Source organism: Saccharibacillus brassicae (assembly GCF_006542275.1).
Lineage (GTDB): Bacteria > Bacillota > Bacilli > Paenibacillales > Paenibacillaceae > Saccharibacillus > Saccharibacillus brassicae.
This window is the reverse complement of sequence record NZ_CP041217.1, coordinates 3989215-4219900: the sequence shown is the minus strand read 5'-3', so window position 1 is coordinate 4219900 and position 230686 is coordinate 3989215. Positions and strand designations below refer to the sequence as shown.

Here is a 230686-nt window from a genome sequence, read left to right as displayed (position 1 = left end):
GCACCCCGGCGGCTGCCGCTCCGCCCATGAGGCAGAGACCGAACAGTCCGGCCAGCACGTACGGGGACAAGTCGAACACGTACAGCGACAGAAGCAGAAGCAGCGGGTAGAACAGCGCCGTGTCGCGAATGGCGGTCTCCAGCGCTTTGAACAAATTTCGGTTCATGCTTCCGCCTCCTTCCGCAGCGGGATGTGCCGCGGAGCCGCACGGCCCGGAGCCGGATCGGAAGCGCCGGAAGCACGGGAATCGACGGAAGCACCGGAATCGACGGAAGTATCCGCGGCGGAACCATCAGCCGATACGAAGCCGGGGTCGATCAGGCTGACCTTGTGGCCCAGCCGCTCCAGCCGGGCGACAGCCGCACCGATCACGGCTTCCCCGCCCGAGCCGATGACGACGTAATCGCACGCCGGTCCGACTTCGCGGGCTTCGGCCGTCAGGCATTCGGCAAGCGAGCGCTGCACTTTGAGCCGAATACCGGCCATCGCTTCCAACAGCAGGCGCAGCTGCCCCGCTCCGCCGCCGACAGGAATTCGCGGCAGCGACAGCGTATGCGCGTTATGCGCCAGCCCGACCGGCACGCCGTCCGCGATCAGTCTGGCGGCGATCGTCGCCGCCAGACTGATCGCATGCTCGGCTTCCGGCTCGCCTCCGCCGCCGCGAAGCCCCGGCGTTACGGTGCCGATATCGAGCACGAGCATGACCCGCGGATCGGCGGAATGTCCCTGCCGATACGTCTGGAGGCCGCCGGTACGGGCGCTCGCTTTCCAGTGAATCCGGTTCATCGGATCGCCCGGCGCGTACTCGCGCGAGCCTTCGATCAGGAACGGGTCCGCCAGAATCCAGCGGCGCACCGCGAATTCTCCCTGCCAGCTGCGCCACTCCTGCGGCAGCCGGCGTTCCTCCAGCAGCCGGGGATAGACGATCAGCGGAGCCTGCACGTTCTCGGAGCGCGAACGCAAGACGAAGCCGAGCAGGTCGCCCGAAGTCATAAACACGGTGGACAACCGGAAGATGCCGCGGCCTTCGCAGGTGACGAAATGCCGGCGGGTAACGCGGCGCCTCGGCATGATCGTGAATCCGCTCGTATGCGTCTGATAGACGCTGCCCCGTTCCTGCTTGAGAGCGGTCGATCCGCGAAACCGAAAAACGGCGGGAAATTCCGATTCGAGCCGCAGCCACGGAATCGGCAGCCTTTTGTCGTTCTCGATGATTTCGACCATCTCCAGATTGTCTCCGGCATGGCAGCGGTCCTTGTTGAACTTGCGGCTGTACCGAACCCCTCTCAAGGCAAATCGCCCGATCAGCTGCGCCTGCGCCGTCGCCAGGATCACCACGGTCCATATCATCCAAAATAGAGCCAAGCCGTTCCCCTCTTTCGTTCAAAATACGGTCTTACCGCTTCTTGCCGGCATCGCGGTAACGCGCGTCGTTGTAGCGCTCGACGAGACGTTCCAGTTCTTCGGCGGACAGCTCCGTATAACGGCCCTGCGACAGCTCGCGGCCGTTCTCGGCCGGCGTGCGGCTCGGCCGCAGCGGAAAGCCTTTGCGCGAAGCGTGCAGCACGACGCTGCGATAGCGCAGCCGCGGATCGTCGCCTTCATAATCGGCTTCGCGGCGTTCCCTACGGAAAAAGCGTGCAAAACCGCCGGTTTTGTTATCTTTCAACTTCTCCGCTTTGTCCGTGTAATTGACGTTCGACGCAGCCAAGCGGACCGCGCGCATCAGCCCGAATCGGGAAGCGATCTTCGCGACCAGATTGCGGATGCCGTTCGGCAGCCAGCGGCCCAGCAGCCGGTACAGCAGCCAGCCGATCCCCATGACAGCCGCGATCCAGAACAAGCCCAGCAGGATATAGCCGATAATCTTGAGCCACAGCGGCGTCTCTCCCGCCTCGCCCAACTGTTCGAACTGGGACGCGTCGACGCCGGGCATCGACTGAACCGGTTCCGCCGCCGGCGGATTGCCCGGCAGCGAGCCGCCGAAGATCGACAGCCACCAGTCGCGCAGCGCGTTCAGCGCGCCTGTCGGCCCGCCGATCAATCCCGCTATGACGATAAGTGCCGCCACAATCCAGGTCAAGCGCCGGTTCTGCGTCAGCACGCCCGACAAAGCGGACGTCTCCTGCCCGGCTGCCGTGCGAACACGGTCGCCGTTGAGCAGCAGCAGCGTCAGCGCAAGCGCAAGCGTCGAGACCATGTAGAGCAGCGGCCGGTATTCGTTCAAATCCGGTATGCGTCCGGCAACTACGTACAGAATGAGCATGGCCGCCACGCCCGAGAGCGGAATGCGCAGCTGCATCTGGTCCCACAGCTGCCTGCGCCCGGTCAGCAGTCCGCGCAGCGCCGCGAGCAGCAGCACGACCGCGGCGCTTCCTTTGACGAGCCAGCCGCCGGGAAAAGCAAGTCCGAGCAGCAGCGCGGCGGCAAACGGCAAAGCCGCGGCCGCGCCGCCGATCCGCTGCTCCGCCTGCCGCAGCCCGATCAGGTTCGCCGACAAATGCAGCGCCAGGATCGGCAGAAGCAGCAGCAGGTCGGAACCTTTCACGGCATAATGCGCAACCAGTACGACCGCCGCGTACGCGGCCAGCGTTTCCAGCAGCGAGTAGGCGGCCGGACGGCCGAATCCCTGCAGCAGCGGCGCTCCTGTACGTGAGCGGGAACGGGTTCGGGTCGTTTTCGTCATAATACGGCCTCCTCTTGACGTTCCGATTCGCGGCGCTGCGACGAACGAACGCCCGAGGACACAAGCCCCGGCTCGTTCGCCGCAAAGCCGGTGACGCCTACCCGGTGGCCGAGCCGCTCCAGCGACGCAATCGCTTCCCGAACCTTATCGGAGCGGTGCGCGGTCACGACGAGATAATCGATCGGTTCCCGGAATTCGCGCTGCGCTTCCAGCTGGAGCAGGTCATGGAACGGCAGCCGGGACTTCAACTCCAACCCGGCCATCGCTTCCATGATCCGGTTCAAATGCACCGGACCGTAATCGGTCTCCAGCCGGCAGCCTTCTTCGCCCAGCTGCGAATCGCCGTTATGCGCGAAGCCCGCGGCCATGCCCTGCCCGATCAGCGAAGCGGCGCAGGTCGCGGCCAGCGACAGCTGGCGTTCGATCAGTCCCGTCCGGGTCACGACGCTCCACATCGACTCCGAGTCTTCGACGTTGAGCAGGATCACGACGCGCGGATCGGCGGAAAATCCGCTTTTGTGGACTTGAAGCTGTCCCGTTCGCGCGCTCGCTTTCCAGTGAATCCGGTTCATCGGATCGCCCTGCGCATATTCGCGCACGCCGGTCATGATGAACGGGTCTTCGACGATCCAGCGGCGTACCGCGAGTTCTCCCTGCCACGTTTTCCACGAGATCGGCAGTTCGCCGTCGCCCAGCGTGCGGGGATAGATCACCATGCGCATATGCAAATCTACCTTTTTTGAAGGCGCATACATCCCGAATAGATCGCCGCCCGTCATCGTCGCCGACTCGATCCGGTAGATGCCCCGGGCCTCGCAGACGATCCGGTGCGTGCGCGTAATCTTCGTGCGCGGCGGCAGCGTGAATAGGCTCGTATGGTTTTGGTAAATATGTCCTTCGCTGACGTTCGTATCATCGCTGCGGGCAAACTGCAGCGCCGACGGCAGCATCGCTTCGAGTCTCAGCCACGGCACCGGCAGCGGCTTGCGGTTGGAGAGCGTCTCGACCATCTCGATTTTCTCCCCCGCCCGGCACGTGTATTTGCTGAAATCGCGCTTGTAATCGAGACGGGCCAGCGCTGGTCTGCCGAGCAGCCATCCCTGAACGATCACGATCAGTCCGACCAGGAGCAAAAGCCCAAACAGCGCCATTTATCTCACTTCGCTTTCCAGTCCCTTTTCGCTCGGAACAGGGATGCTTTCCGTCAATTCGGCCAAAATGCGCTCGGCGGGATTGTCCTGCACGTCATAGCGGTTGTTCAGCACGAGCCGGTGCGCGCAGACAGGCACGAGCAGCATTTTGATATCGTCGGGCAGCACGTAATCGCGGCCTTTGAGCGCCGCGTACGCCTGGCAGGCGCGCAGCAGCGACTGGGTGCCCCGCGGGCTGATGCCGAGCGCAAGCTCGGGATGGCTTCTCGACGCATCCGCCAGCGCGACGATGTAGTCGAGCAGGTCGTCGGCGATCGTCACGCTGCGGCACGACCGCTGCGCTTCCAGCACTTCTTCCGCCGTGGCAGTCGTGACGGCCGATTCCGCGCTGAGCCCTCCGGCCTGCACCGTGCGGCGCAAAATTTCGCGGCCTTCCGACGCCGACGGATAACCGAGCTTCATGCGGATCATGAACCGGTCCATCTGCGCTTCCGGCAGCGGGAACGTCCCCTGGTTGTCGACCGGATTCTGCGTAGCCAGCACCATGAACGGCTGCTCCAGCTTCATCGTCTGCCCGTCCACGCTGATCTGCCGCTCTTCCATGCACTCCAGCAGACTCGATTGGGTACGCGGCGTCGCCCGGTTGATCTCGTCCGCCAACACGACGCGCGCGAACAGCGGCCCGGGGCGGAAATGGAACTCGCCGTCTTTTTGATTGTAAAAGTGGATGCCGGTCAAGTCCGAAGGCAGCAGGTCGGGCGTGAATTGGATCCGTTGAAAAGTCAGGCTGAGCGACGACGCGAGACTTTTGGCCAGCATCGTCTTGCCGGTACCCGGCACGTCTTCCAGCAGCACATGTCCCGAAGCCAGCAGCGCGGTCAGCAGCAGATCGACTTCCGCGTCTTTGCCCACAATGATATTCCCGATATTTTGCTTGAGCCTTGAAGCGAGTTCCTGTACGTTTTGCATGAACATTCCTCCGTCTTTTGGCAGCGGCTTCCGTATAAATCGAAAAATGGCGCATTCCGGCTTATGTCCTCGAAGCGTTAGCGTAATGTTTTCCTGTTTCTTCCTCATTTCCATTTTAGCAAATAAGATAGCGTTTTCCAAATGCGGCCAAAACAAAAAACCGGAAGGATCGCGAGGATCTCTTCCGGCAGGCGTATAGGAGGCAGCGCGTTTACGTTCTGCCTTTGCTGTTGTGATGCTGAAGCTTCTCCAGCTTCTGGCTCATGACGGCCAGACGGCGCTTGAGGTCGAGCTGCCAGCGCTTGTCTTCGGTCTGCTTGGCAAAACCGAGCAGATCCAGCGACAAATCGATCTGGTTGCGCACCGTTTCCATCTTGTCTTCGCTCTCAAGGCTGACGCAGTTCGCGAAAATCTCCGCATCGTCTTCGAGAATGTAATCCTGGAAATCGATCTCCGATTCGCCGTCGCCATGCGCGTATTCGGCCAGAATCTCGTATTCGCTTTCGACTTTATAATGAACTTCGATCCGTTGGCATACCGGGCAATGCAGCAGAGGAACGTTGTGAACCTGGGTCCGGTAGTGGGTCAGCGTCCCCTTCGTTCCGATCATACTGGCTCCGCAGCAAAAACTCATGGCCGTTCACTCTCCTTCATTAACTGATCCCTATCTGTATAATCAACCTGCCGACGGAATTTTGAATACTTTTGCAAAAAAACGCGTGTTTTTTCGATGTTTCCTGGCCTCATTTTAGCACGGAATTTCGAGGCGCGCCAGCGATTCGGGGGACAAAAAAGCCCTCTTTCCGGCAGAGGCCGGAAAGAAGGCTTTAACGCTAAACCGTCGATCCGGCAGCTGCCGAATCCGCGAGAAACCCTTACAGGGTTTGGTCGCCCGGTTTCCAGTTCATTGGGCACAGTCCGCCCGATTGCAGAGCCTGAAGCACGCGCAGAGTCTCTTCGACGCTGCGGCCCACGTCGTTGTGGTTCACGACCTGGTACTTCAGTTCGCCTTCCGGATCGATAATGAACAGGCCGCGCAGAGCTACGCCTTCTTCTTCGATCAGGACGCCGTAATCGCTTGCCACTTTTTTCGTGATGTCCGAAGCGAGCGGGAAGTTGATTTTGCCGAGACCGCCGATTTCGGTCGGAGCCGCGATCCATGCTTTGTGGCTGTGCACGGAGTCGATGCTGACGCCGAGAACTTCGGTATCAAGCGTCTGGAAATCGCCGTAAGCGTCGCTGATTGCCGTAATTTCGGTCGGGCATACGAAAGTGAAGTCGAGCGGGTAGAAGAAGAACACGAGCCATTTGCCGCGGTAATCTTCAAGCGATACTTTGCCGAAATCCTGTCCGTCTCCGGATACAGTTTCCATTGTAAAGGCCGGAGCCGGTTTGCCTACCAAACGTTCTGCCATTGTGTAAATCCTCCTTCAAAATGACACCCGGTGACGAGTGTTTTCTGCATATTCTGAAACTATAACACCATGTTATCACCGGGATTTTTCGAAGTCAAGATTGGAACGCTTATTTATTTATAATCATTATCATTTGCGAATCGCGTTGAGAATTTGCTCGCCCATTTGCGTCGTGGACAGCGCGTTGCCGCGTCCCGCGGCGATGTCGCTCGTGCGGTGTCCGGCGTCCAGCACTTCCGCCACGGCCCGCTCGATCGCGTCGGCCGCTTCGCTGTAACCGAACGTCAGGCGCAGCATCAGCGCGGTCGACAAGATCGTCGCGATCGGGTTCGCCAGCCCTTGACCGGCGATATCCGGCGCGGAACCGTGTACGGGCTCGTACAGCCCGTAGCTGCCTTCGCCGAGCGAAGCGGACGCCAGCATGCCGATCGAACCGGTCAGCATCGCCGCTTCGTCGCTCAGAATGTCGCCGAACATGTTCTCCGTCACGATGACGTCGAAACTCGACGGACGGCGCAGCAGCTGCATCGCGCAGTTGTCGACGAGCACGTGTTCCAGTTCCACTTCCGGATATTCCGCGGATACGCGGATGACCGTTTCCCGCCACAGGCGCGACGTTTCGAGCACGTTCGCCTTATCGACCGAAGCGAGCTTCTTGCGGCGCTTCATCGCGATCTCGAATCCCTGGCGGGCGATGCGCTCGATCTCCGTGACGTTATACGCGCACGTATCGACCGCTTCTTCGCCGAATTCCGTCTCGCGGCGGAACTTCTCGCCGAAGTAGATGCCTCCGGTCAGCTCGCGCACGACCATCAGGTCGGTGCCTTCAAGCACTTCCGGCTTCAACGTGGACGCGTCCTTGAGACAGTCGAATACGACGGCCGGACGCAGGTTCGAGAACAGGCCGAGCTCTTTGCGGATGCCGAGCAGGCCCGTCTCCGGACGCAGCTCTTTGGGGTTGTTGTCCCACTGCGGGCCGCCGACCGCGCCCAGCAGCACGGCGTCGGCGCGTTTGCATACGTCTAGCGTTTCCTGGGGCAGCGGCGTGCCTTTTTGGTCGATGGCGATCCCGCCGAACAGCGCGTGCTCCGTTTCGAACGTATAGCCGAACACTTCGCCGACTTTTTGCAGCACTTTTTCCGCTTCCGCCACTACTTCCGGCCCGATGCCGTCTCCTGCGATTACCGCGATCTTTTTCGTCTCAGCCATGTGTCGCACTTCCTCTTCTCGTCAAATTCCCGCCGGCGAAACGCTCGCGCCTTCCGTCGCCGCTTCCGGGTGCAAACCTTTATTCAAAAACAGTAACATACTCCGTCAGGGATTGACCAAGATATAGAAACTATGACCTTCATAGGTTTTACCTATTAAGTAACGACTTAAGCAACGACGGAACGAGCCGGGCGGCCCCGAAAAAAGAGCGTTTACCGAAAACGTTTTGGACTATTTGCGCTTACGTTAAGAAATTTGATTCGGATTCGTGGGATTGTTACAATAAATAGGGTAATGGTAGTAGAATCTGTTTCGTCAAACGATCTAATCGAGGAGATGAACGAAGAACATGGAATATACGTATTTGGGAAAATCGGGTCTTAAAGTCAGCCGCATCTGTCTGGGCACGATGAATTTCGGAGGCCAGACCGACGAAAAAGAATCGTTCCGCATCATGGACGCGGCGCTCGACGCCGGAGTCAACTTCTTCGATACTGCAAACGTTTACGGAGGCAAAGACAACGCCGGCCTGACCGAAGAAATTTTGGGCCGCTGGTTCAAGCAGGGCGGAGGCCGCCGGGAAAAAGTCGTGCTCGCGACCAAAGTTTACGGCGGCATGGGCGACGAAACGGACGGTCCGAACGGAGACCGCGGCTTGTCCGCTTACAAAATCCGCCGTCACCTGGAAGGTTCGCTGAAGCGCCTGCAGACCGACCACGTCGAACTGTACCAAATGCACCACGTCGATCGCAACGCAAGCTGGGACGAACTGTGGGGCGCGTTCGAAGTGGCCGTCAACCAGGGCAAAATCGGCTACGTCGGCTCCAGCAACTTTGCGGGCTGGGACATCGCCGTCGCGCAGAAGGAAGCGGAGAAGCGCGGCTTCCTCGGCTTGATCTCCGAGCAGCACAAATACAGCCTGCTGACCCGCGAACCGGAACTCGAAGTGCTTCCGGCTTCGGAAGCGCTCGGCCTCGGCGTCATTCCGTGGAGCCCGCTTGCCGGCGGACTGCTCGGCCGCAACGCGCTCAAGAAGATCGAAGGTTCCCGCAGCGGCGGCAACGCCGAACTCGTGGACAAGCACAAAGAGCAGCTTGAGCAGTTCAAAACGCTCAGCGAAGAACTCGGCGAAGCGCAGGATACGGTCGCGCTTGCGTGGGTACTGGCGAATCCGGCCGTTACGGCTCCGATCATCGGTCCCCGCACGTTCGAGCAGTTCGAAGACGCGCTGCGCATCGTAGACGTGAAGCTGGGCGAAGCCGAGCTGAAGCGCCTGGACGAAATCTTCCCGGGATCGGGCGGTTCCGCTCCGAACGCGTACGCCTGGTAAGCAGCGCAGGCAGATGCCAGCTCCTGAATTCCGGATTTCGCATCAAAAAAGCGGTACCGCTATCCGATTGCCGGATCAGCGGTACCGCTTTTTGCTTTGCCCCGATTCGGGGCGCCTTGCTGTCTACCAGACTTTCTCGGCGCCTTTGCGGCCGCCCGGCACGCGGCGGTTCTCCGCCAGGCGGTTCAACGCGTCGACGTAAGCGCGGGCGCTCGCTTCGAGCACGTCGGTGCTGACGCCGCGGCCGCGGACTTCGTTCTCGCCCTGGCGCATCGTGACATGCACTTCGCCGAGCGCGTCCTTGCCGAGCGTAACGGCCTGGATCGAATAGTCGACCAGCGTCACTTCTTCGCCGACGGCCTGATCGATCGCGTTATAGATCGAATCGACGGTACCGTTGCCGCCGGATTCGGCTGTGCGGCTGCCTTCGCCTTCGACCGACACCGTAACGGTGGCTGTCGGGGCCGCTTCCGTCGCGAACGAGAAGCTCAGCGACTCCAGCGCGTATTTCTCCGGCGCGTCCGCCAGGCGCTCTTCGAGCAGCGCCAGCAGGTCGTCGTCGGTAATCTCCTTTTTCTTGTCCGCCAGGTCTTTGAACCGGGCGAACGCCGCGTTCAGCTGCTCGTCTTCGAGCGTATAGCCCATTTCCAGCAGCTGTTCGCGGAACGCATGGCGGCCGGAGTGCTTGCCGAGTACCAGCTTGCTCTCCTTGAAGCCGACCGTCTGCGGCGACATGATCTCGTACGTCGTCTTCTCTTTGAGCATGCCGTCCTGATGGATACCCGATTCGTGCGCAAAAGCGTTCGCGCCGACGATCGCTTTGTTGCCCGGCACGTTCATGCCGGTCAGCTTGCTGACGAGGCGGCTCGTGCGGGCGATCTCGCCCAATACCAGGCCGGTCTTCGCGCCGAAGTAGTCGGCCCGGGTCTCAAGCGCCATCGCGATTTCTTCGATCGCCGTATTGCCCGCGCGTTCGCCGATCCCGTTGATCGTGCCTTCGATCTGGTCCGCCCCGTTCAAGATGGCGGCCAGCGTGTTCGCCGTCGCCATGCCGAGGTCGTCGTGGCAGTGCGCGCTGAGCTGCACTTTCTCGATGCCCGGCACCGTTTCTTTGAGATGGCGGAAAATCGCGCCGTACTCGGCCGGGTTCAAATAGCCGACCGTATCCGGAATGTTGACGACATAAGCGCCTTCGCGGATCGCCATGGCGACCATTTCGGCGCGGAAGTCCGGTTCGGTGCGACCGGCGTCTTCCAGCGAAAACTCGATTTTCGAGAAATATTTTTTGGCGTAACGGAGCGCGGACTGCGCCGCTTCCAATACCTGATGCTTTTCCATCTTCAGCTTGTACTGCCGGTGGATCGGCGAAGTGGCCAGGAAGATGTGCAGGCACGGATCGGCCGCTCCCTGCAGCGCTTCCCGAACCGCATCGATGTCGCCTTCGCGCGAACGCGCCAAGCCGACGACGCTCACGTTTTTGACGGCGCGGGCGACCGCGTTAACCGCGGCCAGATCGCCCGGCGACGCGGCCGGGAATCCGGCTTCCATCCGATCCACGCCCAATTTTTCCAATTGATGCGCGATTTCGACTTTCTCACGGGTATTCAGGTTTACGCCGGGCGATTGTTCCCCGTCACGCAGCGTCGTATCGAAGATATGAATTTTCCGCACGGATTACGCCTCCTTTTTCGGTTGAAGTGTCGAGATGGAAAAGGGCTGCCCCGGTCGCGCTTGCACGCGGCCCGGGATAGCCCCGTTTCATGCTTCGAAATCTTACTTCTTGATCCAGTGCATCATGTCACGCAGCTGTGCGCCCACGACTTCCAGCTGATGCTCCGATTCGTTGCGGCGGGTAGCCGTCAGGAAGGCGCGGCCGGATTGGTTCTCCAGCATGAAATCGCGCGCGAATTTGCCCTGTTGGATATCCGTCAGCACTTCTTTCATCGCTTTCTTCGTGTCTTCAGTTACGATGCGGGGTCCTGTCACGTAGTCGCCGTATTCCGCCGTGTTGCTGATGGAATCGCGCATCGTGGAGAGGCCGCCTTCGTACATCAGGTCAACGATCAGCTTCAGCTCGTGCAGGCATTCGAAGTAAGCCATTTCCGGCGCGTAGCCGGCTTCCGTCAGCGTTTCGAAGCCCGCTTTGACCAGCGCGCTCACGCCGCCGCACAGTACGGCTTGTTCGCCGAACAGGTCGGTCTCGGTCTCTTCGCGGAACGAAGTCTCGATAACGCCGGCACGGGTACAGCCGATGCCTTTGGCATACGCCAGGCCGATGTCTTTCGCTTTGCCCGTAGCGTTCTGGTGGATCGCGATCAGGCCCGGTACGCCGAAGCCTTCTTCATACGTTCTGCGAACCATATGGCCCGGCGATTTCGGAGCGACGAGCAGAACGTCGTTGCCTTCTTTGGCAACGATCTGACCGAAGTGAACGTTGAAGCCGTGCGCGAACAGCAGGGTCGCATCGGATTTGAGGTTCGGTTCGATTTCGCTTTTATACACGGAGGCTTGCGTTTCGTCCGGCATGAGGATCTGAACGATGTCGGCGCGTTTGGTCGCTTCGGCAACCGACAGCACTTCGAACCCGTCTTCTTTGGCCTTGTTGGCCGATTTGCCTTCACGAAGGCCGACGACGACCTGCAGGCCGCTGTCGCGCAGGTTTTGCGCGTGCGCGTGTCCCTGGCTTCCGTAGCCGATAATCGCGATCGTCTTTCCTTGAAGCACGCTCAGGTCCGCATCATTTTCGTAATAAGTCGTAATTGCCATTCTTATTTCCTCCTTTGTGTATAAAGCCTCAACCCTGCCCAAACAAGCGGGTAGCTCAGCGGAACCGGAAATCCCGACGCGGCTTCGGGGACGGTTCCGTTCAGCTCCCCGCCCGTCCGGGCGGATGAAGCCGTCGTTCTTATGTGGTGTTCGATTGGGCCGTGTTCGATCAGTCGATGTTCAATTATGCAGTGTTAAAATAATCCGGCCGACCGCTGCCGCTCCGGCGGCGTGCGGGACGTCGTTAGGCGTTGCCGCGAATCATGGCCGTGACGCCGGTGCGGGACAGTTCGCGAATGCCGTACGGCGACAGCAGTTCGATCATCGCGTCGATCTTCTCCGTGTCTCCGACGACCTGGACCATCAGGCTGTTCGTCCCGATGTCGACGACCGCCGCGCGGAACGTCTCGACGAGGCCCATGATCTCCGGCCGCGTCCCCGGATCGGATTTTACTTTGATGAGAGCGAGTTCCCGTCCGACCATCGGATTGGCGCTGAGATCAACGACTTTGATGACGTCGATGATTTTGTACAGCTGCTTCTCGATCTGCTCGATCGTTTTGTCGTCGCCGGTGCTTACGATAACCATCCGGGAAATGCCTTTTTCTTCCGATTGGCCGACCGTGATGCTCTCGATATTGAAGCCGCGTCGGCCGAACAGTCCCGATACCCGCTGCAGGACGCCCGGTTGGTCATTGACCAGGATGGCGATGGTATGTTTGGTATGCGTCGTATTCGTCATCTTTACTCGTCCCCCATCAGCATTTGATCCAGCGTCTTGCCCTGCTGTACCATCGGATACACGTTCTCGCCTTTCTCGACCACGAAGTCGATCACGACCGGTCCCGGCGTATCCAGCGCTTCCTGCCACACTCTGCGCGCTTCTTCCTTGGTCGACGCCCGCAATCCTTTGACGCCGTAGGCTTCCGCCAGCTTGACGAAGTCGGGGCTGCCGGACAGGTCGATATGGCTGTACCGGTTGTCGTAGATCAGTTCCTGCCATTGGCGAACCATGCCGAGCACCTGATTGTTCAAGATGACGACTTTGACCGGGATATTATTGATCGCGCAGATCGCGAGTTCCTGCGAACACATCTGCACGCCGCCGTCGCCGTTGACCGAGATGACCAGCCGATCGGGCTGCGCCATCTGCGCGCCGATCGCCGACGGAAGGCCGAAGCCCATCGTGCCCAGGCCGCCGGAAGTGATCCAGGAGCGCGGATGGTTGAACTTGTAATACTGCGCGGCCCACATCTGGTGCTGGCCGACGTCCGTCGTCACGATCGCTTCGCCGTTCGTCGTCTCGTTCAGCAGTTCCACGACCCACTGCGGTTTCAATCCGATCTCGTCTTCTTTGTAATCGTCTTTGTAACTGAATGGCTTCTCCGCTTTCCATTGTTGAAGCTGCGAGCGCCATTCGTCCGCGCTTTCGGCCCGTTTGACCGTTTTGTTGAGCAGTTCCAGCACCGTTTTGACGTCGCCGACGATCGGAATGTCCGTTTTGACGTTTTTGCCGATTTCCGCCGGGTCGATATCGATATGCGCGATTTTGGCTTTCGGCGCGAACCCGTTCAGCTTGCCCGTTACCCGGTCGTCGAACCGCGCTCCGATACTGATCAGCAGATCCGCTTCCTGAATCGACATGTTCGAAGCGAACGTGCCGTGCATGCCCGGCATGCCGAGCCACAGTTCATGCCCGCTCGGGAAACCGCCCAGGCCGAGCAGCGTGGTCGTGATCGGGATCCCCGTTTTCTCGACCAGTTCCAGCAGCGCTTCGTGGCCGCCGGAGTAGACGACGCCTCCGCCTGCCAGGATCAGCGGGCGTTCCGCGTTGGAGATCGCTTCGGCCAGTCGTTCGACCTGCAGCTTGTTCGGTGCCATCCGCGGATTATAGCCCCGCAGCGCCACCGGCTCCGTATGCGGCTGGAACAACGTCATCGCGGCCGACACGTCTTTTGGAATGTCGATCAGGACCGGACCTTTGCGGCCCGTGTTCGCGATATGGAAAGCTTCGTGAATGATGCGCGGAAGCTCGTCGACGCTGCGTACGAGGTAGCTGTGCTTCGTGATCGGCATCGTGATGCCCGTGATATCGGCTTCCTGGAAAGCGTCGGTTCCGATCAGCGTCGAAGCGACGTTGCCGGTAATGATGACGAGCGGCGTGGAGTCCATGTAGGCCGTCGCGATGCCGGTTACCAGGTTGGTCGCTCCCGGTCCGGAAGTGGCGATGCAGACCCCGACTTCGCCGGCTGCACGGGCATAACCGTCGGCCGCGTGGATCGCGCCCTGTTCGTGCCGGGTCAGTACGTGATGGAAGTCTTTGAATCCGTACATGGCGTCGTAAATGTACAGCACCGCTCCCCCCGGATAACCGAACACGCATTTTACGCCTTCGAGAACGAGGCTGCGGAGAAGAATGTCCGAACCTGTGAGGACTTCTTGTTTATCCACCCATTTTTCTTTCAACTCTTCCGTCGATTGTGCATCTGGCATATGTGCGCTCATCGTTCTTCCTCCTCCCAAATATCACATCAATCTCACATCGTCGATTTGCAAAGGGCCGCCGTAACGGAGTTTTTCCGTTATTCGTTGTACGGATGCGCGTCGGGCAGTCGTTATAAAAACCAAAAAACCTTCCGCCCCACAAAGCAGATATCTGCTTCGAGGGACGAAAGGTTATTATCCTCACGTGGTACCACCCAAATTTGCCGACACCTCTCGGTGCACAGCCTCAAGCGGGTCCGAAATCGAAACCTCCGATTCCAAACTCGCGGTTCATAACGCGAACCTCACGATTCTCCCTAGTAACCGGACGTTATCTTCCGCGAAGATCATGGAAGAACGTTCGCCGTTCAGGAAAATGGCTCCGAGGTGAGCTCGTATATAAGGGATTAAGGCGGTGGATTACAGCGTGTTGCTTCCCCGCTCTCTGGCAAAAGAGCCCTTAAAACTTCGTCCTCTTCATAGCCGATCAGTTATTCAATACTGCTTGTTGCTGAATGTTAGGGTTATTATATGACTTTAGTTTTAACGAAGTCAACACCTATTTTAAACAAAAAACAAAAACCGGAACGGCGGCATACATTCGGGGCAGTCGATATGTCCGCCAGAGAAAGACAAAAACCGCTTTTCTCCATCAAAAAACGGAAGAAAAGCGGTTGTATGCCTAGCGATAACCAGATATCGGGAATTCGAGTCGGTATTCCCCAAGAAGACATTCGGAACGCGCCGAAACCGCGAACCGAATGCCGGCTCAGCGCTTGCCGGGGTCGTACGCTTCCCCGAGCGCGCCCGGAGCTCTCGACTTGCCGATCGCCACGACGAGCACGATGACGGTCAGCACGTATGGCAGCATCAGGATGAAATCCTGCGGAATGCTGGCCGACCATTCGAACAGCTGCACGTAGTTGCGGATCGCCTGCGAGAAGCCGAAGAACATGGCCGCGCCCAAAATGCCGAGCGGGTTCCATTTGCCGAAGATCAGCGCGGCGATGGCGATAAAGCCCTGACCGGAGATCGTCGTGTGCGAGAACAGTCCGGTCGTCGTCAGCGTGATCGTCGCGCCGCCGAGACCGGCCAGCGCGCCGCTCAGCATAACGCCGATGTAGCGCATACGATTGACGTTGATGCCCATCGTGTCCGCCGCGCTCGGATGTTCGCCGACCGCCCGCAGTCGCAGGCCGAACTTCGTCTTGTACAGGACGTAATACGTCACGAAGACGAGAATGATCGCGATGAACGTCGTCGGGTACGAGTTGAGTACGCCCACGCCGAGAATCGGACCGATGACCGGAATCGAAGCCAGATCCGGGAAGCTCAACTTCGCCAGACGGTGCAGCAGGAGCGGAGTCTCGCCCGCGCCGTCGAACAGCAGCTTCACGAGGTACAGCGTAATGCCGGTCGCCAGGAAGTTGATGACCACGCCGCTGATGGTCTGGTCCGCTTTGAACGTAATGGTCGCTACGGCGTGAATAAGCGAGCCGAGCACGCCGACCACGATTGCGGTCAGCAGGCCGACCCAGGGAGCCCCGCTCCCCATGCCGGCTTCTTCCGCGTAATGCGTGCCGACTGCCGCCGCAAAAGCGCCGAAGACCATCAAACCTTCAATCCCGATGTTCACGATGCCCGAACGCTCCGAGAACAATCCGCCGAGCGCGGCGAAGATCAGGGCGGTCGAGAAGACGAGCGTCGTATTGAGCAGGTTGCCGAATATCAGAAGATCCATTACAACACCTTCTCTTTCTTGCGCTTATAAACGGGCTTGAGGATAAAGCGAACGATCCCTTGCGCCGCGATAAAGAATATGATCGATCCGATGACGATCTGGATAATTTCCGGCGGAACGCCGGCATCGAAGCTCATGCCCGCGGAGCCGTACGTCAGCGTACCGAACAGGCCCGCGCCGGCAAGTACGCCGAACGGATGGGTCATCCCGAGCAGCGCCACGGCGATTCCGTTAAAGCCGTAGCCCGGCAGGGACGAGTAGACGCTCTGGTAATGGAAGACGCCAAGCGTCTCGAACGCGCCCGCAAGACCCGCGAACACGCCGCTGATAAACATCGCCTTGACGATGTTCTTGTTGACGTTGATCCCGGCATAGCGCGCCGCTTCCGGGTTGCTGCCGACCGCGCGCAGCTCGAAGCCCTGCTTCGTTTTCCACAGGAAGTAATAGAAGAACGTCGAAGCGAGCATGGCCAGCAGAATGCCCCAGTGCACGCGCGCGTTGCCCATCATCTCCGACAGCCAGCCGATCGAGATCGAAGCGCTCGGTTGAATATCGACCGAACGCTGGTTGCCCGGCATGAGCAGGAAGGTGCGCACGAGGTAGTTGCACAGGAACAGCGCCGTCCAGTTCAGCATGATCGTCGTGATGACTTCGTTGACGCCGCGCTTGGCTTTGATGTAGCCGGCAAGCGCCGCCCACAGTCCGCCGAACAGGGCGCCTACGATAATGGCAAGCGGCGCGTGGATCAGCGCCGGCAGGCCGGTCAGCTTGATGCCGATCAGCGAGGCGCCGGTCATGCCCATAAGCACCTGGCCTTCCGCGCCGATGTTGAACATGCCCGCGCGGAACGCGAACGCGACCGCAAGGCCGGTCAGGACGAGCGGCGTCATCTCCCGCAGCGCTTCGCCGAAGCCGTACGGATCGCCGAAGACCCGGCTGATCAGCGCGCCGTAAGCCGTGATCGGGTTGTAGCCGCCGATCATCATGACGACGGCGCCAAGCAGCAGGCCCATGACGATGGCCGCAAGCGAGACGATGACCGAATCGCTCGCGAACCATTTCAGAAATTTATTCATTTTCGCGTTCCTCCCTGCCGGCTGCCGGCCATCATCAGGCCAAGCTCCTGGTCGTTCGTCTCTTCCGGACGCACTTCGCCGATGACCTTGCCTTCATAGACGACGATAATGCGGTCCGACACGTTCAAAATTTCGTCCAGTTCGAACGACACGAGTAGGACCGCTTTGCCCTGATCGCGCTGCTGGATCAGCTGCGACTGCACGAATTCGATCGCCCCGACGTCGAGTCCGCGCGTCGGCTGGGCCGCAATCAGGAAGTCCGGATTTTTGTTGATCTCGCGCGCGATGATCGCTTTTTGCTGGTTGCCGCCGGACAGCGAACGCGCTTTGGTCTGAATGCTCGGCGTGCGCACGTCGAAGTTCTCGACGAGACGCTTGGCCAGATCGTTGATCGCGCGGAAATTCAGGAAGCCGCGCTTCGTGTAAGGTTCTTTGTAGTAGCTCTCAAGCACCATGTTCTCGCTGACGGTAAAGTCCAGCACGAGACCGTGCTTGTGCCGGTCTTCCGGGATATGGCCGACGCCCGCTTCGGAAATCTGTCTTGGCGTATGGCTGCCGATTTCTTTGCCGTTGAGGCGGATCGAACCGCTGTCGATCTTGCGCAGGCCGGACAGCGCTTCGATGATTTCGGTCTGCCCGTTGCCGTCGACGCCGGCGACGCCGACGATTTCGCCGCGGCGCACGTTAAACGTCATGCCGTCGAGCAGCGCGATGCCGTCTTTGTTTTTGATCGATACGTTCTCGACTTCGACAGCCATTTCGCCCGGTTCGGCCGGCTTTTTGTCCACTTTGAACGAAACGTTCCGTCCGACCATTTTCTCGGCCAATTCGAACGGGCTGGTCTCGCTCGTCTTGACGGAGTCGACGACTTTGCCGCGGCGAATGATCGTCACCGTATCGGAGACGGACATGATTTCTTTCAGTTTATGGGTAATCAGGATGATCGACTTGCCTTCGGCCACGAGCCGGCGCATGATCTCGATCAATTCCGATATTTCCTGCGGAGTGAGCACGGCAGTCGGTTCGTCGAAGATCAGGATGTTCGCGCCGCGATAAAGCGTTTTGAGAATTTCGACACGCTGCTGCATGCCGACGGAAATATCTTCGATTTTGGCATTCGGATCGATATGGAATCCGTACTGGTCGGACAACTTTTTCACTTTTTCCGAAGCGGTCTTGTAATCGATCTGGATGCCCGCTTTGGCAGGTTCCATGCCGAGAATGATATTTTCGGTTACGGTAAACGGTTGAACCAGCTTGAAATGCTGGTGGACCATGCCGATTCCGAGATCGATCGCTTTGTTCGGACTGTCGATTGCGACTTTGTTCCCATTAATCTCGATGTGGCCTTCGTCCGGCTGATACAGCCCGAACAGGATATTCATCAGTGTCGATTTGCCTGCACCGTTCTCGCCGAGCAGGGCATGAATTTCGCCCTTTTGCAGCTGGATGCTGATCGAATCGTTGGCGACGATTCCGGGAAAACGCTTCGTTATTTGCTTTAACTCGACAACGGGAGCTGCAGCAGCCATGGAATCACCCTTCATTCTTCATAGTAGTGCGCCGACCCTACCCCTTTTCAGCAGAAAATACGGGATCGGGCCGACGCAAAGTGTTCGATTTAGCGGTAAACGTAACGACAAGGCCGGTTCAAGGAACCGGCCTTGTCGAAAGTATTATATCATGTAAATCTTCATGGATAACGATTATTCGGCAGGAACCTTAATTTCGCCGTTCACGATTTTTTCTTTGTACGATTGCACTTCGTCCAGCACTTCTTGCGGTACGTTGACGCTCGAAGTGTCGGCAATGCCTACGCCGTCGTCCTTAAGACCCAGAGTCGTGATCGTGCCGCCTTTGAACGTTCCGTCGATGACCTGCTGCGAAACGGTCTTCATCGCTACGTCTACGCGCTTGATCATCGAAGTCAGCGTAACTTCGGTGCCGAATTCGATCGATTGGTCTTTGTCTACGCCGATAACCCATACTTCCTGGCCTTGGTTCTTGCGGTCCAGCGCTTCGTTGAATACGCCTGTTCCTGTGCCGCCGGCCGCTTGGAACACGATGTCCGCGCCGTCGTTGTACAGAGTTGCCGCAGCCGATTTGCCTTCGTCCGGCTTGTCGAATCCGCTTGCGTATACGGAAGTGAATTGCGCTTCAGGATTCGAAGCTTCGATTCCGGCTTTGAAGCCGACTTCGAACTTTTTGATCGTCGGGGAATCCATACCGCCGACGAAGCCGATTTTGTTCGTTTTCGTCATTTTGCCCGCAACTACGCCAACGAGGAACGCGCCTTCGTTTTCGGAGAACAGAACGGATTCGACGTTCGGCGCGTCAACAGCCGCGTCGATGATCGCGAAATTGGAATCCGGGTTTTGGCCGGCGATATCTTTCAGTGCGCTTTCGAGGGCGAAACCGATGCCCCAAGTGAGGTTATATCCGTCTTTGACGAATTGGTTGAGGTTAGGCTGATAGTCCGCTTCGCTTTTACTTTGCAGGTACTTGACCGTAATGCCTTGTTCTTTCTCAAGCGCTTGCAGAGCTTCCCACGAAGTTTGGTTGAACGACTTGTCGTTTACGCCGCCGGTGTCGGTAACCATCGCGATTTTGATATCGCTTTTGGCTGCCGTGCCCGCTTCGCCTTCGCTGCCTGTCGCAGCCGTTCCGCCGCCGCTGTTATTGTTGCCGCATGCGGCCAAGACGAGCGAGAAGGCCAACAGCATGAAGATCGAGAATTTTACAGCTTTTTTCATTTTGGATAGTTCCCCCTTAGGATCTTTGCCTGCGTAAGGCGAGCGCTTGTCGTATGTTCCGGAGTTCCCGGACCGCAACCGTCTCTCTCATCAGGTATGCTTTCGCTTTACAGATTATACATTCAGGACCGGACAAAATCTACTGTTAAAAAGGCGTTTCAAAAATAAAATTCGTATTTCCAGATATGATACCGCTTACCTTTGTCAAACTTTACATGCGTTGTGACTTAATAACGAACAATCTCTTTCTTCATTTAAGGAACCATCGTCTAAACGCGTTAAAGGGCTAAACAAAGCGGCCCAAATCCATCTTTTTTTACGCATAGAAAAAGGCCCCTGCCGCGAAATATGAATTTCGGGAAAGGAGCCTTGTCGACGCTCGTGTTACGCGTTGATTTTTTCTTTTGCTGCGGATGCCAGGGTGTTGAACGCCGTAAGGTCGTTTACAGCCAGGTCAGCCAGCATTTTGCGGTTCACGTCGATGCCTGCCAGTTTGAGGCCGTGCATCATTTTGCTGTACGAAAGTCCGCTTTGGCGTGCTGCCGCGTTGATACGAACGATCCACAGTTTGCGGAAGTTGCGTTTCGTCTGACGACGGTCGCGGTAAGCGTACACCAACGATTTGTTGACTTGCTCTTTCGCGGTTTTGAAAATGCGGTGTTTCGAACCGAAATAACCCTTTGCCAGCTTCAATACTTTTTTATGACGACGACGTGTTACAAATCCGCCCTTCACTCTTGCCATATCTAAAGACCTCCCAGTCGGTTATGTGTGAGACTATTTCAGTTGCTTGAGTCCTTGTGCCAGACGCTTAACGTCACCCGGAGCCATCAAATGATCGGCTTTGAGGTTACGCTTTGCGCGCTTGGATTTGTGCGAAAGCAGGTGGTTTTTGTGCGAGCTGTAACGAGTGACTTTGCCGGTACCCGTAATTTTGAACCGGCCTTTCAGACTGCTGTGTGTTTTCATTTTAGGCATTGTACTTTCCCCCTATTGGTTTTTCGGACCCAAAATCATAATCATGCTGCGGCCTTCGAGCTTAGGCTGACGGTCGACGACGGACAGTTCCGCCACTTCGTTCCGAACGCGTTCGAGCACTCTTTGGCCGAGCGAAGCGTGCGTGATCTCGCGGCCGCGGAAACGCACGGAGCATTTCACTTTGTCGCCGGCTTCGAGGAATTTCACCACGTTGCGAAGTTTCGTCTGATAATCGTGCTCTTCGATATTCGCGCTGAAGCGAACTTCTTTGAGCTCGACGATCTTCTGATTCTTGCGGGCTTCCTTGTCTTTCTTCTGCTGCTCATAACGGAACTTGCCGTAATCCATGATCCGGCAAACCGGCGGTTTCGCTTGTGGCGCCATGTTCACCAAATCCAAATTCAGGTCTGCTGCCATCTGAAGCGCTTCACGAATCGGCTTGATTCCGATTTGTTCGCCTTCTGCGCCTACCAGGCGTACTTCGCGCGCCCGGATTTCCTCATTGATCATATGGTCCTTACTAATAACCGTCCACCTCCGAATCGAGTTTGTTGCAAGGGCTTATTTGCCCATAATAAAAGGGATACGGACAAACTGTCCGCATCCCGGTGATCTTCAATCTTCATGAGAGTAATCTTCATAAACGATCGGATCGGGAACCAGCCGACGGTGCCGGGCAGGTGAGAAGCGGAGCTTCTGCTTTTGAATCCTTGTTGAAAAGTAATGGTTAAACAACACTTTGACTACTATACCGGATAATCGGCAGAATGTAAAGTCTTTTTCAAAACTTTTATCTGCCGAATTATTCGGAAGCGTGCCGGGCTGCTTAGCTCTGTTCGCTCTGCATCTCGTCGATGCGCACGACCCGGGTATGCTTGGTGTGGCTCCACTGCTTGTTGTTCTGCGTGAAGAACGCGTAGAACGTAATCGGGAACCACGACAGCAGGTAGATCGGGAAGAGCAGCATGTACGCGTACACTTTCCACGATTTGACCTTTTCCAGGATCATGGCGACGAAGAACACGGCAACCTGTGCGACGATGGCGCCTGCGGCTACCCACAGCGGCAAATAGTCGTACATGGTCAGCAGGTGCGGACCGCCGAACAGCGCGATGTCGCCGTACAGCACGACCGTCAGCATCAGCGTCAGCAGCACGATGTACACGTTAACCGCGTACAGCGCCATATCGAACTTGACGATGCTGAAATCGCGGATGCTCTTCCACAGCAGCGGGAAAAAGTATTTCCGCGCCACGGTGAAGTGTCCCTGCATCCAGCGCAGGCGTTGAACGGAAGACGCTTTGAACGTCAAAGGCTTCTCGTCGTAAATCTTCGCGTAGTAGTTGAACTTCGGATACACGCCGCGTTCGACGCAGCGCATCGTGAACTCCAGATCTTCCACGAGGCTCGTTGCGCCCCAGCCCATTTCCTTGAGCAGCTTGTTGTCGAAGCACATGCCCGTGCCGCCGAGGAAGTTGGCCATGTTCAGATTGTGACGCGACAGCTGCCACAACCGGTTGATGTACCAGTACGAGATACCGTAAGCGGCCGTAATCCACGAATCGTTCGGGTTCTTCGTGTCGATATAACCCTGAATGACTTTGGCGCCTTTGCACAGATCGTCGTTCATGCCGATCAGGAAATCGCGGTGCGCCAGGTTGTCGGCGTCCAGCATGACGATGCCGTCATACTCGCGGTCAAGCTTCCAGAGCTCTTCCAGCATCCACTCGATTGCGTAGCCTTTGCCGCGCAGGTTCGGGTTGACGCGAACGCAGGCGTTCCAGCCGTGCTCGCGCACGATGTCGGCCGTCTTGTCCGTGCAGTTGTCGCAGATAACGAATACGTCGTACAGCTCACGCGGGTATTTCAGGTGCTTCAGGTTTTCCATCAGCGCCCCGATGACCTCTTCTTCGTTGTGCGCCGCAACCAAAATGGCGAACGACTTTTGCGGATCGAACGACTTCTCCCGTTTCTTTTTGTACAGCCCGAACAGTGCGAAGCCGAATTGGTAAACCCCGATTACGGCCAGCAGCACCTGGAGCGTCATGAATAATGCTTGCAGCATGGTTGGTTGAACCCCCTTTTTGTTACCCCTATGTACACAGAAAGATTTTGTGTGTGTGTATTCTCTGTGCCTTGCGTTCCATAGCGACTTTGAATGACCCATTTTTGTTTTGTACTTTTAGGAAATCGTTCTTTTCGATTCTGGCGATTTTGCGACCATTTGTCAAAACCGTGAATTCGCGCTGCGGGGCAAAAAAGCGAGCATTTGCGCCCGAATTCGCCGCGGCGGGTGGTCGGTTCGCTTCCGCATCGCCGTTTAGGTGCGGATATCGCCGACTTTCGAGCTTTTGGTCCCGTGGCGTACGGCCTTTTCGGAACCGGCCCACCTCCCGTTCTCCCTGCCTCCGAATAATAAACGCAAGTTGCCTGATAAAAGTTGGGCAAATTCGGTTAATTTTTTTTAACCCTATTATAATTGCCTTGAATCATTGTATAATTCGGGGTTGATAGAGTCAAAATTGTTGCCGCACTTACGAACTGCCGTTTTGCTCGGACCCGGCTTCGGCGCCGTCACGGAACGGAAAGCGCCCAAGCCGGCGAGCCCCGGCAGCAAAAAAAGATAGTCCCGTCGCCTTCTGTAATCGCCGGGCTCTTTCTCCGGAGGTATGTCATGCGTAGCCTGCTGATCAAGCTGAGCCAATTGGACCAGCGCATTTTCAAATGGGTAAACGGACGTCTGCACCATCGCGTTCTCAGTATCGTGCTTTATTACCTGACGCATCTGGGCGGCGCCACTTTCACCATTTCGGCGACCGTCCTCGCCTCCTGGCTGGCTCCGGCTCCGTGGAATTCCGCGGCTCTGCACTCGCTCGTCGCGCTTGCCGTGAGCCATATTCCGGTCGCGATCGCCAAGAAGCTGTATCCGCGCGTGCGTCCGCATCTGGCGCTGCCGGAGACGAACACGTTTCGCAATCCGCTCGTGGACCATTCTTTTCCGTCCGGACACACGACCGCCGTCTTTTCCGTAACCGTCCCGCTCATGATCCTGATCCCGTGGACCACGGTCATCCTGCTTCCCGTCGCCTTAATTGTAGGAACGTCCCGCATGTACCTCGGCCTGCACTACCCGTCGGACGTGCTCGCGGGAGGCGTGATCGGCTCCCTGACCGCTTGGCTTACGGTTGCATTATGGCCTTAAAGAGGCTATCGTAGAAGGAGAAGAAGCCTGTCTACACAGGCGAATCGAAAAATCGGCCCGTCTTCCCGCGTCCTTCGGCGCAGGCGGCGGGCTTTTCCGAAAAAGGTGACGAAAAACGTGTCCAAATACAGAGTGCTGATCCTGTCGGAAGGTTTCGGCACCGGACATACGCGGGCCGCCTACGCCCTGTCCGGCAGCCTCCGCAAGCTTTCTCCCGACGTTCAGACCCGGGTGCTGGAACTCGGAAGCTTTCTGAACCCGAAAGTCGCGCCGCTGTTCATCAACGCCTACAAGAAAACGGTCGTAACGCAGCCCCGTTTCGTAAGCATGATGTACAAGCAGCAGTACAAGAAGTCGCTCAACCGCCTGACGACGCTCGCGCTGCACCGGCTGTTCTACGCGCACGCGCGCGAAGTCATCGAGCAGCTCAAGCCGGATCTCGTCGTCTGCACGCATCCGATTCCGAGCGCGGTCATCTCCCGGCTCAAGCGTCTGGGGCTCCGCGTGCCGCTGTGCACCGTCATTACCGATTACGACGCGCACGGCACCTGGATCAGTTCGGGCGTCGACCATTATCTCGTCTCTACGCAGGAAGTCAAGAACAAGGTGCTGCACCGCGGCGTATCGCCGTTTCGTATCGATGTGACCGGCATTCCCGTCCATCCGAGCTTCTGGGAACATCCGGTCAAAGCCGGCATTTTGCAGGACATGGGCCTCAAGGACATGCCGACCGTGCTCGTCATGAGCGGAGGTTGGGGCTTGATGAACGGAGACGTGCTCAATCCGTATCTCACGCGCTGGCGTCAGGACATCCAGCTCGTCTTCTGCGTCGGCAGCAACGAAAAAGGAATGCGCAAACTCAAAAAAGATCCGCGCTTCCAGCACGAGAACGTGCACGTGATCGGATATACCAAAGAAATCGACAAGCTGATGGAAGCGTCCGACCTGCTTATTACGAAGCCGGGCGGCATGACGTGCACCGAAGGGCTTGCCAAAGCGATCCCGATGCTGTTCCACAATCCGCTGCCCGGCCAGGAAGAAGAAAACTGCGAGTATTTCACCAGCAAAGGCTGGGGAGAACGGCTGTCTTCGCTTGAGGTCGTCGGCAAATGGATGTCCCGGCTGATCGACGAGGACGAATACGCGGAACTGGCGAGACGCCGCGCGGAAAGCCGGCTGAACATCGAGAAGCTGCGCCCGATGCAGAGCGCCAAACGGATTATTGAGATTTTGGAAACGACGAATAAGGTGTCTCTCTGAGCGGATCTGGCTCAGGGAAGACGCCTTTTTTGTGGGGATTCGCTGGATAGGCACAGGCGGGTAGATCCTATTCGTCGGCTGGCCTTAAAACGGCGCCGGGAAAGTTTCGTTACGGTCGCTTGTTGCAATCGGGAAGCTGGATCAGACTCAGGCGGAGACTTCCCGATTGCAAAGGCGAACACTATCGTTCCTTCACTGAAACTTCCCCTATGCCTGTGGGCCGTCCAACAACGGATCGAAATGCCTAGGCTGCGCGAATGCCGAAAATGCCGGCTTCTTCGGCCGTTTTTTGAGGGTAGGGGAAAAGGGCATCACTCAAAAGGACAGCAGGAAAAGAACAGCAAAAAAGGGCAGGCCGTTCGGGAATCATTCTTCCCGTGAACGGTCTGCCCTTGATTGTACGGCGCAGAGCAAAGATCAGTCTTCGCTCTCGGACTTCTCGCTTGCGGAAACTTGCAGCAGCTCCTCGGCTTCTTCGGCGGCGAGAGCGGCTCTCTCGTCGGGCGAGATGCGGTAAGGCTCCATACGGATCTCGTCGTAGCGCTCCAGCGCGCGCTCGCCGATCACGACTTCGCAGCGATGGATGTTCATGCCTTTGCCCATAAATTTATGCTCGTATTCCGTCATGACGTGTTCTTCGTTGATGCCGTCGCGGTGCAGGTTCAAGCTGATATTCGTCATCTGAAGACCGGAGTCCGCGAACGAGTTCAGCGAGAATTCGAACAGCGTCTCCGAATCGGTCTTGAAATGGATCTGTCCGTCGGTGTTGAGCACGCGCTTGTACATCTCCAGGAAACGGGGATGCGTCAGACGGCGGCGGGCATGTTTCTTTTTCGGCCACGGATCGCTGAAGTTCAAATAGATGCGTTCCAGTTCGCCCGGCGCAAAAATATCTTCGAGCTTCTCGACGTTGGCACGCGCGAGCATCAGGCTCGGCGGCGTCTCGTGACCGAGCTCCGACCAGGCGGCTCTCGCTTTTTCGCTGGCCCGGCGAACGAGTTCGTCGTACATGTCGATACCGATAAAGTTCGCTTCGGGATTGCGCACGCTCGTGCCGCTGATGAAACGTCCCTTGCCCATTCCGAGTTCCACATAGATCGGACGGTCGTTGCCGAACAACTCGGCCCAACGTCCCTTATACTGTTCCGGTTCGAGGACAACCAATTCCGGCTGTGCCTCCAGGTTTTCCCGGATTCCTTTTCTTCCGCGTAAACGCATGTCATTCCTCCGCTATAAAAATCTCGGCTCGGCGGTCGCCAAATCGCTGCGCTTCCCGGCCAGCCTCCGCCTTATTGTGCCGAAGTTCCCGCGAAAAGTAAAGATCAAAAGCACGATCAAGCAGGCCGGGCGCCGCTCCTCCCGTTTCGGAAACGAAAAAAAGCCCTTCCGCGAGGAAGGGCTTCTTGCGCGTCTTGCGGTCAAACTCTCGCCTGCCGCCGCGCATCTATGCCGGGATGGGTAATCCGGTTAACCGAAAAGACGCAGGTTCGCGCCTCGTGCTCGTTTATTCCGCAGGATCCGCGGCAATATCGAATGCCTTTTCAAAAGCACTGCGAATTTTCTTACGGGCATCCACTTCAATCTTGTGTCCGTTGTGGAAACGTACGCCGGTCAGTGCCAGCGCTTCTTCACGGGTCAGCTCGACTGCGATCTTCTCGTCCGAATGATTCGCTGCAAATTGAGTCGTCATCGTCAATCACCTCTTCATTTCTCTAAAATAATCGGCGTGTGCCGGAATAAAAGATAGCGTTACCATCGTTGATATGACGCTGTTTTTCCGGTAATCCGATCTTGAGATAAATATAACACATCCATGTAAGATATATCAAGCGCAAAATTAAATATTTTTACTTTTTATTTTGTCCCTTTTTTCCGTGTTCACCGATCTTTTTCTTTTTTCTTCGGCCGGGTTTTGCTAGAATTAAGGATTGACTGACAACCCGTTCATTTTCCATGAATGGGGTCCATCCCGAAAGGAGTTCGACCCATGTTTTCCTCTACTTCGATCATCGAACCGGAAACGCCGCTGCTGTGGAGCGACAAACGGTTTCATACGTGGAACACCGAAATGCACGACCAATTCGGCGACAAAGTGTTCAAGGTCATGCTTGACGCCGGCTTCTCCTGCCCCAACCGCGACGGCTCCATTGCCACGGGCGGCTGCACGTTCTGCAGCGCGCGCGGATCGGGCGACTTCGCCGGCAGCCGACGCGACGATCTGGTCACGCAGTTCAACAATATTCGCGACCGCCAGCACCTGAAATGGCCGAGCGCCAAATATATCGGGTATTTCCAGGCTTATACGAATACGTACGCGCCGCTTGAGACGCTGCGCGAGTATTATGAAGAAATCCTCAAGCAGCCGGGCGTGGTCGGCCTTGCGATCGCCACGCGGCCGGACTGCCTGCCGGACGACGTGATCGATTATTTGGCGGAACTGAACGAACGGACGTATCTGTGGGTCGAAATGGGCCTGCAGACGATCCACGAATCGACGTCCACGCTGATCAACCGGGCGCACGATACGGCCTGCTACGAAGAAGCGGTGTCGAAACTTCGGGCGCGGGGCATCCGCGTATGCGCGCATATTATCTACGGCCTGCCGCAGGAAACGCACGAAATGATGCTGGACACCGGGCGCGCCGTGGCGAACATGGACGTGCAGGGCATCAAGATCCACCTGCTGCACCTGATGCGCAAAACGCCGATGGTCAAGCAGTACGAAGCCGGTCTGCTCCGCTTCCTGGAGCGGGACGAATATATCGGTCTGATCGCCGACACGCTGGAGATTCTGCCGCCGGACATGATCGTGCATCGCCTGACGGGCGACGCGCCGCGCGATCTGCTCGTCGGCCCGATGTGGAGCCTCAAAAAGTGGGAAGTGCTCAACGGCATCGACGCCGAACTGGAGCACCGAGGCACTTGGCAGGGCAAATACTGGAGAGGGTAATCCGATGGGATTCGTATCGGTGCTCAACTTCACCCAACAGCTGATTCAAAAAAGGCTTCAGCCCGGCGAGATCGCGATCGATGCCACGGTCGGCACGGGCGCGGATCTGGTCTTTCTCGCCCGGCTGGCCAAGACACGCGGCCGCGTATACGGCTTCGACGTCCAGCAGGCGGCGCTGGACCAGGCACGGGAGCGGCTCGACCGCGAGCGCGAAGCGGACGACGGCCCGGACCGGCGCTCCCGCAAAGCGGGCGCGAAGCTCGCTTCCGTGGAGCTGCTGCTGCGCAGCCATGCGGAGATGGCGGAGGCGCTGCCGCCGGACTGCCGCGGCCGGGTCGGAGCCGTTATGTTCAATCTCGGCTACCTGCCGGGTGCCGAAGATTCCCGCGTCATGACGACGCCGGCGTCGACGCTGCCCGCGCTTGAAGCGGCGCTGTCGCTGCTGCGGCCCAAAGGCATCCTGACCGCGGTGCTGTACCCCGCCCATGACGGGGGCGGCGTCGAAGCGGCGGCCGTCGAGCGCTGGGCAAGCGAGCTGCCGGGCGCGCAGGCGCGGGTCATCTCGTACCGCCAGCCGCAGCGGCCGGCCGCGCCTTATCTGATCGCGGTCGAAAAGGTCTGACGCCGTCGGCGCGATTACAGCACGTTAAGCCGCGGCAAGCCGCAAGCGTCGAGGCGCAGACGCGCGGCGTGGCGCGCAGGCCCGACCTTGCGCAGCCGAAAAACCGGGAGAGCCGTTCTCCCGGTTTTTTTGGTTTGCGTTTTTTGCGTTTTTCTTTGCGCGTATTTGGGCGGTTTGCAATCGAATACCCAGAAAAATGGGTATACCTCAACAGAAGGACATTTTCGCTCAGGTTGAAAATAGCGGAAAGATAGCAGACGGATGACGGCAGATCACAGCAGATAACGGACAGATGACAGACAGATGACAGACAGATAAAGGACGGAAAATCATCACTTGAACACGGTATCCGGCGAACAAGCGAAGAATAGAATTATTCAATCATCAACTCATGAAAGGAGTGACCTTCTTATGCTCAATCGACTGCATAAGGCCGCGGCGCACCCGGCCGCGCCATCCAAGCCGTCGGGAGCGGGAACGGCCCGCATCCCGGGGCGAAGCCGGTTCTCCGCCGCGCTTGCGCGCGAGCGGCGCAGCGGCAGCGAATCGCCAAAAGAACGCGAGCGGCGCAGCGGCGGCGCAGCCCGCAAGCGCGAACCGTCGCGTGAACGACGCGAGCAGGAAGCTCCGCCCGCGCCTTCGTTCATGCTCGAAGGCGCGGACGGGGTATCGGTGTGCGTCAGCGCCTGGCCGCTGGAACACCCCCGGGCCGTCGTGCAGATTTCGCACGGCATGGGCGAGAACGGCGGCCGCTACGCCGGGCTCGCCGCGGCGCTGAACGCGGCGGGCTATGCCGTGTACGCCGGCGATCATCGCGGCCACGGCCGTACGGTCGGCGATACGCCGGCCGGACCGCTGCGCCAGGGCTACGCCGGGCCCGATGCGCTGAACGGCATGTGCCGCGACCTGCTGAAGGTGACGGCGGAGATTCGCCGGCGCCATCCGGGCGCGCCGGTCGTGCTGCTTGGCCACAGCATGGGCTCGTTTCTCGCCCGCAAGCTGATGGCCGACCGTCCGGCGGAATATGCCGGCTTCATGCTGACAGGCAGCGGCGGCGAGCGCGCCGAACTGCCGCTCAAGCTCGGAGCGGCGCTGGCCGCCGCGGAGGCGCGGCTGCTGTCGCCGGCTTTCTCGTCGCCGGCGCTGAACGCGCTCGTGTTCGGCCCGTTCGGCAGAGGCTTCAAGCCGCGCCGCACCCGCTTCGACTGGCTGTCGCGGGACGAAGACGCGGTCGACGAATTCGCGCGCCTCTACGGACGGACGTTGTTCAGCTGCGGATTTTACCGCGACTTTTTCCAGCTGCTGCTGGAACTCCAGCAGCCCGGCCTGGCGCAGCGGCTGGACCGATCCAAGCCGCTTCTGCTCTGCTGCGGCGAGTTCGATCCGGTCGGCGGAGCAAACGGCCTGGATCATCTCAGAAGCGTCTACGAACAAGCCGGCCTGGAAGACCTGGAATGCCGGCTGTATCCCGAAGCGCGGCACGAACTTGCCTTCGAGACCAATCGCGACGAAGTGATCGCCGACTGGATTGTCTGGCTCGACGGGCATTTTCCGTCGTCCGCACGCTAGAAAAAAACGCGTTCGATATAAACGCGTCCAACAATCAACGTATTTCAGCATCAACGATTCAACATCAACGGATTTCAGCATCAACGATTCAACATCAACGGATTTCAGCATCAACCTCTCCAAATTAAACGCTCTCAACATAGACCGCACAAAAAGAAGCTTCCCGCCCTTTGGCTCAGGGCGGAAAGCTTCTTTTCCATGTACATCTCTATTCGATCGAGGCAATCCTTCCGTTCCCCGGCGCCCCGTTCACAGGTCACCGCGCGGATCGCTTCCGCAACCCGTCTTACGAAGGGTTCGACGGATCGGGGTCTTCGTAGTAGGCGAACAGGTTGGAATCGTCTTCCGGCGGAGCTTCCATGTCGTAATAGCCGCCGTCGTCCGCTGCGGAACTGCCGCCTCCGGCGTCGCCTTCCCGGTTCTGGAAAAACTCCAGGAACGGACGGCCGTATTTGCGGTATTTGACTTCGCCGACGCCTTTGATCCGCAGCATCTCGAACTCGGTTCTCGGCTTGTGGATACTCATCTCGCTCAGCGTCGCATCGTTGAAGATGATATAGGACGGCACATGTTCTTTCTCCGCCAGCTCGCGCCGGATCAGGCGCAGCTGCTCGAAGATCGTGATCTCGACCGCCGACAACTTCTCGTCCGCGCGCGGGCGGCTGCTCCGCGAACCGGAAGACGCCGCAAACGACGCTTTGCGCGCTTCGCGCTGGAACACCTGGCGGCCGCCTTTGAGCACTTCGGTGGCGAGCTGCCGCAGCTTGACGACGGGATACTGCCCTTCGGTCAGCTCCAGATAGCCTTCGGAAGCGAGCACGTTGATCATGTCGACGATTTCTTTTTCCGTCTTGCCGTTCATCATCCCGTACGTGGACAGCTGGTCGAACTTGTACTGAAGCACTTTTTTGTTGCGCGAGCCTTTGAGCACGCCGGCTACCATCGAAGCGCCGAAACGCTCTCTCATCCGGTAGATGCAGGAGAAGATTTTTTGCGCGTCCACCGTAATGTCGATCACTTCGCGGTCGTCGCGGCACGAGCTGCACGTTCCGCACGGCTCGTCCGCATGCTCTTCGCCGAAATAGTCCAGCTGGGCGCTGCGCAGGCATCTTGTCGTATAGCAGTAATCGACCATCTGCTGAAGCTTGCGGTATTCGTTGCGGCGGCGTTCTTCTTCCTGTCCGTTCTGCTCGATCAGGAATTTCTGGACCACGATATCCTGGGCGCTGAACAGCAGGATACATTCGCTCGGCTCGCCGTCCCGGCCCGCCCGGCCCGCTTCCTGCACGTACGCTTCCATATTTTTAGGCATATTGTAGTGGATAACGTAGCGGACGTTCGACTTGTCGATCCCCATGCCGAACGCGTTGGTGGCGACCATGACGCGCACGTCGTCGTACAGAAAAGCTTCCTGCGCGCTTTCGCGCTCCACGTCGCTCATGCCCGCATGGTAGCGGCCCGCAGACAATCCCTGCATCGACAGCTTGGAATACAGCTCGTCCACTTCTTTGCGCGTTGCGGCGTATACGATTCCCGCTTCGCTCGCGTGCGTCTTGGCAAAATCGAAAATGTAGTCTTTCTTGCTCTCGCCCCGCAGTACGGAGAACGCCAGATTGTCGCGCCCGAGCCCGGTGACGAACGTATTGGCTCCCTGAAGCTCCAGCAGCCGCACGATATCGTCCATGACCTGCGGCGTCGCCGTCGCGGTAAAAGCGGCCACGGTCGGGCGGTGCGGCAGCGAATCGACGAACGGCGCGACGGCGAGGTAACTCGTCCGGAAATCGTGTCCCCACTGCGAAACGCAGTGCGCTTCGTCGACGGCGACGCAGTCGATGCGCAGATTGGACATTTCTTCGCGGAACCAGTCCAGCTCAAGACGCTCCGGCGCCACGTACAGCAGCTTCAGCTCGCCGCGCTGCGCCGCGCGAATCCGGTCGTTCACTTCGCGGCCGCTAAGCGTGCTGTTGATGTAGGCCGCCGCGATGCCGTTGGTCACGAGCGCGTCCACCTGGTCTTTCATGAGCGAGATCAGCGGCGAGACGACCAGCGTCAAGCCTTCCATCATCAGGGCGGGAATCTGGTAGCAGATCGATTTACCTCCGCCGGTCGGCATGATGCCGAGCGTATCGCTGCGCGTCAGCAGGCTCTCGACGATCTTCTTCTGGCCTTCGCGAAAATCGGGGTAGCCGTAATATTTCTGCAGCAGTTCCCCGGCCTGCTCCATCATCTTCGTTTCTTCAATCGCCATTATGCAAAACTCCTTAAAGGGAATGCCTCGGTCGGCATTCCCGTATAATTACCGCTCTTCAGGCACCTGTCAGGGGCGCGCGTTGTAAGGGTCTTCGGCCAAGCGTCGTGGATGCGTTCTTCCTATATTTTACCGGGCCGGCCCGCTTCGGGCAACCGCACGGGGCGAACAAATATTCTTTTTTTGAAAAAACGTCGAATTCCCCGCAGCTCCCTTCTCCCTCATGAGGCAGCCTGCCTGCCGGCCACTTCCGGAAGCCGCCCCGGCATCGCCCTTGTCCCTAGCCTTTTGGCGGCGGCTCTGGTATAGTGAATGCGGCGAATCCCGGCCCGGACGGCGCACTTCCAACTGTCCGCACGAGCCGAATACGCTACGATCCTCTTACCAGAATGGAGCTTATCCGATCATGGCTTATACGAATAAACGGCCGGGCGGCAAAAAACGCCCTCCCGGTATCAAAAAAGATAATTCCTACGCGGCCCGCGAAGACGCCCGCCGCGAGAAAAACGAAGCGCAGTCGCGCAGCTTCGCGGTCAAAGAACCGGCCGAACTGCTCGCGTTCCTGCTGGAGCATCTGAACGGCATGGGCCGCAACTCGATCAAATCGGTGCTCGCGCACGGACAGGTTCGCGTCGACGGCACCGTCGTCACGCTGTACAACCATCCGCTGCAGCCGGGCCAGACGGTCGTTATCGGCAAAGAACGCGCCAAGCCCAAAACGAAATTGACCGGCCTGCGCATCCTGCACGAAGACGCCGACGTCATCGTGATCCGCAAGGAAGCGGGCCTGCTGTCCATGTCCGCTTCGCGCGAAGAGAGCAACACCGTCTATCGCCAGCTGATGGGCCATATTCGCCAGACCGATCAGCAGGGACGGCTGTACGCGCTCCAACTGCTGGAAAAAGACGCTTCCGGCGTCATGCTGCTCGCCCGCAGCGAAGCGGCCAAGGAAGCGCTGATCGAACAGTGGAACACGGGCATGGCCAAGCAGGCCTACACCGTGCTCGTCGAAGGCAAAGTCCGGACCGAATCGGATACGATCACGTCCTGGCTGCGCGAGACGAAGACGCTCAAGATGTACGCCAGCCAAAAAGAAGGCGACGGACTGCGCGCGGTGCTGCATTACAAGCGCCTTCAAGCCAACGGCCAGGCGTCGCTGCTCGAAGTCACGACCGAGACCAACCGCAAGAACCAGATCCGCGCCCAGTTCGAAGACATCGGACACCCGATCGTCGGCGACAAAAAATACGGCTCCGCGCTGCGCATTCTCGGCCGCCTCGGCCTGCACGTGCACGAGCTGAGCTTCGTCCATCCGACGACCGGCAAAACGGAGACGTTCGGAGCGGACACGCCCAAAGCTTTCCTGGCGCTGTTCAACGAAGAAACGCAGGCGTAACGGTCCGCCAAGCGGCGGCCTGCCACGCAGGCTTCCTTGCGCGCCGCTCCGCTTGCGTCCGGCGACGCGCAAGCACCCGGCTGCGTTCGTTGTATCCTGCCACGGCGGCCGCGATAACCGCCGCCATCAAAAAGTCACGCCCCGATTCCGGGGCGTGACTTTTTTCGCGTGCGGCTTCCGAATTCACTTTCGACTTTCGCGATGGCGTTCGACCTTCGGATTCGGCACCTCGATTCCACTCCCGGTCTGCACGGGTCCGCCGCCTTCGCGCCTTACTTTACGTAATCGCCGAACGCCGCCGCCGTGCCGTCGATCTTCGCCTGCGGCTCTCCGTCCGCGCCGAGCGCAAGTTCCAGGCGCCGGCTGTGCAGGCTGCGGTAGGCGACGCTGCGGCCGTCCGCGCCGAAATCAGGCGCGCGGCCGCGCATCAGGTCGGCGAAGCCTTCCAGGTCTTCGGCGTCCAGGCTCTCCGCTTCCTCGATGCCCGACGCTTCGATGACGACGGCTCCGCCCGGTCCCGCGCTGCGCACCGTGACGCGGTCGTCGCTTTCTTCGGCCTCGTAGCCGTGCCGCAGGTAGACGGCCAGATAAGCGCCTCCGGCCTGGCCGAACAGCGCCCGCTCCTCGCGAATCCATTCTCCTTTCGGCAGCACGCCGACGATCGACGGGTCCTGGCCTTCAGGCACCGGATACAGTGCCAATACGGCGCCCCGGTCCGGCAGGATCGCTTCGAACGGACTCGAATGACGCAGGTCGCCTTCGGCTTGGCCAGGCGCCGGGTGGATGAAGTAGGCCTGGTTCGCGGCGCTGCCCAGCTCGTAAGACAGCGGCAGCGTTACGTCCCAGCGGTGCTGCTCGTTGTCGAACTCCTCCGAGCGTTCCCACATGCCGCCGACCGCATAGCTGTCGGTGAGATACGTATAACTGTGCAGCTCGCGGTCCGGGCCGTCCGGCTGCGGCTTCAGAATCTTCTTCTTCACTTCGACCGGCACGAGGCGGTCCATCGCCGCGATTCTCGAAGCTTCCGGCGCTTCGTAGAACAGGAAGCCCGCATACTCGGCGCGCTTGAGCTGCGGCGGCAGACGGAAATCGCCGTACTGCAAATAATCGAAAGCCACGCCGGCGTCTTTGGGCGTGTCTTCGCTCCGCTGGCGGGCATGCGGCCCGGCCCAGGCTCCGCCGATATAATGCAGCGACCGCTCGCTCCACAGCAGGTCGAGCATCCGCTTCAGGTCGTCGGTAATGTCCGCGTCGCTCAGCAGCAGCCGAACGCAGGTGAACGCCTGCACCCAATGCCAGAACCACGGCTGCGAACCGTATTCGTGCAGGCCGCGCGCTTCGACATGCGCAAGCAGCGCCTTGAGCGACCGGCGGCCGTCTTCAAGCAGCTCCGCGTCGTCGTAATACGCGCCGAACAGCAGCTTGGCCGCGGTATGCTTCGCTTCGTGATGATCGTATTTGTCCAGCGGCCGGTCGTAGAACCGGCTGTCGCAGACGGCTTGCAGCGCCGCCTCGAACGACGCCTGCAGCTCCGGCGGCAGCGAATCGCCGCAGCGTTCGACGAAATACAGCATCAGGCTGCCCATCAGTTCGATCGGCAGCGGATCAGGCTCCGCCGACTGCGGATCGTCGCCCAGTTCAAGCGGCCAATGGCCGTACGTGCCGCTGCCTGCCCGGCGGTCCTGAAGCTCGAGCACGCGGCCGAAGACGCCGATCGCCGTCGCGCGGGCTTCGTCGCGGTCGAAACGGACCCGGATCTCCGGGTCTTCCGCCGCGGCGTACAAATACGAAGCGTAATAGAAATTGTCGCGAATATCGTCATGAGACCACAATCCGCTCGGCAGAAGTTCGCGGGCGGCCGCCTGAGCGGCCACTTTGCCCACGACCTGCCGGCTTCTTTTTTCCAGACTCAGCATGTGAATCTACTCCTCTCGTTGTCGGTGCGCGCTTCGCGCAAACTCCCGGGCGCACGCTTCCAGCAGCAGGCAGAACGAACGATTCTGTCCCAGCATGAACGAAGACAGGTCGTAGCGTCGGCGCTCCGGCTCATACGACACGAGCAGGCGCCGCCGCATCCGCGCGGACGCGTATTCGACGAACGACCGCGCCGCTTCGCTGTCGACAAGCGTCACATACGCATACAGCGAATGATCTTCCGGTTCGTCGAGCGGACTGACGCCGGCGCACGAAAATTCCGTGCCTACGCCGGCTTCGTTCAGCAGACGCAGCGCTTCCAGCAGCTCGGCATCCACTTCGACGCCTTGCAGCAGCGCGACGCGCTTGGCGCCCCTGCTTATTTTGTCGCGATCCGCCCAGCGTTCCAGTTCGGCCCGGCGCCGTCTCCAATGTGCGGGAGTCTGGCTCTCGCTTATGATTTCATCCGGCTGTCCGCCTTCCATCCTGTCATCTCCCCCGCGCATTGTCCGTATTGCGGGCGGCCGCCGCAAAAGCGCCCGCCCGCATACCAAAGACCGGACGCCGCGCAGCCGCGATCGTTCCGGTCCCGTGTCTTCATTATGCCATTCCTGCGCCATGCGCGCCATCCGCCATCGTCCGCTGCCGTACGCCAAGTGTAAGGCTTACCTACCGTTCGACTCGCCCGGCTCCGCGCCGCTTTCGATCGCCCGCGTCACTTCGTTCAGCGCCAGCTCCTTGAGCCGCTGCGCTTCAAGCAGCAGCACGTCGGCTTCGTCGCCGTACGCTTCCCGCTTGATAGCGTCGCGGCACGCCGGCAGATTGATCCGCACGGTGAGATGGGCCGAACGGGCGGCCGCTTCGAACATAACGATCCCGATTCCAAGATCCGACAGCACATGCGACCTCGTCGCTTCGGCGATGCCGCGCGCGCCGCGCAGACCGCGGATGCAGACTTTCATCAGGTCCAGCGGAACTTCGATCGTGCGCAGCGTCGCGGCGACCACCGCTTCGTCGTCTTCGCTCTCGGCCGCTTCGCTCGCTTCCAGATAAGCGGCGAACCCGCGTATGTCTTCGCTCATCAGACGCTCGCAGGCCGAAGCGACTTCCTGCATCTCCCGTTCCGCTTCGTCGATGCTGGCCCGCTGCTCCGGCGTGCGTTCGCGATGCGACAAATGGGCCGCCATCGACGTCATGGCCGAGCCGAGCGCCGCGGCCAGCGCCGACGTACTGCCTCCGCCCGGCGTCGCTTTGGCACTGCCGGCGCGCTCCACGAATTCGCGAATCGTATAATCCCAGGGCGTATTCTCGTTCATTCGTCGTCACACCTTCCGTTTTCTTTTTCCCGTGCGGGGGTCCTGCCTGATGCCTGTTTTCTATTACCCCAATCGAAGAAGATGTCCTCCGCAGCGTCAAAAACATCGAATGCTAACTTGACGATTCGTGTTATGATGAACGAGAATGTTATCGGTATCTTCAATACGTGGACTGGGAGTGGATTTATTCATGATTCGATTCGGGATGATCGGCACGAATTTTATTACGGAACGCTTTATCGACGCGGCGCGGCAGGCCGAAGGGCTGGAACTCGCCGCGGTCTACTCGCGCACGGAAGGACGCGCGCGCGAATTCGCGGACCGTTACGGGATCGAACTTACGTTTACGGACCTGGATGAAATGGCCGCTTCCGACCGGATCGACGCCGTGTATATCGCAAGTCCCAACTCCCTGCATGCGGAGCAATCGATCCTGCTGCTCAAGAGCGGCAAGCACGTGCTCTGCGAAAAGCCTATGGCTTCCAACGCCCGCGAGGTGCGCGACATGTTCGCGGCCGCGGAAGAAGGCGGCGCCGTGCTTATGGAAGCGGTGAAGACGACGCTGCTTCCGTCGTTCGCGCTGCTGCGCCAAAACCTGCACAAAATCGGTCCGATCCGCCGTTACTTCGCGAACTACGGCCAGTATTCTTCCCGCTACGACGCGTATAAGGAAGGCATGGTGCTCAACGCGTTCCGGCCGGAGTTCTCCAACGGAGCGCTGATGGACCTGGGGCTGTACTGCATCTATCCGATGGTGCTGCTGTTCGGCAGGCCGGAAGAAGTCAAGGCGACGGCGTACATGCTGGAGTCGGGCGTCGACGGCGAAGGCAGCCTGCTCGCCCGCTACGCGGATATGGACGCGGTCGTGATGTTTTCCAAAATTACCGATTCGCTCGTGCCTTCGGAAATCCAGGGCGAACTCGGCAGCATCCTGATCGACAAGATCAGCGAACCGGGCAGCGTGCAGATCCGCTACCGCGACGGCAGCATCGAGGACATCAGCGAGCCGGCCGGCAAGCCGGTCATGAGCTACGAAATCCAGGAATTCGTCGACGTCGTCCGCTCCGGCGCTTCCGAATCTTCCGTCAATTCCCGGGACTGTTCGCTGGCCGCCGCGGAAGTGATGGAAGAAGCGCGCAGGCAGTTCGGACTGCTCTACCCCGCCGATCTCTGATCGGCTTTTTTTTCGTTTGGTCCCTTACTGGGTAATTCATGTTCAGTGAGGCCGCCTAGGCCGATGCTCAATAATGAATATGTATACTTGGGAAGGGGTTAAATTTATGGTTTTCGCCGTCGCTCTGGCGATCATACTCGCTTTTGTTTTATGGGGGGCCTTTTTTCCCGATCAACTGGGAAGCGCCGCGCAGGCAGCTTTGGACTTTTCCACAGAAAAGTTTGGCTGGTTCTATCTGCTTGTCGCGTTCGGTTTCCTTGTTTTTGCCCTGTATCTGGCGTTCAGCCGTTTCGGCAAAATCAAGCTGGGACAGGACGACGACGAACCGGAATATTCGACGACCTCCTGGTTCGCGATGCTGTTCAGTGCCGGCATGGGGATCGGGCTCGTTTTCTGGGGGGTAGCGGAACCGGTCTCGCATTATATCGACCCGCCGGAAGGCACGGAACCCGGCACGGCGCAGGCGGCCCAGGTCGCGATGCGTTATTCCTTTTTCCATTGGGGACTGCATCCGTGGGCGATCTACTCGGTCATCTCGCTGGCTCTCGCCTACTTCCAGTTCCGCAAAGGGTATAAAGGGCTGATCAGCTCGACGTTCGTGCCGCTGCTCGGCGACCGGGTCAACGGCCCGATCGGCAAAGCGATCGACATTCTGGCCGTCATCGCTACCGCGTTCGGCGTCGCCACGTCGCTCGGACTCGGCACGCTGCAAATCGCGGGCGGCATTCAACAGATCTTCGGCTATTCCAGTACCATTCTGGTCCAGGTGCTGATCATCGCGGTCGTGACCGTGCTGTACCTGATTTCTTCGACGACCGGTCTCGACAAAGGCATTCGCATTCTCAGCAACGTGAACCTGATCGTCGCGATCGTGCTCATGCTGTTCGTCCTGTTCGTCGGCCCTACGGCGTTTATCTTCGATACGTTCACGGTGACGCTCGGCGGCTACGTGCAAAATATCGTCCAGATGAGCCTGCGCATGACCCCGTTCTCGGACAGCACGTGGGTAGCGGCATGGACGCTGTTCTACTGGGCGTGGTGGATCTCCTGGGCGCCGTTCGTCGGTACCTTTATCGCCCGGGTATCGCGCGGACGCACCATTCGCGAATTCGTGCTCGGCGTCATGCTCGTGCCCAGCCTGTTCGGCTGCTTCTGGTTCGCCGTATTCGGCGGTTCGGGCATCTACTCCGCGCGCTTCGAAGGCAGCGGGCTTGCGGCGGCCGTCGAAGAAGACGTCACTTCGGCCTTGTTCCTGATGCTCCAGAACCTGCCTTTGGGCGCCATTGCCGCCATGATCGCGCTGCTGCTGATCGCCATGTTCTTCATTACGTCGGCGGATTCCGCCACTTTCGTATTGGGCATGCTGTCTTCCAACGGAGATCTCAACCCTTCTTCGAAAATTAAAATTACCTGGGGACTCGTCCAATCGTCGATCGCGGTCGTGCTGCTGATCAGCGGCGGGTTAACGGCACTCCAGACGGCCTCTATCGTAGTCGCTCTTCCTTTTGCCATTATTATGATCGGCATGTGTGTGTCTCTTTACAAAGCGCTGTCCGAAGAAGACCGGGAGATCAGAAAACGCGAAAGACGCGTAATCGCGGAATACAAAGCGATGCTTGATGCCGCGGCCGAAAGAGACAAAGAACTTTTTGCCAAAAAATAATCAAAAATTGGACTAATTTTCGCTGCCGCATCTGTCCTTGCCTGGAGTATGATGAATGTGAGGTCTTTCACAAAGTTCGGCTGCTTCGGCAGTCCGGGGAAGACCCATTCTGACAGGACGGTGACTTCAACGATGTGGAAGCATGCGGGAAAAACGATAAGAATGACAGGGGCTCTGCTGGTCCTTGCATCGATGCTCGGCGGCTGCGGTTCGGAACCGGCCGAACGTACGGGTACGGCGCAGGCAGCGGCGGTCGAGCCGGTGTCGGCCACGTTCTACGTGTACGACACGGTAGCCACGATCAAAATTTACGATCCGAAAGCGACCGAACGCCATCTGGACGATATTCGCGACCTGCTCGGCAAAATCGATCTGGAACTGAGCCGCACCAACGAAGACAGCGACCTGTACCAAGTCAATGCCGAGGCCGGCCGGGCGGCGGTCCACGTGTCGCAGGGAACGTTCGACGTCGTCAAAATGGCGGTTCGCTACGCGAAAGAGACCGACGGCCTGCTCGACCCGTCGATCGGTCCGCTGATCAATCTGTGGAATATCGGGCACGAGCACGCCAAAGTGCCGGACAAGGCGCAGCTTGAAGCGGCGCGCCGGCTGACCGATTACCGCCGGATCACGTTCGATGAAGCCAAACGGACGATCAAGCTGGAGCGGCCCGGCATGGTGCTCGACCTCGGTTCGATCGGCAAAGGCTACGCGGCGGACCAGGTGTCGCTCTACCTGCGCGAGCACGGATTGGACAGCGCGCTGATCAACCTCGGCGGAAGCAGCATCGTGGCCGTCGGCGCCAAGCCGGGCGGAGCGAATTGGAACGTCGGTCTGCAGGACCCCGATCAGAGCCGCGGCAGCCAGCTGGGCACGATCCGGATCAACGACGAGACAATCGACTCTTCCGGCGTGTACGAACGCTTTTTCATGCAAGGCGGCGTCCGCTACCACCATATCCTCGATCCGCGGACCGGTTACCCGACGCAAAACGGCCTCAAAAGCATCACCATCGTCAGCGAACGCGCGACGGACGCCGATGCCCTCTCCACCGCCGCTTTCGTTATGGGACTTGAAGACGGCATGGCGTATATCGAGCGGCAGCCCGGCGTCGAAGCGTTTTTCGTCACGGACGACAACGTCATCCATGCGACGCAAGGGCTACGGGACCGGATCATGCTCAGTTCGGAGCTCTACCGGATGGCGGGCGATTAACCGCTTTGCTGCCTGTCCAACGTTTTCTTCTCTTCTAAAAAAACCTCGAACTTTTCGCCGCGGAGCGAAAGGTTCGAGGTTTTTTGCACGATCGACGGGCGGCGTTCGGAGCGCAAGTGTCGCTCGCGGCTTCCGCGGGCCCCTGCCGCCGGTCTCTTGCAGCAGCTTCTTGCGCGGGAGCGCTCGGCCGACTGCGCTGCGGGCGATTACCCTTTGGCCGGCTCCTGGATCACGAGCCGGTTCAGGTTCACGATCAGCGCTTCGAGTTCGCCGAAGCTGTCGGTCATCCGCCCTGTCATGCTGCGCTGCTCTTCCATGCTGGCCAGAATCTGCTCGGAAGCGGCGCTGGACTGTTCGGTAATGCCGGCCACTTCCGACATCTCCCCGACCATCCGGCCGGAGAAATCGCGCAGGCCGGACGACGTCTGCTGCACGCGCTGCGCCTGTTCCAGCACGCTGTGCGCGCTGCGGCGTACGGCCGCGAACACTTCGCCCGTTTTTCGCGTGGACGATTTGCTCTGCTCAAGCGTGTGCAGCCCTTCTTCGAGCCGGCGGTCCAACGCTTCGATCTGCTGTTGGAGTCCGTTCAGGATCTCGCCGATCTGCCCGGCCGATTCGCTGGAATGGCCGGCAAGCGCGCCGACTTCCCCGGCCACGACCGCGAAGCCTCTGCCGTGGTCGCCCGCGCGCGCCGCTTCGATCGAAGCGTTCAGCGACAGCAGGTGGGTCTGACGGGAAATCTGGTCGATCTGCGCCAAAATGTCGGACATGGAACGGCTCGCCTGCGTGAAATCCTGCATCTGCCGCGACGTTCGGTTCATCGTCTCGTCCAGCTCGTCGATCCGTCCGACCAACGTTTCCATCTGTGAATCGCCTTCGTCGCCCGCCGTGGCCGTTTCTTCGGACAAACGCTGCATCTCGCCGGCGTATTTCGTCACGTCCTCGATATGGCTGTCGGACACCGCGAGCGCGTCGTTGATTCGCGTTACGCTTCCGGCCTGTTCTTCCATGCCCCGGGCCACTTCCCGGAAAGCCAGAATCACTTCGTTCGTGATGCTGCCGACCTCGTTCACTTCAAGCTTCGTCTGCTCCGAGAAGCGCTTCAGCCCTTCGGCGGACTGCTGCACGCGTTCCAGCAGGAATTCCACCTGCCGCCCGGCCGTTTCGCTGGCTTCCCGCTGCCGCTCGCTGCTGCGGTACATGCGCAGGTTGAGGAACGCGACGCTTACGAGCGCGGCTCCCGTCAGCAGAAACATCGCGAACACGTCCGCATACAGGTCGGTCTTCGACGTCTCGGCCGCGACCTGCGCGCCGTTCATGATCTGGATCGGCATATTGATCAGGACGAGCCCGAAAGCGACCGCAAAATATTTGTAATGCGGATAGATCAACAGCACGATGCAGAAGATAAGCGCCGTCGACGTTTCGATTTTGCCAAAATTGAAATAAATGCTGAACGCCGCCAAAATGGCGGTGATCACCCACGGAATGACGCGGATGCCGATTTGTCTTCGATTCATCAAGTCGATCGCTGCGCAAAGAACCACCCCGGCGATATTCGTTACCCACAGCGAAGCGTCAAAAAAAGCCTGTACAATGGCAATCGCCAGTACCGACCACAAAATCCACACGATCACTTTGTTGCGTTTCCAGATCATTTCGGTCGTCTTATCCATTCTTCCTTCATTCCTCCGTCGGGTCCAAGTCCCAGATGTCGATGCGCCCTTGTCGGGCGCCGTGATTCGCCGGCAAAAAGCGGCGAAGCGCCGCTGCGCCTCCCCGCTTGTCTGCCTGCTCTCAATTTACCACAAGCTTGCTACCTTTTCGCTTCTTACTTTTGGTTTCCGCCCAGGGCGGACAGTTCCACTTCGAACCGGGCAAATCCGCCTTCGCCCATGCCGGCGAACGAGATGCCGTCCGGCAGTCCGCCTGCGCGCGCGTCCGGCGACGAGAGCAGCTCGACCCTGAGTCCGGCGGGCACGCCCGTCAAGCTCCAGTTATTGTCCGCCTGCGGCGACATTCGGCCGCAGCTGCGGATATAATCGGTCAGAATCTGCCGGTTCTCGTCCGCCGAAGACAGAATGATCCGCTGTCCGTCGGGATTGGCGACCGGCGTGGAGAAAGCGCGGTAATTGTTCGTCGCGACGACGAAACGTTCGTCCGCCGACACCGGACGGCCTTCGAAGCGAAGATCGCCGATCCGCGCCGATTCCGGATGCAGCAGTTCGCACGAAGCCGAATATTTGGCCGGCTGCGTCACGTCGATCGTGTACGTAACGCCGTCGATAATATCGAAATTGAACGAAGGGAAATCCCGGTCGATCAGACTCTGGCCGTCTCCGCCGCGCGGATCGATCGTCAGGAACAGGCCGGCGGCCCATTCCAGCCATTCCCGCAGTTCGGCGCCCGTCAGCAGCAGCGCGCACAGCGTATTCGGATAATTGTACAGATCGGCGATATGCTTGACGGCAAGCGGGCCGGCCGGGATATGCGTGTAATAGGCGGGGCCGTAGCGGCCGCCCGTCTTGAACGGCGCGCCGGCCGCCAGTATCGGCAGCTTCTCGTACGGCGTCCCCTGCATCTGCTTGCGCAAATACCAACGCTGCGCGTCGTTGACGATCTGCACCGAGACGCTGTCGCGCACGAGCGCGAAGAAGCTGTCGATCGGCTCCGTCGTTTCTCCGACCGCCGTTCGGATATAGGACAGCGTACCTTCATGCGCTTCGCGGATCGACTCTGTCACTTCTTCGTCCGTGCGCGCAAGCGCCGCGGCCTGCGTCAGGTCGTAGACCGGACGCGCTTCGGCGCGGCTGCCGGTCACTTGCCAACCTTCGCCGGTCAGCTCGAGTTCGAGGTCGACGACGCCGAGATGATCGCCCGCATAGCCCGCTTCGACCGCCGGAATGCCGTTGATCGTTCCGCGCGAGAGATCGACGCCGGTCTTGCCTTCGAACGCCGCGCCCGGAAACACTTTGTGCGCATGGCCGAACAAAATCACGTCCACGCCGGGCACGCGGCTGAGGTGCAGCACCGCGTTTTCCGTCATCGGCGCTTCCGGAATGTCTTCGTAGCCGCAGTGCGCCAGCAGCACGATCAGGTCGGCGCCTTCTTGCTTGAGCTTCGGCACGTACGTTTTGGCCGCTTCGACCATGTCTTCCGCTCTCAGCCGTCCTTCGAGATTCGCTTTGTCCCAGTTCATGATCTGCGGCGTGACGAGGCCGATTACGCCGACTTTGAGCGGATGGACAGCTCCGTTCTCGTCTTCGATCGTCCGCTCCAGCAGCAGATACGGCGGCAGGTAATGCGACCCCGGCGGCACGTTCTCCCCGTCGAGGTACAGGTTCGCGTTCGTGTACGGAAAAGCGGCGCCCTGCAGCGCGAGGTCCAGATACGCCAGCCCGTAATTGAATTCGTGATTGCCGAGCGTCGCCGCGTCGTAGCCGAGAGCGTTCATCGCGTCGTAGACCGGATGAATCCGGCCCGGTTCTTCCAGAATGCCGCCCGACGCCACGTAATCGCCCATCGGATTGCCCTGCAGCAGATCGCCGTTATCGAACAGCAGCACGTTGCCGCGTTCCGCTCTCGCCTGGCGAATCAGGGCCGCCGTCTGCGCGAAACCGTATTCCAGGACCGGGCGATCCCCGTAATAATCGTAGTTCATCATATGCACATGCAGATCCGTCGTTTCCAGTACTCTAAGGTTCGCTTTAATACTCAGTTTACTCTCCTCCATTATGTAAGATTTCATTCCACGTCTTTCTGAATGGATATTTTTGCAAAAATTTTCCGTGACTTTTTCAGATAAAACTCGTGCAATTTTCGTTATTTGTGGTACTATCTTGTATGAAGCTTAATTTACCAGTGGTAGTTAGTGAAAAAAACAAAACATTAACTGACACAAAGGGTTCGAATGTTCGCTTCTTGGAGCGATAAAACGTGGAGTTCCCATTTTTCCCGGCTTGATTAGGATGCCACTTAACGGTGTTTTCCGCAAGAGAAGGTCCGAGATTTTTACATGCGTTTAACAAAAATCGCGTTCCAACTTTACTCAGTCCCAGGAAATTGCTGGTACACTTCTGTTTGTCGGCTTCGGGCCGCGAGAGTGCAACGCACATAACCAACCAAACCTGAGGGGGAAAAGATTTTGTTCAAGAAAGTACTTACGATCTGCATGTCGGTAGCCGTTACGGCAAGTTTGGCAGCATGTGGAAGCAGCAATAACGCATCGGGCGGAACGTCGGCTGAAGGCGGCGAAGCGGCAGCAGCCGGTTACACGCCGAAAGAACTCACCGTGCAGTTCGTTCCTTCGCAAAACGCGGAGACACTCGAAGCCAAAGCGAAACCGCTTGAGAAGCTGCTCGGCGACGAACTGGGCATTCCCGTAAAAGTCAGCGTTTCTCCTAACTATAACACCATCATCGAAGCGATGACCGCCAAGCAGGTCGACGTAGGCTTCCTGCCTCCGAACGCTTACGTACTGGCTCACGACGTAAGAAAATCGGCCGACCTGCTGCTGCAAGCGCAGCGTTACGGCGTTGAAGAAGCAACAGGCGCACCGACCGAAGAGAAAGTCGACTTCTACAAGTCCCTGATCCTCGTGAAAAAAGATTCGGGCATCAAAAGCCTGGAAGATCTGAAAGGCAAAAAAGTAGGCTGGCAGGACGTTACGTCTTCCGCCGGTTACGTCTTCCCTGCGGCAGCGATGATCAAAGCCGGCATCGACCCGGGCAAAGACGTTCAAGGCGTTACGCTCAAAGGCCACGACCAAGCGGTACTGGCTCTGCTGAACGGACAAGTTGACGCGGTTGCCGTCTTCCAGGACGCTCGCAACACGGTCAAAGGCGACGTGCCGGACGTGTTCGACCAAACGGAAATCCTGTTCTCGACCGACCCGATCCCGAACGATACGGTCAGCGTGCGCAGCGATATGACAGACGAGTGGAAAACGAAAATTTCCGACGCGTTCATCGCGCTGGGCAACGATCCGGAAGGCCAAAAAATTATCAACGACGTGTACACGCATGTCGGTTACGTAAAAGGCGACGATGCCAACTTCGCGATCGTACGCGAATCCGCCGAAGCGGTCGGCCAAAAGATCGAATAGGTTTGACTCTTCACCGTTCGCTCGGCATTATGGTATAATTTTGGTAAAATCGATCTGAACGCGTTCATCCGGGTTCTCCATGCAGCGCCGCTTGCGGTTTTCACAGCCGCAAGCGGCGCTGTGCGGCGTTTGGAGCACGCGCAAATCTAACCGGTTCTTCCCGCATCGCGGAAAGTCACAACCGGAGAAAGCGGGCAATGATGATTGAATTCAAAAATGTAGTCAAGCAGTATCCCAACGGCACGATCGGCCTCAACAATATCAACCTGAAGATCCACGAAGGCGAATTTGTCGTGATCGTCGGTCTGTCGGGCGCCGGCAAATCGACGCTGCTGCGTTCCGTCAACCGCCTGCACGATATCAGTTCCGGCGAGATTACCGTTGACGGCAAGTCCGTCACCAAAGCGAGCGGCAAGCAGCTGCGCCGGATCCGCCGCGATATCGGCATGATCTTCCAGAGCTTCAATCTGGTCAAGCGCGCCACCGTGCTGCGCAACGTCCTGTCCGGACGCGTCGGTTACCATTCGACGTTCAGCACGATGTTCGGTTACTTCCCGAAAGAAGATACCGAGATCGCGCTCGACGCGCTCAGCCGCGTCAATATTCGCGAGAAAGCGTATATCCGCGCCGATCAGCTGTCCGGCGGCCAGCAGCAGCGCGTCTCGATCGCCCGCGCCCTGGCCCAGAAGCCGAAAGTCATTCTGGCCGACGAACCGGTCGCTTCGCTCGATCCGCTGACGACCCGTCAGGTCATGGACGACTTGCAGCGCATCAACCGCGAGCTGAAGATCACGACGATCGTCAACTTGCACTTTATCGATCTGGCGCGCGAATACGCGACCCGTATCATCGGCCTGCGCGCCGGCGAAGTCGTGTTCGACGGTCCGGTCGCCGAGGCGACCGATGCCAAGTTTGCCGAAATCTACGGCCGTCCGATCAATGAAGACGAGCTGCTGGCGGCCGAGGCTGCAAAAGGGGGCGTAACCGTATGACGCCTGCTCCTACGCCGGAATCGGCGGAAGTGGGCGCACCGCCTCCTCCGCCTTCCAAAAAGCCGGCGCCGACCCTGGACTCGAAAGGGCCGCAGCGCTACAAGATGCTGGCGACCTGGCTGCTCTTCATCATCGTGCTCGTGGCCTGCTTCTATCAGGTTGACGCGAACTTCCTGAGCCTGTTCAGCGACGGCGCCCGTTCCAACATGGGCCGGATTCTCGGCGAAATGATGCGACCGGATTGGAGTTATGCCGAAGACATCTGGGAACCGATGGTCGAAACGGTGCAAATCGCGATCGCGGCGACCGTCATCGGCTCGATTCTGGCCGTGCCGGTCGCGCTGCTGGCCGCCACCAACGTCATTCCGAAAAAAATCGTCAGCATTCCGGTCCGCATGGTGCTGAATCTGGTTCGGACCATTCCCGACCTGCTGTTCGCCGCCATCTTCGTTGCCGTGTTCGGCATCGGCGCATTCGCGGGCATGCTCGCCCTCGTCTTCTTCTCGTTCGGCCTCGTGGCCAAACTGACGTACGAAGCGATCGAAGCGATCGATCCGGGCCCGCTCGAAGCGATGACTTCCGTAGGCGCCAACAAAATTCAATTGATCGTATTCGGCGTCATCCCGCAGGCGCTGCCGTACTTCTTCTCGTACGTGCTGTACGCGTTCGAAGTGAACGTGCGGGCGGCTGCCGTCCTCGGCTTCGTGGGCGCCGGCGGTATCGGCCTGCATCTGGACCAGCAGCTGAACTCGCTGCGTTATGACCGCGCTTCGATCATTATTTTGCTTACGCTCGTAATCGTCCTGTTGATCGATTACGCCAGTACCTATCTACGGAGGAAATTGCTATGAATCAAACCGTTCCTTCCAAAACGCGCAGTCCGATTATCCGCAACTGGCTGATCGGCGTCGTCTTGATCCTCCTGTTCATCTGGTCGCTGTCGGGCCTCAAGTTCGAAGGCTTCCAGGAATACGGAAGCACCGTCATGAAATCGATCTGGGACGGCTTCACCCATCCGGACTGGGGCTACGTCTACATGCCGGAAGGCGAAGATTTGCTGCGCGGCCTGCTGGAGACGCTGACCATCTCCATTCTGGGCACGTTCATCTCGGCCTTCCTCTGTATCCCGTTCGCGTTCTGGGCTTCGGCCAACATGAGCCGCCTGCAGGTCATCTCCGGCAGCGGCAAGTTCGTCCTGACGGTTATCCGGGTCTTCCCGGAAATCATCATGGCGATCCTGTTCATCGTCGCGGTCGGTCCCGGCGCGTTCGCCGGCGTCCTGGCGCTCGGCGTCCACTCGATCGGCATGCTCGCGAAGCTGTACTCCGAGACGATCGAAGCGGTCGACGACGGCCCGCGCGAAGCGCTGCAAGCATGCGGCGCGAGCAAGCTGCAGGTGCTGCGCTTCGCCGTCCTGCCGCAGGTCATTCCGCAGTTCATCTCGTACGCGCTGTACCGGTTCGAGATCAATATCCGTTCCGCGACCGTGCTCGGCCTCGTCGGCGCGGGCGGCATCGGCACCCCGCTGATCTTCGCGCTCCAGACCCGGAACTGGAGCCGCGTCGGCGTGATCCTGCTCGGCATCGTCGTGCTGGTCATCATCATCGACCTGATCTCCGGCTGGCTCCGCCGCCGCATCATCTAATCGATGTTCGGCGGTTCCGCGCCGCATCCCGGAACCGCACCTCGAAAAGAGGCGAATCTGCTCAAGATTCGCCTCTTTTTTTACACTAAAAAAAGCGCCCCGGATGATCCGGGGCGCTTTTCTGCATGTTTTTACAACTGGAAGCCGATACCGCCGTGATGGCCGTCCAGCCAGTTCCCGCGCTTCTCTTTGCTCAGCTCGCCGTTCATCGACCGAACGACCGCGGCAATATCCGCTTCTCCGCGTTCGTTCCAGTCAAGCGCGGCCGAGACGTACAATTCGCCGAGCTGCGCCATGCTGAAGCCTTTGGTCAGCGATACGGCGCGTTCCATATCGTCCGGCGACACGAACTCCAGCAGACCGCGGCGCTGCAGGAAGGTCCGGCGCAGGTCCGCGTCCGGCAGCGTGATCTCGTACGAACGGTCGAAGCGGCCGGCGCGATTCATGAGGCCCGGATCGATCTTGTCCGGATAGTTGGTCGTACCGATCAGGAAAATGCCTTCTTTGGACGTCGCGCCGTCCAGCGTGTTCAGGAAGAACGAACGCACGCCCTGCGGCATGGAGTCGATGTCTTCGATGACGAGCACCATCGGCGCGAGCCGGGCTGCCGTCTCGAACACTTCGTGCACCGACACGCTGGACGTATATTCGGTGATCTGCCAATAAGCGGCCGGTCCCTGCACGCTGCCGGCGATCGATTTGACGAGCGTCGTCTTGCCGTTGCCGGGACGGCCGTACAGCAGGATACCCCGTTTGAACGGCAGGTTATGCTTGCGGTAGAAACTCCGGTCCGACGCGAAAAACTGGTCAAGCGACCGATAAATTTCCTTTTTGAGCGGTTCGGGCAAAATGACATCTTCGCGCGAGACGGCCCGCGTGATCGGCTCGCTTTCGCGCTGCATGCCGTTGTTCGTATCCGTGAACACGGTAATCCGGCCTTGATCGCGATTGCGCTGACGGGTACGAACGCCGCTTAGAAAAGCGCTGATCGCGGCGTCGCCTGTCGCAAACACGAAATCTTCGCTGTAAATGCCGTGCTGGCGGAACATCGGAATGCGCGCAAGCGCGACGCCCTGCTCCGCGTACACGAACACGTTGTTGCGAATAGCCGGGTGAATCGTATATTCCGGCGTGCTGCTGTCTTCGTCGTAAGCGAACGTGCGCCCTTCGATGCCTTCGTAGATCCGGCCGGCGCATTCCACTTCCGGCGCGCCGTTTTTGACGTCTTCTTCAAGCAGTTCCCAATAATCGTGGTTGCCGTCGTCGCTTGCGTACAGCGAGTAGGTCATGCCGTATTTTTCTTCCAGCATCGCTTCGATGCCTCTCGTCACTCGGGCATACGATTCGTATTCCGCCATATTGGGATTGCCCGGTTCGTAAGCGACGATCGTGCGTTCTTCGCCGGCGGGAATCGGGGTTCCTCCGCCGCTTTGCTTGTGATCCTGACGTTCATGATTCTGATGTTGGCGATCCTGATGTTCGTGATCTTGGCGTACTTTTTGTTCCATCTCAGGTTTTTGCTCCCTTCACTGCCGCAAGCGGCTTGCATTTGGCGACGACGGAAGCGAGTCCCGCTCCGGCGACGCTGTGGATGATCCGATCGACGTCCTTGTACGCCTGCGGCGATTCGTCCAGAATCACGCCCAGCGCATTGTGGTTGACGATCACTTCTTCTTCGGTGCCGACTTTGAGCGCGGCGGCGAACTCGTCCACCGTCACGAGCTTTTTCGTCGCGGTGCGCGAACGGATCCGGCCGGCGCCGTGACAGATCGAATGGTAATTGCCCGCCCCGCTCGGCAGTCCCGCCATAATGTACGACGAGGTGCCCATCGAGCCCGGAATAAGCGCCGGATGGCCGGTCTGCGCATAGACATCGGGGTTGTCGGGGTGGCCGGCCGGCAGGGCGCGCGTGGCGCCTTTGCGGTGCACGAACCAATCTTCCCCGCCGTGGCTTTCTTCCCAGGCGTAATTGTGCATCAGGTCGTATAAAATATCCATTTGGAACTTGGAGCCGAAGACGTCAAGGAACGCTTCCCGGATCGCATAGGCGATCAGATGGCGGTTGACGACCGCGACATTGAGCGCCGAAGCCATCATGTCCGTATAACGGCGTCCTTCCGGCGAATCCAGCGGCGCGAAGATCAGCCTCGGATCGTCGGTGCGCAGATCGAGCCGTTTCATCGCCCGTGCCGCCATCGACGTGTAATGCTGGCTGACCATCGCTCCCCAGGCCCGCGAGCCGGAATGGATCATGACGACCACCTGCCCGTCGCGCATGCCCCATCGCTCGGCCAGCTCCCGGTTTTCTTCCGCGATTTCGATATATTGAATCTCCGCAAAATGATTGCCGCCGCCGAGCGTGCCGAGCTGGCGCAGTCCTTTGACCCAGTACGTATCGGCCACCGCGTTCAATTCTTCCGGATCGAACGCGAAGCGCGCATGCTCCACATGGGTCAGCGAAGGCGAACGTTTGGCGGAGACGTTCTCCGGCAAATATTTATTCGGCAGTCCTTTGAGTCCTTTTTGCACGATATGGTCCATCCGCAGATCGGAGAACGCGCCCCGCTGATGCGCCTCCATCGGCAGATATTTTTCGATCCGGTTCACGAGCTTGCGGCGCAGGCGCAGATCCTGAACGTCGCTGCGATGCAGATTGGTCAGATGCACCCGCATGCCGCAGCCGATATCGCTGCCGACGATCGACGGGGAGACCATGCCGCCCTCCCGGTTCCAGACCGCCGTCGTGCCGATGCACGTGCCGACGCCCATATGCACGTCCGGCGTGTAGCCCATATAACGAATGCCGGGAATTTGCAGATTGTGCCCGGCCATGTCGAAGATGCGGGGATCGAGTCCGGCATACATCTCCTCGTCCGCGTAGACGTGGACGCTGCCGGCGGGAAGCTCCACTTCGCGGTAAAACGGTTCGTTCGGTTGAAGTCCGGTTGGATACAGATTCGATTCGGGATAACTTGGCATAAAAGTAAAATTCATTCCTCTCTATTTGGACAAAGCGTTGGGAGTCGGGGTAAAAAAGCATAACAAAAAACCGCGGACGTCTCGTCCGCGGCTATGCCGGCGTCGCCTGAATGATCGGGACTGTCCCTCCGCTTCTATAGGTTCTCGCCGTATGAAAGCGGGAAAACGAAGAAGGGCCGCGTCGCAGGGTCCGTTCTTCGCGCGCAAACGAAACATTCGCGGAAAAAGGACCGTGCTTCGGGATCATTCAAGCCAAGCCGTACCCGTCGAGGACAGGCAGAACGAAAGGCTGTTGTTCGGTTGTCAAATGGGTTCTCAAACGGTTAACGACGATCATTGCTGCCATCCTCCTTTGTCAAATAGTAAATTCATCATAGCCTGTTCCGGCGATTACTGTCAACCCTAATACTGGAAGCCGCGCTTCTTTTTTGGCCCCCGCCCGCTTCTTGGTTTATAATGGACAGCGGAAGCGCCGCGCGAACGCCTGCGGCGACCTAACCGAAATTTACGGGAGGTGGGCCGGGAATCCGGCGATATTCATGAAAATTACAGCAGGAATAACGGACTTGGCCTTGACGCCCGACGGCGGCGGAGCGGCGCATGCGTTCCACGCGGCTCTGCTTGAAGACGAAGACGGATTGACGCTGGTCGACACGGGGCTGCCCGGCATGTACGAACAGCTCGAAACCCGCATTGTGCAGGCCGGCCTGAAGCCGGAGACGATCAGACGCATTCTGTTCACGCATCAGGACGCCGATCATATCGGCACGCTGCCCGAGCTGCTGCAGCGGCTGCCGCACGTCGAAGTATGGGCGCATGCGGACGAACGCCCTTACCTCGAAGGCGAGAAGCCGCTGATCAAGCTGCCGCCGCAGACGCTGATCGACATGCCGCCGCAGCGGCGCGAACCGCTGCAGCGCATGCTGGATACGCTCGTTCCCGGCCGAGTGACGAGCGTGCTCGCGCACGGGGAACTTCTGCCGCTGCAGGGCGGCATCCGCGTCCTGCACACGCCCGGCCATACGCCGGGACATATCAGCCTCTACGTGCCGGGCGAGAAGCTGCTGCTCGCGGGCGACGCGATGCGCGTCTCGAACGGCGAACTGGAACTGGCCGAGCCGCGTTATACGCAGGATATGGATCAGGCTGTCGCTTCGCTGAAGCAGCTGCTCGACCTTGAGATCGACCGGGTACTGTGCTACCACGGCGGACTGTTCGAAGGCGACGTACGCGGCGAACTGCGGCGCCTGACTACAAGATAATTTACGGGAGTGAACGATTGATGAACGATCAACGCTGGAAGCAGCTCAGAACCCATATGGACGAACAGGCACTCGAAGGCCTGCTTATTACCGATCCGAAGCATGTCGGCTATCTGACCGGCTTCTTCTCCGATCCGCACGAACGCTTTCTCGGCCTGGCGATTCCGAAGCATGACGAACCGTTTCTGGTCGTCCCCGCACTCGACCTTGAAGACGCCAAAGCGCATTCTTCCGTTCCGCTGATCCGTACCCACGGCGATACCGACGATGCGTACGCGCTGCTGCAAGGTTGGATCGGCCGCGTGCCGGGCGCGTTCGGCATCGAAAAAGACCATCTGTCGGTCTCGCGCTTCGAACGGCTCAGCGCCGCGCTCGGCGCTGACCGCTATGCGGACGTGGGCGGCGTGCTCAGCGCGCTGCGCGCGGCCAAAACGCCGGAAGAAATCGAGAAGCTGCGCCGGGCGGTCCATCTGATCGAAGCCGTGCTGACCGAAGGACTCAAGCATGTCCGCGTCGGCGTCACCGAGATCGAGATCGTGGCCGAACTGGAATATCAAATGAAGAAACTCGGCGCGCAGGGCCCTTCGTTCGACACGATGGTGCTGACCGGCGACAAAACGGCGCTGCCGCACGGCACTCCGGGCTCACGCCAAATCGCGGCCGGCGATATGCTCATGTTCGATATGGGCGTGTACCTCGACGGCTACGCGTCGGACATTACGCGCACCTTCGCCGTGGCCGAGCGCCCGAGCGAAGAAGCAACCAAGATCTACGAGACGGTGCTGGCCGCCAATCTGGCCGCGATCGCGCATGCCCGGCCGGGCGTTACCCTCGCTTCGGTCGACGCCGCCGCGCGCGAAGTGATCACGGAAGCCGGTTACGGCCCGCACTTCATGCACCGGCTCGGACACGGACTCGGCATGGACGTGCATGAACATCCGTCCGTGCACGGAGCGAACGAACAGCTCGTGACCGAAGGCCTCTGCTTCACCGTCGAGCCGGGCATCTACGTCGCCGGCGAATGCGGCGTCCGGATCGAAGACGACGTGATCGTGACGCAAGGCGGCGTGGACGTGCTCACGACGTTCCCCAAGCAGCTGACGGTCATCGGCTGATCGGGCACGCCGGAATTCCGAATCCGAAATACGAAATACGAAATGCGATCAAAAAGCTCGCAAAAAAGCGGCTCCCGAATCTATCGGGAGCCGCTTTTTCATGGGGATTGTCGGAGGTTCCGCACACGATCCGGCCGAATCGCCGAGATCACGTTCAATGAACAGCCGAGGATGCCCTATTCCTATTTGACCGCCGCGTGCTCGGCCGGAACGGTCGGCAGGCCGGAATCGGCTTCTTCGGCGGGCACTTTCATGCCGCGCGCCCAATACAGCACCGGAGTGCCGGCCGCGGTCAGAATGAATTTGAAGACATAGGTCGAGACGAACAGCTGAATCCAGACGGAGAACCCGCCGTATTCGGGACCGGTGAACGCGATCGCGCAGAAGATCAGCGTATCGACGAAGGAACTGACGAAGCCGCTGCCGTTGTTGCGAATCCACAGTTGATTGGCGGAAGCGAACTTGCGGCGGATCGCGGCGTACAAGTAGACGTCCAGCAGTTGGCTGACCAGGTAAGCCGCCAGGCTGCCGAGCGCGAGTCTTGGCAGCAGGCCGAACAGCGCCTCCATCGCTCCCTGCGCGAAATCGACTTCCGAAGGCACGAAACGCAGCACCATCTGCATGATGACCGTCGTCATGATCAGCATGAAAAAGCCGAACCAGACCGCGCGGCGCGCGGCTTTGACGCCGTAACGTTCATTCAGCAGGTCGGTCGTCATATAGACGCTGACGTACATGGCGTTGCCGAGCGTCATCGTGATACCGAGCATGTCGATCGTTTTGGTCACCTGAATGTTGGCGATAACGGTCGCCACTCCGACCCAGGCATACAGCCCTTTTTTGCCGAAAAATTTGAAGCAGAGCAGGAAGAACGCAAAGTTGACCAGGACGAAAAAGACGCCCCAAGTAAAGTTGAACACCGGATAAGCCCCCTAGTTTTGGTATCGCGGGATGGTTACGAACCGCGTGATGTGATTTTCGCGCCCGCTGCGGAAGCACGCCAAAAAGCGACGCGCACCGCTGCGGGGCCCGAAGTCCTGTACCACTTTAACATGGCGGCCGTTTTTATACCACTGTTTTTTGAACGTTCTGAATACGGCTCGACAAAGGCAGGCAAACAAAAAAACGGCCCGAAGGCCGTTTCCGGTGCGGCAGCTGCCGCGGATCGAACATCCATGCTTACGCGCTCGCCGTTTCGAGTTCCGGCGTCTCGGCGGAATCGAACGTTTTCTTGTCGATCTCGCCGGTCACTTTGCCTGTGACGACGCCGGCCACCATCGAATCGTTGACGTTCAGGGCGGTACGGCCCATATCGATCAGCGGCTCGACGGCGATCAGCAGTCCGGCCAGCGCGACCGGCAGGTTCATCGTCGAGAGCACGATCAGCGCCGCGAACGTCGCGCCGCCGCCTACGCCCGCTACACCGAACGAGCTGATGGCTACAACGGCGATCAGGGTGAGAATGAACGAGAGATTGACTTCCACGCCTGCCGCCGGAGCGATCATGACGGCCAGCATGGCCGGATAGATGCCCGCGCAGCCGTTCTGGCCGATCGTCGCGCCGAAGCTTGCGGACAAGTTCGCCACGCCTTCGGACACGCCGAGCTTTTTGGTCTGCGTCTCGATATTAAGCGGAATCGTCGCCGCGCTCGAACGCGAAGTGAACGCGAAGATAAGCGTCGAGACGACCTTTTTCGCATACGTGACCGGGTTCATGCCGAACAGCAGCAGGATCACCAGGTGAATAACGAACATGACGATCAGCGCCACGTACGAAGCGACAACGAATTCGGCCAGCCTGGCGATGCCGGCCGGGTCGGTTGTGGCCATCATCTTGGCGATCAGCGCCAGGATGCCGTACGGCGTCAGGCGCAGAATCATCGTCACAATGCGCATGACGACGCCGTGTACCGCATTGATCATGCCGCGGAACGTCTCCGCCTGCTGCGCGTTTTTGCGGTCCAGGCCCAATACGGCCAGACCGATAAAGGCCGAGAAGATGACGACGGCAAGCGTCGAGGAAGGACGGGCTCCCGTCATGTCCGCGAACGGATTGGTCGGGATGAAGGACAGAATCTGTTCCGGCAGCGAGACGCCTTCTACGTCACCCAGCCGCGATTCCAGCGATTCGCCGCGCGCGATCTCGGCTTCGCCCTGTCCGGCCAGCAGATCTTCCGCGTTCAGGCCGAAAGCCATCGCGGAGGCGATGCCGACCGCTGCGGCGATCGCTGTCGTCAGCACGAGCGTAATCAGGACGGAAGCGCTGATCTTGCCGAGCTTCTTGCCGCCTTTGATGTTCATGATCGCCGTGATAATCGACACCATGATCAGCGGAATGACGATCATCTGCAGCAGTCCGACGTAGCCGCTGCCGAGCAGGCTGTACCAATCCATCGAACGCGAGACGACTTCCGATTCGGAAGTGTAGATCCATTGCAGGGCGCCGCCAAGCAGGATGCCCAGGCCAAGCGCGGTAAAGACCCGTTTGCTAAAAGAGACGTGGCGCTTCTGCATGATGTAGAGCAGCACCGCAAGCCCCGCCAGCACGGCGATGTTCAAAATTACGAAAAAGGTTTCCATTCGTTCAATCCCTCTCTTTGTCTGTATTCGAACAGCGGTCAACTGTCCGTGTATGTAAGTCCTTTTATAATCTGTGATTTATAATACCACTATTCCGATGCTTTTGATATACTTTTTTGGAGTTTGCAAAATTTTCATAAAGAGCTTACATAAATATGGTCAAATTTCACTCTTCTCATGTATGATGTGGAAGAATAATTTGTTGGAGTTTCCGGCTTTTTGCTTGCTAACTTCGTTCTTTGTTCCTGATTTAATTCTCGGTTACCCGACTTTCGTCCCGGTTTTACACTTCATGAATCTGCACACCAAGTCTCGACTTTTTGAAAAGGACCTGTCGTGCATGCTGAATTGCAGTCGTTTTACAATGAAGGGAGAGCACATCATGTTAAATCGTTCTATCAGCCGTAAAATCATTACCCTGTCGGGAGCGATCATACTCGCGGTAAGCCTGCTTCTTTGCGGGAGTTTTTTCTTCATATTCAATAATACCCTCCACACCCGGATCATTCCCGAATTCAGCAAAACGCTGGATTTGAGCATTTCCGAAATCGGGGGCGGTATCGATTCGACGCAGGCCGGCATGGCCGCCAAAGCAAACGCCGCCGCTTCGATGAAGCTTCAGACGTACCTCAACGATTCCAAGTCCGAATTCCGACTCGAAAACGTGTATATCCTGGACGTGCAGGGCGAAGAAGTGGTCGTCGTGATGGCCAGCGCGGATTCCGAAATCGAAGTCGGACAGAAAATGGCCGTCTCGCCCCATATGCAGAAGGCGCTCAAAAGCGGCAAAGACGCGGTCATCACCCCGCTTAATCAAAACGGCGACGACGCCGACCTGCAGGGCTATCTGTCCGTTCCGGGCGGTACGCTGCTCGTAGGCGCCACGCTTGACGCCAACTTCGTGACGCAGGTGACGCAGGCGATCCTGCTGACGAGCCTCGGCATCACGGTCGTCGTGATCGTGCTCGGCGCGCTTGTCGCGGCGGCGGTCAGCCGCCAAATGACGAAGCCGCTCGGCCGTCTGGTCAAGCACGCTCAGCTCGTCGCCGAAGGCGACCTGCAGGCGAACATCGAAGTGAAAGGCCGCGACGAGATCGCGCAGCTCGCTTCGGCGTTCCAGCAGATGACGACCAATCTTCGCGGCATGATCGGCCAGGTGCTCGAAGCGACGGACCGGGTCAAAAACGATTCGCTCGAATTGTCCCGCGGCATCGTCGTGCTGTACGAAATCGGCGAACAATCTTCGTCGTCGGCTGCCGAAATCGCGCAGAGCAGCGAGACGGTCGCAAGCGGCACGGCAGAGAACGCCAAAGCGATGGAAGAGATCAGCGGCGGCATCCAGCATATCGCCGAATCCGCCGCCGAAGTCAACGATCAGATCTCCCGCGCTTCCGAAGAAGCCGTCTCGGGCAACGCCCTTGCGCAGCAGGCCGTCGATCAGATGAACCGCGTGCAGGAGACGACCGTCCAGGCCCGGGCCTATATCGAAACGATGGGATCGAGTTCCGACGAGATCACCGAAGTGCTCGAAGCGATCACGAGCATCTCCAAGCAGATCCAGATGCTGTCGCTCAACGCTTCGATCGAAGCGGCGCGCGCCGGCGAACACGGCCGCGGCTTTGCCGTCGTCGCGGAAGAAGTGCGCAAGCTGTCCGACCAGTCCCGCGCAGCGACCGGCCAGATCGAACACTCCCTCAGTTCGCTGCGCGAAAACTCGCAGCGCTCCGTGGACGCGATCGGTTCGGTGCACACCGAAATCGTGTCCGGCGCGGAAGCGGTTCGCCGCGCGGGCAGCGCTTTCGGCGAGCTGATGGGTCTGATGCAGCGGTTCAGCCAGTCCGTGCAGGACGTGTCGTCGTCGACCCAGCAGGTATCCGCCGGCAGCCAGCAGGTCAGCGCTTCGGTCGAGGAAACGGCCCGGATCACGGAACGCGTTCAGGCGCGGGTCGCGGACGTATCGAGCGGCAGCGCCCGGCAGCTGGAAGAAATGGAACTGTATGCACGTACCGTCGGCGAATTGACCCGGCAGGCGGAAGAACTCGAAGACACCGTGCGGCGCTTCAAGATCTGACCGCGCTGGCCGGGCTGAACGGTCTGGACGGTCTGAGCGATCTGAGCAAAAAAAGCCGCATGCAGCCGTCCGCCCAGCCGTGCAGCGGATATCATCCGGCGGAAAAGGTACTCATCTTCCTCCCCTCGAATAATCAAATCATCGAACGCAAAAAGGCCGGAGAGTCCTTCTCCGGCCTTTTTGTCGAGCTTTGAACGCTGTTCGGGACCTATCGAACCGGGAATCGAACCGGCGGAACGTTACTTCGCGCTCCGCGGCGGACCGTCCGCCCGGAACAGCAGCTGCGGCGCGCCGATCTCTTCGCGCCGCACGACGAGCGGCGGGGCGACGCCGAATACGCCGCCGACGATGTCCGGCGCCAGCACTTCTTCCGGCGTGCCTTCGGCCGCCCGGCTGCCTTCGCGCAGCAGCAGCAGCCGCCCGGCATACTGGGCGGCCAGGTTCAGGTCGTGCAGCACGGCCACGACCGTAAGCCCTTCTTCCTCGCGCCACTCCCGCACCAGCTCCATGACGTCGAGCTGATAATAAATGTCCAGGTACGCGGTCGGCTCGTCCAGCAGCAGAATCTCGGGCTGCTGCGCCATGACCTGCCCGAGCGCGGCGCGCTGCCGCTGCCCGCCGCTCAGTTCGTCGAGGCGGCGCGGCAGCAGCGCCGTCAGTTCCAGCCGCCGCGCAATGCGGGCGAGCCGCTCCGGCGCATCGGGGTCGGGATCGCGGCCGAAGCGGTCGCGGTACGGGAAGCGCCCCATCTCCAGCGCGTCCCGTACCGTCAGGCCGAGCGGCGGCAGGCCTTCCTGCGGCAGCACGGCCAGGCGGCGAGCCTGTTCGCGGCGGCTGTATGCCGCAAGCGGCCGGCCGTCCAGGCGGACTTCGCCGGCCGACGGGCGCTCCGCGCCGGAGACCAGCCCGAGCAGGCTGGTCTTGCCGCTGCCGTTGGGCCCGAGCACGGCCCACCATTCGCCGCGCCGTACCGTCCAGTCCAGCGGACGGACGGCTTCGCGCTCGCCGTAAGCGCACGCCGCGCCGCGCAGCTCGATCGCCGGCGGGACGCTTTCGTCCGCGCGGGCGCCCGGCGATCCGGCGTCCGCCGCCGATGCGGCGCCGTTCTCGGCTCCGGCGGCCGACCCGGTCGAATGCCGATCCGGACCGGCCGCCCGCCGGTACGCCCATGCCGCGAATACGTTTCTCCGCTTCATCCGATCCCTCCTTTGCCGCGCTTGCCCCGCTGCAGCAGAAGCGCGAAGAACGGCGCGCCGGCGAACGCCGTCACGACGCCGAGCGGAATCTCCGATCCGCCGAGCAGCGAGCGGGCCAGCGTGTCGGCCCACATCAGGAACAGCGCTCCGCCGAGCGCGGACAGCGGCACGAGCAGCCGGTAATCCGGTCCGGCGATCAGCCGGATCATATGCGGCACGACGAGGCCGACGAAGCCGATCACGCCGGACACCGATACGGCGGCGGCCGCGACCAGCGTAGCTGCCAGCAGCACGGACGTTTTGGTGCGCTCGGTGTTCAAGCCGAGCTGCGCCGCCCTGCGCTCGCCGAGCGCGAACAGATTCATCGCGCCCGCGTTCGCCCACAGAAACAGCCCGCCGATCAGCACGTACGGCAGCAGCAGCGCCGAATAGCTCCAGCCCCGCAGGTTCAGGCTGCCCATCGTCCAGAACAGAATCTCGTTCACCGGACGGTCGGACAGCGCCGACAGAAACGTCACCGCCGCGCCGAGAAACGACTGCATGACGACCCCGGCCAGCAGCAGCCCGTGCACGGGAAGCCTGCCCCGGTCCCGGGCCAGCGCCAGCACGGCAAACAGCGTCGCCGCGCCCGTCACGAACGCGGTCAGCGGAAGCGTCCACTGCCCGATCCAGGCCGTGCGCAGCCCGAAGAAGATCAGGAGCGCCGCACCGATCGAAGAACCGGACGAGACGCCAAGCGTGAACGGATCGGCGAGCGGATTGCGCAGCACGCCCTGGAAAGCGGCGCCGGCAAGCGCCAACGCCGCGCCGACGAGCATCGACAGCACGATGCGCGGCAGCCGTACCCGCAGCACGATCTGCGCCGAAGCCTCGTCCCACGTCTGCGCAACGGCGCTGCCGATACCCGGCAGTTCGTGCAGCAGAATGCCCGCGATCTGGCCGGCGGGCAGGTTGACCGAACCGATCCGCAGCGTCAGCACGAGGCTTGTCAGCAGCAGGGCGACGGCAAGCAGTCCGTATCCGCCCAGCCGGCGGATCATTGCCGCTTATCCGGATAGATCGCGTCGAACACCGCGATCAGCCCTTCGGACAAGCGGGGTCCGGGACGGCTGACCAGATTGTCGTCGATCGCGACCAGTCGGTTTTCCCGGATCGCCGTCAACTGCTGCCAGCCGCTCCGCTCTTTGATCGTCTTGGGGTCGACCGACAGCTTGCTGTAGAGCACGACGTCGGGATTCGCCGCGATGATCGCTTCGGCATCCACTTCGCTCCAGCCCTGCGTATCCGCGGCGGCGTTGACCGCACCGGACGTCTCGATCAGCTCGTGCATGAATTCGCCGGTGCCGACCGTCCAGCCCGGCGAAAATTCCAGATACACCGTTTTGCGCTCGTCTTCCGCAATGGAAGCGGCCGCCGTGCGCACCTGTTCGATCCCGGCGCGCATCTTGTCGGTTACCGCTTTGGCTGCGCTTTGGCGATCGACGATCTCGCCGTACGTCGCGATATCGGTCATGACGTCTTCCAGCGTATCCGGATTGAACTTGAACACGGTCAGTCCGAGCCCGCGCAGCGATTCGACCGTCGCGTCGTCGGTGAGATCCGCCGTGAACACGATGTCCGGCTGCGCAGCCACGATCGCTTCGGTGTTCAGTTCGAAGCCGCCCATTTTGGGCTTGCTTTGCGCCGCTTCCGGGTAATCGTCGTTGTCCGAGACGCCGACGATCTGCTCGTCCAGGCCGAGCGCGAACAGCGATTCCGTCTCGGACGGCGCCAGCGAGACGATCCGCTTCGGCGCGGACTCGAACGTCACTTCCGTACCGGTCGCGTCTGTAAGCGTGAGCGGATAAGAGGTCTGCCGCGCAGCGTCTGCCGCCTGCGACGAATCGGCCGGCGCCGCGGCCTGTCCGGCGGCCTGACTCTCGTTCGGCGCAGGCTGCGGCGCTTCCGCCGTCCGGCTGCCGCACGCGGCAAGGCCCACAGCCAGCAGCAGCGCGGAGACGCCGGTCAGCAGAAATTTTCGGCCGCGGATTAAGACTGCGCCGGTCTGTTTGTCGTTGTTCTCGTGTGTCATGGTGGTTCCCCCTTGAATGTCTGTTCGGCGTGTGTCTGCATGTACCCAAACAAAAAGCCCGATCCGGCCGGTTGGCGGAAAGGGCTTCAGGGACGCACGCCAAAAGACCCCGGAGCGCGGGCCTCAAAAAACGGCGGGCGGGGGATCGGAGTCTTGGGCGTACGTGCAAGGAGCGTCTTTCCTCGAAGACGGGACCCGCAATCGGGTCTGCCGGGCAGGTCTCCTGACTCACGGGGGGCCATGCGGAATCCGCCTTCTCGCGTATGATCGCAATGGCGTCGTGGATTCCTCCCGTGTTACAGTGGCGGGACCGTGCCGGACTTGCACCGGCTTCCCTTTTAACCTGCGGGCTTCGCCTGACCGGAAACGTTCCGTCAGACAGCCCTCGCAGGACCTCGGCAGCTGTACTGTTGCAGTTATCGCCTTTCGATTATAGGGGATAGGCAGGCTTTATGACAACCGCAGCGACGAATAAAAACGACAAATAAAGCCCCGGCTTCTCTCCCTGAGGAGCGAGGCCGGAGCCGTTTGGGCTGTTGGATGAGTCGAATTGTCGGGCCTTTTTCGGACTGCCCGCTTATGGGGTTCAGACTTTGGGATCCGCGCCGCGGTCGCCGGTATGGCTGGCCGTGCGGTTCTCCTGGTCTTTGAGACGATTCTGCTGGTCGAGGACCTGGCCTTTGGTCGCTTCGATGTCCGAAGGAACGTTTCTGCCGCTGCCTTCCACTTGGTTCTCCACAAACTTTTTCAACTCGCCGCCCTGATCGTTCGCTTTTTTCTGTTCGAGAAGTTCTTTGGCTTTGTCGTCCATGTCGGTCAACCTCCTGGCTGCATTTCAGTAGTTGGGTTCTGTTCGTTGTCGCTCGCGTTTGCGGTCGCTGCTTACCTGCGCATATTTTGCTGGTCTTTGAGTCTGTTCTGTTGATCCGTGCGCTGGTCTTTGGTCGCCTCTACCCGGCTCGGTACCGCGGACTCCGCCGTTTCGACCTGATTCTCGACAAAATGCTTCAATTCGCCGCTGTGATCATGATCTTTTTTGTGATCCAGCAGGCTTTTGGCTTTGTCATCCATCCTGTTCAACCTCCTTCATCCGCCGGCCGCTTGCGCGTCCGCCGCTGTTTGGCGTTGGGTCGGGATACGTATGTATTACCCGCCATCTGCCGCATCAAACGAAAAAAGTCTTTTTTCCCCGCCTTCAATCGGTCGCAAAGACTGGTCTTGGACGATTTGTTTGGTTTACAATAAGAGAGGTTAAAATGAGAGGCGAAATCGACTCGAAACGGGAGGCCATACCATGCTTTTTATCGACAATCAGGGCATTCACGATCCGCGAATCAACCTGGCGATCGAAGAATTCGTGCTGCGTCATCTGCCGATGGACGGCGACAGCTATCTGCTGTTCTACATCAACGAACCGTCGATCATTATCGGCAAGCACCAAAATACGGTTGAAGAGATCAACGCCGAGTACGTCAAAGCGAACGATCTGCACGTCGTGCGCCGTTTGTCCGGCGGCGGCGCGGTCTACCATGACCTCGGCAACCTGAATTTCAGCTTCCTGACCCAGGACGACGGCCAATCGTTCCACAATTTCCGCAAATTTACCGAACCGATGGTCGAAGCGCTGCACGATATGGGCGTCGAAGCCCAACTGTCCGGCCGCAACGATCTTCAGGTCGGCGAACAGAAAATTTCCGGCAACGCCCAATTTTCGACGCGCGGACGCATGTTCAGCCACGGCACGCTCATGTTCGACTCCGAACTGGACAACGTGCATTCGGCGCTGAAAGCGAATCCCGAAAAGTTCAAATCGAAAAGCACCAAATCGGTCCGCAGCCGCGTCGCCAACATCTCGGAGTTCATGAACGAGAAGCTGACGATGCAGCAGTTCCGCGACAGCATTTTGCGCCATATTTTCAACGTGGAGCCGAATGAAGTACCGGAGTACAAACTGACCGAAGAAGACTGGAAAAAGATCCATGAGATTTCCGAGGAACGCTACCGGAACTGGGATTGGAACTACGGCCAGTCGCCGGCCTACAACGTCAAGCACGCGAAGAAATTCCCGGTCGGCATCATCGACCTGCGCATGGACGTCAACAACGGCCATATCGAAGACATTACGATCTTCGGCGACTTTTTCGGCGTGGGCGACGCGTCCGAAGTGGCAGCCCTGCTGCGCGGCAAACGGTACGAAGAATCGGACGTTCGCGCAGCGCTCGAAGGCGTGGACCTGAAGCATTACTTCGGCAGCATCGAGATGGACGACTTCGTTGGGCTCGTCTTTTTGCAGGACTGAACGGGCACGGAATCCGGACTGAAGCATAGACAAAACAGATAAACAGAAAGAGACGGGAGAGAAACCATGACTTACAAATTGATTGCGATCGATATCGACGACACCCTGATCAACGACGACAAACAGGTAACCCCTGCCACGCAGGCTTCGCTGGAAGAAGCGGTAGCCGCCGGCGTGGTCGTCACGCTCGCGACAGGCCGCGCTTACGCGTCCGCCAAGCAGCTCGCCGCCCAGACGGGGCTCAACGTGCCGATCATTACGTATCAGGGCGCGCTGGTCAAAAACCTGATCGACGGCAAAGTGCTGCTGGAACGCCATGTGCCGGTCGAAGCGGCGCTCAAGCTCGGCAAATACTGCCTGGATCACAATCTGCACCTGCAAACGTACATCGACGACAAACTGTACGCGCGCGAAGAAAACGAGAAGCTGATCGCTTATTCGCAGCTGAACAATACGCGCTTCTACCTGGAGCCGGATTTTGAAAAACTGTTCTCGCAGCCGACGCCGAAAATGCTCATCATCGACGATCCCGACTTCCTCGACGAGCTGGCTCCCAAGCTGCACGAACTGCTCGGCGACCAGGTGCATATTACCAAGTCCAAGCCGCATTTCCTGGAAATTATGCACCATGAAGGCACCAAAGGCCACGCGCTCGCTTTCCTCGCCGACTACTTCGGCTGCTCGCTGGAAGAAACGATCGCGATCGGCGATTCCTGGAACGACCACGAGATGCTCGAAGCCGCCGGCCTCGGCGTCGCGATGGGCAACGCGATCGAACCGCTCAAAGCGATCGCCGATTTTATCTCGCTCGGCAACAACGAAGACGGCGTCAAAGTCGTGATCGACAAGTTCGTGTTCGGCAGATAACGGGCGGCTTCCCCTTGCAGGATGGATCAGAACCTATAGGCGTATATAAAAAAGCCCGGGAGCTTCCGCTTCCGGGCTGTTTGTTCGTCTTTTTTTGCGAAAACCGGCTCATGAACGACAACGAAGCCGTTCTTTGCACACGCGGCAGACGTATGGCCTACTCTTCCGTATGCTCCGCTTTTTCCTCGCTATTCAACTTGTCCAGGCCCGGTTCGTCGATCGCGCTCGGCGACTGCGTTCCGGCATGATCTTCCTGAATATCCGCGGCCGCCTGCGCCATGCGGGGATCGACTTCTCCCGGCACGTTGCCGACATGGGCGTCCGGACGTTTTTCGCCCGGCGTCTCGGCTTCGATCGTGCGTTCTTCCATCGATCCGTCGTCTCGCAGGTTGGTCGTCTCGTCTGCGGTCGGATCGGGCGATTCGTGGTTTCTTTGTCCTTTTTCTTCATTCGGTTCCAACATGATAAAATCCCTCCATAATTTGAATTTTTCGCTTGGCTATTCGCTGCCCGGCCTGGCGCCGACCGGCTTCCCGTCTTCCGCCGGCCGCTACCGCTTCAGTTCCGCGATCGTTCCCGTGCTGGCCGCCGAGACGTTCGGAGGCAGCTCCGGCAGCCGGTTCAAATCGACGTCGTGCGACATATGCGTATACAGCGTCCGAGCCGGGCGAACTTCGCGGATCAGCTCGGCCGCTTCGCGCATATCGTACACGGAACGGGTCGAATAGTCGGCGTCTTCCTGCACGAAACTCGTTCCCAGTACCAGCAGATCGGCGCTGCGCATCGGTTCGATCTCCTCGCGGGACAGTCCGATCGAGTCGGGGCAGTAGACCCAGGCGAAGCTGTCTTTTTCAAGACGGTATGCATACGAATACCCGTTCTTGCCGTGATTGACCCGCCAACCGAAAATGTTCCACCCTCCGAGCGTCAATCCGTCCCCGATCTCCCGCAGGTCCAAATTCCGGTCCAGCCACGGGTAACGGTCCCGAATGGCCTCCAGCACTTCGCCCGGCGCATACAAAATTCCCCGCGTTTCCGTCCATCGGCATTGGTCGGCCCATTCCCACAGTCCGCCGATATGATCGAAATGCGGATGCGTGACCAGAACGGTCTCCACCGTACGGATACCCCGCGCTTCCATCTGCACCCGCCAATCCGGCCCGCAGTCGATCAAGAACCGGCTGCCGCCGCTTTCCTCCACCGCGACCATCGACCGCAGCCGGCGATTGACGCCTGTCGTTCTCGCTTCTTCGCAGACGCCGCAGTCGCAGTACACGCGCGGCACGCCCATCGCGTCGCCTGTCCCCCAAAATACCAACCGATCTTCCGCCATTGCGCTCACCTTCCTTGTCTGTCCCGGCTTCGCGCCGCTTCTCCCTTGGATTATACCCCGATTTTCCGGCTTCAAAAACAATCCGCAGCAGACGCCCAAGTTTCATTCCGGTATAATGGGAAGTATCCATTTTCGCTATATAAGGAGACTCCATGAAAAAATTCGTCACGTCCAAAGCCGTCTGGATACCGTTCGTGCTTGTTCTGGTCCTCGGCCTTGTGCAAAATTACAACTCCGGCGCAAGCCCGGTATCCGTCCTCACCTCTTCCCTCGTCGCCGCCGTCATCGCGGGCGTCGTGATCGGCGGCGTCATCTACCTGATGTTCGAACTCAGCGGCATGCGCCGGGGCAGGAAATAAAAAGCGAACGGTTACGCGCCGACGGGCATCCATGCCCGGCCTGCCGCCTGCTTGTTTCCCTCACTCGTCGCATGCCGGCTTGCCAAGAGCAGCCGCACGTACGCAAAAGCGCCAGACCCGGGATCTTTCCCGAGCCTGGCGCTTTTTGGCATGCATACGAATTTGGGGTCTGTTCGTGGTATCGCCTTTTGCTGAAAAGAAACGCCGCCCAAGACAGACGCTGCCCACGATTCCCAACGTAAACGGTATGCCCGCACGTAAGGGAGCCGCCAACCGGACCCGCGTCGGACCTGCGTCACCCCCTGCGTCGCTCCTGCTTCTGCTTGCCTAACGAATCCTGAGCACGCTATTCCGGCCTTTTCAGCCTTTTCCAAAATCCAACGAATCGTCATATCGCTAATCGCGCTCCATCGTCACTTTTGCCTCCAAATGAGCCGAATAACGCTATAAGGATTCGTTACAATCCGAAAAAGGCCATAAACGCATAATTAGCGATACAAGGATTCGTTACAATCCACGCCGCCCTTGAACTTGCCCTTGGCGCCGCGGCACGCCAGCCCTCCCTTGAACTCGGGCTCTTGAACTTGCCCTTGGCGCTGCGGCACGCCAGCCCTCCCTTGAACTCGGGCTCTTGAACTTGCCCTTGGCGCTGCGGCACGCCAGCCCTCCCTTGAACTCGGGCTCTTGAACTTGCCCTTGGCGCTGCGGCACGCCAGCCCTCCCTTGAACTCGGGCTCTTGAACTTGCCCTTGGCGCTGCGGCACGCCAGCCCTCCCTTGAACTCGGGCTCTTGAACTTGCCCTTGGCGCTGCGGCACGCCAGCCCTCCCTTGAACTCGGGCTCTTGAACTTGCCCTTGGCGCCGCGGCACGCCAGCCCTCCCTTGAACTCGGGCTCTTGAACTTGCCCTTCCGCCCTCCCCGAAACGGGTGAGCTGATTTCGAATTGGAGCGACTTTCGGCTTTCCTCCTCTTCCTCTAATTCCTTATTCCAATCAAAGAGGAGGAAAACGACCCGGAGCGACAATCGAAATCAGCGAACCCCCGCCAATACCTCATACCACACCCCCCGCTTCGAATACAGCTTCTCCCTCACTTCGCTCCACCCGCCGAGATAGCCAATATCGAACAGTCCCGGCGGCTCCGGGTAATCCGCTTTGAACTCCGCATAGACGGAAGATTCCGTCGGCCGGAATCCGTTCTCGGCGAACACGCGCTGCGCCTGAGGCGACCAGAGGAAGTCGAGGAACGCTTCGGCGGCGTCGCGCGTACCGTGCTTGTCGACGTTCTCGTCGACGACGGCGGCGGGGTTCTCGATCAGGATCGTATCGTCCGGCACGACCACTTCGTAGGTCGCGCCCTGCTTGATGCGGGCGACCAGCTCGTTCTCGTAGGTCACGAGCGCGTCGCCGACGCCGTATTCGAACGCCGCCATCGAAGCGCGGCCGCTTTTGTCGAGCGATTCGATATTCGCGTGGACCGACTGCAGGAACGCTTTGGCAAAAGCCGGATCTTTCCGGCCCGTCTCGCGCTCCGACTCTTTGAGGCCCGCGCCGTAGATCGCGTTGATGTCCCACTGGGCGCCGCCCGACGTCTTCGGATTCGGGTACAGCACTTTGACGCCGGGCTTCGCCAGATCGGCGAAGCTGCGAATGCCGAGCGGATTCCCTTCCCGCGTGCCGATGACGGCGACGGAACGGGTAATCATGCCTTTTGCCGGCTTGTCCTTCCAATTCTCGTTCACGAGCCCGGCTTTCGTCAGCTTGTCGATATCGCCTTCGAGCGACAGCAGCGTGACGTCCGCTTCGAACCCGCCGACAATCGCGCGCGCCTGTGTGCCGGACGCTTCGTACGATTCCTCGAACGTCACCGTCTGCCCCGTTTCCGCTTTCCATTTTTGCTGAAAAAGAGGGATGATGTCCTGCACGGAATCTTTGACGACGCTGTAGGCGCCGATCACGAGCGTCACGTCGCCCTGCGGCGCCCCGCCGTCCCCGGCTTCGGCCGAAGGGCCCTGCGCTCCGCAGCCGGCCAGCAGGCCGCCCAGCAGGGCAAGCGACGCCGCAAGCGCCGGCAGCCGCTTGTACAAACCGCCCAGGCGGCGCTTGTCGCCGGCCGGGCGGCTAACGTTCGCTTCCGCCGTACCTGCGCTGCTCTGTACCGCCGCTGCCGTACTTCGTCCGCGCGGATCCGCCGCTGCGCCGGCTTCGCTCGCCGCCGACGCCTCGCCGCCGCTCTGTACCGCCGCTGCGCCGAATCCGCTCACCGCCGCCGTACCTCCGGCCGCAAGTTTTTCACGCAGGATGTTCCTGCCCTGTCCACGTCCAAGTTCGCGTTTCATCCGCTTCACACCCTTGTCTAAGATGCGGCTTCGGCCCCGATCTCCGCTTGCGCCGCCCGTTATGGTCTTCCGGACCCGTCAGATCATCATCGACATCGGGTCGGCTTTGTACCGGTTCTCGGCGATCCAGCTGCGCTGCTCGTTGTACAGGTAGGCGCGGTGCACCATGACGCGCACGGGATCGCCGATTTGCAGCGGTTCTTTCTCCAGCGAACGGTACGTGATCAGGCGCTGCTCGCCGACCTGCACCTCGACCAGCCACTGGCTGCCGCGGAAATGCAAATGGCGCACGACGCCTTCTTCCGTCGCCGACAGCAGCGCAAATTCGCTCGGACGGCCGACTTCGACGTATTCGGGACGGATCAGCGCGCGCGTGCCGCTCGTCTGGGCGGCCAGATCGAATCCGTGCAGCCTGACCGCATGCTCGATCTGCGTCGATTCGCCGATAAACGAAGCGACGAACGGCGTGGCCGGCTCTTTGTAGATGTCCCACGGCGTGCCTTTTTGCTCGACCTGCCCCTGGCTGATGACCATGATCTCGTCCGCGACTTCGATCGCTTCGTCCTGGTCGTGCGTGACGAAAATCGACGTGATGCCGACGCGCTCGATCAGCTCGCGCAGCCACGAACGCAGCTCCTGCCGGATCTTGGCGTCGATCGCCGCGAACGGCTCGTCGAGCAGCAGCAGTTGGGGCTCCGGCGCAAGCGCGCGTGCAAAAGCGACCCGCTGGCGCTGTCCGCCCGACAGCTGCTGCGGATACCGCTGCTCGAAGCCTTTGAGTCCGGTCAGCTCGACCAATTCCGCGACCCGCTCGCGGATTTGCGTTTTGGACGCTTTTTGCACTTTGAGGCCGTACGCGATATTTTCCTGCACCGTCATATGCTTGAACAGCGCGTAGTTCTGGAACACGAAGCCGATTCCGCGCTCCTGCGGCGGCAGGGCGTTGACCCGTTTGCCGTGGAACAGAATCTCGCCGGCATCGGGGCTTTCCAATCCCGCCAGCATGCGCAGGATAGACGTTTTGCCGCCGCCGCTCGGACCGAGCAGCCCGATCAAATGTCCTTTTTGAATATCGAACGAGACGTCTTTTACCGCGTGAAAACTGCCAAAATGCTTGTCCAGTCCGCGAACCTCCACATGCTGCATCCTAATGCACTTCCCTTCTTTTCTTCGTCCATTCCATAAGCAGCAGCAGACCCGCCGAGAACGCCGCCAAGATCAGCGCCACCCCGCCGGCCGCCGCGATATTGAAGTTTTCCACGTCCTGGTACACGAGCGTCGTCGCCGTCTGCGTCCGGTTGATGATATTGCCCGAGACGACGAGCACCGCGCCGAATTCGCCCATCGAACGCGCGACCGTCAGCACCGCGCCGTAGGCGACGCCCCAGCGGATCGACGGCCAGGTCACGCGGCGGAACGTCGTCCAGCCGTAGGCGCCGAGCGTGGCCGAAGCCTGCTCCTGGTCGTCGCCGATTTCTTCGAGCACCGGCATAATTTCGCGCACCATGAGCGGAAACGTCACGAACAGCGTCGCAATGACCATGCCCGGGAAGGCATAGACGATATTGACCCCGATGTTGGCAAAAAAAGCGCCGATCGACGTATCCGGTCCGACCAGCAGCACGATCATCAGGCCGCCGATCACGGGAGATACCGCATAAGGCAGATCGACGATGCTGTTCATGATGCCGCGCAGCCGCCGGCCGAGCCATTTGCCCCGCACGAGATAGAGCGCGGTCATGATGCCGAAGAGGCCGTTGAGCACCGTCACGCAGAGCACGACGAGACCGGTCATCATGAGCGCGTGCAGCGCTTCGGGCCGGCTGATCGATTCGACGAAGCCTGTCCAGCCGTTCGAGAACGCGCTTTGCACCATTTTGGCCAGCGGTGCGACCAACAGGACGGCGAACACGAGATAAGTCAGCAGGATCCACAATTTTCTCATCGTCACGCTCTCCCTCCCCGACGCTGCACCCTGTTAATGAACCAAAGGATGAGCAGCGACAGCGTCAGCAGCAGCACCGATACGGCGGCCGCGCCGAGATTGTTGTCGCTCTCCACTTCCCCGTAGATGAACACGGAAGCGGTGAGCGTCTTGGCCGGAATATTGCCCGCAACGAGCACGACGGCTCCGAACTCGGCTAAGGCGCGCGAGAAGGCCAGCATGGCGCCTCCCACGATGCCCGGCGCGATCTGCGGCAGGATGACCCGGAAAAAGGTCGCCGCGCGCGACGCTCCGAGCGTATACGAAGCTTCTTCGGCCGAAGCGTCCATCTCTTCGAGCAGCGGCTGAATCGCGCGGATCACGAACGGAAACGTCACGAACACCATCGCGATTACGATTGCCGGCTGGTGAAATACGATCGTAAAGCCAAGCTTCTCCGCGATGCCGCCGACCCAACTGTTCGGACCGAGCAGCAGCAGGATCATCAGTCCGCCGACCGCGGTCGGCAGCGCGAACGGCAGGTCCACGAGACTGTTCAGGATCGCCCGTCCGTGGAACCGGTAGCGGACGAGCACCCAGGCGATCATCGTGCCCAACAGCACGTTGATGATCGTCGCGATCAGCGCGAGTCCCAGCGTGAGCAGCACCGCTTTCCAGGCGATTGGATCGGCGATGCTTTCCCAGAACGGCGCCCAGCCGTCGGTGAACGCATAGACGTAGACGCCCGCGATCGGAAGCACGATCAATACGACGAAATACAGCAGGACCGTCGTGCGAAAACCGTAGGTCCAGCCTTTGTGACGCAGCCATGACGTTTGCACCGGATATTCCTCCATTTTGAAGCGGCCGGCGCCTTGAGGATCTCGTACGCCGGAAAAGCTTCATCGCATTATTCCCATTAGTCTACTCGGTTTAACTTACTGCATAATGTAACAGGGTTAACGACCAGCGTCAATCACCTTTTTACCAAAAGGAAATAAACGCCAGGGCAAACAGGCAAACGATTGCCGGGTATATAAAGGGTAGACGAAGCGCGTCGGCGCAAATCCGCTTATCCAAGGAGGTTATGCTTATGCTGCATACATTTGAACTGTCCACGTCCCGCCGGGACGAGATCGTCGATATTACGCCGCGGGTCAAAGAACTGGTGCGCCAAAGCGGCGTGACGAACGGGATCGCCATGGTCTACTGCCCGCACACGACCGCCGGCATCGCTATTAACGAAAACGCCGATCCCGACGTGAAGCGCGACATCCTGATGATCCTCGACGAAGTGTATCCGTGGGAACATCCCAAATACCGCCACGCCGAAGGCAATACCGCCGCGCATCTCAAAGCGATTACGTGCGGTTCGTCGCAGACGATCATCGTGGAAAAAGGCAGGCTGCTGCTCGGCACGTGGCAGGGCATCTATTTCTGCGAATTCGACGGTCCCCGCTCGCGAACGTTCAAAGTGAAAATTATGGAAGGTTAGCCTCAAACTCTCCATATCCCTGCCCCGCCCTTTCTTTTATAATAAAAAGAAAACGGAGCTGATGCCTTTGGAACTGCTCGATCCGCGCAACGATTTTTTGTTCAAACGTATTTTCGGAAGCGAAGAGAACCGGGATGTGCTGCTTGCTTTTCTCAATCGAACGTTTACCGAATCCGGACAGCCTCCGCTGCGCGAAATCCTGCTGCTCAATCCGTATACCGACAAAGATTCGCCCAGCGACAAACAATCGATTCTGGACATCCGTGCGCGCACGACCGAAGGCGAACTCATCAACGTGGAGATGCAGCTGTTCAACCGGTACGACATGGAGAAAAGAACGCTTTTCTACTGGAGCAAACAGTACGGCGGCCAACTTGTGGAAGGGCAATCCTACGCATCGCTCAAGCGCTGCGTGACGATCAATATCGTCAACTTCGCTTTGCTGCCGAACGCCCTGTATCACAGCGTGTTCCATCTTCGCGAAGATCGAACCGGCATTCCTTTGACCGACGATATCGAAGTGCATTTTCTTGAACTGCCCAAGCTTGAAGCGCATACGGTCGATATAAAAGAAGGCGGACTGGCGAACTGGCTGTTGTTTCTCAAGGGCGTCGATCCGAATCAATGGGAGGTGCTGACCATGAACGAACCGAAACTGAAAAAAGCGATGACGGCTCTGGAGTTTCTGAGTCAGGATAAGAAGTTGAGAATGGAGTACGAAGACCGCCAGAAGTTTCTGCGCGATCAGGCATCCATGATGGATGCGGCCAAAAATGCGGAGATCTACGGATTCAAGGCGGGAATGGCAAAAGGCATCGAGCAGGGCATCGAGCAGGGCGTGCAAAAAGGCATCGAGCAAGGTATCGAGCAGGGCGTGCAAAAAGGCATCGAAGACACGGCCCGGCGGCTGCTCAAGATGGGACTGCAGCCGGAGGAAGCGGCCGAAGCGACAGGCCTGACGCTCGAACAGGTCGAGCGCCTGCGAAGCGAGCCCTAACGATACGGCGCCTACTACTGCGATTTGGCAAACAAAAAGAGCCTTTATCCAAGGGATAAAGGCTCTTTCTTTTTCGCAACGACGCAGCGAAGCGTTCTTTTGTTAATCGTTCACAGCCTTGAAGCAGGCAGATGCAGGTGGGCGCACAAATTGCGCACATGATTAACGGCTGCCGGCCGAATTTCTTCGAAGGTCGCTTTTTCCTGAATGTAGTACGAGACGAATCCGTGCGCGGACAGGAACAGGCTGAGCGGAATGCTCTTGAGCGAGTCTTCCGTATGCAGCCCTTCGCTCAAGTGTCCGCGTACGATGGAAGCGAACAAGTCCAGGCACCGGCTCTGTTCGCTGCGGCAGTAAGCCAGCAGTTCTTCGTCGCGCGTCATGAACATGATCTCGTACTGATGCGGATGCTCCAGGCCGAAACGGATAAATTCCAGCAGCAAAAGCTCGGTGCGCGTGAATTCGTCGATCTCCGGACCGCTCATCACGCCGTTCAGGCAGCTCGACAAATACCCGAAATCTTCGATCACGATGGCGTAAAACAGTTCCGCTTTTTCTTTGAAATGATAGTAAAGCGAACCGTGGCTGTAGCCCAGATGCTGTCCGATACTGCGCATGGAAATGGCCCGGTATCCTTTGGTGATGAACAAATGTCTGGCCGCCTCAAGGATTCGCTCCCGCGACAACTCCTGCTCTACTGCTCTTCTCGCCATAGTCGTTATTCCCCTTCGATGTAGTAAACGGAGTCCCCTTTCGCGATGTCGGCCTGACCCTGCGTCAGATCCGTCATCCAGGAGACGAACGGCTCGGCTTCGCCCGCAGGCGGCAAGCAAAGAACGGTCACTTTATCCGTGAACTGCGTCTCGCCTGTCCGCACTTCGCGGCTTCGCAGTTCGTTCTCGACTTTGCCGTGCCACGTATAGTCCAGCGTGACGAATACCTGCGTATGCAGCACGCGCGTAATCTCGTCGCCGGCTTCGACCGCCGCCACGGCACCGTCCGCATAAGCCCGGATCAAACCTCCGGCGCCGAGCATGATGCCGCCGAAGTAACGGGTGACGACGACCGCCACGTTTTTCAGTCCCCGGTTTTTGAGCACTTCCAAAATAGGCTTGCCCGCCGTTCCGCTCGGTTCTCCGTCGTCGGACTGCTTTTGAATTTCATCGCGCTCGCCGAGCAGATAAGCCGAGCAGTTGTGGGTAGCGCCGCGATGAAGCTTTTTGATTTCGTTAATAAAAGCGTTCGCTTCTTCTTCATTCTCGACAGGACGAATATGACCGATAAAACGCGACTTGCGAATCACGATTTCTTGCTGCCCTTCTTGTCTGACCGTCTTGTAACGTTCCAACATGGATGATTCGAACCTTCCTTATAGTAGAAAGCAGTTCCCCATCTTCTGCATACGCCATAAACGCGATGCACGCGGGTGAACTGCTTTCCTCTGTGGGTTCCGGTGAACCGCCGAAGCGAATTAACCGGTGGTTATTCTCTTATTAAAACAGGAATTCACGTTGCCGTAAAGATTGATGTCAGAATTATTCCGCATAATTATTCGGACAGGCGCGATTCCAATTCCGCTTTTTCTTTTTCGAAGCCCGGTTTGCCGAGCAGCGCGAACATGTTTTTCTTGTACGCTTCGACGCCCGGCTGATCGAACGGGTTCACGCCCAGCAGGTAGCCGCTGATGCCGCACGCTTTCTCGAAGAAGTAGACGAGGTAGCCGAACGTATACGGGCTGAAATCTTTGATGTTGACGATCAGGTTCGGCACTTGTCCGTCCGTATGCGCAAGCATCGTGCCCTGGAACGCTTTTTTGTTGACGAAGTCCATCGTTTGGCCTGCGAGGAAGTTCAGGCCGTCCAGATCGTCCGCATCTTCTTCGATCGTGATCTGCTCGGACACGTTCTCTACCTGAATGACCGTCTCGAAGATGTTGCGGCTGCCTTCTTGAATGAATTGGCCCATCGAGTGCAGGTCGGTCGAGAAATCGACGGAAGACGGGTAGATCCCCTTGAAGTCTTTGCCTTCGCTTTCGCCGAACAGCTGCTTCCACCATTCCGACACGAAGTGCAGCGAAGGCTCGTAGTTCACGAGGATTTCCGTGCCTTTGCCTTTACGGTACAGCGCGTTGCGGACAGCCGCGTACTGGTACGCTTCGTTCTCGGCCACGTTCGGGTTCGAGAACTCGTCCGACGCGTCTGCCGCGCCCTGCATCATGGCGTCGATGTCCACGCCGGCAGCCGCGATCGGCAGCAGGCCGACAGCTGTCAGCACGGAGTAGCGTCCGCCCACGTCGTCCGGAATAACGAACGATTCGTAGCCTTCTTCGGTCGACAGCTTCTTGAGCGCGCCGCGCGCGGTATCCGTCGTCGCGTAGATGCGTTTGCGGGCTTCTTCTTTGCCGTATTTTTTCTCAAGCGCCGCACGGAAAATACGGAAAGCGATCGCCGGTTCCGTCGTCGTGCCGGATTTGGAGATGACGTTAACGGAGAAGTCTTTGCCTTCGACCAATTGCAGCAGATGCGACAGGTACGTCGAGCTGATGCTGTTGCCGGCGAAGAACACCTGAGGCGTCTTGCGCTGGGATTTGTCCTGTACGTTGTAGAAAGAGTTCGTCAGCATTTCGATCGCGGCGCGCGCGCCGAGGTACGAACCGCCGATGCCGATTACGATCAGCACTTCGGAATCGCTCTGGATTTTCTCCGCCGCTTTTTTGATCCGGGCGAATTCTTCCTTGTCGTACGCTTTCGGCAGGTCGATCCAGCCGAGGTAATCCGAACCTACGCCCGTTTTGTTATGCAGCTGCTCGTGGGCGAGCTTGATCGGTTCCGCGAAGTAGTCGATTTCATGCTGTCCGAAGAAACCCAGTGCTTTGCTGTAATCGAAATGAACGTTTTTGGCCATCGTATAAAACCTCCTCGAATATTTGCGTGCTTCAAACCGTTTTGCCGAATAAAAATTATCGAATAAAAAAGCCCCTGTCGTCATCCGGCCGGAGTCCATCACCGGATGCGCTCTTTCGCACGGACGCCGCAGGGGCGATAAACTTCGCACTCCGGGTGCCTGCCGCTTCAACAAAGCGTCAGGCGGATCGGGAGATGCGTTCTGTATTAGTTAAGCAGTTCCTTGACTTTGGACACGACGTTCTCCGGCGTGAATCCGTACTCTTCCATCACTTTGCCGCCCGGAGCCGAAGCGCCGAACGTGTTGATGCCGAGAATCGCGCCGGCATCGCCGACATAACGTTCCCAACCGAACGGGCTCGCCATTTCGACGGCCAGACGGGCTTTGACTTCCGGCAGGATAACGGAATCGCGGTAAGCTTTGTCCTGCTGTTCGAACAGATCCCAGCTCGGCATGCTGACGACGCGAACCTGGATGCCTTCTTCGGCCAGCTTGGCTTGCGCTTTGACAGCCAGCTGCACTTCGGAACCGGTCGCGAGAATCTGGGCGGCAGGCTTGCCGTCCTTCGCGTCGGACACGACGTAAGCGCCGCGCGCCACGCCTTCCCATGCGCATTCGACCGAACCTTCCAGAATCGGCAGGTTTTGACGGGTCAGAACGAGCGCTACCGGGTTTTTCTTGTTTTGCAGCGAGTAAGCCCATGCCGCCGAAGTCTCGTTGCCGTCGGCAGGACGGATCACCGTCAGACCCGGAATGATGCGTACGGAAGCGAGCTGCTCGATCGGTTCGTGCGTCGGGCCGTCTTCGCCTACGGCGATACTGTCGTGCGTGAGCACGTAAGTGACCGGCAGTCCCATCAGGGAAGCCAGGCGGATCGCCGGACGCAGGTAGTCGGTGAACACGAAGAACGTGCCGCCGAACACTTTGATGCCGCCGTGCAGGGCGATACCGTTCATCGCTCCGGCCATGCCGAATTCGCGCACGCCGTAGTAGATGTTGCGTCCCGCGCGTTCCTGCGGCGTGAACACGGTGATGTCGTTCAGGTGGGTCATCGTGGAGCTTTCCAGGTCGGCCGATCCGCCGAACAGCTGCGGAATGCGGTGCACGACGCCGTTCAGCGCTTTGCCGGAAGCAACGCGGGTCGACATTTCTTTGTCGCCTGCCGCGTACTTAGGCAGTTCTTCGTCCCAGCCGATCGGAAGGTCGGCATTGAACGCCATCAGGAATTGAGCGGCCAGTTCCGGGTTCTGGTTCTGGAACTGCTCGAACTGGTCGTCCCAGATTTTGTTCGCCAATTCGCCTTTTTCTTTGACTTTGGCGAAATGTTCGCGAACTTCGTCCGGCACGTAGAAGTTTTCTTCGTAGACCCAGTTGTAGAATTCCTTCGTCAGCTTGGTCTCGTCGGAGCCGAGCGGCGATCCGTGAGGACCGGCGTGGCCGCCTTTGCCCTGCTTGTTCGGGCTGCCGTAACCGATGATCGTTTTGACTTCGATCAGCGTCGGACGTCCCGTATCCATTTTGCCCTGCTCGATCGCTTTGGCGAGAGCGTCGACGTCGTTGCCGTCTTCGACGCGCAGAACCTGCCAGCCGTAACCTTCGAATCTCTTCATGACGCTGTCCGTCAGCGACAGGGAAGCTTCGCCGTCCAGCGTGATGTCGTTGGAATCGTACAGCATGATCAGTTTGCCGAGCTGCATATGGCCGGCCATCGAAGCCGCTTCATGCGAGACGCCTTCCATCAGGTCGCCGTCGCCGCAGATCGCGTACGTATAGTGGTCGATGATCTTGAAATCGGCCTGGTTGTAGACGGAAGCGGTGTGCGCTTCGGCGATTGCCATGCCGACCGCCATCGCCACGCCCTGGCCCAGAGGACCGGTCGTTGCGTCGACGCCCGCGGTATGGCCGTATTCCGGGTGGCCCGGCGTCTTGCTTCCCCATTGGCGGAACTGTTTGATCTCTTCCATCGGCAGATCGTAACCCGACAGGTGCAGCAGGCTGTAGAGCAGCATCGAACCGTGTCCCGCGGACAGCACGAAACGGTCCCGGTTCACCCAGTTCGGGTTGGACGGGTTGTGATTCATTGTCTTGGCGAAAAGCTGGTAACCCATCGGCGCCGATCCCATCGGCATGCCCGGGTGACCGGAGTTCGCTTTCTCGATCGCGTCGATCGAAAGGGTCCGTACCGTAGCAATCGACAAATCGTCGATTTTAATATTGTTAGCCATGTTCTAATATCCTCCTCGGTCGTTTCCGGCAGAACCGGAGACGGATTGTGAAGACTCCTGTTGTCCAGTATATCACTTTGAAATATTCATTTCCATAGGATTCGACACAAAGCCGGAAATTGAAGCCGCCGCGAAAAAAGAAACGCTTGATCGCGCCCTCCGCCTACATCTTCCTTTACCCGGACTGCCGCTCCCGTATTCGCGCGGCGCCAAACCTTTTTGCGCCGCACGGCTCTCTTTTTCCCAAGAACGCTACAGGGCCGCTCCGAAGATCCGCTCGCGCTTCTCCCGCTGCGGATCGTTCTCCGGGACGGCCGTCATGCCGAACACCATCGTGGTCCGGCCGTCTTCGGCGTAAGGCGCCCACGGCAGCGCGCCGGTCGACGGATCGCCGGCCTTCGCAAAGCCCTGCCACGCTTCGCGCATCGCGTCCGACAGGTTCTGCATAACCGGTTCGAGGCGCACGCCCATGCGGGGCAGCAGCACCAGATTGCCGAATACGAACGGAATCTCGACGGCATGCATCGCGGCTCCGAAGAACGGATGGCCCGGCAGCGTCCAGTCGAACCGGTACATCCATACCGGGGCATGCCGGGACTGCGCCTCGGCGAACGCCAGCGCGGAGCGCCAGAAGTACAGGTCGGTCATCATGTCCGCCTGTCCCGCAAGCGTCGGCGGATACTCTTTCAGCCATTCGGTGACGTCTTCCTGGCCCGTCATCGCGCGCAGCGTATCGATCAGCGCTTCCGGCGCCATCACCTGCGATTCGTCATGGAAAAAGAATACGCCTTCGTCGCGATTCGTCCCGACGATCAGCGGAATGCCCGCCGCGGACCCTTCGGCTACGGCCTGCAGGGGCTCAACCGGAAGCGTGCCCGGTTCGACCGCCGGCTGGAACGGCAGCGTGACGCCCGCGCTTTCGGCTTCGCTGCCCATTTGGGCGGCGGCCGCAAGCAGCTCTTCGGCGCCGAGCGTCTTGAGGCGCTCCAGATTGCCGCCGTCCACGCCGAGCCGGCGCAGGAAGCCGGCCGAGATGCTTTCGGCCTGGGCGGCCGGCATCGATTGGGCGGCTCCGCTTTGCAGTACGGCCCGGTGGAACAGGCCGCGGGCGGCGGGCATCGCCAGCAGCGCGGCGATGCTCATCGCGCCGGCCGACTCGCCGAACAGCGTCACGGCGTCCGGATCTCCGCCGAAGGCCGCGATGTTGGCGCGCACCCATTCCAGCGCGCACACCTGATCGAGCAGTCCCGTATTGGAATCGAATCCTTCGCCGAGCGGGGAGACGTGCAGGAAGCCGAGCGCTCCCAATCGGTAGTTCAAGGAGACGACGACGCAGTCTCCCCGCAGGGCAAGCTGCGTGCCGTCATAGAGCGGAAGGCTCGAAGCGCCGGACACGAAAGCGCCTCCGTGAATCCAGACCATGACCGGAAGTGCCGAGCCGGCAGGCTCCGGGGCCCATACGTTCAGGTGCAGGCAGTCTTCCGACATCTCGACGGCGTTCGAACCGAACAACGACGTTTCCGGCGGAGCGGGCTGCGGGCATATCGGACCGAATGCCAATGCGTCGCGCACGCCTTCCCAGGCCTCCGCAGGCTGCGGAGCGCGGAAGCGCAGGTCGCCTACCGGCGGCCGGGCGTACGGAATGCCTTTCCATACACGGGCCCCGTTCACGACCGCGCCTCGAAGCGTGCCTTGTTGCGTAACGATCTCTGTATATTCCATTGTCTCTCCTGCCTTTCGCGCATCTCTCGTCTGAGGTTCACCTGCTGCTTCCATTTAAACACAGCGCTGCCGGGCTATTCAAATCTCGCACTCCGGTCAAGCTCCGGAGTTGCGTATCCCGGCAAACGAAAAGCGCCTTTCCCCGGAAGGAAAGACGCTTGGGTTCCGAAACGCAGGATCGGCGTACGGCCGACGCACGGCAGGCGCATGGCCGGATCACGGCCGAAAAGCGGCGCCGGACAAACGTTCAGTCGACGGGGCGGTGCTCAGGCGCCGGACCGACCGATCCGCCTTCGATCAGGCGGACCTGCATCCGTTCGTGTTCGACGGAATCGCCGGACAGGATGTTGAGCAGGTGTTCGGCGGCCGCCGCGCCCCATTTGGGCCGCGAATAATCGACGGTCGCAAGTCTCGGCTGCAAATATTTGGCGAGCTCGATATTGTCGAAGCCGATCAGGTGAACCTGCTCGCCGATTTTGAGTTCGGTACCGTTCAGCGCATTGCTAATGCCGACCGCCATCTCGTCGTTGAGACAGAAGACCGCGACCGGACCGTCGTACTCGTCGACGATCTGCCGCGCCGCGACTTCGCCGCCCTGCTTCTCGAAATTGCTGCGAATTTCGGTCAGGCGGACGTCGGGCCGCGCTTCCGCCATCTGCCGCACAGCCGCAAGGCGTTGATTCGAATCGTACGAATCTTCCGGCCCGGTCACGACATAGAGATTGCGGTGTCCGCGGTCCAGCAGATGGTTCATCGCCGCTTCCGCGCCCGCCTGGTTGTCGAGCAGCACGCGGTTGATGTTCGGATGAATCAATTCGCGGTCCAGTACCACGATCCGGTGTCCGCGGTCCGCGTACCGCAAAATCTCTTCGCTGCCGAATCCCGAATCGAGAATAATCGCGCCGTCGATCATTCGCTCGGGCAGCATGCGGTGCGATTGCATGCCGCTGCACACGATCATGTCGTACCCTTCGCGATTGAGCACGCGCTTGACCCCGTCCAGCAGATCGCCGTACACGTCGCCGCGGAAATCCGTCAAGAATACGCCAATGATGCGGGATTCTCGCTTCTTCAGCGTGCGCGCCGCGGCGTTCGGCACGTAATGCAGTTCCTCGGCGATCGCCAGAATGCGCGAACTGGTCTCGTCCGTCACCTTGCTGCTGCCGTTTAACGCGTAAGACACCGTTGAAATCGATACTCCTGCCTTTTTGGCGATATCCTTGATACTGACCAATCCACTCGCTCCCCTGTCTGGTTGCCTTTTACTTCTTATACCCATATAACAGACAACAAAGGCGATCCGTCAAGATCGCCCCGTTGTTTTTCTATAATATTACACGAAAATTTCGATAATGTTGCGATCTTTGGCGGCCGCGGCTTCAAAATCGGCCCGCGCGATGCGGATTCCGCCTTCGCGGTAGCGGTTGTCGCCTACCCGCTCGCCGATTTCCCGGCCGTTCAATTTCACGACACCCGATACGTCCGTACCGATGCGGTACACGAACGTCGCCGGAATGCCGTCGTAGCTGAAATCGAAGTTCATTCCGTCAAGCGAAGCCGGCAGAACCGGATCGACGACCAGGTCTCCGCCTTCCTGACGGATGCCGAGCACGTTGCCGATCAGCTGGTTCATGTAGATTCCGGGACCGCTGGAATAGATTCTCCATCCGCCCTTGACGGCCACGTCGCCGCTTTTCAGTTCGCCGAAGCGCTCCTGCGCTTCGTACCGGTCGTTGAACTTGCCGTCCGAGCTGCTGAAGTACGAGTTGCTCTGGCGCAGCTCCGCGTTCGGCACGACGTCCTGAATGCCGATCGGATTGATGATCGCGAGGCCGTTCCACGTCTCGTCGGAAAGTCCCAGCTTCGCCATCGCTTCCACGTAGCGGATATGGGCATGCACGTACTGCAATCCGATCTCGCGGCCGAAGTTCGACGCCTGCTCGGCGCGCTTGAAGTGGGTGCTGACGCCGCCCGCGTATTGAGCCGGACGGTTCATGAGGCGTACGCCGTCCGGGCAGTAGAACTCGCGCTTGATCAGTTCGTAATGCGCTTGCGCCTGTTCGGGTGTGAGCAGTTCCCCGATCATGCTGCGCGTCATCGGCAGCAGGCGGTAGGAGATGCCCGTTTCCGTGTCGCTCGGATGCAGCATCGGCTTGGGCTTGTCCGCTTCTTCCATGTACACGAAGCCCGGAATGACGTCCGTGTTCAGCATATAGCGTCCGAAGTCGGCGCGGATGCCTTCGGCCATCTCGGCCAATTCCTGCGCGAACGCCGCATCGGCGCCTTCAAGCGCGGAAGACAGCACGTTGACCGTTTGGTACGTCAGCGCGACCGTCCAGCTGCTCACCATGTACTGCTTGAGCTGCGCGTTCGCCGGCTGGAGCGTGTCGTCCCAGTCGCCGTCGCCGTACGAAGACAGGAACGTGTCGTGCAGGAAATTGTTTTTGATATAGGCGATTTCCTTTTTGGCATGATCCAGAATCGTATGTTCGTCTTCCGTGAAGCCGAACTCGTGCTTGACCGTGTACGGCACTTTTTCCGACAAAATGCCGAAGTCCCGCGTCGTTTTCAAATAATCGCCCAGCACTTTAAGCGGCCAGACGATGATGTCGCCGTGGCTTTCTTCCTGCTGGATCGCGAAATACTTGTCGAACATGAACCACTGCGGCCAGGCGCCGTCGTCTTCGTACTGGTGCGAATAGACGGTCTTCAGAATGTCTTTGACCTGTCCGTATTTCTGCGTCGCCATGAAGTATTCGACCGGTCCCTGGCAGACGTCGCGCGTTCCCCACGCCGCTCCGCCGTACTGTTCCAGGCCGTGCGGGGAGGAATAGTGGACGAGCATGTTATGCGTGTACCACCAGGCGAGCGCGTTGACTTTGAACAGTTCTTCGTTGGTGCTGCTGCCGTCTTTGGACAGGTTGAACCCGTTCATGACGTCTTTGTAGAAAGCACGGTACTTGACGGCTTCTTCTTCTACCGAACGCTGGGCAAAAGGAAGTTCCGTGCCGTCAAGCGACCCTTGCACCGTCAGCGTCCAGTTCGCGCTCGGCTCGATCGCAAGCGTCACGAGCGAAGCGTCGCCCGGGTCGATTCCTTCGGCCAGCATCGTCTCGTCGCCGATCGAGCTGGTCGCTCCGTCGACCTTCATGCGGAACGCAAGGTTCGGGTACGAAGTCGCGCTGAGCGAAGCCGTGTCGGCCTTAAACGTCAGCACGCCGCCCTGCTCCGTCATATGCAGCGGGAATTCGTATTCGTTCACGTTCATCGTGATCTGCGTCGTGACGAGGTAGCGGTAAGCCGTTCCGCTCTGCGAGCTGACACTCAGGCGCACTTCCGGGCTGTCCACGGTCGTGAACGCCGTGACGATCAGCGTGTCGGCTTCGGTCTTGTACGTCCAGCGCACGTAGTTGAAACCGATCTCGAACAGCGACGGCATCGTCAGCAGGCGATATTGTCCTTCGACTTCGACGTAGATGCGCTGGCCGGCCGTTTTCGGCACGTTAAGCGCGCTGCGCATATTGCTCATCATTTTGTTGAAGTTGGTGTTGCCGAGCACGACCTGCGAATTGAACACGCCGTACATGTAAGACGTGCTTGCAAGCACCGGTACGCCGAATTCCACGTTGCCGCCGCTCATGAGGATATGGCCGTGCGGACGCTCGACGAGGCGCTCTTTTTCCTTCAGGACGATATGTTCGTACGTGTCCGTGAAGAAAGCGAGCAGTTTGCCGTTCTCGCGTTCTTCCTGGTACCGGTTCGGGAACAGGTTCGCCACTTCGTCTTCCGTCAGGTCGAGCGTCTGCAGCGGTTCGCCGATCGACGCTTTGATCGAGACCGGCGGGAGCGATGAAAGCTCGCCCGCCGCTTCGGCTTCGTACGCTTCCCAGGCGGACTGCACGTCGCCCGCGTATTCAAGCTCCGAGATCGCCGACGGATGGTCGGCGCGGTGCAGGCCGTAGAAGACGAAGCGCGCTTCGCCGCTCAACGCGACCAATTCGGATTGCAGCGCCGTATAGGCGAATTCGTATTGGTAGACCCGGTTCGCAAGCTTGCCCTGCGTCAGCGATTCCGGCACATTGGTTTCTTTGTACGATTTGCCGAAGAACTGGAAGCCGTCGGTCGAGTAGCCGGCCGCGCGCGTCAGCGAACCCTGCTGCATGTACGGGAAAGCGCCGCCCTGCGGTTGGTTCTGGCGGGAGCAGACGACGTAGCCTTTGCTCTCGTCTTCGAACACCGTGTGGTCGATGTACTGCGACAGATAAGCTTCGTTGCTGCGCACCGCGCCCGGATCGGCGTTGCCGACGTCCTGGCCGTAGACGACGTCGATATTGACGCCTTCGCCGCGCGTCTGCACGTCCCAGAACCAGACGTCGCGGTCCGTGACGGTGAAGGTGACGGTGTATTCGACGTTCTCTGCGCGGCCTTCCCAGACGACGCGCTTGGCGCCGCGGCTAACGGAGCTGCCGGAAGCAATCCCGAGCAGCGGGTAGAACGAGATGCCGGATTCGCGGTGGAACCGCAGGTACAGGTTATTGAGCGAACCGTCGAGCGGGCTCGACAGCAGCTGGTTGAGCATCGTTTGGCCTCCGAGCGCCCGGTAAAGGTCGCCGCTCGGCCAGAAGGTGAAGTTCAGGCTTCCCGCCTGAACGCTGAATTTCGAATTGGGGTTTGCGAGAGTCGTCATGAATGAGTTCACTCCTATATCCATCGTTTTTTTATCTGTAAAAAGAAAGTCAGGCGTTCGTCAGTACGAAAGAACCTTGCTGCGTATCGAGACTGCTGCGGCCGACGAAGACGTCGAAGCGGCCGGGATCGCTTTTGAAGCTCAAGTCCGCATGGTGGTAACGCAGCTGTTCTTCGCCGAGGGTGAAGACCGCGGTTCCCACTTCGCCCGGCGCCAGATCCAGCTTGACGAAGCCTTTCAATTCGCGCACCGGACGCACCACTTCGCCCGCGATATCGCGAATATACAGCTGCACGGTCTCGGTGCCGGCGCGTTCGCCGGTATTGGTCACGTCGATGCTGACGGTCAGGCGGGAATCGCCCGGCAGCTTGTCCGACGACAGCTTGAGGCTGCCGTACTCGAACGTCGTGTACGACAAGCCGAAGCCGAACGGCAGCAGCGGGTCGTTCGGTGCGTCGAGATACTGCGACACGTAGCGCACCTGGGCATCGTCCGCTCCGAGCGGACGTCCCGTGTTGAAATGGTTGTAATACACCGGCACCTGGCCGACGGAATGCGGGAACGACATGCTCAGACGGGCGGACGGGTTGACCGCGCCGATCAGAATGTCCGCGACCGCCGCGCCGCCTTCGCTGCCCGGGAACCACGCTTCGACGACGGCGCCGAGCTTGTCGTAGACGCCGTGCAGGTCGAGCGGGCGTCCGTTGAACAGGACGGCCGCCGTAGGCTTGCGCAGCTCGGCGATAAGCGCGACGAGTTCCAGCTGCGCCTGCGGCAGGCGGATATCCGTCCGGCAGCCGGCTTCGCCGCTCATCTCGGACGCTTCGCCGAGCGCAAGCACGATCACGTCGGCCTGCACGGCCGCTTCGAGCGCTTCGCGCAGCTGCTGCTCCGTGCCGCTCTCGATGCCGCAGCCTTCGGCGACGATCAGATTCCCGGCGCCGAGCCGTTCGGCGAGCGCGCCGTCCAACCGGACCGCGTCTTCGGTCGAACCGCTCCACGACCACGGGCCGAGAATATCGCCGCTGTTGGCGAACGGACCGATCAGGGCGACTTTGGCTTCCGGCCGGATCGGCAGTACGCCGTCGTTCTTGAGCAGGACGGTCGATTTCGTCGCCAGCTCGTAAGCCGCTTCGCGGTGCTCGCGGCTGAACACCACTTCCGCTTCGCGCTCCGGATTCGCGCCGCGGTGCGGACGCTCGAACAATCCCAGCTTGTTCTTGAGCTGGAGAATGCGCAGCACCGATTCGTCGACCAGCGCTTCGTCCACTTGTCCGCCGCGAACCAGTTCCGGCAGTTCGTGTACGTAGCAGGCCGTCATCATCTCGATATCGACGCCGGCGCGAATAGCCCGGTAAGCCGCTTCGCGTTCGTCTTCGGCGACGCCGTGCGGAATGAGCTCTTTCACGGCGCCCCAATCGGAGATCAGTACGCCGTCGAATTTCCATTCTTCGCGCAGCAGATCGCGCATCAATTTCTCGTTGGCGCTGGCCGGAATGCCGTCGATCGTATTGAACGAAGTCATGACCATTTCGCAGCCTTCGTCGAGCGCGGCTTTGTAAGCCGGCAAATAATATTCGCGCAGCTGGCGTTCGGACAGATCGACCGTGTTATAGTCGCGGCCGGCTTCCGAAGCGCCGTAGGCGGCAAAATGCTTCACGCAGGCGGCGACGCGCTCGGCTTCGGCCTGCAAATCGTCGCCCTGCAGTCCGCGCACGAACGCGCGGGCGAACAAGCTGTTCAGGTACGGGTCTTCGCCCGTCGATTCCATCACGCGGCCCCAGCGGGGATCGCGCACCAGGTCGACCATCGGCGCGAACGTCACGTGGATACCGGAGACGGCCGCTTCGCGCGCCGCGATCTCCGCGCTGCGTTCGGCCAGTTCCGTATCCCACGAACAGCCGATCGCAAGCGGCACAGGGAAAATGGTCTTGAATCCGTGCACGATGTCCGCCATGAACAGCAGCGGGATACCGTGCGGATTTTTGGCGAGATGCGCTTCCTGCACGGCGATCGCGCCGGCCGCTCCCGCATAGCCGAGAATGGAGCCGCTGCTTGCGACCATGGAATCGGTGATTCCCATCGCCTGCATCGGTCCGGTAATTTGGCCTTCATCGTCCGCGCCTTCATAGAAAGGAGCGGCCAGCTGGACCAGTTGAGCGATTTTTTCTTCGAGCGTCATCTTGTCGATCAGGCCGAGAAGTTGCTGATTGTCCATACCGAGTCCTCCAAGCCTTCAAAATATAATGGGTCGCGCTAATTTCCTCATTTACGGCGCGTACGCAAACCGGAAACATTCAAACGTTTGCGTACATGCCCTAGAAGAAGAAAACCCGGTCCGTGCGGAAACTCCGCGCGCACCGGGTTTGTCCTAAGACCGGGCCGGCCGGCGCTAAGCCTGCCGGACCCGGATTGAAGCGTTATGAAGCTCTTACTGTGCGAATTCTTTGTTCAGTTCGTCGAGCACCGGCTTGACGAGGGATTGTTTGCTTTCGACCCACTTCTTCCAGTTCGCTTCCAGATCGCCCGGCTGAAGAATCAGGTTGGCGTATTCGGTCGCATAGTCGAAGTTGGCTTGGTCTTTCGATCTCGACGTGTACAACTGGAAGTCCCAATCGTAAGTCGCCATGGCGCCGCCCTGCGTGCTCAGCTCCGCTTTTTCTTTGTACAGTTCCACCGAACGCTCGCGGAACGCTTTTTTGATCGCCGGGTTGATAACGCTGAAGTCATCGCCCAGTACGTACAGTCCTTCGAAACGGCCCGGGTATTTGTCTTCCAGCGTCGTGCCTTCCGGCAGCGTGCTGACCAGTTCGCCGTTTTCTTCTTTCCAGTCTTCGCCTTCGAAGCCCAGGTTCAGAATGCGCTGCGCGTCTTCCGACACCGAGTATTCGATCATGTCCATGATGCGCTCGAATTTCTCTTGGGAAATGTCCGGCGAGAACACGAGCGACGACCAGAAGTTAACCTGCTCCAGGTTGCGGTATTTGCCGTCTTCGCCAATGATCAGCGCTTCGTGCACCACGTCGGAGCTGTCGAGCTTGAGGTTCTTTTTCATTGCGGTATCCATGTCTTGTCTGTAGGAAGCGAGGCCGCCCAGACCGCTCATGCCGGAGATGCCGGTCACTTTGAACGCGTCTCCGCCTTCGCTGTTTTTCCAGGTGTAGAATTCCGGATCAAGCAGGCCGTCTTTGTACGCTTGTTGAGCGAGCTTCAGGCCCGTCAGCGTGGACTCGTCGGCAGGTCCCCAAGTGTACTTGCCGTCTTCGCCTTTGTAGAACGCAGACTCGACGCGGGAATGTTCGTTGTTCGACATCATGAAGCCTGTCAGCAGGTCGCCGGCGTTGAAAGACATCGGGATCAGGCGTTTGCCCACTTTACCCGGATCTTTTTCTTTGACCAGTTTCGCGTATTCCATCAGTTCTGTTACGGTGTACGCGTCTTTCAGTTCGAATCCGACCGCTTCCGCCCAGTCTTTGCGCAGTGCGATAACGCCGATTTGGTTCAGCAGCGGATCGGCAGGCTGGTTCTGGAAGTAGACCGGCTTAGGCAGAACGTAAGTGCCGCCGACTTTTTCTTCGAGACGTTCGCCGAGACCCGTCGAAGCGTACGCTTTTGCCGTTTGCGGCCAACGCTCTTTCCAGTCGTCCGGGAACTTGTAGAACAAGCCCTGGTCGATGTAATTGATCGCGTCGCCCTGCACGTAGTTCCAGCTGGCGAAGTCCGGAAGGTCGCCGGAGTTGATCCAGAGACGCATTTTTTCCGGCCACGAATCCCAGTCGATATAGTTGTAATCCCAAGTGATATTGAATTTGTCGGTGAAGAATTTGTGGAATTTGTCGTCCATTTTCGCTTTGGAAACGTCCGTTACGCTGGCATAGGAAATTTCCAGATTGTTCGCGTACGTGCCGTCTTCGTTTTTCTCGTCCGCCGTGCCCGTTTTGGCATCGCCGCCCGAACCGCAGGCGGTAACGAGTACCATGACCAGGGAAAGCGCGAGCAGGAAGAGCCCTTTGACCGAAAACATTTTGTGCGTTTTCATGTTTTACCCCCATTTGTTGTTTGGATTTTGACAATCCGGTTGACCCCTTGTACAGCTTGTCTATCGTATGATCAGGTCTTGATAGCCCCTGTCAATACCCCTTTGGCGAAGTGCTTTTGCAGCAGCGGGAAGAAAGCCATGATCGGTAGCATGGTGACGAATACCGCTGCCATTTTCATCCCGGTCGAGAACGATTGGGCCGTGCCCTGACCGACGCTTGTGGCGTTGGAGGCGTTGGTCTGCGATTCGACGATGATCGCCCGCAGCACGTTTTGCAGCGGAAGCTGCTCGGCTTTTCGCAGGAAGATCATCGCGTCGTACCAGCTGTTCCAGAAGGCGACCCCGTAGAACAGGGCGATCGTCGCCATGATCGGCGCGGCCAGCGGCAGCACGACCGAACGGAGGATTCTCCATTCGCCGGCGCCGTCGAGTCTTGCCGATTCCATCAGCGATTCCGGCAGGCCCTGGAAATAGTTCATCATCAGGATCATGTTGAATACGCTGAAGCTGCCGGACAAGATGACGGCCCAGAGCGAACCGGTCAAATGCAAGTCTTTCATGACCAGGTACAGCGGAACGATACCGCCGCTGAAGATCATGGTGAACAGTACCAGGAAGAAGATCGGCTTTTTGCCCGGGAAGCTGGGACGGCTGAGGCCGTACGCCATGCTGACCGTGAGGAACAGGCTGAGCGGAAGGCCGGCGGCCATAAGCTTGATCGTGTTCCAGTAACCGGTACCGATGCTGCCGTCCGCGAACAGCGCTTTGTAGGACGAGAGCGTCGGCTCTTTCGGCCACATCAGCAGCGGATTTTCGGCATATTCGCGCTGGGTCGCGAAGGAGATCATGATAACGTTCCAGAACGGAATCAGAATCGACAGCGCGCCGAGCGTCAGGATCAAGAAGATGAAAATATCGAGCGCCGTCAACCGGCTGGTGTTGAATTTGCTTTTTTTGTGTTTTTTCGCCAATGTACTCATTCGGTTGCGTTCTCCTCTCTTATCGGAACAGGCCGTCTCCGCCCATCCATTTCGCAGCCCGGTCGGCCAACAGCAGCAGAACCATGTTCACGATCGAGCGGAACAAGCTGACTGCGGTCGAGAACGAGAAGTCCGTCGAGGACTGGAAGGTGATCCGGTAGATGTAGACGTCGAGTACCTGCGATACGTTCTGCGTCGCGGCATTTGCCAAGTTGAAGATCTGATCGAAGCCGGACGACATAAGCCCGCCGACCGAAAGGATGAACATGATGGTGATCGTCGGCATGATGTTCGGAAGCGTAACGCGGAACATCTGCTGCAGCCGGGTCGCGCCGTCGATCTGCGCCGCCTCGTACTGCTCCTGGTCGATCCCCGAGATGGCGGCCATGAACACGATCGCGCCCCACCCGGTCGATTTCCAGATATCCGTCAGGATGATCATCGGATAGAAGTTCTGTTCGGAACCGAGGAAGTTGATGGTCGGAAGTCCGAACAGGGCCAGGAAACTGTTGACCAGGCCGTCATAGGCCAGAACGTTGATGATGATACCCGACACGATGATCCACGACAGGAAGTGCGGGAACGTGAACGCGGTTTGCAGCACCTTTTTGTAACGGCGCATCCGCAGCTCGTTCAGCAGCAGCGCGAGCAGGATCGGGAACGGGAACGTAATGAACAGTTTGATGATGTTGACGTACAGCGTCCGCCATACCGCGTCGGCGAACGCCGGGTCGCGGAACACGTACTTGAAGTTCTCGAATCCGATCCAGGCGCTGCCCCAGATGCCGTCGTTGGCACGGTAATCCTTGAAGGCGAGCGACAGACCGCCCATCGGCAGGTAAGCGAACAGGATCAGCCAGATCAAACCGGGAATCAGCAGCGTGTACGTCATTCGGTACTTCCAGATTTCGGACAACAGACGTTTGAATTTGGATGGTTCCCCTTTGGCCGAGCCCGGGGATATAGCTGCAGGTTTCACATGACATCTCCTCACTCTTCTTGGGTCTCTATGATGCTTGGGCAAAACGGGCGGCGGACCGCGCATCGTGCAGGTGAATCGTTTCGATTGGCGGAAAAGAAAGCCGTGATCGCCGCGTGAACGGTTTCAGCAAGCGTTTACTTGTTGCGCCGTTCGAAAAGCGATCCCTTGTGCGCGGCGGGGATGCGGAAGATTGATCTTCCGCATCCTCCGCCGCTTCAGGTCACTTTGCGGCTGGAGCCGCGCTTGACGAGCATGGACTCGAATACCACATGTCGGTTCGCCGTGTCTCCCGCGATCAGGTCGAACAAAATTTCGACGCTGACATGGGCCATCTCCACGCCCGGCTGGCTGACGGTGTCGAGCGACGGATGGTAATACTCCGCCATTTCGATACCGTCGAACCCGACGATCGAAACGTCGCCGGGAATCGACAGCCCCGACGACAGCACCGCTTTGGCGGCGCCGATCGCGATAGCGTCGGATGCGGCAAACATCGCCGTGACGCCCAGGTTTTTGTTCAGGAGACGTTTGGCGGCCGCGAAGCCGAAGCTTGGCGCGTACTCGCAGTCTTCAACGAGCGCCGGATCGTATTCGATTCCGTGCTCTTCAAGCGCTTTCTTGTAACCCAGGAGCCGGCGGCTGCCGATCGTGTTCTCCTTAAAAGGAAACCGGGCCAGAAAACAGATGTTGCGGTGTCCCAGCGAAATCAGGTAGTCCGTCGCTTTGTAGGCGCTTTGCACGTCGTCGATCGATACGCTCGAAAACGCGGACGGATCGACATCTTTCAACGTGGTGATCGTCGTCAGCACGAACGGAATGCCGAGCTGGCGGAACTCTTCTTCGGAATGATCGTACGTCCCGCCCATGAAAATGACGCCGTACAGATTCTTCTCCTTGATCAGCTGCATCGCTGCGGCGATCTCGTCGACGCCGTCTTCGACCTGCTGAATCATAAGCGGACAGCCCCTCAGATGGACCTGACGCTCCACTTCCTTGATCATGTTGGCGAAAAAAGGATTCGAAATCCCTTTGACCATCAACGCGATCGTATTGGATTGAAGCTTCTTCAGGTTGCGGGCGTTGCTGTTCGGCACGTAGTTGTACTGCTTCACTACGGACAGCACCCGGGCACGAGTGGTATCGCTTACGACCCCGCTATTGTTGAGCACTCTCGATACCGTCGATATGCCCACGCCGGAAATTTTCGCAATATCTTTGATATTCATCTCGTCTGCCGCTTCACCTCGCTTCCAAAATCGGTTTTGACGCCTGCTCAAAGCCCTTGTCCCAAAAATACCCGATGATCGTGGGAAACGTTTCCCATAGAGCAGGAAACGTTTCCTTTGCCAATCGAATCGTTTCGATACACATCATAAACCTCAATATTAGAAGTGTCAATACAGTTCTAATAAAATGTTTGAATCACAAAACCGCTTTCTGTGAACCGCTTCCAACCTTATCCAGCCAAAAAGGCGTTACATGCGCTTTCTTATGCGGATTTGAGATAGTAAGCGGTTGCATAAAGAGATTGGGTGCCAAATAAGTGTGACAAAAATGTTCAAAATGATTCTTTCATTTGTCCGATAGGAAACGTTACCACAACTTTCCGATAGGTTTTCACCTTCTTCGTGCGCGGCAGACAAACCAAAAACCGAAGCGGACAAGCCGCTTCGGCTGTGCAAATCCATAAACCCGATTGATCAATCGGCAAATCCGTTCAGTCTTAACCACGAAGCTCCCTGCCCTGTCCAATTCCGTACATGTTCGTCGCCTTCAGCCATGCCCATGCCGTGTCCGCCGAGCGCGTAGACGTGCAGGTCGAACGGCACTCCGCTGCGTCCGAGCGCCGAAGCGAACAGCAGGCTGTTCTCGACCGGAACGAGGCCGTCTTCGGACGTATGCCACAGAAAAGTCGGCGGCGTCTCGGGCGTTACGTTGCGTTCGCTGCACAGCGCCTGAATCTCGGCTTCGGCCGCGTCCGCGCCGAGCAGCGCGATACGCGATCCGTCATGCGTGTACGGTCCGCTGAGCGTAATGACCGGATAGCACAGCATGAGCAGATCCGGGCGGCTCGATTGGCGCTCGATCGGATCTTCGGCATCCGGCGTGCCGGCATCGAACAGCGTGCCCGCCGTGGACGCGAGATGGCCGCCCGCCGAAAAGCCGAGCACGCCGACCCGGCCCGGATCGACGCCGAATTCGGCCGCGCGTTCGCGAACGGTGCGCACGGCGCGCTGCACGTCGGATAACGCGCTCGGGTAGCGGTACGGCGCCACGCGGTAACGGATGACGAAAGCGGATATGCCCAGCGTGTTCAGCCAGAGCGCGATCGGCTCTCCTTCGTGGTCGGCGCGGAACTCGTAGCCGCCGCCCGGACATACGATGACGGCCGCCTTATTCTCTCCGCTTACCAGGTACGGGAAAATGGCGGGTACGTCTTCCTCGGTCGTGCCGGCGGCATTGGGTGCGCCTTCCGGCCATAAAATTACAGGATTCATTGCTTTGTCCTCCTCTTATTCGCTTCGTGTACCGCTTTATTATACGCTTTGGCGAAAAGTTCGAAAGGGGTTTCGAGAAAAAGGCCCCGCTTCGCTTCCGTTCCGTTTTGCGCGCGAATTATGTTAGACTGACTCCATAGGGTTAACGAAGGAGGAACGATATGGCTACCAACCGCAGGCTTGAATCCGAGACGGATTTTCAGGAAGCGATGGATCAGGAACGGACCGTACGGGTATTCCGCGATGACGAGATGCTGAACGCGGGCGGCCTGATCATCCGGTTCGACTCGTCTATGGTCGCCGTTCAATCAAGCGTCAGCGATCTGGATTATTATGACCGGGACCGCTGCGAATTTTACGAATTGCGACGGTAGGACGGTTAGATTGGATGTCCACAGCCTCCATGCAGGGAAAAAGCCTTCGGCCGATTTTCGGTCGAAGGCTTTTTTGGCGTTTGCCGCGCTGCTCTGCGCGCGTTCGCGGCGCCTGGATCAGAAAGCAAGCCCGAGCAGCCAGCCGCCGGCCGCTCCGAGCGCCACGACGATCCACGGCGGCAGCCGCCAGACGGACAGCAGCAGGAACAGTCCCGCGGCCAGCGCGAAGTCGCCGCCGGAAGATATAGACGACGTCCAGAGCGGATCGTACAGCGCCGCGAGCAGCAGTCCGACCACGGCCGCGTTGACGCCGTGCAGCGCCCGCTGCATAGGCAGACTCCGCCGCAGCGTGCTCCAAAAAGGCAGCGTTCCGGCAATCAGCAGAAAAGCCGGCAGGAAGATCGCGGCTGTCGCGATCAGCATCCCCTGCATCCCGCCGATCATCCAGCCCAAATAGGAAGCGAACGTAAACAGCGGTCCGGGCACGGCCTGCGCCGCGCCGTAACCGGCCAAAAAGTCGGTCTCGCCGATCCAGCCCGGCGAGGCGACTTCCCGTTCCAGCAGCGGCAGCGCGACATGTCCCCCGCCGAACACGAGCGAACCCGAGCGGTAAAAGGCGTCGGCCAGCGCAATCTCCAGGCTGCCCGTGCCTGCGCGAAGCAGCGGCAGACCCGCCAGCAGCAGGGCAAACAGGATCAGGCAGGCGGCCGCGAACTTTTTCCCGACGGGGACTTCCGGCGGCGGCATGTCCGCTGCCGGAAAGCGCAGCAGCAGTCCGCAGACGGCAGCGGCGGCAATGACCGCGATCTGAACCACAGCCGACGGCCAGAGCAGCACCGCTCCCGCGGACAAGACGACAAACGTCGCCCGAGTGCGGTCCGGTGCCAGATTTTTGCCCATGCCGAGCACCGCCTGGGCGACGATCGCTACCGCGGCAATCTTCAACCCGTGAATCCATCCGGCTTCCGCCAGGTCGAACGTCTGCATAAACAGCGCGAACACGATCAGCAGCAAGACCGAAGGCAGCGTGAATCCGATCCAGGCCGCCACTCCCCCGAGCCAGCCTCCCCGCAGCAGCCCGATCCCGATCCCGACCTGGCTGCTCGCCGGTCCCGGCAAAAACTGGCACAGCGCTACCAGTTCGGTATAACTGCGCTCGTCCAACCATCCGCGGCGGCGTACGTACTCTTCCCGAAAATAGCCCAAATGCGCGATCGGCCCGCCGAACGAAGTCAGGCCGAGCTTCGTCGATACGGCCAAAATCTCCAACAGTGTCCCGCTTTTTGCCGGACTCGGCCGTTCAGGCTTGCCGGAGTCGGTGTCCATGCTGCAGGCCTCCTTCACAAAAGTTGGTATACAGCCTCATTTCAATAAAGATACCGATCCGCTTGGCCGCTTTCCAGTCTTTTCGGTAAAAAGAACGGGCGGGTTTTGTAAAAAGCTGTACGAACGCGGAAGGCATGGAAGTTGGAAAGTATGGAAGCTGGATAGCGCGGAGAGGGGAATTGGAAAATGCGGGCGCGGGAGATAGATGGGCAGCATGGGTATGGAAAGTTCGAGGACGCAGAGGCGCGAGGATGCAGGAGTTCGAGGATGCAGAAGTTCGAGGATGCGGATATAAAAAAGCCCGCCGGAAAGGCGGGCTTCAAGCAAAGCGGTGTAAGACGGCTGTCTTACGCCGTCTTACGCGCTGGAGAGCCTAGCGGCCGCTTCGCTTCTTGGCGGCCAGCAGGCGGTCCATGGCGCTGCCGCCGTCATCCGGCGGCGCAGGTTCGTCCGGCGGCTTCGCGCGGCCGGACGGCGGGTCGCCGCGGGAGGCTTCGCCCGCGGAACGTTCGGCCGGCTGCGCACGGCCGGTGCCGCGCTCCGCGCGGACACGGTCCACGGCGGAGGCGAAGCCTCCTTCCGCCGCGGACCCCGGCTCCCCGCCTGCTGCGCGGGGAGCTTCGGCCGGCCGCTGCGCAGGCGCGGCCCGGCTCTCGTCGGCGCGTTTCTCGCCGCCGCGGGCAGCCGTGCTCCGCCGCTTGGCGGCGGACAGGCGCGCGAGCGCGCCGTCCTCCGCGGGAGCGGCTTCGCCGGAGGCGGCGCCGGTACCGCGCCGGCCGGCCGCCGCGAACGGAGCCGCCAGCATCGCGGCGATCCGTTCCCATGGAACGGCCAGGCGGCGAATCGCGATATCCGCGATCCACAAAGCCAGCACGGCGGCCAGCAGAAGCGACGTCCAGTCCCGCATCTGCTTGTGCGGGGCGGCCGGCTGCGCATACACGGCCGCGGGATCGTCCCAGGAGAGCACGCGCCCTCCGGTCAGCTGCGCCAGCTCGGCCAGGCGGGCGGAGCCTTGCGCCTCGGCGGACGAAATGCGGTATTCCGGCGAATACGGAATGACGAGTCCGGTTCCGGTCGAAGCCGGAAGCGCGGCCGTCTCGCCGCTGCCCGCCGTTTCTGCCCCGGTCGATCCCGCCGCGTTTTCCGAATCCGCCCCCCCGCTTCCTGCGCCCGCAGGCGACAAGTTGAGCAGATAGGCGCCGGGTTCGCCGAGAGGCAGCATGCCCGTGTACCGGCCCGGAGCGGTCTGCACGAGCGTCACCGGATCGATCGCCGCGTCTGCATCCCCGCCGATCGAAGCGACCAGTTCGTCGGGAAGTACGGCGTCGCCCTGCGGTTCGGCCGTCACGCTGAGCTGCGTGCCGCCTTCGGCCATCGCCGTCTCGATCCGGTAAGGCGACGCCGCAAACTGCGGAAACGTCCATTTGACCGTCTGGGTAAGCACGTTCGCAAAGCCGTCCCAGCCGATCCAGGGCCCCGACCATTCGCCGGTGAGATCGCTCGTCCAGGCTACGCTTCGGCCGGAGCCGTACTGCCAGCGGACGAGCAGCGGATCGGGTTCGGGACTGACCAGCACTGTCTGCGCGGACGGCTTGGCGCTCGTCGCCACATAGCCGTTGATCGTCGGCAGCCCCTGCGCGAACAGCGGAGCCCAATCGCCCGCGTCCGCGACCCGGGGCGTAAAAGGCTTGTCGACGACGTACGTCCGGGCGAGCAGCACCGCTTCGCGGCTGAAGATCGCCGGCAGCGTCGTCTCGTCCTGCACGTCGTAGAATCGGCCTTTGCCCAGATCCGCGACGCGCTGAAGCAGTCCGCGATCCGCGTCCGAGCCGACCGCGACGCTCGATACGGTCACTTGTTCCTTGCCGAGGCCGGCCAGCAGCTCTTCGTAGCTGCCTCCGCCCGCGGACTGTCCGTCCGTGAGCAGAATAATATGTTTGCGCTGCGCGTCGATCCCTTTGATCGTCTCCGCCGCGGAAGCCATCGCCGGGAAAATGTTCGTCCCGCCGCCGCTCGGAATCGACTGGATCAGCTGAAGCACTTCTTCTTTGTCCGTCAGTTTGCGCGGCTCGACGACCCACCACGGCGAATCGTCGAACGCGACGACGCCGACCGTGTCTTTGGCCCGCATCAGTTCGACGGTGCGCATGGCCGCTTCTTTGGCCAGCTCGATCTTGCTTCCGCTCATGCTGCCCGAACGGTCGATGACGAGAATCAGGCCAAGCTCCGGCACTTCGCGCTTGCCTTCGAGTTCCATCGAGACGGGCAGCGCCCGCTCGATCGGCGTATCGAAGTAGCCGCCCAGGCCGAAGCTCTGATCGCCGCCGCTCATCATGAAGCCGATCCCGTAACTGCGGACCGCCGTTTCGATCGCGTCCATTTTGGACTGTCCGAGCGCGTCGCCCGACACATTGTTGAACAAAATGCTGTCGTACTGCGCGTAATCGGCAATTTCCGACGGCAGCAGCGACGCTGGGATGACGGTCGTATCGATCAGCCCCGCGTTCAGCGCTTTTTCGATATTGGACGACGTGCCCGGTTTGCCTTCGACCACGAGCACCGACGGACTTCCCGCAACCCGGGTAAAAGCGAACGCCGCATTGTTCGCGGACTGTTCGTCGCCGGGCAGGCCCAGCTCGGCCCGATAACGATGCAGGCCCGGCTTTTTGGCCAGCCCTTGCAGCAATACGGCGTTGTCGCCGCGCTCCACCCGCACGGTCTGCGCGCCGATCTCCACGTTGTCTTCGTACAGCCGGATCTCGCCCGTTCCCGAGAACGTGCTGCGCAGCCGCGCTTCGACCGTAAACGCTTCGCCGAGATACAGCTTGCCCGGCAGGGACAGCGAATCGATCGCGGCGTCGCGCTCGGTCTCGGTCCGCTTGTCCAGCACGTCGACGGCGATGCCGCGGTTTTTGAGCAGGCGTCCGCTTTCGAGCATGCTGCCGATATTTTCGTCGCCGTCGCTGATCAGCACGATGCGCGGATCGCCGGCCCCAAGCATGCCGGACGCCAGCTGCAGCGCGCGCTGCACATTCGTGTAGTCCGCGTCGACCGCGGCTTCAAGCCCGCCGAGCGGCGCATCGGCGCTCATCGTCCGCTCGGCCGACGCGTCGCGACCGAACGAGAGCATCGCATACGCATCGTCGGCTGCTTTGGCCGCAAGCGACGCATCGATCCAGTCCCGGTCGGCGTCGCCGGCGGACGCGCTCGACGAACGGTCGACCGCGTACACGACTTCATGCTGGCGCTGCACCGTATAGAGCTGCACGCCGGCCAGCAGCAGTACGAGCAGCAGCAGCGCAATCGTCCGCAGCGAAGCGGCCAGCCGGTGCCGGAACATCGGGATACGCGCCGGACCGCGCCAGGCGAATACGGCAAAAGCCGCCAGCGGAATCAGCAGCAGAAGCAGCCACGGATGGTCAAATTGAACGCCCACGTCGGTACACCCCCCATTCCGTCAGCATGATTGCGGCGATCAGCGCGGCCAGCCAGGCCGTAAGCGGCAGCCGGCCGCGCGTATCTCCGCTCGCCGCCGGTCCGGACCCGGCTTCGCCGGTATCCGCCGTCCGGCCGAATACCGGAACATCCGCGGCCGGCGCCGCCGACTCCGAAACGTCCGGCCGCACGTCGAGCAGATACGCCGGCAGCTCGTCCGATCCGCTGCCGATTTGCTCGAACGCGTACAAGCCGGGCACATTCGGCGCGATATCCGTTTGCGCTTCGACCGTCTGCGCCCCGCTTCCGAACGCGGGCCCTTGCAGCGGACGCCATACGGCCTGCTCGGCGTCCGCCGCGATCGGCATGTCTACCGCCGCACCGGATACGACGCGGCCCAAGCCGCCTCCGCGTCCGCCCGACAGCCAGGAGACCGCGTTGCTGACGAGCACCGGGAATTCGCTGTTCAGCGGCAGGTCGCCTTTTTGCAGATCGAAGCCGAACCAGAGCGTCCTGCGGCCGTTTATCGTGCCCGCCGCCGCGGCCGGCTGTTCGCCGATCGTGAAGATCGTCGTCAGCCCGGCCGGTTTGCCGGCCGCGAGCGGCCCGAAATAAGGCTCGCTCAGCGTCAAATACCGGGTGACCGGATGGCTGGACACTTCCGCGCGCCGACTGCCCGGCTGCTTAGCATTTTCCGGTCCGCCGATCGTCCAGAGCGCCGCTTCGGACAGCGTTTTTCCCCATTCCCCGCTTTGCAGCGCCGAAGGAAGTTCGCCTTCGACGACGACCAGGTCGGGCCGCTGCTGCGGCAGAGGCGGCGCTTGCTCCGGCGATTGTGCTTCGCCGGCGTCGGCCGCGCTGCTCTTTGCCGCCGCTTCTTCCCCGTCCGCCGGCGGCGTCCGTCCCGACAGATCGAGCCGGGTCACTTCCGCGCCGGACAGCCGCAGCGCTTTTTCCAGAAACAGATTGCCGCCGGACAGCAGCAGCACGTTCACCGAACCGCCCGTTTCCGCAAAAGCGAACGCGTCGTCGTCGGCCGCGTAATCGTCGGGCGCACCGGCGAGGCTGAGCCGGTAGGCGTCCGCCGCTTCCGCCGCGTCGAACGTCACCGTCTGCCGCTTGCCGGGCTCAAGCTTCAGTTCCCGGCTGCCGAGCGGACGGCCGTCGCCGGACCATTCCGCCCGAAGTTCGAGCGGCACCGTGCCGGTATTCGCGATCACGCCGACGAACCGGCCGCTCGCGTCCGTGCCGAACTGCTCGACCGACGCATTGCGGTATTCATTGCTTCCGATCCGCCGCACTTCGATCGGAACATTAACCGGCAGATCGTCCGCGCGCTCGTTCCACTGGGCGTCGGTATAGACGACGATCCGGGCGTCTTCCTGTCCTTCCGCGACGGCCGACGCAAGCGAGATCGCTTCCCGGTAAGACGTTCGGCCGTAGTCCGCCGACAGCGAACGTACCGCTTTTTCCCAGGCGCCCCGATCCGACGTCCCCGATTCGATCACCTGCGGGCTGCCTCCCATGCGGATCAGCGTCAGGCCGCCGCCGGAAGAGTTCGTATCCGCCAAAATGCCGCGCTTCATCTCGTCCAACCGGGTTCCGGCATCCGGATCGTCCGGGCCGCCGTTCCCGCCTTCGCCGGCGGCGAAGCGCGCGCTCATACTGGCCGAGACGTCAGCCACGACGACCGTGTATCCGCCGCTGCCCGCTTCCGCCCATACAAACGGACGCATCAGCGCAAACGCCAGCAGGGCGGCCGCCAACAGCTGAAGCCACATTAACAGGCGGCTGCGCAGTTTTTGCCAGGGACGGTTCGCCTCGGTATTTTCCAGCGTCCGCCTCCATAACAAATGGCTCGCGACCGGCGTATCGATAAACTTCCGCTTGAACAAATATAGAATAACAATGACCGGAATGCCCAGCGCAAACCAGAGTCCCGCCCATGAACCGATTCCCATGCTCCGCACCTCCTCTCGTTCTCCGGCGAGCCGGCTTCAGCGTACCCATCCCTGCTCCCGCAGCGTTCCGAGCACAATCTCGCGCACCGGCACGTCGGTAGGCGCAAGCACGTACGCAATGCCCCGCCGCGCGCAAAACTCGGCCAATCGTCCGCGGTAAGCGGCGAATTCCCGTTCATACGCTTCCAGCAGCCGGCCGGTCAGCGCGGCTTCTTTTGCCGTTCCGAGCTCGGCGTCGATCAACTTGAGATCCCCGCTTAGACGGGGTTCGATCTCGCCGCGCGTCACCACCTGCACCAGCACGACTTCCTGACGGGCGGCCTGCAGGCGGGCCAGCGCTTCTTCCAATTCCTCTTCGCCGCGCTCGGTCCAGCAGTCCGAGAACACCCACGCCATACCGGGCAGCTTGGGCAGCCGGGAACGCTCGCCGAATGCCTCGGCCAGATCGCCCCGCCCTTCCGGCTCCGAAGCGGCCAGAAAATTCAGCATCCGGTGCACGGCAGGACGCCCCCGCAGCAGCGGCAGCCCTTCGCCGACCCGGGCTCCGACCCGATAGACGCCGAGGCGATCATAGCCCGCAAGCGCCATATAACCGACGCTTGCCGCAAGCCGCGAAGCATGCAGCAGTTTGGTTGGCGGAGATTCGTCGGCCAGCCGCGAAGCGTGCAGCAGTTTGGTTGGTGCGGGTTCGTCGGCCAGATGCGAAGCGTGCCGCGATTGGGTCGGTGCGCCTTCGTCGGCGAACGCCATCGACTGCGAGCAGTCGAGATACAGCGTCACCTGAAGTTCCTGCTCGTCGAGATACTGCCGGACCACTTTGCGGCCCGTGCGTCCGTATACGCTCCAGTCGAAGCGCCGCACGTCGTCGCCCGGCGAATATTCGCGGTAATCCGCGAATTCCAGCGAAGCGCCAAGCTCCCTTGACCTGCGCCGGCCCTGCCTCGTGCCGCGCACCCGCCTTGCGGTGGACAGCGTCAACCGGTCCAGCCTCGCTGTCCATTCCGCGCCGAGCAGCTGTTCGGGCTTCATCTCGACGGCTCCAGCCGGGCCAGAATATCGTCGACCAGCGTATCCGGCGACACCCCTTCGGCCTGGCCTTCGAAATTGAGCAGCAGGCGATGGCGCATGGCCGGCTTCGCGGCGGCCACAAGGTCTCCGGTCGAGACGTGCATGCGCCCTTTGACGATCGCCCGGACTTTGGATACGGCGATCATCGCCTGCAGGCCGCGCGGCCCGGAACCGAACCGGACATAACGTTTGACCGATTCGGGCGAATCCCCCTGATCGGGATGCGTCATCATGAGCAGGCGCACCGCATAGTCGAGCACGTCTTCGGACACCAGCACTTCTCTCGCTCCGCGCTGGATCTCCAGCAGCGCTGCGGCATCGGCTCTCTTCACGGCCTGACGCTGGGACGAAGCGGTCGTGCGGCGGATGATCTCCTTCAATTCGTCCGGCGACGGATAATCGACGTCCAGCTTGAGCAGGAAGCGGTCGAGCTGCGCTTCGGGCAGCGGGTACGTGCCTTCGTTTTCCAGCGGATTTTGCGTCGCGAGGACGAAGAACGGTTCCGGCAGGCGGTGGGTCGTTCCGCCGATCGTGACCGTCTTCTCCTGCATCGCTTCAAGCAGCGCGCTCTGCGTCTTGGGCGTGGCGCGGTTGATCTCGTCGGCCAGCACGATGCTGCCGAACAGCGGTCCCGCGCGGAACTCGCTCGAGACGCCGCCGGCATTGCCGAAATGGATCATGTCGGTGCCGGTAATATCGCTCGGCATCAGGTCGGGCGTGAACTGGATGCGCGAGAACGGCAGATCCAGCGCGTCCGCCGCCGAGCGGACCAGCATCGTTTTGCCCAGCCCGGGAATGCCTTCGAGCAGGGCATGCCCGCCCGCGAATACGCACCACAGCATTTGTTCCACGGTCTCGCTTTGTCCGACGATGACCTGCGCGATCTCTTCGCGCACGTCTTCCATCGTTTGTCTCCAGGCCTCGATCCGATCGGTCTTCTGCAGCATGAACATTCCCCCTTTGGCGGCCTGTCGGCACGCCGTTTCGTCTAGCCTTGCCGCCGCTTGCCCTCCCGGAAGATCGCTTCGGCTTTATTCGATACGAACGGACGGTCAGGACTGCGGACGGATTTCGGTAAAATAACTTTCGACGAGTCCCTGCACGCTTTGCGGCAGCTGACTGCGACCGAGCGATTCTTTGGCCCGCTCGGAATATTGACCGTACACTTCTTCGTAAGGCCGGCTGACGCCGTCGATCGTCGGCGAGACGCCGCCGGTCTGCTTGTCGCCGCCGCTTGAAGGTCCGCCGTCGGACTGGACGTTTCCTTCGCCCTGCAGGCTGCGCGGCGTCGTGACCAGCTGCCGGCCGCCGCTGCCCTGCCCGGCGCCGCTGCCGCCCTGGCCCGAACCGGAGCCGCCGGAACCGGAACCCGAACCTGCGCCCGAACCGCTGCCGGCGCCCTGACCCGAACCTTGACCCGAGCCTTGGCCGGAACCCTGTCCGGCTCCCTGGCCCGAAGCGCCGCCCGGCGAACCGGAACCTTGCCCGCTGCCAGCCGCGCCCGTGCCTTCGCCGCCTTCGCCGCTCTCGCCCGGCGAACCTTCCCCTTCTCCGCTCTCGCCGGAGCCCGGGCTGCCGGCTTCGCCGGCGTCGGCCAGCGCTTCGGCCGCTCCGCCGCTGCCCCATGCTTCGGACAACGACAGTCCCGAAGCGGCCAGTTCCCCGGCCATCTGCATGCCGCTGCGCGCAAGCTGGGCCGCGGCCGCGGCGGCCAGATCGCTTTGTTCGCCGAGTCCGCCGGACTCGCTCGCCGCCGCGGCCAGCTTCTCGGCGAGCTCGCGCAGCTGCTCGTCGGACAAATTGCCCGAAGCCGCCAACTGCTCGGCGGCTTTGCTGAGCGCTTCCTGCAGCGCGCCCGTTTCCTTGCCGGCTTGGGGCGCCTGCTCCGCAAGGCTTTGCATCGCTTCGGCCAACGCTTCTTTTTGCTGCGCGGACAGCTGGTTCATCGCGTCCTTGAGCGCTTCCGCCCGCTCCGAAGCGTCGCCGGCCTGCGGCTTGGCCGCTTCCTGCAGCGCCTGCTGGGCCGCAAGCTTGCGGCTCCAGTCTTCAAGTTCCCGCTGCTCGCCGGCCGCCGCTTCCGCCTGGCTGCCCAGCGCCTTCATCGTGCGTTCCATTTGTTCCAGCGCTTCTTCGGCGCGGCCCGAGTCGCCGAGACGCTCGGCCAGATTCGCCGCCGCTTCGGCGAGCGGCGCCCGCGCCTGCGGCTCGATCGGCGCCTGGGCGAGTTCTTTCGCCAGCGCTTCGGCTTTGCCGCGCTGCTCCTCGATCAGCGCCTGCTCCTGCTCCCGCTGCCGCAGCTGCGTATCCATCGGATTCGGAAGCAGCAGCAGAAGAAGGCAGAGGGCCAGCAGCACGGCCGAAACAACGCCCGGCCGGCCGAACTTGCGCGGGAAAGGCAGCCGCTTGCCGCGCTCGGCCGCGAATTCCAGCGCATAAGCCCGCGCCTGCGCGCGCTGCCAGTTCGCCGCGGCCGAATCCCGCCCGGCGAATTCAAGCGCCGTCTTCATCAGATCGCGGCGTTCTTCCGCCGGATCGGCACGGTCCATCGCGCGCGCCGCTTCGGCCGTGCCGACGGGCCGCCGATAAGCGGCGGCCGCTCCAAGCAGCGCCCCGGCCGGCAGCAGCGCCAGCGCCCAGAGCGGCGCGTGCGCTACCGGCACGAAGCGTGCCGCGGCCAACAGCAGGGCGGCGGCCGCGAATCCCGCGGCCAATCCCCGCAGCGCGAACGCGCAGACGCGAACAGCCTGAAGCCGCAGCCTCACACTCCGAACGGCGGACAAAATAGGTTCCATGCCGATCCCTCCTTAACGTTCATGTATGCCGGCGCAGGGCCGGATGGTTACGATTTGCCCGGTCGGCCCGGATTCGGCTGCATCTCGGCCACTTCCGCGCTTTCGCCCGGTTCTCCGCCGAGCGGCGCGGCATCGGCCGGGCGTTTTCTCCGGCTCACCGGACGGATCCGGCGAATAGCGATCCACAGCGCGCCTGCGATAACGAACGCATATACGAGCAGGAACTGGAGCCAGAGCGAGATCGGAGCTTGACTTTGCAAGTTCGCGCCGTTGACGAGAAACGCTTCTTTGGAGAGATTCGGCTCGAAAATGCTGATCAACGCGCCGACCGGATTAAGCCCCAGAATGAAGCCGATCCACGAATATGGCGGCTGCACCGTGCCGCCGTAATACGTCTGCTGCACGATGGCGAGCATCAGCACGTACGCGACTCCCGTCACGACAAAAATGAACAGCGTCATGCCATACGTCATGATGACGGCCATAATGGTCCGCTTGAACAGCGTGGAACACAGGATGCCGAGCGAACCGAGCAGCAGCATCGTGAACAGGTAGAACAGGAAGACGAGCGTGAGCTGCGAAGGCGAGATGCCGCCGTACAGGAACACGATGCTGTAGATCGGCAGCGTCGCCAGCACGATCAGCACCATGAAGGCCAGCGAAGACGCCAGCTTGCTCAGCACGATCGCGGACGAACTCTGCTGCGTCGTCAGCAGGATATTCAGCGTCTGCTTCTCGCGCTCGCCGCTGATGACGCCCGCCGTCAGGGCCGGCGTCATGAACGCGACGAGCACCAGCTGCGCGATGCTGAGCACGTAGAACAGCATCCGGCTCGTCGACGGATCGAAGCGCATGCCCGCCTGCGAACCTTGAAAGCCCATCGTCACGTAAATGAATCCGATCGCGAGCCCGCCCAGAATCAGCACATAGGCCAGCAGCGCCACGAAAGACCGCGGCGTCCGCATCCGCAGGCGAAACTCTTTGTCCAGCACCGGATTGATCCACAGGCTTCCGCCCCGGTCCGTTTTGTTTTTCGGGCTCATGTCGCCGCGCCTCCTTTCGTGATTTCGAGGAATACGTCTTCCAGATTGGTCTGCGCTTCGTTAAAAGAGACCACTTCGTATTCCCAGTCCAGGATGCGGCGCAGCAGCTGCATCTGCTCGGCATCCTGCCCGCTGAAATGGACCTGGATGCCGTTCGCTTCGCTCAGCACCCGGCTGACGTGGGGCTCATCCCGCAGCCGCTCCGCCAGTTCGTCCTGCCGGCCAAGCGTACGGATATGCAGCACTCGATTGACCTGCATCCGGCTCTGGATATCGGCCACCCTGCCCTGCGCCACCATGCGCCCGTGCTCGATAACGCCGATCTGATCGACCATCTCCGCAAGCTCCGGCAAAATATGCGAGGAGATGATGATCGTTTTGCCCATGCGCTTGAGTTCCTTGAGAATTTCCCGCATTTCGATCCGCGCCCGCGGGTCGAGTCCGGAAGCCGGCTCGTCCAGAATCAGCACTTCGGGATCGTGCACAAGGCTGCGCGCAAGGCACAGCCGCTGCTTCATGCCGCGAGATAAACCGTCCACGTAAGCGTCTTTTTTGTCGGACAGATTGACAAGTTCCAGCAGCTGCGGAATCAGTTTCTCCCGTTCGGTGCGCCCAATGCCGTAGCTCGCTCCGTAAAAATGCAAATATTCGTCCGTCTTGAACCGGTCGTAGACGCCGAAGAAATCGGGCATATAGCCGATGCGCCGCCGCACTTCCTTGGGATGCCGCGTCACGTCGTACCCGCTTACTTTGGCGATGCCGGAATCCGGCAGCAGCAGCGTGGCGAGGATCGACATGGTCGTCGATTTGCCTGCCCCGTTGGGGCCGACGAAGCCGAACACCGTGCCCGCGTCGATCGTCATGCTGATATTGTCCAGCGCCTGAAAATTGCCGTAACGCTTGCTCAGTTCCTTGATCTCGATCATGGCTGCACCGCTCCTGTCAGTTTGATCTCCGGCAGCGCCATCGTCGTCCACTCGTTGACCCGAATCCGAATCTGGATCTGGTTGTCGCCGCTCACGTAATCGCCGGCGTTTTTGAACGAAGCCGAGACCGCTCCGCTCTTCCATTCGATCGCCTGCCACCGGTTTTCGGCTTCGTTGCGCAGTTCGACCGAGAACGTCTGCGGACGGCCGTCCGGCAGCCGGATATCGAGCGCTTTGTAAGCGGCGCCCGGCAGATCCGGCAGCGTGTAGCCGAGCGTCATCGAGCCCGGCGAAGCGCTGACGCGGCCCATGCCGTCGTCAGACACCTGCGTCGTGTTCGTGTGGACGACCGAGCCGCCCACGTAGCCGTACGGCAGATTGAAGGCACCGTTTTGCACGACGTCGATCGACACCGGCTGCGTATACATGCTCAGCCGGTCGTTGGCGACTTTTTTGCTGCCCACGTCAAGTTTGTTTTCCGAATCTTCCGAGAACGCGACCAGGAAAGCTTCTTCCATTCCGCCCCGGTTCACCGCGCTGTTGACCGGAATGTTCTGGGCCAGCGAACGCTGGCGGACGAATTCGTCGCTGCCGCTCGCCGGATACGCGAACAGATAGCTGCCCAGGTCGTAATAACCGGAAGACAGCTGGGTCGCCTGGCCGAGCGAAGCTTCCGCGCCGGGCTCAAGCGTGCCGATCTTGTACAGCTGGCCTCCGGCGACGAGCCCCATATCGTCCATGCGCCGCGGCGTCTCGTTGATCACGCTGCCGCTGATCGCTCCTTTGTCGTCGATCGCAAGCTTCGCGTTCAATTTGCCGGTCTCCGCGCTGGCCGGTTCCTCGACCGTGAACTTGGCGACGGACCAGTACGACATGTCGCCCAGCCGAAGCTGCGAACCCTCCGGTTCCTCGCGCACGAAATTGCCCAGTTTGCCGCTCACCTCGCCGGTATTGCCGCCCATCCAGTTGTCGCCTCCGCCCATTAGGCCGAGCTGCGTGCCCGCCGGGAAATTGACCGTATAATCGCCTTTGCTCGGCACGAACAGCGCGGTCGCGCTGCGCCGCACGCCTTCGCCTTCCCCGTCAAGCGTGACGAAGCTCAGCGTATGGGCGATTTCGTTCGTTTTGTCGGAAGAACCTGCCAAATAGATCGCGCCGCTTGAGACGACGGCCACGAGCGGAATGAATACCCACGCCCACTCGCGCTTGTCGAATTTGCGCAGCACCAGATACAGCAGCGGCGCGACGACGACGAGGTAAATCAACAGCATCCAGACAAGTCCGCTCAGCTTGGGCATACTCAGCGAAGGGAAATAATCCAGCGTGCCTGAGAGGTTGTAATAGTCCGAGCTGAACGCAGGGACAGCGGCGCTTACGCCGGATGCCGTCTGCGTATTCAGGTCTGCCCGCAGCAGCTTGCCCCACAGCGGCGAACTGCCCGCCCACGAAGACAGCGGCGCAAGCGACAGATCGTAACCCGCGTACCAGACTTCTCCGGCCTGCACCGGCATCGACGCGATCAAAGGCCGTTCTTCTTCGCCGTAGCGCACCTGCGCGTCCGGCTTCGCCGCAGCGTTCGCGACCGTAAGCGCGGTGCCGCTTGCGAGCGGCTTGCCGTCTCCGCCGGGCACAAGCGGCGCCGCGGACACGGAAGAGGTCCCGCCCGACGCTTCGACCGGCGAGAGATCTTCGAAGCCGGCCGACGTTTTGGCATAACCCGCGCCTCCGCCGAACACCAGCGATCCGCCGCGCTCTACCCAGCTGCGAATAGCGTCCGACTGCTCCGCGCTCAGCGTATCCGCGGCGAAATCGTTCAGCACGAGCACGTCGAGTCCGTCGAGCAGTATCGGATTGTCGCCGATATCGTCCGCTTCGAGCGGCACGAGGCTGATCGCCTGTCCGCCGGCCTGCTGCAGACTGAGAAAATTCATCGTGTCGGGATCAGACGCCAGCACGCCGACGATGCCGCCGTACTGGCTCGAACCCGACAGATACGCGCGGCCTTCCCGGAACGGCAGCGATTCTCCGGTCTCGACCGAGCCCGGATAGAATCGCAGCAGACTCGTATTGCGCGAATACGAACCGCCGGGGATCGCAAACACCACTTCTTTGGCCGTGCCTGCCGGCAGCTCGACGCGGCGCACATATGTACTTTCTCCCATTCCGTTCTGCGGCGTGACCTGAACGACCAGATCGCCGGTCAGATCCTCGGCGCTGGTCAGCGTCACCCGGAGCGGATTCCAGCGTCCGTCGTTGATCTTGCCTCCGTAACCGAACTCCGTCGCGACCTGAAGCCCGCCGCTCGCGGTGGCCGCTCCCGCCGGCCAGGCCGGCAGCAGCGCGGCAATCAGCAGCAGCGGCAGCAGCAGAGTCAGGCCGCGCAGCACCGTACTTTTTTTCCGTTCCAACATAACAGGCTCCTTTCGTTTGGCGAATCGAATCCCTCAAATAACTAAATTTTACATCCCTGAAAATGACACCGGCCTGTTGAGCATTCAACAGGCCGGTCATGCGCCGTTACGGCTGCATCTTATAACGACGCCGCGCCCGAACGTTTCTCTACTAAGACGGTTCGGAGCGGGTCTTTGTTACGAAAAGAATCAAACTTCCGGTCTATCCGGCGGCTTGGCGATCAGTTGAACACCACGGTCTTGTTGTGATGCACCAGAATGCGGTCTTCCGCATGCCATTTGACCGCGCGCGCCAGCACGACCCGTTCGATCGTGCGGCCGATCCGTTTCAGTTCCGGCACGTCGTCGCGGTGGCTGACCCGCTGCACGTCCTGCTCGATGATCGGACCTCCGTCCAGTTCTTCCGTCACGTAATGCGCGGTCGCGCCGATGATCTTCACGCCGCGGTCGTACGCCTGCGCATACGGCTTGCCGCCGACGAAGGCCGGCAGGAAGGAATGGTGGATATTGATAATGCGGTTGCGGTAATTTTCGATAAAATAAGGCGAGACGATCTGCATGTAGCGCGCCAGCACGATCAGGTCGATCTCGTCGCCGACGGCGAGAAGCTGCTGGCGTTCCGCTTCCGGCTTGTTATCTTTGGTGACCGGAATATGGCGGTATTCGATGCCGAACGATTCGACGTACTCCCGCATATCGGGGTGATTGCTGACGACGACCGCGATTTCCGCGTCCAGGTCGCCCGCCTGCCACTGCCAGAGCAGTTCGACCAGACAGTGGTCTTCTTTCGAGACGAACAGCGCCAACTTTTTCTTTTTCGCCGCCCGGTAGATTTTCCAATCCATCTCGAACCGATTGGCAATTTCCATGAAATCGGCTTCCAGCTTAGGCAGCTTGCCGCTTAGTCCTTCGAGATCGAATTCGATCCGCATGAAGAACATTCCGCCTTCGGGGTCCATCGTATACTGGTCGGACTGGACGATATTCGCTCCGTGGTCGAACAGGAAACGCGAGACCGCCGAGACGATGCCCGGGCCGTCCGGACAAGAAATAAGCATGCGCGCCCGGTCCTGCGGCTGCTGTTGGCCTGCGGAACCCGCAGTTTTGACATGTTGCTCCATGATTCCGTAATCCTCCTTGGGTCCGGCCGCGACTGTTCGCGCACCGGCCTTCTCGACATGGTGAACGCAGCGGGAAGAAGCGGTTACGTCTCGAATATGGACGCCGCGCCGCGTGCTTCCCCTGCTTTTTTGCCAAAAAAATTAGAACCGCGCCAGCGCTTCCCTGCCTGCCAGCACGGCGATCAGACGTTTGTTGAGGTCTTCTTCGGAGACGTTCGGCAGCACCGACTCCTGCACCGCGAGATCGTACAGCCGCTCAAGCGGTTCGCGCGGATCGGCCTTTTTGGCTTTGGCGTCGTTTTTGAGCACCGACCACGTATCGAGCGTGAACGCGCGCGGATCAAGGCCCTGCGCCGCGAAAAAGGCATGCAGCTTCTCGACGTCTTCGCCGAAGCCCGTGCCGAAGCGCTCGCTCACGGTGCCGCGCAGAAGCGCGATTTCGACTTCGTACATCGGACGCTGCGTTTTGACGTCTTTGCCGATCCACGGCGTCTCCAAAATGAACGGCAGATGGCTCAGCGACGGATGGTTGACGACCCCGTTGAGCGCTTCGAATCCGATCCAGCCCGCGCCGATCGGCGTATGACGGTCTTTGCCCGCGCCGACCGGATTTTTGCTGTCGTTGATATGCATGACGCCGAGACGATTCAATCCCACGATGTCGTCGAACTGCTTCAGCACCCCGTCAAAATCGTTCGCGACGTCGTACCCGGCATCGTGAATATGGCAGGTGTCCATGCAGACGCTGAGACGTCCGTTGTTCGGTACTTTGTCGATGATGCGCGCGATCTCTTCGAACTTGCGGCCGACTTCCGTTCCTTTGCCCGCCATCGTCTCCAGCGCAATATTCACGTCGGTCTCTTCCACGCCGCTCAGCACTTCGGTCAGTCCCGCCGCGATACGCTCGATGCCGTATTCCAGATCCTTGTCCGTGAACGCGCCCGGATGCAGCACGATCTGCTTCGTGCCGATCGCGTGGGTCCGGCGGATTTCTTCCTGCAAAAAGCTGACGCCCAGCTCGTACGTATGGTCTTTGTACGAAGCGAGGTTGACGATGTACGGCGCGTGCACGACAATCTCCGGCACTCCGTTTTGCTCCATCAGCTTGAGTCCTTCTTCAATGTTCATCGTGTCCATCGGTTTGCGCCGCGTGTTCTGCGGAGCACCCGTATATATCATGAACGAGGTCGATCCGTAGCCGTTCGCTTCGTTCGCCGCGCTCACCAGTCCCTTGTCCGAAAAAGACACGTGGGAGCCGATCTTAAGCATGGTTCATCCTCCTCTTTGTCTGCGGCTGCCGGATCTTGTCGCCCGCAACGGCCCATCCCGTCGTTCGCGTATCCGGCCTGCCGTCCAAACCTTGTCTTATTTTAACGTGAAGCGGGCAAGAAATCCACGCATAAGCACGGATAAGTCAGAACTGTCATCGGATGCGGGAGATGGCCGGCGCCTTCCGATTTGTCATACAGCCCCCGACGCCGTTTAATAGAAGGAGAAGAACAGTAATAGTAAGGGTAGGATCATTCGCGGACGAATCGGCAGGTTCCGCACGAGGAGGTACGGCATGAAGATTGCTATCAGCGGAGGAACGGGATTTATCGGCAAAAAACTGACGGAAAGACTCACGCGGTCGGGACATGAAGTGGTCGTGATCTCGCGCAAGGCGGCAGACGGAGCTTCCGGCCCCGCCGTCCTGACCTGGGATCGCATCGAACGCGACCCGCAGGCGTTGGCCGGCTTCGACGGCATCGTCAATCTGGCGGGTTCTTCGCTCAGCCAGCGCTGGACGGACGAAGCCAAAGCGGAGATGGAACGCTCCCGCCTGGAATCGACGCGCAAACTGATCGAAGGCATGCGCAGCCTGACCACGCCGCCGTCCGTCTTCGTTCAGGCGTCCGCGATCGGCATCTACGGCACGTCCGAAACGGACGAGTTCACGGAAAGCTCGCCGCCCGGCGGGCAGGACTTTCCTTCGCAGCTGTCGGTGAAGTGGGAAGCCGCCGCCGATCCGATCGAAGCGATGCCGCAGACGAGGCTCGTCAAAATGCGCATCGGCCTGGTGCTCGGCCGCGAAGCGGGCGTGTACCCGGTGCTCAAGCTGCCGTACAAGCTGATGGGCGGCGGCAAGCTCGGCAGCGGGCGGCAGTGGATGTCGTGGATTCATATCGACGATCTGACGGGGCTGTTCGAATTCGCCCTGACGCAGCCCGGCGTGTCCGGCCCGATCAACGCGTCCGCGCCGAACGCCGTCCGGCAGGACGAACTCGGCCGCGTGATCGGCGGCGTCATCGGCCGTCCGCACTGGTTCCCGGTGCCGGCCCCGCTCATGCGCGCCGTGCTCGGCGAAATGTCGCTTATGGTGACCGGCGGCCAGCACGTCCTTCCGCGGGCCGCGGAGGAGAACGGGTTCAAGTTCGGGCATCCCTACGTGGAAGAAGCGATTCGGGATTTGGAGCGGAAGTAGGCACAGCTGGAATCAGCAGGTAAAAAAGAGTCCGGATCAGGGATCAACCTGAACGGACTCTTTTCCAAGGAACGCCACTTCAAAATCAACGATCTCTGTTAAGGAAGAGTCACGTAAATGTGCATCTTCCCCGCTTTCAGTTCCGGCACCCATTCCGAATATTGAATACCCAGAAAATCCAACTTTTTATTCCACTCTTCTCTTTCTATGTCCTTGTAAATCTCTCCGTCAATATTCACATTTCCATACCGATGAAGAATGTAAGTCAGCACGTAGAGATCGATCATCGTCTGTCCGTTCTGCATTTTAATCCAGGTTCTGGGAGCTACCACTTCTCCGGCTTTCGGTATTACAGGATTGGCGAAAAAGTTGAGCAGCAGCTTTTTACCGTTATTCGCTACGGTAGCGATTTTGCTTTTGCCATCCCATTTGATCGTGCTGGAGGTATAGCCGAACACTTCTCTCAGAGGAACAAACTTGCTTGTGTACTCGGTCCCTTCGATCGCGATATCCTTGGGTGCCTTCCCGCCTCCTACGTGCAGCACGATGGTTTTTTCACCCATTGAGATGACTTGATCGGCCCGGGTTCTTAACGAAAGATCGGCAGCAAAAGCGCTTGAACTCATTGTTGCAAGGCCGATGACAAGAGCTAAAACACATACAAACTTTTTCATGTTGAGCCTCCTTTATATTGATATATAAAAAAGTGCAGGGCCTTCTGTAACAAAAGAAGACCCTGCTCTTTTCTTCGTCGTGGAGAACCTTCTGGCGTGCTTCGTACACCCGCCGCGCTTCAGTGTCCTGGCTCAAAACCTACAGCGTATTATCGCCTGACCCAACTTCGGTTCGTTCATTTTGGCACCTTCCCGTATCGGGTACTCCTGCTTTGCAAAAATGACATCTATTTTGAAAATAAATCATGTTAAATCAAGAAAGAGTCACATAGATATGCATTAGTCTAGCTTTTACTTCTGGCAAGGGCTGCATGTCCTTGATACCCAAGAAGTTTAACTTCTCGTTCCACTGCTCTCTTTCAAGATCTTGATTCTTCTCTCCATTCCGATCTACCCCTCCATACTGATCTAGAATATAGGCCAGCACATAGATATCAATCATTGTTTTTCCATCTTGCATTTTAATCCAAGTTCTCGGAACCACAACTTCTCCTTTTTGGGGAATTACAGGATCGCTGGAGAAGTTAAGAAGCATTTTTTACCATGATTTGATACTGTGGCAATTTTGCTTTTTTCGTCCCAATTGATCGTGCTGGTGGTAGGTCCAAACAAATCTCTTAAAGAAACAAATTTGCTTTTGTACAATGTCCCTGCAATCGCAACCTCGGTAGGAATGCCAGGACCAGATATATGCATCAGAACTTTTTCCTCTCCCATAAAAATCCGTTGATTTGCTCGGGTTCTTAAGGAAGGATCAGCGGCAAAAGCATTTGAACTCATTATGGTAACACCGATCAGAAAAGCCAAAGAACAAATTAACTTTTTCATATCCATCCTCCTTTGGCATTTTATGATTCTTTATAGACGAGTTTTTGTTGGGAAAGGTTATAGATAGTCTAAAAATTAATTGGGTAAAGAAGTGGTGTTGACTGTAATTAATTGTGAAGCAATACTCCCGCTAGCAGGCGACTTAGTCACTGCATGATTCGGCCAATCGGATGTACCATAAATATTTGTTCCTTTCAAAAGCTGATCTAAATGAACAGAATTCAGAGCAACTTGCGTACCTGATGCATTGGTAAGAGTAGATGCCGTATACTGGACACTTACTCGACCAATATTATTTTGTCTATAATCGTCTTTTGCCAATGCAACTACTCTCTTCACATGCATATTACTAAGTTCGCTGGCACTTAGAGATTTTTTCGAGAAAAAATAAATATATTGTTTTAATCCATTCACGTTAGTTCCATTTACGAAATGTTTAAATTGTTGAGATGATGTATCATATAGCAAGTTACTGACTACCGAAGTACCCGGCTTGTAGAGAGGAGGAGCAGGAGTACCTGTAGTAGGCCCTGTTGGTATAGCCGTTTGATTTGAACCTTCTGGATGAATCATTGCACTATAGCCACTACGCATTTTACTGTATTGAAATCCTGCTTCAACTTTGTAACCTCCAGAGGTTGGGTTGACATCTATACCATTATAGATGTACCCCGTGGTTCCTTTCTCTGTTTCGACTTGAAAGTTTTGAGACAATGGAAGTACCAATGTTGTAGAAATACCTTTATATCCTGCTCGTGTAGTTTGTCGCGAAAATGCACCGGAATTATTCCCTAGCACTTTGTTGGCAGTAACAGCATCTGCAATATTTTGAGTATTCAATACATCTACTTGGTTTGGAGAAGTGGCATTTAAATCAATATGATTAACAACATCGCCGTTCCTATCATAAACATTTCCTTGTTCATCCATAGTATATACATAAGCTTTGTCTAAAGTGTCTTCGAAGATATCGGTTACTTGTACTTCAGTTGGTGCTACTTCTTCTAAAACTTGAGTAGAAAAAGAATCAGTAACTGCTGCCTTATTGACATCATCAAGATCACTGAATTTCTCAAGGTACTCTACTCTTTCCTCATCAGTGCTCAACTGCTCGTATTCTTTTACATGATAATTCACTTGTTCTTGTAATGCCTGTTCAATTTCTTGTTGAATAGCAGTCTTTTCAAAAACTGATGACTCCACCGCATTAGCATTAAATGGAAGCATGGAGAAAACAAGCAATTAACTAAGTACCAAACTACTTTTTTTCATTTCTTTACCTCCCAATTTTTTTTATTCTTCTCCATCAAGTTCAATGACGAATTAAGAATCAACTTTAAGGTATCTGTCTTGTGGATAGAAGTTTAGAATTTTCCACACTCAATTATGTAATAAGTTCAATTCTTATCGCATTTATGACTTTAGGAAAAGAACCTTGTTCTACCAATTCAATATTATACTTATCAAAGTAAAATACAACCAAAATATAAAATATTACTTTAATATTTCATGATTCATTGATTGCAGATATATTTAAAATAATATTATTTAAACAGATGGAAAGAAGTTCTTTATACCTCATATGCATGAAATCCTGCGTTCCATTATGAAATCAATACATAAGAATCTACTCAAGTTCAAACATCCTTATGCAAGCAAAGCAATCTTGAATTTGAGACAAGAATAAAAGCAACCTAAATAAATCAAAAAAGAGTCTACATCAGAGAAAATCTGAATAGACTCTTTTTTTTAAGTTTGGTAAAGCTTATTTCTCCAAAGCCAGAATCTCCGACTGCGATAATCCCGTCGCCTGAACGATCGTATCCAAATCGAGATCCAATCGCAGCATGTTTATAGCGACTATACTGATACCTGCCTATGCAGCCCCATCAAGCATGGAAGCTTTGTTGTGCAGAACCTTCTGGCGTGCTTCATACACCCGCCGCGCTTCGGCGTCCTGACTCAAACCTTGCAGCGTATTTGTCGCCTGACCCAACTTCGGTTCGTTCATTTTTGGCGCTTCCCCGTATTCGGTACTGCTGTTTTACGGGACTGAGTACCCGGACGACTCGAATCATTCGAATAGCTGTATGTATGATACCAAATTCCGCCTCGATCATCCGCTCTTTAACGTATACGAAATCCCGGCGAGCCGAAACGTGTCGCCTTCGCGCAGCTCGTAGGCTTTGTACGGAATCAGTGTCTCTTCGTTCAATATTGTACCGTTGCGCGAACCGATGTCTTTGATCGTGTACATGCCTTCGCACAGTTCCAGTTCCACGTGCGCACGGGAGATGCCGGCCGCGGTCTCTACATGCTGCGAGACGTCCGCCGCGCGTCCGATCGTAAAATGGCCTGCGGGCAGAGGGATGCTTTGCGGAAGCGTCCCGTTTTCGATACGTTCCAGCCGGTAGCGGGGCCCCGGGTCGGCCGATGCCGGCGCTCCGCCCTTACACGCCCGGCTGCGGCCGCTGTCCAGCATGACGGTCGGCTGCGAAGCGGGTGTGCCGATCACGCCGGTGCCGGAATCCGCATAAGACGAAGCCATCGCCGCTTCGGAGACATCGCCTGACGAAGAACTCGCGGCATAACCCGGATGCAGAAAATCGGGAATGTTTCTTCCTCCGGCGGATTCCGTCCGCATGTCCCGATTCTGCGTATCCCGATTCTGCATGATGCGCTCTCCGGCTCCCGAACTGCCTTCGCCTGCTTGTTCTCGCTGCCCGTAAAACGGTCGCGGTCCCGGGTTTCCCCCCGGTTCCTGCCACGCCGAAGCCAAAGCTTCCGCTTCTTCTTCCTCCTGGCGGCGCTCCGCCCTCCGGCCGCCGAATTTCACCTTGCCAGCCCAGCCCGCATAAGCGAACAGCAGCAGCGGCGGCGCAGCCACGACGCAGACCAGCAAACTGACTCGGCCCGGATGGTCCAGGTACAGAAGCTTCCAGAGCGCCGCCAGCAGCAGGCCGGCGATCAGAGGCGCGATCAACCGGCCGCTGCTGCCGTTTTCCGAGCGTTTGCGTTCGGTCTCGGGGCCTTGAAGCACCGAATCCGGCGAAGGCAAGGAGCGGAACGATTCTCCCGAAAACGCGGCAGCCGGCTCGGCGTAAAACGCGGCGAGGTCGGGTGCAGCCGGAACTTCGGCCCTGCCTTCGCCGTGCTGCGGCCAAGCGGCCTGGCTTGCGGATCTGTCGGCATTGCCGCCTACACCAACCGCTTCGCCGCCGCCTGCCCGGAAAGAAGCTTGAGGCATGTTCGGTCCGTACGCGTCCGAATCGCCGGCAGGCGGTTTGCCGCTTTCGCTCAACAGACCGATCAGCAAACTTTTGAGCGTTTGCAGCGAGAAAGAAGGCTGTTCGCACATCTGCAACACATGCTGGATCCCGTTTCCCCGAAGATCGTCCACCGCGGTCATCCAACGTGCGGCCAGACTGCCGATGCGTTCCCGAATCGGCGCGGCTCCGGCAGACTCGTCCAGCGGCACATACGTCAGATATACGATCCCTTCGGCCAGCGGACCGTCCACGAACATATAATCTTCCTTGAGCAAAAAACGGTTCGGATTCAGCATATAGGTCATCCCGTATTCGAGCGCCGTAACGATTTGCAGCAGCAGCGCATAATATTCGACGAGAGTGATCTTTTCGGTTCGCAGGCAGGCCGACAGCATTCTTTTCCCGCCTATGTCGTAATGCAGTTCCGTGTCCGTATCCACTTCGCGCACATGCAGATCGAGCACATGCGGCACGCTGGAAGCGGCCAGCATCTTCACCTGTATCCGGTTCAGCGTGCCCGCTTCCGGATTCGACTTGTTTTTGAGCACCATGTATGTCGTATCGCTCTGAATAAAATCGGTCACGAATTCGGCCATGTCCAACCCCCTTAATGCAAATAAAAGTATCCGGCCAGCGCGCCGGGCAGCACCGCCCACATGAACGGAAACGTCAGATGGTTGACGCGATCCGCCGTCAGCGGACTCAGGCTGCGGAACACGAACAGTCCGGCCAAACTGCCGAAGATCATCTTGATCCGCACCAATCCTTCCCGCCGCCAGCACAAAATGCCCAGCCCGATGACTCCGGCGAACAAAATAGAATAAAGCAGCGTCTGGGCGGCGAACGCGAGGCCTGTCCAGGCTCCGATTCCCGCGAACAACTTGACGTCGCCCGCGCCGACGGCTCCGAGCAGATACAACAGCAGCAGAGTGGCAAATCCGGCGGCGCAGCCTTGCAGCGCAAACAGCAGCCCGTCCGCTCCGTGCGAGACGCCGCGATACAGCAGTCCGCTTAACGCGAACAACAGGTTCAGCCGATTGGGAATTTTGCGGGTGCGAACGTCCGTCATGAAGGCCGCAGCCAAAAAGCAGCCGCAGCCCATATAGGCAGCCATGTCGTCGATCATGGAGTTCCTCTTTTCCGTTTGCTTCATTAGATTGGGATTTCAGATTGGGATTCGATTAGCGGACTTCGAACGAGGCTTCGGCCGCCGCTGCCCCTTCGGCTTCCACGATCAGCGTCCAATCGCCGGAAGTCGTATTGCCGCCGACCAGCCAGGTCCAGGACAGATTACCGGCGGCGTCGGCCGTCTGCTGCCCCAGATAGCGCGCTGTGCTGCTGCCGCTTTTGTACACGACTTTGATCGTCGCGCGCTGCCGCGGCTGTACGCGGGCCGTCACGGTCGCCTTTCGGCCCGGGTAAGCCGGATTCGGCACGGACGTGATGACCGCAGGCCTGCCGGATTGCGTGCCCGTACCCGCTGCGGCACCTGTGCCGGCCCCCGCCTGTTCCCCGGTATCTCCGATCCAGACCCGTTCTTCCGCTTTGGCGCGGATCGACAAAGGCTTTCCCGTAAAAGGCACTTGAAGCGGAAGTTCGTAAGTCAGTTCGACGCCGAAATAAGGCCGATTGCCGGCTCCCGTCGTCGGAACGCTGATCCCGATAACGTGCAGCCTGTCGTCTTCCAGCGGCCCGTTCGCGATCAGCGGACCCAGCAGCGGCTTGATCACCGGATCAAGCACGCTCGAAGCCGCTTCGTCTTTGAGCGCCTGCAGCGGAAGGTCGCCGGTGGCGGCCGCTTCCGCGACCCATTTGCCGATCGGATCGGGCAGCGCGGATCCGTATGTCGCAGCCAATTCGGCAAACGAAATTTTGGAAAACCCCTGCAGCGCTTTGGATACCGGCTCTAACCGACGCAGATTGTCCGCCGCGGTCTGGACCGGGTAGAGGTGGGTTGCGACCTGCTTGGCGGCTTCGGAAGCCGTCGTCTGCAGAACGGTCGAATACGCCGTCATCTGCACGATATAGACCAAAAAAACGAAAACAAGCAGAAACAGGGGCAGGACGAGCGAAGCTTCCACCACGATACTGCCCCGTTCGCCGGCGAAGCGCCGGTTCTTGCCTGCAATCCGCTGCATAAGCCGCCTCCATCCTTCATCGTTCATTCTTCAATACGAGTAGTCTGCCTGCAGATCGACCGTGTACGCACCGGCTTCCCAGGCGCCTCCGCCGATCCGCAGCGTTCGCATGACGCCCGGCAGAAACCAGACCGGCATCGTGATTCCGGCATCCGCGGACAAATACGTATAGTGGTCGTCGGGATTGATTCCCGTATCGAGGCGGATGATCGCCAGCATGCGGGAGAGGCGGCTGTCGCTGCCCGGATGAGCGAACAGAAACAGCCTCAAATGGTCTTTGTACGTCAGCTTGATCTTGAGTGTCTTGGACAACTCCACGTAACCCTGCTCGGCCAGCATCGTCATATCGACCAGCGCCTGCGTAATTCCGTGCACGAGTGCTTTGGCGAGAATAACGAGCGGATTGCCGAACGCAAGAACCGCCGGATCGGCGAGCGACTCCATCGTCCGAATCGCCAGCCGCATAGCGAAAATTTCTCCATACGCCGCCGCGAGGTTGCCGCCGGGATGACCGAAGCCGTACAGGATATACTCCAGCTCCTGATTTTCTACGCTGAGCAGATCTCCCGCTGCCGCTCCGTCGAACGGAGTGCCCGGCAGCGTCAGAGCTTGCACTTTCGCATAATCGAAATGGGAAAAATGGTCCGACGCGTATTCGTTTTGCAGCAGCCGGTCTCCGGTCGCATCCAGCATACCGGCCATGCCGCCGAAGAAACCATCCATCCGTTCCATCGCGTATTTGCCGGCCGCCGCCGAATCTTTTTCCGGACGGTCTGCGCTAACCGCTGCGGCGATGCCTCGGTTCAACTTCAGGTTTTCCCGGTAAAATCGTTCCACCCGCCGAAAATCGGCTTGATGGCCTACGGCGCGTGACAAAAACGCGATCTTTTCGTTCGCTTCCCTAAGCTTGCCGCTGGCTATACGTTCTTCCCGTTTGCGGAGTTCGTCGTCGGCGCGATGCGACTTGAGTTCCGCTTCGATCTCGCGGATCACGCTTCCCCGGCCTCCGTAGCGATCGTTATAAGCGCCCGCTGCCCTGCCCGCCGCACGGACCAGACCCTTTAACGCATAGCCGTTCATTCCCGAATATTCCAAAGCCCGAGGCAGCATTTCCCGCAGCGCCTCGACGTCTGTCCGCAGACTTGAGAAATCACGTTCCTGACCTTCGATCCGCTGCCGCATGCCGACGAAAAACCGGTCCGGCAGCGGCAGTTCGCGCAGCTTCTGCCGGACCGAAGCGTTGCCGCCCGCAGGCCCGCCTGCCGCTCCCGACATATCCGACCGCGTCACGGCATCGTAAGCGCCGTCCGCTCCCCGCCTGCCCGCAGCGGCGATAACCGCTTCCATCTCGGCGTTGATCCGCTGGGCTTGAAGCAGATGTTCCGACGCTTTACGCATATCGTTCGTATGCGGCGGCAGGGCGCGTGTCACGGCGGCCTGCATCCGATCCGCGAGGCGCCGCGAACCGGATTCGTAGGCGGCAATCTTCGACTGCCGCTGCATCCGTTCGAACCATCCGGTATCCGCTGCTTCGTTTCCGCTGCCGTCGGCCGGCGGCGCTCCGAACGCTGCGCTTTCTTGCTGCCTTTTGTAGTCGTCGTACTGCGCAGCCATATCCGCCGCCGAAAACACCCCGCCGCCAAGTGAAGCATCCGCCAGCTCGCGTGCGCCGTTGGTGCCGATTTGTTCGACCAATCCGTCCGTTTGGTGTCCGGCTGTTTGTTGAATGTTCAGCATGCGGTCGAGTTCGGCTTCCCGCCGGTCGTACAGCTGTTGGATTTGCGCCAGTATCTCCACCGTCCCCGACGCTTCTTTCATCGCTTGGGACATCGGCTTGAATCTTCCGACCACTTCGAGCGCAAAATTGACAGGCGCCTTGTATTTCATCTCTTCGTTGATTTGGGCCGCGAACACGTCGTAACCGCCGAGTTCCCGACTGAGTTCCACCGAAGAAGAGAGACGCTTGGCATCCAGAATCGGCAGCACGTCGATTCTGGCTTTGTACGCCAAGCTCCGATCGAGCACGCCCGACAGAATCATCGCCGGATCGGTATCTCCGTAGGCAAACAGTCCGTAACTGCGCTGCAATTCCGGCACGTAAGCCGACATGACCGAACGCGTCGCCGCATGCAGCAGCCGCTCGCTTTTCGCTTTTAACGCCGACATGCGCGAATAGTCGATAAAAATCGCGACGAAAGCCAACATGACCGCCAGAATCAGACTGAGAAAAATCGTGATCGAACCGTGTTCGTTGTGCCACAGACGAGGCGTACGAATCAGCCGCCGCCCCCTGCGAAATTTGCCCGATCGAAAAGCCACAGCTTCACCCCCGTGCCGGGATACGTCCATCAACGCGTATCCCGGCTTCCCTTTCTTTTACTTGGCTGCTTTTTTGCCCAACTGCGCTCCGGCGTTTGCCGGGGTCATGGCGACGGCAGCGCCGCCCTTCTCGTCATTCGGCACCGCTTGATCCGCACGAAATTTGCCCGCGTAATAGCGGACCAGTTCGATATTGCGAATGAATTCCACCGGTTCGACGACCGTCGAATACTGCGAGCCGCCCATACGGTCGCCGGCGATCGCCCGGATCGGAGCCAACCGGAGCGGCGTATACAGAACCGTGACGATCCGATGCAGCAGGCCGCGCCGGCTGGTCATCGTCCCGTCCATCCCTTTCGGAAGGCGTTCCGCGGCTTTGGCCATTTTGACGGCTCCAAGCGACGGACCGGCGCCTCCCGGCACCCGGATACTTTCTTCGCCCGATCCGCCGCCGAGTCCGCCGAACAGCGAAGCCAGCAGCCGGTCTTCGGTCAGACGCCAATACAGCTCTTCGGTCCGGTCCGCGCCGAAACTTCCGGTCCGCGGGTCCTTATGCCGGTTGTTCCAACTGTATGCCGCCCGCTCCGACGTGATCGCCGACGCGTGAACGAGCACGGCGCTTTGATACAGATAGAGGCAGAGCATCAAGATGACGATGACGCAGAGCATCACGATCGGCATGACGACGGCGGACTCGACCGTAAAGCTCGCTACCTCGTCGCGCATGAAAGATCCCGAACGTTTCGAACCCGGCCTTTTCAGGACCAAACTTTTCAGAACCAAACGTTTCAGACCTGACCGCTTCACGGCGTTCACTTGAAAAATTCTTGGCTTTTGGAAGTGACGCTTGCGAGCAGGTTGGTGACCAGAGTCGTGATCTGTTTTTTGAAAATCAGGGCGATGATCAGCGTAATCCCGATAATCAAAATGACTTCCAGCGTGCCCAGTCCGTCTTCTTCTCTCCATATCCGTTTGGCTTTGTTCCCGATAGCTTGCAGCATAAGTAGGCCTCCTCTTAATCGTTGAATGGTCTTACATTTGAATCAACATCATGGCCGGTCCTCCGACCATGAGCATGACGACGAACAAGATCAAAGCCATCGGAAAAACCATTTTCGACGAGGCTCGTTCTCCTTGAATACGGCCGAGCGCTTTGCGCTTTTCCCAAAGCGTTCTCGACAAGTCTCTCAGCGCCAACGCAAATTCTCCGCCGCCGCGCTTGTGATTGAGCAGCACGGTCGTGACGAATACGGTAGCGTCCTGCACGCCGCAGCGTTTGCCGAACTGCTCGAACGCCTGATGAAAAGGATCTCCGCTGCGCCACTCGGCAACCATGCGGTCCAGTTCTTTGTACAGCGGGTGGTCGACGCCTTCTTTTTGCTGCGAGCAGCGGACGATCGCCTGCTGCACCGTCTCGCCCGCGCCGACCAACAGCACGATTTTGTTCAACATTTCCGGCAGTTCCAGCAAAACGGCTTCTTCCCGGCGCTTGACCTTCGACGCCAGGTCTTTGATCAGCGCGATCGGCAGCACGGCCGCAAGGCCGAGTCCGATCGCGAGCCAGGCGGCGGAGCCGTGATTGGCAATCGCCATGACGCATCCGAACGTCAGCATCAGCACGGCGTGCAGCAGCATATGCGCCAGAAACAGCATCGTTCTCTCCGTGCTGCTCCGCAGTCCTTCGCCGCGCTGCACGGAAGATTGAAGCCGATGGAAAAAAATCGGGAAGCGCGCGGCGAGCCGCATCCGTTCTACGAGCACCAGCATCGGCGCAAGCAGCCCCCGCATGCGGATGCCTTCCATCGGCAGCGCCGCAATTTTCCGGTGCACGGGCTGCCGCTTCGCCAAGGCGAACAACAGCGCGCACGCGGCAGCGAGCAGCAGCAGTCCCGAACAAGCCGTGACGAGCATGTCTTCCCTCCTCTCAGATCCGAATGTTCATGATGCGCCGCATCAGCCAGGCGCTGAGGAACATCAGGCCCAGGCCAACGGTCGCCAAGATGACGCCCAGCGGCGAACCGTACAGCGGAGCCATAAATTCCGGCGCGGAAGCGTTAATGAACAAAATAAAGACGAACGGCGTCGCAAGCAAAATGTTCGACTCGAATTTTTTCTGCGCGATCATGACCGAGATATCCTGCTGGATATCCATCTTCTCCCCGATCACCGCCGACGTGCGCCGAACCACTTCGATCAGGTCGCCGCCCGTCCGCTTGCATGTCACGAAAACGTCGATAAAATGGTCGATGTCTTCGATCCGGGCCCGCCGGCCGAAGTCGAGCAGCGCCGATTCGATCGGTTCGCCGTATTCCAGCCGCGTCGCGATCACGTCCAGCTCCCGAATCATGTCGCTGCCGCCGCCCGGATACAGCAGCTCCAGATCTTTCGCGGCTTCGCGAAACGCGTTTTCGACCGAGCGGCCCGCGGCCATCGACGACGACAACGAGTACAACGCCTGCTTGAAATGCAGCTTGAGCAGCGTGCGCGTGCGTTCGATCTGCCGAACGCGCCATAGCGCGGGAGCTTTGAGCGCTGGCAGCGCCAACAGCAGGGCCAGCAGCCACATCTGGTAGAACAGCATCCCGACCGCAAACAACAGGCCGGCGGCCGCAGCCGTGCTGACGATACGCTCGTAGCCGGCCAACGCGTAGACCGTATAATCTTTCAATTTGTCCGCCGGAGACAAATTCTCCCGCTTCCGCGTGGATACGCTGTCTGCGGAATCCGATGTGACGGATTTGATTCCGCCCGCGGAACTTCTGCCTATGCCGTTTCGCCCTGTACGCGGCATCTCGATTCACCTCCTCTCCGGCAGTCCGGCCAGCCGGCGCCAATCGGCCGTGCCCGCGTCCCGCAGCTTGTCGGTGCGCAGCATCGGCTCCGCGCTTCTGCGCAGGCATCCGACGATCCGTCCGTCCCGCTCACCTTCTTCTTCGAAGCGGAACAGATTCCGCAGCTTGACCGCCCCGTCTTCCATCCCCGACACTTCGCTGATCTCCACCACCCGGCGCGAACGGTCCCGCAGCCGCGACAAGTGAACGATCAGATCGATCGCGGACGAGATCTGCTGGCGCACCACGGCAACCGGCAGATCCGCCCCGCTCAGCACCATCGTTTCCAGCCGGCTGACCATGTCCTGCGCGCTGTTGCTATGGCCGGTCGACAAGCTGCCCGAGTGCCCGGTGTTCATCGCCTGCAGCATGTCCAACGCTTCCGCGCCGCGCACTTCGCCGACGACGATCCGGTTGGGCCGCATCCGCAGCGAAGAGCGGATCAGGTCGCGGATCGAAATCTCGCCTTTGCCTTCCATGTTGGCGTTCCGGGTCTCCAGCGAGACGAGGTTGGGCACCGTCACGATCTGAAGCTCCGCGGAGTCCTCGATCGTAATGACCCGTTCGTCGGGCGGGATGTACTGCGACAGCGCATTGAGAAAAGTCGTCTTGCCCGAACCCGTTCCTCCGCTAATAAAAAGGTTATAGCGGCTGCGCACGAGATGCTTCAGCAGAAGCGCGGCGTCTTCGTCCAGCGCCCCGTGCCGAACGAGATCGTCCAGCGTCATCGGACGTTCCGGAAATTTGCGGATCGTCACCGTCGGACCTTTGAGCGCGATCGGCGGCAGCACGACGTTGACCCGCGACCCGTCCTTCAGCCGGGCGTCGACGATCGGGGAAGACTCGTTGACGATCCGGTTGACGCCGGACACGATGCTCTGCACGAGATCTTCCAGCTTCTCCTGCGATTCGAAACGCTGCGGAACGCGAACGACTTCCCCGGCGCGTTCGATAAAAATTTCCGTGTGTCCGTTGATCATGATCTCCGTCACGCTTTTGTCGTCGACCAGCGGCTGCAAAATGTCCAGGCCGCGAAACGAATCGTAGACCCGGCGCACGAGCGTCCGCTTCTCGCCGGACGTCATCGCGGCAGCACGCGAATCGGACAGCACTTTGCGTTCGATCCGCCGCATCAGCTCGCCGTCGTCCGCGGACTGCGTGACATCGAGCGAAGAGCGGACTTCGGCCCGCATAACGCGAAACAACTCTTCCCGCACCGCTTCTTCGGCGGCTTCCGGCTTCATGACGCGCCTCCGGTCGCCGCTGCGGCCGCATACGGCGCGGAAGCCGGCGGCGGACGGCGGCTTCCGCCCAGCCCGAGCTGCTCGCACAGCGCCAAGATGTCCCGCTGGAAGATCGGAGAGCCGAGCAGCACGTCTTCCCTGGACAAAGCTTTCCAAGACGGAATATACGACAGGAAGGCCAGCGGACGCAGATCCGGACGCGGCAGGACATTGTCCAACCGGCCGCCGCAGCGGTTGACCGCGAATACGCTTCTGCCGATCAGATCGTAGAACTCCGCAGGCTGCCGGGCTTCCCGATGGTTCATCCACCCCGCCGTCCGGCGCAGATGCAGCAGATCGTCGGCCAGCAGCCAGAGCACCCGATCCGCCCGCCGCAGCAGCGCCCGGCAGCGGTCGTGATCTTCCGTATCCGTATCGGCCACAATCACGTCGCACGCTCCGCACGTCGCCAGGTAATCGAGCAGTCCCGCCGTATCGGCTTCGCTCATCTGCAGCAGTTCGTCCGGACGCTCCAGCGGCGGAAAAGACAAACTCTTGAGCTTCTCCTGAAAAGGCGCATGGCGCGACAGCGGAGAGCGGCACGCCTCGCCGTTCTCCCGGGCCGTTCTCAGCTCATACAGCAGCCCGGGCAGTCCGCTTTCGCTGCCGGCTGCCCGGAATGACGCCGCGCTGTCCCACGTCTCCAGATTGAGGTAGAACACGCGCTGTCCCCGGCCGCCGAGCTGCTTGGCCAGATTCAGCGCAACCGCCGTCTTGCCGACTCCGCCGGCGGCCGAATGTACGGCGATGATCTGCGCTCCGGCTTGCGAGGCGCTTCCCGCCGACTGCGCCGTTCCGGCCAGGTCCAACACCGCCGTCAGCAGCCGGTTCAGCGGCTGGAAAGCGTGCAGCACCGTTCCGCCCAGCGCGGCATTCTCCGCTTCTCCGCCGTCCAATGCCGCCCACGGCACGCCGCGGCTGCCTTCCCCCTGCAGCCACGGCGTCAGAAACGCCGGTTCGCCCAGCACGAAGTCCGGGCGCTCTGCCGCCATTGCGGCGAGAAAAGCGTCAAGTTGCGAAAAAGCCCGCACGCTGACGCGCTTGGCAAATTCCCCGGTGCGTGCATACAGCAGAAACGGTTCGATATACCGTTCGTCCGCGGCGGCCAACGTAATCCGCACATTCCGCATCGATTTCATCTCCTCCTTGTCCAGCAAACACAAAAAAGCACCGCTCGCAGACGGGCCTGAATCGGCCAATCCGGAGCGGTGCTTCCGCCGTGTTCCTGTTATTTGTCCTCACAATAGCATAGCGCGATCAAGCAGGCAAGACCTATTTTGCGCTTTCGCATTTAGGCCTGCCCCGCTCCCGTATCCAGGAACCGTTTTCGCACGCTGGGCGGCGGAATCGGGCACGTATCGTCTTTGCCGAACCAGCGGTAGCGGTTGCGGGCGATATAGCGGTAGACGGCGTTGCGCAGCGGGCGCGGCACGACGATCAGCGCGTACAGCAGCGGCCACGGAAAACGCAGGCGGCGCGCGATGCGCAGAGCGGCGGCGGAGCGCACGTATTTGCGTCCGTTTTCGATCAGGACGAGCGTATTCGGTTCGCTGGAGTCTTCGAAGCCGGTTCCGCCGGCCAGTTCCTTGCCGAGGTCCGATTGCAGCGAAGCGAATTCAAAAGTGCCTTTCGGATCGCGGGCTACGATAAATCGCACCGCTCCCTGGCAAAAATGGCAAACGCCGTCGATCAGTACGATATGCGGTTCATCTGTCCGTACGGCCGATTTCTCGGCCGTTTTGCTGTCGGGGTTCCAGGTAGTCACACTGCTCAAGATGATCGCCTCCAGTCCAAAATGAATGCTTTTCCTTCAGGCTGCCTTATGAATTGTTTAACCGTCTGCGCCGCTTTGAACCGCTTTTGATCCAATCCGGCGTTCGGCGCCGAAGATCGGTTCCTATCAAAAACAGCGGACGCACGGGGGTTATCCCGTACGTCCGCTGTCCGATTACGCGAGCAGTTGTTCAATTCTTCCGTCACGCAGCTGCGCGTCGAGTTCGCCCTTGAACTTCTCGAAGCAGTTGCAGATATAGTCCTTGCGGCAGATCGGGCATGGGGTCTTGAGCAGGCGGCTGATATGAGTCAGCTTCCACTCCGGATAACGATTATAGAAGACGCGGCACATCGTGCCGTCTTCCAGATGCACGACGTACTCGTACAATCCGTCCTTGTCGTTGCTTCCGGCCTTATCTACATTTACCACAGTCGGTCTGTAAGCCATATTCGTATCACCCGTTATTCTTAGTCTCGTCATAGGATGCAATCTTCACCCACGGCGCGTGCTTATATAGCTTAATGAATTTCACCCTTCGTGTCAACCGCGCTTCCGGCGCGACTTTGACGAAAAAAAGCCGGAAAGGCCCACTTGCGGGACACTTTCCGGCTTCCGTTTCCGTTCGGACTTAGACGACGCTCAGTTCCACGTCCATGTTGCCGCGCGTCGCTTTGGAGTACGGGCAGAACGCATGCGCTTTTTCTACCAGATCTTTGGCTTTGTCGGGATCGAGTCCCGGAATGCGCACTTCCAGCTTGCCCGCAAGCTTGAATCCGCCGTCCGTCTCGTCTTTGCCGATATGGATATGGCAGGTGACTTCGGTATCGGGAATATCGAGCTTTTCTTTGCGGGCGATGTTGGCCAGAGCGCTCTCGAAGCAGGCGCTGTAGCCGGCCGCGAACAGTTCTTCCGGATTGGTGCCGGTGCCTCCGCCGCCTCCGAGCCCTTTCGGTACGGACAGCTGCAGATTCAGCGCTCCGTCCTCCGATTCGACGATTCCGCTTCTTCCGCCTCTGCGGGCCGTTGCTTTTGCCGTATATAAAGATTCCATGATATCGTCACTCCTTCTATTCGTGTGAAATTTTAAAAGCATGCACTGTCCGTCAAACTATCTAATTTATAAAGCAAACAGAGACGAATGAAACGAAAGCGAATTGCAAAACTCAATTAAGTTGTTTACAATCAAAAAGAGAGTAATCATTTTATGAGGAGGAATTCAATATGTCCGTGTATGAATACGAAGCCCGCACGTCCAAGGGGGACGAAGTCAAGCTGTCCGATTACGCAGGAAAAGTGGTGCTCGTTGTCAACACCGCGAGCAAGTGCGGATTTACGCCGCAGTTCCAGGGCTTGCAGGATCTGTACGACAAATACCACGACCGCGGCCTGGAGATTCTCGGCTTCCCGAGCAACCAGTTCAAGGAACAGGACCCCGGCACCAACGAGGAAATCGCAGAGTTTTGCCAAGTGAACTACGGCGTCAAATTCCCGATCTTCGAAAAAGTGGACGTCAAAGGCGAAAACGCGCATCCCCTGTTCCAATATTTGAGCGACGAAGCGCCGGGCCTTATGGGTTCCAAATCGGTCAAATGGAACTTCACCAAATTCCTGATCGACAAAGAAGGCCGCCCGGTCAAGCGCTTCGCTCCGCAAACGGCACCGGATCAGCTGGAGAAAGACATCGAAAAACTGCTCGGCTGATGTTGGGTCACCCCAAGCCAGAGTTCACAAGCCCTCGCAAACGCGCAGGGCTTTTCTGCGTCAGCGGATCACGGAAAAATAAAAAAGCCTGCAAACCCCAAAATCGGGATCTGCAGGCTTCTTCGGTATGCGGTAGAGAGGACTCGAACCTCCACGGGTATACACCCACTACCCCCTCAAGATAGCGTGTCTGCCATTCCACCACTACCGCACGTCAAAGAGAGAATCAACTTCTATATCGTACCTAATTTCAAGCATACAGTCAACCACTTTTTCAAAAAAACCGAAAACCGATAAAAGATTTTAATCCGTGCACTTCATAATGTTATATTATATAACTCAATGAGTCATTTAATTGAATTATTTTGCAGAAAATCAACCTTAATTCTTCATTTTTCTTGACCAACACCCGATATTCATGTAAAAATAAACAGCATAACGAACGAAAAACTTTTTCATATCCTAAACCTAACATTCATATAACGCACAAAAATTCATCCACTTATCCCTTTAAGGAGGCGCAGCATCATGCACAGCGGACAAAAGCTTCTCAGTTACATGACCCTGCTCGAAACGTCGTCCCCGTCGCCCGTCGGCTGCATTAAAGAGGATATGAACGGCAATCGCCTGAGCGGCGTCGAAGCTTTTGAAGAAGTGATGCGGTCGTATATCCATCCCCGATTGACGCATATCGAAGGACGCGCGATCGAAGATCTGTACGGCGCTTTCGCCCGCGGCGATGTCGAGACGGCGTTCCGGATCGACCGGAGCCTGCGCACGAAAACTTGTCCCAACGAAATCGATACCGAGATGCGCCGCTCCGGACGCAAAGTGCTGAAGCTGTCGAAATCGCTCTACCCGTGGATAAATTTCGCGCCGTTCGCGGAAGCGCTCCAGACCGGCCAAGCGTTCGGCTGCCTCCCGCTCTGCTATGCCTGGATCAATTTCAATCTGGAGATCGAACCCGAGCAAGCCGTAACGGCTTATCTCTACCACCATACGACCTTGTACGTCGATCATTGCGCCCGCTTGTTGAACCTGGACGACGTGACCCGGCGCAAGCTGCTGATGCGAATGATCGACGACGTGTCGGAGCGCTGGTCGCGCGCGCGGACGACGACGGAGCCTGCCTTCATGTCCGCCGACGCTTACGGGACGCCTATCCAAAAAACGCTTTGAAGCTTATGCTTCAAAGCGTTTTTTCGTGCCGGGACCGAAACGGATTTCCCCTCCGTCCTCCCCGGCTCCCGCTAGTCTTCCCGATCCCGCGATTCCCCGCTGTCCGCCTCGCGGCTTCTCCGGTACGCGGCAAACGCCATGTATTCGCGCATGAACGTTTTCTCTTCTTCGGTCAGCTGATCCAGCTGGCAATCCGATTGCCCCAAACTTTCAAAAAAATAACGGCCGCCCGTTTCTTTGACTTCTTCGGGCTGCCATTCTTTGCCCGTCATCAGCCAATCCAGGCTTACCGAAAAATAGGCGGCGATCTCGATCAGTTTGTGCGTGCTCGGCGTGGATTTGCCTCTGCGCCAATCGCCCAAATTGCCCGCACTGATACTGAGGCGTTCGCCGAACGCCTTTTTGGTCATGCCGCTGCTCTTGATCAACTGCTCGATTCGTTCGTAGATCGACTGCAAACTGACGCCCTCCTCACGACCGCTTTTCGCTCATAATTACGCATTTGCGTATATTACCATTGAACGTTCACGTCTTTGCGTATATAATACGTTTTATGGTAAATGATCCCTTGTCCGTCTCTAATCGATTATAATTCATCCGTTTGCACATGAACAGGAGGAGCGATACGTTGCAGAGAAAAAAACCGATCACCCCGTTCGGTTGGGAAATCAAACGGCGTCTGGCGGAGCTCGAAATGGACCAGAAATCTTTTTGCGAGCTTTACGATATTCCGCCTTCCCGCCTGTCGAACCTGATCAACGGCAGCCGCAAAGCGGCCAAATACCGTAAACGGGTCTCCGAACTGCTGGACTTGTCCGCTTCTCCGACACCTTGTCAGACCCGACGCCCCGAGAGCGACTCTTTCCGCCCTTCGCAGACCGGCAGCGCAGGGAGGTTCGGCCGATGACGCCTTCCGCTTCGGACGATGCCCCAACGCCGCCCGTCCCCAGTCCGACTGCACCCTGGATCGTCATCTGTGCCCACTGCAGCCAAATCCGCCGTCCGGACGGCTGGCGGATTCCCGCGTTCGGCGAATGCAACGGCGCCGTGCTGACGCACGACATTTGCCCGGATTGCATCCGCGCGCTGTATCCCCAATACGCCTCCGTGGCGGACCGGCTTCATCGGGACGGCATGCTGCCGAATCCCTACGCACACAAAAAAGCGCAGACTCCGTAAGGAGTCTGCGCTTTTGTCGTATGCGGTAGAGAGGACTCGAACCTCCACGGGTATACACCCACTACCCCCTCAAGATAGCGTGTCTGCCATTCCACCACTACCGCATATTCAAATCGTTCATCTTGCGAACGTTCATCACCATTTCTGTTAGAGGAGTAAAAAGAAATGGTGAGCCATGAAGGACTCGAACCTTCGACACCCTGATTAAAAGTCAGGTGCTCTACCAACTGAGCTAATGGCTCAAAGTGACCCGTAGGGGATTCGAACCCCTGTTACCTCCGTGAAAGGGAGGTGTCTTAACCCCTTGACCAACGGGCCTTATTGTCCTGGCGGCTCAGTGTTTCTCAACTGGGCACAAGTAAGAGTATAGCAAATGCAGCAGATAGATTGCAAGCTTTTTTTGAAAATATTTTTAAAAAGTTATTTGGGGTGCTTTTTTCGAAAAAAAGGCGTTCCTGAAAACAAAAAGAGGCACCTTCTCAGGTTCCTCATTCGATCAAGTGTATAAGTTGCTTGTGAGTAAAAAATATGGCGGAGAGAGAGGGATTCGAACCCTCGCACCGCTAACGCAGTCTAACCCCTTAGCAGAGGGTCCCCTTATAGCCACTTGGGTATCTCTCCATAAAAATGGCTCCCCGAACAGGACTCGAACCTGTGACAACTCGATTAACAGTCGAGTGCTCTACCAACTGAGCTATCAGGGAACATTGGCTAACGTTTCAACAAGATATAATTTAGCATGCCGGGATTTTTTCGTCAACCCCTTTTTCGTTTCTTTTTGAATATGCCGCGTAAAATAAAAAAGAACCCTCGTCACCTCCGGTGAAGTTCGGGTTCTGGTAAGGGTCTTTGTGCTTGAGACGGCCGATCGCCTCCCGCTTCGTTTTCGTTTTGCGCGTTCTGAGATCCGCAAGCGCAAACGGGCTTCTCATCGTCGTCGTGTCCAGCTTGCCTTCCCTGATCCGCTTGTCGCGAATTTTTCTTGCTGCCGATTTGGCCATAGGATCGATCTCCCCGTTTCTGGAAAATGTGGCTGCCCGAATTCCGGGAGCTTTTTCCATTATACCCGATCAATCGATCTTCCGCACGTCGTCCGCGTTCAATTCTTCGAGCCGCAGATTGCCTGCGCAGCGCCCGCAGCGGTAGCGCGAGACGTCCATGCGGCGTTTGCGCTTGTATTCCATGCCGCAGTCCGCGCAGACCAACCTGTATTTGAACGGCAGTGTGCGCCTGGTTGGGTCCGGCAGCGCCTGACAGTACCGGCTCCCTCCTACCCGGGCCAGCAGGCGCTTGAAGTCGGCGTCCCGGTGGCGGTAGCCGCGTCCGGCGATGTGCAAGTGATAATGGCACAATTCATGCTTGATGATCCCTTCCACCGCTTCTGCGCCGTGCGCCGCCAACTGCCTCGGATTGATATCGATATCGTGCGAACGCAGCGCGTAGCGCCCTCCGGTCGAACGCAGCCTTGCATTGAAAAAAGCCCGATGCCGGAACGGCACGCCGAAATGTTCCAGCGATAAGCGTTCGATCCATTTCTGCAGCTCGGCGTCCGTCATCGCCTGCCCGCTTTGCATGCGGCATTCCCCCTTTCTTCGCGTTGGTTCGTTTCTTGAATTTTACCTTGCGGGTGGACTACACTGTCAAGGTAAGGTTCGGCCTGTCGGCCGCCAATTCGATAAAAAGAATATTTTATGTCTGGAGGCAACCATCCATGCAATCCACGCAACTGCCAAGACGCCGGCCCGAAGAAGTCGGCATCGATCCGCGCGGCATCCTCTCTTTCCTCGATGCCGTCGCCGAAGACCGCTTTGACCTGCGCAGCTTCATGCTGCTTCGCCGCGGCTCCGTCGCCGCCGAAGGCTGGTGGGCGCCGCACGCGCCGGAAGACCGCCACGCGCTGTATTCGGTCAGCAAAAGCTTCACGTCGACCGCGATCGGCCTTGCGGTCGAAGAAGGACGGCTTGCCGTCGACGACAAAGTCGCCGACCTGCTGCCGGAGCTGCTGCCCGAAGATCCGCATCCCAACCTGCTCAAGATGACCGTGCACGACCTGCTCGTCATGGGCACAGGCCAGTCGAAAGATCCGCTGGAACGCGTTCGCCCGGTGCCGGAAGCCGATTGGGCCCGCGCCTTTTTGGCGGCGGACGTCGAACACGCACCCGGCAGCGTTTTTGCTTACAGCAGCGGCGCGACGTACATGCTGTCGGTCATCCTGCAAAAGCTGACGGGAGAAAAAGTCGTCGATTATCTGGAACCGCGTCTGTTCGCGCCGCTCGGCATCGCAAACAAAACGTGGCAGGAAAGTCCGCAGGGCGTTACGACCGGCGGCTGGGGCCTCAAGCTGTCCAGCGAAGACCTGTCGAAGTTCGGCCAGCTCTATCTGCAAAAAGGACAATGGAACGGGCAGCGCCTGATCGCCGAAGACTGGATACGACTGGCGACGTCGAAACGTATCGAGAACGGCGACAACCAGGGCGGCGACTGGACGCGCGGCTACGGCTACCAGTTCTGGGTATGCCGGCACGGCGCTTATCGCGCCGACGGAGCGTTCGGACAGTTCTGCCTCGTGCTGCCGGAGCAGGATGCCGTTATCGTATTGACGTCCGCGATCTCGCGGACGCAGGAGCTGCTGGAAGCGGTCTGGACGCATCTGCTGCCGGCGATGCAGGATGCGCCTTCGGCGCCGGGCGCGGCGGGCGACGAAGCCGCGGAGCGGCTGCGGAAGCTCGCCTACGCGCCGGAGCCGGCGGGCGAAGCGCCGGCGGACGAGCCCTGGTCCGGCCGGACCTACCGGCTGGACGGGGAACTGGACGGCGGCCTGAAGCTTGCGGCCGTCCGCTTGACGGCGGAGCGCGAAGACTCGCTCCGGCTGGAGCTGTGGGAAGCCGGCGACGCCCCGGCCCCGGGCGAACGCCCCGCGATCGCGCTGCTCTGCGGCGCGGGCGAATGGCACAAGACCGAGACGCCGGTTCCGGCCGGCCGTTCTTCGAGCTTCCCGCCGGATCTCGGTCCGGCCCACGGCTGGTTCGGCCGCCGCGGCGACGGCTCGCTGCGGATCACCGTTCGGTTCTCGGAAGAACCGATCATCCTGGATCTGACGGCCTCGTTCGGGGCCGACCGGCTGGAATTGTCCGTGCACGGCAATCCCGAGTTCGGGCAGAAGGAACAAAAGCTGCTAGGCACGGCCGACAAAGCCGAGGAACGCGCTTGAGTTCCCTAAAGCCCCTTAAATATCGCTTGGCCTATCGTTTGGCAAACGGTTAGGAAAATCGCTGGAAAAATCGAAGCTTGAACGCGCCGAAAAGCGTCCCGGATATTAACTCCGGGACGCTTTTGTCATGAAAATTTCCGTGCGTGCCCGCTTGCGCTTAGGGCTTGGAACTCAGGCGTTCTCTACCGGTCCGCGCATCGTCAAGCCGACGCGGCCTTTTTTGAGATCCGCGTTCAAGACCCAGACCGTCACCGTGTCGCCCACGGCCACAACGTCCATCGGATGCTTGACGAACTTCGTACTGAGCTGCGAAATATGGACAAGGCCGTCGCTTTTGATGCCGATATCGACGAAAGCGCCGAAATCGATCACGTTGCGCACGGTGCCTTGAAGCTCCATGCCCGGCTTGAGGTCTTCGATCTTCAGCACGTCGGTCCGGAAGATCGGAGCCGGCAGTTCTTCGCGCGGGTCGCGGCCCGGACGCTGAAGGCTCTCCAGAATGTCGCGCAGCGTCGGCAGGCCGACTTCGAGCTTGTCCGCCAGCGCCTGGGCATCCGCCGCTTCCAGCGCCGCCGTCATGCCGGCCGTGCCGAGATCGGACGACTTGAAGCCGAGTTCGGCCAGCAGCCGGTCGACGACTTTGTACGATTCCGGGTGAATCGGCGTGCGGTCGAGCGGGTTTTTGCCTTCGATGCGCAGGAAGCCGGCGCATTGTTCGAGCGTTTTGGCGCCGAGACGCGGCACTTTCTTCAATTCGGTCCGGCTTCCGAACGAACCGTTCTCGTCGCGGTACTTGACGATGTTGCGGGCCGTCGTCTGGTTGATACCGGCGACGTACGACAGCAGCGAGGGCGAAGCGGTGTTCACGTCGACGCCGACGTGGTTAACGGCCGATTCGACGACGGCTTTGAGCTGTCCTTCGAGCTGCTTCTGCGAGACGTCGTGCTGATACTGGCCGACGCCGATCGCTTTCGGATCGATCTTGACCAGTTCCGCCAGCGGGTCCTGCACCCGCCTTGCGATCGAAGCGGCGCTGCGCTCCGCCGCATCCATGTCCGGGAATTCTTCCTGGGCGACTTTGGACGCCGAATAGACGCTGGCGCCGGCTTCGTTGACGATCAGGTACGACAGCTTGCGCGCTTTGTAGTCGCCGATCCAGTCGGCGACGAACTGCTCGGTCTCGCGCGAAGCCGTGCCGTTGCCGATCACGATCAGCTCCAGATCGTACTTGTCGACCAGTTCGCGGAACTTCTCGGACGCTTCGCGGATCTGATTGCGCGGCGGTGTCGGATAGGTGACGGCCACTTCGAGCAGCTTGCCCGTCTCGTCGACCGCGGCCAGCTTGCAGCCGGTCCGGAAAGCCGGGTCCACGCCGAGCACGCGCTTGCCGCGCACCGGCGGCTGAAGCAGCAGGCTCCGCAGATTGCCAGCGAAGATCGAAATAGCCTGCGCGTCGCCTTTTTCCGTCAGTTCGCCGCGCACTTCGCGTTCGATCGAAGGCCCGATCAAACGCTTGTAGGCGTCTTCGATCGAACGTTCGAGCAGCGGATGGACCGGAGACGAACCTTGGATAACGCGTCTGGCAATATAACGCAGGATCGGTGCGGAATCCGTCTCCAGCGACACTTTGAGCACGTTCTCGCGTTCGCCACGGTTAATGGCCAAAATGCGGTGTGGCGGCATTTTTTTGGCCAGCTCGCTGTATTTGTAATACATTTCGTAGACGGATTCCGCGGAAGCGTCTTTTGCTTCGGTGACGAGCAGCGCATGGTCCAGCGTATACGTGCGGACCCAGGCGCGAATCTTCGCGTCGTCGGCGAGCTGCTCGGACACGATGTCGAGCGCGCCCTGCAGCGCTTCGTCGGGCGAAGTCACGCCCGCGTCTTCGGACACGTAGCGCGATGCTTCGCGATCGATGTCCGCGCGGCCCGGCTGGCTCATCAGCCACTCGGCCAACGGCTCCAGCCCTTTTTCCTTCGCGACGCTTGCGCGCGTCTTGCGCTTCTGGCGAAACGGACGGTACAGGTCTTCGACCTGCTGCAGCTTGGCGGCTTCCAGAATGGAAGTCTTCAATTCTGCCGTCAGCTTGCCCTGCTCTTCGATCGTGCGCAGCACCTCGAATTTGCGTACGTGAAGACCGCGCGCATACTGCACGCCTTCTTCGATATCTCTCAACTGGTTCTCGTCCAGTTCTCCGGTCATTTCTTTGCGGTACCGCGCAATAAACGGTACGGTGTTGCCTTCGTCCAGCAGCGCTACCGCCGCTTTGACCTGCTTGCCCGCTATGCCCAGCGCCTCCGCCGTCCGGCGGAACATCGCCTCGCGCTCGGTGACCGTCATCTCGGACGAACCGGTCTCCTTGTTCAGTTCCAGATCCGACACTGTATCTCCCTCTTTCTTCCGCTGCTTGTTCTCCGGCCGCCTGCGCGGCCTTGTTCTTTTCGCGGGCCTGCTGCTCGCGCCGCGAAAAAACGGTGTACCCATTATGACAGACAGACCTCGTTGTCCGCAAACCAAAATCGAAATCCGATCGCTGCATGCCTGCGAAAAAGACGGCATGAACCGCCTGCGGCCTTGTTCTACCGTGCCAGCCAAATATGGCGGGCAAACTTTCCTTTGCGGACCGTGCAGCGATCCGCGACCTCGAATCCGGCCGCTTCGATCTCCGCCCCGATCTCCTGCGTCGCGACGACTACGCACCGGTCGGCCAGGCGCCGCGCCGAACGCAGCATGTCCATGCGTTCGCCCGCCGTCAGCACCGAACACAGATTATACGGCAAATCGAGCACGAGCGCATCGTACCGCCCTTCAAGCGTGCGCATGTCCGCGACGTCCACGCGGCCCGGCAGCCCGAAATGCGCCAGATTCTCCCGCGCGCCGATCGCCGCCAGCGGATTCAGGTCGAAGCCGTCGATCGCGATGCCCATCGAAGCGGCTTCGACGAGTACCGTGCCGATCCCGCAGCACGGGTCGACCGCGCGCACGCCGTCCGGCACGGGCACGGCAATGTTCGCGACCGCCCGAGCCGTGCGCGTACCGAGCGCGGTCGAATACTGGCGCGGCTTGGCGTTGTGCTTCAGCCAGACCGCCTCGCTCTCCGTGTAGCGGCCCAGATGCCACAAGCCGTCCGCCCAGGCGACGCCGTACAGCCGCTGCGGACGCTTCATGTCCGCCTGTCCGGCAAAGCCGGCGCCGACCGAGCGTTCGATCGCGCGGCGCTGGACATAATCGGCCTTGCCTTCCGCTTCGATATAACGAAGCTTGAACGTCTCGCCGTTCAGCGCGATCGCGGAAGCCGCCTGCGCAAGTTGTTCCAGCTTGGCCGCGCTGAACGCGATCTCCAGCTTCCCGCGGACGAAAGGACTGCGCGAAGGATCGACGTTCCGGTCGGAACGCACGAATCTTTCCCGGGGGATGCTGCCGAGCAGGAGGCGCAGTTCCATCCGGCACAGCGAGCTTTCGTCTTCGTGACAGGCAAAATCGTACATATACTTCTGTTCGTGATCGTTCTCCATCTTCCCGTCCTTTTCCCGCGCGCCCGAAAAGGCGAAGCCTGCGTACGGCCGAGCCGCCGCTGCGCTTCGCCTTGCCCGCCCGAATCGCTGCCTGCGTATATCGGGGGTTTCTTCGAATTCGAACCTTTTACGCAATCTTCCATGCCGAATCTAAAACATTCAAAATTGAAGGGTATTCTTCCAGACCGAATTCGCCAAAACGAACCTGTTCCGGCTATTTTCCGTCCCCAATTCGCCGTTTTGCGCTCCGTATCGCGGCAGATAAGCCGCTTATTCGGAAGTGTGGACCGTCTGCGCCGCGGCCGTCTCTGCCTGGCCTGACGCCGGTTCTTCGAACTCCGGCTGCAGCGGCTTGCGGCCGCGCATAAGCCCTTCGGTCAGCTTGCGGCCGGTCGGCGTCTGTGCGAGGCCGCCCTGCCCCGTCTCGCGGTGTCCGCTCGGCATCGCCGCACCGACTTCCAGCATGACGCTGACGACTTCGTCGGACGGAATAGCGCTGCGCACGCCGGCCAGCCCCATATCGGCCGCGGCCAGCGCGTTGACGGCGCCCAGCCCGTTACGGACGATGCACGGGATCTCGACGAGCCCGGCGACAGGATCGCAGATCAGGCCGAGCGTGTTCTTGAGCGCGAGGCCGACGGCATGCATCGCCTGTTCGGCGCCGCCGCCGCGCAGTTCGACCAAAGCGCCAGCCGCCATGCCGATCGCCGAGCCGACTTCGGCCTGGCAGCCGCCTTCGGCGCCGGAGATAAACGAATTGTTGGCGATCACGTAACCGATCGCACCGGCCGCGAACAATCCGTTCACCATATGTTCGTCACTCCAGCCGAAACGTTCCTGCGAACTGACGAACACGCCCGGAATGATGCCGCACGAACCGGCTGTCGGCGTCGCGATGATCCGGCCCATCGAAGCGTTGACTTCCGAGACCGCCAGCGCATAAGCCATCGCCCGCGACGAAGGATCGCCGGAAGACGGCGTGCCGTTCTCCGCCAGGTCCAGCACTTTGACCGCGTCGCCGCCGCTCAGGCCGCTGCGGGACACATTCTGTTCGGACAGACCGAGACGTACCGCTGCTTTCATCTTGCCGTAATAATCGGACATCTGCGCCGTGATCTCTTCGCGCGAAACGCCTGTTTCGGCGGCCTGCTCTTCGATCATGATCTCGGCGAGCGTCTTGCTCTCCGCCTGGCTGATCGCCGTCAGTTCTTTTAATGTACGGAATCTCATTGCGTTATGCCCCCCTGCCGCTCAAATTGATGACCGTCACTTCTTTGACTTCTTCGATCTGCCGCAGCTGCGCGAGCAGCTCCGCATCGGGCACGGAGTCCAGCTCCATCACCGTCATCGCTTCGGCGCTGCGCCCTTTGCGGTCGACGCCCATGTACCCGATATTCGTATCGCTGCCGCCGAGCCGCGCGGTCAGCGAAGCGAGCACGCCCGGACGGTCGTCGTGCAGCACGACGATCGTCGGGTATTCGCCGCTGCAGCGCACGTCGAAGCCGTTCATTTCATGAATCATGACGGTGCCTCCGCCGATCGAGGCGCCGAGCACCTGCGCGGTGCGGCCGTCCGCCGCCGTCAGCTCAAGCTTCGCCGTATTCGGATGCGGAGCCAGGCCGACGCCTTTGAAAAAGGAGATCCCGATACCGAGACGCTCCGCTTCCTCGAGCGCGTCCGCTACGCGGGCATCGTCCGTCGCGTAGCCGAGCAGTCCGCCCGCAAGCGCCAGATCTGTTCCGTGTCCCCAATACGTCTCGGCGAACGAACCGTACAAAGCGATTTTGACGGTCTTCGGCTGCTCGCCGAGCAGCTGCCTCGCAATCAGCCCGATACGCACCGCTCCGGCCGTATGTGAGCTAGAAGGACCGACCATGGAAGGTCCTATAATCGAAAACACATTTTTAAACCGCATCTGAACGTTCTCCTCGCTGTATGTTTAATCATGATCGACAAGGCCTTTTTAGGCGCAGCCGTTTATTTATAAGCACTCACCCGCTATTTTACACCTCATTCCGCCTGACGTCGACGCCTTCGCACTACTTCGACACCGCAGCGAAGTCTTATACGCGTGCAGCCGGATTCCGGGGTTCAAGCGGCTGAATCGTTATATTCATGTTAGGTATTCTACTTCATTGTCTGCTTCATGTTCTGCTTCATTGCGCTCTCTGCCTGCTTCTTCGAATGCGGTCCATTCCACGCACAAAAGAAGCCTGCAACCGCCCGGGGCGGAAACAGGCCGATTCCTCTCACCTGCCAAACGGCGAAAAAAAGAGCACGCGCGCGCGAAAGGTTTCGCACGAACGTGCTCTTTTTCCGATTGGGGCAGACCGCGCTTCCTGTCCGCGGACAGAGGCGGCCGCTCCGAATTCCGATCCAATGGCGGCTAGTGTTCCGGATTAAAAATCAACCAAGCTCAAGCTGATTTGCAAAGACTCGTCGACCCGCTTCATCGTTTCTTCGCCGAGTCTCGTAATCCGGTCGGTCAGGCGCTGCTTGTCGATCGTTCGAATCTGTTCGAGCAGGACGACGGAATCGCGATCGAATCCGTGCGTCTTGGCATCGATCTCCACGTGCGTCGGCAGCTTGGCTTTTTGAATCTGGGCGGTAATCGCCGCGACGATGACCGTAGGGCTAAAGCGGTTGCCGATATCGTTCTGGATCACCAGAACCGGACGCACCCCGCCCTGCTCGGATCCCACCACTGGCGAGAGATCCGCAAAAAATACGTCACCGCGTTTTACAAGCAATAGTTACACCCCGCTTACTAAGCGAACCAGAGTGATGTCCGCATCTTCCTCCGCATGAAACGCTTCACAAGCCATCGACAAATTGATGTGGGCCATTTCCATGTAACCCTGCTGCATCGACTCGCGGATATACCGCTTCTTCCGGTCGACCAAATACTGTCTCATTGCCAGCCTGATCAGTTCACTACGATTGGAATTTTCCAAAGCTGCGATCCCATCCACTTCCTGCAGAAGATGATCAGGCAGGCTGATCATCACTCTCTTGGTGCTTTGCAAGTTCGCCACCGTTCGTCCACCCCCATGAGCTTTTACCCGTCAACGGTCCCTTGATCTTGTCGAAAAACTCCGTTGGAATCGGGGACTGTTGAAATAGTGTATATACGATTCGTATATCACCTGTGCTGCCACCCATTATAGCTCACAATCTTCCATCCGTACACCCTATTTCTTCACACTTTACTCGGAAAGCACTCGAAACCGGTTTGGATTTTCATGCAAAAGGGGGTTTAATTCCGCAATGACAACACCCGTTCGGGTATAAATTCGCGGTACGCGATTGGCGAGCATGCACACCACTTCGTAATGGATCGTTCCCAGCTTGGCGGCAATTTCGTCCGCGGAGATGACTTCCCCGGACTGGCTGCCGAGCAGGACAACCTCCTCGCCTTCTTGGATATCTTCCGCGTCGGCGAAAGATTTGAGCGACACCATACATTGATCCATACAAATCGTTCCGGTCACCGGAACCCTGCGGCCCCGGATCAGCACTTCGGCTTTGCCGCCGAGCATCCGCGAGTAACCGTCGGCATAGCCGATCGGCAGCGTCGCGATTCGTTCGCCCGCTTCCGCCGTGTACAGCGAGCCGTAGCTGATGCCCATCGCCCGAGGAAGCGTCTTGACGAAGACGGCCTCGGTCTTGAGCGTCAGCACCGGCTTAAGCGCAACGGCGGTGCGGTTGACTTCGCGGGAAGGATAGAACCCGTACAACGAAATTCCGATGCGAACCATCTTCGGTGAAAAGCCCGGCGTGTCGATCGCGGCGGCACTGTTGCCGGTATGTATCAACGGAATTTCGATGCCTTCTTGCGCAAGTGCGTCCGTCGTGCCGCGGAACGCTTCGTACTGAACCGTAGTATAGGCCTTGTCGGCTTCATCCGCTCTGGCAAAATGCGTGAACAATCCTTCGACCTCGATCCCGTCCGCTTCAAGCGCTCTTTTGACGAAGTCGGTCGCATCCGGACCGGCGATCCGTCCGAGACGGCCCATGCCGCTGTCCACTTTGACGTGAACCTTGAGCCGGCTGCCGGAAGGGGAACGGCCCAGATGGCGCGCCGCTTCGAGCACTTCGTCGCTGAACAGGGCCACCGTGATCTCCCGATCGCGCGCGATCGCAAGTCCTTCCGGGGGCGTATAGCCGAGCACCAATATCGGCATGACGATCCCCGCTTCTCGAAGCTCCAACGCTTCATCCAGGAAAGCGACGCTCAAATAATCGGCACCGAGACGCTCCAGCTCGCGGCTGACCTCCACCGCTCCGTGCCCGTAGGCATTCGCTTTGACGCAGGCCAGCAGAAGAGTCGAAGCTCCAAGGTGCAAACGAAAAGCCTCGTAGTTGGCGCGAAGCGCATCCAGATCCACGACGGCTTGGGTAGGACGATACTGCATAGGCAAAACAGCCACCTCTAACGTAAATTTGTTAATTCCAGCGTAAGCTTGGGAAGCGGGGCTGTCAATGCCGGCAGACCAGTCCACACCGTCGAAGAATTGCAGGTACAAAGAAGGCCAGAGACAAAATCCGCCTTAATAAAAAGATTACCCGCTCCGGGTTTTTTAGAAGCGCCGCAAAGCGGCCGATTTTCCCCGGGCGGGCAATATTTTAAAATTTGGGCATTACAGCGTTCTCAAGACTCCGTTTCGCGCGGCACCCATTCGAACAAATCCCCGTCTTCCATCGCGTCGATGACCCGGTCCAGCCAGCGGTAATAACTTTCGGCCTGGCGGATTTTCTCTCGGTCTTTTTTTAACACGTTTACCGTGAACTCGCTCATATCGGGCTGTTCAAGCAGCCGATCGATCTCTTTGAGCGCCCGGCGCAGTACCTGGAGATTGTTTTCGACGGCGCGGCGCCACTGGGTAGCGAAATAGTCCGTAAACGTCTGATACCAGTCGTATTCGACTTCGTACAGATCTTTTCTGGACCCTTTTTCCCAGACCTTATTGACCATGTTCAAATCGAGCAGCGAGCGCACGCCGGTACTCATGCTCGTCTTGCTCATTTGCATTTCGCGGCCCATATCGTCGAGCGTCATCGGTTTGTCCGCAAAAAAAAGCAGCCCGTACAGATGGCCGGTCGACAGCGTCACGCCGTACAACTCCATATTTTTGCCCACGGCTTCGATCACGCGTTTGCGGATGCGCTGCACGATGTCGTGTTCTTCTTCGTTCCACTGGTCCTGGTCCAAGCCCATCCCTGAAGCCTCCTTAATCTCTTTCCCTATACGCTTTTTATAACAGGCCCGCATGCGGCGATGCAAGCTTCATTTATACTTTCTGCGCCTGTGACCTTGAAAGGTCCGGTCTCATCTGCGCAAGATTTGTCATTTTTTATTTTAGGAGAACGTCAATCAATTGTAAAGTTTCTTAAAAAAGAGCATACGTGAGCAATTTCGAGCATTTACGACTATTACTTTGTACAGTTTTTTCTGTACGAACTTAACGTACGGATATGAAGGTTGAAAAGAAAAGATTGCTTTGTTACAATTTAGGACGTTGGTATCACGGAGCTCGGTTGGTTCCGGGGACCCGGCTTTTTACCATTAAAGACGCCGTCCCCGAACCATGCAGCCTATCCACCATTCGGCGCCTGCCGGAAAAAGATGCCTTTAAATAGAAAAGAGGGGTGAACGAAATGCCGATACTCAGCATTCGGAACGTAAGCAAATTGTTCGGACCTAACGCTGCCCAGGGTATCAAGTTACTGGGACAAGGCTATAACAAGGAAAAGCTTGCCAAAGAGAAACAAATCACCGTCGGGGTCAACCAGGTGAACATGGATATCGAGCCCGGCGAAATTTTCGTCATTATGGGCTTGTCGGGCAGCGGCAAGTCGACGCTCGTGCGCATGTTCAACCGGCTGATCGATCCGACCGCGGGACAAATTCTCGTGCACGATAAAGACCTGATGAAGATGAATGCCGAGCAGCTGCGCGACGTGCGCCGCAAAACGATCAGTATGGTCTTCCAGAAGTTCGCGCTGTTCCCGCACCGCACCGTGATCGAGAACGTCGAATACGGACTTGAAATCCAAAAAGTCGAAAAGTCGAAGCGCTACGAGAAAGCGAAGCAATCGCTTGAACTCGTCGGCCTCAAAGGCTGGGAAGATAAAATGCCCGACGAACTCAGCGGCGGCATGCAGCAGCGCGTCGGCCTCGCCCGCGCGCTCGCCAACGATCCCGAAGTGCTGCTGATGGACGAAGCGTTCAGCGCGCTCGATCCGCTGATCCGCCGCGATATGCAGGACGAACTGCTCGACCTGCAGGAGAAGATGAAAAAAACGATTATCTTCATTACCCATGACCTGGACGAGGCGCTTCGCATCGGAGACCGCATCGCACTGATGCGCGACGGCGAAGTCGTGCAGATCGGCACGCCGGAAGAGATCCTGATCCAGCCGGCCAACCGCTACGTGCAGCGTTTCGTCGAAGACGTGGATTTGTCCAAAGTGCTCACCGCGTCACACGTTATGCGCCGTCCCGAGACGATTACGCCGGATCGCGGCCCCCGCGTCGCGCTGGAACTGATGCGCGAACGCGGCGTCTCGAACCTGTTCGTGATCGACCGCAGCAAGCGGCTGCTCGGTGCCATTACCGCCGAAGACGCTTCGCGCGCCGTCAAGGACAAGCTGACTATTGAAGATATCCTGATTCCGGGATGTCCCGTCTGTCCGCCGGATCGTCTGATCGGCGAAATGTTCGAACTCAGCAGCACGTCTCCGATTCCTATTTCGGTCGTGGATGCGGACAACCGCCTGATGGGCGTCGTCGTTCGCGGCAGCCTGCTTGGCGCCATGGCCGGAGAAGTGGAAAACGAAGGAGGTTATAGCCGTGCCGATTAATCTGATTACCGCCGAGATGCCGAAGCTTCCGATCGCCAAATGGGTCGATTCGGTCGTCGACTGGATGAGCATCAATCTGGAAGGATTGTTCGACGGCATCGCTTTTACAATAGAAAAAGTCGTCGACCTGTTCACGGATCTGTTCATGCTGCCCCATCCGATCCTGTTCATCGTTCTGCTGGCCGTTATCGCCTACTTCGCCGGCAAATGGAAACTGTCGCTGTTCAGCGTGTTGGGCTTCCTGCTGATCTGGAACCTCGGGTACTGGGATGCCACGATGAGCACGCTCGCGCTCGTCCTGACGTCCGGCTTGATCTCGATCATCATCGGGATTCCGATCGGGATCCTGTGCGCGAAAAGCAAAGGCGCTTCGAGCGTCATCACGCCCCTGCTCGATTTCATGCAGACCATGCCGGCGTTCGTCTACCTGCTGCCGGCCGTCACGTTCTTTAGCCTCGGCGTCGTGCCGGGCGTGATCGCTTCGATTATCTTCGCGATTCCGCCGACGATCCGCCTGACCAACCTGGGCATTCAACAAGTATCCGGCGAACTCGTGGAAGCGGCCGACGCTTTCGGTTCGACCGGCGCACAGAAGCTGTTCAAAGTTCAGCTGCCGCTTGCGATGCCGACCATTCTGGCCGGTATCAACCAGACGATCATGCTGTCGCTGTCAATGGTCGTTATCGCTTCGATGATCGGCGCGCAGGGCATCGGCGTCGAAGTGTACCGCGCCGTCACGCAGCTGCATATCGGCCAGGGCTTCGAAGCCGGGCTTGCCGTCGTCGTGCTGGCAATCGTACTCGACCGTCTCTCGCAAAATATATTCAAACCTGCTAGAAAAAGGAGAAATGCGTAATGAAAAAATTTAACTTCGGCACGAAAAAATGGTTCGGAATGACAAGTCTCGCCGCTATGCTCGTCCTCGGTGCCTGCTCTTCGGGCGGAGGCGCTTCTACCGGCGCCGCCGGCTCCGGTTCGGAATCCGCTTCGCTCGGCGACCAGGTCGACCACAAGATCATCGGCATCGATCCGGGCGCCGGCATCATGAACGCGACGCAAAAAGCGATTACCGATTACGGTCTGAGCGACTGGACGCTGATCGAAGGTTCCGGCGCGGCGATGACCGCAACGCTCGACAAAGCGATCAAAAAAGAAGATCCGATCGTCATTACGGGCTGGACACCGCATTGGATGTTCTCCAAATACGATCTGAAATACCTGGAAGATCCGAAGAAGTCGTACGGCGACGCGGAAGAAATCCATACGATCGCCCGCAAAGGACTGGAACAGGATCACCCTGAAGCTTACCAGTTCCTGAGCAACTTCAAATGGACGGAAGACGAAATGGGCGAGCTCATGATCGCGATCCAGGACGGCACGCCGGCCGAACAAGCGGCCAAAGACTTCGTGGCCGCCCATCCGGAGCGCGTCGCCGAATGGACCGACGGCATTACGCCGGCAAGCGGCGACACCGTTACCCTCGCGTACGTCGCTTGGGATTCCGAGATCGCAAGCTTCAGCCTCGTGCAGGAAATCATGCAGGAGAAACTCGGCCTGACGGTCAAAGGCCTGCAGGTCGAAGCCGGCCCGATGTGGCTCGGCGTCGCTCAAGGCGATGCCGACGCGAGCCTTGCCGCATGGCTGCCGCTTACGCACGCCGACTACTGGGGCCAGTACAAAGACAAGCTGGACGACCTCGGCGCCAACATGACGGGCGTCAAGACCGGCCTGGTCGTACCGGCTTACGTCGACGCGACTTCGATCGAAGACATGGTCGACGCGAAGTAAGATTCGAAATAAGCGACATACGATTTGAAGTAAGCGAAGTCCAATTCGAAGTCAGCAGTAAGATTCGAAGTCATGATGAAGCGATCCTTTCGGGGATCGCTTTTTGTTATGAGCCTGGGTGCGGCGTGCGGCACGATAAAGCGTGCCGGCCAAGGAGAAGCGTACTGCGATTGGAATCGGTACACCAAAAAGACGCGACCCCCACAGGGATCGCGTCTTTGGACTGCCTTGCGGCAGCGCAGGCATGCGGGAACTTCGAAGCCGTAAGCCCGCGCAAAGCGCGTCTTACGCTTTCTCGCCGACTACGCTGAAGCGTTGGTTCACATGCTTGGCGTTCTCGATCTCGTCGACGATCGCGATTGCGTAATCGGCGTAGCTGATATAGCTGTCGCCCGCGGCGTTGACGGTGAGCACTTCGCCCGCGGTCTGGTAGCGGCCGGTTCTGGCTCCGGCTTCGTCGAAGAACGCGGCCGGGCTCAGGAACGTCCAGCGGATGCCTTCGGAAGCCTGAAGGTCCTGCAGGTTCTGGCCCTGGCTGGACGCGGTCGGCTTGAACAGGTCGGGGAAGTCCGGCGTATCGACCAGGCGGGTCGTCTGCGCTTCGTCCACGAACAGGCTGCCGGCTCCGCCGACGACGATCAGGCGGGAATCCGGCGCGCCCTGGAACGCTTGGATCAGCGTGCGGCCCGCTTCGATATGGCCCGATTCCCGGCCGGGAGGCATGCCGATCGCGTTGACGACGGCGTCGAAGCCGATGACGTCTTCGGCAGTCAGGTTCATCACGTCTTTTTGCACGGCCTGCACGCCTTCCAGATCGAACTTGGACGTATCGCGCACAAAGGCCGTCACGTCATGGCCGCGCTGCACGGCTTCCTCCACGATCAACTGTCCCGCTTTGCCTGTGGCGCCGATTACTGCAATCTTCATAATATAAAACCTCCATTGGGTTGAGTGTGGACCGATCCGTGTCCGGCCGCCGAACCGCAGTACGCATCCGGCGAGTCTTTCGGATCGAGCTAATGTAACTATTATAGTTACATTAGCTTTCTTTTGTCAACCCTCTTCTGCCTGTTTCCATCGTTCGGCGCGCAAAAAAACGGCTTTTCGCGTCAACCCTCGTTGAAACGCGAAAAGCCGTCCAGATCAAACGGAATATTTGTTTACGAACAAGGCGCCGACAAAACAACGTTGTTAAAAAACGATCAGGCTTCGCCCTTAGGTCCGCGGTACAGCGCTTTGCCTTCCAGCACGCGCAGGGGTACGGTCCATTGTTCGTTGTCCGGCATCATGTCGAGCGCGTCTTCGGCCGCCTGCAGCTTGGCATCGAGCTGATCGATATAATGGAGCGCGATCGCTTCGGCCGTCTGCGGCTGCACCGGGCTGCCCCACTCGCCTTTGTTATGGTGCGCCAGCACCATATGCTGCATCAGGATGACTTTCTCCGACGCCGGGTCCATCTCAAGCTTGATCGCCGCTTCCGTGATCCAGGTCGAAGCGAGCGCCAGATGTCCCATCAGTTTGCCGGTGAAGCTGTACTCGGACACAACGCCGAGTTCGGCGGTCATCTCTTCCGTCTTGGCGATGTCATGCAAGATGATGCCCGCGAGCAGCATGTCCCGGTTCAGGAACGGACGCTGCTTGCAGAGGAACTCCGCCAATTCCAGCATGCGGACGGTGTGGTAGGCGAGACCCGCGTAGAACGCGTGGTGCATCGCTTTGGCAGCCGGATAATGCATCAGCTTGTCGCCGACCTTGTCGATGCAGTAATCGACGAGGCGGCGCAGATCCGTGTCCGAGATGCCCGCGGCGGTCGTCTTGATCGTGTAGACCAGATCGTTCGGCGGCACGGGAGCGGAGCGGATAAAGTCGGTCAGCGTGTAGCCGTCTTCCGGATCGGCCGGACGAAGCTTGCTGACTTTGAACTGCGGCTTCTCTCTGTATTTCTGGACGATGCCGCGCACTTTGACGAGCATGGGCGGGAAAAAGGTCTCTTTGTCCGCGGTGCTGACGTCCCAAAGCTTGGCCGGAATCTCGCCGCTGGCATCCGCCAGCACGAGATCGAAATAGTCTTTGGGCGGCGTGGAATTGGTCTGTTTGAGATCGGCGGACTTTAACAGGTAGAACCCGATAATATCGTCGCCTTCGATAAATTCTTTGATGGTTTTCATTGCGTTCCTCCATGAGTTGAGTCCGGGGACGAAAAACAGGTTGTTCTGGCGCCCCTTTCTTCTATTATATAGGTTTACGGCTCAGGAACGAAATACGAATCCGCACGGGTGGGCGCGATTTTTGCGAAGAGAACGTATTCATCCGGCAAAAAAAGCTTCGCGGCACGCGGACCGAACCGATTCGGACCGCTGCACCGCGAAGCACCGTGCACAATCCGGGCTTATCGGATCAACCGCACTTTGCCGCTTCCGGCCGGAACATGGAACGTCGTCCCGCGGATTTCCGCCAGAAAAGGAATCGCTTCCCCGTTCAGCTCTACCGACGAAGCGGAACGTCCGTGCACCGTCAGCCGGAACGAGGCGTAAGTCTCCCCGTCATAACCGGCATGGCTCGCTTCCCAGGCGATCTCAAGCTCGCCGTCTTGCTCGCTCTGGCTGAAGCGGTACTCGTTGTAGCTGCCGCTGCGGTAATCAAAGCTCTCGCCGTCGTCCTGCGTATGCACGTATTCGCCTGTGCCGGGATAGACGTCCAGCAGCAGTTCCTTGATCTTCAGCTCGCCCACATACTTCTGATCCGGGTAAGCGGGCAGGAACGAACCGGCGCGCACGTAGATCGGGCAGACGTCGAGCGGAGCTTCCGCCAGAATGACGCGGCCGCCTTCGAGCGTCTCGCCGCTGCGGTAATCGACCCACGAGCCTTCCGGCAGATAGACGGCCCGATACCGCTTGCCCTGCTCGATCACGGGCGCGACCAGCATCCGGCTGCCGAACAGGAACTGATCGTCGAGTTCGTGCACATGCTCGTCTTCCGGGAATTCCAGCAGCAGCGGACGCATCGGCGGCAGGCCGGTCTGTTCCGCTTCGCGCATCAGGTCGTACAGATACGGCAGCAGGCGATAGCGCAGCTTCATCGCTTTGCGGTAGGCGTCGAGCGTGTCTTCGTCGTACGCCCACGGCTCCTGATCGCGCGTGCCGATCGCCGTGTGGTTGCGGAACAGCGGGCTGAACGCCCCGACCTGCACCCAGCGCGCAAGCAGCTCCGGCGTGCAGTCGTGCGAGAACCCGCCGACGTCGCAGCCGTTGAACGCGAATCCGCTCAAGCCCAGATTGAGCGTCATCGGAATCGACAGCCGCAGATGTTCCCAGAAGCTCTGGTTGTCGCCGGTCCAGACGGTCGAATACTTTTGCGTGCCCGCGTAAGCGGCGCGCGTAATGACGAACGGCCGTTTGCCGGAAGCTTCGAGAATGCCGTCATACGTCGATTTGGACATCAAATGGCCGTAGACGTTATGGATCTCCAGGTGATCGGCGCCTCGTCCGTCGTTCTTGAAGCGCACGTCGTCCGGCAGCGGTCCGTTGAAGCTCGCCGGTTCGTTCATGTCGTTCCAGATGCCCGCGATGCCGGCGTCGAGCATGATCTTCTGATTGTCCGCCCACCAGCGGCGCACCGGCTCGTCCGAGAAGTCCGGGTAGACGGAGTCGCCCGGCCAGACCGCGTTGACGTAAGGCACGCCGTCGCGGTCGGTCGCATAGAACCCTTTTTCCAACCCTTCTTCATAGATGCCGTACCCTCGGTCTTTTTTGACGCCCGGATCGATGATCGTGACGACTTTGATCCCCATTTCGCCGAGCCGTTTCGTGAGCGCCGCCGGGTCGGGGAAACGTTCGTCGTCCCACGTGAACACGCGGTACCCGTCCATGTAATCGACATCCAGATGGATGACGTCGAGCGGCAGATCGTGTTCGCGGAATTTCTCCGCGATCTCCAGCACTCTCGATTCCGGCGCGTACGACCATCTCGACTGATGCGCGCCGAGCGTCCACAGCTGCGGAAGCGGCGTGCGGCCGGTCAATGCGGTGTAGCGCGACACGACGTTTTTGGGATCGGGACCGTAGATGAAGTAATAATCCAGATTGCCGCCGTCGGCGCCGAAGTAATAGTAGTCCGAATTTTCTTTGCCCAGATCGAAAAACGTTTTGAACGGATTGTCGAAAAAGAGCCCGTACGCGGCCCGCTCCTTCAGCGTAATGAAAAACGGAATGCTTTTGTACAGCGATTTATGGCTCTCGACATGCGGCGACGGATCGTCGGTATTCCACATTTCGTATTCGTAGCCCCGTTTGTTGAGCGGTCCCGTCTTGTCGCCGAGGCCGTAAAATTTCTCTTCGCCTTCCATCGCTTTGAGGACCTGGATCTTGTGGTGTTCGCTCGTGCGCATGGCGGCGTGGCCTTCGCCCTCCGCGATACTGACGTTGCCCCGGCGCGGGAACGGTTCGCGTTCGCCCCGGTAATCGAGGCAGAGCGGCGTGCCCGCGGCATCGTAAAAGTCGACTTTGAAATGATCGTAGACGCGCACGATCAGCTGCTCCGTGACGATCTCGATCCGTCCGTCGCGTTCGCTGACCGTATAATCGCATACCACGAACGCCGGATTCGGCTGCTCGACCGCGCGCGATTCATGCTCCTGCGTGTGCAGCGGCGCAAACACGTTGATGACTCCCGCGTTCACGACTTCGATCCGCCCGGTGCCTCCTTCGAATTGAATCGAGACGCGGCGTCCTTCTTTTTCGTATCCTGTTCGTTTGCCCCACATATCGCTGTTGTCCTCCTTCGGCGTCATATCGTGCTTTCTCTCTATTAACCTTGAACGATGGGGGAAGCGTTGTCAAATGGGCAAAAAAGCACAAATAAACGTTTTCTCTGCGGGCGCCTCTTCGGCAAGCCGGTACGCGCGGAAGCCCAAAGTTGACACCTCCGCTTATATATCGTATTATTCGAATATAACGATATATAAAAGGAGTGAGCCGTATGACCCTTCCCGACTTCACCGGGAACGACCTGCAAAAATTCGACGAGCCGGCCAATCTGCTGAAAGCTCTGTCCCATCCGGTGCGGCTGTGCATCGTACGCGGACTCATGCGCAAAAAGAAATGCAATGTGTCGTACATGCAGGAATGCCTCGGCATCCCGCAGTCGACCGTCTCGCAGCATCTGCAAAAGCTGCGCGGCGCGGGCATCGTCTCGACCGAACGCAGCGGGCTGGAAATGAATTACGTGTTGGCGGATCGACGGATCGAAGAAATCGTAAAAGCGTTATTCGGAGAGGAAGAGTGCGAATCGTGAGCAAAAAAGTATTGATCGTCGGCGGCGTGGCGGGAGGAGCTTCGGCGGCTGCGCGGCTGCGGCGCCTGGACGAACACGCAGACATTATCCTGTTCGAAAAAGGCCCTTATATCTCGTTCGCCAACTGCGGCCTGCCTTATTACATCGGCGGAGCCATAAACGATCGCGAACGGCTGCTCGTGCAGACGCCCAAAGGAATGGCCGACCGCTTCCGCATCGACGTGCGCACGAGAAGCGAAGTGATCTCGATCGATCCGCAGCGCCGCACCGTGCAGGTGCAAAGCGGAGAACGCGGCCTGTACGAGGAAAGCTACGACGAGCTGATTCTGTCGCCGGGCGCCCGCCCGGTCGTGCCGGACGTGCCGGGCGCCGACCATCCGCTGATCCACACGGTGCGCAATATTCCGGATATCGACCGGATCAAAGAACAAGTATCGCCGGGCGGCGGCAAATCCGCTATCGTGATCGGAGGCGGATTCATCGGGGTCGAAATGGCGGAGAACCTCAAGGAAGCCGGTCTGGACGTCACGCTGGTCGAAGGCAATGCGCAGCTGCTCGCGCCGTTCGATCCCGAACTCGCCGCGATTCTGGCGCAGGAGATGGAGCAGCGCGGCGTTCGGCTGCTGTTCTCGCAGCGCGTGCAGGGCTTTCGCTCCGTCGGCGCCGGAATCGGCGTCGAGCTGCCCGGCAATCGCGTGCTGACCGCCGATCTCGTCATTCTGGCGATCGGGGTGAAGCCGGATACGGCTTTTCTCGCGGCAAGCGGCCTCGAACTCGGCCCGCGCGGACATATCGTCGTCAACGAGGCGCTGGAGACGAGCGCTCCGCACGTGTACGCGGTCGGCGACGCGATCGAAGTCGCCGATTACGTGCACGGCACCCGGACCGCGGTGCCGCTGGCCGGCCCGGCCAACAAGCAGGGCCGCATCGCGGCGGACCGGATCGCCGGCCTGAACTCGACGTACCGCGGCACGATGGGCACCGCCGTCATCAAAGTGTTCGACCTGACGGGCGCTTCCGTCGGCAGCAGCGAGAAGACGCTCAAGCGTCTCGGCGTCCCTTACCGCAGCGTCATCGTGCATCCTTCGTCGCACGCTTCCTATTATCCGGGCTCCAGCGCGATCACGCTGAAGCTGCTGTTCGCGCCGGAAGGCAAAGTGCTCGGCGCCCAGGCTGTCGGCTACGCAGGCGTGGAGAAACGGATCGACGATATCGCTGTCGCGATCCATTTCGGCGGGCAGGTGCAGGATCTGACCGAACTGGAGCTGAGCTACGCGCCGCCGTTCTCTTCCGCCAAAGATCCGGTGAATATGGCCGGCTACGCGGCGGACAATATTCTCTCCGGCCGGGTCCGGTCGTTCTCCTACGACCAACTGGCCGACCGCCGGCCGGAACGCTCCGTGCTGCTCGACGTGCGCAGCGAACTGGAACATGCCGGCGGGCATATTCCCGGCTCGATCTCTATCCCGGTCGACGAGCTGCGCGACCGGCTCGGCGAACTGGACCCGGCCCTGGAAGTCTGGGTCTACTGCCAGGTCGGGCTGCGCGGGTATACCGCGTCCCAAATCCTGCGCCAGCACGGCTTCGACGCGCGGAATCTCAGCGGCGGCTACAAGACGTACCGGCAGGCCGCGTTCCGGCCGCGGGAGCTGCCGTTCGATCCCGATTCCGATCCCAATTCCGATCCCGGTTCGGGCTTCGGTTCCGATCGCGAGCCCGATTCCGATCCCGATCGCAGCTCCGGTTCCCACTCCGGCTCCGAATCCGATTCGGACTCCGGCTTCGACCGCAGCCCGGATGGCGACCGCACCTCCGCCCCCGCTGGCCAGGCAGCCGAAGCGTCCGCAGCCCCGGATGCCGGGATGCTTCCGCAGGAGACGCGGCCGCTTGCGGTCGACCGCGAGCTGGATGCCCGCGGCTTGAGCTGCCCCGGTCCGCTCATGCAGGTCAAGCAGGCGATGGATCAGCTCGCGGACGGGCAGACGCTGCGCGTGCGCGCGTCCGATCCCGGCTTCTACGAAGACATCCGCGCCTGGGCCGATATGACCGCGTCTTCGCTGCTGCGGCTCGAACGCGGAGCCGGCGGCGTCATCGAAGCGACGCTCGCCAAGCGCGCAGCCGCGCCGGACCCCGCTGCGCCGCATACGCCGGCCGTGGCCGAACCGGCCAGCACGATGGTCGTGTTCAGCGGAGAGCTGGACAAAGCGATCGCGTCCTTCATCATCGCCAACGGCGCGGCGGCCAGCGGACGCAAAGTGACGATGTTCTTCACGTTCTGGGGACTGAACGTGATTCGCAAGCCCGAACGCCAAACCGTCAAGAAGACGACGATGGGCCGCCTGTTCGATCTTATGCTGCCCCGCAGCAGCCGCAAGCTCGGCTTGTCGCGCATGAATATGCTGGGTGCGGGACCCCGAATGATTCGCGGGCTCATGAAGAACCACAACGTCGATTCGCTGGAATCGCTGATCCAAAGCGCGGCCGATCAGGGCGTCGAGATGGTCGCCTGCCAGATGTCGATGGACCTGATGGGCATCCGGCGCGAAGAATTGATGGATCACGTACAGAGCGGCGGCGTCGGTCATTATCTCGGCCGGGCGGCACAGGCCAACCATAATCTGTTCGTCTGAATGCCGTACGTCCGGCGTTCGAACGCCGGACGCACGGCATCGGCAGACATGCCGAAAAGATCCGCTCCTTCCAAGTAAGGGAGCGGATCTTTGGCGTGCAAGGCGAATGCCGCGCGTTCTCTACGGTTCCATCTGTTTGTGCCGCATCAAGCGCTGGATATGAACGGCCAGATACGCCAATTCGTCGTTGGGGATCGTTTTGCCGTACACCTGCTCGATATAGTCCTTGATCTTGAGCGCGCCCAGCATCGCCTGCGGATACAGCCCGGCAATCTGGTCGAACAGTGCATTGTCGCTTTCTTGCAGCATTTGATCCGAGAAGAAACGCTCCGCGAAAAATTTGACGTGCGTAATAAAGCGGGTATAGTGCACATTGTCCGTTTCCAGATCGAGATGAAAATTGTAGCGCGCCAGATTGACGATGCTGGCGACCATCTTGGCATACCGCACGCCGTTGCCGTTCGAAGATTCGCCTTGTTCACCCTGGGCGTTAATGAGGTGAAACGCGATATTGGCCGCTTCTTCGACCGGCAGTTCGATCGATAACGCTTCGTTCACCCGCTGGAGCGCATACGTCCCGACCCGGAATTCGTCCGGGTAATAGTTTTTGATCTCCCAGTAGACTTTGTTCGTAATATTGATGCCTTGGCGGAACCGTTCGACGGCGAAATTCAGATGGTCCATCAGTGTAAAATAGACGCTCGTGCTCAGCTTGACGCGCAGCTGCTGCTCGGCATGCACGACGATCTGCTGCGTCAGTTCGGCGAAGATCGGCGGCACCGTATCGAGCAGACTTGCCAGTTCTTTCACCCGGTCGTGCTCGACCGGAATGAACACTTGATGGACCTGATCTTCCTGGACCGGCGTACCGACTTTTTTGCCGAATCCGATCCCTTTGCCGAACAAAATAAACTCTTTGTGCTGGTCGTCTTCCGCCAAAATGACACTTGTATTCAACACTTTTTTCAGTCTGAGCATAGTCTGCACCTTCTTTGCGTGGGGTTCCGGTCAGGACTCCAGGTCTGCTCCGTTGGACGCGATTACTTTTTTGTACCAGTGGAAAGAGTCTTTGCGAATACGCTTGAACGTCCCGCCTCCCTGATCGTCGACGTCCGCGTAGATCAAGCCGTACCTCTTCTTCATCTCGCCCGTGCTGGCGGAGATGATGTCGATCGGCGACCACATCGTATATCCCCACACCTCCACGCCGTCCAGCTGGATCGCTTTGCGCATTTCCCGGATATGATCGCGCAAATAATCGATCCGGCAGCCGTCGTGTACCGATCCGTCCTCTTCGACGCGGTCCACGGCGCCCAATCCGTTCTCGACGATCATCAGCGGAATCTGATACCGGTCGTACAGCACGTTGAGCGCATGGCGCAGCCCGAGCGGATTGATCGCCCAGCCCCATTCCGAAGTGGGAAGATGCGGATTGGCATAACCGGTCTTCACGCCGTTCAAGCCTTTCATGACCAGGCTCGTTTCTTTGCCCACGACATGCGTCAGATAGTAGCTGAACGAGAGGAAGTCGACCGTACCTTGACGCAGCGTCTCTTCGTCGCCGGCCTCGATCGGCAGCGTGATGCCTTCGCGTTCGAATTCTTTGAGCTTGTAGGCCGGGTAGCGCCCCCTGCACTGAACGTCGCAGTAGAACAGCATCTTGTGCATGAATTCGTCGTGTCTCTGCACGTCTTCGGGATCGCAGCTGTGCGGGTACGAAAAATGCCCGGCGTACATCATCCCCACCTTGTTGGCCGGGTTGATCTGATGCGCCAGCCGGACCGCTTTGGCGCTGGCCAAAAACTGGTGGTACGCCGCCGTCATCCGCACCTGTTCTTCGTCGGAATCGACGCCGCCGGCCATCCACGGCTTCGTGGACATGACGTTGATCTCGTTGAACGTGATCCAGCGGGTCACTTTGCTCTTATATCGGTTGAAGACCGTCTCGCAGTAGCGCAAAAAGAAATCGACGACTTGGCGGTTGGTCCACGAACCGTACTTCAGCAGCCCAAGCGGCGTCTCGAAATGCGACAGGGTAACCAGCGGTTCGATATTTCGTCGGAGGCAGGCATCGAACACTTCGTCGTAATACCGCAGCCCTTCTTCGTTTGGCTCCGCTTCGTCGCCGTTCGGGAAGATCCGCGTCCAGTTGATCGACAGACGGTAACACTTGAAGCCCAGCTCGCCGAACAGTTCGATATCTTCCTCGAACCGGCGGTAATGGCCGACCGCTTCATGGCTCGGATAATGGCGATCGTCCATAATGCCGTTCGTGATCTCGCGCGGCACGCCGTGTTCGCCCGACGTCATCACGTCGGCGGTGCTCAATCCTTTGCCGCCTTCGAGGTATCCGCCTTCGAACTGATTGGCCGCGGTAGCGCCGCCCCACAAGAAACCTTCCGGAAATTCAGACTGCATAGATTTTTCCTCCTTGTTTGAACGCTTTTTCTTCCCTGCTTATACGGTGGCCGGCACCGGCGTCACGAACGCCAGAATGCCCTGCGCGGCCTGCTTCGGTTCGGCTTCCCGCACCGTATACCGCTCTTTGTTCGTCAAGATCGTCAGCGCGACCGGATCGTATCCGGCAGCGACGATGCTCTCCACGTCGAAGGTCATGAGCAGATCGCCGGCTTTGACCCGGTCGCCGCTTTTGACTTGGCAGTCGAAGCCTGCGCCGTGCAGCTTGACCGTATCGATTCCGATATGGAACAGCAGCTCCGCGCCCCCGTCGAGTTCCATCGCCAGCGCATGCTGCGTGCGGAACACCATCTGGATCGTGCCGTCCGCCGGCGCGTACAGCTCGCCTCTGGACGGTACGACGGCAATCCCCGGGCCCATCGCTCCGGTGGAGAACACTTCGTCCCGCACGTCCGACAGCGCAATGACGGTGCCTGGCACCGGCTGCTTCAATTCGATCAGGGACGGCGCGTTGTCATGCGTTTTCGACAGCACAGCCGCCGGAACGGTCGGCAGCGCCGAACGGGGCTCCGGCTCAGGCTGCGGCTCCGGCACGGACGCGGCCGGCAAAGATTCTTCTTTCCACAAAATCAGGGTCAGTATAAACGAAGCCACGAACGAGATGAGCAGTCCGGCGATAGCGAGCAGGATCTTGCTGCCGTCTTCCGGATCGACGAACATCGAGATGCTGGCCAGGCTCGGGCTGACGACGGTCGATCCGCCTACGGCGAACAGTCCGAGTGCCGAACCGCCGATAAAGCAGGCGATCATGATGCTGATCAGCACGCGTTTTTTTTGCAGCGTGATGCCGTACAGTGCGGGTTCCGTTATCCCGAACATGGCGGAGATGCCCGAAGAGACCGCCAGCGAACGAAGCCCCGAGTCTTTGGTGCGGATCGCGACGGCGAAGCAGGCGGCGCTTTCAGACAGATTATGCGCCAGCAGCGCCGGCAGCATAAGGAATTCGCGCCCGCTCGTGGTGACCGAATTGACGACATAAGGCGTCAGCGCCTTGTGCATGCCGGTGGCAATGATGAACGGAAGCAGCGCGGACAAGATCCCTACCGCCACCCAGCCTACGTGGGCGAACAGGAACAATACGGCCGAAGTCAGATACGTGCCGAGCGTGAAGCCGACCGGGCCCAGCACCAGAAGCGTGAACGGAACGGTCAGCAGCAGCGACATCATCGGAATGAAAAAGACGCGAATCGGCTTGGGCGAAATACGGGTGAACAGCTTTTCCATGTACGCATAGAACAAAACACCGAGAATCGACGGGAAGACCTGCGACGCGTAATTGACGTTTGTGATCGAGAAAGACAGGAACTGCGCGCCTTCCGTCATCATTTTGGTCATGTCGGGGAACAGCAGCACGCTCATGGCGGCCGCGGCCACGATATGGTTGACCCGCAGTTTGGCCGCTACCGTAAGCGCTACCAAGATCGGCAGGAAATAAAAGACCGAGCCGCTGATAAAAGTCAAAATAAGATACGTCTGGCCGGTCTTGTCCACCCAGCCGAACGTCGCCAGCAGCAGAAGCAGCGATTTGAGGATTCCCGCGCCGGCCATGGCCGGAATCAGCGGTTGGAAGACCCCGACCAGGAAATCGAGCAGGACGGCGCCGGCTTTTTTGCCGTTTGGGCGCGGCGCCTGCACGGACGAAGCGGCGCTTCGCGAATCGCCGCCAAAATCGCCCAGCTTCTGCATCTCGTCGAACACTTCGATCACCTGATTGCCGACGACTACCTGAAACTGCGCGCCTTTGACGACGCTGAGCACGCCGGGCACTTTTTTGAGCGCCTCTACGTCCGGCTTGCTGTCGTCGGCCAGTGTAAAGCGCAGCCGGGTCGCGCAGTGCCCCAGATGAACGACGTTCGAAGTACCGCCTACTTGTCGCAAAATTTCGGATGCCAGTTGTGTATGATCCATTTGAAATCCCCCTCTATGCCAAAAATGAATAAAACGAACAAAAAAGGCAGGACTCCAAAGATCATGACATTCCCTGCGGAATGAAATAATCTCATGGATTCCTGCCTGCTTTACCAGTAACATGTCCGTTTTATTAAGTTAAACCGATTCTAGCAGGTTCGCGTGCAGGATGCAAGTCCTATCGGAGCGGGGCGTGCCTGGAAGATCCGAAGACGGAACCTGCGCACAAGCCTGTCCTTTTTGGCGTATACTGGTCAAGAGGAACTTCGACTTCCCGGCTCGTTGGTTAGCCCAGGAATTGTTCGGCGGACGTCACGCGGGCATACATGCCGTCGAGCGCGCCGACGAAAGAGTAATGAACCTGTTCCGCCGTTACGGTCTTGCCTCCGTAAGCCAATTCTCTCGTTGCGCAGGCGTCTTCGATCAGCGTCACTTTGTAGCCCATGTCAACCGCGGCGCGCACGGTAGCATCAACGCACATATGCGTCATCATGCCCACGATTACGAGATCGGTCACGTCTTTGGCTTTCAGTTTGCTTTCCAGGTCGGTCTGCAGGAAGCTGTTCGGGAAATGCTTCGTCGTGACGCTCTCGTCGCCTTCCGGCTTGACGGCGGCGTGGATCTCCACTCCGTTCGTATCCGGCAGGAAGAAGCCCATGGCCGGATCGGCCGCGATATGCTGCACGTGGAAAATCAGATCCTGACGGTCTTGTCTGAATGATTCAAGCACTTTCGCGGCCTTGGCGGCAGCTTGCTCCGGCTGGCTCAGTTCCATACTGCCGTTCGGGAAATAGTCGTTCTGAATATCGATCAAGATCAAAGCGGTTGTCATCAGGTTCACCTCATCCGTAATTTGCTTACCTTCCAATCATAGAGAACAATCGGGAAACGGTACAGGCGCCGACGAAACGCTTTGACGCCAACCGGTTTCACCGCGAAAGGAGTTGCACGATGCAGCTGGATTCTATCGACGTTCAGATTCTTCAAGCGCTGTCCGAGCATTCGCGCATTCAATGGAAAGACCTCGGGGAACGTATTCACATGACGGGACAAGCGGTCGGCGCCCGGATCAAAAAGCTGGAAGACAGCGGCGTCATCAAAGCGTATTCCCTGATTCTGGACGAGGTGAAATTGGGTTTTCCTTATACGGCGTTCGTCATCATCTATATGAAAACGACCGACCACGACGCGTTCGTCCGTTTCGTCAACGAACGCAGCGAGATTACGGAAGCCCACCGTATCTCCGGGGAAGGGTGCTATCACCTGACGTTGAAGATCGAATCGCAGGAGCGGTTGAATGCCTGCCTGGACCAACTGCTGCACTACGGCAATTACAACGTCAACCTGTCGATCAAAACGGTCAAAGACCACGGCCGCCCGATGCCGCAGCTGTCCCCTCAGCCTGCGCAAACAGAGACCTGAGCCTGCTCGGGTCTCTGTTTTTTTCTATTTTTCGCAGCGTCTTAGCCGTTCAGGTCTTCCCCGTTCGTTTTACCGGAAAGTCCGGCGAACCCATTCGGCTATGCCGGACAAGTCAAGCTGTGCTTTTACCTCGTCGTCCACGTCTGCGAATCGCGGAAGAAGGTTCGTATGGGCGCTGACCCATTGATACATCCCTTTGAGGCCCGCCGCGGTTTGCGCCCCGAGCATCGGTGCGATCGCAGCTTCGAAATGCTCGAATGGAAGCGATACGAACCGTACGTCTCGGCCAAGCGCGCTTGCGAAAATATTCGCCAGCTCGTCGCCGGTCACGTTTTCTGCGCCCGGAGCCGCCAATACGCTTCCCGCCAATTCCGGATGCGTCAGCGCATAGAGATGATACTGCGCCGCGTCGTCCAGACTGATCCAGGAGATCGGCCGATCGGCCGGAACCGGATAAGCGAGTACGCCTTCGTTAAATACGCCCGGAATCAAAAAGTTTTCCAAATAATTGATCGGCTCTACCCCGATCCACGGAAGCCCGCTTTGCCGCACCTGATCGAGCAGGTTCCGTCTGATCTCTACGGCTAGCGTATCGGTAGGCTGATCGGCCGGAACGTAGCCGCCCGTATTTACGACGAGCAGCTCGACTTTGGCTTGAACGGCCGCTTCGATCGCATTCTTCACGTAAGCGTCGAACCTGGCCGTGTCGAATTCGACGGGAATGTTCAGGAATACCCGATCCACGCCCGCATGCGCTTGATGCAAAGCTTGCATATCGGCCATATCTCCCACGAAAGCTTCGATGCCCTGCTCTTCAAGCTTCTTCGCGCTGTCCGAATGGCGCGTGAGGCTGCGTACGTGTTGTCCTTGGTCCAATAAACGGGCGGCGACCGCTCCTCCTTGTGCGCCGGAAGCGCCATATACGAAATAAACCGGGTTTTTGGGCATGTCCAACAACCTTCCTCTCTCCAAGCTGATTATTCCAAGCGGGTTCCCGACCAGATATTTGTGCAAATGATCCTATCTGTAGTCTAACGAACCTGAATCCGCAAAAGAAGTACGCACCTTTCGGATAGAAGGTATCCTGCAAGATACCCGGCTATTACGCTTTGTCCAGCACGATCGACAGTTTGTAATTGGCATACTCGTTCAGCTCGACCAAAAATTCGTTCAGCGCTTCGTTGCTCGGAAACCGGCTCTCCAGCAAGTAGCAGCCGTCTCCGCTAATCTTGTAATTGTTCAGCACATAGCCTTTTTTCTCCCGGGTAAACGCCAGATAAGGTTGATGCGACGTTTCCTTAATGTAGATATTCAAAAAAGCATACGTGTAACAGCCCATCTTCGCATGGTTGACCTGCACCCCGTAGCCTTCGATAATCCCTTGGTCTTCCAACTTCTCGACCCGCGTGGCGGCGGCCGGGCCGGTCAGATGTACCCGTTCTCCCAATTCTTTCATCGTGATCCGGCTGTTGAGGCCCAATTCTTCGATAATGCGTTTATCGGTCTGATCCACAAACAATCTCCTTTCAAAAACAAAGTAAATCGGGTCAAACGCTTTATTCAGGCCGTTTATTCGAACCCGCTGTCTAGTATAGACTGAAAAGCGTACGAAAAAACAGACCCGACAGGAGAATTCACACCCATGCGCATTCAACACATCCGAAACGCTACCGTTATCCTTCAATATGCAGGCCAGACCTTTCTGATCGATCCGATGCTCGCCGAACAAGGCCGCTACGAACCTTTCGCTTTGGGTTACGGCGAACAGCTGCGCAATCCGACCGTCGAACTGCCCATGCCGATCGAACAGATTCTCGGCGGCGTCGACGCCGTCATCTTGACGCATCTGCATCTGGACCATTACGACGAAGTCGCCAAAGAAGCGATTCCCAAAACGCTCAAAATGTTCGTTCAAAACGAGCGCGATGCGGACCTCATCCGGGCGGACGGATTCCTCGACGTGGAAGTGCTGACGGCGCAGACGCGGTTCAACGGAATCTCCCTGATCAAAACGCAGGGCGAACACGGCAGAGGCGAAGCTCTCCTCCAGCAGATGGGCGACGTATGCGGCGTCGTATTCAAGCATGCCGACGAGAAGACGCTCTATGTGGCCGGCGATACGGTCTGGTACGCAGGCGTCCGGCACGAGATCGACGCGCATACCCCCGAAGTGATCATCGTGAACGGCGGCAAGAACAGCGTTCGCGGTCAAGGCGCGCTGATCATGGGCGAAGACGATATTTACGAAGTGCACCGGGCCGCTCCGGACGCCGTATTGATCTCTGTCCATATGGAAGCGGTCAACCACTGGCTGCTGTCTCGGGCAGACCTGAAGCGGTTCGCGCAGCAAAAAGGCTTCGATGCCAAGCTGCTCATCCCGGAAGACGGCGAATCGCTCGTGTTCTAAGATGACGAACTTTCCGCAGGACCGGCAGGGCCGGCCGGAACAGGCCAGGCTGTGGACGAAAAACTTCGTTGTGCTGTCGACCGTCAACTTTTTCGTCACGCTGATTTTCTTTTTGCTCAACGCGACGATCGCGCTGTACGCGATGCGGGAATTTCAGGCGTCCAGCGGCCAGACCGGCCTGATCGCCGGCATCTTCATTATCGGTTCTTTGACAGGCCGGTTGTGGGTCGGGCGCCTTGCGCCTTCCAAGACCAAGCTGCTGGTCGCGCTGCTGCTGTTCGCGCTTACGACGCTGCTCTATTTCGTGCAGCTCGGTATCGGATTCCTGGTGCTGAGCCGCTTCCTGAACGGAGTGACGCTCGGCGTGATCTCGACGGTCGTCAGTACGATCGTCGTACTCAGCCTGCCCGGATCGCGCAAAGGCGAAGGCATCAGCTATTTCGCGGTCAGCACGGCGCTTGCGACCGGTCTCGGACCGTTTATCGGCTTGTATATGATCCAGCACACGAGCTTCGGCGCGATTTTCGTCTTCTGCCTTGTGCTCGGCCTCGTCAATCTGCTGATCGCCGTTCCGCTGGCCGTGCACGCTTTTCCTTCCACCACTCCGCAGCCGGGCCCGGGCTTCAAGATTTCCGACTTCATCGAGCCGAGAGCGCTGCCGATTTCGATTCACATATTCGTCATGACGTTCTGCTTCTCGGCGATCGTCTCGTACCTGAACCTGTACGCGATAGAGTTGGATCTGGTCGACACGGCCGGCTTTTTCTTCATGGTTTATACCGTATTCGTGCTGGTGTCACGGCCGTTCAGCGGCAAGTTGATCGACAAAAAAGGCGCCAATCTCATCATGTATCCGGCGTTCGTCTTGTTCGGCGCCGGGATGATGCTGCTCGGCTCCGCCTGGGAAAGCGTCGGCCTGCTGGTCGCAGCCGCCTTGATCGCGCTCGGGTTCGGCAATCTCTCGTCCGTGTCGCAGACCGCGGCCGTGCAGTCGGTCGAACCCGGGCGGGTCGGCCTTGCGACCGCGACGTTCTTTTTATTTTTCGATCTCGGGAACGGATTCGGGCCGGCGCTGATCGGGCTGCTGATCCCGCTGACCGGTTACCGCGGCTTGTACGTGCTGCTCGGCGGAATCATCTGGGCTTCCATCCTGCTTTATTACTTTTTGTACGGCAAAAAAGAAAGCCGGGTACGCAAGCTTGAAGCGGCGACCCGGGAAAACGGTTGACCGCCACATCGCGAACGGTTGGATCGTTCAACACGCACGCCAAAAAGCCCAAACTCAGGTTTGGGCTTTTTGGCGTGCCATTCGTGTTCATGCGCTTCGCGCAATAGATAAGCGGTCAAGTGTATGCAAGCGCAGAATCAGCGATGCTTGTCGATCATCTGCTTCAACGCGCTTTTGCTCTGCACGCCGACGACGCCTTCGACAGGTTGGCCGTTTTTGAACAGGACCAACGCCGGAATACTTTTCACGCCGATCGCGCCCGAAATTTGCGGATTCTCGTCCACGTTCAGCTTGACGATATGCGCGGAACCCGCGAGTTCGGTGTCCAGCTCGTCGAGAATCGGAGCGATCGTCCGGCACGGGCCGCACCACGGCGCCCAAAAGTCGACCAGCGTCAACCCGTCTTGCACATCCTGCATAAAAGTCTGATCGGACGTATGTGTAACAGCCATTATAAATTCCTCCTATACGGTTATGGGATTAAGATTAAGGGATTCGCCGGGACAACCTTCATCCCGCGTACAATTCGTGAATGCGGTCCAACCGCTCCCGCAGCGGACCGAACCGCACGAAGCGGTCTTCCCGCAGGTATTCCCGGCCGTCAATCAGCAGCAGCAGAATCGGCGCGGCCAGAATAAGGAAGCGTTCCGCGACTTCTTCGACCTCGGCGGCGTCCACATGCGCGAACTCAATCGCGGGATAGTCGCCGAGCAGCTCTTGAAGCTTGGGCAGCAGCGCCCGGCACGTGCTGCAATCGGGCGCGGACACGTACAGGAAACGCAGCCCCGGCTGTCCGACGAACTCGTCCATCGCCCGGGCCGTATGCAGGTCATGCCCTTTTTTCATGCGTGTTGCACCTCCTCGATCTTGCATTCCGATTCAGAGAGCGCCGGCGCCGGCCGATACGCGGCCTTCGATCCCGATCTCTACGCCGGCTTTCTTCAGCAGATTGCCTACGCTGCACTGGCGGTCGGCCGCTTCGAACGTACGCTCGGCAAGCTGCATCGACTCGTCCGGCGTGCCGTCGGGCAGAACAAGCTCCGGCCGATGGATCATCTTCATGATCCCTTCCGGCGAGATCGACACTTCCGAGTTCATCGCCAAGCGTGCGGCAGGCAGCTTGCGGGCTTCCAGCAGCCCGACCAGCGTCATCGTGAAGCACGCGGAAGCCGAAGCCAGCAGCAGTTCTTTCGGTTCTGTGCCTGCGCCTGTTCCGCCGAACGCCTGCGGAATCGCGATCGGCGCGTTCAGGGAACCGGACTCGATCGTGCCTTGACCGCTCCGGTCTCCGTTCCAAACCGTGCTTATACTCGTTTTCGATTGATCCATATTCATTCACTCCGTTTCAATTAACTAGTTAAATAATCATTTATGTATATAGAATAGTCCTTTCCCTTGAGGTTGTCAAGAGAGCATGAAGGCTCGGCCTGCTCAATAAAAGAAGCGAAGGCGGTAAAGCTTGATTTTTGCCGCATTCTTTTTTAAGCTTAACTTATCTATATCAATAGGCAACTCAGAAAGCAGGTCGTGTCCCATGCAAACGTCGAGCCCTTTATTCAAAGTCGATCCCCAGTCTCCGCTGCCTATCCATGTCCAGATCAAGGAACAGATCAAATGGCTGATCGGCAAAGAGCTGCTCAAACCCGGCGATGCGCTGCCTTCCACGAACCAGTTGGCGGATCAGCTGTCTATCAACCGCAACACGATTCAGGGCGTCTACACGCAGTTAAAAGAAGACGGTCTGCTGCTCATGCAAAAAGGCCGCGGCACGCAGGTGGCAGGCGAACGGCAGATCGAACGGTTCAAGGCGGACCATCCCCATTTTGCTTTTACCGAAAAGATGATCGAACAAGCCCGGCAGGAGAAGCTGAAGCCGGACGACGTGCTGTTATCGGGCTTCGCTTACGTGCAGCTGTTCGGGGAACGCCGGCAGCCGCAGCCGCGCTACCTGTTTATCGAATGCACGGACAGCTCCTGCATTTTCTATCTGGACGAAATCAAGCGGCTGACGTCGGCCGACGTGCAAAGCGTGGACATCTCTTCGCTGTCGGAAGAAGAAGTGACGCGGGCGATCCGCGCCGCGGACGTGATCGTCACGCGGGCGGACCTGGCCGAGAAGCTGCAGCGATTCGCCGACGAAGCCGGCAAACGCATCATCTCCGTCGGCTCGGCCCGCGACGTGCCGCTGCTGCTTAATCTGGTGCGGCACGACTGACGGCGACTTTCCGTATTGAAGCGCCGCGCCAAACAGCGAACAGCGAACAGGCTTTTCCCGCTGCGGGAAAAGCCTGTTCGGTCTGCTTGAGGGCCGCTCAGACGCCGGCTTTCTCAAGCTTCGGGGCGAAAAACTGCGGCAGATACGCTTGATGCGCGTCCAGCAGCTCGTCCAGCACGAGTCGGGCGGCGTCGCCGCTCGTGACCAGCGGATTCAGCGTGAACGCCTGCAGCGCCGTCGCGTAATCGCCGGTCACCGCCGCTTCGACGGTCAGTTCTTCCATCGCTTTCATCACCTGCAGCAGACCGCGCTGCGCGGGCGGGAACGCGCCGAAATGGACCGGTTCCGCGCCGTGCGCCGTAATGAGGCAGCTCACTTCGACCGCGCTGTCGTACGGCAGATCGCTTATGGCGCCGCGGTTGCGGGTGTTGACGACCATCTGCGTGCCTTTGTTGTTATAAATCGCATTGATGATCTCGCAGGCGGCATCGCTGTAATAGGCGCCGCCGCGCTGCTCCAGCTCTTTCGGTTTGTAGTCGAGCTTGGGATCCTGGTACAGTTCGAACAGACTCGCTTCCAGCTGCTTCACGACCTGTCCGCGCGTGCCCGCGTGCCGCGCTTCTTCGCGTTCTTCCTCCAGCATATTATCCGTCATGTAGTAATAGCGATGGTACGGGCACGGCAGCATGCCGAGCTGGGCGATCTGCTCCGGCAGGAACCGCATATCGCGAATATTCTCGACGATTCGGCCCGGATCGGCATCCGGCCCGTACAGCTTGTCGATCAGCTCCGCCGTCACTTCGCTGCCGTCCTTGTCGTAGACCCGATGCCAATGCAGATGGTTGATACCCGCGAATTTGAAAAACAGCTCCGACTCTTCTTTTTGCAGCAGCGCCGATTCCGTCTTGACCGCCATGACCGGAACGTTGCACAATCCGATCACCTTTTCCCACTGCCCGTAGCGCAGCACCGCTTCCGTGACCATGCCGGCCGGGTTCGTGAAGTTGATCAGCCAGGCGTTCGGGCACAGCTCTTTCATATCTTCGACGATGCCGAGCACGACCGGAACGGTCCGGAACGCTTTGAGCATGCCGCCGGCGCCGTTCGTCTCCTGCCCGATCATGCCGTGCTTGAGCGGAATCGCTTCGTCCTTGATCCGCGCATCGAGCAGGCCGACCCGGAACTGGGTCGTGACGAAGTCCGCGCCCTGCAGCGCCTCCCGGCGATCCAGCGTCAGACGGATCTCGCAGTCGATGCCGGCCGCTTGCACCATCCGCTTCGCCATCGCGCCCACGATCTCAAGCTTCTCCCGGCCGGCTTCGATATCGACCAGCCACAATTCGCGCACGGGCAGCTCGCCATGACGCTTGATAAACCCTTCGATCAATTCCGGCGTATAGCTCGATCCCCCGCCGATCGTCACGATTTTCAGTCCTTTTTTCATCCAAAAAAACCTCCTCGTATTCGGGCTGAATGCTTCCTGTATTCACGTTAATCCATGTAATGCATTACAGGTCAAGCCTCTTTTTGAAGCGGTTGCAACAGTGTGGTCCGGTCGAGGCGAACGGTCCGCGACCGGGCCGAATTATGCTATGCTTAAACGAGAGGTGAAGCCCATGACGAACATTCGGGAAATCGCGCGGCTTGCCGGCGTCTCTACCGCCACCGTATCCCGCGTACTCAATAACCATCCGTACGTGAACGAAGAGAAACGCCGCAAAGTGCTGGAATTGATCGACCGATTGGACTACGTACCGAATTCAAGCGCCACTTCTCTCAAAAAAGGCATGACCCGCATCGTCGGCGTCGTCAGCAGCTTGTACACGGCGTCTTCGACTTCGTTTATTCAAGCATTCAGCCTGATCGCGCAGCGGCACGGCTTCAATATCATGATTTTTCTGACGGACCAGGACCCGGGCAAAGAAAAGGTGGCGCTGGAGATGCTGCGCAGCAAGCAGCTGGACGCGCTCGTCTGCCTGCACCGCGCCAACGAATGGAACTTTATCGAGTCGTATGCCAAATACGGACCGATCGTCACCTGGCAGCGGCTCGTGAGCGACCGTATCCCCTCCGTCTTCATGGACCAGTACGAAGGATACCGGCTTGGACTGGAACATCTGCATGCACGCGGGTTCCGGCGCATTCTGAACGTGTATTCGTCGCGGGGGCTGAATACGCCGCAGCGAATGCGGGCGTACGCGGACTTTGCGGCGGCGCACGAACTCGGCGGTTCCGGCCATCCGGACTTTCACGGCAAAATGTCGCTCGAAGACGGCGAAGAACTCGCCCATTGGTGGATCGATCAATCCGATCCGCCGGACGCGATCGCCTGCTCGAACGACGATGTGGCGGCCGGGCTGCTGACCGAACTGCGGCGCCGCGGCGTTTCCGTTCCGGGCGAAGTCGGCATCCTCGGCTTCGACAACAACAATCTGGCGCGGCTGCTCGATTTGTCGACGGTGCATTATCCGTCGGACAAGCAGGCGGAGAACGCTTTTTCCATCCTGCTGGATCGCTTGGGCCAGCCTGCTCCGCAGCCGCACGCGCTGGCGTTCGAACTGATTGCGCGGCAGTCCACGTAACCTCTTCGCGCAACGCCAAAAAAGCCTGTCCGGGGCGGATTCAGCCGCTTTGGACAGGCTTTTTGACGCTTTTTTTAGCTTTTCGGACGATTTCCATCACTCATGAAAGCAAAATCTTTGGACCCACCCTTCGATCAGGCGAAGCCACGCTTTCCCGTCAGCCCAACCGCACGAAGTAAGCGAACAGCTCTTCCATTTCCTCATACGCAATAGTCCCGTTTACGGCCAGCGTCTCCAATACGACCCCTTTTTCATTGGTAAACAGATAGGGCTGCGATTCAAATCCCAAGGACAGGTAAAAATCTTTGCGTTTCACCCGCTGCGTGTAATTCGCGTATTTGGCATCGACTTCTTCGATATTCAGGTAAATGCGATAATCGGGATACCGGCGCAGGATTTCGCGGATGACCGCTTTGCCGTAGCCTTGGCTTTGGTGACCGTCGGCAATTGCCAAATATAGCACGTAGAGCCGGTCTTCTTTTACAATCAGATAATTCAACCCAACCAAGGCTTCGTCGTCGTAGATCGCATAGAACAGATGATCCGTATCGTTGCTCACGTCAATCAGCACCTGATACGTAATCTGTTCTTCTTGGGGAAACGAATATCCGTAAATCTTTTCCAGCGCTTTGAAGTTTGTACCGTCCGCTTTTCTCAACTGTATCGTCATGTCCATTCTCTCCATTTCTGTCCGTTTACCGGATCGGCTGCGCCGATTGTGTTCGCTGTTCCAGTGTACCCCGGAATCGGCCTGCATAGACACGGAAATAGTGAAGTATATCGGCCGATAGTCTTTACTATTCAAAGAAGTTCAAGGCGCGGGCGACGGGATCCTATCTAGGGCACAGCGACGAAGTTGTCGTAGAAGCCGGCTGAATCGCCCCTTCCTCTCACCCTTCCCCTTCTGCCGGCTCCGGCAGGGCGGACAATTTCGGAATCGGCGAGAAAACGACCCACAGCAGCGCCAGCAAAGTTCCGGCCGCTCCGATAGCCAGCGTCGCTTGAAGCCCGAACGTACTGCCGAGAACGCCGCCCAGCAGCGATCCGACCGGCGCGGCACCCGTCACGACGAAGCGGTAACTCGCGTTCATGCGCCCGAGGAGGCGATCGGGAGTTACCGTTTGCCTCAAGCTGACGACATGGATGTTGGAGATCACTACCCCAAGCCCGCCGAAGAAAAAAGATACGAACAATATTACCGCCGAAAGCAAACCCGATCCGTGCGTCAAAAGGACAAGCATCGGGGCGCCGCAGCCGAGCAGCATCGAGACGTAGATCGCCCGCCCCAATCGGAACCGCTTCGCCAAAGGCCCGGCCAGCAGCGAACCGAGAATCGAACCGGCTCCGGCCGCGCCCATGATCAATCCGAGCGGCCCGGCCCCGATTCCCAGTTCGCGAGTGATATACAAGATCAGCACGGCGCCGGTCACCTGACTGAAAAAGTTGTAGGTCGTCGCTTCACCCGCAATGGCTTTGAGATAAGGATTGCGAAAAATGAGCGCCAAACCTTCCCGAATCTCGGACAACAGCATCCCTCGCTCCGATGAACGCGGATCGGGCTTTCGTTCGATCCGGCGGATCCTTCCTATGGATGCCGCGGAAATCAGCAGCATGGCGGAATGCACGAGAAGAGCAAACGGAGCAGCCAGAATACCGATCAAGGCCCCGGCCAACCCGGGACCGGCGATCTCGGCCGCCGAACGGCTGATTTCCAGTTTGCTGTTTCCTTCTACCAGGTCTTTCCTTCCGACCAGCGCAGGCAGATAAGACTGATACGCCAAGTCGAATACGAGCGTGCAAGCCCCGATCCCAAATCCGCACGCGTACAACATGCCCATGCCGAGCAGGTCGAGCGCGTACGCCGCAGGAATGAACGACAGCAGCAAAGCGCGGACCAGATTAGCCGTTAGCATCAGCGGTCGTTTGCGCATACGGTCGATCCACACGCCTGCCGGCAGCGTCAAGAGCAGATAAGGCAGAATCTGTACGGCGTTGAGCATCCCCATCTGAAGCGGCGTGGCGCCCAGCGTCAAAGCGGCGACAAACGGAATCGCCAGCAGCGTGATCCGTCCTCCGAACATGGCCAGCGTCTCTCCGAACCAGAATACCGCAAAATCCCGATTGCCCGACAATCCGGTCTGTTTCCCTATCTTTTTCTTTTTCATACGCCGCTCCCTCGTAATGTTTTAATTAACCTTTAACCATTACAAATCCGCAAAAAAATAACACCTCTATTTAATGCCTTATTGTAATGCCTTATTTTAATTTTATACATTACATGGTAAACTGATAAAAATCAACGGCGATTTTAAGGAGGCGAATAAAGATGGACGAACGCCTATTGGCGGTGGAAGTGGTCAATTCGATGTGGTACGACCATCTGGGCACCCGATCCGAAGACCGATTGGATTATACAAGCTGGCTCTCGGCATTTTTGAAAGATTGGAACGCTTATGCGGCGCCGGACGCCAAGCAGCTCGAACAGCTCAAGCATCTGCGTGCGCTGCTGCGCGACATGCTGGATTTGACCACCGCGGGCGAACCGGTCACCGACGCTCAGTTGAATCGGTTGAACGCGTACATGGCTTGTGCTCCCAGACGTCCGGGTTTGATCCGGCAAAACGGCGAATACAAGTTGGATCACGTTCCCGCCGAACAAAACTGGGACGCTTTTCTCGCCGAAACGGCTTTGTCATTTGCCAACCTGTGTGCGGATAACCGGATTCAGCGCGTCAAAATATGCCGGAACAGCGTGTGCAAGTGGGTCTTTTACGACGATACGAAAAACGGCAGGCGCCAATGGTGCAGCAGCGACACTTGCGGCAACGTGGCACGCGTAAGGCGTCATCGGGACAAGCATTGACCGATGCGGCGAAACGGCAAACAGGACCGAAGCAGGATGCTCGATCCTTGATCCGATCCGTTTGGTTTTTCGGTTTGCGTACAGGTTCCGGCCTGCGCCAACAACGGCCTAAGCGCTCGTTCGCTTGGCGGCCGCGGCGGTTCCCGCCTTCATCGCCAGCAGCATCTCGACCAGTTCGTCGCGCGCGATCAGCCGCACGTTGTTGGACCTGGCCAGCTTCTTCGCCTGTTCCGTGTACTGGCTGTTGGTCACGACCCACGCTTCGTTCGCCCGGTAATGCGCTTTGGCGCTCTGCACTTCCTGCACCGCTTTGAGCCCGACGTTTTTGGTATACCGTTTGGCCTGCACGACGATCCGCCGATTGCCCTGCGTCAGCACCAGATCGGCGCCGTAATCGCCCCGGGCCTGCGTCACTTCGGCTCTGAAGCCCTGCGACCGGAACAGATGGCCCAAATACTGCTCGAAGCGGACCCCGTCCATCCGGTCGATCTCGCCGATGCCGGAACGCTTGAGCCGCGCCGAACGCGCGAGTCTGACGTTGATCAGGATGAAGACGGCCACGATAAATCCGGCTGCGCCGACGCCGGCCGCGATCTGCCACGATTGCGTGAAATGCAGCGTCGCAAGTCCCGGCACGACCGCCGACAGTCCCATCACTCCCTGCAAAAATTCTTCCTGCTGTTTGGCTTTGCTTTTTCTTCTGGCCAACCGAACCCCTCCGCTATGTCCAATGCTTGCTTGCCGCAGCATGATCCAGTATACACCAACATGAGGGCTTCTTCCTTTATTTGTCTTACATAAAAAATATTTTTTGTGCTCTGCTTGTGCAGCTGCCGCCTCCACGTCTCCGTTACGAGTGGCGGCCGCCCGTTCCCTGAACCGTCATTCCGCGTTCGAACTCGTCCGGCGGTACCGGGCGCCCGAACAGATAACCCTGGATCTCGTCGCAGCCGTTCGCTTCCAGAAAAGCAAGCTGGTCTTCGTTCTCGACGCCTTCGGCGATCACCGTAATCTTGAGGTTATGCGCCATCGCGATAATCGCTTTGACGATATCGCGGTCGCCCAGATCGGTCTCGATGTCGCGAACGAAAGAGCGATCGACTTTGAGCCGGCTGATCGGCAGGCGCTTCAGATAATTGAGCGAACTGTAGCCCGTACCGAAATCGTCGATCGAAATCTGGACGCCGAGGTCGCGCAGCTGCCGCATTTTGCCCGAAGCCGATTCCACGTCCAGTGTCATGCCTTCGGTAATTTCGAGTTCCAAATATTCGGGCGGATACCCCGTCTCGTGCAAAATGCTTCGGATAAGGTCGACCAGCCCGGACTGCCTGAACTGCCGCGGAGACAAATTGACGGCCATAATAAAAGGTTCGTACCCGGCATCGATCCACTGCTTGCCCTGCCTACACGCTTCCCGAATGACCCATTCGCCGATCTGGAGAATCAGGCCCGTTTCTTCGGCAAGCGGAATGAAATCGCCCGGCGAGATCCATTCCGATTGTCCGCGATGCCAGCGCAGCAGCGCTTCGGCCCCGATCCGCCGCGTCGGAAACAGCGACACCTGCGGCTGATAGAACAGCTGCAGCTCGCGGCGTTCGAGCGATTTGCGCAGGTCGTTCTCAAGCAGGATACGCGCTCCGTCCTGCGTCTCGCTATGCGCGTCGTAGACGGCATACGTGTCTTTGCCGGCTTCTTTGGCGGCATACATGGCGGCATCGGCGTTTTGCAGCAGCGCCGCCGCGTCCGCGCCGTGCTCGGGGTAGATGCTGATGCCGATGCTCGGCGTGACGAACAGTTCGTACCCGCCCACCTCGAACGGCCGAATAAAGATGTCGAGAAGGCGCTGGGCGATAAGTTCGCTCTCCGGCACCTGCCCGTCGATCAGCAGAACGACGAATTCGTCGCCTCCGTGCCGGGCCACGAATTTGTCCGGGCCGAGCGAAGCGGCGAGCCGCCGGGCGATTTCGACGAGCAGCTCGTCTCCCGAACCGTGGCCGAGCGAATCGTTGACCATTTTGAAGCGATCGAGATCCAGATACAAGAGGGCCAGCTTGAGCCCGTCCGCTTCCACCTGCCGGATCGTCTCGCTCAGTTTTTCCTGGAAAAAGCGCCGGTTCGGCAGGCCGGTGAGGCTGTCATGGTAAGCCATCCGGTAGATCATTGCGTCGGAACGGCTCTGCTCGATCGCAAGTCTCGCCAGATAACACACTTTCCGGGTCAGCTCCAATTCTTTTTCGGTCGGCTGGCGGACTTGTTCGTAATACATGGCGAACGTCCCGAGCACCTCGCCTTCGCTGTCCAGCATCGGGAGCGACCAACTGGCGCGCAAATCGTATTTGAGCGCTACCGTCCGATATTTTTCCCACACTTCGCTGCTCTGGATATCTTCGACGATCACGATTTCTTTGCGCAGCACGGAAGCCCCGCACGAACCGCCCCGTTCATCCGCGGAGATGCCGTCGATCGTGCGCAAATAGTCCCGAGGCAGGCTGGGCGCAGCCAGATGAAACAGCGCGTTGCGCTTCGGATCGTAGCGCAAAATCGAACATTTCGCTCCCGTCTGGTATTCCGTCATCCGCAGCAGCTTGTCGAGCGTCTCCTCCAGCGGCGTCGATTTGGCGATCATCTCCAGCACCCGGTTCTGATCGTCCAAAATTTGTACGGCCTGCTCCTGCTGCGTGATGTCCCGCGATATGCCGAGCAGGCCGATCACCTCGCCCTGCCTGAGCACCGGCACCACCCTCGCGTCGACTGTGACGAGCCCGCCCGTTTTCGACCGAAAAGAAAACCCGACCTGTTCGGGACACCCTTCCGTCAGCACTTTGCGAAAGCTTCGTCGGGCCCGGCGCAGGTCGGTCGGCAGCAGGTAACTGCTGAATCGGGTACGCAGCAGTTCCGACCGCTCGTAACCGCTTACCCGTTCGCCGCTCGGATTGGTGTCCGCGATTCGTCCGTCGGCATACAGCAAAAAGACCGCCTCCGTGCTGTAGATGTACAAAGAACGGTAAATTTGCTGCGCTTCTTCGAACAAGGGATGGGACGTATCCGGATTTTCTTCTATTCCGCTCATTGTCATCTACCTTTCGGATTGCTTCTCTATCTCAATACCTTTAAAAGGGACTATTGTAACACATTCTCTTCGAAAGGGGACGTGTCCTGTCGGCGTAAAATAAAAAAACCGGGAACGCCCGCCAACGGCCGGGCATTCTCGGTTTTTATTTGTGTAAGACGACGCCGAGCGCAGGCAGCAGAATGCCTTTATTCCAAAATCAGGACGCCGTAAGCCGGAATCTCCACCCGGCCTTCGATCTGCGTTCCGCCCAGCAGTTCGGTCCGGCGTTCGCTTAGCACGATCGCCGCCGGAGCCTCTCCGTAGTTGAGCAGGAACACATAAGAGCGATGATCGTCCGCCCGGATGCCGATCTCAACCTGTTCCGGCACGCTCAGCCAGTCCGCGCTCGGCGACTGCACGCCCAGCAGGTCGAGGATACCGTCCACGACCGGTTCGCTGAAAGCCGCTCCGTAATACCACGCTTCGCCGGCGCCGTGCCGGCGCTTCGTCAGCGCCGGACGGCCCGCGTAATACTCTTCCGCGTATTCCGCCATCACCTCGACCGCCGGATCTTCCACCGCCAAAATGTCGTTGAACCCTTCGGCCCAAGCCTGTGGTCCGCTGCCGCCCTGCGTCCAGCGCAGCGCCGGAGCTGCGGCCGTGCCGGTAATCGCCGTAAACTCTTCGACCGTAATCCCGCACAGCTGCGCCACCGGTCCCGGCATCGGCTGCATTGGACATTGTCCCCGCTCGTCCTTGTACCCCGTGCGCGCGCCGAAGATCAGCTTCCCGCCGCTTTCGACGTAAGCGCTCAGCAGCTCGGCCGTCTCCGGCGTCAGAATCGCGGCATGCGGATAGATCAGCACTTTGTATTTTTGCAGCGCTGCCAGTTGGTCTTGGGCCTGCGTCCGCAGGTAGACCAGATCGACCGGAATATGCCGGTACTGAAGCTGCTTGTACCAGGCATGGGTGCTGCGCCCGGTCAGCGGACCGTGCCAGATGTCGAATTCGCCGTCCCATTCGTTGTCGTAATCGCGCACAATCGCCACGTCGGCCCGGTACGTCGTGCCTGCGATCTTCCTGCCGATCGCCGCAAACTCCCGGCCGACTTCGCCCGCTTCCCGCACCCGGCGGTTCGGACGATTGGCATAGTCGTTCAAGCCGTGCCAGTAGATTTCCGTGCCGACCGTCGCCGTGCGCCAGCGGAAATACAAGACCAGATCGGCGCCGTGCAGCACCGACTGATACGTCCACAGCCGCATCTGCCCCGGACGCGGAGACGGCATCTTCATCCGGTTCACCCAGCCGCCGGGTCCCGCCTGCTGCTCCATGACGCAGAAGTTCGGCGACACGTCGCGCACGGCGCTCAGATTGAGGCTCCATTTGCGGTCCGACAGCGGCTTCGCTTCGGTACTCCCGGAAATGCTGGCGAACTGCGGATACGAATCGTACGAGAAAAAGTCCAGCATCGAATCCGTCAGCGCATGGCTGTCCAGATGCCCGAACATGCCGTTGGTCGTGACGTAATGGCCGGGAGCCGCTTCCCGCACGATATCGGCCTGAATCTGTGCGAACTCCAGCACGCTGTCCGAGATGAACCGTTTCTCGTCCAGCGCCAGATGCGGGTTCGGCGAATCGGCCACGGTCGGGCGCGGCAGATGTACCTGCTCCCAATCGGTATACGTCTGGCTCCAGACGACTGTTCCCCAAGCTTCGTTCAGCGCGTCCAGCGTGGCATATTTGCGGCGCGCCCATGCCCGGAACGCGGCATGATCGGCTTCGGCGTAGAAGACGTTCGTCTCGCAGTTGAATTCGTTGTCGAGCTGCCAGCCGACGACCGCCGGATGGTCTTGGAAATGCACGGCCATTTCCCGGGTAATGATCGCGCACAGCTCCCGGTACTTGGGGCTGTTGTAGTTATAATGGCGGCGCATGCCGTGACGGTATAACGTCCCGTCCTGCGCGGCGTTGAGCACTTCGGGATACTTGTGCGTCAGCCAGGCGGGCGGCGTTGCCGTAGGCGTGCCGAGAATGACCTTGAGCCCGTGGCGATGCGCGGCATCCAGCGCCCGGTCGAACAGGCCGAATTCGAACACGCCTTCTTGCGGCTCAAGCAGCGCCCAGGCGAATTCGCCGACGCGGATCGTCGACATCTTCAGCTCGCGCATGCGTCTGAAATCGTCTTCCCACAGTTCTTCCTGCCAATGTTCCGGGTAATAGCACACGCCGAGTTCCAGCTGCTTCAAGCGAATCGATTTGACCATCGGGATATTCCTCCGTTTTCGTTAATGAGTCCTGCCTGTATTGTAAGCGGATTCGGCCTCATGCGATATAACGGGTTCTTGCGCCGATACCATTTTTTTGCGATTACGGCGTTATGATCATCCCTTTGCGATGGTATAATCCGTTCAGGCATAGCATTCATTTCTTCTACTCCAAAGGAGCTCAACCATGCAGGAACATCTCTTTTTCCCGACGCCTTCTTCTCCGCATCTGCTCTGTTACCCGGACTTCGTCGGCGGCTACAGCGAGCATCCTTCGCACGCGGTCGATCGGCCCGCCCGAAGCGACGACCTCCAGCTGAACAGCCTGTACAATCTGCATCTGATTCTCGGCGGCACGGGTACCGTCCATACCTCGAACGGCGTGTTCGAACTGGGCGCGGGCTGCGGCTTTCTGTACGGTCCCGGCCTCGCGCAGCGCTACGCGTCGGGCACGGCCGATCCGTGGAACATCCGCTGGGTCCATTTCGCCTGCCCGTCCGCCGACCGGCTGCTCGGCGGCCGCGGATTAGGCGAACCGTGGCTGTTCCGCATGCCCGACCTGTCCGCGGTCATGCTCTGCATGGACGAGCTGCTTCGGCTCGGCCGGTCTGTCGACCGCGACCGGGAAGCGGAAGCGTCGGCGCGGCTGTACGAGCTGCTGCTGCATCTCGTCAACCGGGCGTCGCCGCTTGCGATGCCCAGCGATCCGTCGATTCCGGGCATCCGTGCGGCCGCCGACCATATCCGCAGCCGCTGCACGGACGCTGCGCTGTCCATGAGCGAGGTCGCCGCCCTGACGGGCTACAGCGTGCCTTACTTCAGCCGCAAATTCCATCAGCTTATGGGCCGCACGCCGAGCGCTTACCTGCTCGAATCGCGGGTGCTGCACGCCAAGCATCTGCTGATGTCGTCTTCGCTCACCGTCCAGGAAATCGCGGCGGCGTCCGGCTTTTCGCGAAGCAGCTACTTTATCCACTGCTTCCGCAAGCTGGAGCGCACGACGCCGGAGCGCTTTCGGTTGAGCCGGCGGGCTTGAGCTCTGGAGCGAGGCTAGCGAGGTTGAGCGGGCTGAGCAGGCCAAGCGGATTCAGCGGGTTAGGCGGATTCAGCGGGTTAGGCGGATTCAGCGGGCTAAAAGAGGCCGGCGTCCGAAGTTCGGACGCTCGGCCGGCTTTACGAGCCTTTTACGAGCCCTTTACGAGCCCGTTATGAGCCCGTTATGAGGCCGTTATGAGCCCGTTACGAGCCTTTTTCGCGCGTCTCTCACGCGCCGAAATCGTATCCCTGCTTCAGCTCGTCCGTCAGGCTGCGCTGCATCGGCTCCCAGCCCAGCCTTCCGCTCGTAAGCTCGGCCGATACGGGATTGTCGGCCGCCGCAAAAGGGCCCAGCCAACCGAAATGCGCCGCGGCCTGATTCGCGCCAATCGATTGCGCCGGCCGGCCGATCTCCCGGCCGATCGCTTCGGCAAGCTCCGCAAAAGCCATGCCTTCGTCGGCGATCGCATGGTACCTCGCGCCTGCAGCTCCCTGCTCCGCGGCCAAGCGGAACAGCCGCGCCGCATCCAGCCGATGCACGGACGGCCAACGATTATGTCCGTCTCCGATGTACGCCGCCGACCCGGTCCGCTTGGCGATCGATATCAACGAAGGCAGCAGGCCGCTCCGGTCTTCCCGGCCGTACACGATAGGCGGCAGGCGCACGATCGAAGCCCGGATGCCGCGTTCCGCCTGCGCCAACAGCGCTTGTTCCGACGCCGCTCGGCCGCCGCCGACCGAACCGGGGTCCGCGAAGTCTTCTTCGGTCGCCAGCCGCCCCGGAGCAAGCGTCATCGTCGGCATGGCGATCACAAGCGCTCCCTGCTTGGCAGACAGCGCCGCGCCGAAGATCCCGATCGCGCGCCGCTCCGCGTTGATCGCGGCCGCCATGAAGCGCGCGGGCGCCTGCCGCGGACGGCCCCCGAGCGCAATCCGCAGCCGCGTCGACAACCCCGCATGCGTAAATTTATGGAAAAAAGCCGTATGGATGACCGCATCCATTCCGTCTGCCGCTTGGCGCAGCACGTCCGTCCGTTCGACCGAACCCCGGACCGCCGCCGCGCCGATGCCTTCAAGCCGCTGCGCCGCCTCCCGCGAACGAACGAGCCCGACGACTTCATGTCCGCTGCCGAGCAGTTCCCGTACGACGGCCGACCCGATAAATCCGCTTGCTCCCGTAACCAACACACGCATTATATATCCTCCTAGTATGAACAAGCTTTTTTGGACAAACCGCACGAACGATTTGAGCTTGTTCTTACTATAGAAGGAAAAACGAGGCCACGATTGACCGTTCCGCGCCGCTTCTTGCCCGATTCGGGGCGTCTGCGCGCGGCGCTTACGATCTCCATTTGGCGATGTCCCGACTGGGCGGACTGCCAAAAAAGCGGCTGTAATCGCGGCTGAACTGCGAATCGCTGATGTAGCCGACCAACCGGCAGGCGGTCAGCGCGTCCTTTTCGCCGGACAGCATCAGCCGCCGCGCTTCCTGAAGGCGAAGCGCTTTCTGGTATTGCAGCGGGCTGACGCCGGTGACCGATTTGAAATGTTCGCGAAACGACGATTCGCTCAAATGGACCCTGTCCGCGAGTTCCGCGATTTTGAACGATTCCGCATAATGGTTCCGCAGCCAGTCGATCGCTTTGGCGACGCGCTGGACGCTCGATCCGGCCAGCACCGTCTCCGCCACGTAGACGCCGATCGGACTGCGCAGCAGGCGGATAAAGATTTCGTTCTCGGCCAGCGAGATCAGCAGCTCGTCGTCGACGGCGTCGTCCAGGCACGAGACGAGGCGGGACATGGCTCCGATGAGCGCCGGTTCGGCTTCCAGCGCGTAGCTCGGGCTGCGCCGTTCGATATTCGGCAGGCCGTCCGGGTACACGCTTGGCACCAGAGCCGCGATCTTCTGCGGATCGAGATAGAGGCCGACGGCCAGAAAAGGTTCGGACGGACTTGCCTGCACGGTCCGAATCGCCACCGGGAGCGCGACCGGCGCGACGAGCAGCCGGGCTCCTTCATATTCGACCGTTTCTTCGCCGATCCGGATGATCTTTTTGCCCTGCGCCGCGATGCCCACGGTCGGCCAATACATCGTATGCAGGTAAGCGGACGGTTCTTCCTGCGAGTACCGGTTAAAATAGACGCCCGGAATACGTGCGGCGGCCGTTCCGTCCCGCTTCATATGGGCATCGATCAGTCGGGCCAGCCGTACCGTCTCTTCCTGCGCCCGCTCCCGCTTGTGCGCCATCGCATATTCGCTCCCTTTGTTCATGGTCCGGCATCCAGCTCCTATCGAATCGTTTTGATCTTTATTTTACCATAGCTCGAATCCGTAAATAAAAAACGCGAACAGAACTGGGAATTTGTTTCCTTTTGTAAAATTGGTGGTATGTATACTTAGCCATTACGAATTTGCAGGAGGAGAACATCATTTTGATCAATTTGAACCAAGCCATCCAAATTTCGCTGCCTGTCCGCTTACACGCCATCAGCGGCGAGTTTTACGAAGGGGTCTGCACGCTGAATCCCAAAAACTCGTCGATGTTCGATATTCATGTCGATCAAGAAATCGTCACCCTGCCGCATTGGGCGGTCAAACGCATCTGGAAAAAGAAAACGACGTAACAAGCGCCCCGGCAGCCAACAATTGCATGCCTCTGCGGGCGTTTTTTTTATGCGAAAAATTCGGGATATGCTCACCTCTGGCTTTTCCCAATGCATGCCTGAACGGCTTACCGGAAACCGCGAATAACTGCACAGATCCATCTATGTTCAAGCTCATCTCAAGAAAAACATAACATACAGCGGATTAGCTAGACTATGGCAGGTATTCGTACAAAAGAAGTCTTTTCGGCAAATTAGATGGATTGGCGCAGCTATTTCCGGGAGTTGGCTGTTGGCTGGAGTTGGATGACGTTCTGAAGAGGATCAGTCATCTTGCTCACCCCTTAACTCATTCCTCACCTCATTCCCCAAACAAGAAAAAAGGCTCCCAAAGGAGCCTTCAACGTGTCGAGAAAGTCTGATTCTGAACAAAATAAGGAGGCGGAGGGAGAAATTCAGTGTAGGAGCGCCAGCGTTCGCCTTTGAAATCAGGAAAATCCCATTCAAATTTGATCCTTTTTCCTGATTTCAACACGCGACCGGAACGAATTTCTCCCGCAGTCGACAAGCTTCTCCTACGTATAGGACTTTCTCGACAGCCTGAAGGCTCCCAAAGGAGCCTTAACCTTAACCACACACGCCGTACGCGCTGCACACCGTATACACCGGCCGCCCCTACGGCATTCACACCTTGATCTTGCGCCCTTTCCAACTCACGGAATGGAAAACGTTCACGCGGATAAAGGAATACAAATAGATGCCTGCGAAAAACGCAAACCAAATCGGATGGACCGCAAACACCGCTTTGTGGAAATTGCCGATCCTGCCCGCAAACGCGGCGCTCTGGACCGCATACAGGATATACAAGCCCGCGCTGAGCGCGATCGCGAGCGGATTCCATGCCATGAAGGCCGAGATCAGGGCGGCGGCAGAGATAAAACTGCCGGCAATCCAGAAGATGACCAGCAGCATGACGGCCGGATGCGTCGATTTGGACCCGACGGCAAAGCTTTTACACCAACCTTCGATCAGGCTGCCGACACCTTCCGGGTACATGCGGAAAGACAGAATGCCTTTGCCGCCGAGGCAGCGAACAGGAAGATCCTGTTCCAGAAACGCTTCGCCCAGCGCCAGATCGTCCATGATGGCGCCTTCGATTTTTTTATGCCCGCCGGACACGAAGTAATCGTCGCGATTGCATAAAATGCACGGGCCGAACGAACCGGCCGTTTTGAAGCGCGATCCCCATACCGTAAACAGGTTCATGCCGACCACGACGATGATGTTGAACACGATAGAGATGTATTCGTACAAGCGCTCCACCGTATGAAAAGGCTGGAGCGCGGTAATGCCTCTGGCTCCTTTTTCCCGATAAAAATGCAGCAGATGGCTTAATCCGTCCGCGCTTTCGAACCGGGTATCGGCGTCCAAAAACAATAACCAGCTTCCTTGGGCCTGTTCGGCGCCGTACCAGCAGGCGGACGATTTGCCCGACCCCTTGTTGCGCAGCACAGTCGCTCCGTAGCTTGCCGCGATGGCGGCGGTCCCGTCGGACGAGTCGTCGTCCACGACGAGAATCTCGAATGCGGTGAACCGCTGCTCCTGCAGCGATTTCAGCAGCGGCACGATGCGGCCCGCTTCATTTCTGGCCGGCACGATAATGGACAGAAACGGCAGGCCGGACGCGGCACCGGAGGAAGAAGACGCCGGCACCGGCAGCGACCGGAACACGAGGAAGCCGGCCAAGACTGCCGCAAGTCCGATCCCAAGTTTGATAAGGTCCACAACCGTTATGATTTTCCCCACCTTTCTTTATCCTTGTTCCTCATTATCCTCTTCTTCATTGCACCGAATAATCGAAGAGATTGCCCGTATCGTCCTGGATCAATTCCTGGGCAGCGATGCGGGCCGACAGAAGCACGATCGGGACGCCGGCGCCGGGATGCGTGCTGCTTCCGGTAAAGTACAGGTGCTCGCAATCACTCGCTTTGCTCTGCGGGCGGTAGTGGTTGCTCTGCTTGAGAATAGGCTGCAGCCCGAACGCGGCGCCGTGATGCGCATTGAACCTGGAACTGAAATCCAGCGGCGTCGTATGCGTTTCGGCTACGATCTCGTTCTCGATATTTTCAAAACCGCGTATCTTCTTCAACTCGTTCAGGATGTACCCGCGATAATAAGACACCGTCTCTTCGTTCCATTCGTACTTGGATTCGGCCACGTTCGATACCGGCATCAGAATATACAACCCTTCTTTGCCTTCGGGCGCCAGAGACGCATCCATTTTCGAAGCGATGTACACGTAGAAAGAAGCATTCGTCAGTTTTTTGCCGTCAAAAATATCTTTGAGATTCTGGTCGAGGTTCTCGTTGAACATAAAATTGTGCACATGTTCGATTTCTTCGTACTTTCGGTCCATGCCGAGATAGAGCAGGAAGCAGGAACAGGAATATTTCATGCTGTCCACTTTTTTGTCGGTATGTTTGCCTTTGGAAGGCTTGTCCTGCACCAGATTCTTGATCGCGTACGGGAAATCGGCGTTGCACACGACGTAATCCGAAGCGATCTTTTGCCCGCCCACGACGATTCCTTCCGCTTGTTGGTTCTGAATCGAGATCTGCTGCACGTCCTGCCCGTAATGAACGACTCCGCCGAGCTCTTTGAACAGCCGTTCCATCGACAAAGCCATCGTATACATGCCGCCTTTGATAAACCAGACTCCGTACAAAAATTGCAGCATCGGAATCATCGTATAAAAAGAAGGGCTGGTCAGCGGAGAGATGCCGATATACAACGTTTGAAAACTGATCATTTGTCTCAATCGCTTGTTTTTGATATACCGACCGACAAATTTGTCCGCGGTGTCGTACGGTTTGAGCTTCAGCGCTTTTTTCAGCATCGCCAGGTTATAAAAGTCGCTCCGTTTGCGGAAAGGTCTTGGCAAAATGTAACGCTTGGCAATAATGAATTTCTGGTAAATCTCATGCAAATATCGGAAAAAACCGGCCGTATCTTCTTCGCTCATCGCTTCGATCGTTTGGGTCAGCTTGGTGAGGTCGGAGGAAATATCGAACGGCTGGTCGGGAATATCGCTAAAATAAGCCCGGTAAATCGGATCCAGCCGCTCCATCGGAATGTAATCCTCTGGATTGCGGCCGCACACTTCGAAAATTTCCCGGTACAGTTCCGGCATCATGACGATGCTCGGTCCCAAATCGAATTTGTAGCCTCCGTCCAGTTCGATCCGATTCATTTTGCCGCCGGGCGTGGACCCTTTTTCATAGATCTCTACCCGGTAACCGGCATGCTGCAGCCGGATAGCCGCAGCAAGCCCCGCTACACCTCCTCCGATGACGATGACCTTTTTACTCATGCCAAGAACCCTCATTTCCGTCTCGTATTTGCTTTGTGCTTTTTCCTACAGCAGCCATTTTCTTAACTTTTTCAACGCGCTCAGGTTGGTGTCGGAATACGGCGGAAATTTGCCTTGAAAACGCAAATAATGATACGTTCGGTAGTTGGTTTTCTCGTAACTGAACGCCAGAAACCCGGCTTTGCCGTGGTAAGCGCCGTATCCGCTGCGGCCGACCCCGCCGAACGCGATATGCGGACTCGCGGCATGATGGATCACCTGATTGACGCCGATCGTCGACGAGCGCATATAGTCGTTGAACCGCCGAATGCGGTCGTTGTTCTGACTGAACATGTAGCCGGTGAGCGCATCGCGCTGCAGGCTGCCGCCGGACAGCAAAGACTCCAGATCGGCATACGGAATGACCGGCAGAACCGGCCCGAAAATCTCTTCTTCCAACACCGGGCTGCCCGGTTGAATATCCGTTAGCACGGTCGGCGCGACGAACCGTTCGGCGCGATCGGACGCGCCGCCGTGCCGAACGGTGCCCTGCCCGATAAACCCGGACACTTTGTCAAAATGATTCTCGGTACAGATCCGGCCGTAATCCGCGCTTGCCTGAGGCTGCTTGCCGTAGAAAGCGGTCAGCGCCGCGGAAATTTCGTCCAGCGTCTGTTCGTACACGGACTGATGGACATACAGCGTATCCGGCGCGATGCAGGTCTGACCGGCATTCAGAAATTTGCCCCAGACGATATCCCGGACAGCGGCCGCGGAAAAGCCTGTTTCGTCCAGAATGCACGGATTTTTCCCGCCCAGTTCCAGGATGACCGGCGTCAGCCGCTTGGCGGCCTGATCGGCTACCGCTTTGCCCGTTCCGCCGCTGCCGGTGAAGAAGATCAGGTCGAACGGAGCCGAAGTCAGCTGCTTGGCGGTCTGCGCATCTCCGGTCACGACGTACAGCTGCTCCGGCGGAAACTGTTGATTGATCAGCCGTTTGAGCAGTTCGGCCGAAGCCGGCGCGGATTCGGACGGTTTGATGACGCAGGCGTTGCCGCCGGCAATCGCTCCGATGACCGGCATCAACGTCAGCTGGACCGGATAATTCCACGATCCGATCACAAGTACGCTTCCGTGCGGATGTCTTTTTTTGTGAAGCGATTGGATATAGCCCAGCTTGAGATGCCGGGATCTCCGGGGCCGATTCCATTTGTCGATATGCTTGCAGACGTAATCGATTTCGTTCAACAGAACGGCGAGCTCGGATGAAAAAGATTCAAACGCCGGTTTGCCCAAATCGGCATGCAGCGCATCGGTCCACGCTTTTTCGTGCTCGACCAGCATATTTTTCAGCTGGATCAGCCGTTTTTTGCGCTGCTCGCTCGAAGGAACTCCTTTGGACAAAAGTTCGGCCCGCTGTCTGTCCGGTAAAGTCTCCAGAAGGCGGTGTTCATTGTCCGGCATGGCCGGAATCTCTTTGCACGATTTTTTTGCTGACCAGCTGGCCGCTCAACGTCACCATCGGCATGCCGCCTCCCGGGTTCACCGTTCCGCCGACGAAGTACAGGTTGTTGTACCGTTCGCTTTGTTTCGGATGTTTGAAGCCTTTATTTTTTTTGCGGTCGGACAACGTTCCATAGATAGCGCCCCGATCCGAGCCGTACATCTGTCTGATCTTGTCCGGCGTCCAGACGTCTTTGGTCACGATGTTGGCCCGCAGATCGTCCAGACCCATTCTCTCCAGCTTCATCAGCGTACGCTCGGCAAACTGCTCGTATTCCTGTTCGGTAATCGGTTTCTCGTCTTGAATATAAGGAATATGCGGCAGCACTTTGATATTCTCGTGTCCTTCGGGAGCTTGCGACGGATCCGTCTTGTTGACGTTGACCAAATAAATGACCGGATCGTCCGGCAGTCTATGCTGATGGAAAATCGACTGCATCTGCTGCTTCATGTTTTCCGCGAAAAAGAAGTTGTGGTGGCGAAGCTGCGGATAACTCTTCTTGACGCCCAAATGCATAACGAGGCCGGAACTGGCCGGTTCGAATTTTTTCTTCAATTTGCCGACAAAATCTTTGTCTTCTTCCAGCAGCCGTTCGTACACCGGAATGACTTCCATATTGGAAACGTAATAGTCCGCGGTCAGCTTCGTGCCGTCCGGCAGCACCGCTCCCGTAATCTCGCCGTTCTTCTTCTCCAGCTTGGCGATCGGGGTTCCGAGATGGAACTGGACGCCGACTTCTTCGGCCAACTTCACCAGACCGTCCGCCAGTTTGTTCAACCCGCCGGGTACGTACCAGACGCCCTGATCATGCTGCATATAGATCATCATGTTCAACACGGCCGGCGCGTCGTAAGGCGACGAACCGACATATTTGATAAAGTAGGACAGCATATCGCTGAACTGCTTGTTGCTGATCCGTTTGTCGATCGCTCCGCGCACGGTCGAGAACAGATCGAAATTACGCAAAGCGCCGAGCAGCGTCGTATGTTTCATGATCTCTCTCGTCGAATCGACGCCATGCTTGAAATACGTTTTATCCGTCATGTCGTACAGCTTTTTGGAATAGTTCAGCAGATCCTGATACTCGCGCATGTCTTTTTCGCTCAGCACGGTGTTCTTCTCCTGCATTTCCCGCAAATCTTCGTACAGATCGATAATATTGCCGTCCGGGAAAAACGAACGCCATTGATGATCCAGCTTTTCGGTCCGCACATAATCCTGCATTGATTTGCCGCTGGCCGTGAACAAATCTTCGAACACCCGGGGCATGGTCAAAATGGACGGGCCCAGATCAAAGCCGAAACCGTCCTGATCCAGCCGGTTCAGCTTGCCTCCGATATGATCGTTTTTCTCGTACAAAGAGACGCCGTATCCGGCTTGTGCCAGCGAAATCGCGGCCGAAAGTCCTCCAAGTCCGCCTCCGATAACCAGTACGTTTTTGTTTGTCGTTTTCACTTGTCGGGTTTCTCCTTCCGGTAAATCGAAAATGGGGTTCGTTGCTGCGCCAAGCAGGCTTGCACCTTACGTTATTCTACACGCCGTTTATTGGGCCGTCTCCCTAATTTTGCGGGCGATCAACTCCCACGCTTCTTCCGCTTTTTGTCTCGGACCCAGATGGGTAAACGCGTGTTTGCAGTCTTTGAACAGCTTTTGCTCGACAGATACGCCGGCTTCCCGTAATTTCTTCGCATAATGTTCCGCTTCCGGCCGGAAGGCGTCGAATTCCGCGATAACGATAAAAGCGGACGCCAATCGGTCGCTGACGACAGCCCGAACCGGGGAAGCGAGCGGATGCTCCGCCTGGCCTTTGCGCGGCACGTAGCACAGGTTCAAAAAATGGGCGGCTTGGGGATACCGCGCACGCCACAGATTCGGTTCCGGTTTATGCGAAAAAGGAGTGGCGAAATCGAGCATCGGGCAGGACAGCATCTGGAGCAGCGGCTGCTGTTCTTCTTTTTGTTCCAGATACAGACAAAGCGCCGCGGCCAGGTTAGCCCCCGAACTTTGTCCGCCGACCATCATTTTGTCCGCATCGATATTCAATTCGCCGGCGTTCTTCTTGATCCAGCGGAACACTTCATACACCTGCTCGACCGGGCCGGGAAAAGGGTACTCCGGCGCTTTGGCGTACTCCACGTTCGCGATCACGCAGCCGGTCCGGTTGGCCAGGTAGCGGCAGTACGGATCGTCCATCTCTTTGTCGTGCATAATGAACGCTCCGCCGTGAAAATTAACGTACACCGGAAGACTGTGCGACTCGGTATTCGAGGGATAATAGAAGGAAATATCCGCGGTTTTGACAGAAGTTTCGACCTGCATCTCTTTTTTGTCTTGTACGGGCTCACTCGGGAGCATCGGCGTCCTCTTCGCCTGATTGGGCAGGAGACGAAGGCACCTGGCCGCCATAAGGGTCAACACTAGCATTACCTCGCTTTGTACGGTTTGAACTTCAACGTCGATCGTGGCCAACATTTGTTCTCTATCGCTATTACCCTTTATTCCATTAAAGGTACTAACATAGCAAAAAAAAAAGCCTGCTGCGGGCTGGAACCCGAGCAGGCTTTCGCTTAGGCGGCGATTTATTAATTTCAATTTTAATCCTGTTTCTTATGCTATATTCATACCAAGAAAAGAGGGATGCCATGAAACGGAATGCCATGATCAGCAATCTGATTTTAACGTTTTTAACCAGTCTTTTGATCGCTTATGTGCTAGGACGAACTTTGACGCTCGCTTCCGTACTCGTTTCCCTGCTGGCTGCCGGGGTCGTCGCTTTGGGTTATCTTTTTGTGTATATACTCCAAAAAAGGAAAGCTAAAAAAAAGGAAAAAGGCTCCCGAAGGAGCCTTTAAACCAAGGTGGAGCAAGGTCAAGCAAGGTTCCGGGCGAACCTGTTACATCATGCCGCCCATACCGCCCATGCCGCCCATATCCGGAGCCGCAGCGCCGGCCGGTTCAGGCTTGTCGGCGATAACCGCTTCCGTCGTCAGGAACATAGCCGCTACGGAAGCCGCGTTTTGCAGAGCGGAACGCGTGACTTTCGCAGGGTCTACGATGCCCGCTTCGAACATGTTGACCCATTCGCCGGTAGCGGCGTTGTAGCCAATGCCCACTTCTTCTTTTTTGAGACGGTCCACGATAACGGAACCTTCTTCGCCGGCGTTAGCCGCGATCGTACGGATCGGTTCTTCCAGAGCGCGCAGAACGATGTTGACGCCCGTTCTCTCGTCGCCGGTTACCGTCAGAGCCGCTACGGCTTTGTAGACGTTAACCAGAGCCGTGCCGCCGCCGGATACGATACCTTCTTCAACGGCTGCGCGAGTCGCGTTCAGCGCGTCTTCGATGCGCAGTTTGCGTTCTTTCAGTTCCGTTTCCGTTGCCGCGCCGACTTTGACAACCGCTACGCCGCCGGCAAGTTTAGCCAGACGCTCCTGCAGTTTTTCTTTGTCGAACTCGGAAGTCGTTTCTTCCAGCTGCGAACGAATTTGGTTCACGCGAGCGTCGATGTCGGTCTTCACGCCGGCACCGTCCACGATCGTCGTGTTTTCTTTCGTTACGCGAACCTGGCGAGCCGAACCCAACTGCTCGATCGTCGTCGCTTTCAGTTCCAGACCGAGCTTCTCGGTGATCACTTGTCCACCGGTCAGAGCGGCGATATCCTGCAGCATCGCTTCGCGGCGGTCGCCGAAGCCCGGAGCTTTGACGGCAACGGCGTTGAACGTGCCGCGCAGTTTGTTCAGGACGAGCATCGGAAGCGCTTCGCCTTCGATGTCTTCAGCCACGATTACGAGTGCGCGGCCCTGCTGAACGATTTTCTCAAGCAGCGGCAGAATTTCCTGCGTCGTGCTGATTTTCTTGTCGGTGATCAGGATGTAAGGGTTGTCGAGAACCGCTTCCATCTTGTCCGTGTCGGTAATCATGTAAGGGGAAATGTAGCCGCGATCGAACTGCATGCCTTCCACGACTTCCAGCTCCGTTGCGAATCCGCGGGATTCTTCAACGGTGATAACGCCGTCTTTGCCCACTTTTTCCATCGCTTCGGCGATCAGTTCGCCAACTTCTTCGTCAGCCGCGGAGATAGCCGCAACCTGGGCGATCGATTGTTTGCCTTCGATCGGCTTCGCGATGTTCTGCAGTTCGATGACCGCAGCTTTGACCGCTTTGTCGATGCCTTTGCGGATAACCATAGGGTTTGCGCCGGCCGTTACGTTCTTGAGGCCTTCGCGGATCATCGCTTGAGCGAGAACGGTAGCGGTTGTCGTTCCGTCACCGGCTACGTCGTTCGTTTTCGTTGCGACTTCCTTGACGAGCTGGGCGCCCATGTTCTCGAAAGCGTCTTCCAGTTCGATTTCCTTCGCGATCGTCACGCCGTCGTTCGTGATCAGCGGGCTGCCGAATTTTTTCTCCAGCACCACGTTGCGTCCTTTTGGACCGAGCGTTACTTTTACCGCATTTGCAAGTGCATCTACGCCGCGAAGCATCGAGCGACGGGCTTCTTCTCCGAACAGAATCTCTTTAGCCATGGTCGAATAACCTCCCTGGGATATGGAATTGCGATGCTGCGTTCAAGACGCTGCATTCAATCACTTTCGTTCAAAAAACGTATGTGTAAGGGGACATTTACGCCAGGATGGCGTGGATGTCGCTTTCTTTCATAATCAGGTATTCTTTGCCTTCGTATTTCACTTCGGTGCCGGCATATTTGGAGAACAGTACCACGTCGCCTTCTTTCACTTCGAGCGGAGTACGAACGCCGTCTTTGAGGGTTCCGCTGCCTACGGCAACGACTTTACCTTCCTGCGGCTTTTCTTTCGAAGCATCCGGAAGCACGATACCGAACGAAGTCGTTTCCTCCTGCTGGATCGCTTCTACGAGTACGCGTTCACCTAACGGTTTGATCATGAAAAATAGCCTCCTTGTAAAGGTTAATTGAAGTGTTGAATCTTCTTCGTTAGCACTCGACAACGCCTAGTGCTAACAGCCAAGTCTTATATTACTAGTCTCGCCGCAAAATTTCAAGTCCCCCCCGCACAAAAAAAGACACCCCGCATGCCTGGGGCCGTCCTTCTTGTTGCGTGCCCGGGATTACTGCCGGTACTGCCCCGTCACCATCAGCAGCGCTTCCGGCAGTTGGTCCATGATGGCCGCCAGGTTCTCGTGCACGCCTTTTGGCGTGCCGGGCAGATTGACGATCAGCGAACGGCCGCGAATGCCGCAGATGCCGCGGAACAGCATCGCCGCCCGGTTCTTGTGCATCACGTTCATCCGCATCGCTTCGGCCATGCCCGGCACTTCCCGCTCGATGACCCGCTTCGTCGCCTCCGGCGTCACGTCGCGGTTCGCAAGCTCGGTGCCTCCGGTCGTCAGCACGAGATCCGCCTGGAAATAGTCCGTCATTTCGATCAATGCCGCCACGATCTCGTCCGACTCGTCCGGCACGATCCGGTATTCGATAATTTCGCCGCCTACTTCTTCCTCCACCAACTCCCGGATCACCTGCGCGCTCGTGTCCTCACGCTCGCCTCGTGCTCCCTTATCGCTGGCCGTCAAAATTGCCACTTTCCACAGCATGGGGTCACCTCTTCTCATCCATCGCTCTTCTTGCGTCCGTTCCTATCTATACGACCGAAGCCGCTGCCGTCAGACCAGGTCCTGCGTACTGTTCATGCCCGACGGCACGATCAGAAGTTCTATCCGGAAATCGTGCGGTTCCATCGGCACTTCCTCCACCGTCTGCTCGGCAAAAGACAGCGCCCAAATGCCCGGGCTTGCGCCGCAGGCTTCGAAACGCTCCATCAGCCGGTCGTAAAACCCGCCTCCGTAACCGACGCGCCCGCCCTTGAAGTCAAAAGCCAAGCCCGGCACAAACATCACGTCGATGCTGCCGAGCCGGTCTTCCGGCCATTCGGGCAGATGCTCCTTCGGCTCGGGAATGCCCCAGCTGCCGGACGCCTCGTCTGCCGCGCTCTTGAGTTCCAGCAGCCGCATGCGGCGCGTTCCCCGCTCGATGCGCGGCGCAAGCACCGTATCCCCGCATCCGCGGCATGTCTCCAGCAGCGGACGGATATCCAGTTCTCCGCGGTAAGGCAGGTAGCCGAGCACGACCAGAGGAGCCCCTTTGCGCTCGCGCAGGGCGTCCAGCCGATCGGCGGCATATTCGCAAACGACGGAAGAAGCCTCAAGGCGCAGCGATTCGGGCAGCTCCGCTCTCACCCGTTCCATTCGAAGCCGCAGCTCCGTCTTGTCCGGTAAAGGTTCGATGCCGCTCGCCTCCCGTATTCTCTTCTGTTCTCTTTTTTGTTCTCACATGCTCAAGTTTATCATTGTTTTGCGCAAATAACCACCGCTGTAGAGGCTCTGCGAAGCCCCCGGAGGCTTTTTCCCCAAAAAACTTTCGCGCCCCGATCGCCGCCAATTTTCCGGCCGCGCCGCGCCCGCGAACCGTTTGCGCATGTCCTCTTTGGTTTTTTCACCTTTCTACGGTAAAATGAAATCACAAAAGACCAATTTGATAAGCGCGGAGGACTTCGAATTATGCTGCTGCAAGCAACGGGAATCGCAAAAAGATACGGCGTCCAGAGCATTCTGGAAGGCATTACGTTTCAAATACTGGAGCGCGAGCGCATCGGCCTCGTCGGTGTCAACGGCGCGGGCAAATCGACGCTGCTCAAAATTTTGGCGGGCGAAATGTCTCATGAAGAAGGCCAGATTTTCAAAAACAAAGAAACAACCATCGGCTACCTGGCCCAGAACAGCGGGCTGCAGTCGGATCGCACGATCCAGGAAGAGATGCTGGACGTGTTCGCCGACCTGCTGGAAGCCGAGCGGGAAATCCGCGAGATGGAGCTTGCGATCACCGAAGGCTCTTCGCACTCCGAGCAGGACAAAGCGTACCAGGATCTGCTGAACCGCTACGCCATGCGTTCGGACTGGTTCCGCGACCACGGCGGCTACGAGATCGGCACGAAGATCCGCAGCGTGCTGCACGGGATGGGCTTCGGCGATTTCGATCCTTCGACGATCGTCTCGACGCTCAGCGGCGGACAGCGGACCCGGCTCGCGCTGGCGAAAATGCTGCTGCGCGGACCCGACCTGCTCATGCTCGACGAACCGACCAACCATTTGGACATCGAGACGCTCACCTGGCTCGAAGATTATTTGCGCGGGTACGACGGCGGCCTGCTGATCGTATCCCACGACCGCTATTTCCTCGACAAGACGGTCACGGCGATCGTGGAGATCGAACGCCACCGGGCGCGCCGCTATACGGGCAACTACAGCCGGTATACCGAGCTCAAAGCGGCCGAGTACGAAGCGGACCTCAAGCAGTTCGAGAAGCAGCAGGGCGAGATCGCGAAGATGGAAACTTTCATTCAGCAAAACATCGTCCGCGCTTCCACGACGAAGCGGGCCCAGAGCCGGCGCAAAGCGCTGGAAAAAATGGATCGGCTCGACCGGCCGGCCGGCGATCTCAAACGCGCCAACTTCTCGTTCCAATCGGCATATTCGTCCGGCAAGGACGTGCTGCACGTGGACGGCTTGTCCGCGTCCTATGACGACGGCGACAAGCTGTTCCGGCAGACGTCGTTCGCGCTCAGCCGCGGCGAGACGGTCGCGCTGATCGGGCCGAACGGCGTCGGCAAGTCGACCCTGCTCAAAGCGCTGATCGGCCGGCTCAAGCCGGACGAAGGCCGGATTACGTGGGGCGCCAAAGTCCAGATCGGCTACTACGACCAGGAGCAGGACACGCTCAATCCGCAAAATACGGTGCTCGAAGAACTGTGGGGCACGTATCCGCATATGGAAGAAGCGCGGATTCGCACCGTGCTCGGCAGTTTCCTGTTCAGCGGCGAAGACGTGCTCAAGCGTATCTCGGCGCTCAGCGGCGGGGAAAAAGCGCGCGTCTCGCTGGCCAAGCTGATGCTGCTCGAAGCGAACACGCTCGTACTCGACGAACCGACCAACCATTTGGACCTGTACAGCAAAGAAGTGCTGGAGTCCGCCCTGATCGATTTTGACGGCACGCTGTTGTTCATCTCGCACGACCGTTACTTCCTGAATAAGATGGCCGAACGCGTGATCGAACTGAGCGCAAACGGCGTGACCAGCTACCTCGGCAACTACGACGACTATGTCGACAAAAAGCAGGAGCTCGAAGAGATTGCCCAGGAAGCGGCGCTGTTCGGCGGGAAAAGCAAGTCCGCGGCCGCCCAGGCCAGCGAAGCCGACGAGTCCAAAAACACGCAGGCCGTGTTCGAGGAGAGCAAGCAGGCCAAGCGCGAAGAACGTGCCCGGCAGCGCCGCATGGAACAGCTGGAGACGCTGATCGCGGAACTGGAGAGCGCCGTAGCCGCCCTTGAACTGGAGTTGACACTTCCAGAAATTTACGAAGATTACATGGCTATTCAAGAACGTCAGACGCAGATCGATACCCACAAAACGCAGCTCGCTGCCGCTTACGAAGAATGGGAAACGCTCGCGGCGGAATAATTTTTTTGTCAATACGATTTTTCGCTTATCCCTGTTATCCACCGTGTTATCCACAGAAACAGGTATGAATTACGAATTGAACCGGCCCTCAGGGTCGGTTTTTTGCTTTTATACCGCCTATTTTCGCTCCAAACCAATTTTATCCACTTTTTCGTCCACATTATCCACAGATTACGACCTTCCGTTTTGAAAAACATATCCCCTTTTGCATAAAAATCGAAGCAGGCATTTGGCGCGGGATTGCAGCACTTACCCACAAACGGAAGGGGATATGTGGATAAGTTTATGCAGGGATTGACAACGGGGAGTAAAGCCTGTGTTAACGGCGGATACGGCACACTTGCGAATGACGATGACCGTTTACACAAAAAGGCCTCTTCCGCCGGGGAAGAGACCTTGATTGGGAGGCGAAGCGGGCAAGCCTCCGCTTCGTGGCGGCCGGCAAACGGATTACTCCGTGACCGACCATTGTTCCAGTGACATGCCGGGTTCGCCTTTGATGAACAAATCGCTCAGTTCGCCGCGGGTCCACTTCACGTAAGCGGCGGCTCCGATCATCGCGGCGTTGTCGGTGCAGTATCGCATCGGCGGAATCGCGAGCGGAATCCCTTCCGCCTCGCAGCGCGCCGTCAGCTCGCGGCGCAGGCCGCCGTTCGCGGCAACGCCGCCGCACAGCAGCAGCTGCTTCGCGCCGAATTGGTGCGCGGCGCGCACCGCTTTGGCGACGAGCACTTCGACGACGGATTCCTGGAACCCGCGCGCGATTGCGCCTTGATCGATCTCCTCGCCTTTCATCCGGCTCTGGTTGACCAGGTTCAGCACGGCGGACTTCAATCCGCTGAGGCTGAAATCGTACGAGCCTTCTTCCAGCCAGACGCGCGGCAGCGCGGCTGCCGTGTCCGAAGCCTGCGCCGCCCGGTCGACGTGCGGTCCGCCCGGATACGGAAATCCGAGCGAACGCGCGACTTTGTCGTACGCTTCGCCCACCGCGTCGTCGCGCGTCTGCCCGACCACTTCGAACCGGCCTTCGCTCTCCATGCGGACGATCTCGGTATGCCCGCCCGAGACGACCAACGCGATCGCCGGATATTGAATCTCGTCCGTCAACCGGTTGGCATAGATATGCCCCGCGATATGGTGCGTGCCGATCAGCGGCTTGTCCAGCGCGAACGCCAGCGCTTTGGCCGCCATGATGCCGACGAGCAGCGCGCCGACGAGTCCCGGCCCTTCCGTAACGGCGATCGCCGACAATTCGTCCGGCTCAAGCCCGGACTCCGCGATCGCCTGCTCCATCAGCCGCGTGATGCATTCCACATGCTGGCGCGAAGCCACTTCGGGCACGACGCCGCCGAACGCTTTGTGCGTCTCGATCTGGCTGGCCACGAGATTGACCAGCACGTCGCGGCCGTCCCTGACGATGGCGACCGACGTCTCGTCGCAGCTTGTCTCGACCGCGAGAATGTACGTGCCTGCCCGCCCTGTTTGCTGTTCTGCTACGTTATCCATGCCTGTTACACGCTTCCTTCCGTATGCCCTGCCGCGCCGGAGCGCCCCTGCAGGCCGATCCACATGATGACGGCGTCTTCGTTGTTGTCGGAATAATACCCTTTGCGGATTCCGACTTCGCGGAACCCCGTTTTGACGTACAGTTTGCGGGCCACGTCGTTGCTGACCCGCACTTCGAGCGTCGCCCGCTCCAGACCGAGCGACTCGGCCATGCCGAGCAGTTCGTCCAGCAGCCGCTCGCCCAACTTGCGTCCGCGGTACGCCGTGCGCACCGCGATATTCGTAATATGCGCCTCATCCATAACCGTCCACATGCCGGCGTAACCGGCCGCTTCGCCGTCCACTTCCATGATCAGGTAGCGGGCAAAATGATTGAGCGTCATCTCGCTGCGAAACGCCTGTTCCGTCCACGGCAGCGAAAAAGATTCATGTTCGATCACCATCACGTCCGGGATGTCTTCGAGCCGCATCGTCCGAAAATGTACGGACGGCTCGTTCGAAGACGACGAAGATTCGATTTCTCTATGCTGCATGCTGCGCGGGTCCCCTTTCTCTGTTCCATTCGGCCTGCGTTATGGTCGGCTGCGCAGCAGATTCGCTTCCGCTTCCGTGACCTGCGTGTAATTCGGCAGCAGCGCATGCGCGTCTACCGTGTCGCCGCTCTCCAGCTTGCGCGTGCCGATCCGCCCGATCCAGCGGGCTTCGGCCGTGCAATCCTGCAGCAGCACCCGCTCCGCTGCCAGGCCGGTCAACCCGGCCAGGCTGCGCACCGTCTCACCGTGCTTGTCCGTTTCGCCGGTGAACAGCACGTATTCCGGGCGTTCGCCGATCGGCAGCGCATTCCATCGTTCGGCCAACCGCGCCGTCCAGTCGTCCACCATCAATATGGCGTCGTCGGCCAGCCGGGTCAGCGGCTGCGCCTCTTGCCCTTCTGGCGCCGCGCCGATCGGGCCGGCCGCTTCGAACAGCGCCGTATACGCCTGGCCGCGCCGCGCATCGACGAGCGGCACGATCCAGCTCCGCCCCTGCGGAGCGGCGGCTTCCAGTCCGGAGCAAGCCTGTGCTTCCAGGCTTGATACGGCCGCGACCGGCAGCTTCAGCGCCCACGCCAGCGTCTTCGCCGTCGTGACGGCGATCCGCACGCCCGTATACGAGCCCGGTCCGATGCCGACGGCGATACCCGCAAGCGCCCGCTTGTCCGTGCCGGACTCCCGCAGCGCGCGTTCGATCTTCGGCAGCAGATTGACCGAATGGTTGCGTTCGGCCAGGCTGCTGCTTTCGAACCGTATGTCTTGTCCTTCGAGTACCGCAACGGCCTGGGAAGCGCTCGACGTATCGAGCGCCAACACCCGGCCCTGCGCCCCGTTATTGTTTTCCATCTGCAATATCTCCATCCCTGTTCGATTATTCAGGCTTATTCGGTCATTCGGAATTGTTCGACTATTCGAGCACGCCCGGTTCCGGCAGGTTCTCGACCCATGCCGCATACGGCGCGCCGATGCCTTCGCATGTCACGAGGCGGCCTTCTCCGCCCGCATGTTCGATATGCAGATTCAGCCGGCCCGCCGGAAGCAGGTCAGGAATGATCGAAGCCCATTCCACGAGCGATACGCCGCGGCCTTCGAAATATTCGTCCAGCCCCAGGTCTTCGGCTTCATCTTGCGTAATCCGGTAGACGTCCATATGGTATAGCGGCAGCCGGCCTTCGTACTCCTTGATCAGCGTAAACGTCGGACTGTTCACGATGCCCCGCACGCCAAGCGCAGCGGCAAACCCCTGCGAAAACTTCGTTTTGCCCGCTCCCAGATCGCCGTCCAGCGCAATGACCGTTCCGGGCTGCGCCAGCGCGGCAAAATAGCCGGCCAACCGCGCCGTATCGGCTTCGCCGCGCGAGATCCATGTCCTGCTGTATGTTTCGTATGCCTCCACGCTTCGTTCCACCTTCATTTCCTCACCGGCACGAAGCTCCCGCGAGCGGTCCGGTTCGTTGATCTCTCCATTATAACGCAAATGTTTCGCCGAGGGCACCCTGCCGCTTCCCGAATCCGGGCAAATCAAAACCCGTTTCCGGCCCCGCCGAAGCGGAAACGAAAACGGGCCGAGTGCCTGAGGGACTGCCGGCTCCCGTTCAGGCGCCGAAGCGCCGCCGGTTACGCCGCGACGTCCCTTTTGCGGAAAATCCAGAAGGTCAACGCCAGGAAGACGACGTAATAGACGGCCAGCACCGCCAGCGAAAATCCGAGCGACGACACGCCGTAAGCGCCGGTCTCCGCACTGATGTACTGACTCAGATTGAGGTTCGCGAACAGCAGATAGCGGCCGATCTCGTATTTGGCCGGATCGATCAGCAGCGTGATCAGCCCGCCCATGAACAGCAGGATGATCGTCAGCGCCACCGACAGCGAATTGCTGCGGAACACGGCCGAGAACATGAATGCCATCGTGACATAGATCAGGCAGTCGACGATCCGGTACAGCAGCGCCCACCAGAAGTAGTCGGATATACTGCCCATCAGTTCGCCCAGCACGTCCGTCGTGCCGGTCGAAGTGCCGAACAGCAGCGCCGACATCCCGAGTCCGAGCCCGAACAGCAGCGCGTACAAGGTAAGCATGAACAGCAGCACCGCGACGTATTTGGACAGCAGAATCTTGACGCGGCTCCACGGGCGAATCAGCAGCAGCTTGATCGTGCCGCGCGAAAATTCGCCGGCGACCGTATCCGCGGCCACGGCGATCGTGAACACCGTCGGCAGGAACCAGAACTGCAGCAGCGCGTTCATCGAACTCCACAATCCGATATTTTCGCTGACGTACCGAAACAGCACCGGCATCAGCAGGCCGACCAGCCCGATGACGCCGAGCATGATCCAGGTCCGCGTCCTCGCGTGGATTTTAATATTTTCGTTATGTACCAGCTTGAAAAAGTTAGACAATCGGTCCGCCTCCCGTCATCTCCAGGAATTGATCTTCCAGCGTACGGGTCAGCGCGCGAATGCCGTAGACCGGTATGCCCGCCTGTACGAAGCGAAGATTGATCTCCGCGATGCCCTGCCGGTTCGTGCGCACGACCAGCTGCCTGTCGCGGATCTCGCCGCCGCCGAGCAGCGACAGCGCTTCTTCGATCCGTTCGCCGACATCGAACATCGTTTCGAGCGTCGCGTCGGCGTCCGCCTCGCCGTGCAGCCCGTGCACGTCGATCAGCCGTCCGGCCTGAATGATCGCCACCGTATCGCACATCAGCTCCATTTCGCTGAGCAGATGGCTCGATACGAATACGGTCGTGCCGTCGACGCGCGTCAGCTCGCGCAAATAATCGCGCAGCTCGCGGATGCCCTGCGGATCGAGTCCGTTCGTCGGCTCGTCGAGGATCAGCAGCTTGGGGCGATGCAGAATGGCCTGCGCGACGCCGAGCCGCTGGCGCATGCCGAGCGAGTAGGTCGAGACTTTCTCGTGAATACGGCGCTCCAGCCCCATAAAGCGCACGACTTCGTCGATCCGCTCCTTGGGCACGTCGGCGCGCATGCGCGCATATTGGAGCAAGTTGCGATACCCGCTGAGATAACCGTACATCTCGGGATTCTCCACGATCGCGCCGACCTGCGAGATGGCCTGTTCGAAATTCCGCGTGATACTGCGGCCGTCGATCAGAATGTCTCCCGCGCTCGGCGCCATCAATCCGGTCATCATGCGGATCGTCGTCGTCTTGCCCGAACCGTTCGGTCCGAGAAAGCCGAATACTTGTCCCGGCGGCACGTCGAGCGTCAATCCTTCGATGATCGTCTTGCGGCCGATTCGTTTGACCACGTTGTCGAAACGGACGATCGGCTCGCCGGTCCTTGCGCTCGAAGCGCCCGGAACAGGCATCTTGTCACTGATGGTTTCCATGGGTTTCGGTGTCCTCCTTGTTCGTGGTTCTTCGATAGGCCGAACGGCAAACGCACACTGCTTGTACCAATGTAACATAGACGAACGCCGGGGCAGACCTTTTTCCGGCAAAAAAAGCCCGTTCGCTTCTCCTGCGAGAAACGAACGGGCCTGCGCTAAGTCAGGATCAATAGGTCCTACGCCGGCCAGCCGTGCGGCATCAGCCGCCCGCGCGGGCCAGTTCGCGCATATTGGCTTCAAAAGCGGCCAACAGCGCGGCATCGCCGGTCAAGCCGGTCGATTCGGCTTTTTCGATCTGTTCCAGCATGCGCTTGTAGTCTTTCGGAATGACGCGGACGAAGCGGCTCGATGTCTGTTCCCAGCCGTCGAGAATGAGCTTGGCTACGCCGCTTCCGGTCAGGTCGGCGTGACGCTGAATCAGTTCGCGCACTTCTTCCTTCTCCGCCGGATCTTCGAGCGTCTCCAGCAGCACCATCTCCAGGTTGCAGCGGTCGACGAAGTCGCCCGCGCCGTCGTAGATGTACGCGACGCCGCCCGACATGCCGGCCGCGAAGTTGCGGCCCGTCGTGCCGAGCACGACGACGCGTCCGCCGGTCATGTATTCGCAGCCGTGGTCGCCCGTGCCTTCGACGACGATCTTCGCGCCCGAGTTGCGGACCGCGAAGCGTTCGCCGGCGATGCCGCTAATATAAGCTTCGCCGCCGGTCGCGCCATACAGCGCCGTGTTACCGATAATGATATTCTCTTCCGACTTGAACGTCGCTTTCGGATCGGGCTTGACGATCAGTTTGCCGCCCGACAGCCCTTTGCCGACGTAGTCGTTGGAATCGCCCGACACTTCGAGCGTGATGCCTTTCGGCACGAACGCGCCGAAGCTCTGGCCGGCCGAGCCGGTGAAGTGCAGCTTGATCGTGTCTTCCGGCAGCCCGGCCGCGCCGTACTTGCGGGTCACTTCGCTGCCGAGAATAGTGCCGGCCGCGCGATCGACGTTCGTGATCTTGAAGTGCGCTTCGACTTTCTCTCCGCGTTCCAGCGCCGGAGCGGCGGCCGTCAGCAGTTCGCGCATGTCGAGCGTATGCTCCAGACCGTGGTTCTGGGTCTGCGAACGGAACGGCGTGCTGCCTTCCGGAAGAGTCGGCACGTGCAGCAGCGGCGTGAGGTCGAGCCCTTTCTTCTTCCAGTGGTGCGAAGCGTCGACCGCGTCGAGGCAGTCGGTGCGTCCGACCATCTCCTGAATCGTGCGGAAGCCGAGTTCGGCCATGATCTCGCGCAGATCTTCCGCCACGAACTTCATGAAGTTCACGACGTGTTCCGGATCGCCCATGAAGTTTTTGCGCAGTTCCGGGTTCTGGGTCGCGACGCCGACCGGACAGGTGTCCAGCTGGCAGACCCGCATCATGATGCAGCCGACGGCGACGAGAGGCGCGGTCGAGAAGCCGTATTCTTCGGCTCCGAGCAGCGCGGCGACGGCCAGGTCGCGGCCCGACAGCATTTTGCCGTCCGTCTCCAGGACGACGCGGTCGCGCAGATTGTTCAGGATCAGCGTCTGGTGCGTCTCGGCCAGACCGAGTTCCCACGGCATGCCCGCGTGGCGGATCGAACCTTGCGGCGACGCGCCGGTTCCGCCGTCGTAGCCGCTGACGAGAATGATGTCGGCGCGGCCTTTGGCGACGCCGGCCGCGATCGTGCCGACGCCCACTTCCGACACCAGCTTGACGTTGATGTCGGCGCGCGGATTGGCATTTTTCAAATCGTAGATCAATTCCGCCAAATCTTCGATCGAATAGATGTCATGGTGCGGCGGAGGCGAGATCAGGCCGACGCCCGGCGTGGAGCCCCGGACTTCCGCGACCCACGGATACACCTTGCGGCCCGGCAGCTGTCCGCCTTCGCCCGGTTTGGCGCCCTGCGCCATCTTGATCTGGATCTCGTCGGCGTTGACGAGGTAGTTCGACGTGACGCCGAAGCGTCCCGACGCAACCTGCTTGATCGCGCTGCGGCGGGAATCGCCGTTCGCGTCCGGAATGAAGCGCGCCGGATCTTCGCCGCCTTCGCCCGTATTGCTTTTGCCGCCTACGCGGTTCATGCCGATCGCAAGCGATTCATGCGCTTCCTTGCTGATCGAACCGAACGACATCGCGCCGGTCTTGAAGCGTCTCATGATGGCGGCCGCCGGTTCGACTTCGTCGAGCGGAATCGGTTGGCCTACCGGCTTGAGGTTGAGCAGCGCGCGCAGCGTCAGATGCTTCTTGGACTCGCCTTCGACGAGGCGCGCGTATTTTTTGTACGTCTCGTAATCGCCCGTGCGCACGGCGTGCTGGAGCAGGTGAATCGTCTGCGGATTGAACAGATGCTCCTCGCCGTCGCTGCGCCATTGGTAATCGCCGCCGGAATCCAGCACCTTGTCGATGCCGTCTTTGTCGGAGAACGCCCGGTTATGCTGAAGCAGCGCGTCGAAAGCGACTTCTTCGAGCCCGATGCCGCCGATGCGGGTCGGCGTCCAGGTGAAGTAGCGATCCACGAATTCCGGCTTCAAGCCGACCGCTTCGAAAATTTGCGCGCCGCGGTACGACTGGATCGTGGAGATGCCCATTTTGGACAAAATCTTCACGACGCCCTTCGTCATGCCCTTGATATAGTTCTTGACCGCTTTGTCGTGCGAGACGCCGCGCAGCAGACCCTGAGCGATCATGTCGTCCAACGTCTCGAACGCGAGGTACGGGTTCACGGCGCTGATGCCGTAGCCGAGCAGGAGCGCGAAATGGTGCACGTCGCGCGGCTCGCCGGATTCGAGCAGCAGCGTCACTTTGGTGCGCGTGCCCTGGCGAATCAGATGGTGATGCATCGTCGAGACGGCCAGCAGCGCCGGAATGGCCGCATTGTCCCGGTTCACGCCTTTGTCGGACAGGATGAGGATGTTATGGCCTTTCTTGATCACGCGGTCGGCCGCTTTGCACATGGCGTCCAGCGCGCCGCGCAGGCCGTCGGCGCCGCTTGCCGCTTCGAAGAAGATCGGAATCGTCATCGCGCGGAAGCCCGGGCGGTGGCGATGCACGTGGCGGATCTTCGCGAAGTCTTCGTTCGACAGCACCGGCGTATCGAGCGAGATCATCCGGCAGCTCTCCGGTTCGGGCAGCAGCAGATTGCGCTCGGCTCCGATCGCCGTCGAAGCCGACGTGACGATTTCTTCGCGGATTGCGTCGATCGGCGGGTTGGTCACCTGCGCGAACATCTGCTTGAAATAGTTGTAGAGGCGCTGCGGCTTGTCGGACAGGACGGCCAACGGCGCGTCGTAGCCCATCGAGCCCGTCGCTTCGATGCCCGTCGAAGCGATCGGTTCGAACACTTTGCGCAGTTCTTCGAAGGTGTAGCCGAACGACAGCTGCAGCTGCGTCACGTTCTCGTGCTTGGGAGCCGGCGGTTCCTGGGCTTCCGGCAGTTCGTCGAGGTTGATCATATGCTCGTCCAGCCAGTCGCGGTAAGGAAGCTCGGACGAAATCTGCTGCTTCACTTCCTCGTCGGAAATGATGCGGCCTTCCTTCGTGTCGATCAGCAGCATCCGGCCCGGACGCAGGCGGTCTTTGTACAAAATATCTTCCGGCGCGATATCGAGCACGCCCGCTTCGGAAGACAGAATGATCGTGTCGTCCTTCGTCACGTAGTAGCGCGCCGGACGCAGTCCGTTGCGGTCGAGGATGGCGCCGATCTGCACGCCGTCGGTGAACGCCATCGCGGCCGGTCCGTCCCACGGCTCCATCAGGCAGCTGTGGTATTCGTAGAACGCTTTCTTGGTATCGTCCATCGTCTCGTGCTTGCTCCACGGTTCCGGTACCATCATCATCGCCACGTGCGGCAGCGAACGTCCGCTCAGGTAGAGGAATTCGAACGTGTTGTCGAACATGGCCGTATCGGAACCGTCCGGGTTAATGACCGGCTTGACCTTGTCGAGGTCGGGACCGAACACTTCGCTCTCGAACAGCGCCTGGCGGGCATGCATCCAGTTGACGTTGCCCCGCATCGTGTTGATCTCGCCGTTGTGGATCATGAACCGGTAAGGGTGGGCACGGTCCCAGCTCGGGAACGTGTTCGTGCTAAAGCGCGAGTGGATCAGCGCGATCGCCGAACTCAGCTTCTCGTCGCGCAGGTCCGGATAGAACAAGCCGACCTGTGCCGTCGTAAGCATGCCTTTGTAGACAATCTTGCGGCTCGACAAGCTCGGGATGTAGAACGATTCCGCGCCTTCTTCGCCTTCCGCGTAGCGGATCGACATCTCGGCGAGGCGGCGAATCACGTACAGTTTGCGCTCAAAAGCCAAATCGCCCGTGCCGTTTACTTCGCCGCGCCCGATAAACACCTGGCGCACGCAAGGCTTGGCGGCTTTGGCGGAAAATCCGAGGGTGCTGTCGTCGGTCGGAACGGTGCGGAAGCCGAGCAGCTTCTGCCCTTCGGCCTGGATGATTTCGCCGAGCAGGTATTCGTGGCGGGCCCGAATCTTGTCGTCGGTCGACAGGAACAGCATGCCGACCCCGTAGTCGCCGGACGCAGGCAGCGTGAAGCCAAGCTCCTGGGAAGCGAAAAATTCGTGCGGGATTTGCAGCATGATGCCGGCTCCGTCGCCGGAGTTCGGCTCGGCGCCCTGGCCGCCGCGGTGTTCCATGTTCTCGAGCATAGTCAGCGCGCGGCTGACGATATCGTGCGCGGGCGCTCCCTTAATATTGGCGATAAAGCCCATGCCGCAGGCATCTTTTTCGAATTGGGGATCGTAAAGACCCTGTTTCGGAGGTAATCCAGTCATTTCATCAAACAACCTTTCTATAATGAAATTCATTCATCCCGACGGGAGATAAAGGCGCTCGCTCGCGGCAGGCCACCGAAAAACCTCGAATAAGTAGAAACTCGAATTCTGACAATCCCGAAATCGGAACAACCTCGAATCGTAAACCCCGAAAGTAAAAAGCCTCGGATATAAGAGAACAGACTCCTTTTCGCACCCGGCGGGGCGCTCCGCTGGGGGTCAAAAAGCAGTCTTCCACATCCCGCGATAAGCGGTCTCGCAGTTGGATTTTTAGTTTCCCCATTGTAACATTCAGTTTCCACGCCGTGCAATTTAAATCTTTTATCCGCCCGATAAAATTTCCTTGTGCGGAGAAGCATTAGCGCACTGATGTGTCGAATGAAACGGTCTCCCGACCGGAACGGATGCCCGGCAGGAGACGGCATGATTTTGAGTCATTATACGACAAAATTTACGCTTTGCCTATGGATGCGGCAATTTGTCCAAGCAATGATGCAAAATGTGCAAAAGCCGAAAAACGGCCCGCCCGCGGATACGCGATCCGTGGACGGGCCGTGAACAGGCCGGAAAAGGCGAGTGAAAAAGGCGACCGAAAAAAACGGGGTTCGCCCTCAGGCGGCCGTTCCGGCTCCCGTGCGCGACACCGGTTAACGATATCGCGTCCCTACATTATAGAAGCCGTATAGAAAGGGAAGCCGCATGGAAGCCGCGCGCCGACAGGCGGGCTCTCCCGGCCTGTAAGTCTCAAGGCGCGGCGGTAAATCCTTCGGTCAGGAACGTGAACATATGCCGCTTCAACTCTTCCTTGGTCATCGGCTCGTGGTGCATCTCCCATTCGCCGGTCAGCGCGATAAACAGCTTGAGCATGCCGAAAGCGATCACCTCGACGCTGCCGCTTCGAATCGCGCCTTTGTCCATCGATTCGCGGATGATGCGTTCCAGGAACTCCAGCACGACGCTTTCCACTTTGAACAGCGCGGCTCTGGCCTGCGGCGTTCCGATATCCCGCAGTTCCTGCGACAGCTTGATAAACAGCTCGTGTTCTTCGCGGAACTCCAGAATCGCGTCCAGCGCCTGATAGACATTTTCGTAAAACGGGCGTTCCGCATGGATCTCCGCTTCGGCTCTGCGCCGCAGCTCGCGGATCGCGTCCAGCAAAATTTCGTCGAACAGCTCTTCCTTGTTTTCGAAAAACGTGTAGATGGTTCCCTTGCCCACGTTGGCGATCTTGGCCACCTGATCCATCGTGGTCGCTTTGTACCCGAACAGCGAGAACGACTGGGCAGCCGCATGCAGCACCTGTTCGCGGCGGTCGACGACAGCCATGGTCCCCCTCCTCTATCTCTATGGATTGACTATATTCAAAAAACGGTCATTCAATGAAGTTCAATTTAGCATACGGCGTTTCAAATGACAAGACGTTTCGCGCAGCGGCGCTTCCGGGCGGGCCTGACATCAAAAAAGATCCTTTCCGCCGCGGCGGAAAGGATCTGCTGCATACGGACGTGCCGCGGAAGTGGAGGCTAGACTTCGAGACTGTCCCGGTTGCCCAGGGCAATGCCTTCGATACCGTCTTCCTTGAGCGCGGCGCAGAACGCTTCGACATCCTGCTCGATCGCCGGGAACGTGTCGTAATGCAGCGGCAGCACCTTCGGTGCGCCGATCCATTGGGCGGCGATACGGGCGTCTTCCGGTCCCATCGTGAAGAAATCGCCGATCGGCAGCGCCGCGATATCGATCCGGTTCAGTTCGCCGATGATCTTCATGTCGCCGAACAGCGCGGTATCGCCGGCGTGGTACAGCGTCTTGCCGCCCATCGTCAGCAGGATGCCGGCCGGTTCGCCTCCGTACACGACGCGGTCATCCAGTGTCAGCGAAGAACTGTGGAACGCAAGCGTATACTTGACCTTGAATCCGTCGAACTGATGCGAGCCGCCGATGTTCATGCCGACCGCGGTCACGCCCTGCTCCACGCAATAATTCGCCAGTTCCACCGGAGCGACGACCGGGCAGTCGTTCGCTTTGGCGATACCGATCGTATCGCCGAAGTGGTCGTTGTGCGCATGGGTCAGCAGGACGGCGTCGACTTTGATGTCGGCCGGCTTGACGCCCGAATTCGGGTTGCCGGTCAGGAACGGATCGATGATAACGGATTTGCCTTCGCTTTCCACCAACAAGGCGGAGTGTCCGAGATACGTGATTTTCATAAACGAAAAGCTCCTCTCGCGTTCGAATAGGCCTGCATCGGGAAGTCATTGGACCTGCCTGCCCGTGCCGAGACCGAATGTTGAATACGGCTTTCGCTTTATTATACCGCGTCAAAAAGGGTATACCAAATTCGCGATCGCTTCGCTGAAGCTTTTGTAAATCGAGTATGTCCTGCGAGTATGTCTGATTATTGTTTCCCGAAAAGGCTTATGTGCGTAAGCTTATTTGAAAAACGTATGGTGTCCGATCTTCTTGACCGGGGTGCGCGTGTTCGGAACCGTCATGTCAGTCGCAAGTTCCAGGGACACGAAAAAGTACGTATCGTCCGGAACTTCCTTGCGGCCGTTCAAAGCTTCGGCGGCGGCTTTCACGGAATCCTCGGAAGGTACGACGCGGTCAAAACGTCCGTTGAGCACGGGCGAAAATTGGTATCTCTGATAGATGACGTCTCGAATGGTATCGGGATAGTTGGCGGAACGGAGACGATTCAGGACAACGTTGGCGACAGCCACTTTGCCTGCGTACGGTTCGCCTTCGGCTTCGGCCATCACGATGCGCTGAAGCAGGAGAAGTTCTTCGTCGGAAACGGCGTAAGTCCAGGTCGCCTCGGAGGCTTGATCCGGATGAAGCAGAGCCGTTTTGCTGAAGAGCAGTTGGGTTGGGGGAGTTTGGGATGCTGCCGCGGCCTCGGCTGCTGCCGGGACTGCTTTGGCGGATTGAACCGACGAATCGGACTTGAGGTCGGCTTGGGCCGCTGCTGCGGACTTGTGAGCGGAAACGGTCGTGGACACAGCCGTCTGCTTGTCGCTCTTGGTTGATTCGGAGTCGTTCGAAGAAGCCGCGCTGCGGGTCTTGTTCGAAGAAAGGGCTGCCGTTTCGGACTTTTGGCCGGAAACGGTCTGCGCAGCGGCGATCTGTGCCGCTTTTTTCTCGGCCGATTTTTGTTCGGCGAGTTTTTTGGCCGCAAGTTTTTGGTTGGCGAGCTTCTGCTCGGCCTTTTTCTTGGCGGCTTGTTTGTCGGCCCGCTCTTGCTTGGCCTTTGCGTCGGACGACGTCTCGCTGGACAGCTTGTTCGCCAAAGAAGCGGACTTTTCGCCTTCTGTTTGCGTCCAAGCAGCGGTCCTTGCTATAAATTCGGGATGAAGAACGTCGTCGAAGACGACATCGGTCAGTTCGCAGGCCCCCATGCCGGCGCTTGCCGCTTCGGCGTAGGATGGGCGCACTCCGTTCGATGCCCATACCGTGGCCGCACAAATGAAAATCAAGATCACGCCGACCAGCAGCACGACCCAACGATTGTTTTTAAGTAGTTCCATAATGTCCTCCTAGCTCTCGGCATACTCCCTTCCTATGTAACCGTTCAAATGCGGTTTGAATCCGCCTTTTGCCGAAAGCATGTTCGCTTTTTTTGGTAATATTCATAGTAGGAAAGGCAAAACTAAAAAATGCACAAACGCAATTATACCGCAAATGACGCAACTTTTCATCTTTTTTCATAAAACGGGTCATTTCGTGGCATTTTTGGGTTGGGCCCAACCCAGGGCTTTTTTGCTTTCCGTTTCTTTTTTCGGTTCTCTTTTCGGCTCTGCTGTGCGGTTTTGGGTCTGTCTCTGAAAAAAAGGATTTCCGCTGGTAGACGTCAAAAATAAAGGGAGGGGCTTTTTACGTTTCCGACACGTTTGCCGAGTGGTTTTTCCCAGATTGATCCAGCTCTCTCGTCTTCCTGTTCCGATTCCCGTCTCGTCCATGCTTCATGTTATGGGCTTATATGGAAATGATTTTTTTAAAAAAAGACAAGACGCCAAAAAAATTTATTTTGCATGTAACCGATTTATTGGCTTTTCAAGTAATCCATAGCAAAAGATTTTGCGAACGTTATAATAGGAGCATGAATATCGAAAGGAGCTCCTGGATGAATGAACAATCGGAAGACCTGCAGCTGATCCGGCAAATCGCCGGAAAAGATGCGGAAGCGCTCGAACAATTGTACGATGCCTACGAAAGGCCCCTGTATGCTCTTGCGTATCGCCTGTTGAACGATGCGATGGCGGCGGAAGAAGCGGTACAGGAATTGTTCCTTCGAATTTGGAACAATGCGGAGCGCTACGACTCTTCTTACGGAAAGCTCTCGACGTGGATGTTCGCGCTCACGCGCAACATTTCGATCGATATGCTCCGGAGGCGTAACGCGCGTGCGGCATCGGTTCCCGTGGAAGACGAGTATTTGAACGCAATCGTGGATACGGCCTCCGATACGGAGCTTGCCGTGGAACAAACGCTGCAGGGCGAGTCGGTCAGGGCCGCCCTCGGCGAGCTCGGCAGCGAACAGCAGCAGGTAATCGAATTGATTTATTACAAGGGATTGACGCAGCAGGAAGTCTCCGATCGCTGCTCCATCCCGCTCGGGACGGTCAAAAGCCGGGTCAGATTGGCACTCAAGCAGCTGCATAAGCGGCTGTCGGAAACGGAAAGGGGGGAATCGCGAGTATGAATGAACGTAAGGAATCCATGACAGACTGGGCCGAAGCCTATGCGCTAGGCGGACTGGACGAAGCGGAAATGGCGGAATTCGAAGCCTTTTTGCACGATGATGTCGACGAACGACGGCGTACGGCCGAACTGAAAGATACGGTCGGTATGCTGGCTCTGGCCGTAAAGCCTGCAGCTCCCCCGACCGGAATGAAGAAAAGAATTCTGGGGAACGTGCTGGGCAGCGAAGCGCCTCGCGGCGGATTGTCCGCCGCAGGCGACAAAGCGGCGGCCGAACGCGAAACGCAGCGCCTGCTTGAACAGGCGCGGCAGAACATTGAAGTCGACGAGACCCGCCGCGAGGCGCAGCAGCTCGGGGGAATCGACGGAAATGGCGGTGCGGGCGTCTTGGGCGCCGCAACCGGAAACGAGCGTTCCGGCAGCCGGAACGCGGCGGACGCGCAGCGTCCGGAAGACGGCCAGGCGCTCAAGCCGGCCGTGCGCGGCGAATCTCGCCATGCGCGGCGGGAACAGACGGCCGCGCGGATCAGGAGCGAAGCCGACGCTCCGGCGGAAACGCGCATCGGCGCGTCCCGTGCCCGCGCGGGACGGGGACTATGGGCCGGAGTGGCTTCGGTCATGGCCGCGGCAGCCGTGCTGCTCGGCATCTACTCTTCCCAGCTGCGCGGGGAAATGAACGATATGCGCTCGGACATGACGGCCATGCAGCAGCAGACGGCCGATATGGAGCAGCAGCTCGCCGCCGGCACGCAGCCGGCCGTAGGCGCGCAGGTGGCCCGCACGGTCGCGCTGGTCGGAAGCGAAGACAGCCCGAACGCAACCGGCATGGCCGCGATGGTCGAAGACCAGAGCGGGATGCAGCTGGTCGTTCAGGCCGAAGACCTGCCCGCGCTCAGCGGCAGCGAAGCGTATCAGGTGTGGCTGATCAAAGACGGACAGCCGATCAATGCCGGCACGTTCCAGTCCGGCAGCGGCAGCGGCGCTTTGACGTACAAGATGCAGCCGGACGAGTACGATATGGTCGCCATTACGCTGGAACCGGATGCCGAAGGGCAGCAGCCCCGCGGACAGATGGTGTTAACCGGAGCGTTGAACGGGTAACGCCGACGAACGGGCCGCGGAATTTGCGGCCCTATCCTATAGATGCTTGACGAAAGCCCCTGATTGCCTCCGTTATGTCGGAGGCGATCAGGGGCTTTTTGGTTTGAACGCTTTGCGCGGCCGGCGCTTCAGCGGCCGCCGAGCGGAAATTCCGCGATCCGCTCGTACATCGGACGCCGGTGCATCCGCGTCCGGTACAGCACGGCCCGGTCCACCGTACCGGCCGGCACCGCCGGAGCCGTCCGCAGCCGCGACGGCTCGAAGTTGTCCTGGCCCGGCGCATATTTGCGGGCCAGGGTCAAATGCGCGCGGAAGCTGCGCTTCTCCGGCGCGAAGCCGAGCGGCGCAAGCGCCGCTTCCGCCGCCGCGGCCAGGCGGCCCAGCGCGCCCGAGCCTTCGGTCGGCTCGGCGAACAGCACGCGCGGCGCTTCGGGCAGGCCGAAGGTGCCCGCGCCTTGCAGATGCAGCGCGAACGGCGTCTCGCGCGCGAAGCCTTCCCGCAGCGCGGCTTCGATCGCCGCGATGTTCCCGCTCTCCACGTCGCCGAGAAACTTCAGCGTCAGGTGATAATCGCGGACGTCCGTCCAGCGGCGGAACCTGCCCGCGCCGTAAGTCGAAACCGCCCAGTCGAAAAGGGTCTCCGCCGCGGGCTCCCCGATCGGGACCGCGACGAAGATCCGCGGCCGGCTTTCTTCGATCGTTTCGGCCTCTTCGCCCGATTCGCTCTCTTTGGCCTGTTCAATCTTTTCGATCTTTTCGATCTTTTCGATCTTTTCGCCTTCTTCGCCCGGTTCGCCCGATGCGTCGCCCGGGCGGACAGGGCTTTTTTCCAACAGATCACGTTCGTTCTCCATGTCGGCCTCCTCCCCTCCCGCCGTTACGCCCTTTTCGTCGTATGCCGCACGCGCCGCTTATCGCTTTTGCCCGCTTTGAGCGTCGCGTTCACTTCGCCTCCGACCATAATGATGATCGAGCTGAGGTACAGCCACGTCAGCAAGATGATAATCCCGCCGAGACTGCCGTACGTTTTGGTAAAGTTACCGAAGTTGTTCACGTAAAACGAGAACGCCAGCGAAGTGACGATCCAGCCGAGCGTAGCGAACACCGCGCCGGGAATCGCTTCGCGCAGCCGGATCTGCCGGTTCGGCGCGATCCAGTACAGCGCCGTGAACACCGCGATCAGCACGATCAGCGGAATGCTGTACTGCACCAGGCTCCACATGCGTTCGAATCCCGGCGGATTGTTCAGCAGTTGGTTGAGCTGCGTGCCGATCCAGCGTCCGAACACGAGCAGCAGCACGCTGACGAGCAGCACCGCGCCCAGCACGAGCGTGGACAGCAGCGAGACGAGGCGAATCTGCCAAAATTTGCGGTTTTCCTCGACGTCGTAAGCTTTGTTCAGACCTTTGATCACGGCATTGATGCCTCTTGAAGCCGTCCACAGCGTCGCGATCATCCCGATCGACAGCAGCGCGCCGCCGCCCTGGGTCACTTCGCTCAAAATGCTTTCGACCGTATCCATCGCCGCGCCCGGTACCATTTCGCGCGCCAAGCGCATCATTTCTTCGATCGACAAGTCGACGTAGCCGACCAGCGTGACGAGAAAGATCAGAAACGGGAAAAAAGACAGCAGCAAATAATAAGCGAGCTGCGCGCCGATCCCGCTCACCTCGTCGTCGCGCATCCGGATAAACAGACGGTAACCGAAATCGAAAGCGTACATTGCGTATTTTCCGATCATGAGTGCTCCTTAAACGTTATTCGGCCGGAACTTCCGCGGGAAGTTTTCCTGCCTTCTCCCCCCGCGCTTCCTTGCCTACTCGTATTATACCCGTTTTCTTCCCCCGGCCTTCGCCCTTCGCGGGCAGCAAGAAGATTTCCAGTTCAAACTTTGTTAAGATGAACAGGTAGATTTTGCAAACCCAGAAGGAGGAATCCCGAAATGCCGATCATTTTGACCCAATACGAATTCCCCGAAGAGCAGGTGCGGCAGATCCGCGAGATCGCGCCGGATTACGAACTGAAAAGCGTTCCGATCAAAGAAGTCACGCCCGAACAGATCCGCGAAGCGGATATTCTGGTCGGCTGGAATCGCAAAATGGAACAGGCGGCGCTGGAAAGCGACAACCTGAAATGGGTGCAGGCGTGGTCCGCCGGCGTCGATTATTTCCCGATGGACCGTTTTGCCGAGAAAAATGTGCAGCTGACCAACGCCGGCGGGGTGCACGCGATTCCGATCTCCGAGCATATCTTCGCCGTTCTGCTGGCCATGTCGCGCAATCTGCACGGCAATATTCGCAGCCAGGCCCGGGGCAAGTGGGAGAAAAGCGGCTCGTACGGCGAAATTTCCGGCTTGACGATGGTCATCGTGGGCACCGGCCATATCGGACGGGCCACGGCAAGGCTCGCCAAAGCGTTCGGCATGCGCACGGTCGGCGTTCGGCATTCGGGCCGGCCGGAAGAGCATATCGACGAGATGTATACAACGGACGGTATTCGCGAAGCGTTTGCCCAAGGCGACGTGATTGTGAACATTTTGCCGCTGACCGACGAGACGCGCCATTTCTTCGATCGGGAAAGCTTCGGCTATATGAAAAAAGGAGCGCGGTTCGTCAACGTGGGCCGCGGCCAAAGCGTCGACACCGAAGCGTTGATCGAAGCGCTTGAGACCGGCATCCTGTCCGGCGCCGCGCTCGACGTGTTCGAACAGGAGCCGCTGCCGGAAGATCATCCGCTGTGGACGCGCGAAGACGTCGTGATTACGCCGCACGTCGCGGGCAACACGGACCATTACGACGCACGCGCCGCCGACATTTTCCTCGACAACCTGCGGGCGTTCGTGCAGGGCGAGACGCTGCCGCGCAATCTGGTCGACTATTCCAAAAAATACTGAGCGCAAAAAATCCGGAGCGCAGGCTGTCGATTCGCCGCTGCCTCCTCCTTGTTCCCGAGTTGTGCTGCCAGTTGTTCTCCTGATTGTTCTATAGTAGAAAAAGAACGCAAAAAGCACGGGCTCGCGGACGATATCGTCCGAAAGTCCGTGCTTTTTGGCAGGCGTTCAGCAGGCAAGCAGGACCGGGTTAGCCGCCGCTTCCTTTGCCGGCTGCGGCTTTGCGGGTGCGCAGCATGAGGCGAATGGGCTCGATGTTCGTGAGCAGCACGCCGGCCAGCACGACGACCGAGCCGGCCGCCGCATTCGCGTGCAGCGGTTCGCCGTTCAGCCAGGCGCCGAGCGCAAGCGCGATAAACGGCGACACGTACAGCCAGGTCGTCGGGAACACGGGATGTGTCCGCGACACGAGCCAGTAGAACAGCGTATGCCCGGCCATCGAGCCGACCAGCATCAGATAGAGCAGCGATAGCAGCGCCGGCGCGAGATCGGAGATGCCGGCGGAACCGCGCTCCGCGGCCAGCGACAGCAGGAGCAGCATCCAGCCGCCGTGCATCATCTGGGCCGCGTTAAGCGCTACCGGCGAAGCCTGCGGCAGCTTGGCGCTCGCATGCTTGGCCAGCAGCGCACCGCTCGCATAGCCGATCTCGCCGGCCACGATAACGAGCCCGGCGATCAGCCACATCCGGCCTCCGCCTCCGCCCGAATTCGGCAGCAGCAGCAGCGCCACGCCGGCCGTCCCGATCAGCGTGCCGGCAAGCGCAAGCTTCGGAATCCGTATCCGATACACGCCGGCCTGCAGCAGCAGAATAAACGCCGGTCCGGTCGCCGACAGCACCGACGCGAGCCCCGAAGAGACGTACTGCTCCGCCCAGTACAGCGCCGCGAACGTGCAGAAGGTCAGACCGAAGCCGGTCAACAGCGTTTCTTTGCGCAGCAGCAGCGAAAAACTGAGCCGGCGCCTGAACGCCATCCACAACATCATCAGCAGGCCGGCGGCAAAAAAGCGCACGCCCGCTCCGAGAAAAGGCGGGAGGCCGGCTTCGACGCCAAGCTTGATCGCCAGAAAAGTCGTCCCGAAAATCAGGCACATGGTCAAGTAGCCGAGTATGATCATTTGTTCTTCCTCCTCCGTTTGTTCCATTGTAGAAGCCTGTCTATAGAACAGATGGCTTCGCGCAGAACAGTTTCCGTTCCCTAACAGGAAAGAATCGGTTATGATAGCGATATCACACAGACGGAGCAGGAGGAGTCGACCATGGCCCAACATCATTCCTTTCACCCGAACGGACCGCGCCGGATCGATCAAGCCGTCGGCGCGGCAGGCCGCAGGCCGCCCGGCACGTCGCCCGGATTTCCGCTGCCGCTCGCCACTTCGCTGGAACTCGCCGCCGAACTGCGGATTCGTATCGCGCGCGGCGACTGGATCGAAGGCGAGAAGCTGCCTTCGGTACGCCGCATCTCGGAAGAGACCGGCCTTCACCGGCTGACCGTATACAAAGCCTACGGGCTGCTCAAGGAAGAAGGACTGCTCGAATCGCGCGAGAAGTCCGGCTATTACCTGACCGTGTCCCGCCGGCCCGTGGACGCGGGCTTCGGCAGCCTGGACGGCTTTCGCCGCCGGAGCGGCGAAGAGGCCGCTTCGGACGACGAAAACGAAGACCCTCCGCTGCCGACGCTGCTCGGCGAGCTGCACAGCGTCGATTGCAGCTACCACTTCTCGCAGGCGCTGATCGATCCGCTGCTGCTGCCCAATACGTATCTGGCCGAAGAAGCCAAGCGCGTATTCGACCTGTATCCGCGCGTGCTCGGCACCTATGCGCCGCTGCGCGGAGACGCCGAGCTGCTGAACGTGCTGCGCCGCTATCTGTCCGAGACGTGCGGATTCGTGCCCGAAGGGCAGGAGCTGCTCGTCACGGGCGGCGCGCAGGAAGCGATCCACCTGACTTGCGAAGCGCTCGTCCGCCCCGGCGACGCGGTGCTCGTGGAACAGCCGAGCTACAGCGTCGCGATCGAGATCTTCAAGCACCGCAACGCGCGGCTGCTGCCGATCGAGATTCACCCGGACGGCTACCGGCTGGACGAACTGGAAGAACTGATGCGCCGCCACCGGCCCGTCCTGTTCTACCTGAACCCGACTTTCCATAACCCGACCGGGCGCTGCGTACCCGCCGAACAGCGCAAACAGCTCGCGGACCTTGCGGAAACGTACGGCTGCATACTCGTCGAAGACGATGCGTTCCGCGACGTTTATTTCGGGGACCCGCCCCCGCCGCCCGTGTACAGCTACGACACGGCCGGCAATACGATTTACGTACGCAGCTTCAGCAAATATATTTTCCCGGGCCTGCGAATCGGCTGCCTGGCGGCCCGTTCGGACCTCATGCGGCGCCTGCTCACCGCCAAAGCGCGCAGCGTCGGCGGTACGCCGCTGCTGAACCAGAAAGTGTTCGCGCATCATTTCCAGTCGGAACGCTCGCGCCGCCATCTGCACAAGCTGCGCACCGCGCTTCAGCTGCGCAAAGAAGCAATGGAGAATGCGCTGGAAGACTCGGGCTGGACGTGGCATTCGCCCGCGGGCGGGCTGAACCTGTGGGTCGAACTGCCGGAAGGCGTCGACCCGGAGCGTCTGCTCGCCGACGCGCTGGACGGCCAGGCCGCCGGGCTGGTCGCAGAAGCTGCCGGCGACAGCCGCGGTCGAAGCGGTAAGCTTGCGGCGTTGGCCGCCTCGGCCGGCGGGTTCGCTTCGGGCGGCTCACCGGACGCGGCGAATCCGCAAGCGGTGACGACGGTGAAGTCGGCGGCGAAGTCGCAAGCGGTGAAGACGGTGAGAACGTCGGCGAAGTCGGCGGCCGCGGCAGCTTCTCGCCCGGTCGTCAGCCTCGTCTCCGGCAAAGGCGATCCGGGCGGCGACACGGTCTCGTTCGTGCCGGGTTCGTTCTTCGACCCGGCCGGGCGGCCGGATCGCCATATCCGGCTCAGCTATTCGCAGATGGACGAACGGCGCATCGCGCAGGGTATCGCCCTGCTGCGGGGCTACGCCGATCGGCAGCTCGGGAAATAAGCGGATCATTCAATAGAGGGATTCTAGCCGATCCGGTCCGACCGAATTCCATCCTATTCAGACGATAAAGTCCGGGCTTTTGGCCCGGACTTTGGTCTGCCCGGAGAATGCATGCACCCCGGCGACTCCAACGAATCCTCAGCACGCTATATCGGCTTCGGACCGTTTTTCTCATTTCTAACGAATCGTAATCACGCTATTCGGGCCAAATCGATCGAAATCGGCCGTGTAACGCCCAATAAGAATACGTGGGTTCGTTAGTTTCTTCAAACGGCCGAATATGGGCAAATAGCGATCTCAGGATTCGTTGGCATCGCGGATTCGTTGGCGTCGCGAGATGCCGCACGGACTCGTCGTTCAAGCAAACGTCAAGACTGCCGGATACAGGCAGCAGGGCAAGAGAACGCAGCCGCGTTACTCACGCGCATGAAAAAGCCTGCTCCAAGCAAAGGATGGACTCCTTCGCTTGGGCAGGCTTTTGTCTTTCGATCCTCGAATGCGAAACGGCCGGTCGGCCGACCGAATTCGAACGTTCCGTTCTCGCGCGCTGCGATCTGCAAGGCTGCGATGTCCAACACCGCGACTTCCAACGTTCCAGTCTCCAACGGTGCGGCCTTGAATGCTCCAGTCTCGAGCCGCCGCGATCTCGCACCCCCGCAGCTCCAACCGCTCCGGCGCACTCTACACCGCTTCCCTCCGCCGCTTAACTATCCAACCCGCCAAGCTCCGCGGCTTCGGCGATCAGGCGGAACGATTCCATCCGCGCCTCGTATTCGATGCCCGGGCAGACGATCATGATCTCGTCGGCTTGATACAGATCCCGCAGCTCCAGCAGGCGCTCGCGTACCCGCTGCGGATCGCCGACGATCAGTGCCATCCGGTCGTCGTTGCCTTTGAGTTCCGAACGGCCGACCGGCGATTCCGGGAACCGCGACCGGAATTGGTCGGCCAGCGTAAGGGCCGCTCCGTCACTTTCCGCGCAGATCGCGTTCACCGCGACGATGACGTGGGGATTGGCGCGTTCCGGCGACGGCACGAACGTGTCCCGGTAAGCCCGGACGATCTCGGGGCCGTCGCTCGAACTCATGAACTGCCCGAACGCGTAATACGCGCCGCAGGAAGCGGCCAGCTTGGCGCTTTTCGTATTCGTGCCGAGCATCCACAGCTCCGGCGGCTGCGCCGGCGTCGGACGCGCGCGCACGGGCTCGCCGTCGTAGCGATAGCTGCCGCCGATCAGCGCGCAGAGCTGCTCCACCTTCTCCGGCATGTCGCCCACATGCGCGAGGAAGTTGCCGCTCAGCGCCATCGTCGTGTGCGCATCCCCGCCCGGCGCGCGGCCGATACCGAGATCGATCCGCCCCGGATACAGCGCCGCCAGCAGATTGAAGCATTCCGCCACTTTGAGCGGACTGTAATGCGGCAGCAGCACCGCGCCCGCGCCGATCCGAATCCGGCTCGTGCGCGCGCCGATATGCGCCAGCAGCACTTCCGGCGCCGTGCAGGCCAGCGCGTCCATGCCGTGATGCTCGGACAGCCAATACCGGCCGTATCCCCATTCTTCCGCGTTGGCCGCAAGCCGCGCCGATTGGCCTAGCGCTTGCTCGTCCGAAGCTTCGCCGAGCCGCGGCGACATATCCAGGATTCCCAAAGCCAATTTCGTCATGATGCCTTTCCCCTTCCCTGGCGGCCGGATCTTCCCGGTCCGCCGCCGTGCTCTCTTTGTCGATCGGATGACCCGCCGCGGCGAATCAGTCGATATCGTAGATGGAACCGACTTTCAGACCGTAGAGCTCGTTATAGATTTTTTCGGCAAACATGTCCGTCATGCCCGCAATATAATCGACGACCATCCGCTCCCATGTCCAGACGGGCACGGCTTGGCGCTGGTCGCGTTCGAAACGTTGAATCCAGTCGCTCGGAATGATCGAAGTCGCGGTCGCCGGATCGACGAACGCGTCCCACAGCCGCCGAATGATCCATTCGCTGCGTTTTTGCAAGCGCTGGACACGCAGATCGCGAATCATCGTCACCCACGCAAAGCTTTTGAGCACGCTCACCGTTCGCAGCATGTCGTCGTTTTCCGCGCCGTCTCTAACGAACGTGACTTTTTTCCAGCCGCCGTCGTCGATCACGCCAAGACTGCTGACGAACTGATTGACCCAATACGCTTTCACTTCGCGGCGCGTCCTCGAGAAATCGCGGTCGCATACCGGCCATTTGGAATTCCACGCCTGAAGATAATCATCCAGCACCGCGCTGACTTTCATGCTGATCGCTTCGCGGTCCATCCCCTGCCATACCCGGTCTTCCAGCGTCTGGATTTTGTCCAAAATAAGCTGGTGCGTGCCTTCGTCGTGCATGAAATGCTCGTGGACTTCGATTTTGCCCGCTTTGATGCCGTCTTCCAGATCGTGCGCGGAATACGCGATATCGTCGCACAGGTCCATCAGCTGCGCTTCGAGCGTCGTCCGGCGTTCCGGTATCCCCCACTCTTTGCGGATAGCGGAAATATAACTCCATTCGTTGCGGTACATACCCTTTTTATTTTCAAGTCCGGAGAACGGATATTTGTTGACGCCCAGCAGAACCGCGTCGGACAAATTGAGCCCGTCAAGGTTTTCTCTTTTCTCCAAAAACATCATTAACCGAAAATTGTGCGCGTTGCCCTCGAAATGTTCGTAACGATAGCGCATTTCGCTATGTTTTTCCCTTTTTTGCTCATTGGATTCCTTTTTGCCCCGAAGCGCTTTGCGCGTTCGCTCCTCGATCAGCTTGTCCAGAATGTCGGCCAGCACTTCCTCGCCTTTGTGCCCGAACGGAGGATGGCCGAAATCGTGCGCGATCGACGCGCATTCGACGACTTCCGGGTCCAGCACCAGTCCCGGGCTGTCGGCGCGTTCCAGCGTGATCTCCGGATACTGGAACACGAGGTTTTTGGCCGCCTGCCGCGCAATCTGCGCCACTTCGAGCGAGTGCGTGAGCCGCGTGCGGTAGTAATCTCCCGTGCCCGCGCCGAATACCTGCGACTTGCCCTGCAGCCGGCGGAACGTCGGGGAATGGATCAGCCTCGAATAATCCCGTTCGAACGAGGATCTCGACGCTTCGTGTTTGTCTTCGGCGTGCTGCCGGTGTTCTCTTTTGCTCGTCAAACTCATGTCTCTCAAGCCCCGCCCTCTCTGCCTCATCCATCAGTTGGAGTCGATTATACCTGTTTTTGCCCGCGTGTAAAAGAGGTTCGGGCGTCCGTTATTCATTATACCAGAGGCATCCGTTTGAATCCGGGAACGCTTGTGCGGTCAGTGTAAAAAAAGGCGGGGCCGATCGTCGGCTCCCGGAAAAAGTCCGGCGGCCAACGTAAGTATATTCGCGGCAAACGCCGGATTGGATCAAAAAACCTCCCCTTTTACGCAGTTTCACACAAATCCACGCAAAAAAACCGGCATGCCTCCGCAATCGGAAGACATGCCGGCGTTCGGTACGTATCGTGGAAGCCGCTCTTTTTGCGCCTGGAGAACCGTTTACTGCTTCGGAAGCCCCGCGGCCAGGCGCAGGGCGTTGGCTTGTTCGTGAGCGGCGGACGCCGAAGCGGAATCGCCTGTCGCTTTGGCCCGGTACCAGGCAGGCGACAGCCAGCGGAAGACCAGTTCCTGCACATTGGACTTGTGCAGCTTGACTGCCTGCGGCAGCTTCGCGCCCCGCTCGTCGATGCCCGCGGCAGCACGCAGGTTCTCGGCCAGCCGGTGAAAATGTTCCGCTTCCGGCACCTGCTGCGCGGCGCGCGCGGCGGCCCAGGCGGGACGGACGTAATCGGCGATCAGCGCCTGCGCAAGATCGGCGTCCAGCGGAGCGAAGTCCGGGGCCGGCCGAGCCGGCTTCGAAACGGAGCCGTCCGCGCCGGGAGGACTCGGCGAAGAACCGCCGTTCGCGCCGGAAGGAGCGGGCGGAACATAAGCGCCGCCCGCGGCTCCGGCTCCCGCCGATGCGTCCGCGCCCTGCCCGCCCGGCGGTCGGTTCGCGGGCTGCGCAAGTTCCGCCGTCACGTCGGCAATCAGCTCTTTGAGCGTTCGGCCGCCGGACCTCAGCGCGTTGTCGCAGTCGATTTTCCGCGCCGGGTCCAGCTGTTTATGGCTCGGAATGAACAGGCGCGGGTCTTTGTTCCATTTTTTGCAGCAGAATGCCAGGTACCAGACGAAACGCTTGTACGCTTCTTCGAAATCGATGCGCCCTCCGTAGCATAGTTCCACGCCCAGCGCGGCATCGTTGGCATCGTAACCGAAACGTTCGTTGTCCGCTTTGACGTTGTAGAGGACATGCCACGCTTTTTCGGCAGGGTCTGTGTCCGTTCCGGCGGGGATGATCTCGAGAATCTTTGTGTCGTCGATAAACGTATGCGCCGAAGCGGAACGGTCCGTCAGCGCGTTGAAGTAACGGTAATGGCTCTCCGCGCCCGCGCCCGGATTGCCCGTGTCGTGCGCAACAAAAAAAGCCGGCGTTCCGGTAGTCAGCCGGAGGCCGGGTCTCGTGTTCGAACGCTTGGCGATGTAGCGGCGCTCGATCGGATATTTATTCGCTTGCAAAACATTCCCTCCTTGCGTTCGATTTGTATCCGCTGTCGGTCAGGCCGTTTTGTTCTCTTCGGCTTCGGCCGCGGCGTTCTCTTCGGCTTTGTCGGCTTTGACGATTTCCGGCTGGGCTTCCGGGATCAGCTGCGGATTTTCTTCCGGCTTGGTCCGGCTCTCGAAGATGCGGACGGCATCGCGCAGAATCGGCGGCATCGGCACGCCCATTTTGCCGACGTTTTCGATGACGCTCAACAATTCATTGGCCAGATAGAAAAAGATCACCGCATCGCGAAACATATGCAGATCGCCGAGAGCCTGGTCGACCAGATGCGCCACGGCCACCACGACGAAGATCGCGGCCTTGCGGACGATCCCGAAATACCCCACCCGGCTGCGCAGTTCCCCGCGCACCCACGCCGCCGCCAATCCTGTTGCCCAATCCACGATGATAAGTACCAGCAGCAATGTGACCATCACGTTCAACCCTCCCAATAGGCAGCCGACCACGGCCCCCACGGCCGCGGCCGTTCCCTTTATGATGTGCTCCCCCATATTCCCCATAGGCATGCTCCCGTTTGTACAAAATGAATTTGAAATGAGCCCCCGGATCGGTTCCGGGGGCGTAGAAATAACCGCTCCCGAGGCGGAGCGGTTTAGTCGGCGGCGAGGAAGCCTGCGCCTGCGTTTTCCAATTGTTCTTTGACCGACAGTTTCAGCGATTCCGGAACAGTCTTGTATTCCAGTTTGCCGATAATAATGCGGTTTGCGAGCATCACAGCCAACATCTCTTGTCCACCTCCCCCTGCATCAAATACAAAACCCAAGCAGGACGCGAGAACTATTTGTAGACGTGCATCACAATCTCCGTAATAACGTCTTCCTGTATTTCTTGTCCGCTTGAGAGCGCCGAAGCTTTCGCAGTTAACGTATCAAGCTGTTGTTGGAGCTTTGCGAGCTGCGTCTCTTCCGGCTCCGGGATCGCGACGTAATCGTAATAGAGTTCTGGTTCCGCCGTGCTTCCCTCTGCTGGGAACTTGACCATCAGAACCGGATCAAGTCCCTCCGGTGTCTCCGGCTCTGGCACTCTCTCAACATGGAATCCGTCCGGCTCCATTTCTTTGAGTCCGCCAAACGGATTCATATACCGATTAGTAATTTTAGCGCGTTCATTGTTTCTTTGTCCGTAAGTCAGATAAACGCTCATAAGTCGTTCCCCCGTTATCCGTAGAATATGTCAGTCCATAATCCGCAGTACACTGTGGTGCCGTTAGTTGCTTTTCGGTATAGGTAGATGCGAAGCGGAAGATTCCGGTTCAAAACGCCGATTCCGGTTCTTATTTTGTTATTTTGGTCAGAAACGATAGTGGCCACACCTAAACCGAAGTCAAAGGCAATAGTTATGAAGCCGCCATACCCAGGAGGAGCAGCGATATGAATCACATTAACGCCATCGGTTATTCTTAAATCGACTTGCGACGGGTCATACTGCATGGCGTAGCTGCCGTTTCCCGAATCTAACCTTGTAGGGAAGAAGGAAATATGTGACTGTAATCCAGCAGGGAAACTCGCTACCGCCATTTCAGCACCCAAAGTCGAGGCTAAACTTGAGGTGTTACCGACTACCCGAACAACTCCTGCCATGCTTCGAACAATGCTATTTACGCCCGCCGCAAGTTCTACGTGCGTAGGAACACCGTCTCCGTCCGCGTCCGCTACCGTGCCGCCTTTTCCAGTGATCGCAGCGCGGACGGCGGCTTTGCCATCACTGACAGATTTTTTTAGGTCTGTACCTTGCACGAAAAGCGGACCATCGGCGTAGATCCCACCCTGTGCGCTTAACGTTAACCTTCCCTGCCCGTTCCCTTTCGTAGAAGTATTTTCAGCAATAATTCTCGCGTTAAAATCAACTCCTTCAGCCGACGTGTGGAAATCAATAAAAGCAGGACCATCTCCCGGTACTTGTCGCCGGAGTTCGATTGACGAGATCTTTTCCAATCTCACATCTGCCACTAAATCAATCCACGACGCCCATCCGGCACTCTCCGTCGTCCCATTAGACGTACGGTAGTAGAGAAGCCCCGTTGTGCCGCCGTTGGCAAATTGGAAAGGCAATCCTCCAGCTACATCTACCCATGGCTTTTCTGTAGTGAGCAGCACCCACGCTTCGCCCGGCAAGCCGATTGCAGACCCGACTTTAAATTCTCTTGTCACGCCCTGCGCATACGTATTCGGTGCGGCATTCGTCATACGCGTGTCCGCCACGCTGTTCGACCACGTCGTAAGCAGCGCCCGATCCGCTTCCGTCAATGTCCGATTCCACTCCTGCCAAAACCCGTTCGCATCCCGCTTCGAACGCGTCCAGATCCGGGCCGTCTTCTCGCTCTGTACATTGCCCATGTACATCTCGAAATACAGCTGGACGCCGCCGCTGCCGGCGCGCATCGTCATGACGTAGCCGTTCGAGGTCGGCCAGCCGCCCGCGGCGCTGCTGACTTTGAAGAACGAGAAACTGTCCGGGTAGGCCCGGTTCTGCGCGTCCGGCGCCGCATTGATCAAAGCCGAAGCCGCCAAGTAATTGTCGGCCAGACGAACGGTATTCTGTTTCGTCTCCAGGCCGCGCCGAACCGCGTCGGCGGAAATGGCCGTCGCTTGATCCGTGCTGGCATAATCCTGCGTCAAAGCAATCGCGACCTTGCCGATCGCTTCTGTCAGCTGTCGCTCCGAGACCGCGCCCTTGTCGACCGCCTGAATCAGGTCGAGAAAAAACTGCCGATTCACATTCTCGTTTCCAAGCGGAATCGGCAGGTTCAAATTCGTTGTTTGTTCCGGCATTATTTCCAGACCTCCAGTTCATCCCAATTTTTTTGAAGCGTGTCGAATCGATCCCAAGTGATATTTTTCGCATCGAGTTCGTCCCACCGCAGATACGTAAACGCATACTCCACCGCCAGATGCGCTGGCTTGATCGCTTCGATCGCCGCTTTCAGGTCGTCCAGGTTCGGAGGCAGACCGCGCGTTCCGACGAAAGTGATCGTAAACGACCACTGTTCGGGCTTGAAGCGGACCGAGACTTCGCCCTGGTCGTACGCCGCCGCCACGTTCCGTACCATGCTCCCGGAGAACACGCCGCCGCCACGCAGCTTCGACTCCACGACCGAACGGCGCTGATCGAGCGGCTTGTCCGGGTCGAACGCGATGTCCAGCTCCCGTTCCCAAATATCCAGTCCCCAGGTCGCCGTCCGCACGAAAAATTGATCCAGCGTCTCGTTCAGCGCGGCGTAGAGCAGATCCATCTCGCGACCTTTTGTCTCGGCGTCCGCCCGCATGATGCGCGAAGTCTCGTAATAATGAGGCAAATAGGAAAAAAGCTCCCGCCCTTTCGAGGAAAGGGGAAGCTCTTGATCCCGAGCGGCGGCCTGCGCAGCCAAGCTGCCCGAAGCTTCGTTTACGGCATTATCCATGCACCGTCACCGTCCCCGGAACCGCCACCTGATGCTCTTTGATCTCGATATTGCGCTCGCTCGTACCGTTTACCGTCAGCTGCGCGTAATCGATCAGCGGCGGAATATCGAGCAGGATCGCCGCAATGCGGGTGTACCGGACAAGCGGATCGCGAAAAGCAAGCTGTTTGAGGTAAGACGCGACGCCGGCCTGAATCTGCGCTTTGACGTCCGCCGCGGACGCTCCGCTTGCGAGCGTCGGCGTCACTTCGATATGAATCGGCACTTCCTCCGCCGGCATAACCGTGACGACCGGCCCGGCCGGAGCCATCCCTTCGCCCTGCCCGTCCTGCGTCGGATCGATATAATCCTGCACTTTCGATACGATCGAGGCGCCGGCGGCCCGCTTGTCGTTGTCGAGCAAATAGACGGCCACCGTGCCGGGCCCTTTCCACAGCGGAAGAACCCGGCTTGCGCCCACGCCCGGAATCTCGCCGGCCCACTGCATGTACTGCGATTTGTTGCCGCTGGTGCCCTGATTGCGAACTTTGGCGTAAAAGCGTTCCAGCAGCGAAACGTCCGATTCGATATTGCTTCCTCCGGTCGCAGCCGCCGCATTCGTAACTCCCGTCACGCCGGCAACCGAATCGGACAGCAGCGTAATCGCGCCCGGCGGGATATTGCCCGCTTTGCCCGCAAGCAGGGCACGGATCGGCGCGGAGCCTTTGCCGCTTTCGCTCAGCGTGACCGCAGCCAACGTTTCGTATTCTTTGGCAGCTTCGCCGGAACCGTCGTCCGAGAGCGACGAGACCGTCGTGCCGGCCGGCACGAGTCGGCCCGGTTCGCCCGTAAACGTGGCCGTACCTTCCGCAAAAGTCGCGCCGCGACGCGTCACGCCGTGTTCCGCCGCGCGCAGGTCCAGTTCGTCCGAGCGAAAATTGTCGTCCGTACTGGCCGCCGTGCTGACGAACCCGCGCCGCAGCAGCTCCTGGGCCCACGAAGCCGCTTCCGACAGCATAAAAGCCGCCGGGGCCTGCGTATCCCACAGAAAAGACCCTTCCGATTTATCCAGATCCGCAGGCAGCCGATCCAGCATGCGCCGCCGGATCGCTTCTTCCGTCTGTCCTTGCAAATAATAAGGAAAATCAGCCAATGCCCATCACCTCGCTTTCCAAAATTTCGACGTCTTCCTGTACGCTGGTGACGTAACAGGTCAGCGTGCAGCGGTCCCCGTCCCAGGCAAAAGAAAACCGGTCTACGGAGCCGGTGCGACGATCCGCCAGCAGCGCTTCCGTCACCATGCGTTCGATTTCGCTCTCTACAACGGCGTGCGCGTATCCGCTGCCGATCAGGTCTTCCAACTCGCTTCCATAATCGCTCGAATAGATGACGTGGCGGTAGCGCGGAGTCCGGATCGCTTTTTCGCACCACTGCACCCAGGCTTCGCGCGCGTCGGCTGACGCGATCCGGCCGCCGGGCGTCACGACAAATTCGCCTGCGCCGTAATCGAATTTCCAGCCCCGGCCGAACGCGATCGCAGCCGTTTCCGCTTCGGCCGCCGCCGTTTCGTCTCCCCAGAAGAAGCCGTCATGTTCCGGAAAAAGATTAGCCATCCGCGCCCACCACCTTGCAGAGCACGACGATGTCGCTGCCGCCGTTGATCCGGATCGCCAGCACGCGGTCGCCGGGCAGCAGCCCGACCGGCAGTTCCGCCGTCATGTAATCGCGGATCTCATGCTTGAAATCGTCCAGTTTGAGACCCGAAGAAGTGACCGTGCCCAGCACGCCGCCGAGTCCGCTCGCCATCTGCCGGGTATGTCCTTTCATTGCGGAACTCATCATATCGGCGAATTGTCCATACGGATCTTTAGTCAAGGTAATACCTCCTTTTTACGGCCGCTTCGGTCGCCAGCTCCAGCGTCATCGTGCCCGGATTCCCGAGATCGTGACCGGCCGACGTGACCAACAGCTTCATGCCGCTCAACGTGACCGCGTCTCCGGCCCGAATCGTGTTCACGTCGGGCGCGGTCACCGTAAACGTCTCCTGAATGCCGGTGAGATAACTGGCCGCAAGCTTTTTGGCCGCTTTTGCCGTTTTGACCTGATCGTCCGAGACGACTTTTTGCAGCGTTCCCAGTTTGTCCGTGCCTTTTTCGTCGACGGTCAGAATTTTGGACTTCACTTCTTTTCCGTTGGAAGAGTCCGCGGCGGCCAGCACTTTGACTTTGGTCACCGCACCTTCCAGCGTACGCATCTGGGCCACGTCGATCAGGCGATCCAGCTCATGCACCTGCGCGTTGCTGCCAAGCTTGAACAGCTCCAGCCCGCGGCCCGTCATTCGGGGATGGTACATCGCGCCGCCGGATTTGGCCGTTTCTTTGAGATCCGCGAACAGCATCGAAAAGATCGTCTGCGCCCGGTATACCGCTTTGCCCAACTTGATTTCGGTGTCCGTCTCGTCAGCCAGCTTGATCTTCCAGTCTTTGGCGTATTTGCTCAAGCGCTGCGTCGCCGTCTGGTCTTTGAGAAACAGATATTCGTCTTCGGATTTCTCCAGATAGATCATCCGGTCGTACACGGTGAGCGAAATGCGTTTGGTGCCGCTGTTGGTGCTTTCCGCGTCCCAGATGACGCCGGGATTCAGCAGCGGCACACTCTCCTCTTTGCCATAAGGCACGCCGCTGACGCGAATAGCCGTTCCGGGCGTCAAGTCCGGCAGCTGCCGCGCATTCGAGACCGCCAGACGAATATGGGCTTGGTAAGCGATTTGATCGAGCGCGTCGCGCATGCTGATGCTTTCGACCATCGGCGTCAGATCGGCGCTGCCGCCCACAATGACGTGATAGCTCACGACGGCATCACCAACCTCTGGCCCGGCTTGATCACATTCGGATTGCTGCCGATCACGCTTTTGTTGGCCGCGTAGATCAGCTGCCATTTTTCGCCGGAACCGAGCTCCAGCTTGGCAATTTTGTGCAGCGAATCGCCGCTTTTGACGGTATAGGTTTTGCTGGCGGTTCGGAGATCGCTTCGGCTCGCTTTTATCGCCGTGCCGCCTTCGCCCTGAAGCTTGGCATCCCGCCACGTGCGGAACGTCAGCTCGAAATAAATATCGCCCGGCTCGCCGCCCCGGAACGAACTGTTATACGAGATCAGGTACACAGGCACGTTGATGCCGGTATGCGAGATGACCAGGCGGACCGGTTCGGCCGAGACGAGAAACCGGTTCAGCACGTTCACTGCGGCCATCGGGTCGGGGATTTTGCTGAATCGGCAGTAGGAAGGATCGTATTTTTTCGGAAAAAAAGACGAAAACGTGATCTCCTTGATCTTGTCTCCCTGCGCAAAATCGAATTCCCCATGCTGAAGCATATTAACCGTTTCGTAACCTTTGGAGCGCGAGAAATGGATCTCTTCGGGATTGACGGGAAAACGAAAATTTTTTTTGTATCCGTAAAACAAATAAATATCCACGGCTTTCCTCCTTTCCGGGCCTGCTTGAATCGTTACGTCGCCATCGCCGTCGAAGGTCCGCCCGAACCGCCGCCCGTCGGTTTGTAGTTATTGAACGCCTGCCGCACTTTCGCGACGATCGCGGCGCCGATCTTGCCTTCGATCTCCGCGTAGTCGATCTCTTCGTGAATATCCAACTGCACGGTGCCCGGCGAGATATTGATCGAGACCTGGTTGGTCACTTCGGTCTTCGCTTCCTGGATCATGCCGGAGAGGGCGCCCATCTGCGTCTGGCTCATCTCGACGCTGATCTGACTGCCGCTTCCGGCGGCGTTGGCGCCGGCGATGCCCGCAGGCGGCGCAGCCGGCTGCGGCGGTACGGCCGGAGGCAGAACCTTAGGCGCAGCCTGACTGATGAGCCGCTGGTTCATCATCGCGATCGGATCCATCGGATCGGCAAAACGCGGAGGCGCAGGATCGCGCATGGGACCGTACATCGCCGGAGACGGAATGCCGGCCGCCTGGGCAAGCGTGGGAGAAAGCGGCGCAGACGGTTTCGGCGCGGGCTTTTCTTGTTCTTTTTTGCCCCAACTGAACAGTTCGTCCATTTTGCTTGATAACTTATCCATCGTACTATCCATGAATTCGGCAGCTTTACCGCCATATTCGTAGACCAGGCCGCCCACTTTTTCGCCGACAAAATCTCCGGCCATTCCGCCCAGATAACCGCCGACGGCGGTGCCCAGCCCGGGTAAAACAGCCGTTCCGATCGCTGCACCGGCGCTCCCGCCGATGGCTCCTCCGGCAGCGCCTCCCAACATTTCGAATCTCGCCCGATCATCGGTCGTACGTATGGCATCTCCGACTTCCAACAGCGTACCGAGCGGGCCGAAAATCTTTTTGGCTACTCCTTTGCCGAAAGTGTCCAAAATACCGGAGTCATTGACACCTTGAATGAGTTGGGAAGCCGCCTCGGCAGGACTGGATTTAGCTTCTCCTCCTCCGGAACCGGTTAGAGCGCCGTAAAAATCTTTTAAAAAATCGGCAGACGCAGTCCCGCCTTCTATGAGATTGATACCGGCACCAAGACGGTGCCCTGTTCTTTCGGCTTTCAATGTGTTTCTTTTTATACGATAGGCTTCGTCTTCCTCTCTCCTTTCTCTTTCCAAAACGGCTGTTTCCTGTGCCGTTCGCGAAGGATTCGCCATATCGTCCAAAGCCCGATCGGAATTCACCTGAAGCCTTTTATTGTCCTCATCCGCAATTTCCCTGCTTTTAGCTCTGGCGTTATGCACGTCCAGGCGTCCATCGTTTAACGTTTTACCGGCTTTAAGACCATCCACAAGCATCGAAATCGCGCCTTTTTTCTTTTCCTCCGCCGCGGGAGCCGCACCAACCTGCAAGTTCCCAAGCTTGCTCGTCAACTGCACGAGCGCATCGGTGTTGATCGTCAGCGCCGTGACCAGCGGCTGAAAATCGATCGGCGGAAAGCTCGGGGCGGGATTGATAATGGAAAGCTTCAGACTTTGCTGCTGCTGCACGATCGACGGCTTTTGCGCCGCAAGATCGGGTTTGGGCGCGATAGGCTTGTCCTTGATTATTTTCGAAGCCCCTGTAGCGATCGGCGGCAGCGGCTCGACCCGCTGAGGCACTTTCGGCACGGCCGGAGCCGCTTGGGCAATCCGGGGCAGCGCTTCGACCTTCTGCCGCACTTTCGGCATGGCCGGAACCGCGGGCATCTTCATATCCGCCGACACCTGAATGCGCTTCGAGCGAATCTGCCCGAGTTTTGCCAGCAGCCGGTCGATGTCTCTGGAAGCTTTGTCGTCAAGCGTTACCTTGGGCATCAGCTTCAACCTCGACAGCTTGAGCGCGGTTCGGTAGATCTGGTCGAAATAGCGTGCCGTAAATTTGAGTTCGTTATTCAACTTGACGATGTTCTGGTACCGGGTCCGGCCGAGCCGGTCGGAGGCCCGTTGGATCTGGTCGAAGTAGCGCGCGGTTGCTTTGAGTTCGCCGGCATTCATCGCAAACCCGTTCGGATCTGCCATAGGTTCACCTCCTCTTATCTGTAGGCAGCTCTACGCGCGGCTGCTCAGCGCTTCCAGCTCTTCTTCCGAAAAAGCCAGCAGCAGCAGGCGTTCTCCGCGCGGCAGCTTCCAAAATTCTCCGGGACGGAGATGATGGCGCACCCACATGTGGTACATCATCGTCGTCACCCCGCCGGAGCGGATCAGTTTTTTACGTCAGCGAGCTCCACGCCGAAGCCGGACAGCTCCAGGACCTTGTCGCCGACCGCGTCGAGTTCGCCTGCCAGCAGCATCCGGCGCACGGCCTGCTCTCCGCCGGACAGCTTCAAGCGGCTGATGATCCGCGGATCGCCCCATCCGTTCAGCTCCAGCCCTTTGACTTCGAGCTTGGCCGTCGCTTCCGAGATCAACAGCGCATTGAACGTCTCGCTGTCGACTTTTTCCTCCGTGCGGCCTTTGACCGTTTTGCGGACCATGCAGCGCTCGCGAATGCCGTCCACTTTGCTCGACGTCAGGCCGCGCAGCGTCATGCGCAGATCGAGCCGGCGAATCGCCACCGTTTCTTCGGGCAGTTTGTCGGCGGCTTCGAACAGCACGTCCAGGATTTGTTCTTCGGACAGGTTTTCGTTGATGCTCATTGCTAATTCCTCCTTGAATGATTGAATGGTTAAACGGTTAAAAGAAGGTCAAAAAACGGCCGCGGCCCGATTTCG

At 59.0% G+C, this 230686-nt stretch carries 198 protein-coding genes, 6 tRNA genes, 2 pseudogenes and 1 riboswitch (1 of these 207 cut by a window edge); of the genes and pseudogenes, 46 read left to right on the top strand and 160 right to left on the bottom strand.

Annotated elements, in window-relative coordinates; genetic code table 11:
* The 8 genes from FFV09_RS17515 to leuB form a co-directional block, all read right to left on the bottom strand.
* Nucleotides 1-166, bottom strand: the start of a protein-coding gene (locus FFV09_RS17515) for a DUF4129 domain-containing protein (protein ID WP_141449023.1). Its footprint begins 1067 nt before the window's first position; only the first 166 of its 1233 coding nucleotides appear in the window; its start codon is at nucleotides 164-166; its stop codon lies off the left edge, out of view.
* Nucleotides 163-1365, bottom strand: coding sequence for a DUF58 domain-containing protein (locus FFV09_RS17510; protein ID WP_141449022.1), 1203 nt, complete (start codon nucleotides 1363-1365; stop codon nucleotides 163-165). Before FFV09_RS17510 ends, FFV09_RS17515 begins: the two co-directional genes overlap by 4 nt.
* 31 nt (nucleotides 1366-1396) lie before the next feature.
* The gene (locus FFV09_RS17505; RefSeq protein ID WP_141449021.1) at nucleotides 1397-2686 is read right to left on the bottom strand and encodes a DUF4129 domain-containing protein; all 1290 of its coding nucleotides are present in this window, start codon (nucleotides 2684-2686) and stop codon (nucleotides 1397-1399) included.
* The gene (locus tag FFV09_RS17500) at nucleotides 2683-3837 is read right to left on the bottom strand and encodes a DUF58 domain-containing protein (RefSeq protein WP_141449020.1); all 1155 of its coding nucleotides are present in this window, start codon (nucleotides 3835-3837) and stop codon (nucleotides 2683-2685) included. The genes FFV09_RS17505 and FFV09_RS17500 overlap by 4 nt, the downstream gene beginning before the upstream one ends.
* Nucleotides 3838-4812 (bottom strand): AAA family ATPase, encoded by a 975-nt coding sequence (locus tag FFV09_RS17495; RefSeq protein WP_170315067.1) that lies wholly within the window; start codon nucleotides 4810-4812, stop codon nucleotides 3838-3840. It abuts the gene before it with no gap.
* Nucleotides 4813-5017: 205 nt separating this feature from the next.
* Entirely contained in the window at nucleotides 5018-5440 is a 423-nt protein-coding gene (locus tag FFV09_RS17490; protein WP_141449018.1) for a hypothetical protein, read from the bottom strand.
* A 241-nt stretch (nucleotides 5441-5681) separates the two neighbouring features.
* Nucleotides 5682-6221: a peroxiredoxin gene (locus FFV09_RS17485; RefSeq protein ID WP_141449017.1), complete on the bottom strand. Its 540-nt coding sequence runs from the start codon at nucleotides 6219-6221 to the stop codon at nucleotides 5682-5684.
* Between the two features lie 129 nt (nucleotides 6222-6350).
* Nucleotides 6351-7430, bottom strand: coding sequence for a 3-isopropylmalate dehydrogenase (gene leuB, locus FFV09_RS17480; protein WP_141449016.1), 1080 nt, complete (start codon nucleotides 7428-7430; stop codon nucleotides 6351-6353).
* Nucleotides 7431-7779: 349 nt separating this feature from the next.
* On the opposite strand from leuB, the gene FFV09_RS17475 reads away from it, so the two are divergent.
* Nucleotides 7780-8760 (top strand): aldo/keto reductase, encoded by a 981-nt coding sequence (locus FFV09_RS17475; RefSeq protein WP_141449015.1) that lies wholly within the window; start codon nucleotides 7780-7782, stop codon nucleotides 8758-8760.
* Nucleotides 8761-8883: 123 nt separating this feature from the next.
* Here the strand turns inward: FFV09_RS17475 and FFV09_RS17470 are convergent, their stop codons facing one another.
* The 12 genes from FFV09_RS17470 to FFV09_RS17415 form a co-directional block, all read right to left on the bottom strand.
* Nucleotides 8884-10431, bottom strand: a complete 1548-nt coding sequence (locus FFV09_RS17470) for a 2-isopropylmalate synthase (RefSeq protein ID WP_141449014.1) — start codon at nucleotides 10429-10431, stop codon at nucleotides 8884-8886.
* A gap of 102 nt (nucleotides 10432-10533) precedes the next feature.
* A complete protein-coding gene (gene ilvC, locus FFV09_RS17465; protein WP_141449013.1) occupies nucleotides 10534-11526 on the bottom strand; it encodes a ketol-acid reductoisomerase in 993 nt (330 codons plus the stop codon).
* Between the two features lie 244 nt (nucleotides 11527-11770).
* Nucleotides 11771-12268, bottom strand: a complete 498-nt coding sequence (gene ilvN, locus FFV09_RS17460; RefSeq protein WP_141449012.1) for an acetolactate synthase small subunit — start codon at nucleotides 12266-12268, stop codon at nucleotides 11771-11773.
* Nucleotides 12269-12270: 2 nt separating this feature from the next.
* Nucleotides 12271-14031, bottom strand: coding sequence for a biosynthetic-type acetolactate synthase large subunit (ilvB, locus tag FFV09_RS17455; RefSeq protein ID WP_141449011.1), 1761 nt, complete (start codon nucleotides 14029-14031; stop codon nucleotides 12271-12273).
* Nucleotides 14032-14779: 748 nt separating this feature from the next.
* Nucleotides 14780-15751 (bottom strand): ABC transporter permease, encoded by a 972-nt coding sequence (locus tag FFV09_RS17450; protein ID WP_141449010.1) that lies wholly within the window; start codon nucleotides 15749-15751, stop codon nucleotides 14780-14782.
* Nucleotides 15751-16827, bottom strand: a complete 1077-nt coding sequence (locus tag FFV09_RS17445) for an ABC transporter permease (RefSeq protein WP_141449009.1) — start codon at nucleotides 16825-16827, stop codon at nucleotides 15751-15753. The genes FFV09_RS17450 and FFV09_RS17445 overlap by 1 nt, the downstream gene beginning before the upstream one ends.
* Nucleotides 16824-18359, bottom strand: coding sequence for an ABC transporter ATP-binding protein (locus tag FFV09_RS17440; RefSeq protein ID WP_141449008.1), 1536 nt, complete (start codon nucleotides 18357-18359; stop codon nucleotides 16824-16826). The genes FFV09_RS17445 and FFV09_RS17440 overlap by 4 nt, the downstream gene beginning before the upstream one ends.
* A 174-nt stretch (nucleotides 18360-18533) precedes the next feature.
* Complete coding sequence (locus tag FFV09_RS17435; RefSeq protein WP_141449007.1) at nucleotides 18534-19580, bottom strand: BMP family lipoprotein; 1047 nt, start codon at nucleotides 19578-19580, stop codon at nucleotides 18534-18536.
* 384 nt (nucleotides 19581-19964) lie between these two features.
* Entirely contained in the window at nucleotides 19965-20324 is a 360-nt protein-coding gene (rplT, locus tag FFV09_RS17430) for a 50S ribosomal protein L20 (RefSeq protein WP_141449006.1), read from the bottom strand.
* A 33-nt stretch (nucleotides 20325-20357) separates the two neighbouring features.
* Nucleotides 20358-20558 (bottom strand): 50S ribosomal protein L35, encoded by a 201-nt coding sequence (gene rpmI / locus FFV09_RS17425; protein WP_141449005.1) that lies wholly within the window; start codon nucleotides 20556-20558, stop codon nucleotides 20358-20360.
* Between the two features lie 12 nt (nucleotides 20559-20570).
* Nucleotides 20571-21068 (bottom strand): translation initiation factor IF-3, encoded by a 498-nt coding sequence (gene infC, locus FFV09_RS17420; protein WP_141449004.1) that lies wholly within the window; start codon nucleotides 21066-21068, stop codon nucleotides 20571-20573.
* A gap of 316 nt (nucleotides 21069-21384) precedes the next feature.
* Nucleotides 21385-22623, bottom strand: coding sequence for a glycosyltransferase family 2 protein (locus tag FFV09_RS17415; RefSeq protein WP_141449003.1), 1239 nt, complete (start codon nucleotides 22621-22623; stop codon nucleotides 21385-21387).
* 609 nt (nucleotides 22624-23232) lie between these two features.
* Here FFV09_RS17415 and FFV09_RS17410 point away from each other — a divergent pair.
* Together FFV09_RS17410 and FFV09_RS17405 are read left to right on the top strand one after the other, a co-directional pair.
* Nucleotides 23233-23760: a phosphatase PAP2 family protein gene (locus FFV09_RS17410; RefSeq protein ID WP_141449002.1), complete on the top strand. Its 528-nt coding sequence runs from the start codon at nucleotides 23233-23235 to the stop codon at nucleotides 23758-23760.
* A gap of 117 nt (nucleotides 23761-23877) precedes the next feature.
* Complete coding sequence (locus FFV09_RS17405) at nucleotides 23878-25020, top strand: MGDG synthase family glycosyltransferase (protein ID WP_141449001.1); 1143 nt, start codon at nucleotides 23878-23880, stop codon at nucleotides 25018-25020.
* A gap of 417 nt (nucleotides 25021-25437) precedes the next feature.
* Here FFV09_RS17405 and trmB read toward each other — a convergent pair whose 3' ends face one another.
* Together trmB and FFV09_RS17395 are read right to left on the bottom strand one after the other, a co-directional pair.
* Nucleotides 25438-26238: a tRNA (guanosine(46)-N7)-methyltransferase TrmB gene (gene trmB, locus FFV09_RS17400; protein WP_141449000.1), complete on the bottom strand. Its 801-nt coding sequence runs from the start codon at nucleotides 26236-26238 to the stop codon at nucleotides 25438-25440.
* A 286-nt stretch (nucleotides 26239-26524) separates the two neighbouring features.
* On the bottom strand, nucleotides 26525-26710 hold the full coding sequence (locus tag FFV09_RS17395) for a hypothetical protein (RefSeq protein ID WP_141448999.1): 186 nt from the start codon (nucleotides 26708-26710) through the stop codon (nucleotides 26525-26527).
* 297 nt (nucleotides 26711-27007) lie between these two features.
* On the opposite strand from FFV09_RS17395, the gene mnmL reads away from it, so the two are divergent.
* The 3 genes from mnmL to FFV09_RS17380 all read left to right on the top strand — a co-directional run bounded on the left by mnmL (nucleotide 27008) and on the right by FFV09_RS17380 (nucleotide 30161).
* On the top strand, nucleotides 27008-27970 hold the full coding sequence (gene mnmL, locus FFV09_RS17390) for a tRNA modification radical SAM protein MnmL/YtqA (protein ID WP_141448998.1): 963 nt from the start codon (nucleotides 27008-27010) through the stop codon (nucleotides 27968-27970).
* A 4-nt stretch (nucleotides 27971-27974) separates the two neighbouring features.
* Nucleotides 27975-28592 carry a tRNA 5-(aminomethyl)-2-thiouridylate-methyltransferase MnmM gene (mnmM, locus tag FFV09_RS17385; protein ID WP_141448997.1) on the top strand — a complete coding sequence of 206 codons (618 nt, stop codon included), beginning with the start codon at nucleotides 27975-27977 and terminating at the stop codon, nucleotides 28590-28592.
* Between the two features lie 411 nt (nucleotides 28593-29003).
* A complete protein-coding gene (locus FFV09_RS17380; RefSeq protein ID WP_141448996.1) occupies nucleotides 29004-30161 on the top strand; it encodes an alpha/beta fold hydrolase in 1158 nt (385 codons plus the stop codon).
* 286 nt (nucleotides 30162-30447) lie between these two features.
* Here FFV09_RS17380 and recQ read toward each other — a convergent pair whose 3' ends face one another.
* A complete protein-coding gene (gene recQ / locus FFV09_RS17375; RefSeq protein ID WP_141448995.1) occupies nucleotides 30448-32409 on the bottom strand; it encodes a DNA helicase RecQ in 1962 nt (653 codons plus the stop codon).
* Nucleotides 32410-32815: 406 nt separating this feature from the next.
* On the opposite strand from recQ, the gene FFV09_RS17370 reads away from it, so the two are divergent.
* Nucleotides 32816-33805, top strand: a complete 990-nt coding sequence (locus FFV09_RS17370; protein ID WP_141448994.1) for an RluA family pseudouridine synthase — start codon at nucleotides 32816-32818, stop codon at nucleotides 33803-33805.
* Between the two features lie 272 nt (nucleotides 33806-34077).
* Here FFV09_RS17370 and FFV09_RS17365 read toward each other — a convergent pair whose 3' ends face one another.
* The 3 genes from FFV09_RS17365 to FFV09_RS17355 form a co-directional block, all read right to left on the bottom strand.
* Entirely contained in the window at nucleotides 34078-35721 is a 1644-nt protein-coding gene (locus FFV09_RS17365; RefSeq protein ID WP_141448993.1) for a hypothetical protein, read from the bottom strand.
* 6 nt (nucleotides 35722-35727) lie between these two features.
* Nucleotides 35728-36204 carry a hypothetical protein gene (locus tag FFV09_RS17360; protein WP_141448992.1) on the bottom strand — a complete coding sequence of 159 codons (477 nt, stop codon included), beginning with the start codon at nucleotides 36202-36204 and terminating at the stop codon, nucleotides 35728-35730.
* Nucleotides 36205-36384: 180 nt separating this feature from the next.
* A complete protein-coding gene (locus FFV09_RS17355) occupies nucleotides 36385-37035 on the bottom strand; it encodes a cyclodeaminase/cyclohydrolase family protein (RefSeq protein WP_141448991.1) in 651 nt (216 codons plus the stop codon).
* A 190-nt stretch (nucleotides 37036-37225) separates the two neighbouring features.
* Between FFV09_RS17355 and FFV09_RS17350 the strand changes: the two genes are divergently transcribed.
* The 3 genes from FFV09_RS17350 (at nucleotide 37226) to FFV09_RS17340 (ending at nucleotide 41087) form a co-directional block, all read left to right on the top strand.
* Nucleotides 37226-38209 (top strand): Gfo/Idh/MocA family protein, encoded by a 984-nt coding sequence (locus FFV09_RS17350; protein WP_141448990.1) that lies wholly within the window; start codon nucleotides 37226-37228, stop codon nucleotides 38207-38209.
* Nucleotides 38210-38315: 106 nt separating this feature from the next.
* Nucleotides 38316-39872, top strand: coding sequence for a glycine betaine uptake BCCT transporter (locus FFV09_RS17345; protein WP_141448989.1), 1557 nt, complete (start codon nucleotides 38316-38318; stop codon nucleotides 39870-39872).
* A 162-nt stretch (nucleotides 39873-40034) separates the two neighbouring features.
* Complete coding sequence (locus FFV09_RS17340) at nucleotides 40035-41087, top strand: FAD:protein FMN transferase (RefSeq protein WP_246098372.1); 1053 nt, start codon at nucleotides 40035-40037, stop codon at nucleotides 41085-41087.
* Between the two features lie 206 nt (nucleotides 41088-41293).
* On the opposite strand, the gene FFV09_RS17335 is transcribed toward FFV09_RS17340, so the two are convergent.
* Nucleotides 41294-42763 carry a methyl-accepting chemotaxis protein gene (locus FFV09_RS17335; RefSeq protein ID WP_141448987.1) on the bottom strand — a complete coding sequence of 490 codons (1470 nt, stop codon included), beginning with the start codon at nucleotides 42761-42763 and terminating at the stop codon, nucleotides 41294-41296.
* A gap of 155 nt (nucleotides 42764-42918) precedes the next feature.
* A complete protein-coding gene (locus tag FFV09_RS17330; protein ID WP_246098371.1) occupies nucleotides 42919-44835 on the bottom strand; it encodes a bifunctional 2',3'-cyclic-nucleotide 2'-phosphodiesterase/3'-nucleotidase in 1917 nt (638 codons plus the stop codon).
* A gap of 396 nt (nucleotides 44836-45231) precedes the next feature.
* On the opposite strand from FFV09_RS17330, the gene FFV09_RS17325 reads away from it, so the two are divergent.
* From FFV09_RS17325 to phnE (FFV09_RS17310), 4 genes are all read left to right on the top strand, one after another.
* The gene (locus tag FFV09_RS17325; RefSeq protein WP_141448986.1) at nucleotides 45232-46191 is read left to right on the top strand and encodes a phosphate/phosphite/phosphonate ABC transporter substrate-binding protein; all 960 of its coding nucleotides are present in this window, start codon (nucleotides 45232-45234) and stop codon (nucleotides 46189-46191) included.
* Between the two features lie 200 nt (nucleotides 46192-46391).
* Nucleotides 46392-47183: a phosphonate ABC transporter ATP-binding protein gene (gene phnC, locus FFV09_RS17320; protein ID WP_141450519.1), complete on the top strand. Its 792-nt coding sequence runs from the start codon at nucleotides 46392-46394 to the stop codon at nucleotides 47181-47183.
* A 104-nt stretch (nucleotides 47184-47287) separates the two neighbouring features.
* Complete coding sequence (phnE, locus tag FFV09_RS17315; protein ID WP_170315161.1) at nucleotides 47288-48034, top strand: phosphonate ABC transporter, permease protein PhnE; 747 nt, start codon at nucleotides 47288-47290, stop codon at nucleotides 48032-48034.
* Complete coding sequence (gene phnE / locus FFV09_RS17310; RefSeq protein ID WP_141448984.1) at nucleotides 48031-48828, top strand: phosphonate ABC transporter, permease protein PhnE; 798 nt, start codon at nucleotides 48031-48033, stop codon at nucleotides 48826-48828. The genes phnE (FFV09_RS17315) and phnE (FFV09_RS17310) overlap by 4 nt, the downstream gene beginning before the upstream one ends.
* Nucleotides 48829-48959: 131 nt before the next feature.
* Here phnE (FFV09_RS17310) and FFV09_RS17305 read toward each other — a convergent pair whose 3' ends face one another.
* Both FFV09_RS17305 and FFV09_RS17300 read right to left on the bottom strand, forming a co-directional pair.
* Nucleotides 48960-50186, bottom strand: coding sequence for an ATP-binding protein (locus FFV09_RS17305; protein WP_141450518.1), 1227 nt, complete (start codon nucleotides 50184-50186; stop codon nucleotides 48960-48962).
* Between the two features lie 151 nt (nucleotides 50187-50337).
* Entirely contained in the window at nucleotides 50338-51807 is a 1470-nt protein-coding gene (locus FFV09_RS17300; protein ID WP_141450517.1) for an RtcB family protein, read from the bottom strand.
* Nucleotides 51808-52373: 566 nt separating this feature from the next.
* Between FFV09_RS17300 and FFV09_RS17295 the strand changes: the two genes are divergently transcribed.
* Together FFV09_RS17295 and FFV09_RS17290 are read left to right on the top strand one after the other, a co-directional pair.
* Nucleotides 52374-53069, top strand: coding sequence for an MBL fold metallo-hydrolase (locus FFV09_RS17295; protein WP_170315066.1), 696 nt, complete (start codon nucleotides 52374-52376; stop codon nucleotides 53067-53069).
* Between the two features lie 20 nt (nucleotides 53070-53089).
* Nucleotides 53090-54184: a M24 family metallopeptidase gene (locus tag FFV09_RS17290; protein ID WP_141448982.1), complete on the top strand. Its 1095-nt coding sequence runs from the start codon at nucleotides 53090-53092 to the stop codon at nucleotides 54182-54184.
* Between the two features lie 182 nt (nucleotides 54185-54366).
* On the opposite strand, the gene FFV09_RS17285 is transcribed toward FFV09_RS17290, so the two are convergent.
* A complete protein-coding gene (locus FFV09_RS17285; protein ID WP_141448981.1) occupies nucleotides 54367-55104 on the bottom strand; it encodes a queuosine precursor transporter in 738 nt (245 codons plus the stop codon).
* A 259-nt stretch (nucleotides 55105-55363) separates the two neighbouring features.
* Complete coding sequence (locus FFV09_RS17280; protein WP_141448980.1) at nucleotides 55364-56764, bottom strand: L-cystine transporter; 1401 nt, start codon at nucleotides 56762-56764, stop codon at nucleotides 55364-55366.
* 382 nt (nucleotides 56765-57146) lie between these two features.
* On the opposite strand from FFV09_RS17280, the gene FFV09_RS17275 reads away from it, so the two are divergent.
* Nucleotides 57147-58835 carry a methyl-accepting chemotaxis protein gene (locus FFV09_RS17275; protein WP_170315065.1) on the top strand — a complete coding sequence of 563 codons (1689 nt, stop codon included), beginning with the start codon at nucleotides 57147-57149 and terminating at the stop codon, nucleotides 58833-58835.
* 239 nt (nucleotides 58836-59074) lie between these two features.
* Here FFV09_RS17275 and FFV09_RS17270 read toward each other — a convergent pair whose 3' ends face one another.
* The 5 genes from FFV09_RS17270 to FFV09_RS17250 all read right to left on the bottom strand — a co-directional run bounded on the left by FFV09_RS17270 (nucleotide 59075) and on the right by FFV09_RS17250 (nucleotide 63173).
* Complete coding sequence (locus FFV09_RS17270; protein WP_141448978.1) at nucleotides 59075-60031, bottom strand: ABC transporter ATP-binding protein; 957 nt, start codon at nucleotides 60029-60031, stop codon at nucleotides 59075-59077.
* Nucleotides 60028-61071, bottom strand: a complete 1044-nt coding sequence (locus tag FFV09_RS17265; protein ID WP_141448977.1) for a FecCD family ABC transporter permease — start codon at nucleotides 61069-61071, stop codon at nucleotides 60028-60030. The genes FFV09_RS17270 and FFV09_RS17265 overlap by 4 nt, the downstream gene beginning before the upstream one ends.
* Entirely contained in the window at nucleotides 61068-62102 is a 1035-nt protein-coding gene (locus tag FFV09_RS17260) for an ABC transporter substrate-binding protein (protein WP_141448976.1), read from the bottom strand. The genes FFV09_RS17265 and FFV09_RS17260 overlap by 4 nt, the downstream gene beginning before the upstream one ends.
* Before the next feature lie 196 nt (nucleotides 62103-62298).
* A riboswitch (cobalamin riboswitch) is annotated at nucleotides 62299-62482 on the bottom strand.
* A gap of 206 nt (nucleotides 62483-62688) precedes the next feature.
* Nucleotides 62689-62913 (bottom strand): hypothetical protein, encoded by a 225-nt coding sequence (locus FFV09_RS17255; RefSeq protein WP_141448975.1) that lies wholly within the window; start codon nucleotides 62911-62913, stop codon nucleotides 62689-62691.
* A gap of 71 nt (nucleotides 62914-62984) precedes the next feature.
* A complete protein-coding gene (locus tag FFV09_RS17250) occupies nucleotides 62985-63173 on the bottom strand; it encodes a hypothetical protein (RefSeq protein WP_141448974.1) in 189 nt (62 codons plus the stop codon).
* A gap of 223 nt (nucleotides 63174-63396) precedes the next feature.
* Here FFV09_RS17250 and lplA point away from each other — a divergent pair, with 223 nt between their 5' ends.
* Together lplA and FFV09_RS17240 are read left to right on the top strand one after the other, a co-directional pair.
* Nucleotides 63397-64401 carry a lipoate--protein ligase gene (gene lplA, locus FFV09_RS17245; protein ID WP_141448973.1) on the top strand — a complete coding sequence of 335 codons (1005 nt, stop codon included), beginning with the start codon at nucleotides 63397-63399 and terminating at the stop codon, nucleotides 64399-64401.
* 66 nt (nucleotides 64402-64467) lie between these two features.
* Nucleotides 64468-65268 carry a Cof-type HAD-IIB family hydrolase gene (locus tag FFV09_RS17240; RefSeq protein WP_141448972.1) on the top strand — a complete coding sequence of 267 codons (801 nt, stop codon included), beginning with the start codon at nucleotides 64468-64470 and terminating at the stop codon, nucleotides 65266-65268.
* Between the two features lie 157 nt (nucleotides 65269-65425).
* On the opposite strand, the gene FFV09_RS17235 is transcribed toward FFV09_RS17240, so the two are convergent.
* Together FFV09_RS17235 and FFV09_RS17230 are read right to left on the bottom strand one after the other, a co-directional pair.
* Nucleotides 65426-65731, bottom strand: coding sequence for a hypothetical protein (locus FFV09_RS17235; protein ID WP_141448971.1), 306 nt, complete (start codon nucleotides 65729-65731; stop codon nucleotides 65426-65428).
* 87 nt (nucleotides 65732-65818) lie between these two features.
* Nucleotides 65819-66601, bottom strand: coding sequence for an MBL fold metallo-hydrolase (locus FFV09_RS17230; RefSeq protein WP_141448970.1), 783 nt, complete (start codon nucleotides 66599-66601; stop codon nucleotides 65819-65821).
* Between the two features lie 152 nt (nucleotides 66602-66753).
* On the opposite strand from FFV09_RS17230, the gene FFV09_RS17225 reads away from it, so the two are divergent.
* Nucleotides 66754-66960 carry a hypothetical protein gene (locus FFV09_RS17225; RefSeq protein ID WP_141448969.1) on the top strand — a complete coding sequence of 69 codons (207 nt, stop codon included), beginning with the start codon at nucleotides 66754-66756 and terminating at the stop codon, nucleotides 66958-66960.
* 1031 nt (nucleotides 66961-67991) lie between these two features.
* Here the strand turns inward: FFV09_RS17225 and FFV09_RS17220 are convergent.
* The 4 genes from FFV09_RS17220 to cysT all read right to left on the bottom strand — a co-directional run bounded on the left by FFV09_RS17220 (nucleotide 67992) and on the right by cysT (nucleotide 72080).
* Nucleotides 67992-69299, bottom strand: coding sequence for a sulfate ABC transporter substrate-binding protein (locus FFV09_RS17220; RefSeq protein WP_246098369.1), 1308 nt, complete (start codon nucleotides 69297-69299; stop codon nucleotides 67992-67994).
* Nucleotides 69300-69377: 78 nt separating this feature from the next.
* Nucleotides 69378-70445 (bottom strand): ABC transporter ATP-binding protein, encoded by a 1068-nt coding sequence (locus FFV09_RS17215; RefSeq protein ID WP_141448968.1) that lies wholly within the window; start codon nucleotides 70443-70445, stop codon nucleotides 69378-69380.
* Between the two features lies 1 nt (nucleotide 70446).
* Nucleotides 70447-71244: a sulfate ABC transporter permease subunit gene (locus FFV09_RS17210; protein ID WP_141448967.1), complete on the bottom strand. Its 798-nt coding sequence runs from the start codon at nucleotides 71242-71244 to the stop codon at nucleotides 70447-70449.
* A gap of 2 nt (nucleotides 71245-71246) precedes the next feature.
* Complete coding sequence (cysT, locus tag FFV09_RS17205; RefSeq protein WP_141448966.1) at nucleotides 71247-72080, bottom strand: sulfate ABC transporter permease subunit CysT; 834 nt, start codon at nucleotides 72078-72080, stop codon at nucleotides 71247-71249.
* A gap of 236 nt (nucleotides 72081-72316) precedes the next feature.
* On the opposite strand from cysT, the gene FFV09_RS17200 reads away from it, so the two are divergent.
* Both FFV09_RS17200 and FFV09_RS17195 read left to right on the top strand, forming a co-directional pair.
* Nucleotides 72317-72718, top strand: coding sequence for a secondary thiamine-phosphate synthase enzyme YjbQ (locus FFV09_RS17200; protein WP_141448965.1), 402 nt, complete (start codon nucleotides 72317-72319; stop codon nucleotides 72716-72718).
* 61 nt (nucleotides 72719-72779) lie between these two features.
* Nucleotides 72780-73715, top strand: a complete 936-nt coding sequence (locus FFV09_RS17195) for an Rpn family recombination-promoting nuclease/putative transposase (protein WP_141448964.1) — start codon at nucleotides 72780-72782, stop codon at nucleotides 73713-73715.
* A gap of 110 nt (nucleotides 73716-73825) precedes the next feature.
* On the opposite strand, the gene FFV09_RS17190 is transcribed toward FFV09_RS17195, so the two are convergent.
* From FFV09_RS17190 to FFV09_RS17130, 13 genes are all read right to left on the bottom strand, one after another.
* Nucleotides 73826-74428, bottom strand: a complete 603-nt coding sequence (locus FFV09_RS17190; RefSeq protein ID WP_141448963.1) for a TetR/AcrR family transcriptional regulator — start codon at nucleotides 74426-74428, stop codon at nucleotides 73826-73828.
* Nucleotides 74429-74433: 5 nt separating this feature from the next.
* Nucleotides 74434-75066, bottom strand: coding sequence for a YigZ family protein (locus FFV09_RS17185; RefSeq protein ID WP_141448962.1), 633 nt, complete (start codon nucleotides 75064-75066; stop codon nucleotides 74434-74436).
* A 197-nt stretch (nucleotides 75067-75263) separates the two neighbouring features.
* Nucleotides 75264-76619, bottom strand: coding sequence for a glucose-6-phosphate isomerase (locus FFV09_RS17180; RefSeq protein ID WP_141448961.1), 1356 nt, complete (start codon nucleotides 76617-76619; stop codon nucleotides 75264-75266).
* A 206-nt stretch (nucleotides 76620-76825) separates the two neighbouring features.
* Nucleotides 76826-78844, bottom strand: coding sequence for a transketolase (tkt, locus tag FFV09_RS17175; RefSeq protein WP_141448960.1), 2019 nt, complete (start codon nucleotides 78842-78844; stop codon nucleotides 76826-76828).
* Nucleotides 78845-79096: 252 nt separating this feature from the next.
* On the bottom strand, nucleotides 79097-80566 hold the full coding sequence (locus FFV09_RS17170) for a carboxylesterase/lipase family protein (protein ID WP_141448959.1): 1470 nt from the start codon (nucleotides 80564-80566) through the stop codon (nucleotides 79097-79099).
* A gap of 247 nt (nucleotides 80567-80813) precedes the next feature.
* The gene (locus FFV09_RS17165; protein WP_141448958.1) at nucleotides 80814-81800 is read right to left on the bottom strand and encodes a LacI family DNA-binding transcriptional regulator; all 987 of its coding nucleotides are present in this window, start codon (nucleotides 81798-81800) and stop codon (nucleotides 80814-80816) included.
* 99 nt (nucleotides 81801-81899) lie between these two features.
* Nucleotides 81900-85253, bottom strand: a complete 3354-nt coding sequence (locus FFV09_RS17160) for a GH36-type glycosyl hydrolase domain-containing protein (protein ID WP_141448957.1) — start codon at nucleotides 85251-85253, stop codon at nucleotides 81900-81902.
* Between the two features lie 49 nt (nucleotides 85254-85302).
* A complete protein-coding gene (locus tag FFV09_RS17155) occupies nucleotides 85303-87471 on the bottom strand; it encodes a glycoside hydrolase family 3 N-terminal domain-containing protein (protein WP_141448956.1) in 2169 nt (722 codons plus the stop codon).
* A 213-nt stretch (nucleotides 87472-87684) separates the two neighbouring features.
* Complete coding sequence (locus tag FFV09_RS17150; RefSeq protein ID WP_141448955.1) at nucleotides 87685-89292, bottom strand: type 2 periplasmic-binding domain-containing protein; 1608 nt, start codon at nucleotides 89290-89292, stop codon at nucleotides 87685-87687.
* 71 nt (nucleotides 89293-89363) lie between these two features.
* On the bottom strand, nucleotides 89364-90272 hold the full coding sequence (locus FFV09_RS17145; RefSeq protein WP_141448954.1) for a carbohydrate ABC transporter permease: 909 nt from the start codon (nucleotides 90270-90272) through the stop codon (nucleotides 89364-89366).
* A 19-nt stretch (nucleotides 90273-90291) separates the two neighbouring features.
* A complete protein-coding gene (locus FFV09_RS17140) occupies nucleotides 90292-91251 on the bottom strand; it encodes an ABC transporter permease (protein WP_170315064.1) in 960 nt (319 codons plus the stop codon).
* A 218-nt stretch (nucleotides 91252-91469) separates the two neighbouring features.
* On the bottom strand, nucleotides 91470-92480 hold the full coding sequence (locus FFV09_RS17135; protein ID WP_141448953.1) for a LacI family DNA-binding transcriptional regulator: 1011 nt from the start codon (nucleotides 92478-92480) through the stop codon (nucleotides 91470-91472).
* Nucleotides 92481-92954: 474 nt separating this feature from the next.
* Nucleotides 92955-93752 (bottom strand): alpha/beta hydrolase, encoded by a 798-nt coding sequence (locus FFV09_RS17130; RefSeq protein ID WP_141448952.1) that lies wholly within the window; start codon nucleotides 93750-93752, stop codon nucleotides 92955-92957.
* Between the two features lie 161 nt (nucleotides 93753-93913).
* Here FFV09_RS17130 and FFV09_RS17125 point away from each other — a divergent pair, with 161 nt between their 5' ends.
* Nucleotides 93914-94126: a hypothetical protein gene (locus FFV09_RS17125; protein WP_141448951.1), complete on the top strand. Its 213-nt coding sequence runs from the start codon at nucleotides 93914-93916 to the stop codon at nucleotides 94124-94126.
* Nucleotides 94127-94243: 117 nt separating this feature from the next.
* Here FFV09_RS17125 and chrA read toward each other — a convergent pair whose 3' ends face one another.
* The 11 genes from chrA to FFV09_RS17070 all read right to left on the bottom strand — a co-directional run bounded on the left by chrA (nucleotide 94244) and on the right by FFV09_RS17070 (nucleotide 111478).
* Nucleotides 94244-95452: a chromate efflux transporter gene (chrA, locus tag FFV09_RS17120; RefSeq protein ID WP_141448950.1), complete on the bottom strand. Its 1209-nt coding sequence runs from the start codon at nucleotides 95450-95452 to the stop codon at nucleotides 94244-94246.
* A gap of 373 nt (nucleotides 95453-95825) precedes the next feature.
* A complete protein-coding gene (locus FFV09_RS17115; RefSeq protein ID WP_141448949.1) occupies nucleotides 95826-98888 on the bottom strand; it encodes a VWA domain-containing protein in 3063 nt (1020 codons plus the stop codon).
* Nucleotides 98872-100848 (bottom strand): vWA domain-containing protein, encoded by a 1977-nt coding sequence (locus FFV09_RS17110; RefSeq protein WP_141448948.1) that lies wholly within the window; start codon nucleotides 100846-100848, stop codon nucleotides 98872-98874. Before FFV09_RS17110 ends, FFV09_RS17115 begins: the two co-directional genes overlap by 17 nt.
* A gap of 36 nt (nucleotides 100849-100884) precedes the next feature.
* Nucleotides 100885-101877: a DUF58 domain-containing protein gene (locus FFV09_RS17105; protein ID WP_141448947.1), complete on the bottom strand. Its 993-nt coding sequence runs from the start codon at nucleotides 101875-101877 to the stop codon at nucleotides 100885-100887.
* Entirely contained in the window at nucleotides 101874-102863 is a 990-nt protein-coding gene (locus tag FFV09_RS17100) for an AAA family ATPase (RefSeq protein WP_141448946.1), read from the bottom strand. Before FFV09_RS17100 ends, FFV09_RS17105 begins: the two co-directional genes overlap by 4 nt.
* A 105-nt stretch (nucleotides 102864-102968) precedes the next feature.
* Entirely contained in the window at nucleotides 102969-104708 is a 1740-nt protein-coding gene (locus FFV09_RS23860) for a phage tail tape measure protein (RefSeq protein ID WP_170315063.1), read from the bottom strand.
* Nucleotides 104709-104755: 47 nt separating this feature from the next.
* Nucleotides 104756-105751, bottom strand: a complete 996-nt coding sequence (locus FFV09_RS17090; protein ID WP_141448945.1) for an ABC transporter permease — start codon at nucleotides 105749-105751, stop codon at nucleotides 104756-104758.
* Nucleotides 105748-106677 carry an ABC transporter ATP-binding protein gene (locus FFV09_RS17085; protein WP_141448944.1) on the bottom strand — a complete coding sequence of 310 codons (930 nt, stop codon included), beginning with the start codon at nucleotides 106675-106677 and terminating at the stop codon, nucleotides 105748-105750. The genes FFV09_RS17090 and FFV09_RS17085 overlap by 4 nt, the downstream gene beginning before the upstream one ends.
* Entirely contained in the window at nucleotides 106674-109088 is a 2415-nt protein-coding gene (locus FFV09_RS17080; RefSeq protein WP_141448943.1) for a hypothetical protein, read from the bottom strand. The genes FFV09_RS17085 and FFV09_RS17080 overlap by 4 nt, the downstream gene beginning before the upstream one ends.
* A gap of 221 nt (nucleotides 109089-109309) precedes the next feature.
* Entirely contained in the window at nucleotides 109310-110209 is a 900-nt protein-coding gene (gene purU / locus FFV09_RS17075) for a formyltetrahydrofolate deformylase (protein WP_141448942.1), read from the bottom strand.
* A gap of 141 nt (nucleotides 110210-110350) precedes the next feature.
* Entirely contained in the window at nucleotides 110351-111478 is a 1128-nt protein-coding gene (locus tag FFV09_RS17070) for a deoxyribonuclease IV (RefSeq protein ID WP_141448941.1), read from the bottom strand.
* Between the two features lie 295 nt (nucleotides 111479-111773).
* On the opposite strand from FFV09_RS17070, the gene FFV09_RS17065 reads away from it, so the two are divergent.
* Nucleotides 111774-112673 (top strand): TIGR01777 family oxidoreductase, encoded by a 900-nt coding sequence (locus FFV09_RS17065; RefSeq protein ID WP_141448940.1) that lies wholly within the window; start codon nucleotides 111774-111776, stop codon nucleotides 112671-112673.
* 98 nt (nucleotides 112674-112771) lie between these two features.
* On the opposite strand, the gene FFV09_RS17060 is transcribed toward FFV09_RS17065, so the two are convergent.
* The 18 genes from FFV09_RS17060 to FFV09_RS16975 all read right to left on the bottom strand — a co-directional run bounded on the left by FFV09_RS17060 (nucleotide 112772) and on the right by FFV09_RS16975 (nucleotide 128840).
* Entirely contained in the window at nucleotides 112772-113347 is a 576-nt protein-coding gene (locus FFV09_RS17060) for a stalk domain-containing protein (protein WP_141448939.1), read from the bottom strand.
* A gap of 253 nt (nucleotides 113348-113600) precedes the next feature.
* A complete protein-coding gene (locus FFV09_RS17055) occupies nucleotides 113601-113789 on the bottom strand; it encodes a hypothetical protein (RefSeq protein ID WP_141448938.1) in 189 nt (62 codons plus the stop codon).
* 62 nt (nucleotides 113790-113851) lie between these two features.
* Entirely contained in the window at nucleotides 113852-114175 is a 324-nt protein-coding gene (locus tag FFV09_RS17050; protein WP_141448937.1) for a hypothetical protein, read from the bottom strand.
* 75 nt (nucleotides 114176-114250) lie between these two features.
* Nucleotides 114251-115402: a hypothetical protein gene (locus tag FFV09_RS17045; RefSeq protein ID WP_141448936.1), complete on the bottom strand. Its 1152-nt coding sequence runs from the start codon at nucleotides 115400-115402 to the stop codon at nucleotides 114251-114253.
* Between the two features lie 649 nt (nucleotides 115403-116051).
* Nucleotides 116052-116186 carry a hypothetical protein gene (locus FFV09_RS24410; RefSeq protein ID WP_281288458.1) on the bottom strand — a complete coding sequence of 45 codons (135 nt, stop codon included), beginning with the start codon at nucleotides 116184-116186 and terminating at the stop codon, nucleotides 116052-116054.
* Between the two features lie 105 nt (nucleotides 116187-116291).
* Complete coding sequence (locus FFV09_RS17035; protein WP_141448935.1) at nucleotides 116292-118040, bottom strand: DUF6382 and FHA domain-containing protein; 1749 nt, start codon at nucleotides 118038-118040, stop codon at nucleotides 116292-116294.
* Between the two features lie 11 nt (nucleotides 118041-118051).
* A complete protein-coding gene (locus FFV09_RS17030; RefSeq protein WP_425472196.1) occupies nucleotides 118052-118570 on the bottom strand; it encodes an A24 family peptidase in 519 nt (172 codons plus the stop codon).
* 55 nt (nucleotides 118571-118625) lie between these two features.
* Nucleotides 118626-119582, bottom strand: a complete 957-nt coding sequence (locus FFV09_RS17025; RefSeq protein WP_141448934.1) for a TadE/TadG family type IV pilus assembly protein — start codon at nucleotides 119580-119582, stop codon at nucleotides 118626-118628.
* A 30-nt stretch (nucleotides 119583-119612) separates the two neighbouring features.
* Nucleotides 119613-121901: a hypothetical protein gene (locus FFV09_RS17020; RefSeq protein ID WP_141448933.1), complete on the bottom strand. Its 2289-nt coding sequence runs from the start codon at nucleotides 121899-121901 to the stop codon at nucleotides 119613-119615.
* Nucleotides 121902-121958: 57 nt separating this feature from the next.
* Entirely contained in the window at nucleotides 121959-122627 is a 669-nt protein-coding gene (locus FFV09_RS17015) for a TadE family protein (protein WP_141448932.1), read from the bottom strand.
* An 86-nt stretch (nucleotides 122628-122713) separates the two neighbouring features.
* A complete protein-coding gene (locus FFV09_RS17010) occupies nucleotides 122714-122902 on the bottom strand; it encodes a Flp1 family type IVb pilin (protein WP_141448931.1) in 189 nt (62 codons plus the stop codon).
* A gap of 31 nt (nucleotides 122903-122933) precedes the next feature.
* Complete coding sequence (locus FFV09_RS17005) at nucleotides 122934-123812, bottom strand: type II secretion system F family protein (RefSeq protein ID WP_141448930.1); 879 nt, start codon at nucleotides 123810-123812, stop codon at nucleotides 122934-122936.
* A gap of 13 nt (nucleotides 123813-123825) precedes the next feature.
* Nucleotides 123826-124692: a type II secretion system F family protein gene (locus FFV09_RS17000; RefSeq protein WP_141448929.1), complete on the bottom strand. Its 867-nt coding sequence runs from the start codon at nucleotides 124690-124692 to the stop codon at nucleotides 123826-123828.
* A gap of 6 nt (nucleotides 124693-124698) precedes the next feature.
* Nucleotides 124699-125949, bottom strand: coding sequence for a TadA family conjugal transfer-associated ATPase (locus FFV09_RS16995; protein WP_141450513.1), 1251 nt, complete (start codon nucleotides 125947-125949; stop codon nucleotides 124699-124701).
* A 23-nt stretch (nucleotides 125950-125972) separates the two neighbouring features.
* Nucleotides 125973-127154 (bottom strand): P-loop NTPase family protein, encoded by a 1182-nt coding sequence (locus FFV09_RS16990; RefSeq protein ID WP_141448928.1) that lies wholly within the window; start codon nucleotides 127152-127154, stop codon nucleotides 125973-125975.
* Between the two features lie 152 nt (nucleotides 127155-127306).
* Nucleotides 127307-127780 carry a thiol-disulfide oxidoreductase DCC family protein gene (locus FFV09_RS16985; protein WP_425472323.1) on the bottom strand — a complete coding sequence of 158 codons (474 nt, stop codon included), beginning with the start codon at nucleotides 127778-127780 and terminating at the stop codon, nucleotides 127307-127309.
* Nucleotides 127781-127963: 183 nt separating this feature from the next.
* Nucleotides 127964-128236, bottom strand: a complete 273-nt coding sequence (locus FFV09_RS16980) for a hypothetical protein (protein ID WP_141448927.1) — start codon at nucleotides 128234-128236, stop codon at nucleotides 127964-127966.
* Nucleotides 128237-128417: 181 nt separating this feature from the next.
* Complete coding sequence (locus FFV09_RS16975; protein ID WP_141448926.1) at nucleotides 128418-128840, bottom strand: organic hydroperoxide resistance protein; 423 nt, start codon at nucleotides 128838-128840, stop codon at nucleotides 128418-128420.
* A 170-nt stretch (nucleotides 128841-129010) separates the two neighbouring features.
* Here FFV09_RS16975 and FFV09_RS16970 point away from each other — a divergent pair, with 170 nt between their 5' ends.
* Nucleotides 129011-129490 carry a glutathione peroxidase gene (locus FFV09_RS16970; RefSeq protein ID WP_141448925.1) on the top strand — a complete coding sequence of 160 codons (480 nt, stop codon included), beginning with the start codon at nucleotides 129011-129013 and terminating at the stop codon, nucleotides 129488-129490.
* 128 nt (nucleotides 129491-129618) lie between these two features.
* Here FFV09_RS16970 and FFV09_RS16965 read toward each other — a convergent pair.
* A tRNA-Leu gene (locus tag FFV09_RS16965) sits at nucleotides 129619-129701 on the bottom strand.
* A gap of 317 nt (nucleotides 129702-130018) precedes the next feature.
* Here FFV09_RS16965 and FFV09_RS16960 point away from each other — a divergent pair.
* A complete protein-coding gene (locus tag FFV09_RS16960) occupies nucleotides 130019-130669 on the top strand; it encodes an urease accessory protein UreF (RefSeq protein ID WP_141448924.1) in 651 nt (216 codons plus the stop codon).
* Between the two features lie 71 nt (nucleotides 130670-130740).
* On the opposite strand, the gene FFV09_RS16955 is transcribed toward FFV09_RS16960, so the two are convergent.
* Nucleotides 130741-131127 (bottom strand): helix-turn-helix domain-containing protein, encoded by a 387-nt coding sequence (locus FFV09_RS16955; protein WP_141448923.1) that lies wholly within the window; start codon nucleotides 131125-131127, stop codon nucleotides 130741-130743.
* 170 nt (nucleotides 131128-131297) lie between these two features.
* Between FFV09_RS16955 and FFV09_RS16950 the strand changes: the two genes are divergently transcribed.
* Together FFV09_RS16950 and FFV09_RS16945 are read left to right on the top strand one after the other, a co-directional pair.
* Nucleotides 131298-131576: a hypothetical protein gene (locus tag FFV09_RS16950; RefSeq protein ID WP_237401667.1), complete on the top strand. Its 279-nt coding sequence runs from the start codon at nucleotides 131298-131300 to the stop codon at nucleotides 131574-131576.
* A complete protein-coding gene (locus tag FFV09_RS16945) occupies nucleotides 131573-131848 on the top strand; it encodes a hypothetical protein (RefSeq protein ID WP_141448922.1) in 276 nt (91 codons plus the stop codon). The genes FFV09_RS16950 and FFV09_RS16945 overlap by 4 nt, the downstream gene beginning before the upstream one ends.
* Nucleotides 131849-131869: 21 nt before the next feature.
* Here FFV09_RS16945 and FFV09_RS16940 read toward each other — a convergent pair.
* The 7 genes from FFV09_RS16940 to FFV09_RS16910 form a co-directional block, all read right to left on the bottom strand.
* A tRNA-Leu gene (locus tag FFV09_RS16940) sits at nucleotides 131870-131952 on the bottom strand.
* Nucleotides 131953-132014: 62 nt separating this feature from the next.
* A tRNA-Lys gene (locus FFV09_RS16935) sits at nucleotides 132015-132090 on the bottom strand.
* 4 nt (nucleotides 132091-132094) lie between these two features.
* Nucleotides 132095-132166 (bottom strand) — tRNA-Glu (locus FFV09_RS16930).
* Nucleotides 132167-132377: 211 nt separating this feature from the next.
* Nucleotides 132378-132469: transfer RNA gene (locus FFV09_RS16925), tRNA-Ser, on the bottom strand.
* A 7-nt stretch (nucleotides 132470-132476) separates the two neighbouring features.
* Nucleotides 132477-132552 (bottom strand) — tRNA-Asn (locus FFV09_RS16920).
* 30 nt (nucleotides 132553-132582) lie between these two features.
* The gene (locus FFV09_RS16915) at nucleotides 132583-132849 is read right to left on the bottom strand and encodes a hypothetical protein (protein WP_141448921.1); all 267 of its coding nucleotides are present in this window, start codon (nucleotides 132847-132849) and stop codon (nucleotides 132583-132585) included.
* Between the two features lie 69 nt (nucleotides 132850-132918).
* Nucleotides 132919-133404, bottom strand: coding sequence for a SprT family protein (locus FFV09_RS16910; RefSeq protein WP_170315160.1), 486 nt, complete (start codon nucleotides 133402-133404; stop codon nucleotides 132919-132921).
* A 155-nt stretch (nucleotides 133405-133559) separates the two neighbouring features.
* Here FFV09_RS16910 and FFV09_RS16905 point away from each other — a divergent pair, with 155 nt between their 5' ends.
* On the top strand, nucleotides 133560-135059 hold the full coding sequence (locus FFV09_RS16905) for a serine hydrolase domain-containing protein (protein ID WP_141448919.1): 1500 nt from the start codon (nucleotides 133560-133562) through the stop codon (nucleotides 135057-135059).
* A gap of 171 nt (nucleotides 135060-135230) precedes the next feature.
* Here FFV09_RS16905 and FFV09_RS16900 read toward each other — a convergent pair whose 3' ends face one another.
* The 8 genes from FFV09_RS16900 to FFV09_RS16865 all read right to left on the bottom strand — a co-directional run bounded on the left by FFV09_RS16900 (nucleotide 135231) and on the right by FFV09_RS16865 (nucleotide 143792).
* Complete coding sequence (locus FFV09_RS16900; protein WP_425472193.1) at nucleotides 135231-137441, bottom strand: Tex family protein; 2211 nt, start codon at nucleotides 137439-137441, stop codon at nucleotides 135231-135233.
* 197 nt (nucleotides 137442-137638) lie between these two features.
* The gene (locus FFV09_RS16895) at nucleotides 137639-138574 is read right to left on the bottom strand and encodes a TRM11 family SAM-dependent methyltransferase (RefSeq protein ID WP_141448917.1); all 936 of its coding nucleotides are present in this window, start codon (nucleotides 138572-138574) and stop codon (nucleotides 137639-137641) included.
* Nucleotides 138575-138844: 270 nt separating this feature from the next.
* Nucleotides 138845-139804 carry an L-serine ammonia-lyase, iron-sulfur-dependent, subunit alpha gene (sdaAA, locus tag FFV09_RS16890; RefSeq protein ID WP_141448916.1) on the bottom strand — a complete coding sequence of 320 codons (960 nt, stop codon included), beginning with the start codon at nucleotides 139802-139804 and terminating at the stop codon, nucleotides 138845-138847.
* 4 nt (nucleotides 139805-139808) lie between these two features.
* Complete coding sequence (sdaAB, locus tag FFV09_RS16885) at nucleotides 139809-140489, bottom strand: L-serine ammonia-lyase, iron-sulfur-dependent subunit beta (RefSeq protein WP_141448915.1); 681 nt, start codon at nucleotides 140487-140489, stop codon at nucleotides 139809-139811.
* Nucleotides 140490-140973: 484 nt separating this feature from the next.
* Nucleotides 140974-141324, bottom strand: a complete 351-nt coding sequence (locus FFV09_RS16880; RefSeq protein WP_018975909.1) for a type II toxin-antitoxin system PemK/MazF family toxin — start codon at nucleotides 141322-141324, stop codon at nucleotides 140974-140976.
* Between the two features lie 3 nt (nucleotides 141325-141327).
* Nucleotides 141328-141609, bottom strand: coding sequence for a CopG family ribbon-helix-helix protein (locus FFV09_RS16875; RefSeq protein WP_018975910.1), 282 nt, complete (start codon nucleotides 141607-141609; stop codon nucleotides 141328-141330).
* 171 nt (nucleotides 141610-141780) lie between these two features.
* Nucleotides 141781-142989, bottom strand: a complete 1209-nt coding sequence (alr, locus tag FFV09_RS16870) for an alanine racemase (RefSeq protein ID WP_170315062.1) — start codon at nucleotides 142987-142989, stop codon at nucleotides 141781-141783.
* Between the two features lie 236 nt (nucleotides 142990-143225).
* Entirely contained in the window at nucleotides 143226-143792 is a 567-nt protein-coding gene (locus FFV09_RS16865; protein ID WP_141448913.1) for a GbsR/MarR family transcriptional regulator, read from the bottom strand.
* 440 nt (nucleotides 143793-144232) lie between these two features.
* Between FFV09_RS16865 and FFV09_RS16860 the strand changes: the two genes are divergently transcribed.
* Together FFV09_RS16860 and FFV09_RS24560 are read left to right on the top strand one after the other, a co-directional pair.
* On the top strand, nucleotides 144233-145438 hold the full coding sequence (locus tag FFV09_RS16860) for a quaternary amine ABC transporter ATP-binding protein (protein WP_141448912.1): 1206 nt from the start codon (nucleotides 144233-144235) through the stop codon (nucleotides 145436-145438).
* A gap of 16 nt (nucleotides 145439-145454) precedes the next feature.
* Nucleotides 145455-147211 (top strand): annotated as a pseudogene (locus FFV09_RS24560) (glycine betaine ABC transporter substrate-binding protein); the annotation flags it as partial.
* 300 nt (nucleotides 147212-147511) lie between these two features.
* Here FFV09_RS24560 and FFV09_RS16845 read toward each other — a convergent pair.
* The 3 genes from FFV09_RS16845 to FFV09_RS16835 all read right to left on the bottom strand — a co-directional run bounded on the left by FFV09_RS16845 (nucleotide 147512) and on the right by FFV09_RS16835 (nucleotide 151988).
* Nucleotides 147512-148153, bottom strand: a complete 642-nt coding sequence (locus FFV09_RS16845; RefSeq protein WP_141448910.1) for an NAD(P)-dependent oxidoreductase — start codon at nucleotides 148151-148153, stop codon at nucleotides 147512-147514.
* A 275-nt stretch (nucleotides 148154-148428) separates the two neighbouring features.
* Nucleotides 148429-149394 carry a 3'-5' exoribonuclease YhaM family protein gene (locus tag FFV09_RS16840; protein WP_141448909.1) on the bottom strand — a complete coding sequence of 322 codons (966 nt, stop codon included), beginning with the start codon at nucleotides 149392-149394 and terminating at the stop codon, nucleotides 148429-148431.
* Nucleotides 149395-149615: 221 nt separating this feature from the next.
* Nucleotides 149616-151988, bottom strand: a complete 2373-nt coding sequence (locus FFV09_RS16835; protein WP_141448908.1) for a glycoside hydrolase family 31 protein — start codon at nucleotides 151986-151988, stop codon at nucleotides 149616-149618.
* Between the two features lie 215 nt (nucleotides 151989-152203).
* Here FFV09_RS16835 and FFV09_RS16830 point away from each other — a divergent pair, with 215 nt between their 5' ends.
* The gene (locus FFV09_RS16830; protein WP_141448907.1) at nucleotides 152204-152518 is read left to right on the top strand and encodes an ArsR/SmtB family transcription factor; all 315 of its coding nucleotides are present in this window, start codon (nucleotides 152204-152206) and stop codon (nucleotides 152516-152518) included.
* A complete protein-coding gene (locus FFV09_RS16825) occupies nucleotides 152515-155148 on the top strand; it encodes an FAD-dependent oxidoreductase (RefSeq protein ID WP_141448906.1) in 2634 nt (877 codons plus the stop codon). Before FFV09_RS16830 ends, FFV09_RS16825 begins: the two co-directional genes overlap by 4 nt.
* Nucleotides 155149-155268: 120 nt before the next feature.
* Here FFV09_RS16825 and FFV09_RS16820 read toward each other — a convergent pair whose 3' ends face one another.
* The 4 genes from FFV09_RS16820 to FFV09_RS16805 form a co-directional block, all read right to left on the bottom strand.
* Nucleotides 155269-156126, bottom strand: a complete 858-nt coding sequence (locus FFV09_RS16820) for a PRD domain-containing protein (RefSeq protein ID WP_141448905.1) — start codon at nucleotides 156124-156126, stop codon at nucleotides 155269-155271.
* 30 nt (nucleotides 156127-156156) lie between these two features.
* A complete protein-coding gene (locus tag FFV09_RS16815) occupies nucleotides 156157-157566 on the bottom strand; it encodes a glycoside hydrolase family 1 protein (protein ID WP_141448904.1) in 1410 nt (469 codons plus the stop codon).
* Between the two features lie 39 nt (nucleotides 157567-157605).
* Complete coding sequence (locus FFV09_RS16810) at nucleotides 157606-159534, bottom strand: beta-glucoside-specific PTS transporter subunit IIABC (RefSeq protein WP_141448903.1); 1929 nt, start codon at nucleotides 159532-159534, stop codon at nucleotides 157606-157608.
* Nucleotides 159535-159820: 286 nt separating this feature from the next.
* Entirely contained in the window at nucleotides 159821-160366 is a 546-nt protein-coding gene (locus FFV09_RS16805) for a cysteine hydrolase family protein (protein ID WP_141448902.1), read from the bottom strand.
* 119 nt (nucleotides 160367-160485) lie between these two features.
* On the opposite strand from FFV09_RS16805, the gene FFV09_RS16800 reads away from it, so the two are divergent.
* Nucleotides 160486-160956, top strand: coding sequence for an Lrp/AsnC family transcriptional regulator (locus FFV09_RS16800; protein ID WP_141448901.1), 471 nt, complete (start codon nucleotides 160486-160488; stop codon nucleotides 160954-160956).
* Between the two features lie 69 nt (nucleotides 160957-161025).
* Here FFV09_RS16800 and FFV09_RS16795 read toward each other — a convergent pair whose 3' ends face one another.
* Nucleotides 161026-161904, bottom strand: coding sequence for an NmrA family NAD(P)-binding protein (locus FFV09_RS16795; RefSeq protein WP_141448900.1), 879 nt, complete (start codon nucleotides 161902-161904; stop codon nucleotides 161026-161028).
* Between the two features lie 154 nt (nucleotides 161905-162058).
* Nucleotides 162059-162469, bottom strand: a complete 411-nt coding sequence (locus FFV09_RS16790; RefSeq protein WP_141448899.1) for an Lrp/AsnC family transcriptional regulator — start codon at nucleotides 162467-162469, stop codon at nucleotides 162059-162061.
* A 129-nt stretch (nucleotides 162470-162598) separates the two neighbouring features.
* Here FFV09_RS16790 and FFV09_RS16785 point away from each other — a divergent pair, with 129 nt between their 5' ends.
* Both FFV09_RS16785 and FFV09_RS16780 read left to right on the top strand, forming a co-directional pair.
* On the top strand, nucleotides 162599-163363 hold the full coding sequence (locus FFV09_RS16785; protein ID WP_141448898.1) for an MBL fold metallo-hydrolase: 765 nt from the start codon (nucleotides 162599-162601) through the stop codon (nucleotides 163361-163363).
* Between the two features lies 1 nt (nucleotide 163364).
* Nucleotides 163365-164591 carry an MFS transporter gene (locus FFV09_RS16780; protein ID WP_141448897.1) on the top strand — a complete coding sequence of 409 codons (1227 nt, stop codon included), beginning with the start codon at nucleotides 163365-163367 and terminating at the stop codon, nucleotides 164589-164591.
* Nucleotides 164592-164728: 137 nt separating this feature from the next.
* On the opposite strand, the gene trxA is transcribed toward FFV09_RS16780, so the two are convergent.
* The 3 genes from trxA to FFV09_RS16765 are packed head-to-tail and all read right to left on the bottom strand — an operon-like array spanning nucleotide 164729 to nucleotide 165920.
* Nucleotides 164729-165043, bottom strand: a complete 315-nt coding sequence (gene trxA, locus FFV09_RS16775; RefSeq protein WP_141448896.1) for a thioredoxin — start codon at nucleotides 165041-165043, stop codon at nucleotides 164729-164731.
* Nucleotides 165044-165101: 58 nt separating this feature from the next.
* On the bottom strand, nucleotides 165102-165437 hold the full coding sequence (locus FFV09_RS16770) for a thioredoxin family protein (protein ID WP_141448895.1): 336 nt from the start codon (nucleotides 165435-165437) through the stop codon (nucleotides 165102-165104).
* Nucleotides 165438-165470: 33 nt separating this feature from the next.
* A complete protein-coding gene (locus FFV09_RS16765) occupies nucleotides 165471-165920 on the bottom strand; it encodes an OsmC family protein (RefSeq protein WP_170315061.1) in 450 nt (149 codons plus the stop codon).
* Nucleotides 165921-166125: 205 nt separating this feature from the next.
* On the opposite strand from FFV09_RS16765, the gene FFV09_RS16760 reads away from it, so the two are divergent.
* A complete protein-coding gene (locus FFV09_RS16760; protein WP_141448893.1) occupies nucleotides 166126-166806 on the top strand; it encodes a GntR family transcriptional regulator in 681 nt (226 codons plus the stop codon).
* A gap of 97 nt (nucleotides 166807-166903) precedes the next feature.
* On the opposite strand, the gene FFV09_RS16755 is transcribed toward FFV09_RS16760, so the two are convergent.
* Nucleotides 166904-168250, bottom strand: coding sequence for a 6-phospho-beta-glucosidase (locus FFV09_RS16755; RefSeq protein ID WP_141448892.1), 1347 nt, complete (start codon nucleotides 168248-168250; stop codon nucleotides 166904-166906).
* A gap of 172 nt (nucleotides 168251-168422) precedes the next feature.
* Between FFV09_RS16755 and FFV09_RS16750 the strand changes: the two genes are divergently transcribed.
* Entirely contained in the window at nucleotides 168423-169388 is a 966-nt protein-coding gene (locus FFV09_RS16750; RefSeq protein WP_141448891.1) for a LacI family DNA-binding transcriptional regulator, read from the top strand.
* A 157-nt stretch (nucleotides 169389-169545) separates the two neighbouring features.
* Here the strand turns inward: FFV09_RS16750 and FFV09_RS16745 are convergent, their stop codons facing one another.
* Together FFV09_RS16745 and FFV09_RS16740 are read right to left on the bottom strand one after the other, a co-directional pair.
* Nucleotides 169546-170058 carry a GNAT family N-acetyltransferase gene (locus FFV09_RS16745; protein WP_170315060.1) on the bottom strand — a complete coding sequence of 171 codons (513 nt, stop codon included), beginning with the start codon at nucleotides 170056-170058 and terminating at the stop codon, nucleotides 169546-169548.
* A 220-nt stretch (nucleotides 170059-170278) separates the two neighbouring features.
* Complete coding sequence (locus FFV09_RS16740; protein ID WP_141448889.1) at nucleotides 170279-171553, bottom strand: MFS transporter; 1275 nt, start codon at nucleotides 171551-171553, stop codon at nucleotides 170279-170281.
* Between the two features lie 161 nt (nucleotides 171554-171714).
* Between FFV09_RS16740 and FFV09_RS16735 the strand changes: the two genes are divergently transcribed.
* Complete coding sequence (locus FFV09_RS16735) at nucleotides 171715-172251, top strand: CGNR zinc finger domain-containing protein (RefSeq protein ID WP_141448888.1); 537 nt, start codon at nucleotides 171715-171717, stop codon at nucleotides 172249-172251.
* Nucleotides 172252-172359: 108 nt separating this feature from the next.
* On the opposite strand, the gene FFV09_RS16730 is transcribed toward FFV09_RS16735, so the two are convergent.
* From FFV09_RS16730 to FFV09_RS16720, 3 genes are all read right to left on the bottom strand, one after another.
* The gene (locus tag FFV09_RS16730; RefSeq protein WP_237401668.1) at nucleotides 172360-172959 is read right to left on the bottom strand and encodes a restriction endonuclease; all 600 of its coding nucleotides are present in this window, start codon (nucleotides 172957-172959) and stop codon (nucleotides 172360-172362) included.
* A gap of 142 nt (nucleotides 172960-173101) precedes the next feature.
* Nucleotides 173102-175321 (bottom strand): sensor domain-containing protein, encoded by a 2220-nt coding sequence (locus tag FFV09_RS16725; RefSeq protein ID WP_170315059.1) that lies wholly within the window; start codon nucleotides 175319-175321, stop codon nucleotides 173102-173104.
* 188 nt (nucleotides 175322-175509) lie between these two features.
* Nucleotides 175510-177567 carry a beta-galactosidase gene (locus FFV09_RS16720; protein WP_141448886.1) on the bottom strand — a complete coding sequence of 686 codons (2058 nt, stop codon included), beginning with the start codon at nucleotides 177565-177567 and terminating at the stop codon, nucleotides 175510-175512.
* A gap of 187 nt (nucleotides 177568-177754) precedes the next feature.
* Between FFV09_RS16720 and FFV09_RS16715 the strand changes: the two genes are divergently transcribed.
* Nucleotides 177755-178603: a helix-turn-helix domain-containing protein gene (locus FFV09_RS16715; RefSeq protein WP_141448885.1), complete on the top strand. Its 849-nt coding sequence runs from the start codon at nucleotides 177755-177757 to the stop codon at nucleotides 178601-178603.
* Nucleotides 178604-178830: 227 nt separating this feature from the next.
* Here the strand turns inward: FFV09_RS16715 and FFV09_RS16710 are convergent, their stop codons facing one another.
* Together FFV09_RS16710 and FFV09_RS16705 are read right to left on the bottom strand one after the other, a co-directional pair.
* A complete protein-coding gene (locus tag FFV09_RS16710; protein WP_141448884.1) occupies nucleotides 178831-179796 on the bottom strand; it encodes an SDR family oxidoreductase in 966 nt (321 codons plus the stop codon).
* A gap of 145 nt (nucleotides 179797-179941) precedes the next feature.
* A complete protein-coding gene (locus FFV09_RS16705; protein ID WP_141448883.1) occupies nucleotides 179942-180874 on the bottom strand; it encodes an AraC family transcriptional regulator in 933 nt (310 codons plus the stop codon).
* A 161-nt stretch (nucleotides 180875-181035) separates the two neighbouring features.
* Here FFV09_RS16705 and FFV09_RS16700 point away from each other — a divergent pair, with 161 nt between their 5' ends.
* Nucleotides 181036-181227, top strand: a complete 192-nt coding sequence (locus FFV09_RS16700) for a hypothetical protein (protein ID WP_141448882.1) — start codon at nucleotides 181036-181038, stop codon at nucleotides 181225-181227.
* A gap of 663 nt (nucleotides 181228-181890) precedes the next feature.
* On the opposite strand, the gene FFV09_RS16695 is transcribed toward FFV09_RS16700, so the two are convergent.
* From FFV09_RS16695 to FFV09_RS16655, 9 genes are all read right to left on the bottom strand, one after another.
* On the bottom strand, nucleotides 181891-182991 hold the full coding sequence (locus FFV09_RS16695) for a glycosyltransferase (RefSeq protein ID WP_246098368.1): 1101 nt from the start codon (nucleotides 182989-182991) through the stop codon (nucleotides 181891-181893).
* 55 nt (nucleotides 182992-183046) lie between these two features.
* Nucleotides 183047-184576, bottom strand: a complete 1530-nt coding sequence (locus FFV09_RS16690) for a phytoene desaturase family protein (RefSeq protein WP_141448881.1) — start codon at nucleotides 184574-184576, stop codon at nucleotides 183047-183049.
* Between the two features lie 45 nt (nucleotides 184577-184621).
* On the bottom strand, nucleotides 184622-186019 hold the full coding sequence (locus tag FFV09_RS16685; protein WP_141448880.1) for an aldehyde dehydrogenase family protein: 1398 nt from the start codon (nucleotides 186017-186019) through the stop codon (nucleotides 184622-184624).
* A complete protein-coding gene (locus FFV09_RS16680) occupies nucleotides 186006-187514 on the bottom strand; it encodes a phytoene desaturase family protein (RefSeq protein WP_141448879.1) in 1509 nt (502 codons plus the stop codon). Before FFV09_RS16680 ends, FFV09_RS16685 begins: the two co-directional genes overlap by 14 nt.
* A gap of 87 nt (nucleotides 187515-187601) precedes the next feature.
* On the bottom strand, nucleotides 187602-188378 hold the full coding sequence (locus FFV09_RS16675) for an alpha/beta hydrolase (protein WP_141450508.1): 777 nt from the start codon (nucleotides 188376-188378) through the stop codon (nucleotides 187602-187604).
* A gap of 575 nt (nucleotides 188379-188953) precedes the next feature.
* Nucleotides 188954-190582: a chaperonin GroEL gene (groL, locus tag FFV09_RS16670; RefSeq protein WP_141448878.1), complete on the bottom strand. Its 1629-nt coding sequence runs from the start codon at nucleotides 190580-190582 to the stop codon at nucleotides 188954-188956.
* 97 nt (nucleotides 190583-190679) lie between these two features.
* Entirely contained in the window at nucleotides 190680-190961 is a 282-nt protein-coding gene (gene groES, locus FFV09_RS16665) for a co-chaperone GroES (RefSeq protein ID WP_141448877.1), read from the bottom strand.
* A 183-nt stretch (nucleotides 190962-191144) separates the two neighbouring features.
* Entirely contained in the window at nucleotides 191145-191630 is a 486-nt protein-coding gene (locus FFV09_RS16660; protein WP_141448876.1) for a MogA/MoaB family molybdenum cofactor biosynthesis protein, read from the bottom strand.
* 69 nt (nucleotides 191631-191699) lie between these two features.
* On the bottom strand, nucleotides 191700-192293 hold the full coding sequence (locus FFV09_RS16655; protein WP_281288504.1) for a 5-formyltetrahydrofolate cyclo-ligase: 594 nt from the start codon (nucleotides 192291-192293) through the stop codon (nucleotides 191700-191702).
* Between the two features lie 300 nt (nucleotides 192294-192593).
* Between FFV09_RS16655 and FFV09_RS16650 the strand changes: the two genes are divergently transcribed.
* A complete protein-coding gene (locus tag FFV09_RS16650) occupies nucleotides 192594-194549 on the top strand; it encodes an ABC transporter ATP-binding protein (protein WP_141448874.1) in 1956 nt (651 codons plus the stop codon).
* A gap of 450 nt (nucleotides 194550-194999) precedes the next feature.
* Here FFV09_RS16650 and tsaD read toward each other — a convergent pair whose 3' ends face one another.
* From tsaD to FFV09_RS16600, 10 genes are all read right to left on the bottom strand, one after another.
* On the bottom strand, nucleotides 195000-196055 hold the full coding sequence (tsaD, locus tag FFV09_RS16645) for a tRNA (adenosine(37)-N6)-threonylcarbamoyltransferase complex transferase subunit TsaD (RefSeq protein WP_141448873.1): 1056 nt from the start codon (nucleotides 196053-196055) through the stop codon (nucleotides 195000-195002).
* A 5-nt stretch (nucleotides 196056-196060) separates the two neighbouring features.
* Complete coding sequence (gene rimI / locus FFV09_RS16640) at nucleotides 196061-196588, bottom strand: ribosomal protein S18-alanine N-acetyltransferase (protein WP_141448872.1); 528 nt, start codon at nucleotides 196586-196588, stop codon at nucleotides 196061-196063.
* 39 nt (nucleotides 196589-196627) lie between these two features.
* Entirely contained in the window at nucleotides 196628-197434 is an 807-nt protein-coding gene (gene tsaB, locus FFV09_RS16635; RefSeq protein ID WP_141448871.1) for a tRNA (adenosine(37)-N6)-threonylcarbamoyltransferase complex dimerization subunit type 1 TsaB, read from the bottom strand.
* Nucleotides 197435-197495: 61 nt separating this feature from the next.
* A complete protein-coding gene (tsaE, locus tag FFV09_RS16630) occupies nucleotides 197496-198002 on the bottom strand; it encodes a tRNA (adenosine(37)-N6)-threonylcarbamoyltransferase complex ATPase subunit type 1 TsaE (protein ID WP_141450507.1) in 507 nt (168 codons plus the stop codon).
* Between the two features lie 203 nt (nucleotides 198003-198205).
* Nucleotides 198206-198988 carry an ABC transporter permease gene (locus FFV09_RS16625; RefSeq protein WP_141448870.1) on the bottom strand — a complete coding sequence of 261 codons (783 nt, stop codon included), beginning with the start codon at nucleotides 198986-198988 and terminating at the stop codon, nucleotides 198206-198208.
* Entirely contained in the window at nucleotides 198981-199940 is a 960-nt protein-coding gene (locus tag FFV09_RS16620; protein ID WP_141448869.1) for an ABC transporter ATP-binding protein, read from the bottom strand. The genes FFV09_RS16625 and FFV09_RS16620 overlap by 8 nt, the downstream gene beginning before the upstream one ends.
* 199 nt (nucleotides 199941-200139) lie before the next feature.
* On the bottom strand, nucleotides 200140-204735 hold the full coding sequence (gltB, locus tag FFV09_RS16615) for a glutamate synthase large subunit (RefSeq protein WP_141448868.1): 4596 nt from the start codon (nucleotides 204733-204735) through the stop codon (nucleotides 200140-200142).
* A gap of 744 nt (nucleotides 204736-205479) precedes the next feature.
* The gene (locus FFV09_RS16610) at nucleotides 205480-206061 is read right to left on the bottom strand and encodes a TetR/AcrR family transcriptional regulator (protein WP_141448867.1); all 582 of its coding nucleotides are present in this window, start codon (nucleotides 206059-206061) and stop codon (nucleotides 205480-205482) included.
* Between the two features lie 197 nt (nucleotides 206062-206258).
* Nucleotides 206259-206942, bottom strand: a complete 684-nt coding sequence (locus tag FFV09_RS16605) for a metal-dependent hydrolase (protein ID WP_141448866.1) — start codon at nucleotides 206940-206942, stop codon at nucleotides 206259-206261.
* A gap of 222 nt (nucleotides 206943-207164) precedes the next feature.
* The gene (locus FFV09_RS16600) at nucleotides 207165-208259 is read right to left on the bottom strand and encodes a cell wall hydrolase (RefSeq protein WP_246098365.1); all 1095 of its coding nucleotides are present in this window, start codon (nucleotides 208257-208259) and stop codon (nucleotides 207165-207167) included.
* A 596-nt stretch (nucleotides 208260-208855) separates the two neighbouring features.
* Here FFV09_RS16600 and FFV09_RS16595 point away from each other — a divergent pair.
* Nucleotides 208856-209434, top strand: coding sequence for an RNA polymerase sigma factor (locus FFV09_RS16595; RefSeq protein ID WP_141448865.1), 579 nt, complete (start codon nucleotides 208856-208858; stop codon nucleotides 209432-209434).
* On the top strand, nucleotides 209431-210534 hold the full coding sequence (locus FFV09_RS16590) for an anti-sigma factor (RefSeq protein WP_141448864.1): 1104 nt from the start codon (nucleotides 209431-209433) through the stop codon (nucleotides 210532-210534). The genes FFV09_RS16595 and FFV09_RS16590 overlap by 4 nt, the downstream gene beginning before the upstream one ends.
* Before the next feature lie 128 nt (nucleotides 210535-210662).
* Here the strand turns inward: FFV09_RS16590 and thpR are convergent, their stop codons facing one another.
* Together thpR and FFV09_RS16580 are read right to left on the bottom strand one after the other, a co-directional pair.
* The gene (gene thpR, locus FFV09_RS16585) at nucleotides 210663-211388 is read right to left on the bottom strand and encodes an RNA 2',3'-cyclic phosphodiesterase (protein ID WP_141448863.1); all 726 of its coding nucleotides are present in this window, start codon (nucleotides 211386-211388) and stop codon (nucleotides 210663-210665) included.
* Between the two features lie 23 nt (nucleotides 211389-211411).
* Nucleotides 211412-212275: a YihY/virulence factor BrkB family protein gene (locus tag FFV09_RS16580; RefSeq protein WP_141448862.1), complete on the bottom strand. Its 864-nt coding sequence runs from the start codon at nucleotides 212273-212275 to the stop codon at nucleotides 211412-211414.
* A 201-nt stretch (nucleotides 212276-212476) separates the two neighbouring features.
* Here FFV09_RS16580 and FFV09_RS16575 point away from each other — a divergent pair, with 201 nt between their 5' ends.
* Entirely contained in the window at nucleotides 212477-213427 is a 951-nt protein-coding gene (locus FFV09_RS16575) for a D-2-hydroxyacid dehydrogenase (protein ID WP_141448861.1), read from the top strand.
* Between the two features lie 187 nt (nucleotides 213428-213614).
* Here the strand turns inward: FFV09_RS16575 and FFV09_RS16570 are convergent, their stop codons facing one another.
* Complete coding sequence (locus tag FFV09_RS16570) at nucleotides 213615-214541, bottom strand: DMT family transporter (protein ID WP_141448860.1); 927 nt, start codon at nucleotides 214539-214541, stop codon at nucleotides 213615-213617.
* A gap of 141 nt (nucleotides 214542-214682) precedes the next feature.
* On the opposite strand from FFV09_RS16570, the gene FFV09_RS16565 reads away from it, so the two are divergent.
* A complete protein-coding gene (locus FFV09_RS16565) occupies nucleotides 214683-216488 on the top strand; it encodes an aminotransferase-like domain-containing protein (protein ID WP_246098364.1) in 1806 nt (601 codons plus the stop codon).
* Between the two features lie 703 nt (nucleotides 216489-217191).
* On the opposite strand, the gene FFV09_RS16555 is transcribed toward FFV09_RS16565, so the two are convergent.
* From FFV09_RS16555 to FFV09_RS16490, 16 genes and pseudogenes are all read right to left on the bottom strand, one after another.
* Nucleotides 217192-218151, bottom strand: coding sequence for an LLM class flavin-dependent oxidoreductase (locus FFV09_RS16555; protein ID WP_141448859.1), 960 nt, complete (start codon nucleotides 218149-218151; stop codon nucleotides 217192-217194).
* Between the two features lie 85 nt (nucleotides 218152-218236).
* Nucleotides 218237-219643, bottom strand: a complete 1407-nt coding sequence (locus FFV09_RS16550) for a deoxyguanosinetriphosphate triphosphohydrolase family protein (protein WP_141448858.1) — start codon at nucleotides 219641-219643, stop codon at nucleotides 218237-218239.
* Nucleotides 219644-220525: 882 nt separating this feature from the next.
* Nucleotides 220526-221065 (bottom strand): annotated as a pseudogene (locus FFV09_RS24230) (peptidoglycan recognition protein family protein); the annotation flags it as partial.
* Nucleotides 221066-221104: 39 nt separating this feature from the next.
* Nucleotides 221105-221524, bottom strand: coding sequence for a phage holin family protein (locus tag FFV09_RS16540; RefSeq protein WP_246098582.1), 420 nt, complete (start codon nucleotides 221522-221524; stop codon nucleotides 221105-221107).
* Nucleotides 221525-221703: 179 nt separating this feature from the next.
* Nucleotides 221704-221835, bottom strand: coding sequence for a CD1375 family protein (locus FFV09_RS24405; RefSeq protein ID WP_281288455.1), 132 nt, complete (start codon nucleotides 221833-221835; stop codon nucleotides 221704-221706).
* Between the two features lie 53 nt (nucleotides 221836-221888).
* The gene (locus FFV09_RS16535) at nucleotides 221889-222254 is read right to left on the bottom strand and encodes a hypothetical protein (protein WP_141448856.1); all 366 of its coding nucleotides are present in this window, start codon (nucleotides 222252-222254) and stop codon (nucleotides 221889-221891) included.
* A gap of 14 nt (nucleotides 222255-222268) precedes the next feature.
* Complete coding sequence (locus FFV09_RS16530; protein WP_141448855.1) at nucleotides 222269-223882, bottom strand: hypothetical protein; 1614 nt, start codon at nucleotides 223880-223882, stop codon at nucleotides 222269-222271.
* The gene (locus tag FFV09_RS16525; RefSeq protein ID WP_246098581.1) at nucleotides 223882-224376 is read right to left on the bottom strand and encodes a putative phage tail protein; all 495 of its coding nucleotides are present in this window, start codon (nucleotides 224374-224376) and stop codon (nucleotides 223882-223884) included. The genes FFV09_RS16530 and FFV09_RS16525 overlap by 1 nt, the downstream gene beginning before the upstream one ends.
* Before the next feature lie 127 nt (nucleotides 224377-224503).
* The gene (locus tag FFV09_RS16520) at nucleotides 224504-225643 is read right to left on the bottom strand and encodes a baseplate J/gp47 family protein (RefSeq protein WP_141448853.1); all 1140 of its coding nucleotides are present in this window, start codon (nucleotides 225641-225643) and stop codon (nucleotides 224504-224506) included.
* Complete coding sequence (locus FFV09_RS16515) at nucleotides 225636-226103, bottom strand: DUF2634 domain-containing protein (RefSeq protein ID WP_141448852.1); 468 nt, start codon at nucleotides 226101-226103, stop codon at nucleotides 225636-225638. Before FFV09_RS16515 ends, FFV09_RS16520 begins: the two co-directional genes overlap by 8 nt.
* Nucleotides 226096-226365: a hypothetical protein gene (locus FFV09_RS16510; RefSeq protein ID WP_415663172.1), complete on the bottom strand. Its 270-nt coding sequence runs from the start codon at nucleotides 226363-226365 to the stop codon at nucleotides 226096-226098. Before FFV09_RS16510 ends, FFV09_RS16515 begins: the two co-directional genes overlap by 8 nt.
* Nucleotides 226358-227341: an XkdQ/YqbQ family protein gene (locus FFV09_RS16505; RefSeq protein ID WP_141448851.1), complete on the bottom strand. Its 984-nt coding sequence runs from the start codon at nucleotides 227339-227341 to the stop codon at nucleotides 226358-226360. Before FFV09_RS16505 ends, FFV09_RS16510 begins: the two co-directional genes overlap by 8 nt.
* Entirely contained in the window at nucleotides 227338-227964 is a 627-nt protein-coding gene (locus tag FFV09_RS16500) for a LysM peptidoglycan-binding domain-containing protein (protein WP_246098363.1), read from the bottom strand. Before FFV09_RS16500 ends, FFV09_RS16505 begins: the two co-directional genes overlap by 4 nt.
* Before the next feature lie 32 nt (nucleotides 227965-227996).
* A complete protein-coding gene (locus FFV09_RS16495) occupies nucleotides 227997-229664 on the bottom strand; it encodes a hypothetical protein (protein WP_141448850.1) in 1668 nt (555 codons plus the stop codon).
* A gap of 360 nt (nucleotides 229665-230024) precedes the next feature.
* On the bottom strand, nucleotides 230025-230153 hold the full coding sequence (locus FFV09_RS24400) for a hypothetical protein (protein ID WP_272915061.1): 129 nt from the start codon (nucleotides 230151-230153) through the stop codon (nucleotides 230025-230027).
* A gap of 23 nt (nucleotides 230154-230176) precedes the next feature.
* Nucleotides 230177-230611 (bottom strand): phage tail assembly chaperone, encoded by a 435-nt coding sequence (locus FFV09_RS16490; protein ID WP_141448849.1) that lies wholly within the window; start codon nucleotides 230609-230611, stop codon nucleotides 230177-230179.
* Nucleotides 230612-230686: the final 75 nt, after the last annotated feature.

Excerpts from the sequence above, each read along its gene's own strand:
- FFV09_RS17225 (WP_141448969.1), top strand. The coding sequence starts at position 66,754 with ATGAAAAAATTCGTCACGTCCAAAGCCGTCTGGATACCGTTCGTGCTT.
- recQ (WP_141448995.1), bottom strand. The coding sequence starts at position 32,409 with ATGGCGATTGAAGAAACGAAGATGATGGAGCAGGCCGGGGAACTGCTG.
- FFV09_RS16660 (WP_141448876.1), bottom strand. The coding sequence starts at position 191,630 with ATGCTGTGGAAAGTGGCAATTTTGACGGCCAGCGATAAGGGAGCACGA.
- infC (WP_141449004.1), bottom strand. The coding sequence starts at position 21,068 with ATGATCAATGAGGAAATCCGGGCGCGCGAAGTACGCCTGGTAGGCGCA.
- FFV09_RS16770 (WP_141448895.1), bottom strand. The coding sequence starts at position 165,437 with ATGAAAAAAGGGCATGACCTGCATACGGCCCGGGCGATGGACGAGTTC.
- leuB (WP_141449016.1), bottom strand. The coding sequence starts at position 7,430 with ATGGCTGAGACGAAAAAGATCGCGGTAATCGCAGGAGACGGCATCGGG.
- FFV09_RS16895 (WP_141448917.1), bottom strand. The coding sequence starts at position 138,574 with ATGGAGAACGATCACGAACAGAAGTATATGTACGATTTTGCCTGTCAC.
- FFV09_RS17190 (WP_141448963.1), bottom strand. The coding sequence starts at position 74,428 with ATGGCGAGAAGAGCAGTAGAGCAGGAGTTGTCGCGGGAGCGAATCCTT.
- FFV09_RS16800 (WP_141448901.1), top strand. The coding sequence starts at position 160,486 with ATGCAGCTGGATTCTATCGACGTTCAGATTCTTCAAGCGCTGTCCGAG.
- FFV09_RS16745 (WP_170315060.1), bottom strand. The coding sequence starts at position 170,058 with ATGACGATACAGTTGAGAAAAGCGGACGGTACAAACTTCAAAGCGCTG.
- FFV09_RS17220 (WP_246098369.1), bottom strand. The coding sequence starts at position 69,299 with ATGAAACGCGAACTTGGACGTGGACAGGGCAGGAACATCCTGCGTGAA.
- FFV09_RS16580 (WP_141448862.1), bottom strand. The coding sequence starts at position 212,275 with ATGATCGGAAAATACGCAATGTACGCTTTCGATTTCGGTTACCGTCTG.
- FFV09_RS17155 (WP_141448956.1), bottom strand. The coding sequence starts at position 87,471 with ATGGACAATCAGCAACTTCTCGGCCTGATCGACAAGATGACGCTCGAA.
- FFV09_RS16760 (WP_141448893.1), top strand. The coding sequence starts at position 166,126 with ATGCAAACGTCGAGCCCTTTATTCAAAGTCGATCCCCAGTCTCCGCTG.
- groL (WP_141448878.1), bottom strand. The coding sequence starts at position 190,582 with ATGGCTAAAGAGATTCTGTTCGGAGAAGAAGCCCGTCGCTCGATGCTT.
- FFV09_RS16495 (WP_141448850.1), bottom strand. The coding sequence starts at position 229,664 with ATGCCGAAAGTGCGGCAGAAGGTCGAAGCGCTGCCCCGGATTGCCCAA.
- FFV09_RS17015 (WP_141448932.1), bottom strand. The coding sequence starts at position 122,627 with ATGCGCGACGAGGTAGCGAGCTTTACGGTCGAGTCCGCCGTCGTCATG.
- purU (WP_141448942.1), bottom strand. The coding sequence starts at position 110,209 with ATGGAGCAACATGTCAAAACTGCGGGTTCCGCAGGCCAACAGCAGCCG.
- tsaD (WP_141448873.1), bottom strand. The coding sequence starts at position 196,055 with ATGGATAACGTAGCAGAACAGCAAACAGGGCGGGCAGGCACGTACATT.
- FFV09_RS17050 (WP_141448937.1), bottom strand. The coding sequence starts at position 114,175 with ATGAAAAAGTTAATTTGTTCTTTGGCTTTTCTGATCGGTGTTACCATA.
- FFV09_RS17290 (WP_141448982.1), top strand. The coding sequence starts at position 53,090 with ATGAACGATCAACGCTGGAAGCAGCTCAGAACCCATATGGACGAACAG.
- FFV09_RS16535 (WP_141448856.1), bottom strand. The coding sequence starts at position 222,254 with ATGAGCGTTTATCTGACTTACGGACAAAGAAACAATGAACGCGCTAAA.
- tkt (WP_141448960.1), bottom strand. The coding sequence starts at position 78,844 with ATGGCTAACAATATTAAAATCGACGATTTGTCGATTGCTACGGTACGG.
- FFV09_RS17000 (WP_141448929.1), bottom strand. The coding sequence starts at position 124,692 with ATGCCGCGTACAGGGCGAAACGGCATAGGCAGAAGTTCCGCGGGCGGA.
- FFV09_RS17490 (WP_141449018.1), bottom strand. The coding sequence starts at position 5,440 with ATGAGTTTTTGCTGCGGAGCCAGTATGATCGGAACGAAGGGGACGCTG.
- FFV09_RS16840 (WP_141448909.1), bottom strand. The coding sequence starts at position 149,394 with ATGAAAACCATCAAAGAATTTATCGAAGGCGACGATATTATCGGGTTC.
- FFV09_RS16685 (WP_141448880.1), bottom strand. The coding sequence starts at position 186,019 with ATGCCGGACAATGAACACCGCCTTCTGGAGACTTTACCGGACAGACAG.
- FFV09_RS17265 (WP_141448977.1), bottom strand. The coding sequence starts at position 61,071 with ATGATCCGCCGGCTGGGCGGATACGGACTGCTTGCCGTCGCCCTGCTG.
- FFV09_RS16690 (WP_141448881.1), bottom strand. The coding sequence starts at position 184,576 with ATGAGTAAAAAGGTCATCGTCATCGGAGGAGGTGTAGCGGGGCTTGCT.
- FFV09_RS17125 (WP_141448951.1), top strand. The coding sequence starts at position 93,914 with ATGGCTACCAACCGCAGGCTTGAATCCGAGACGGATTTTCAGGAAGCG.
- FFV09_RS16515 (WP_141448852.1), bottom strand. The coding sequence starts at position 226,103 with ATGGCTAATCTTTTTCCGGAACATGACGGCTTCTTCTGGGGAGACGAA.
- FFV09_RS17055 (WP_141448938.1), bottom strand. The coding sequence starts at position 113,789 with ATGATTGATATCTATGTGCTGGCCTATATTCTAGATCAGTATGGAGGG.
- FFV09_RS16550 (WP_141448858.1), bottom strand. The coding sequence starts at position 219,643 with ATGAGTTTGACGAGCAAAAGAGAACACCGGCAGCACGCCGAAGACAAA.
- FFV09_RS16600 (WP_246098365.1), bottom strand. The coding sequence starts at position 208,259 with ATGGAACTACTTAAAAACAATCGTTGGGTCGTGCTGCTGGTCGGCGTG.
- FFV09_RS17090 (WP_141448945.1), bottom strand. The coding sequence starts at position 105,751 with ATGAGCCCGAAAAACAAAACGGACCGGGGCGGAAGCCTGTGGATCAAT.
- FFV09_RS16620 (WP_141448869.1), bottom strand. The coding sequence starts at position 199,940 with ATGGAAACCATCAGTGACAAGATGCCTGTTCCGGGCGCTTCGAGCGCA.
- FFV09_RS17275 (WP_170315065.1), top strand. The coding sequence starts at position 57,147 with ATGTTAAATCGTTCTATCAGCCGTAAAATCATTACCCTGTCGGGAGCG.
- phnC (WP_141450519.1), top strand. The coding sequence starts at position 46,392 with ATGATTGAATTCAAAAATGTAGTCAAGCAGTATCCCAACGGCACGATC.
- FFV09_RS16530 (WP_141448855.1), bottom strand. The coding sequence starts at position 223,882 with ATGCCGGAACAAACAACGAATTTGAACCTGCCGATTCCGCTTGGAAAC.
- FFV09_RS16795 (WP_141448900.1), bottom strand. The coding sequence starts at position 161,904 with ATGCCCAAAAACCCGGTTTATTTCGTATATGGCGCTTCCGGCGCACAA.
- FFV09_RS17255 (WP_141448975.1), bottom strand. The coding sequence starts at position 62,913 with ATGGACGACAAAGCCAAAGAACTTCTCGAACAGAAAAAAGCGAACGAT.
- thpR (WP_141448863.1), bottom strand. The coding sequence starts at position 211,388 with ATGGAGAACGAACGTGATCTGTTGGAAAAAAGCCCTGTCCGCCCGGGC.
- FFV09_RS16805 (WP_141448902.1), bottom strand. The coding sequence starts at position 160,366 with ATGACAACCGCTTTGATCTTGATCGATATTCAGAACGACTATTTCCCG.
- FFV09_RS17185 (WP_141448962.1), bottom strand. The coding sequence starts at position 75,066 with ATGTTGGAACGTTACAAGACGGTCAGACAAGAAGGGCAGCAAGAAATC.
- FFV09_RS17170 (WP_141448959.1), bottom strand. The coding sequence starts at position 80,566 with ATGGAATATACAGAGATCGTTACGCAACAAGGCACGCTTCGAGGCGCG.
- FFV09_RS17240 (WP_141448972.1), top strand. The coding sequence starts at position 64,468 with ATGACTTACAAATTGATTGCGATCGATATCGACGACACCCTGATCAAC.
- FFV09_RS16570 (WP_141448860.1), bottom strand. The coding sequence starts at position 214,541 with ATGATCATACTCGGCTACTTGACCATGTGCCTGATTTTCGGGACGACT.
- ilvC (WP_141449013.1), bottom strand. The coding sequence starts at position 11,526 with ATGGCAATTACGACTTATTACGAAAATGATGCGGACCTGAGCGTGCTT.
- FFV09_RS17200 (WP_141448965.1), top strand. The coding sequence starts at position 72,317 with ATGCTGCATACATTTGAACTGTCCACGTCCCGCCGGGACGAGATCGTC.
- FFV09_RS17330 (WP_246098371.1), bottom strand. The coding sequence starts at position 44,835 with ATGAAATCTTACATAATGGAGGAGAGTAAACTGAGTATTAAAGCGAAC.
- FFV09_RS17145 (WP_141448954.1), bottom strand. The coding sequence starts at position 90,272 with ATGAGTACATTGGCGAAAAAACACAAAAAAAGCAAATTCAACACCAGC.
- FFV09_RS17300 (WP_141450517.1), bottom strand. The coding sequence starts at position 51,807 with ATGCCAAGTTATCCCGAATCGAATCTGTATCCAACCGGACTTCAACCG.
- FFV09_RS17370 (WP_141448994.1), top strand. The coding sequence starts at position 32,816 with ATGGCTTATACGAATAAACGGCCGGGCGGCAAAAAACGCCCTCCCGGT.
- FFV09_RS17345 (WP_141448989.1), top strand. The coding sequence starts at position 38,316 with ATGGTTTTCGCCGTCGCTCTGGCGATCATACTCGCTTTTGTTTTATGG.
- rpmI (WP_141449005.1), bottom strand. The coding sequence starts at position 20,558 with ATGCCTAAAATGAAAACACACAGCAGTCTGAAAGGCCGGTTCAAAATT.
- chrA (WP_141448950.1), bottom strand. The coding sequence starts at position 95,452 with ATGGACACCGACTCCGGCAAGCCTGAACGGCCGAGTCCGGCAAAAAGC.
- FFV09_RS16970 (WP_141448925.1), top strand. The coding sequence starts at position 129,011 with ATGTCCGTGTATGAATACGAAGCCCGCACGTCCAAGGGGGACGAAGTC.
- gltB (WP_141448868.1), bottom strand. The coding sequence starts at position 204,735 with ATGACTGGATTACCTCCGAAACAGGGTCTTTACGATCCCCAATTCGAA.
- FFV09_RS23860 (WP_170315063.1), bottom strand. The coding sequence starts at position 104,708 with ATGGAACCTATTTTGTCCGCCGTTCGGAGTGTGAGGCTGCGGCTTCAG.
- FFV09_RS16845 (WP_141448910.1), bottom strand. The coding sequence starts at position 148,153 with ATGAAGATTGCAGTAATCGGCGCCACAGGCAAAGCGGGACAGTTGATC.
- FFV09_RS16735 (WP_141448888.1), top strand. The coding sequence starts at position 171,715 with ATGGACGAACGCCTATTGGCGGTGGAAGTGGTCAATTCGATGTGGTAC.
- FFV09_RS17440 (WP_141449008.1), bottom strand. The coding sequence starts at position 18,359 with ATGGCTGCTGCAGCTCCCGTTGTCGAGTTAAAGCAAATAACGAAGCGT.
- FFV09_RS16540 (WP_246098582.1), bottom strand. The coding sequence starts at position 221,524 with ATGGTCACATTGCTGCTGGTACTTATCATCGTGGATTGGGCAACAGGA.
- trmB (WP_141449000.1), bottom strand. The coding sequence starts at position 26,238 with ATGCGTTTACGCGGAAGAAAAGGAATCCGGGAAAACCTGGAGGCACAG.
- groES (WP_141448877.1), bottom strand. The coding sequence starts at position 190,961 with ATGATCAAACCGTTAGGTGAACGCGTACTCGTAGAAGCGATCCAGCAG.
- FFV09_RS17085 (WP_141448944.1), bottom strand. The coding sequence starts at position 106,677 with ATGATCGAGATCAAGGAACTGAGCAAGCGTTACGGCAATTTTCAGGCG.
- ilvN (WP_141449012.1), bottom strand. The coding sequence starts at position 12,268 with ATGACGAATACGACGCATACCAAACATACCATCGCCATCCTGGTCAAT.
- FFV09_RS17340 (WP_246098372.1), top strand. The coding sequence starts at position 40,035 with ATGACAGGGGCTCTGCTGGTCCTTGCATCGATGCTCGGCGGCTGCGGT.
- FFV09_RS17215 (WP_141448968.1), bottom strand. The coding sequence starts at position 70,445 with ATGCAGCATGTGGAGGTTCGCGGACTGGACAAGCATTTTGGCAGTTTT.
- FFV09_RS17005 (WP_141448930.1), bottom strand. The coding sequence starts at position 123,812 with ATGCTCGTCACGGCTTGTTCGGGACTGCTGCTGCTCGCTGCCGCGTGC.
- FFV09_RS16610 (WP_141448867.1), bottom strand. The coding sequence starts at position 206,061 with ATGGCTGTCGTCGACCGCCGCGAACAGGTGCTGCATGCGGCTGCCCAG.
- FFV09_RS17130 (WP_141448952.1), bottom strand. The coding sequence starts at position 93,752 with ATGAATCCTGTAATTTTATGGCCGGAAGGCGCACCCAATGCCGCCGGC.
- alr (WP_170315062.1), bottom strand. The coding sequence starts at position 142,989 with ATGCAGTATCGTCCTACCCAAGCCGTCGTGGATCTGGATGCGCTTCGC.
- FFV09_RS17360 (WP_141448992.1), bottom strand. The coding sequence starts at position 36,204 with ATGGAAGGCGGACAGCCGGATGAAATCATAAGCGAGAGCCAGACTCCC.
- FFV09_RS17110 (WP_141448948.1), bottom strand. The coding sequence starts at position 100,848 with ATGGGAATCGGTTCATGGGCGGGACTCTGGTTTGCGCTGGGCATTCCG.
- FFV09_RS16755 (WP_141448892.1), bottom strand. The coding sequence starts at position 168,250 with ATGAAAAAAGGACTGAAAATCGTGACGATCGGCGGGGGATCGAGCTAT.
- FFV09_RS16865 (WP_141448913.1), bottom strand. The coding sequence starts at position 143,792 with ATGGGCTTGGACCAGGACCAGTGGAACGAAGAAGAACACGACATCGTG.
- FFV09_RS16980 (WP_141448927.1), bottom strand. The coding sequence starts at position 128,236 with ATGGCTTACAGACCGACTGTGGTAAATGTAGATAAGGCCGGAAGCAAC.
- ilvB (WP_141449011.1), bottom strand. The coding sequence starts at position 14,031 with ATGAGCGCACATATGCCAGATGCACAATCGACGGAAGAGTTGAAAGAA.
- lplA (WP_141448973.1), top strand. The coding sequence starts at position 63,397 with ATGCTTTTTATCGACAATCAGGGCATTCACGATCCGCGAATCAACCTG.
- FFV09_RS16750 (WP_141448891.1), top strand. The coding sequence starts at position 168,423 with ATGACGAACATTCGGGAAATCGCGCGGCTTGCCGGCGTCTCTACCGCC.
- FFV09_RS16605 (WP_141448866.1), bottom strand. The coding sequence starts at position 206,942 with ATGAAAATCACGTATCTCGGACACTCCGCCTTGTTGGTGGAAAGCGAA.
- FFV09_RS24405 (WP_281288455.1), bottom strand. The coding sequence starts at position 221,835 with ATGTTGGCTGTGATGCTCGCAAACCGCATTATTATCGGCAAACTGGAA.
- FFV09_RS17260 (WP_141448976.1), bottom strand. The coding sequence starts at position 62,102 with ATGACACACGAGAACAACGACAAACAGACCGGCGCAGTCTTAATCCGC.
- FFV09_RS17350 (WP_141448990.1), top strand. The coding sequence starts at position 37,226 with ATGATTCGATTCGGGATGATCGGCACGAATTTTATTACGGAACGCTTT.
- rimI (WP_141448872.1), bottom strand. The coding sequence starts at position 196,588 with ATGCAGCATAGAGAAATCGAATCTTCGTCGTCTTCGAACGAGCCGTCC.
- FFV09_RS16490 (WP_141448849.1), bottom strand. The coding sequence starts at position 230,611 with ATGAGCATCAACGAAAACCTGTCCGAAGAACAAATCCTGGACGTGCTG.
- FFV09_RS17270 (WP_141448978.1), bottom strand. The coding sequence starts at position 60,031 with ATGAAGCGGAGAAACGTATTCGCGGCATGGGCGTACCGGCGGGCGGCC.
- FFV09_RS16565 (WP_246098364.1), top strand. The coding sequence starts at position 214,683 with ATGGCCCAACATCATTCCTTTCACCCGAACGGACCGCGCCGGATCGAT.
- FFV09_RS17335 (WP_141448987.1), bottom strand. The coding sequence starts at position 42,763 with ATGGATAAGACGACCGAAATGATCTGGAAACGCAACAAAGTGATCGTG.
- FFV09_RS16765 (WP_170315061.1), bottom strand. The coding sequence starts at position 165,920 with ATGGATCAATCGAAAACGAGTATAAGCACGGTTTGGAACGGAGACCGG.
- FFV09_RS17475 (WP_141449015.1), top strand. The coding sequence starts at position 7,780 with ATGGAATATACGTATTTGGGAAAATCGGGTCTTAAAGTCAGCCGCATC.
- FFV09_RS17445 (WP_141449009.1), bottom strand. The coding sequence starts at position 16,827 with ATGAATAAATTTCTGAAATGGTTCGCGAGCGATTCGGTCATCGTCTCG.
- FFV09_RS16915 (WP_141448921.1), bottom strand. The coding sequence starts at position 132,849 with ATGGCCAAATCGGCAGCAAGAAAAATTCGCGACAAGCGGATCAGGGAA.
- FFV09_RS17415 (WP_141449003.1), bottom strand. The coding sequence starts at position 22,623 with ATGCTGCAAGCATTATTCATGACGCTCCAGGTGCTGCTGGCCGTAATC.
- phnE (WP_141448984.1), top strand. The coding sequence starts at position 48,031 with ATGAATCAAACCGTTCCTTCCAAAACGCGCAGTCCGATTATCCGCAAC.
- mnmL (WP_141448998.1), top strand. The coding sequence starts at position 27,008 with ATGTTTTCCTCTACTTCGATCATCGAACCGGAAACGCCGCTGCTGTGG.
- FFV09_RS17065 (WP_141448940.1), top strand. The coding sequence starts at position 111,774 with ATGAAGATTGCTATCAGCGGAGGAACGGGATTTATCGGCAAAAAACTG.
- FFV09_RS16990 (WP_141448928.1), bottom strand. The coding sequence starts at position 127,154 with ATGAAATCGATGCGGAATGTGCGGATTACGTTGGCCGCCGCGGACGAA.
- sdaAA (WP_141448916.1), bottom strand. The coding sequence starts at position 139,804 with ATGAGATTCCGTACATTAAAAGAACTGACGGCGATCAGCCAGGCGGAG.
- FFV09_RS17060 (WP_141448939.1), bottom strand. The coding sequence starts at position 113,347 with ATGAAAAAGTTTGTATGTGTTTTAGCTCTTGTCATCGGCCTTGCAACA.
- FFV09_RS16740 (WP_141448889.1), bottom strand. The coding sequence starts at position 171,553 with ATGAAAAAGAAAAAGATAGGGAAACAGACCGGATTGTCGGGCAATCGG.
- FFV09_RS16835 (WP_141448908.1), bottom strand. The coding sequence starts at position 151,988 with ATGTGGGGCAAACGAACAGGATACGAAAAAGAAGGACGCCGCGTCTCG.
- FFV09_RS16575 (WP_141448861.1), top strand. The coding sequence starts at position 212,477 with ATGCCGATCATTTTGACCCAATACGAATTCCCCGAAGAGCAGGTGCGG.
- FFV09_RS17150 (WP_141448955.1), bottom strand. The coding sequence starts at position 89,292 with ATGAAAACGCACAAAATGTTTTCGGTCAAAGGGCTCTTCCTGCTCGCG.
- FFV09_RS16815 (WP_141448904.1), bottom strand. The coding sequence starts at position 157,566 with ATGCAGTCTGAATTTCCGGAAGGTTTCTTGTGGGGCGGCGCTACCGCG.
- FFV09_RS16785 (WP_141448898.1), top strand. The coding sequence starts at position 162,599 with ATGCGCATTCAACACATCCGAAACGCTACCGTTATCCTTCAATATGCA.
- FFV09_RS17230 (WP_141448970.1), bottom strand. The coding sequence starts at position 66,601 with ATGGCGGAAGATCGGTTGGTATTTTGGGGGACAGGCGACGCGATGGGC.
- FFV09_RS16960 (WP_141448924.1), top strand. The coding sequence starts at position 130,019 with ATGCACAGCGGACAAAAGCTTCTCAGTTACATGACCCTGCTCGAAACG.
- FFV09_RS16595 (WP_141448865.1), top strand. The coding sequence starts at position 208,856 with ATGAATGAACAATCGGAAGACCTGCAGCTGATCCGGCAAATCGCCGGA.
- FFV09_RS16715 (WP_141448885.1), top strand. The coding sequence starts at position 177,755 with ATGCAGGAACATCTCTTTTTCCCGACGCCTTCTTCTCCGCATCTGCTC.
- FFV09_RS17495 (WP_170315067.1), bottom strand. The coding sequence starts at position 4,812 with ATGTTCATGCAAAACGTACAGGAACTCGCTTCAAGGCTCAAGCAAAAT.
- FFV09_RS17365 (WP_141448993.1), bottom strand. The coding sequence starts at position 35,721 with ATGCTGAGTCTGGAAAAAAGAAGCCGGCAGGTCGTGGGCAAAGTGGCC.
- FFV09_RS17355 (WP_141448991.1), bottom strand. The coding sequence starts at position 37,035 with ATGAACGAGAATACGCCCTGGGATTATACGATTCGCGAATTCGTGGAG.
- FFV09_RS17410 (WP_141449002.1), top strand. The coding sequence starts at position 23,233 with ATGCGTAGCCTGCTGATCAAGCTGAGCCAATTGGACCAGCGCATTTTC.
- tsaE (WP_141450507.1), bottom strand. The coding sequence starts at position 198,002 with ATGAAGGTGGAACGAAGCGTGGAGGCATACGAAACATACAGCAGGACA.
- FFV09_RS16975 (WP_141448926.1), bottom strand. The coding sequence starts at position 128,840 with ATGGAATCTTTATATACGGCAAAAGCAACGGCCCGCAGAGGCGGAAGA.
- FFV09_RS17080 (WP_141448943.1), bottom strand. The coding sequence starts at position 109,088 with ATGTTGGAACGGAAAAAAAGTACGGTGCTGCGCGGCCTGACTCTGCTG.
- FFV09_RS17035 (WP_141448935.1), bottom strand. The coding sequence starts at position 118,040 with ATGGCCGAATTCGTGACCGATTTTATTCAGAGCGATACGACATACATG.
- FFV09_RS16945 (WP_141448922.1), top strand. The coding sequence starts at position 131,573 with ATGACGCCTTCCGCTTCGGACGATGCCCCAACGCCGCCCGTCCCCAGT.
- FFV09_RS17105 (WP_141448947.1), bottom strand. The coding sequence starts at position 101,877 with ATGAAGCCCGAACAGCTGCTCGGCGCGGAATGGACAGCGAGGCTGGAC.
- FFV09_RS17450 (WP_141449010.1), bottom strand. The coding sequence starts at position 15,751 with ATGGATCTTCTGATATTCGGCAACCTGCTCAATACGACGCTCGTCTTC.
- FFV09_RS17045 (WP_141448936.1), bottom strand. The coding sequence starts at position 115,402 with ATGCTTCCATTTAATGCTAATGCGGTGGAGTCATCAGTTTTTGAAAAG.
- FFV09_RS17135 (WP_141448953.1), bottom strand. The coding sequence starts at position 92,480 with ATGAATATCAAAGATATTGCGAAAATTTCCGGCGTGGGCATATCGACG.
- FFV09_RS16860 (WP_141448912.1), top strand. The coding sequence starts at position 144,233 with ATGCCGATACTCAGCATTCGGAACGTAAGCAAATTGTTCGGACCTAAC.
- FFV09_RS17380 (WP_141448996.1), top strand. The coding sequence starts at position 29,004 with ATGCTCAATCGACTGCATAAGGCCGCGGCGCACCCGGCCGCGCCATCC.
- FFV09_RS16780 (WP_141448897.1), top strand. The coding sequence starts at position 163,365 with ATGACGAACTTTCCGCAGGACCGGCAGGGCCGGCCGGAACAGGCCAGG.
- phnE (WP_170315161.1), top strand. The coding sequence starts at position 47,288 with ATGCTGGCGACCTGGCTGCTCTTCATCATCGTGCTCGTGGCCTGCTTC.
- FFV09_RS16590 (WP_141448864.1), top strand. The coding sequence starts at position 209,431 with ATGAATGAACGTAAGGAATCCATGACAGACTGGGCCGAAGCCTATGCG.
- FFV09_RS17100 (WP_141448946.1), bottom strand. The coding sequence starts at position 102,863 with ATGCTGCAGAAGACCGATCGGATCGAGGCCTGGAGACAAACGATGGAA.
- FFV09_RS17195 (WP_141448964.1), top strand. The coding sequence starts at position 72,780 with ATGCCTTTGGAACTGCTCGATCCGCGCAACGATTTTTTGTTCAAACGT.
- FFV09_RS17485 (WP_141449017.1), bottom strand. The coding sequence starts at position 6,221 with ATGGCAGAACGTTTGGTAGGCAAACCGGCTCCGGCCTTTACAATGGAA.
- FFV09_RS24410 (WP_281288458.1), bottom strand. The coding sequence starts at position 116,186 with ATGAACGAACCGAAGTTGGGTCAGGCGACAAATACGCTGCAAGGTTTG.
- sdaAB (WP_141448915.1), bottom strand. The coding sequence starts at position 140,489 with ATGCGGTTTAAAAATGTGTTTTCGATTATAGGACCTTCCATGGTCGGT.
- FFV09_RS16830 (WP_141448907.1), top strand. The coding sequence starts at position 152,204 with ATGACCCTTCCCGACTTCACCGGGAACGACCTGCAAAAATTCGACGAG.
- FFV09_RS17280 (WP_141448980.1), bottom strand. The coding sequence starts at position 56,764 with ATGGAAACCTTTTTCGTAATTTTGAACATCGCCGTGCTGGCGGGGCTT.
- FFV09_RS16675 (WP_141450508.1), bottom strand. The coding sequence starts at position 188,378 with ATGCAGGTCGAAACTTCTGTCAAAACCGCGGATATTTCCTTCTATTAT.
- mnmM (WP_141448997.1), top strand. The coding sequence starts at position 27,975 with ATGGGATTCGTATCGGTGCTCAACTTCACCCAACAGCTGATTCAAAAA.
- FFV09_RS17500 (WP_141449020.1), bottom strand. The coding sequence starts at position 3,837 with ATGGCGCTGTTTGGGCTTTTGCTCCTGGTCGGACTGATCGTGATCGTT.
- FFV09_RS16820 (WP_141448905.1), bottom strand. The coding sequence starts at position 156,126 with ATGCTCAGACTGAAAAAAGTGTTGAATACAAGTGTCATTTTGGCGGAA.
- FFV09_RS16710 (WP_141448884.1), bottom strand. The coding sequence starts at position 179,796 with ATGCGTGTGTTGGTTACGGGAGCAAGCGGATTTATCGGGTCGGCCGTC.
- FFV09_RS17395 (WP_141448999.1), bottom strand. The coding sequence starts at position 26,710 with ATGACGACTCAATTTGCAGCGAATCATTCGGACGAGAAGATCGCAGTC.
- FFV09_RS17070 (WP_141448941.1), bottom strand. The coding sequence starts at position 111,478 with ATGCTTAAGATCGGCTCCCACGTGTCTTTTTCGGACAAGGGACTGGTG.
- FFV09_RS16905 (WP_141448919.1), top strand. The coding sequence starts at position 133,560 with ATGCAATCCACGCAACTGCCAAGACGCCGGCCCGAAGAAGTCGGCATC.
- cysT (WP_141448966.1), bottom strand. The coding sequence starts at position 72,080 with ATGGAGGAATATCCGGTGCAAACGTCATGGCTGCGTCACAAAGGCTGG.
- FFV09_RS17010 (WP_141448931.1), bottom strand. The coding sequence starts at position 122,902 with ATGCTGCAAGCTATCGGGAACAAAGCCAAACGGATATGGAGAGAAGAA.
- FFV09_RS17250 (WP_141448974.1), bottom strand. The coding sequence starts at position 63,173 with ATGGATGACAAAGCCAAAAGCCTGCTGGATCACAAAAAAGATCATGAT.
- FFV09_RS16910 (WP_170315160.1), bottom strand. The coding sequence starts at position 133,404 with ATGACGGACGCCGAGCTGCAGAAATGGATCGAACGCTTATCGCTGGAA.
- FFV09_RS16720 (WP_141448886.1), bottom strand. The coding sequence starts at position 177,567 with ATGGTCAAATCGATTCGCTTGAAGCAGCTGGAACTCGGCGTGTGCTAT.
- rplT (WP_141449006.1), bottom strand. The coding sequence starts at position 20,324 with ATGGCAAGAGTGAAGGGCGGATTTGTAACACGTCGTCGTCATAAAAAA.
- FFV09_RS17160 (WP_141448957.1), bottom strand. The coding sequence starts at position 85,253 with ATGACGACTCTCGCAAACCCCAATTCGAAATTCAGCGTTCAGGCGGGA.
- FFV09_RS16650 (WP_141448874.1), top strand. The coding sequence starts at position 192,594 with ATGCTGCTGCAAGCAACGGGAATCGCAAAAAGATACGGCGTCCAGAGC.
- trxA (WP_141448896.1), bottom strand. The coding sequence starts at position 165,043 with ATGGCTGTTACACATACGTCCGATCAGACTTTTATGCAGGATGTGCAA.
- FFV09_RS17235 (WP_141448971.1), bottom strand. The coding sequence starts at position 65,731 with ATGTTGGAACCGAATGAAGAAAAAGGACAAAGAAACCACGAATCGCCC.
- tsaB (WP_141448871.1), bottom strand. The coding sequence starts at position 197,434 with ATGGAAAACAATAACGGGGCGCAGGGCCGGGTGTTGGCGCTCGATACG.
- FFV09_RS17180 (WP_141448961.1), bottom strand. The coding sequence starts at position 76,619 with ATGGCCAAAAACGTTCATTTCGATTACAGCAAAGCACTGGGTTTCTTC.
- FFV09_RS16725 (WP_170315059.1), bottom strand. The coding sequence starts at position 175,321 with ATGAGCGGAATAGAAGAAAATCCGGATACGTCCCATCCCTTGTTCGAA.
- FFV09_RS17030 (WP_425472196.1), bottom strand. The coding sequence starts at position 118,570 with ATGATCGACGACATGGCTGCCTATATGGGCTGCGGCTGCTTTTTGGCT.
- FFV09_RS16810 (WP_141448903.1), bottom strand. The coding sequence starts at position 159,534 with ATGGATCATACACAACTGGCATCCGAAATTTTGCGACAAGTAGGCGGT.
- FFV09_RS17025 (WP_141448934.1), bottom strand. The coding sequence starts at position 119,582 with ATGCAGCGGATTGCAGGCAAGAACCGGCGCTTCGCCGGCGAACGGGGC.
- FFV09_RS17210 (WP_141448967.1), bottom strand. The coding sequence starts at position 71,244 with ATGAGAAAATTGTGGATCCTGCTGACTTATCTCGTGTTCGCCGTCCTG.
- FFV09_RS16705 (WP_141448883.1), bottom strand. The coding sequence starts at position 180,874 with ATGAACAAAGGGAGCGAATATGCGATGGCGCACAAGCGGGAGCGGGCG.
- FFV09_RS17505 (WP_141449021.1), bottom strand. The coding sequence starts at position 2,686 with ATGACGAAAACGACCCGAACCCGTTCCCGCTCACGTACAGGAGCGCCG.
- FFV09_RS17305 (WP_141450518.1), bottom strand. The coding sequence starts at position 50,186 with ATGGCGGAATACGAATCGTATGCCCGAGTGACGAGAGGCATCGAAGCG.
- FFV09_RS16555 (WP_141448859.1), bottom strand. The coding sequence starts at position 218,151 with ATGACGAAATTGGCTTTGGGAATCCTGGATATGTCGCCGCGGCTCGGC.
- FFV09_RS24400 (WP_272915061.1), bottom strand. The coding sequence starts at position 230,153 with ATGATGTACCACATGTGGGTGCGCCATCATCTCCGTCCCGGAGAATTT.
- FFV09_RS17435 (WP_141449007.1), bottom strand. The coding sequence starts at position 19,580 with ATGAAAAAAGCTGTAAAATTCTCGATCTTCATGCTGTTGGCCTTCTCG.
- FFV09_RS16525 (WP_246098581.1), bottom strand. The coding sequence starts at position 224,376 with ATGCGGGCGGACGCCGAGACAAAAGGTCGCGAGATGGATCTGCTCTAC.